This window comes from Flavobacterium fluvii, from assembly GCF_900129545.1.
Lineage (GTDB): Bacteria > Bacteroidota > Bacteroidia > Flavobacteriales > Flavobacteriaceae > Flavobacterium > Flavobacterium fluvii.
On record NZ_FQWB01000003.1, the window covers coordinates 1 to 230,686 of the forward strand.

The window sequence follows — 230,686 nt, forward strand, 5'->3', positions numbered from 1 at the left end:
TATGTACACCTTTTCTCCCGACTTCGGTCGGGAGAAGAAACTTTCTAGATCCTTTACAGGATGACAATTTATTGAATTTCTTTATCTCAGTATGTTAAGATATTGTGTAATGTTGATCAATAAATAAATTGATTACCCATTGCAAAACGGCCTTAAGGTGGTTATTGCGGCGGGGCTCACCTCTTCCCATCCCGAACAGAGTAGTTAAGCCCGCCTGCGCAGATGGTACTGCAGTATTGTGGGAGAGTATGTCGTCGCCTTTCTTTTGAAAAACCCTATTCCTATCGGAATGGGGTTTTTTGTTTTGGGGAAGATTGAGGAAAAATTCAAGGAGGTGTTTTGGGAGAGTGTTAGTATATTAGTGCTATTTTTGGTCTGAAATTCAAAGCAATATGGATAATAATAAAAATGTTGTAAATATGACTAGTGGGGAAATTACTCCCCAGATTATTCATTTTACCTTACCACTTATTATTGGTAATTTTTTTGTATTATCATATAATGCTGCTGATTCTATTATTGTTGGACGTTTTATAGGAGCAAATGCTTTAGCTGCTTTAGGTGCAGCAAGTCCAGTAATGAATATTATGCTTTTTTTAATCATAGGTATTTGTTTGGGGATGTCTGTATTGATGGGTAATTTTTTTGGAAAAGGAGATTTCGTAAATTTGAAGAAAGTAATTTCAACCTCAGTAATCACAGGTGGTTTTTTTACGCTGGTTATTGTGATTTTAGGTTATTTTTTTTCTTACGCCTTGCTTGCTCTATTAAACACTCCTGATTTAATTATCGACGATGCTACCTCCTATTTGCAAATCATTTTTGTGGGATTGATTTTTACTTTCATTTATAATATTTATGCTTCTACACTGCGAAGCATGGGTAATTCCAAGGTTTCACTTTATTTTTTAGCAGCATCAGCAGTTCTTAATGTTTTTCTTGAACTTCTTTTTGTTGTCGTTTGGAAAAAAGGAATAGAAGGAGCTGCTTTGGGAACCGTTATTGCTGAAGCTACCGCTGCCCTTTTTTGTATTATATATGTTCGTATTAAAATTCCTTTTTTGAGGTTCAAAAAAAATGAATTTGTTTTTGATCGTGATTTATTGCGTATTATTTTGGGATACAGTTTTGTTACGGCCATGCAGCAAATTACGTTGCATTTGGGCAAGCTTCTTGTTCAGGGTGCGGTAAATCCATTAGGGGTTTTTGCAATTGCGGCGTTTAATGCCGTTACTAGAATTGACGATTTTGTCATGATAGTACAACAAAATATTGGTCATGGTATTACTGGTTTTCTGGCACAGAATAAAGGTAAAGGAAGTTTTAGTCGTATTCGGAAAGGATTTTTAGTTGGTGTTAAGCTGGAAGTAATTTACAGTTTGGTTATGACGGTTCTCATATTCGTGTTTGCCAAGGAATTGATGATTTTATTTATGGGTAGCAGAGAATCACAAGTGGTTGAAGCTGGAGTTCAATATCTGAAGGTAATGGCTTTTCTTTATTTGTTGCCTGGAATAACCAATGTAATTCAGGGCTATTTCCGTGGATTGGGTAAAATGGAAATTACCCTAAAAGCAACTTTTGTACAAATTGTTGTTAGAGTTTTAGCAGCCTATTTGATAGCCTCTTATTTTGGAGTCAAAGGGTTTGCATTGGCTTGTTTGTTGGGTTGGATTTGTATGTTAGGTTATCAAATTCCAGTGTTTTGGAAAACTTGGAAAATCAATTCTTATTGAATTGTATCTTTAGTCTCTTCCAAATCTTCGGATTGTTTACCTACTTTTACTTTCGGATTGTCTTTGTTTCCCGTAATTGTCATCGGGATTCCAAAAATTCCGAATGGTGGCAATCCCAATCTCATTTTGATGTTTAATCTTCCGTCCAGGCTTGTGGTTCCTTCTATTCTTGGTCTGAATCCTGCAAATTTGAATTTGAATCGTTCTATCGTAATGATATTATTTTTGATGGAACTTTTTATTACTACCTTGGATAATTCTGGATTTTTCATTTCTTCTTTACTGGTCTTCTTGGCAACAGCACTAAACATTTTCATTCCGTGCATTTTTATGTCTTTTACGGATACGATTCCATTACCAACTAATGATGGATAAACGGGTTCCATATTGGCATTTAATCGACCTTTGAGTTTGTATTCCAATGAGATTATTCCTTGGGCTTTTTCGGCGGCACTGGCTATTTCCCTAAAGATTTTTATTTCATTGTAAGCTCTTTTGATGTCAAAATCACTGGCTTTGATGTCGTATTCGAATTGCGCTTTTTTAGGAGTTGTTGCTTGGTAATTGGCATTCATTGTTACGGCACAACCTATTAAATTGAATCCGGTGTTTTGCATTGTCAATTTGCCGTTTTTCATGCTCATTGTTCCTTTTGCTTGGTTAAGCGTCAATTCGTTGAAGTTTACTTTTTGGGCATTGGCTTGGAATTTTAAATCTAAATTGGCAGGAATGATGATTACTCCTGTTTCTTCCGTATTTGTCGGTTTTGTTTCTGGATTTGATGCGTTTGTTGTCGTGCTAACTTCAGTTTTAGACATAAATTCATCGGCATTGATGTAGGTTGAATTTAACGTGAATGAACCTCTCAAAATACCGGTATTTGTGGTAGCAAAATTGAATACATTTTGCAAATAACCATTCATCCTGAAATCAGATTGTCCGTAAGCTGACAAGAAATTGTGGAAAGACATTTTGTCTTGGTTGATTTTGAAGATGCCTTCTTTGATGAGAAATTTTTTCGGAAGATATTCTGTTGCAATTAAAATGTTTCTTAGTTCTAATGTTCCTTTATTGTTCAGTTTGCTGTAATTTCCTTTTTCGGCATCGCTTTGTTTTCCTTTCAAAACTAAATCAGCTTTGATAGAGCCATCTACATCAAGTCCTTTTTGGGAGAAAACCTTGTAAATTTTGCTGATATCTAGCGTTCCTTTTGCCTTGATATCGTAAGTGAGATCGTCAAAATTATCCAATTGGGCTTCTACAAAAACAGGTTTTCCTTCAAAGGTAAATTCAGCAGGTTTTAGGCTTATTTTTAAATCGCTGGAGGTTCCTTTTTGGTTGTTTATTGTAGTGAGGATGTTGATTTTGGTAATTGGATTTGGATAATATTTGGTTTTAACATAGCCGCTTTTCAGGCTGATACTGGCATTGGTAATCGGGAAGATTTTATTCTTTGGATCGTATTTTCCTTTTGCTTTTCCTTGGCCAACAAGCATTCCTTTTAATTCAAAATCCGGAATTCCAATGGCTCGATTGAGTTTTTCCAAATCTATTTTCGAATTGAAAACTGCGTCTATTTCAGGAGTATTCATTCCTTTAACGAACAGTTTTGCTTTCAAATAATCTTTGTTTACGTTTAGTGATATACTCTTGGTGTCAACAATTAAAAGGTCTGGATTTAACGATGGCAAGCTTGTGGACAAATCCAAATTTAGATTCGAAACAGGGAAAGCACTTTTGTCATAATTAACAAATCCGTCTCTTATTTTAAAATCTAGATTTAAGTCGGGAGCAATGCTTTTTGACTCGATATATTTCCCTTTTAGGGTAAGAAGTAAATCCGTTTTTCCGTTTAATTCCGTTTTTTTAAGCCAAGTAATATATTTTGGAGGGAAAGCCGTGAATAAATCGTGGAGATTGCTATTGGTAGAATTGACTACGAAATCCATATTGTAACCGTCTTTCAAGAAATCGAATTTTCCTTTGAAGTCAACGGGAAGTTGGTTAATCATCAAATCATTTTGTTCAAAAACGAAGGATAGGGAGTTGACGTTTATTTTGGTAATTAAATCGGCATCTACTTTTTTGTTCATCAAATAATGTTCGTTTTCGTAGAGTACGTTGAGTTTGTCGATTTTTGCTTTCGAGTATAAATCAAAAATATCTTGACTCAAATCTCCTTTTCCGAGATAATTAAAGCCAAAAGCATCAAAGTGTACTTGGGTTGATTTGTCATCATAAACAAGTTCACTATCTATGATTTCAATATGTTCCAGTTTTATGCCTGCAGATTCTTTGTCTTTTTTTTCGTCTTCTTTCTCGGGAATATAAACGTTGTAATTAGCTAATCCTTCTTTATTTACTTTGATATTTATGGTTGAATTGGATAGGTATATTTCATCTATTTTTATGGATTCCCCAAAAATTAGACTCGATAGATTGATTCCAAAGGAGACTTCTTTGGCGTTAATCAATCTTTCTTTTTGAAATGGGGTCGAACCATTGAGTTTAAAATCATTTAAAGTTAAGGTCAATGAAGGGAAATGTTTAAAAAACGAAACATTCACATCTGAGTAATTGAGTTCTCCTGCCAATTTTTTATTGGCTGTTTTTTTGATTTCTTCTTTGAGTTTGTCAGAGAAAACAATGGGTGTCAGGAACATCAAGGAAAGAATGACAGCAAATGTTATTCCTGTATATTTTGCCGTTTTAACTAAAACTGATTTCACTTTAATAGCATCCATATTTTATAAGGTGTAATAAATATATTGTTTTAAATATAAGAATTTATCCGTGAACGGTTTCGCTTTTTCCGTAATTGGTAATCAGTTTGCCTTCAAAATCGAGCCACTCAGCCCATCTTTTATCAACGTCAACTTTCTCGGAATATTTTCTGGCGAAAGCTAGAAAAGTAGTGTAATGCCCAGCTTCACTAATCATTAATTTTCTGTAAAATTCGGCCAATTCCTTGTCTTCAATATTTTGCGACAACACTTTGAATCTCTCGCAACTTCTAGCTTCAATCATGGCAGAAAAAAGCAATCTGTCAACAAAAGCATCATTTCGGCTGCCGTCTTTTTTCATAAACTTGAAAAGTTCGTTCACGTAATGGTCTTTTCGCTCCCTTCCCAATTTTAATCCACGTTCTTTGATGATATTGTGGACCATTTGAAAATGTTCCAATTCTTCTTTGGCGATTTCCAACAAATCAGTAACCAATTCTTCGTGTTCTGAATTGTAAGTGATGATAGTTATGATGTTTGTCGCCGCTTTTTGTTCACACCAAGCGTGATCGGTCAAGATTTCTTCGATGTTCGATTCAACGATATTTACCCATTTTGGGTCGGTAACTAATTTTAATCCTAACATTTTTTCTGTGTATGAAAATTATTTACAAAAATACGGCTTTTATTTATTGTAGAACAGATTGATTCCCGGATTATTTCCCTTATTTTGTGTCATAAAAGTGTGTTATGAGTGTAAATCAGAAGGTTTTAATTATTGGTTTTGTTTGGCCTGAGCCTAATTCTTCTGCTGCTGGAGGCAGAATGGTACAGTTAATCTCTATTTTTAAACAACAAGGTTTCGAAGTTACTTTTGCCAGTCCGGCAATGGATAGCGATTATATGATTGACCTTAACTCTCTTGGAATTTCCAAGAAATCCATCACTTTAAATTGTTCCAGTTTTGATGTTTTTGTAAAAGAATTGAATCCCACTATTGTTTTGTTTGACCGTTTTATGATGGAAGAACAATTTGGTTGGCGTGTTGCCGAAAATTGTCCTGATGCTTTACGATTATTGGATACCGAAGATTTGCATTGTTTGCGTTTGGCGCGCCAAAAGGCATTCAAGGAAAACAGGCCATTTTCAACAGACGATTTGTTGGTTGAAGATGTTGCCAAAAGAGAAATTGCCAGTATTTTGCGTTGTGATGTTTCCTTGATGATTGCCGAATATGAAATGGAATTGCTGCAATCCGTTTTCAAAATAGATATTGATTTGTTGTATTATTTGCCTTTGTTGTTGGAACCCATTACTGTTTCAACCATTCAAAATCTGCCTTCATTCGAAGAACGGAACAACTTTGTTTTCATTGGCAACTTTCTTCACGAACCCAATTGGAATGCGGTTCAATATTTAAAAGAAACGATTTGGCCACTCGTCAGGAAACAAATGCCGGAAGCTGTTTTGCATATTTACGGAGCGTATCCTTCACAAAAAGTATTGCAATTACACCAACCCAAGCAAGGTTTCTATATTATGGGGCGTGCCGATTCTGCCCAAGAAGTGGTGCAAAATGGCAGAGTTATGTTGGCGCCTTTGCGTTTTGGAGCTGGAATAAAAGGAAAGTTATTAGAAGCAATGCAATGCGGAACGCCTAGCGTGACGACAAGCATTGGAGCCGAATCTATGTGTGGCGATTTGCCTTGGAATGGGTTTATTGCTGATGATCCACAGATTTTTGCTTATAAAGCAGTAGAATTGTATCAAGACAAAACGATTTGGCTAAAAGCCCAAGAAAATGGTTTTGAAATTATGGAAAAACTCTATTTAAAATCGGTGTTCGAGAATGATTTTGTTCAGCATATTTTAAAAATTCAAACGCATTTAAAACAATATCGTTTGAATAATTTTATGGGTACACTATTGCAACATCATACTTTGACGAGTACCAAATATATGTCGCGTTGGATTGAGGAGAAGAATAAATAAAAAAATCCCGTTTCTTTTGAAAGAAACGGGATTTCATATATAAACCAACGAGCTTTTAAGCCAGCATCGTCACTGGGTTTTCAATGTATTGTTTCAAGGTTTGCAAGAACTGAGCGCCGGTTGCACCGTCGATAGTTCTGTGATCGCAAGCCAAAGATAACATCATTGTGTTTCCTACCACGATTTGTCCATTTTTTACCACTGGTTTTTCTACAATCGCTCCTACGGATAGGATGGCAGAATTTGGTTGGTTGATGATGGAGTTGAATTCGGTAATTCCAAACATTCCAAGGTTGGAAATAGTGAAAGTACTTCCTTCCATTTCGGTAGGCAATAATTTTTTGTTTTTCGCTCTTCCGGCAAGGTCTCTTACGCTGGTTCCAATTTGAGACAAGCTCATACCGTCAGTAAACGGCAATACTGGAACAACCAATCCGTCTTCAACGGCAACGGCAACACCAATGTTCACGTGATAGTTGATGGTAATTGCATCCGCTGACCATTGTGAATTGATTTTTGGGTGTTTTTTCAAAGCCAATGCAGAAGCTTTAATTACCATGTCGTTAAAAGATACTTTGGTATCTGGGACGCTGTTGATAATTGCTCTAGATTTCATGGCTTCGTCCATTGTTACCTCTATTACCAAGTTGTAATGTGGCGCAGTAAACAAGGATTCTGCCAAACGTTTTGCAATGATTTTACGCATTGTAGAGTTTTTAATCTCTTCTGTGGCAACTTGTCCTGCTGGAACATAAGGTTTTGCTGCTGGTGCAGCAACTTCTGATTTAGCTGGTGCAGCAGAGCTTGCAGCTGGAGCAGCGGCAGCTTGTGGAGTAAAGTTTTCAACGTCACTTTTGGTGATGCGTCCATTTTCGCCGGAACCTTTTACTTGTGCCAATTGAATTCCTTTGTCGCTGGCAATTTTCTTTGCCAATGGCGAAGCCAAAACCCTTTGTCCATTAACAGCTGCTTCTTGAACAACTGGCGCAGCTTGTGCTGCAGGTGCGGCTTTCGCTTCTTCAGTGGCAACGGCTGCAGGTGCAGCTCCTCCAACTGTAAAGCCACCGGCGATGCCGCTAACATCTGTTCCTTCTGGTCCAATAATGGCTAAAAGGCTGTCAATTGGAGCCGATTGTCCTTCTTGAATTCCAATGTATAATAAAGTTCCTTCATTGAAGGATTCAAATTCCATAGTTGCTTTGTCGGTTTCAATTTCAGCAAGCATATCGCCTTCTGAAACTTTGTCGCCTACTTTTTTCAACCAAGTTGCCACAGTTCCTTCGGTCATGGTATCGCTCAAACGAGGCATTGTTACCACGACAACTCCTGCCGGTAAAGCAGCGGTTGCAACTGCTACGGGAGCGGCTGTTTCTTGTTTGGCTTCGGTTGCGGCTGGAGCAGCTGTTGCTGGTGCTGCAGTTGCACCTCCGGCTATTAAAGCAGCAATGTCTTCGCCTTCATTTCCAATAATGGCTAGAAGAGAGTCTATCGGTGCAGTTTCTCCTGCTTGAATACCAATGTATAAAAGAGTTCCTTCGTTGAAAGACTCAAATTCCATGGTAGCTTTGTCAGTTTCAATTTCTGCAAGCATATCGCCTTCAGATACTTTGTCGCCTACTTTTTTTAACCAAGTCGCTACCGTTCCTTCAGTCATTGTATCGCTCAAGCGAGGCATTGTTATTATTGTTGCCATAATTGAATTTATAGTTTATGAGGAATAAATGGATAGTTTTCTTGTTCGTAAACAACATCGTATAGTTGTTGTACTTCTGGATATGGAGATTCTTCTGCAAATTTCACGCATTCTTCGATCAAGTCTTTTACTCTCTGGTCGATGGCTTGAATTTCTTCTTCGGTAGCGTATTTTTGATCTTTGATTACATCCAAAACTTGGGTAATCGGGTCAATTTTTTTATACTCTTCCACTTCTTCTTTCGAACGGTATAATTGTGCATCTGACATAGAGTGTCCTCTATAACGATAGGTTTTCATTTCAAGGAAAGTTGGTCCACCACCACTACGAGCTCTTTCGATGGCTTCGCTCATTGCTTCAGCTACTTTTACAGGGTTCATTCCGTCAACTGGTCCGCAAGGCATTTCGTAACCTAAACCAAGTTTCCAGATATCTGGGTGGTTTGCGGTTCTTTCAACAGAAGTTCCCATGGCATAACCGTTGTTTTCAACTATGAAAACTACTGGAAGATTCCAAAGCATGGCCATGTTAAAGGCTTCGTGCAATGAACCTTGGCGTGAAGCACCATCACCAAAATAAGTCATGGTAACACCACCAGTATTATTGTATTTATCTCCAAAAGCTAATCCAGCTCCAAGTGGAATTTGTCCTCCAACAATTCCGTGTCCACCATAAAAACGGTGTTCTTTTGAGAAAATGTGCATGGAACCACCCATTCCTTTTGAAGTTCCAGTGGCTTTACCCATAAGTTCTGCCATTACTCTTCTTGGGTCTACACCCATTCCGATTGGTTGAACGTGATTTCTGTATGCGGTAATCATTTTGTCTTTAGTCAAGTCCATAGCGTGCAAGGCACCAGCTAAAACAGCCTCTTGACCATTATATAAGTGTAGAAATCCCCTGATTTTTTGTTGAATATATAGTGCTGCTAGTTTGTCTTCAAACCTTCTCCAAAGCAGCATGTCTTCATACCATTTTAAATAAACTTCTTTTGTAACTTCTTTCATCTGTTTTTCTTTTGTAATGTGTAGTTAGCCTATAATTAGTTTAGAATCGTGGCTTAATAAAAACCAATTTCATCCGTATTTTATAGTTTTGTTGTGTTTGTAATTGTTTTAAAACTAAAAATAGTTTGTTTTTTACGAATTTACCATTAAAATATCGAAGTGCAAAAATAGCACATTCTGAGGAAGTAGTAAAATTAAAAATACACTTTTAGAACATTTTTTGTTTTTTTTATAAAAACTTTTTGTCAAACATAAAAGGAAGCAGGTTTTTTAGGGATGCCGATTTGTAAATAGCGCCTACTTCTCCCATAAAATAAATTTCAATGGGAACTTCTTGTTTAATCTCATATTCCGCCATGGATTGTCGGCAAGATCCGCAAGGAGGTATGGGAGTATTAGTTGTATTCGTATCTGAAGCGGCACTTATGGCTATTTTTAAAATTTTTGCTTCGGGATAATTGGCTCCCGAATGAAATATAGCTACGCGTTCAGCACAAAGCCCCGAAGGATAAGCGGCGTTTTCTTGGTTTGAACCTAAAACAATTTTTCCATTATCCAACAAAAGTGCTGCGCCAACCTTGAATTTGGAGTAGGGGGCATAAGCTTTTTTCCTGACGGCTACGGCCTGTTCCATTAGATTTTGAACATCGGCTGGCAATTCTTGAATGGAATCAAAAACCGAAAATTGGGTTGTGATGGTGATGTCTTTCATCTGTTTGCTTTTATTGATTTTCAACGGTCAGATGGAACTCGCAAATAACCAACCAGGTATTAATGAAATTTTTATATGCTCGTTTCATTCTTTTTATTGGAAAAAAAATCCAAATTTCAAATGAAATTTGGATTTTTGATTATGGGTTAACTATTTGCTAATATTCTTCGTATTTGTCTCCAAAATTAAATGTAAGCGAGAATCGCAAAGTGTTTTCTAACGGATTTTTGACTTTTCCTGAAGAGAACAGGTAAGAAACATCCACTTTTACTACATTGTATTTGAATCCTGCTCCAAGGGAGAAAAATTGTCTGGCACCTTTGTCTGGGCTTTCATGAAAATACCCCATTCGCATAGAAAACGAGTCTTGGTACAAATATTCGGCTCCTGCGGAATAGGTGATTTCTTTTAATTCTTCGCTAAAACCGCCTGGTGCATCAGTGAAGGATTGAAAAACTCCTGAAAACCATCCAATGGATCTATATTCTTCACTGGCAAGGTCATAGTCTGTTGAATCAACATTGCCGTCTCCATCCATGTCAACTCCTTCATAACCACCATTACTATAATATACTTGTGGGGTTGGTACTAATAGTTTATTGAATTCAACGTTCAAGGCTACCTTGTTGTAATCGTCCAATATAAAATCAAAACCAGTTCCCACTTTTAAATTGGCAGGCAAAAAGTTGTTGCTGAATTCTGTATTGTCGTAGCTGATTTTTGGCCCTAAATTTTGAATGTTGAATCCAGCTCTCCATCTACCGTTAAAGTCGTTATAGGCGACTTCTTCTGATTGGAAAAATCCGGCAACATCTATGGCGAAAGAACTTGCCGAAGAAGCGTCACCTGCGTCTGAAGCTACTTTCAAATTAGAATTTATGTATCTAGCGCCAATGGCCATCGAGAATTTTTCGCTCAATTTTAAGGAATAAGACCCATCAAAAGCAAACTCGCTAGGAGAGACTATTCTTGGAATTTCGTTTGGATCGCCAGTTTCTCGTAATTCGATGTTGCCCAATCCGAAAAATCTAAAACTTCCCGCAAAAGCACTTCTTTCGTTTAATCTGTTGTAATAGGTCAATTGTCCCAAGGAAATGTCGTTTACCAAGTCAGTAAGATAAGGCGTGTAGCTTATCGAAAATCCTTGTTTGTCCAGGGCAAAGGCATATTTTGCAGGATTCCATTGTTGCGAAAAAGTATCGGCTGAACTAGCTACTCCATTGTCTGCCATACCTGCAGCCCTGGCATCGGCAGCCACCAATAAAAACGGAACACCTGTGGTGATAGGATTCTCTTGTGCTTTTGCAAATGAAATTATAAATAAGCAGATAAAAAGTAGTAGTGTTTTTTTCATTGGTTTAAAAAAAATTGATGGAACAAATATAGTATTTTATTAAAGTATTACAAGTTTTTCAAATTTCTCGGTTTTTGTGTTGGTCAAGTTCGATTTGACGCTGAGTTTATATACATAAACTCCTTTTCCTATCCTGTTTCCAAAATCATCTTTGCCGTCCCAAGTGATATCTTTAGATAAAAATCCTTCGGTGGTAATGATTTGATTTTTTGTCCAAACTATCTTTCCGGTTATGGTCATCACCTGAACCTGAACTTCTAGGGGTTCATAAGGTCTGTTGTGTGAAAACCAAAATTCGGTATAATTGACAAATGGGTTGGGATAATTCAACACATGGGTCAATGTTATCGATTCGTTGCCAACGACTACAAACTGAATCTCGGCAGTTATGGGGTTGTTGTAAACATCCCATCCTTTGAACGTGATGGTGTGCAGGCCAACAGCCAAATTCCGTAAAGGAAATCGAAGCGTTCCCTTGGTGTAATCATCCAGGCTGGTTTGATAATAATCGTTCAAAACATAAGGATTTTCCACGTTACCATCCAGTATTGCCACCATATCATGCCCTATTCCGCTGGCCGTATTTATTCCGCTTTCATCTTCAAGATGGGCTAGCAGGAATGGTGATTCGTTTGTTGTGCCACCTGAAACAAAAGTTTCGTCGTTCATATATAACTTCACTCTTGGACTTATATTGTCCACGACCGCATTTTCGTTTATTCCTCCAATTTTTATGCTGGTATCATAACCTGTTTGATTTTCGAAAACTTGATTTTTTTTAGCATAAAAACTAATTTTTCCATTGGCTACAGGAACTCGGATGTCTCTCGGAACGATAAAACTAAATTCAAATTGACCATTGCTGACTGATGCATTCCCTCTAAAAATGGTTTCTCCCAATTCGTTGAAATTCATGGGTGGACTGAATCCGTCATTGTTCAAGGTTGTTCTTGAGATTGTTTTGTCGAAAATGATGGTCGAAAGTTCTCCGTTATAATTTGTCATCGGGATGTTGTTTTCGTCTGTTATCTCACCTGATATTTTCATTTTTGCCAATGATTTGAAATCATCGATGGGTTGTGATATTGGAACGTCGTTTACCTTTGTCAGTCTTATTTTTGGTTTTGGAATGGCCAACATCAAGGCCGGATCACCTAAATAAACCACGACATTTGTTGATGAATTTGGATTGCTGTTTTTGGAAATCCTCAAGGCTTCGGCAATTGATGTATATTGGTTTGAGCCAAAAGAAAATAAATTTTTTGAAAAAACATCATTAAAATTTTCGGCACTAAATTGTCCAATCTCGCGAATTGTGGTAATCATGGAAATGGCGCCTCCTTTTGGATTCCAATAAGTGTATTCGCCAGCCGTTGGTCTTGAAGGGTTGTCAAATCTCGAAAAATCACAGGTTATGGTTATGAATAAAGGATATTTATATTGATTGTTTAAATTTTGGCCATCCGATTTTTCCCAAATTCGCTCACCTGCCAAGCCGTCTTCGCCTCCATGACCCAAATAGTTGAATACCAAAGCTCCTTTTTCGAAGGAGCTGAATAGGTCGGTTCTTGCTTTTGGATAGCGATTTCCGCCAGCCGATGCTTCTTGAACATAGGAGTCCATTATTATTTTATTGGCATTCATGAACGGTTTTGCTGCGGTAATGGCATCGGCTAAATTATTTTGCCTGTTTTGCAAGCTGGTATCAGAAACTTTGTCGGAATCATCACAAATTATGGTGAAATTATTTCTCCAACTTCCGTATGATTTTAAATCATGGTATTCCAGTACTTTGTTTACCATTTCTTCGGCTTGTGCAGTGTCATTGTTAAGCATTCTGCCCACGGCGATGTCTATTCCTCCAAAAGAATAAGTGATGTTTCCTTCGTCGGGATCCATTAATCCATAGAAGTCATCAGATGCAAAAGAAGATTCTCCAATAGTATTACTGTTTAAAGCATGATATATAGGTACGATATTGGTGTTGTTCGGGGTCCTGTTCTTGTAATCATAAGAAGCATCTCCAAAAAGGTTCACGTATTTCACTCTTTTTTCGGGTACTGAAGCGTTTTCATAAATGTATTTAATACAGTTTCGAATGGCGGCGATATCTTGTTTTCCTGATGAAAATTCGGGATAAATAGTTTCAAGAGGTATTACTTTGACATTCAAGTTTGAATAAGAACGGTGAAAATTGGCCAATTTTTCGGCTTGGCTGGTTAAAAATGACGGACTGATGATTACGTAATCAATATCTTGAAATTGACCTTGGGCGTTTTTAAAAAGTGTTCCTTTCAAGTTCTGGTTAGCAATTTTTGTTTTGCTTGTTTTTAATGGGGTAAAATAATCTGAGGCGTCAATGGCGACATATTTTCTAAGTTCGCCGAGATTTGCTTTAAAAGAAAAGGATTCTTGATTTGAATTTTCTACTTTAGTTACATTATATATATCGGTAACATCCCAAATTCTGGAAAGACCAGTGGCATTCGAAATGTTGTAAGCTACAATTCCCGAGCTGGAACTTGATAAATTGTACTGAAACCTGAATTGTTTTCCGTATCCTTGAAGTTTTCTTTTAGCGTTAAGTTCAATTTTATCAAGGTAGCTTTTTGAAACTGGAACACCATTGTTGTCATAGGACAATTTAATCTTTACGCTTTCGGCTGCTGGAAAAGGAGTGTTGTTTGGTAGCTCGGCAGTGTTAAAAACAATGCTGCCTGCATTAGGGTTGAGTGCTGTTATTGGGATTGTTCCAATATCTTGTCCGTTTGCAGTAACCTTAAAAGAAGTATTCGTGAATGATGAGCTGGCGACATTAATATTGAGTCTGATGGGTGTTGCAGTGTCAATATTTGGAAAGTCAAACGTGAATTCCTGGTCTTGTTTGATGTCGAATGATTCGCCAAACCATTGCCTGCCAAGTCTGGCGATATTGACAAGGTCTAATTCGTGAAACTGGTAATCGTCAAAAGTGTTTAGGTTTAATGTGCTGATTCCGGTAGGCTGAACCATATTTGGAATTCTTTTTCCGTCGTTTCCTTGAACTGTTATATAATAATAGGACTTGGTGTCGTATAAATTAACATTGGTTTGGCTCTCCTGGTTCCAAGTGTCAACACCTTCGGCATAAAAAAGGATATAATCCTCGTTGTTGAAAACACCATCACTTTCACCTACTATTTCAATGGTATTCTCGGTTAAATCGGTAGGGTAATAAATGCTGTTGGACAAGGGCAGCATTCTGCCTCCATTTCCATATAGTTTTATTTTTTTTGGATTGACCGAATTCAAATCAAGTCCCAATTGTTGTAAAAAGCTTTTGGAAATTTTATAAACACCAGATTTTTCAACATAAAATTGATACCAATCGCCAGAAGCCAAGACAGAATTGTATATGACTCCCGTGGTTTTAGTTGTTTGCGAGATTCTTGAATTACCGCCGTTTATGGAATAGGAAAAAGACTTGATTCGTTTGAAACCCAGCTCGTCTTTTACAATAGGAGACAAGGTTAAAAAGGTTTGTTTTAAATCTCTTGATTGTGTTGATTTTAGGGATGGAGATGGTGTTTTAGGTATGTTTGTCGGGTCTAAGTCGCCAAGTTGCGATGGGGAAATAGACTCATAAATCACGTTTGTTATTTGAATGGGATTCTCGTTGAACGAGTTTGATTCTGATAGGTTTAAGGTGTAAAAAAGAGCCTTTTTGGAGGCGTTGTAATTATAGCAATTCCCTGTAAATTGGGGAATGTTGATTTTGACATCGCCAAAAGACATTTCTTGTTTTTCAAGCCATTCAATAGTTATGTCTCCTTTAATCTGTGCGAAAGAAACAAAGGGGATCAAGACTAAATAGACTAAAAATTTTTTTTTCATTGTTTTTTTAACGTGATTAATGGCGGATTATTACGATGAGTAAAAATATATTATTTCGTGTTATTGCAAATAATAAAAAGTATATTTTTGCGTTAAGCTGTATAATTTATCTGATAAATATACGGTTTTATATAAATTTTAAGAAATGGCGTTGCGGTTTAATGGTTAATTATTATATTGCACCACTAAATTATTACCTACTAATATGAAAGTAAAAAAAATTATTGCATTACAATTGATGTTGTCGATGATGCTGGTATTAGGTTTTGCTAGCTGTAGCAAAAAATCTAGTTCCAAAAACTCATCAAGAGCTACAGGTTGGAACGTAGACGGCAAAAAAGCTTCAAAGAAACAAGAAGCTGGTCCGGGATTGGTTTTTGTTGAAGGAGGAACTTTTACTATGGGTAAAGTTGAAGATGATGTTATGCACGATTGGAATAATACTTCGACACAACAACATGTTCAGTCCTTTTATATGGATGAAACTGAGGTGACAAATGCCATGTACTTAGAATACCTAGACTGGGTGAAAAATGTATTTCCACCAACCGACGAAAAATACAAAGATGTTTATAATGGTGTGGTTCCGGACACATTAGTCTGGAGAAATAGATTGGGTTATAATGAAACGATGACCAACAACTATTTAAGACACCCTTCTTATGCCGAATATCCTGTTGTTGGGGTAAATTGGATTCAAGCTGTTGAATTTGCCAAATGGAGAACACAACGTGTCAATGAATCATTGCTTGAAAAAAATGGGTACCTTAAAAAGAATGCCAAAACAAACGATGTTACTGCTGAGCAAAATTTCGATACAGAAACTTATTTAGCTACTCCAACATCAGCTTATGGTGGAAATGCAGAAATTGTATTGCCAGGAAAAAAAGGAGCAAGAAAAGCACCTAAATCAGGTAAAAATGGAACTGCGGCAGAACCAAAAAACATATATGCTCAGAGATCTTCAGGGATTTTGCTTCCTGAATATAGACTTCCTACCGAAGCAGAATGGGAATACGCCGCTGCTGCCGATGTGGGACAAAGAGAATACAATATCTATAAAGGACAAAAGAAATATCCTTGGTCTGGAAGTTACACTCGTTCTGGAAAAAGACAAAGCAAAGGAGATCAATTGGCCAATTTCAAACAAGGAAACGGTGATTATGGTGGTATAGCAGGATGGTCAGATGACGGAGCCGATATTACCAATAAAGTAAAAAGCTATCCAGCAAATGATTTCGGATTGTACGATATGGCAGGAAACGTAGCCGAATGGGTTCTGGATGTTTACAGACCAATTGTTGATAATGAAGCTAACGATTTCAATTATTTTAGAGGAAATCAATATACCAAAAATAAAATTGGAAAAGACGGTAAAATTGAAGTTATAACTACAGATAGCATTCAATATAAGACTTTAAGCAATGGTAAAAAAGTTGCAACAAGTTTACCGGGTCAGATTGCCCAAGTTCCGGTTGATGAAAATGAAACTTATTTGAGGCAAAATTTCGATAAAAGTGACAACATCAACTATAGAGATGGAGATAAGCAATCAACTAAATTTTTTAATTTCGCAGATGCTGAATCTACCAATAAAAAAGCAAATGAGGGAAGAGATATGTACAACTCTCCTAAACACAATGTGTCGACAGATAGTTTAGGTAAAATGGTTAGAAAATACGACCAGTCAAGTAAAAGAACGACTTTGATAAACGATAATGTAAGAGTTTACAAAGGAGGGTCTTGGAGAGACAGAGCGTATTGGTTGGATCCTGCACAAAGAAGGTATTTTCCACAAGATATGGCGACTGATTACATTGGGTTTAGATGCGCAATGTCAAAAGTTGGGGCTAAATCTGAAAAAAGAAAAACCGCTAGAAATTAATTTTTTACATCATAGTAATAAAAGCCCTTTTTAGGGCTTTTATTGTTTTAATCATTTTATAAAATGGATATTTCCCAAATTCATAGTTTGTTTTTGAAATGCAATGCTGTTTCTATAGATACTCGAAAAATAGAAACCAATTCATTGTTTGTCGCCATAAAAGGAGAAAATTTCGATGCCAATACATTTGCCAACGAAGCTCTCGAAAAAGGAGCTTCTTATGTAATAATTGACAATGAAGATTATGTTGTTGACGATAGGACTATTTTGGTAAAAAACAGTTTGGCGACATTACAAGAACTGGCTAAATTTCATCGTCAGTATTTAAAATTACCAATAATTGCGCTTACCGGGAGCAATGGAAAAACAACAACAAAAGAACTGATCAATGTGGTTCTTTCCAAAAAGTATAACACAAAAGCAACCGTTGGAAATTTAAACAATCATATTGGTGTTCCTTTGACCTTGTTGTCTTTTAATAGCAAAACCGAGGTGGGAATCGTGGAAATGGGGGCCAACCATAAAAAAGAAATTGAATTTTTATGTGAATTGGCAAAACCGGATTACGGATACATCACTAATTTTGGTAAAGCCCATTTAGAAGGTTTTGGCGGAGTGGAAGGAGTTATTCAAGCTAAAAGTGAAATGTATGAACATCTTTCCGAAAACCATAAATTAGCCTTCATCAATTTGGAAGACCCTATTCAGGTAGAAAAGTCCCGAAAAATGAATTCTTATTCCTTTGGTTTAAATAAAGAAGAGGCAGATGTCAATATTGCCTCCATAGCGGCCAATCCATTTGTGGAAATCTCTTTTTTCAATCTTCAGGTTAAGACGCATTTAATAGGGCTATACAATGCCAACAACATCAATGCTGCACTTGCTGTTGGAAAATATTTTGGGGTTGATGATTTAGCCATAAAAGAAGCTTTGGAGAGTTATATTCCCGAGAATAACAGGTCGCAGCTTTTGTCAAAAGGAACCAACCAAGTTATTTTGGATGCCTATAATGCCAATCCAAGTAGTATGGCAGTTGCCATTGAAAACTTTTTGCAATTGGATAATTTAAACAAGATTGTGATATTGGGCGATATGTTTGAGTTGGGAAATGAAAGTTGGCAGGAACATAAAGTAATCGTGAATTCGCTTTTAAATAAAAAGGAGGTAATCTGTTACTTTATTGGAAAGGAATTCTATGCGAATGAAATCGATACTGATAATTTTCATTTTTATGAAAGTTTCGAATCCTTTTCAGATTATTTGAAAAACATAAAAATAGAAAATAGCTCCATTTTAATCAAAGGCTCCAGAGGAATGGCCTTGGAAAGAACATTGGATTTTTTGTAGTCAATAATCTATTAAAACTTAAAGCACCATCTAATACTGATGGTGCTTTTTTATTAAATACTCATCAAGAAACCGGTTAGATTTTCTTTTTTGTTCAGCCCTAGTTTTTTTCTTAATCGATAACGAGATAATTCGACTCCTCCGCTTGAAATATTCATGATTTCGGCAATTTCTTTAGTGGACATATTCATCAGTAAATAGGTCGACAAATCCAGTTCACGAGGCGTTATAGTTGGATGTTTTTCTTTTAGTTTTTTTAGAAAATCAAAATGAACATTTTTGATGTGTTTTTCCAAATCTCTCCAACTATGATCTGTGTTTACTTCTTTAATTATGCTTTTGTTTAATTTGTTGTATTGTAATTTTGCAGATTCGTCGAATGAATCAATGTTTATGTCCTTTAGTTTTTGGATTATTCCATTGAGGATTTTGTTTTTTTTGACAACCTGAAGGGAATTTGTTACCAGTTCTTTGTCTTTTACCAAAATTTGTGTCTTGAGTTTTTCGTTTTGGAGTCTTTCAATTTCTTTTTCCAGATCAAATTGCTCTTGTCTTATTTTTGCTTCTTTTTCTAGATATATTCTCCTTTGCTCTACCGTTTCGAAGTATTTGTTTTTCCTGATTTTTGTCTGGATTCTTTTTCGGATATAATAAATAATGATCGCGACAGAAATTACATAGAATACATAGGCTATAAAATGTCTATACCAAGGCGGGGATATGGTAAACGGCACAGAGGCTTCATCTGATTCGATTCCATGGCCATTTTTTACCTTTACTTTCATCGTGTAATTGCCTTCTCTCAGGTTTGTGTATTCTTTTATTGAGGATGATGACCAATTGCTCCACTTGTCTTCAAATCCTTCTAACTGATAGGAGAATTTAATGTTTTCCATGTTCTCGTAAGTAGGAGATGAAAACGTGAATTTTTCGGAATTTGATTTATAGGGAATTTTAAATTTTCCCATTTTATTTTTTTCGTTTCCAAATTGTATGGTGTCTCCCATAAACGAAAAACTTCTAATGAATGCTTTGGGTTTGGTTATGAAATTACTGTTTAATTTTGAGTCATAATGAGCTAAGCCATCGGTAAGACCAATGAAAATGTTTTCGGGATCAATAGTGTTGATGGAGAGATTGTTGTAAACCAGGTTTTGTGTTAAATTGTAAAAAGGAGCGACAATATTGGTATAGCCACCAGTTTTGTTTCTTTTAAAAACGCATAATGATTCTTTGATGACATACCAAATGTTGCCAATGTTGTCCTCGTAAATAGTATTGGTTTGGGGTATTTTTTTAAATAGTTCATTGACGATAGTGTCTTTGTAGAAAACTTCATTGGACTGCGAATATTTGTAAAAATGATTGTTCGTTTGGAAATAAATATTGTTTCTAATAGTTTGAATGCTGGTAATTCCTTTGTCTATCTTGGAAAGGTTTTGATGTGTTTTGATGGATTCGAATTTTTTTAAATCATTCCCCAAAATGATTTGATAAATTAGGTCGTCTTTTTTGACCCAAATATTTTTATTGTCTATTTCAAAGTTTCCAACAGATTTAGAAAACCCCATAATTTGCTGAATAAATTGCCATTCTCCTGATTTTTTTTCAAAAAGTGAAAAACCATTGTAATTTGAGCCAATCATGTAATTGGGGTTGTTTGGGATTTTTTTAAAACTCCAATATCCTTTTTTATCTAAGTTTTTGTTGAGTTTTTTGTCTTTGATTAATAGAGCACCTCTATTGTGGGCACATATTAATTGATTGTCGATCACTTGAATGTTCCATGCCTGGCCCGTTGTGCCTTCTACTAATTTGAAAGTGTCTTCCTGGAATGGGGTATTCCAAGAATGGTGAAAAACACCTTGGTTTGTGGCGACGTAAAAATCATTTTTATAAATGGCTGTAGCATAAACAGTGCTCAAATCATAGCTTGTGCCAAAATAAGAAAAGGGAGAATTCTCGTTTACAAATGCTATTCCGTTGTCAAGTCCTAGCCACAGGTTATTCTTGTCGTCAACAAATGAAGTGAGAACGGTGTTGTTTTGAAGACCTTTTTTTTGATTGATATGCTGAATTATGCGGCCGGTTTTGTCACAAATAATAATTCCGTTTAAAACAGAATTTAGGACAATGAATTTCTTTTGGATGGAAACACCTCCTAAACAGCTGTTTTTTTTAACGAATGTGTTGGCTTCGGAATTCCAAGAGTTTATTTTGTTGTTTTCGTATATAAAAAGCCCTTTGTCTATGGTTGCAATCAGAAGTTTGTTGTCCGGCATTTGAAACATTCCCCAAACTTCGGTGTTGTTTAAAATAGTTGTTCCTTCAAGGCGGTAAAATTTTCCGTCTCTATATTCCAGTAATCCATTTGAAATATCCTGGAAATAGAGTTTGTTTTCAACTTGAAATGAGAACTGGAAACGAGACAATGGTTTAAGTGTACTAATTCTATTGTTTTTAAATATAAATGCATTTTCAAACGACTGAAAAACTACTTCATCTTTATGGAGGTGAATTTTCCATGCTATGTCAAAAACATGATTTTTTTTGTCTAAAAATTTTGAAAGTGAATTATAGATTAGTTTGCCTTTAGAATCGGATTTGAAATATCCAAATTCATTATAACCTCCCACGTATATTTTTCCTGAATCTTCAACTTTTATGTCTCTAATCACGGAAAGATTGGGTAAGCTGTATTTATGCCAAGATATTCCGTCAAATTGAAAAAGGCCATTGTTGTTGGCAAAATATAAATTGCCGTTTTTGTCTTGATCAATGTTCCAGTTTTGGGTTCCTCCTTTGTAATCCGTTTTTTTGTAGTTTCTAATTTCCGGTAATCCAATGTTTTTTACCTGGGAATAAAGAGGTGTTAATGTGGATAAAAGTATGTAGAATAGACATTTTGGAAATGTTAATTTCATGGTTTAATTTTAGAATTAGCAATTTGAGCCTTTAAATATTTTGTTAAATATAGAAGATATTTTGTTTTTATATAAATGTAGTGTTTGTTTTTGTGTTTTTTATATAATGTAAAAGGTTTTTATTTTTTTAAAATATTGTAATACAGCAAGTTGTTTTTAAAATGATGTGTTTTTGTTATGTTGAAATATGCTGATTGATGTGTTTTTGTATGATATTTTTTTTGACAATTGTTAAATTTAAATATTAATATTGCGTTAAATTACTAATTTAATTAACTAAAAATTTAGAAAAATGAAATTAACAAAATTGCTGGTTTTTTGATTTTTACCTATTCTATTCTCAGTTTATTGACAAATACAAGGCGCTGTTGTAAACAGAAAACACATAGAAAGATAACGGATTAACCATCCGGGGATTTTTTTGATTGTGTAATGTGGATTCTGGTGGAAGTGAACTTATAAATCAATCTTACATCAAGTCTATTAAGGTTTTAAGGGGTTGGATTTTGATTCTTTAAGTTCTGTCAAAACCATCTTTAGGCATTAGTCTAGATGTTTCTTTTATTTGGTTCTTGATTGAAAATTAATTTGTATTTAATAATTAATTAAGGAATAAATTTTGGAATGTGTAAAAAAAACATCAGTAATTGACAAAAACCTATTAACATATAGTTAACATCTTATCTATTTTTGTAAACGTATTAGTGATTTTTTATAATACAATTAACTTTAACTAACCAAAAAAAATTTGAAAAATGAAATTAACAAAATTACTTATTTTTTGTTTTTTATCCGTTCTGTTTTCAGTTTATGGGCAAGCACAAGATGTTTCCATAAATGGGAAAGTCATTGACGAAAACGGATTACCCATTCCCGGAGTTTCTATTTTAATCAAAGGAACAACAAAGGCAACGTCTTCGGATATGGATGGGAATTATCAATTAAAGGCCGATTCTAATGGCACTTTAGTTTTTAGTTTCGTGGGATATGCCACGGTTCAAGAAGCCATTAAAGGCAGGACTACTATTAATGCAAAACTAAATCCTGAATCGCAATCTTTGCAAGAAGTTGTGGTTGTGGGATATGGAACTCAAAAAAAGGGTTTAATTACTGGAGCAACTTCTAACTTTAAGGGTGAAGACCTTGCAGCATTAAATACCGGTTCGGCTATGGAAGCGCTTCAAGGAATTGCACCGGGTATAAGCATTACCAAAAACAATGGATCGCCAGGTGCAGGAACAAGGGTAACCATCCGTGGATTAGGAACGACTGGGAATTCAAACCCATTGTACATTGTGGATGGTGTATCTGTAGGCAGCATCGATTATTTGAATCCATCCGACATTGAATCCATTGATGTTTTGAAAGATGCAGCTTCTGCGGCAATTTATGGTTCTAGAGCGGCTAACGGTGTTGTTTTGGTAACTACTGTAAAAGGACGTAAAGGAAAATCAGCAAAAATTAGCTATGATTTCTATTTTGGAATTCAAAATATATACAAAAACTTGGATCCATTGAATGCCCAAGAATACATGTATATAAATGATGAAGGAAGAGTTAACGACGGGTTGGCTCCAACTGATTGGAACGCAATGGTTCACGACAACAACTGGCTAGAAACTAATTACCCTGGTGCAGGAAAACAATTGGGGGATGATGTTTGGAAACTATTGCAAGATGGTTGGGAAGGTACCAACTGGATTAATGAAATGACCAAAAAAGATGCGCCAGTAGTCAGCCACGCCTTAAATATGACTGGAGGTAGCGAAGATATTACGTACTCAGCGGGTATTTCCTATTTTGATCAAGATGGTATCCTTGGCGGAAACATTACTGATGCAGGATACAAAAGACTTACTGCAAGATTCAACACTACCATGGTATTGAAAAAGAATGATCAACACAGCATTATTACGGTTGGAGAAAACTTTACGTATTCAAATACTCAAAACAGATCTGTAGCTAACGGTAATATTTATTGGAATGATTTGCACAATGCATTGGTTCAAAATCCATTGCAACCTGCTTATTGGCAAACTTCGATAGATAGAAACATCAATGAGTTCGGATACACTCCTACATTAGATGGTTTGAACACTGGACAAACCAATCCTTTGGCAGTTATGTATTACAGACACAACTATAATTATAACAAAGGCAATAACATTACCGGAAATGCCTTTGTGGAAATTGAGCCTTTTTTGAATCTAAAATTCAAAACGATTTATGGAGTTGATTCTTGGTTTGGAAATGGAAGATCAATGAATCCAACCTATCATTTAGGAGTGCTTTATAATGACGCTACAGATGGAGCCTCTCAAAACTCTTACTTTGGAGCCAATACCACTTGGACCAATACGCTGTCTTATGACACCAACTTTGGAGAGCATAAAATTACTGCCGTGATAGGAACTGAATTAATTCGTGACCAAATTAATAATGAATTAAAGGCAACTAGAAATGGTTTATTGTTTCCAGGCAATCCAAAATATGCCTATCTGGACAATACTCAAAGTCCAGCTTCAATTAGCGATATTACTGCAAACGGTAAAGATTGGGCTGCCAATGGCGGTGCTACTCAATCCTTCTTTGCAAGGGCACAATATGATTATAAAGAAAAATACTTGTTTTCTGCAACATTTCGTGCTGATGGATCTTCAAAGTTTCATCCAGACCACAGATGGGCTTATTTTCCATCAGCCTCTGCGGGTTGGGTAATTACAAAAGAAGATTTTATGTCAAGCACTTCAAGTGTACTTAATTTTGCCAAGCTGAGAGCAAGTTGGGGTCAAAACGGAAATCAATCCATTGAGGCTTTTCAATATATAGCCAATATTAATTATTCTTTTCCAGGTTACTTTTTTGGCGACACGAAACCCGTATCTGGCACAACCGCAGTAATCGGCAATGTTCCTAATCTTTCTATTGGATGGGAAACTTCAGAGCAGTTAGACTTTGGTATCGATGCAAAACTATTGGATTCTAAACTAGGATTAACTTTCGATTGGTACAAAAAAACAACCATAAACTGGTTAGTACAACCTGATGGTCGAGGTACAGATGGCGCTCCAGCTCCTTTTATCAACGGAGGAAATGTTGAAAATTCAGGTGTCGAATATTCTGTAAACTGGAATGACAAAGTAGGGGATTTCAAATATGGCATTACTCTAAGCGGTGCTCATAACAAAAATGAAGTGACTAAAATTGACAATGCCGATGGTGTCATCCACGGACCAAGCAATGTGCTATCTCAAGGAACTGGAGAAGTTTCGAGAGTACAAGTGGGACAACCAATAGGATATTTCTATGGTTATAAAACAGCTGGAATTATTCAAAATCAACAAGAAGCAAATGAGTGGTTAACCCCAAGCGGCACCCCTTACTTTGTTGATCAACGTCCTGGAGATGTTCGTTTTGTGGATCAAAATCAAGACGGATTAATTGATGAGAAAGACAAAGTATATTTAGGCAATCCTAACCCAGATTTCGAATTAGGAATTCAATTAAATTTTGAATACAAAAATGTATATCTAAACACCACAATGGCTGGTAAATATGGTATGCAAGTAATGCAATCATATAGGTCATTTGCTGATAGTCCTAAACAAAACTATACCTCCGATGTATTCAATCGTTGGCATGGAGAAGGAACTTCAAACACAATGCCTAGATTGTCTTCAGTATCCAATAGAAATACCCAATATATTTCTGATATCTATATGCATGATGCAGATTTTTTAAGAATTAACAACTTAACTATAGGCTATAATTTTAATAAAGTGCTTTCTAATATTAAATTTATGTCCAACTTGAAAGTGTATGCTGCCGTAAATAACTTATATACCTTTACTAAATATGACGGTATGGATCCAGAAGTTCGTTTTTCAGGAAATGACGATGCCAGCACTAGCAAAACAAAATGGGCTTCAGGAATCGACCTTGGTTTATACCCTCAAGCAAGAACGGTAATGTTTGGATTAAGTGCAGATTTTTAATATAAATACAAAGACAATGAAAAAAATAACATATATAATAGCAATTGCAACCGTTTTTGTTGCAACCAGTTGCTCGGACTATTTAGATTCAGAGAATCTTTACGGAAAAAATTCAGAGAATTTTTATAAAACACCCACAGACATCAATGAAGCTATGGCTGGTGTTTACAATGCCATTTATATTCAAAATGCCATGAGTGAAGAACAACTGGCTGCCAATTTGCTGGACAACATGATGTTGGGTGGTGGTGGTCCAGATGATAAGGCCGCCAAATGGGTAGACAATTTTGAAGACCCTCTTGAAGATACCTATCGCGATATGTGGGTACAATCCTATTATGGGATAACGAGAGCCAATGCAATTATCGATAAAACGCCAGCTGCTGATTTTTCCAAGTATTTCACTACTAAAGAAGAAGCGGATAAATTCAAAAAACAAGCCATTGGTGAAGCATTGTTTATGAGAGCATTCTTCAACTTTAGATTGGCCAAATTCTTTGGAGGAGTCCCATTAATTAACTCACTTGACGCAGACAGAAACGTTGGAAGAGCTAGCTACAGCGATACTTTTGCACAAATTGCCACTGATTTAAAAGCTGCAATTGAGTCATTGCCGGCCACTCCATTCCCAAGTATCCCAACTTCTAGTTATGGACATGCAAACAAATGGGTTGCAGAAGCTTATATGGCACGTGTGTATTTGTTTTATACAGGATATATGACCAATATCGAGGGGAAAGCCACTACCGACTTGCCTTTAGTTGGAGGAAAAACATTGGGTGCAGCTGAAGTTACTGCTTATTTGAATGATTGTATGAGCAATAGTGGTCATGCTTTAGCTTCTGATTTTAGAAACTTATGGCCTTATTCTTATATAAACAAAAGTGCCGGTAAAACTGTATTGCCTTGGGCAGCAACTGAAAATTTGTCATGGGTAGGTCAAGATGGTTCCAAGCCAACTTTCGGAACTGGAAACCTAGAAACCATGTTTGTTCAACGATTTTCTTTTGGAGATTGGAATTGGAGCAATGGGCCAATGTACACCAACAGACTTTCCTTGTTTACAGGATTGCGTGACAATTCATTGGTGCCTTACGGACAAGGTTGGGGAATGGGTACTGTCAATCCAAAATTATGGAGTACTTGGGCAGATACCGATCCTAGAAAAGTGGGCTCCATCATTCAGGTCGGCAGAGCAGAACAAGGAACAGATGGCTATAAGGGAGACAAAGGGGATCATGAGACAGGTTTTTTCAATAAAAAATACACTTCTTTGCAACATCCAAATGCTGCAGGAAGCAATGTGGGTATGTTTGTCCAAATGTATAAATGGTCTAATACAGACATGCAATTAATGCATGCGCAAGATTTTATCTTTATGCGTTATGCCGATGTATTGTTGATGCATTCAGAAATCACTAAAACAGCAACAGGAATGAATGCTGTACGAGCTAGAGCGAAATTACTACCTATAGGATATTCATTAGATGCCATAAAAGAAGAGCGTTTACACGAATTTGCATTCGAAGCTTTGCACTGGTATGACCTCGTTCGTTGGGGAGATGTAAAAACGGCATTTAGCGATTCATTTCCTGTAAGAAATTCAGGTACAGACGCTACTTATACTGCAAAATACAGAGAAATAACAAAAGGGTTGATGCCTATTCCAGAAACGGAAATACGATTGTCAAATGGCGTTTATACTCAAAATCCAGGTTGGTAAAAATTAACAACTATTAAAAAATATAATTATGAAAAATATTAAAATAATGTATCTCCTATTTGCCTCGTTTATGCTGATTTTTTCAGCCTGCGATCCAATTGTAGAAGAAGAACACTTATCAGACACAACAGATGTTGCAGGAGTTAAATTAGTGGCTACCCAAAGTACCCCAGGAGGCAATGAGATTACCATCAGTATGGTAAGCCCAGGAATTACAGGATATTGGGATTATAACTTGGGACTTGCGCTAACCAATGAAAAAAAATTCATTTATCCTATACCAGGGAAAGCGACCTTTAAATACACGGGAACTTTAGGGTCACAATTCTTTTCAAAAACAATTGATGTCCAAGTTGATAAACTGGACCATGCTTTGGATCAAGATTGGTATGATTTAGTTGGTACCAACACATCGGCAGGTAAAACTTGGGTTTTTTATAAAGATAATCCTCAGACAAATGGTGACGGTCCATTATGGTGGTTTATGTCTCCTCCCAATGATCCAAGCACAGCGATGAATGCTTGGTGGAATGCAGGGATATGTTGTGGTCCTAGTGATCAAAATGGAAAAATGCATTTTGATTTGAATGGAGCAGCAAATTATAATCACTATGAAACTCTAACAGCAACACCTACAAAAGGAAGCTTTGTGTTGGATGTTGCCAATAAAAAGTTGATTATTAAAAATTCAAAAATGTTGGGTTATGCCGCTGGAAATAAAGATGGTGTATATACAATTATTGAACTTACGTCAACCAAAATGGTTCTTTATTTAAATAATAATGAAGCAAATTCAACTGGCTGGACTTTTGTCTTCAAGCCGCAATAATTTTAGTTAGTTAGTAGTTTTTCGAAAAGGGAAGATTAAATTCTTCCTTTTTCGAATTATTAATCTTTTAGTTATTGTGTAAATATTTCACTAAAGAATTATTTGCCATTATTTCCCTTTACCAAAATTTCATTCAATATAAACCAAAAAAATAGTTGACCAAATGTCTTTTTAATGGCATTATTGGTTAGGTTTCTTTTTGTTTTTTTCGAAGTATAATTCAATCAAAATGATGAAAATGATTAATAATATTTTGGTATGGTCAACCTTGCTGTTCTTGGCTTTGTTGAGTTGTAGCTCTGGAGATAGCGCCAGTGGCAGCGTACCTGATAATGCACAATTAAATGTGGTAATTAATGCTGAAGTTGTCGGTACAACTATTTCGATGCCAAATGGTAATGGAAGTGGATTGGTTAAATTCAACATTAGTCCCAATAATGCCACTTCATACAAAGTTGTTTTTGGAGATGGCGAAACTATTGAAACCACGACGGGAGTTTTTACGCATGCCTATAGCTCAAGTGGTACTAAAACCTATGAAGTGCAAGTTACGGCATTCAATGGGTTAAAATATTTCAGTTCAACAAAATCCATCATGGTTTTTGTTGCCACTTCCCAAATTTGGGGTGACGAATTTGATGTTGAAGGTGCGCCAAACAGTTCAAAATGGGGTTATGATTTAGGTGCTGGAGGTTGGGGAAACAACGAACCACAATATTATACCAACAGAACTGACAATGCAATCGTTCAAGGAGGCGTATTGAAAATTATTACTAAAAAAGAAAATTATCAAGGCAGTAATTATACTTCTGCGAGGCTACTTACCAAAGGCAAATTTTCTTTTAAATATGGTAAAGTAGAATTCAGGGCAAAAATGCCTGTTGGAGGTGGGACTTGGCCGGCATTGTGGATGTTGGGCAGCAATATTGATTCTACTCCATGGCCAGCTTGTGGAGAAATAGACATAATGGAACATCTCGGAAATCAACTCAACAAAATTTACGGAACACTTCATTACCCTGGTCATTCAGGTGGAACCGCAGATGGAGCGACAACAATGATTTCTAATGCAACCTCGGAATTTCACATTTACACATTAGATTGGAGAGCAGATTCAATCAAGTTTTACGTGGACAATCAGCTGTTTAAAACCTTTGCAAATTCAGCAAGTGTACCATTCAACCAGAATTTTTTCTTGATTATTAATTGTGCAATTGGTGGAAATTTTGGAGGTGCAATAGATTCAAATTTTACTTCTTCAACTTTTGAAATCGACTATGTAAGAGTATACAATTAATGGACTTTGCAGGTTTTTCATTCGTTGCTTTCGTATAGGAAGGAACTTGTGTTTTATAAAATTACAATAATATATATTCTTGAAACTTATGAAGATAATAATAACGTCATCATTTCTAATCGTTTCTTTTTTTGCTTTTTCACAATCAAAAAAAGGAATGGAATCCAAACCTTTTTCTACAAAAGACAAATCCGTCGTGGTTTATACCACTGCGGAAAACTCTAGTTTGAGATTGTCAAAAACAGATAATCTTGTATTCAGGGAGTTAAAGCAACCTACGGAAAGACAAGTTTGCGTTTTTGTAAACCCACTCAAAACCTTTCAGACTTTTTTGGGAATTGGAGGCGCAATTTCAGATGCCAGTGCCGAGGTTTTTGCAAAATTATCGAAGAATAAGCAAGAAGAATTGCTCAATGCCTATTACAGCACAGACAAAGGAATCGGTTATTCTTTGATGAGAACCAATATCAACAGTTGTGATTTTAGTTCAGGCAGCTATACTTATATTGATGAAGGCGACAAGTCATTAAAAACCTTCAACATTGAACACGACAAAAAATATCGTATTCCAATGATCAAAAGAGCATTGGCAACGGCAGGAGGAAAAACGACCTTGTATGTCAGTCCTTGGACGCCGCCAGCTTTTATGAAAAGCAACAATAATTTATTGCAAGGAGGTTCTTTGTTGACGGAATATTATCAGCCTTGGGCAACTTATTATTCAAAATTCATAAAAGCCTACGAAAAAGAAGGAATCCCAATATGGGGATTGACGGTGCAAAATGAGCCGATGGCTGTTCAAACATGGGAATCCTGCATTTACACAGCCGAAGAGGAAAGAGACTTTTTGAAAAATTATCTGGGGCCAACTTTGGCAAAAGAAGGATTGGGAGACAAGAAAATTATCGTTTGGGATCACAATCGTGATTTGATGAATCAAAGAGCCAACATTGTTTTTTCTGATCCCGAAGCTTCAAAATATGCTTGGGGAATGGGATTTCATTGGTACGAAACCTGGGCTGGCGGAAAACCCATGTTTGATAATGTCGGAAAAGTCCACGAAGCTTATCCTTCAAAAAACCTGATTTTTACGGAAGGTTGTGTCGAAAAATTTGATGCGGCTAAATATCAATTTTGGGCTAATGGAGCAAGATATGGTACTTCCATGATCAATGATTTCAATAATGGAACCGTTGCCTGGACAGATTGGAACATACTTCTTGATGAAAACGGTGGGCCAAACCACGTCGGTAATTTTTGTTTTGCACCCATTCATGGAGACACGACAACGGGTGAATTAATTTACACGCCTTCTTATTATTATATCGGACATTTTTCAAAATTCATTCGTCCAAATGCCAAGAGAGTCAGCACCGTGGTCAGCAGAGACACTTTGTTGAGTACGTCTTTCATTAATTCAAATGGGAAAATGGTGACTGTCGTGATGAATCAAAGTAAAGAAAAAGTGGTTTATAATTTATGTATTGGAACACAAGCTGCGGAGGTATCTATTTTGCCCAATGCAATTCAAACACTGGTTTACTAAAATTCAAAACAACAATATGAAATCGCAATTAACAAGAAGTTTGCGTAAGCAAACACCAATGAGTAAAAAGGCGATACCATATGTGACAGCTGAAAAATAAAATTTACACATATGAAAAACTGGTTTTTGATACTTCCCTTTTTTATTTCCCTTTCACTCTTTTCCCAAAGCTATTTGCATCGTAATGGACAAAAAATAGAAGACGGAAACGGGAAAAACATAGTGTTGAGAGGATTGGGTTTAGGTGGTTGGATGATACAGGAAGGGTATATGCTCAAGACCAATCAATATGCCGGACCACAACATGTAATCAAACAAAAAATAACCGATTTAATAGGAACTGAAAACACGGAAGAATTCTACAAAGCCTATAAGTCAAACGGAATTACAAAAAAGGATATTGACTCGCTGGCTGCTTGGGGATTTAATTCCGTCAGGTTGCCGATGCATTACAACCTTTATACTTTACCGATAGAACAAGAAAAAAAATCCGGAGAAAATACTTGGATTGAGGAGGGTTTTAAAATGACCGATGATTTATTGAACTGGTGCGAGGCCAATAAAATATACTTGATTTTAGATTTGCACGGGGCTCCGGGTGGTCAAGGACACGATGCAAATATTTCGGATTACGACCCTACAAAACCATCCCTTTGGGAAAGCGTGGCCAATCAAGATAAAATGGTGGCGCTATGGAAGAAGTTGGCTTTACGCTACAAAGACAGTCCGTGGATTGGAGGATATGACATCGTCAATGAACCCAATTGGAACTTTGACGGAGCCAATTTGAATGGTTGCGACGAAACTTCTAATGTGCCTTTAAGAAATTTGCAAATCAGGATTACGAATGCCATTAGGGAAGTTGACAAAAATCATTTAATCTTTATAGAAGGGAATTGCTGGGGAAACAATTACAACGGGATTTTTCCGCTTTGGGATGATAATATGGCGTTGAGTTTTCATAAATATTGGAATCCAAATGATGTGGCTTCCATCCAAAAATTTCTGGATTATAGAACCCAATACAATGTGCCAATTTGGTTGGGGGAAACAGGAGAAAATTCGAATGTTTGGTTCAAGGAGGTAATCACTTTGATGGAATCCAACAACATTGGTTGGGCTTTTTGGCCAATGAAAAAAACAGACAACATTGCCGGTGTGACTTCGGTTGCAATCACGCCAGAATACCAACAATTACTCGATTATTGGAAAAATAATGGAGGAAAACCTTCCAAAACATTTGCAAAATCAGCTTTGATGCAAATAGCCGAAAACTATAAAATGGAAAACCTTGACATAAAAAAGGATGTCATCGACGCCATGTTTAGACAAGTTCAAACCACGGATGCAAAAGCGTATAAAAAACATGTTCTTCCCGGAAAAGTGTTTGCAACGGAATATGATTTAGGACAAAACGGTCATGCTTATTTTGACAAAGACGTTGTAAATTATGATGGTACTGCATTCACGAAATGGAACAAAGGTGGTGTTATGCGCAATGATGGTGTAGACATTCAATCTTGTAATGATGAAATCACCAATGGGTTCAATGTGAGTTTTATAGAGGACAAGGAATGGTTGCAATACACTTTTGATTTGGATTCCGACAAAGTATTTGATGTTGACATTCGCTATTCAAATGCCGTCGCTGGCAGCAAACTGTATTTGGAAGACAAAAACGGGAAAATTTCAAAAACTATTGCGATTCCTGTTTCCACTGATGTGAATGTTTGGAAAACGCTGACCATAAAAAAAGTAGCTTTAAAACGAGGAACCAATAAAATTAGGGTTCATTTCGAAAAAGGAAATTTCGATTTGAATTATTTGGAATTCAAGAATTCAGGGAATTAGTTTAAAAAACAAATAACGGACTTGTAAAGTTTTAATTAGACCACAAGAAACAAGTATTTAAAAGATGAAAAAAATAGTAACTACAACACTTTTATTGGCATCCTTTTTTGCCTTTTCACAATCAAAAACAATAGACCAAAAAGTCGATGCTTTACTGAAGCAAATGACGCTTGAAGAAAAAATAGGACAGTTGAATCAATACAATGATGATTCGAAAGCCACCGGTCCAATAACGGTTGACAACGACAAAGCCAGTCAAATTCGGAATGGGCAAGTGGGTTCGTTGTTGAATTGTCTTGGAACGGAACGCACAAGGAGTTGGCAAAAGTTGGCGATGGAATCCCGTCTGAAAATCCCGTTGTTGTTTGGTCAAGACGTGATTCACGGCTACAAAACAACATTTCCCGTGCCGTTGGGTGAAGCCGCAAGTTGGGATTTGGAAGCCATACAAAAAGCGGCAAGAATTGCCGCAGTCGAAGCTTCGGCTTCAGGAATTCATTGGACATTTGCGCCCATGGTGGACATTGCCCGTGATCCGCGTTGGGGACGAGTAATGGAAGGAGCTGGTGAAGACCCTTATTTGGGTTCTTTGATTGCCAAAGCTCGAGTAATAGGTTTTCAAGGTGAAAAACTGGGAGGAATTGATGCCGTGATGGCTTGTGTCAAACATTTTGCGGCTTATGGAGCAGCCGTTGGCGGAAGGGATTACAACTCGGTGGACATGAGCGAAAGGATGCTTTGGGAAATTTATCTTCCTCCGTTCAAAGCGGCTTTGGATGCGGGTGCAGCCACTTTCATGAATTCTTTTAATGATTTGAACGGGATTCCTGCAACCGGAAATAAATATTTGCAAAGAGACATCCTGAAAGGGAAATGGGGTTTTAAAGGGTTTGTGGTTTCAGATTGGGGTTCCATTGGCGAAATGCAAAATCACGGTTATGCCAAAGACGGAAAAGAAGCGGCTTATCTTGCCATCACGGCGGGAAGCGACATGGATATGGAAAGCAGATGCTACAAAAACAATTTGGAAGCATTGTTGAAAGAAAAAAGGATTGACATTCAATTAGTGGATGATGCCGTCAAGAGAATTTTACGCAAGAAATTCGAGTTGGGGTTATTCGATGATCCGTATCGTTTTTGCAATCCTGAAAGAGAAAAAGCGGCGCTAAATAATCCGGAACACACCAAAGCGGCAAGAGAAATCGGTGCCAAAAGCATCGTGTTGTTGAAAAATGATTCAAATGTATTGCCTCTTTCAAAAGACACAAAAACGATAGCCTTTATTGGACCTTTGGTTAAGGAATACAAGCAAAATATGGGTTTTTGGGATGTGGATTTACCAGGAGTTGATTATGAAAAATTGGTGGTTTCACAATGGGATGGTTTGCAAAACAAGGTTGGGAAAAACACGAAGTTGTTGTACGCCAAAGGTTGCGAAATTGAAGGAGATAACAAAGATGGTTTTGCCGAAGCCGTTAAAATAGCTTCACAAGCAGACGTGGTGATCATGAGCATTGGAGAAAAAAGAGACATGAGTGGCGAAGCAAAAAGTAGAAGCAACATTCACGTTCCAGGCGTTCAGGAAGAATTGGTCAAAGCCATTCAAGCCACGGGAAAACCGGTAGTGGTTTTGATAAACACGGGACGACCATTGATTTTTAATTATACTGCCGATAACGTGCCTGCCATACTTTATACTTGGTGGCTGGGAACAGAAGCAGGGAATTCAATTGCAGACGTGTTGTTTGGTGACGTGAATCCAGGTGGAAAATTGCCAATGACTTTTCCAAGGGAAGTGGGGCAAATACCGATTTATTACAACCATTTCAATACGGGAAGACCGGCAAAAAACGACACGGATTTGAACTATACTTCCGCTTACATTGATTTGTCCATTAGTCCAAAATTTCCTTTTGGATTTGGATTGAGTTATACGACTTTCCAATATTCTGATTTGAAATTGTCCAAAAAGAAGATGAAAAATAATGAAACGATTGAAGTTACGGCAAATATTACCAATACGGGAAAATATGGCGGCGAAGAAGTGGTGCAATTGTATTTGCGGGATAAATTCGGCTCTGTGGTTAGACCAATAAAAGAACTGAAAGGATTCGAGAAAATCAAACTCAATGTCGGCGAAACTAAAACCGTGAAATTTGTGATTGACAACCAAAAACTATCTTTTTACAACGATAAACTGGAATTCAAATCAGAACCGGGAGATTTTGATGTCATGATTGGTTCGTCTTCTGAAGATATTCGTTTGAAAGAGGATTTCGAATTGTTGAATTAATTTCAAAAGCACATTTACTGGCCAAGATTTAGAAGAAAGTAAAAAATTAAATGGAGATAAAATAGTAGTTTAACCGAAATGTTGGGATTATAACGAAGAATATTGTGGGTTTTGCTTTTTTAAGGTTGATTTGTAAACCATTAGAAGTCTTGATTTTATAAAAGACGAATAGGATTTATGAATTTATGAAGAAAGCAAAAGAAATAGTTGGGATTGTAGTTGTTCTTTTAATAACACTTTGTTCTTGCACCAGCGATCCAATTGAGCAGGTTTCGATGTTAAAAAAGATAGTTGAAGTTTCGGCTGACGGATCTTCAAATACAACGCTCCTTACTTATGATGGAAATAAATTGGTGACCATTGACAAAGAGGATCAACTTTCGAAATTTTATTATACGGACGATTTAATCACAAAAGTCGTGGAGTTCGATAAAACAACGCAACACCAGAACACATTGGAATATTCTTATTTGAAGGGTCAATTGACTAAAATTACATCATCTGATAATTACGTGATAAATTATGTACACAATGGTGACGGCTCTGTTTCTTATGAAAAAGTAACCAAGGTTTCCAATAATCTTGAAGTTAAAAACTATCACGGAATCTTGTATTTTCAAAACGAAAATCTTGTTAAAGACGAGAGGATTTTAGATGATGCTGGAATAGGAATTTTGGCTAAAAACACTCTCAGTTTTGGATACGATTATAAAAAAAATGCCTTGAAAAATATTTTGGGGTTCAATAAATTGTTGAATTATTCTAAAATAATTTCCTCAAATAACGAAGTTCTTGGCACTGCTGTTTCATCAATTAAATATGTTGATGATAATCAGGTTATTTCTGAAATAAAAAGATATGATAGCGAATACCAATACAATTCAAGTGGCTATCCAACAGAAATTGTTTCAGAAAACATATTGTTTGGCGGTTCTGATTCAAACCATTTAAAATCGCAATTATTCTACAATTAATTCTATTTTTGTAAAAAAATAGAGATGCAGTTTAGAACTAAAATTTCCATTCTTGATAGCAATAATCCAATAGATTACAATTCCAAAATTGTGTCTTTGGGCTCTTGTTTTGCGGTAAATATGGCCGAGAAACTGGACTATTTCAAGTTCCAAAATACCTGCAATCCGTTTGGAATTTTATTTCACCCATTGGCAATAGAAAAATTGATGGACTTTGCCGTTTCAGGAAAACAATTCAGCGATGACGACGTGTTTTTCTATGAAGAGCGTTGGCATTCTTTCGATCTGCATTCGGATTGGAGCAATTCCAACAAGGAAGAATTAATAGCTAATTTGAATACCGTTGTCCAGTCGACACGCCAACAAATAAGCGAGGCAACGCACATCATCATCACCTATGGGACATCTTGGGTGTACCGAAATCTGGCAAGCAATGCTATTGTTGCCAATTGTCATAAAGTGCCTCAAAAGCAATTTGACAAAGAAATTTTATCGGTTGAAACTATCGAAAATTCGATTGAAAATACAATCGCTTTAATCCAAAAAGTAAATCCAAAAGCGAATGTTGTTTTCACGGTTTCTCCTGTTCGCCACCTCAAAGACGGATTTGTGGAAAATCAATTGAGTAAATCTCATTTGATTACTGCAATTCATCAAACGATAAACGATAAACCACAAACGATAAATTATTTTCCTAGTTACGAAATTATGATGGACGAACTTCGTGACTATCGTTTTTATGCGGAAGACATGATTCATCCCAATCAAGTGGCGATAGATTATATTTGGGAACGTTTTTCTGAAACTTCTATTTCTGAAGAGAGTCATTCGATTATGAAAGAAGTAGAAACAATTCAAAAAGGATTGCAACATCGTCCTTTCAATCCAAATTCTGAAAGCCATATAAAATTCGAAGAAAAACTGGCAAAAAAAATCAATAAAATAGTGTCGCAATATTCATTCATGAAATTTTAATTATGCAAAGAAGAATTTTATTAGGTGCGGGAATTATAGTGTCAATTGTTTTGCTTTTCAAATTTTGTGAATTCAAAAAAGAAGACGATTCCTCTTTGGATTACAATACCAATCTTATTCAGCAACAAATCGTCAATGTTGGGAAACTGGTTGTCACCGAAGGGCATTTTGCCGAAGTGGTAACTTATAAAGACCAAAACAAATATTTGATGGACATGGTTTCTTTCGAAAAGAAAGCTATCGTAATTGTCAATGCCGAGGTGACTGTAGCTTACGATTTACGCCAAGTAAAATACGATATTGATGAAAAAAACAAGACCATCACTATTGTGAATATTCCAAAAGAAGAAATTAAAATCTCGCCGGATATTAAGTATTACGATGTCGAGCAAAGCCAAATGAATCCTTTTACGGGGGATGACTACAACAAAATAAACAAAATTGTGCGAGCCAACTTGGCCAAGAAAATCGAAAAATCTTCCTTGAAATCAAACGCCAAAAACAGGTTGATTTCAGAGCTTTCAAAAATCTTGATACTGACCAATTCCATGGGATGGAAATTGAAATACGAAGGGAATGTTATCGAAAGTGAAACCGATTTTAACCAGAAAATGAAAGGCTAAAAATAACTTGAAACTATAAACAAGAAAACCGCAACAGGAATGCTGCGGTTTTCTTGTTTTGTAATATGATGGTTGTTATTTGGCTAAAACAGGAGGAAATTGCATTAAAATTGTTTCGACCAAATCATTGACGAAGGCTACTTTCTTGGAGCGGGAATGAGGTATGGAGCCCACTCCCTTGCCTAGCCAAATTAATTCGTTTTTGGCGGTGTCAAGAAAATATATAAATAGTGTTCCTTCGATCTCGATGGGGGCATAAGGGGAGTCTCCCCAATAAGACCAGTAAGGATTGTATCCATAGTATCCCGAGTCCATGGGATATGACTCCTTACCCACATCCATACCGTGTAGCAATCCGCCATAATAAGGGGATTTATCAACTTTTTTTTTCTCTTCCGTGGAAACATATACTATCAAATCGGGTTTTTCGCTTTCGGTCATTCCTTTTTTGACAAGTTTGGTTTCTATGGATTCAAGAATTTTTTTCTTGTCGAGGGACGAAAATTGTATTCTGTCAATGCCGCTTTTGTTGAAAGAATAGGTCTTGTATTGACTAAAATCGGCACTTTCGTCAAAATCGGAATTAACTTTAATCGAGGAACCGCAGGAACTCAACATGAATAACAATAGAATGGGGATGAATTTGGTTGCACTCATTTTTTGGTTTTAAATGTTGGGTTCAAAAATGGTTGAAGGTTGGTTTTTTGGGATGCATCCTCTTCAGGATATTTCCCAGATATGCAAAATATTTTTATGTGAATAACAGATTTTTCAAACCGTTCCATTCCTGTGCACAACCAATGGGATCAAGAACAAAAAGTCTCTACAGAAACGATGCCGTTTTCTTGTTTTGTAATGTCAATTTTTGCTGTTTTTTTCCAAAACAGGAGGATATTGCATTAAAATTTTGGATACATATTTATTGAGAAGTATTTCATTTTGAGATAGATTCTCGATTGAATCAACTTCACCCTTTCCTTGCCAAATTACTTTCCTTAGCTTTGGATCAATAATACCTATAAAAAGTTTTCCTTTAATTGAAATTTTTAGTTTTGGTGTATTTTGCCAAGGATCCTGTATAGAATTATATCTCTCGCTTATATTAGTAGGACCTGTGCTCATGTAATTTTGATTGATGTCCCAAGGACTATCCCATCTTCCATAATGAGGTATGTAGGAAGTTTTTTCGTTCTTTGCAGCAAAAAAACCAATCAGCAAATCAGGAGTTTTACTTTTGGTCATGGCTTTTTTTTCAAGTTCAGTTTCGATAGCTTGAAGGATGATTTTTTTGTCAATGGCTGAAATTGGTACTGTATTTGAATTTTTTATGTTGATAAAAGCGTAAGTTTTGTATTGACTAAAATCGGCACTTTCGTCAAAATCGGAATTAACTTTAATCGAGGAACCGCAGGAACTCAACATGAATAACAATAGAATGGGGATGAATTTGGTTGCACTCATTTTTTGGTTTTAAATGTTGGGTTCAAAATGGTTGAAGGTTGGTTTTTTGGGATGCATCCTCTTCAGGATATTTCCCAGATATGCAAAATATTTTTATGTGGATAACAGATTTTTCAAACCGTTCCTTTCCTGTGCACAACCAACGGGATCAAGAACAAAAAGTCTCTACGGAAACGATGCCGTTTTCTTGTTTTGTAATGTCAATTTTTGCTGTTTTTTTCCAAAACAGGAGGATATTGCATTAAAATTTTGGATACAAATTCATTGATAACAGCTTCTTTTTGAGATCGATCATGATTCAAATACCCAACTCCTTCGCCTTGCCAAATTAATTCATTTTTCTTGGTGTCAACAAAATCTATGAATAGTGTTCCTTCTGTCTCGGTGCTTACATAAGGATAACCTCCCCAATAAGGGTAGCCTCCCCACCCCCTGTAAGGATATCCGTATCCGCCCCAACCGTATCCCCAGCCATAACCCCATCCGCCATAATAAGTGGACACGTCCACTTGTTCTTTTTCTTTGGTGAAAATGCCTACCAACAAATCAGGATTTTCGCTTTTGGTCATTCCTTTTTTGCCAAGTTCAGTTTCTATGGCGTGAAGAATTCTTCTCTTGTCTAGGGATGAAATTTGTACTCTATCAATGGCGTTTTTGTTGAAAGAATAGGTTTTGTATTGACTAAAATCCACACTTTTGTCATAATCTGAATAAACGGTAATCGAGGAGCCGCAAGAACTCAATAGCAGCAGTAATAGAATAGGGAGGGTTTTAATTGTGCTCATCTTTCTTAGTTTAAAATGTTACGTTTTAAAGTTTAAAGTTTTTGGAGAACACATCTTCAGGAACAATAAACTCTATGCTAAAATAATTGTTCATCAACTATATTCGGAATGGTCACTTTCAACAAAGGTTGTGTTTCCATTGCTCTTTTTATCGCGAAAATTGCACCTTCATTTCGCGCCCAACTTCTTCTGGAAATTCCGTTGTTGACATCCCAGAAAAGCATTGATTCTATGCGTTTTGATGCTTCTTTTGTACCATCAAGAACCATACCAAAACCACCATTTATAACTTCGCCCCAACCCACGCCGCCTCCATTGTGAATGGAGACCCAAGTGGCTCCCCTGAAGCTGTCGCCAATCACGTTTTGTATTGCCATATCGGCAGTAAAACGGGAGCCGTCATAGATGTTTGAGGTTTCTCTATATGGAGAATCGGTGCCCGAAACATCGTGATGATCTCGACCCAAAACCACTATTCCTATTTCGGCTTTGGCAATTGCCTGATTGAAGGCTTCAGCAATTTTCATTCTTCCTTCGGCATCGGCATACAGGATTCTGGCTTGTGAGCCCACGACCAATTTGTTTTCCTGTGCACCTTTTATCCATTGAATATTGTCCTTCATTTGTTGCTGAATTTCGGACGGGGCTGTCTTGGCCATTTCTTCCAAAACTTCGCAAGCTATTGTATCGGTTTTTTGTAAGTCAACGGGATTTCCGGAGGTACAAACCCAACGGAAAGGGCCAAATCCGTAATCAAAACACATGGGGCCCATGATATCTTGTACATAACTTGGATATCTGAAATCGACTTGGTTTTCGGCCATGACATCGGCACCAGCTCGGGAAGCTTCCAGTAGAAATGCATTTCCATAATCGAAGAAATACGTTCCATTTTCAGTATGTTTATTGATGGCCTTGGCATGTCGACGCAAAGTTTCCTGTACTTTTTCTTTGAATAAAACAGGATTGTTGGACATCATTTCGTTGGCTTTTTCAAAGGAAATTCCAACAGGATAATATCCACCAGCCCAAGGATTATGTAAGGAAGTTTGGTCGGAACCCAAATCGATATAGATGTTTTCTTCGTGAAATTTTTCCCAGACATCTACCACGTTTCCTAGATATCCTATGGAAACTATTTCGTTGTTGGCTTTTGCCAAAGCAACTCTTTTGATCAATTCATCGATGTCATGAATAACTTCATCTATCCAGCCTTGACTGTGTCGGATGTGGGTTATTTTTGGATTGACTTCGGCACAAACCGTGATGCAACCGGCAATTTTTCCTGCCTTTGGCTGTGCGCCACTCATTCCGCCTAATCCTGATGTGATAAATAAACGGCCTTTGGGATTTGTTTTTATTTTTCGGAAGCCGTTAAGAACCGTAATCGTGGTTCCGTGAACGATGCCTTGTGGGCCAATGTACATATAACTTCCCGCAGTCATTTGCCCGTATTGCGAAACTCCTAGGGCATTGAATCTTTCCCAATCGTCAGGTTTTGAATAGTTGGGAATTACCATTCCGTTCGTCACCACAACTCGTGGAGCTTCTTTGTGGGATGGAAACAACCCCATTGGATGGCCGGAATAAATCGTGAGGGTTTGCTCTTCGGTCATTTCGGACAAATACTGCATCGTCAATAAATACTGAGCCCAGTTCTGGAAAACGGCTCCATTTCCACCATAAGTAATCAACTCGTGGGGATGTTGTGCCACGGCATAATCCAGATTGTTTTGGATCATGAGCATTATGGCTTTTGCTTGTTCGCATTTTCCAGGATATTCCGAAATAGGACGGGCATACATTTTATAATCGGGACGGAAACGGTACATGTAAATTCTGCCGTAAGTATTCAATTCCTCTGCAAATTCCTTTATTAATTCAGGATGATGTCGTGGTTCGAAATAACGAAGTGCATTGCGAAGTGCCAATTTTTTCTCCTCGTCCGAAAGAATTTCTTTCCGTTTTGGAGCATGATTTATTTCCAATTCATGCTTTTTTGGCTTGGGCAATAGAGATGGAATTCCTTGCTGAATTTGTTCTTGAAAAGTCATGTTTTAGTTTTTTTAGTTTATGCAAACTGTAAACTGCGACTGAACACCGAATACGAAACACTGCTCACTTTTTTATTTTACCCGTTTTCTTGTCAAATCCATATGGGCAATGACGACAGCCGTTTTTGCAACAATACCCTTTTTTCAGATGGTACTTTTCGGTGAAGCATTTATAACCTTCGGGCGTATAATAAAAATCTTCGCCTTCAATTAATTTATTTTCATTACTTTGTTCGTTCATAACTACAAATTTATACACTTTATAGTCAATGTTTCTAATTGCTGCCAAATATTTAATTCCAAAAGGGTATCGCGGATTGACCGTATTTCCGTTTGTGTTTGTCAAACAGGCATTGGATAAAAATAATGAAGTTTTTGTAAATCACGAACGAATTCATCTGCGTCAACAATTGGAATTGTTGGTATTCCCTTTTTTCGCCTGGTATTTTTTGGAATTTTTGGTGCGTTTCATCCAGTATAAAAATTGGAATTTGGCTTATCGAAATATCAGTTTTGAGCGTGAAGCGTATTCAAATGAAAAAGACCTTGGCTATTTGAAAAGGAGAGTTTTTTGGTCTTTTTTCAAGTATATTCATTGATGTACATACTTGTTTGAACTACAATTCTATCCAAAAATGTCTTGCTCATTAAATTTAAAGTCCTCATTATGGAACATTCGGTTCTTAATGAGGATTTTTAATTTATGATAAATGATTGATATTGTTTGGTTTAATTGATTTATAGGTATGATTTATATCATATTTTATATTTTAAATAAAAGATAAATTTGTTCGTTGAAAGACACTAATTCTATTTTATTAACCATCAAAAACTTATGTTATGCATAAAATTACATTCAAAATTAAAAGCATTATGGTGGATGGTTTTGCAATATTTTTTTTCCTGCTTATTGGTTTCACAAGTTTTTCCCAAGTTGGCATAAATACGACAACTCCTAATTCTACTTTTGAAGTAAATGGTTCCAATGGTCAAAAAGTAACTATGGTAACCACCAATACAACATTGGACGATACTCATAGTATTGTTCTTTGTAATAATGGAGCCGTTGCAAAAACCATGACATTACCTACAGCAGTTGGGATTACTGGTAGAATTTATAGTATTAAACGAGGAGAAGCCAGTACGGCCGATGTTACTATAGCGACAACATCATCACAAACGATTGATGGTGAAATGGATTATATGTTGATGAATGCAAAAGAGTCAGTAACGATTGTCAGTAACGGTTCAAATTGGAATGTAGTGAGCACATTTGTGCCGCAATTTCCCATGGGAGAAATTAGTTTTTTTAATGGAATTCCAAAAATAATTACTATAAGTTCTCCATCTAATGGAAGTACCAATATGGTGCTTTGCAATCCTGCTACAGCTTTGACCACTAACATGATGGGTGTGGGATTTGATAATGGTGGTGCTAATACGGGAAGATTAAGATATACAGGGGCAACTACCAGGGTTTTCCATGTTGCCTGCACAATATCAGTAGGGCCAATAGCCAGTAATGATCAATTTGTTTTTGGTATCGCTAGAAACGGGACGGTACTTTCCACATCCAAAGTAATTCAGAAAACAAATAACTCTGGGGAGATAATGAGTACGGCTTTGCATATTATGGTTACTCTTGCGCAAAATGAGTATTTAGAACTCTATGTGGGAAATATGACTGCAGGTAGAAACGTGGAAATATATTCCTTGAACTTTTTTGCTCTTGGGATGTAGTTGGAATTTCGTCTAGTGCTTATTAATTTACTGGACATGATTCGTTTTTGGTAAACATAAAAATAATAAAATGAAAATTGATTTCGAAAAATACGACATAGCGGGACAGTCCAAAAAAGATTTTTTGAGGCTTTTACATGTTTATCAGAAAGCTATAAACATGAATGTCATTTGTTCCATCACAGATAGTGAAGGGATTATTGTTTATGTAAACCAAAAATTTTGCGAAGTAAGCAAATATTCCCATAAGGAATTAATTGGACAAAATCACAGAATATTAAAATCTGGTTTTTATGCCAAGGAATTTTATGAAAATATGTGGAATACCATTAAATTTGGTGATATTTGGCAGGGAGAAGTTAAAAATAAAGCGAAAGACGGTTCGTTCTTTTGGTTGGACAACACTATATTTCCAGTATTTGACAAACGGAAAAATATAGTGCAGTATTTTTCGATGCGATTAATCATTGACCTGAAGAAAAAAGTGGAAGAAGAAAGAATAGAACACATAAAATCGCTGGAAGAAATGCTTTTTATGACTTCCCATCAAGTAAGATTGCCAATCGTAAATATTTTGGGATTGGCAATCCAACTTGAAGATTCTACAAATTCAAATGAAGATACAACACAAATAGTAGCTTGTATTAAAGAATCTGCAATATCTCTTGACAAAATCACTAAAGAACTTACGGCTTATATATCTGGAGTAAAGGGTAAGGAAAAGGAAAAAACAGAGAAAGTGGTTGCTTCCTGAAATATCAGTTTAAGAGTGAAGCTTTACTCAAATGAAAAGACCTTTTCTATTTAAAGCAAAGGTCTTTTTGGAGTTTTTTGAAATATATTATTTAATAAAAGTTATTCAATAACAAAATAGGAAAAACGAGGGTCTACTGTACTACCTGATGTCTTAAAATTAATATTAAAAGAAGTTGTTGTAACAGCGTCAACCCAGACGATGTAATCTTGGGCAGCAGCGTTTGCAAGTGTAAGCATTACTATGGGAGCACTGGTGTATGAAATGTTGAAGTTTACTTTTACGCTAGCGGTACCTATGGATGTTCCTGTAACATCGATTAATCCTTTAGTGTCTGTAGAATTTGAAGTAATAGAGGCGGAGCCGAGAACTGATAATCCAGTTATATCTGTCAATGTTGGAACCAAGGTTTGTTCACTTTTGATATGTCCATCTTTTAGGTGTAGCAAGGCTGTGGGTGTAGCTGTTCCTAATCCAACTTTTCCACCCGCCGTCCATGATAAAACAGGAGTTGCTAAAGTTGTTACAACTGTACCATAACCCAAGGTCCATACATTTTGGGATGGATTTGAAAGAAAACCAAAATTTGTTCCTGCTGAATTGAGTACAAAAGCATTTTTTCCTATGTTGTTGGCATAAATGGTGCCGGTTACGTCTAAGGTTGCGCGAGGATCAATGTTTCCAATTGCCAATTCACCAGTTGGAGTTACTCTCATCCATTCCGTATTATTGGTTTTAAATACGAGTGGGTTATTGTCGGTTGTTCCCATGAAATTTGTCGCGGCTGAGGTTCCAGAATTTCCTGTAAGAGACCAACTAGGAGAAGAAGTTATCAAACGCGTCCACGCTGTTCCGTTCCAGAAATAATAACCGGGAGTTACATCTCCTGCAGTGCTGGTGTTGTAAACCAAAGTTCCTGCCAGTGGCAATCCTCCGTCTTGCGGATTTACTACTGGAGCCGATATTGTTGTTGATGTTAGAGCTACTTGGGGAGCTACAAATCCGTTTGTATTGGAATTGATTTCGAGTGCGCCTCTAGGTGTCGTGGTTCCTATGCCTACTTGTGCGGTCGTGCCGACACTGATCAATAACATAAATAAACAAAAAGGTAATAGGGTAGTTTTATTCATGATTAATTTTTTTTTGAAACGACATAAATAATATATTTTGTTGCTACTAAATTAAGATATATTTTTGCAAAGGAATAATTTTTTACAGTTTATCGGTCTATTTATTAGATAAATGACAACTTATAGTTTTTTTTTAAATGTATTTCTTACAAAGAAAAAGAATTAAAGATAAGGTTTTATTTTAAAAAAAAGATAAAAGCATCTTCTTTTGACTAAAGTTTTTTGTTGCATTTTTTACTTTGCCGCAATTAGGAGTGTTTGAGCTAGATTTAATACTTGTTTAATAATAAGGCATTGATTATTAGTTGTTTTAAGTTTAAAAAGTTTCTTTTTTATAGAAGGAAATAAAATTTCATTGTTTTAAACAGGGATAAAAGAAAGTAATGCGTGTTTCTAATTGAATTCATATTCTTTAAATTGAAATGGAATTTCTCAAGATTTTAACGTAATATTATACTTGGTAAATTAATTAATGATGTATTTGGACGATAATAATTGCGGTTAAGTGGTGTTTTTTAATGAAAAATGATTAAGTTTAGGGTTGGTTTCAAATATTTAGAACATTTAACGGCTCGATTGAAATTTTAAAAAATCGAGGAATAACTATAAAATACATTAGATCATGAAATCTAAAATACTATCAAAAATTTTCTTGATTGTTGTTGGATTTTTATTTCAATTTCAGGCAAATTCCCAGGATATGTTCGTGAAATCGAATTCCTATGTTTATGTAAACAACCAGTATGTTTACGTGAAAAATGACATAGAGTTGAACGCATCGACCAGTAATTTCTATTTAAGAAACGGAGGGCAATTATTGCAAGGCACTACAGGCGCGGGAGCCAACAAGGGAATTGGGAGTCTGTCGGTATTTCAAGAAGGGACTGTCAATAATTATCAATACAATTATTGGTGTTCTCCCGTGGGAAATGTTGATGCGGCTACAACAGTCAACAATACTTTTGGAATCAAGCTATTGGGAAGAGCCGCCACCGCCACCGCCACAACACCGGCCACTATTTTAGGATCCACTTCTTATGATGGCACTGCTTCTCCTTTGGCAATTGCTCCTTATTGGGTTTACAAGTTTATCAACAAAAGTGGTTATTCCGATTGGATTCAAGTGGGCTCGACTACCACTGTGGCACCCGGTGAGGGTTTTACAATGAAAGGGTCTTCGGGAACTGATGCAACAACTGTCGACGGAGTTCAAAATAATCCCGATGGAAAACATCAACGTTACGATTTTAGAGGAAAACCTAATGATGGAACCATCAATATTCCTGTTTTGTTAGGTGAATGGACCTTGACGGGAAATCCGTATCCTTCGGCAATTAATCTGCAAGCATTTTTACTTGGAGAAGTCAATTGCACGGGAACGGCCTATTTTTGGGAACAGGACAAAATGGTAAACTCGCATTACGTTGCTGATTATAAAGGAGGATATGGGACTTATACTGCCGCAAATGCCTATGTTCCTGCCGTGTTTTTTACCTATGATGGGTTGGGAAATGAAGTTTCCAACATAGGTAGTTCTGGAAAATCTTATGAAAGAAGGTATTCTCCTATTGGCCAGGCTTTTTTGGTAGAAGGGTTGGCGAACGGAAATGTTCAAATGAAAAATAGTTACAGGGTTTTTGTCAAAGAAGGTGCAGGAAATGAATCCGAATTCGAAAGAATAAAAAACGATAAAAACAAAAAAAGTGCTGCCGATCCCAGTCCACAAATCCGTTTTAACACGGTCTTGGATAATGGACCAATTAGCCAGATGGTACTGATTTTTGATCCTGCATCAACAGACGGTGTTGATCGTGCGTTGGATGGGGCATCACCAAACGACGGTCCTGCAAACAATTACTTCGTGCTCAATAATAGTGAATATGTGATAAATGTTCTTCCGTTTAATATTGACAAGAAAATTCCAATAGGGTTTAGAAATTATGCACAAGCCAATTACAAAATCACGGTAAACCAAATGTTGAATATTCCTGAAGTCAGCAACGTGTACTTGCATGATAAAACGACCAATATATATTATGACATCAAAAACAGTTTCTATGATTTGACTTTGCCGGCCGGAACCTATAACACTCGATATGAAATAACTTTTAAAAACGGCACTTTGGGAACTGAGGATATGGAAAGTCAAAGATTTTTGGTACAACAAGACAATGTAAATAAAAACTTGACTATCAATAATCCTAAGCAATCAGAATTGGTTAGCTGTAATTTATACGATGTGGTGGGAAGATTAATTTTTAGTAAAGACAAATTGGGCACTAATTCTTCTTATTCATTTTCAACGGCTAATCTAAGCAATGGAGTTTATATTGTAAAATTAACTGCAAATGACAAATCAGAAATGGGGACAAAAATTATTATAAAAAACTAAAACCCATAAATTAATATGAAACAAAAAATGCAATCTGGAATGGATTGCATTTTTTGTTTCATATTGATTTACCTTTGTAAAAACATCTTGGTTTGAATCAACAAGTATCCATAAAATTTCCCAATTCAATTGAAGTGCAAATCAAGCGCGAAGATTTGCTTCATCCTTTTATTTCAGGAAATAAATTTCGAAAACTAAAATACAATATTCTTCAGGCAAAAGCCGAAAACAAGGAAACACTCCTTACATTTGGCGGTGCATTCTCGAACCATATTGCCGCCGCCGCTTATGCCGGAAAAGAATATGGGTTCAAAACCATCGGGATTATTAGAGGAGATGAATTGAGGGATAAAATAACTGAAAATCCAACCTTGCAGTTTGCCCAAGAGTGCGGAATGCAATTCAAATTTGTCACTCGTGAAGACTATCGCCACAAAACCGATGCCGATTTTATAGCCAATTTAAAACAGGAATTTGGCGATTTTTATCTCGTTCCCGAAGGAGGAACCAACGAATTTGCCATCAAAGGTTGCGAAGAAATCTTGACCCAAGAGGATGCCCAATTTGATTTTGTGTGTTGTGCCGTTGGAACGGGAGGAACAATTTCGGGGTTAATAAACAGTGTTTTGCCACACCAAAAAGTTTTGGGTTTTCCAGCCTTGAAAGGGGACTTTTTAAAAGAAGATATTCGTAAATTTGCCCGAAACTCAAACTGGGAATTGATTACGGATTATCATTTTGGAGGTTACGGCAAAGTGAATCCAGAATTAATAGCTTTTATCAACCAGTTTTTTGAAGAGACCGAAATTCCTTTGGATCCCATTTATACGGGAAAGATGGTTTTTGGCGTTATGGATTTAATTCAAAAGAATTATTTTCGGGAGAATTCCAAAATTTTACTCATTCACACCGGTGGACTTCAGGGAATAGCAGGAATGAATGTCAAATTGAAAAACAAGCATTTACCAATAATAGCCATAGATGTATAAAAAAATAGTACTTGTAGTCGCAATTTTAACCTTGGTGGGTTGTTCCTCTTCTAAATCTCCTATTGTAACCACAAAGGCAGGAAATTCCAATTATAAAAAAGGAAATGTCCATACGTCGAAAAACACGACTAGTACAGGAAAAAAAACAGATAAAGAAGTAATACAATCGACTTCAAGAACCGTCGTAACTTCGGATGGGATAAATGGCTATGTGATCCATTACAAAGACATTGCGATGAACAACATGAAAAAATACGGTATTCCGGCGAGTATCATTTTGGCTCAAGGAATCCTGGAATCGGGTGCTGGCCAAAGTACCTTGGCGCTAACGGCAAACAATCATTTTGGAATAAAATGTTACAAAGATTGGGCGGGAGAAACCATAAATCAGGACGACGATGCCCTCCAAGAATGTTTCCGAAAATATAAAAATCCCCAAGAATCATATCAGGATCATGCCGACATTATTTCAAAAAGAACCCGATATGCCTCGTTGTTTAGTCTTCCAAAAGGCGATTATAAAGCTTGGGCAAGAGGATTAAAAAAAGCCGGTTATGCCACGGATCCTAATTATCCCGAAAAATTAATCAATTATATTGAGCGGTATCATTTGGATCAATTCGACAACCTGGTTTTGGGAAAGGATTATGTTTTGGATAAAAGCCAAAATGCAAATGCTGCTACCAAAGTAGTTCTTAATGATAAAACAAATCAATATGAAGTCCAAAAAGGAGACACTTTATATTCGATTTCCAAAAAATATAATATTCCCGTTGAAGAGTTAAAAAAGCAAAACAATCTTTTTGACAATGCTATTTCAGTGGGGCAAACCATACTAATAAAAAAATAAAACACATGTTGTATCAAAGAAGCAGTCAGCTTTTTGCTGAAGCCGAAAAAGTAATTCCGGGTGGTGTAAATTCGCCTGTTCGTGCTTTCAAGGCAGTGGGAGGAACGCCAATTTTCGTCAAAAGTGCCAAAGGAGCTTATCTATTCGACGAAGATGGAAACAAATTAATAGACTACATCAATTCTTGGGGACCAATGATTTTGGGCCACGCTTTTCAACCCGTTGTGGATGCCGTGACAGAGAAAGCCAAATCGGGAACTTCTTTCGGAATGCCAACCGAATTGGAAACCCAAATCGCGGCTTTGGCCGTTTCCATGGTGCCCAATATCGACAAAATCAGGTTCGTCAATTCAGGAACCGAAGCTTGCATGAGCGCGATTCGTTTGGCTCGCGGATTTACCAAAAGAGACAAAATAATCAAGTTTGCCGGTTGTTATCACGGGCATTCCGATTCGTTTTTGATACAGGCCGGAAGCGGGGCCATTACTTTTGGTTCTCCAAACAGTCCTGGCGTGACGGCTGGAACGGCAAAAGATACTTTGCTCGCAAAATACAATGATTTAGACAATGTTTCGGCTTTAATCGCAGCCAATAAAAACGAAATAGCAGCCATAATCGTCGAGCCAGTTGCAGGAAACATGGGTTGTATTCCGCCCAACAAAGGTTTTCTGGAAGGCTTGCGCCAATTGTGTACAGACAACGGAATTCTCCTGATTTTTGATGAGGTAATGACTGGATTCAGGCTTGCCAGAGGTGGAGTTCAAGAATTGTTCAACATCAATGCCGATATTGTTTGCTTCGGAAAAGTGATTGGTGGCGGATTGCCTGTGGGAGCTTTTGCGGCCAAAAACGAAATCATGAATTATTTGGCGCCACTAGGTCCTGTGTATCAAGCTGGAACTTTGTCGGGAAATCCTTTGGCGATGGCCGCGGGATTGGCGATGTTGCAAGCATTGGATAACGACCGAGAAATTTTCACAAGATTGGAAGAAAAGACGGCTTATTTGGCTGCGGGAATTGACAAAGTTTTAAAAGCAAACCAAGTAGATTTCACCATCAATAGAGTGGGGTCCATGATTTCGGTGCATTTTGATACGGCTCCAGTATATGATTTTCAAACTGCTGCTAAAGGAGACAACGAAACCTTCAAGAAATTCTTCCACGGATTGTTGCAAGAAGGTATTTATATTGCGCCATCGGCCTATGAAACTTGGTTTATCACCGATGCGCTTACTTATGAAGACCTGGATTTTACCATTCGAGCCATCGATAAAGTTTCGAAGACTTTTTAGTTATTATTGGAAATAAAAAAACTTCCGGTAACCAGCCGGAAGTTTCACAAATCAACCAATTTAACTAACTATTATTTTTTTTTAACCTCTTCTTTGTTGTTTTTCTGGATGTCTCCCCTGACGATTCCTTTTGCGATCACCATGGTGTTCTTCTTTTAAAGCAGTCCATTTTTCAAATTGCTTTTCATTAAGGATTTTTTGTATTCTTTTTTTAGTGGCAATTTGTTCGTCAAGCATTTTGCTTTTCATGGCAAAAAGTTCATCACTGGTAGGTTTTACTTCTTTATCTTTCATCGCTTTCATTGCTGTTCTATGAGCCTCCATTTTGGTATTCTTGTCGGCGATAAAGGCTTTCATTTCTTTTTGTTGAGATTCATTCAAGTCTAATTCCAGGGTAAGTTTTTTTACTTGTAATTCAGTTCTTTGTTCTGGAGTAAATTGCTCCATCCCATTTCCTTGATGCTTATTATTTCTAGGTTGTGCTATTATGGTCATCCCGGCCATAAGGAAAGTCATTAGAATTAATTTTTTCATGGGTTATGTTTTTTTAAGTTATGATAATAAGACACAGATAGATGAAAAAGGTTTAATCAGTAGCGAAATATTAGATTTTAATTCTTGTAATCAATTGTTTAGTTGTTTGTGCATTTTCTTCTCAAGTATGATTACAATCATAATTTATCGGTTTAAGTATTCCCAAATTTGTATAAGAAATTTAAAATCTAACTTTTATGTACAAATTATCTTTATTTATTGTCGCATTAGCACTGTTTACTTCTTGCGGTAAGAAGGAAAATGCAAGCGAAGACTTTTCAACTGGCGGAGCCGCAACTACCGAACAAGCCGCAGACCCATCCACTTATGATCCTAATAGAGGTATTGGGAAATATTCTTCGGTAGAATTGGGAGACAAACTCGATGAGGCCTTGGTTACCGAAGGCGAAAAAATTCAATCCGTTAAATGTTCCGCTTGCCACAAATTGACAGATGAAAAATTAGTTGGGCCAGGTTGGAAAGGTGTGACTTCAAGACATAAACCGGAATGGATCATGAACTTCATCACCAATCCTGACCCAATGATTGACAAAGACCCTAAGCTTCAAGCTCAATTGGAACTTTGTATGGTGCGTATGCCAAACCAATCACTTTCAGATACTGATGCAAGAAACATTCTGGAATTTATGCGCAAAAATGACGGTGTCAAATAAGCATTAAAAAACCATTTAATAACCAAAACAAGATGAATAATAAATTTTTAAAAGCGACTTTAGCCCTTACAATGGTGGCCGCATTTTTTAGTTCCTGTAAACCCAAAAATTCTGGTGATGTCGTGAGTGGCGACGCTGCGCAAAAAGCGTATGTGGCACCCGGAAAATATGACGAATTTTACAATTTCGTTTCGGGAGGATTTAGTGGCCAAGTGAGCGTTTACGGTCTTCCAAGTGGAAGATTGTTGAGAGTGGTTCCCGTTTTTTCGGTAGATCCGCAAAGTGGTTATGGTTACAGCGAAGAAACCAAACCAATGTTGAACACTTCCCACGGTTTTGTGCCTTGGGACGATCAACACCATACCGAATTGTCTCAAACCAATGGTGAAGTGGATGGACGTTGGCTTTTTGCCAATGCCAATAACACGCCTAGAATTGCTCGTCTCGACCTAAAAACGTTTAAAACTGCCGAGATTATTGAGTTGCCAAACAGTGCAGGAAATCACTCTTCTCCATTTATTACTGAAAACACGGAATATGTAGTTGCGGGAACCCGTTTTAGCGTTCCACCAGACAATGCCAATGGAGATGTAGCCATCAATACCTACAAGAAAAACTTCAAAGGATATTTAAGTTTTGTAAAAGTGGGCAAAGAAGGACAAATGGATCTTTCTTTCCAAATCGAAGCACCAGGAGTTAACTTCGACTTGAGTCACGCCGGTAAAGGCAAATCTCACGGTTGGTTCTTCTTCTCTTGCTACAATACTGAACAAGCCAACACTTTATTGGAAGTAAACGCTTCGCAAAAAGATAAAGATTTCATTATGGCGGTAAACTGGAAAAAAGCCGAAGAATACATCAAAGCGGGCAAAGGAAAAAAAGTAGCTGCAAAATATGTCCACAATACTTGGGACGAGAAAACACATACTGCCAAATCTGAAATGAAATCGGAAGTATTGGTTTTGAGTGCCAAAGAATTGAAAGACATTTGTTATATGATTCCTTGTCCAAAATCACCTCACGGTTGTGATGTGGATCCAACGGGAGAATACATCGTGGGTTCAGGAAAATTGGCTGCTTTGATTCCTGTATTTAGTTTCGACAAATTACAAAATGCCATCAAAAACAAACAATTTGACGGAGATTATGATGGAATTCCAGTTGTCAAATATGAAGCTGCTCTTCATGGAGAAGTTCAAAAACCAGGTTTAGGACCATTGCACACCGAATTTGACGGAAAAGGAAATGCGTATACCACTTTCTTCGTTTCTTCCGAAGTGGTGAAATGGGATATCAAATCATTGAAAGTATTGGACAGGGTTCCAACCTATTATTCTGTTGGTCACTTGTGTATTCCTGGTGGAGACAGCAAAAAACCATTCGGAAAATACCTGATTGCCTACAACAAAATCACTAAAGACAGATACTTGCCAACGGGGCCAGAATTGGCTCAAAGTGCACAGATATTTGACATTAGCGGCGACAAAATGCAGTTGATTCTGGATTTTCCAACCATTGGAGAACCTCATTATGCACAAGCAGCTCCAGCCGATTTGATTAGAAACAACGGTCAGTTGAAATTCTTCAAAATCGAAGACAATAATCATCCGTTTGCAACCAAAGGAGAAAAAGAAGCAAAAGTGGTAAGAAATGGAAAAAGAATCGATGTCTACATGACTTCTATTCGTTCACACTTTGCTTCCGATAATATTGAAGGAATAAAATTAGGTGACGAGGTTTATTTCCACATAACCAACTTGGAACAAGACTGGGATGTTCCTCACGGATTTGCCATAAAAGGAGCCGATAATGCCGAGTTGTTGATAATGCCGGGCGAAACTTGCACCTTGAAATGGATTCCTAAAAAAGTGGGTATCTTCCCGTTCTATTGTACTGATTTTTGTAGTGCTTTGCACCAAGAAATGCAAGGATACGTGAGAGTGTCTCCTGCAGGAAGCAATGTGCCCTTGACTTTTAGTTTGGGAACAAACCTTCCGGCTGCTACTAAATAATTAATTTCTTTACTAAAAAGGGAACAAAGTCTCTTTGTTCCCTTTTTTTATACCAACAATTAGTATGAACACTTCAAAAATAGCTTTATTTTCAAAAGTAGTTCTTTTGGCAGTGAGCGCCTTGTTTTTCGCGTCGCTGTTGTTTCCAATGTGGAGAATTGAACTCGAAGCGCCTCAATATCCCGAAGGATTGGTATTGCAATTGCACGCCAACAAAATTGGTGGCGATGTGGATGTCATCAACGGATTGAATCACTATATCGGAATGAAAACCTTGCATACCGAAGATTTTCCTGAATTTAAAATATTGCCCTATATAGTTGGTTTTTTTGGTTTATTTACCCTGGCAATGGTTTTTGTGAATAGAATAAAAGGAGTAATTTTATTATTAGTGTCTTTTGTGCTTTTCGGCATTTTGGCAGGCGTTGATTTCTACAGATGGAACTATGAATACGGACACAACCTGAATCCAAATGCTGCCATTGTAGTACCGGGAATGGCGTATCAACCGCCATTGATTGGGTACAAGCAACTGCTGAATTTTGGAGCTTTTTCTATTCCTGACGTTGGTGGTTGTATGCTGATTACGGCTGGAGTATTGCTTTTTGCAATTGTGGCAAAAGAAACCCGCTTAATAAATAGAGCTTTTAGAAAGCCCAAAATCGAGGCTGTTTTGGTTCTTGTATTGTCACTTTCTTTTATGTCGTGTGGAGATTTCAAGGTAGAGCCCATTAAATTGAATACCGACAATTGCGATTTTTGTAAAATGAGCATTGCCGACGGGAAGTATGGTGCCGAAGTAATTACCCAAAAAGGAAGAGTCTATAAATTTGACGATATTAGCTGTATGGCCAATTATTGCAAAGAAAATGCCAATACAAAAATAGGGGCTTATTATGTGAATGATTTTGCACAAGACAATAATCTAATTCCAGCCGAAACTGCATTTTTTCTTTCAGGTGGAACGATTCAAAGTCCAATGCACGGTGGAATCATTGCTTTATCCAAAGAAAAGGATGCCAAAGAATTTGGAACAAAACTGAGCGCAAAACCAATTAAATGGGAAGCGATTATAAAAAAATAATGAAAAAAATCTTCTACATATTCCTCTTGTTTTCTTCCTTTCTTCAAGCCAGGGTGATTGAAGTTGGGGCAAATAAATCCGTAATATCAATCACGAAAGCCGTTGCATTGGCCAAAGTGGGCGACACGGTTTTGGTTCACAAAGGACATTATAAAGAAGGCAATATCATCATCGATAAAAGAATAGTTTTTATTGGCAAAAATTACCCAGTTCTGGACGGACAAAAGAAATATGAAGTCTTGTCCATAAAATCCGATGGCGTAATTGTGAGAGGTTTCAAAGTCATAAAGTCTGGTTATGCCACGCTAGAAGATCCTTGTGGAATCAAGGTGTACAACAAAAAAAACGTGGTTATCCAGAACAATATTCTTGACGATAATTTTTTTGGAATTTACATTCAAAACGGAGCCAATTGTATTGTAAAAAACAATAAAATTTCGGCTTATGGCAAAGAAGAACAACGCATTGGCAACGGAATTCATTGCTGGAAAAGCGACAAGCTCCAAATTATTTCCAACACTATTTCAGGTCATCGCGACGGAATTTATTTTGAATTCGTGACCAATTCGATAATCAAGGGAAATTTTTCCACAAAAAATATTCGCTACGGATTGCATTTCATGTTTTCCAATGACGATGCCTACATTTCAAATGTTTTCAAAAACAATGGCGCCGGAGTTGCCGTGATGTTTACCAAAAGAGTCAAGATGCTCAACAATCATTTCGAGGAAAATTGGGGCGATGCCGCCTACGGATTGTTCCTAAAAGAAATCTCGGATAGCAACATCGTCGGGAACAAATTTGCCAGAAACACCTCGGGAATTCACATGGAAGGAACGACGAGGATTTTGGTCGAAAAAAACATTTTTGAAGCCAATGGTTGGGGAATGAAAATTCAGGCCAGTTGTATGGAAAATGAAATAAAAAGCAATAATTTCGTGGGCAACACTTTTGACATAAGCACGAACGGAAGCTTGGTTCTCAATACTTTCAACGGCAATTATTGGGACAAATACGAAGGCTACGATTTAGACAAAAATGGAGTGGGAGACGTGCCATTTCATCCCTTGAGTTTGTTCGCCGTCATTACCGAAAACAATCCATCGGCGATGTTGCTTTTCAGGAGTTTCATGATTACGCTTTTGGATAAATCCGAGAAGATTTTACCCAGCATCACGCCGGACAATTTTGTTGACAAAACCCCATTAATGCACTCCTTGCCTTTATGATAGCAATTAAAAACATATATAAAAAATTTGGAAAATTAGAAGTCTTGAACGATGTCAATCTTGTTTTCAACAAAGGGGAATGCATCGCGCTAATTGGTCCAAATGGTTGCGGAAAAACCACCTTGATAAAAAGTATTTTGGGAATGGTCATTCCTACCAAAGGCGATATTTTATTTGATAAAAAATCAATACTCAAAAAATACAAATATCGAGACCAAATAGGGTATATGCCTCAAATAGGGCGTTATCCCGATTATATGACGGTGGGTCAAATCATCGAAATGATCAAGAAAATCAGAAATTCCAATGAAGCTTTGGACGAAGATTTAATCAAGGCTTTCGAACTCGAAAAAATATTCGACAAACAAATGCGGACACTTTCCGGAGGGACAACCCAAAAAGTGAGTGCCATTTTAGCTTTTCTCTTCAATCCCGACGTGTTGATCTTGGACGAACCAACGGCGGGATTGGATCCATTGGCTTCAGAAATTTTGAAGGATAAAATAATCAAGGAAAGAGAAAAAGGTAAACTCATATTGATTACGTCCCACCTTTTGAGCGAACTCGACGACATGATTAGCCAGATTATTTTTATGCAGGACGGTAAAGTCCATTTCCATAAAACCATCGCCGATTTGTTGGAATCCACGAACGAACAAAAAATATCCAAGGCTATTGCGAGCATTTTGAAATCTAAACAATGAAACTTTATTTTGAACCATTAAGAAATTAAGTTTCATTAAGTATTTCCTTAATTTCCTTAATGGTTTGAAAAAGAAATAAAACTTAATTTTTGTAATATGAACAGAATCATTAAAATCATATTTCTCGACATTCTAAAGAACAAGATCGTGTTGGCTTACACCTTGATTTTGGCGCTGCTTTCCTGGAGTTCCTTTGGGCTGGAAGACAATTCTGCCAAGGGATTACTCACGATTTTGAACGTAATTTTATTTACGGTTCCCTTGGTTTCCATTCTTTTTGCAACGATTTATTTGTACAACAGTGCCGAATTTATCGAGCTTTTGTTGAGCCAACCCATAAAAAGAAAAAAGATTTGGTTGAGTTTGTTCCTGGGATTGTCGTTGTCGATGGTGGCCGCTTTTTTTATTGGAGCGGGAATTCCACTTTTGGTTAATGCGCCGGACAGCGTCGGGATAATGATGGTAATTGTAGGCTGCTTGATTTCCCTGATTTTTGTGGCTTTGGCGTTCTTGAGTTCGATTCTTACCCGAGACAAAGCCAAGGGAATAGGAATTTCCATAATGACGTGGTTGTTTTTCGCCTTGCTTTTTGATGGAATGGTTTTGTTTTTGTTGTTCCAGTTTTCGGAATATCCCATCGAAAAAGCAATGGTGGCCGTTACAGCTTTCAGCCCCATAGATTTGGCGCGAATCCAAATCTTGTTGCAGCTTGACGTTTCGGCGATGATGGGTTATACGGGAGCTATTTTCAAGGACTTCTTCGGGACGACGACAGGATTGGCGGTTTCGTTTCTGTTGTTGTGTTTGTGGATAGTCATTCCGTTTTGTGTTTCGCTTAAAAAGTTTAAAAATAAAGATTTGTAAAAAGTTAATATGACTATCCGTGACTAATGCCAAAGCGATAAAATCGCCACAGATTAAAAAGATTTTCACAGATTTCTTTAATAAAACGTATAACATCTGTGTTAATCTGTGACCCGAGCGATAGCGAACAGGCGAAGCAAATCAGTGGCAAAAAAAAAGACTTGGTACGCATTAAGGACGGTCATAAAAGATAAAAATGAAATGAGCTTATGAAAACAGATATCAAGAATAGGGCAGACATTGAGAAGTTGGTCCATGTGTTTTATGGCAGAGTGATGGAGGATGAGGCAATCAGTTATTTTTTTAATGATGTGGCCAAAACAAACTGGGAAATTCATTTGCCCAAAATGTGTGATTTTTTTGAAAACATTTTGTTGTCTTCGGGAGATTATGATGGGAATCCAATGGTGGCGCACGAAGAATTGCACAAAAAGAGCGAGGTGAAAGAAAATCATTTTCAACACTGGAATGCCGTGTTTGATGCGACAGTCGATGAGTTGTTTAAGGGACCAAAAGCAGAAGAAATCAAACAAAGAGCCACCAATATTGCCGTGGCAATGATGCACAAAGCGCATAGATAATGACTAAATTTATTCCATAAAAAAAGCGTGAGTTGCTGCAACTCTCGCTTTTTTGTTTAACCTATATAGAAGCGAATTAATAATTTATTTTGGAAGCAATACATCGCCAATCACGTGGATTATCCCGTTTGATGTTGGTATTGAAGCCACGATTTCCGAGCCGTTGACAAAAGTTTTGTCTCCTTTTTTGGTGATTTTTACTTTGCCGCCATACACCATGTCAAACTCTTGACCCTCTTGCATGTATTCTGTTTTCAATGAGCCCACATAAGTATGATAGCCTAAAATATTGGCCAAATCTTCCTTTTTTTCGGGTTTCAACAAACCATCAACTGTTCCGGCAGGAAGTTTGTCGAAAGCCGCATTTGTTGGGGCAAAAACGGTAAAAGGTCCAGCATTGCTCAAGGCATCCACCAATTCGGCAGCTTTTACTGCGGTAACGAGCGTAGTGTGGTCTTTGCTGCCGGCGGCAACCTGGACAATGTTTGGTGCTGAACTGGCGTCTTGCACGCCTGATTGTCCTGTAGTTTGTGCTTCTGTTGTTTCTGTTGTGGTTTCGCTATTTTGTTTGCAACCAAATACGGCAACAAAACTGGCGATTAACATCAATTGGGTAGTTTTTTTCATAATTAAGATACTTAAAGTTCTAAAGCAAAGCACTTAATTTTTAAACAATTATTTTATGAGTGCAATCATAAAAGAGGTTTATTTTTAACTTTTTTTATGGAAAAATAGGTCGTATATCCAATTCCAATCAATAAAATAATCGCGATTCCAAAAAGGATGTAATTCACGTAAGGAATTGGGATGTAGCAAAAGGCAGCCAGACCTTGGATAGCCAAAACAATTTCGTTCAACAACACTCCAATCGAAAACAGGAATATTCCATGTTTTATGTTCTGGTTGATGATAATCAAATGATTGGCGTAAATGTAAAACAATACAAACAAGCTGATTATGGCCAACAAAACCAAATGCAAATAAGCAATGACAATGGGTCTAAAACCAAATGCCAATTGGCTAATGGCTGGAATGGTGGAACCCAGTTGAAGCAATAATTTGATGCTCAGGGCCAAGCTCACGAACCACAAAATGTATCGCAATAGTGGAGCATAGTTTTCAAATGAATTCCTCCTGGTTTTCAGTAAAATAGAAAGAAGTTTGAACCAAGTGAAAACCTGGACTATGGCCGCAATGACTGTAATTGCATAAAGCCAAAGAGGTAGATCCAACCAAAGTGTCGACAAAAAATAAGCTGGAACACAAGCCGCGGCAAACAACTTGAACGAAGTTTCATAAAAAGAATGTTCGGATTTTCGAAGGTTTAAAAAACCAAAAGCCAAACCCATGCAAGCAAAGAAAAACCAACCATTGTATTGAAAATGCAGGTAAAAATAAATCGAGGAATGATACAAATCCAACACGATGTTTTTGCTGGCCATCATGTAAGCCAAATAAAATGTGCCCAAAGAAGAAATAACGTTGAAAAACACGGCCGCTTTTAACCATTTTTTTGCAATCCAATCATCATCCAATGATTTTAAATCCTTGATGTATCGATAAGCAAAAGCATAAGAGACAAAAATGGAAGCGGTAGACAATATTATGGAAACCAAGCCATAGCCTTCGATGATAAAGGAAACAAGCATTCCGTAGGAGCAAACCAGGTTGGCAATAATGATGGATTTGTATTTGTTTCCGTTGAAATTGGTGATTTTAGTTTGGAGGAAATACACCGTCAAAACCATCAAAGTATGGCTCAGCCAACCCGAAAAAGCAAAATGCGAATGGGAATGTTGCAGGTATTTTTGGTCTAGATACGGAAATTCGAATCCAATTTTATAGCGCATCAAAACACCAAGAGCTGCAACAATGCAAAGGTTTAACAACGAAATTTTCAACCAATATTTGATGTTCATTGCCATTAATAATAGATTTTGTGGTGTATGATTTCGACTTTGTTGTTTTTGTTCATTTGGGCAAATACGCGAATAACTGTTTCCACTCTCAATCCGGTATAATTTGCAATTTCCTGGCGGGTATACGGTATCAAGATTTTTTCATTGGTACTTCCTGTTTTTTTCTTGAACGAATTTAAAAAAGCCACAATTCTATGCTCGGGTTTTTGATTGATGATTTCTTTTGAAGTTTTCGATTTGGAATGAATTTTTTGGGCCAGTAAAGTCAAAAAATATTTTTGGATGGATGGATATTCATCGAGGATTTTGAAAAATTTTTCCTTGGATAATTTTAGGATGGTGCTGTCCTGAATCGTTACGGCTTTTGAGGGATAGGTTTCATTTATGAATAAAGGAGGTTCGCCAAAACCGTCTCCCGAGCAAAAAATCCCTTGGGTAAATTCCTTGCCTTCATCATTTGAATTGAATAAACGAACACTTCCTTCAAGGATTTGAAAGTAAAAATTAGCCATTTCATCTTCGTCAAAAATAATTTCATTTTTCTTGTACTTTTTGGCAACGGCGCCCCAAGAATAAAGTAAATCTAAATCTATTTGCATAATTGATGTCGAGAAATTTTGCTGTATTTTTTCAATTTATTTGAAAAATACAACGGATACCACAAATTTAATTTTATAAAGTTAAGGAAATTATGACCCAAATCATAATGCCATGTTTAATCCTATGATGTTCACTAAAAAGCCTCTCCAATATTCAAATAGACGCTTGCATAATCTTTACTGATTCCAAAATCGAAAGCCACGTTGACCTTGGTGTATTTGTTGAATTTTAATCGAATTCCCGTACCGATTGAAGGTTGCCAATGTTTGAAATGCTGGGTCTCGTATTCCGATGCGGAAGTTGTATTGGCAAACAGAACGCCGCCCACAAAACCGTTTGGTGTAATGTTGAATCGGTATTCGGATTCAAAGAAAAGCATCGCATTGCTTCGATACCTGTTTTTTTGGATTCCCCTGGACGTCATTCCGGTGCTGGGTTCGGTTCGGGTGGAAGGCAAATCGAAATAGGGAACTTTTCCTGAAAGTATGGTCCAATAATACGAGCGAAAACCCAAAACGCTTCGGGCGTAAGGGATTGAAAAATATTTTCGAACATCAACAAAGATGGATTGCCATTTGTTGTCGCTGCCCAAAGCCGGGTCGTTAAACAAATAAGTAAAACTCGAATAAAACCCTTTTTGTGGATTGATGATGTTCTTCCTGTTGTCGTAAACTATGGGGACAGACAAGCCGGAAGAAATACTTTTTTGGGTGCCCGTGTCGGGGAAATCAGGGTTGTCGGCATTGTCTATTTCAAGTTCATAATGTTCGTCAAATTGGTATCCTATTCCAACAGCTAGATTGGGAAAAATACCTTTCAAGACATTTTGATGAAAACGTATTTGTTTGCCATCAACCAAAGTTTCGTTGCTTTTAGGCGTATTTCCTCCCAAACCCCAAGTATCCTGCGGAAAGTTTAGAGCAAAATATTCGCCAACAAAATTCCAGCTGTTTTTTTTGAGCCAAACCGTGGGATAAAGTTCCACGCCGTATTGCTTTTTAAAGGAAATATAAGGGATAAAATAGACGGTGGAATTGTTGGTGTTGGATTTGTCACCCAATAAAAAAGTGGCGTTGAAAGAAGAAACCAGCACTCTTTCGCCTGCGTTTCGGGCATCGGTCGGGAAAAACGAAAAATTGACTTTCTTGTTTTGAATCTTTTCCTGGCTCTTGTTGATTTTGAACAATTGAATCAAATAGTCGATGCCGTCTTTTTGAATAATGGTGTCGTTATTGGCAGTGATAAAATAAGTGTCCTTGTCTTGAGCCTTTACTTCAAGAACTACAAATAGCAGCAGTAGTATAAAAAGGAGTTTGTTTTTCATTCAATAAAACTAATGAAAAATAATCAAAAAAAATAACTGCCACAGCCTGTTTTATTGGTATAATCGGGGCTCATTTTTGTTGCCCGAAATCGTGTTTATTTTGCATTGATCTTTACCAATCCACCTCGATTTTCATCACGTTCAATGGATTGTTGTACAATCAAGAGGCCAATGGTAATCATGTTTTGCAATTCATACAATTCCGCATTGACATTGTGGCTTTTTAGCTGTTCTTCCACTTCGTTTTTCCAATGGGAAAGTTGTTTTTTGGCCTTGATTAAATCGGCATCATTGCGGACAATTCCGGCATTTTGACGCATCAAAAGTTGTAAATTCGCTTTGGTTTTGGCCACGTAATCGGGATTTATTTCTGGCTTTGAAGTCAATTTCCAATCTGAAACGGTTCCAATGAATGGAGTTTTTTCCAAAGAAGTGTCGGCCAAATAATGGTATATTTTATCCGAATAGACCAAGGCTTCCAAAAGGGAATTGGAGGCCAGACGATTGGCACCGTGCAATCCGGTTCGGGAACATTCGCCACAGGAAAATAAATTTTCCACGGAAGTTTTTCCGTTTTTGTCCACCACGATTCCGCCACAAAGGTAATGCTGGGCAGGAACCACGGGAATCCAATCTTTTGCAATGTCTATCCCCACGCTTTTGCAACGTTCGTAAATCATTGGAAAATGTTTGATGAAACCGTCTAAATCCAAATGGGTGCAATCCAGATAAACGCAATCGTCGCCTGTTTTTTTGCGTTCCAAATCGATGCTTTGCGAAACAATGTCACGCGAAGCCAAATCGCCCCTGGAGTCATAATCGGGCATGAATCTATGACCGTTTTTGGTACGTAAATAGGCACCAAAACCGCGAACCGCTTCCGAAATCAAGAAAGAAGTTCCCGTCGAGGCATCGTATAAAGCTGTTGGGTGAAACTGGATAAATTCCATTTCCTTGATAACGGCATTCGCTCTTGAAGCCATGGCAATTCCGTCGCCGGTGGCAATAACTGGATTGGTGGTATGACCGTACAAATGTCCAATTCCGCCAGTGGCCAGCAAGGTATATTCCGATTGAAAACTGAGTACTTCCTTTGTTTTTTGATCCAAAACATAAGCACCCAAACATTTGTTGTTTTCGGTAATTAAATCAAGCGCCAAATGATAATCTAAAACCGTTATATTTTCTTTTTGATGTACTTGGCTTAAAATGGCACGTTGTATTTCTTGACCGGTTTGGTCTTTGTGGTGCACGACCCTGTTTTCGGAATGGCCGCCTTCTTTGCCTAAATCCAAGGTTCCTTGGGTGTTTTTGTCAAATTTGGCTCCCCATTCAATCAATTCCTTTAATCTTTTAGGTCCTTCGGTAATCACCATTTCCACCACGGATTCGTCACACAAACCATCGCCGCAAATCAAGGTGTCCTGAATGTGTTTCTGGTAGGAATCTTCGATTTTGTCGGTGACAATCGCAATGCCGCCTTGGGCATAGCGCGTGTTGGATTCGTTTTCGTTTGCCTTGGTAACAATCGTGACTTTTTTGTCTGGAAATCGCTCGGCAATTTTTACGGCAAAAGTCAATCCAGCCACACCGGAACCTATGATTAAGTAGTTTGTTTGGATCATTTATTTGGATAATTCAAGCATGCGTTCGATTGGAACCAATGCTTTTTTCATGATGTCGTCTGGAACAGTGATTTCAGGGGTTTCGTTGAGTAAACAATCATAAACTTTTTGCAAAGTGTTCATTTTCATGTAACCACATTCGCTGCAAGCACAAGTGTTATCTTCGTTTGAAGGTGCCGGAATTAATATTTTTTCAGGAACTTCCTGTTTCATTTTGTGCAGAATACCTGCTTCGGTGGCTACGATAAATTTGTTGCTTGGATCTTTTTTTACAAAATCAATCATTCCGGCAGTCGAACCAATGTAGTTGGCCGTTTTCAGGATATGCGTTTCCGATTCAGGATGCGCAATGATTTTGGCATCCGGATTTTCTTTGTACAAAGCAATCAGTTTGTCCAATGAAAAAGCTTCGTGCACCACGCATGAACCGTCCCAAAGCAACATATCACGGCCGGTTTTTTCCATCACGTATTTTCCCAAATTTTTGTCCGGAGCAAATATGATAGGTCTGTCTTTTGGAATGGATTCCACAATTTTAACGGCATTCGACGATGTCACCACGATGTCGGTCAAGGCTTTTACTTCGGCAGAACAATTCACGTAAGTGATGACAATATGGTCGGGATGCGCCTCGGTAAATTTCTTGAAATCTTCCGGAGGACAGGATTCGGCAAGCGAACAACCCGCTTTCAAATCGGGAAGAATTACTTTTTTGGAAGGGTTCAATATTTTCGCCGTTTCGGCCATAAAATGCACACCCGCAAAAAGGATGATGTCGGCATCCACTTTCATCGCTTCTTGAGACAAGCCCAAGCTGTCACCCACATAATCTGCCACATCTTGAATATCGGCTTCTTGATAATAATGCGCTAAAATAACCGCATTTTTCTCTTTTTTCAGTTCCAATATTCGTTCTTTAAGATTTTTCATCCTTAATCAATTTTAATATTCTTGTTTTGACTATATTTTGGCGTAAAAATAATATCGCACAAAGATACACTTATTTTGAAAAACAATAAATTGAAAAAAAGTTATGTATTTGTCTTTTTTTAATGGAAAATCTAAATAAACAGGTTGTGCCCAATGTCGTTAAGTTAAGACTTTTAGCTGTCAATTCGAGTGGTTTTTAACAGTAATGCGACAGATTTACTGTTGGAAATGGTGTCGAGAGGCCAATAAGGACAGAGTTCTCTATGTATTTTGTTGAAAAAAACTATCACATTTTTTAATTGAAATCGAGTAGACGAATCCTTTTTTGCTAACTGTTCAATCCAGAAGAACTTCCTGTTTGCTGAAAAAAAGAATTTCGCAAGCAAGTTCCATTCGAGCGAATTTTTATGGATTCTTTGATAATTATTTTTTTACGTTTTTCTGGAAAATAATGTTAAAAAAACAACCTAACCAATTAAGGACAAGATTGTATGATAATTATCAGGTTTTATCCTGATGCCATTCCCGAACTTTGCCCCCAATATATTAAACCAAATTATTTTAAAAATGACGACAAATAAACCATTGCATACTTTCCACATTCCTGTTATGGGATTGGCGTACACGATTGATAGTCCTATTCGAGTGGCAAAGTATGGCATTTCTTCAGTAATTTCAATTGCTGATGATGAATTGATTGAAAAGATGAGAGCTTTTTATAGTCAAAAATTCGACATTCCTTATCAAGAAATTACCCAAAAAATACACGATTATCGTGCAGAGCGAATCACGTCCTACTTGAACTTGGTGGACAAAATCGTAAAAGAGAAATTCGAAAATTTCAAGACAGAATTAGCCGAAAGCAAAGCCGCTTTGGAAAATTACATCGCCATGTTGCCCAACAAATCCGAAATCAAGAAAGGATTGGAAAACTTGTTGGAAGATGGAATTGCATTCAAGGACAACATCAAACATTACCTTGAAAACAATCTTTCTGCCGGAGACATCGACGTGAACATCATGACCAAACTCGACAAGGACAATTTTGTCAAAGACGAGCAATTGCCGGTGGAATTCAATGACGCACACGCGGCACTTCGTGGTTTTGCCAACAGTAATTTGACTTCTTCGGTAGTGCTTTCTGCGGGGATGAACCCGAGATTGTTTGCTTATTTTGAAAACTTCAAGGACTTTTTTCCTGATTTCAACAATACTCTAAAAAAGAAGATTACGCTGAAAGTGAGCGATTTCCGTTCGGCGATGATTCAAGGGAATTACTTGGCCAAAAAAGGGCTTTGGGTTTCTGAATACCGCATCGAATCTGGATTGAATTGTGGTGGACACGCTTTTGCCACCGAAGGATTTTTATTGGGTCCGATTATGGAGGAATTCAAACATAAAAAAGACCAATTGGTTCAATCGGCTCACGATATCATGGTGAAAGTATTGGCACAAAAAGAAATGCACGTTCCAGAACAACCATTGGATTTAAAAATCACGGTTCAAGGCGGAGTAGGAACATCGGAAGAACAAGACTTCTTGCTGGATCATTACAATGTGGATTCCGTGGGTTGGGGAACACCGTTTTTATTGGTTCCTGAAGCCACTTCGGTTGATGCCGAGACCAGAAAATTATTGATGAATGCCAAAGAAAAAGATTTGTATTTGAGCCATATTTCGCCATTGGGAGTTCCATTCAACACTTTGAGAGGCACGACCAACGAAATGTTCAAACAAAAACGTATTGACGAAAACAAGGCAGGAAGCTCTTGCCCGAAAAAATTCTTGGCGTTAAGCAAAGAATTTGGCCCGGAAGGAATTTGTACTTCTTCCAAGAAATTTCAAGACGTGAAATTGGCGGAATTGGAAGCGATAAAAGATACTTTGTCGGCTTCGACTTTCGAGAAAATGAAATTCAATATTACCGAAAAAGCCTGTCTTTGCGTGGGTCTTGCCAATGCGTCTTATCTGGAAAACGACATCAAGATCAAAGGCCAGGAGCAAGGCGTGATTGTTTGTCCTGGACCAAACATGGCTTATTTTGACAAAGAAGTTTCGCTTTTGGAAATGGTGAAACACATTTATGGCAAAGCCAATGTGATGACGGATGCCAATCGTCCAAATCTGTTTGTAAAAGAATTGAAAATGTATGTCGATTATTTGAAAAAAGAAATCAACGACACGACTGCCGATTTGACCGCTGGACAAATCAAGAAATGGAATGCGTTCAAAAATAACATGTTGGAAGGAATCGAATTTTATCATAATTTGTTTTCGACTTCCAATTATTTTGAAAATAGTATCAAGGAGATTCAAAACCAACTTGAATCTTACAAAACAAGAATAGTTGAAATTAAAGTACCTGAATTAGTACCTGCGTAATAATTATTTATATGTTTTCCTGAACAAGCCCGCTTATTTATTGAGCGGGCTTGTTCTTTTTTAGGTTGTATTGGAGGATGTTTATGACCAGAAAACATCATTTTCGTTTTCGACAAAAACTTCTTCGGAATGGGCAGCATTGATTTTGGACAATTGGTCTGCGCTGGCCACTTTTTGAATTTCGGTAAATAATTCTCTTTCCTCAAATCGAATGTGGGCATTCAATCCAGATTCTATGAGAAGTAAATTTTTCTCCAGGTCGGAAGAGGCCTTGAATAATCGTTCCAAACTTCTATGTTCCGCAATGGCGCGTTTTATGAGTTCATTTTCGGGATCTAAAATAGGAAAGAGCAATTTTTCTTCCAATTCAAAATGGGGAATCAAATGATTTTTATAAAACCAATCCGCATACGTTTTGATGCGTTCGGGAGCAATTTTTTTGGACAATCCCGTTTTTATTTTCCAACACAACTTCAATCCGTGATAATGATCGTGGCTTAAAAGTTGTAAATCCTTTGCTCTTTTTAAAGGTTTTTTCTCTTCCATTTTGTTTTTGCTTTATAGGGTGTTTATGTGCAGGATGCTCTTGCTCAATTTTATTAAGTTAAGACTTTTAGCCGTCACTTCGAGTGATCCCGCTTTTGGGCGGGATTGTATCGAGAAGCTTGTAATTGTATAGTTCTCGATACATTTTATTTAAAAAAGCTGTCGCATTTTTTAAATAAAACACTCGAACTGACGGGGACTTGACTTAAAGATGTTACTTTTTGCTTGCAAAGGAAAAGTATTAAATGCTCTATCCAACTCGCAAAATCTTCTCCATCTTGCGTCCTTTTGCCAATTCGTCCACCAACTTGTCCAAATAACGTACTTGTTGCGTCAATGGATTCGTGATTTCTTCAATCCTGTAGCCACAGATGACGCCAGTGATGAGCCGTGCATTGGGATTTAATGTGGCATTCTGGAAGAATTTTTCAAAACTTGCTTTTTCTTCTATGAGTTCTTGCAGCTTTTTTTCATCATAAGAAGTTAGCCACTCGATTACTTGATGCAATTCTTCTTTGGTTCTGCCTTTCTTCTCCACTTTTGCAATATAATGCGGATATACCGAGGCGAATGTCATTTGTGCAATACGTTCGTCGTGATTCATGCCTTGTGCTTTAAGGTTACTCTCTTCATTTATTTCAACCTTTCCAATTGTCCTTTTCTTTTGACTATGTTTTTATAATCCCATTGAATTTCTCTTGATTTTTTCAGCCAACGGTTTAAATTGGTTGCTTCGATTTCTGAAAAATTATTGTAGAAAATGGAGGCGTCCTTGAATTTAGCCCCTTTTACGTTTAAATCGTCCTCTTCAAAGTCTGCTCCACTCCAAAACATGAGCCGGATTCCCGCTTTTTGTTTGCTGTAACCAACAATTGGATTGCCGTCCAAGAACCAAACTGGGTGCGCATGCCAAACTTTAGATTCTGCTTCGGCCAGTTCGTTGTTTATGATTGCAGCAAGTTGGTCGCAAATTTCTTGGTCGTTCGGGGTTTGTTTGTCATTATATGCTTTAACTTCTTTTTCCATTGCCGTCCGATTGAGGTTGTCTTTATAGGCTATAATATGTCCCATTACTGTGTCAGGATAGGGAATAAAATTAAGATTTATTTTCCGGATTTGCCAAATCTACAATGTAAATCTGCTTTTAGAAGTGTTCTTTAAAAGGGTTTTAAGTGGGGATGTAAAGCAACTGATTTCTAATGTTGTTTTGGTTTTCGAGAAGACTTTGGGAAGTTTAGAATATCTTAATCTAAAAATTAAATGACCTTGGAAAGGTCAAATGTTTATAGAAAAAGGATATGGTAGGTATTCGACCCCAGCTGGGGTCACATAAATTTCAACAATAAATTGGTTTCTATAAATATTAAAATCCGTTGGATTTTCTCAATGAAACAATTGATTTTTAATTCTATTTTGGGTTTTAGAATACTTTTAGGAGTGGAATGTTTTTTATTTTTTTACTTTATTAAATTCTTTTACAAAAAGAAATCCAAATTTTCCTTTTAGCATGCAAAGTTCTATTTTTTCTCCTTCTTCATAATTTTTGTATCGTGTTTTACCTACTGAAAGCCTTTCCTCATTATTATTTTCTGTTTTCAAGTAGAAAAAGTATTCATTTGACGTACGACCATTACTTGTTGATTTCCTTTCTATAATATATTTTTTGCAAATTTTTATATTGTCAGCAAAATGATGATTAACAAAACCTGTTAAGGATGTTGAAATAAGAAACAGTCCAACAAAAAAACCAAAATGGACAGTATATCTTCTTTTACTTTCATAGTAAATACTGGGTCTTGTTAATTTTAAAATTATAGTCACAATAATTGCTATAGCAATTCCTGTAAAACCTGCTGTCCAAAAAAGTTTAGTTCCGTTAATTGTATTGTCAAAATTTCTTATTTCAAATGTTAAACTTATAAGACCAATAAAAAATAAAGTAAAACTAAAGTAGTAAATGAATTTGTCAAATGGTTTAGTTGTCTTTTCGTATAAAGTTTTTGGAGGAAAAAAGTCGTCTACAATAAGTTGTGAAAGCCCAATAATTTGAATAAGTTGGTACATTCCAAACAAAAAAAATGGCAAAGGAACAAGACGGAATGTTTCTTTGTTATCTGCAAATATTATAATTGGAATTATGCAAATTCCAATATATAAGAGTCGTTTATAAAAAATCTTCCGTATTTCGAAAGTCTGTTTAGGTTTAATAAAATTGTTGTTGTTTTTTCTTTTCATTTGTCAAAGTATGCAGTTTTTTAGTGTTGCAGTAATTTGTATTTTGAATCCACAAATATCCCAAAATCCACCCAAAAAGGCAGGTCTTGAACCAAAAACAGCTTTTAATCCCGTAAATATAAGATTATTCTACAAATGAAACATTGAAAAAAAAACAGATAGATACTACAAAGTCAGGGATTTTCCAGTATGAATGTCGTATTGCATTGGAACCACTTTAACGTGTTTTTCTTTCACGATTGGGTTTTCTTGAATCATTTTCAAGGAGTGTTGGATGTTGGCAATGACGCAGGCATTCAAGTCTTCTTTGGAAATTTGTTTCTCCTCATTTTCATCGGCGATTGTTGCCACGATGTCGTCAATATGCGAAAGGTGTTTTTTGTATTCATTGTTTTTGTCTCCCACATAGGCTTTTACGGCACCGCATTCCGTATGACCCAAAACGACGATTAGTTTGGTGTCGAGATGCTCCACGGCATATTCAATGCTTCCCATGTCAATGTCGGAGATTAGGTTTCCGGCATTTCTAATCACGAATAAATCGCCAATTCCTTGGTCAAAAAGAATTTCGGGGGAAACTCGGCTATCGGAACAAGTCAAGATAACGGCAAATGGATGTTGGGCATCCTGGTTGGCCAAAACCGTTTGTTTGTTTTGATGGGGATGGATTGATTTCTCGTCCAGAAATCTTTTGTTTCCTGAAACCAATTTTTCGATAGGAGTTTCATTCTTGTTGGGAACAGCTTTAGGCGTGGTTTGTTTTTGGCAACTCAAAGTGGTTGCCAAGATAATTGCCAATGCTGTAATTCTATTTTTCATATGTTGATATTTATTGTTTTTTATCGGTCATATGTAATTCGCATATCATCATTGGTTTTTGCGACCAATTTATCGGTTATGCTCATTTCATTTGTATTCTTTTATTGGTTTTCTGCAACCGAAATTTATGTTTTGTGCTATACTTGTGCTGGAGAATACCTCAAAAAAGTATCGCCTGAGACCACGCCCAACGCCAGTTCTTCGAGATTGGTGTTTTCCAGCATTGTGGCCAGCTCGGTTCGGATGCTTTTAAATTTGAAGTGGGCTGGACAAGGATGTTCATCGGAGCATTTGCTCAAACCCAGACCGCAACCCGTAAAAACCACGTCGCCGTCAATCGCCTTCACGATTTGCGTCATCTTGATTTTTTTCATCTTCTTTTTGGGAATTTCAAATCCGCCGCCAACACCTTTTATGGAATTGACTATCTTGTTTCGAGCCAGGACTTGCAGGATTTTGGCTGTGAAAGCCTCTGGGGAATCTATCTTTTGGGCAATATCTTTTAGGCCCACTCTTTTGTCTTGTAGGGATTCGGATGCGATAAAAATGGCAGCTCGAATTCCGTATTCACACGTTTTTGAAAACATATTTTCTTATAAATTTAAACAAATTTATTTTATTCTCTTAGAATAATTTTTATGGTTGGAGTCGATAATTTTTTACAGTCGATTTTGTTGTTGGAACGCTCCAGTTTGCCAAGTGTATCGACATTGTTTCTGAAATATTGGATGTAATAATTGCCCACATAGTTTTTGGTTTCCAAAAAATAGACCATGGCTTCCAAATCTTCTTCCGTCAGCAAATCAGAATGATAGGTAGTGCGGACTTCAAAAGGGATTTTGGCTTTCAATATCAAATCCAGTGTTTTTTCAAAAGGTTCATATAAATCGGATTTCGTGACGGCTTCAAACTTGGATTTTGGCGCCTTGAAATCCAAGGCGACATAATTGACAAGATGCAGGAACAGCAATTTTTGCATGACTTCGGGCGAACTTCCGTTGGTGTCTATTTTTACCAGAAACCCCAACTTTTTGATTTCGGTGACGAACGGAACGAAATTTTTGTGAATCATGCATTCGCCGCCACTAAAGACCACTGCATCCAACAAGTTTTTTCGAGAAAGCAAGAAAGAGGTTGTTTCTTCAAAAGAAAGTGTTCCTTTTCCTTGGACAATTTCGGGATTATAGCAGTACAAACACCGCATATTACAGCCTGCAAACCAAAGTATGCAGGCCATTTTATCCGGGTAATCCAATAAGCTGAATGGTGTTAAGCTGTAAATTGGCGTACTAACATTTTCCTTCACTGAAATGAGTTCGTTGTTTGTGTTCTCCTTTTTTGCCGATGTTGAAACTTTCTACGGGTCTATGATAGCCCATAACTCTTGTGTACACCAAGCATTTGGTTCTCAAATGTTGGTTTTCTTCTAGATATTTATTGTTTTTTGCATTCATAATATTTAATTGTTTTTATTGTTAGTTTATTGATTTTAAAATTTTTTCGTCCAGTTTAATTAAAGTGTTATCACATTTTGGGCAATATTCATGTTCGCCATTCAAATAACCGTGAACCGAACAAATGCTAAACATTGGCATATACACTATGCATTTGGTTCTCAAATGTTCGTTTTCTTTCAGGTATTGATTGTCGTTTATTGTTTTCATTGTATTTATTCGTTATTGTTAATTGATCGTTTTTAAGTTTTTTTCGTCCTGTTTGATTAAAGTGTCATCACATTTTGGACAAAACTCGTGTTCGCCGTTCAAATAACCGTGAACGGGACAAACGCTGAATACCGGTGTTACCGTGATATAAGGCAATTTGAAGCTCGACAACACTTTTTTGACAAACTGTTTACAAGCTTCAGGCGAACTGATTTTCTCGCTCATGTACAAGTGCAAAACGGTTCCTCCGGTGTATTTGCATTGCAATTCGTCCTGCAAAATCAAGGCTTCAAATGGGTCTTCGGTATGATCCACCGGAATTTGGGAACTATTGGTGTAATAAATATTGTCTTCTTGTCCGGCTTGGAAAATATGGGGAAAACGTTTTTTGTCTTCTTTGGCAAAACGATAGGTGGTTCCTTCGGCCGGTGTGGCTTCGAGATTGTATAAATTTCCAGTTTCTTCCTGGAATTCTTTCATTCGACCGCGAATATGGTCCAAAATGGCAGCAGCAAATTCAATTCCTGTCGATGAAGTTACCGTGTCCTGTTTGTCCGTAAAATTGACGATCATTTCGTTGATTCCGTTTACGCCAATGGTCGAAAAGTGATTTCTGAAATGTTGCAAATAACGTTTGGTGTACGGATACAAACCTCGGTCGTACATTTCCTGGATGAACACGCGTTTTTTCTCCAAAGTCGATTTGGCTATGTATAATAATTTGTCCAGTTGTTTGTATAATTCGGCTTCGTTTCCTCGGTATAAATAGCCCAATCGCGCCATGTTGATGGTAACGACTCCAATGCTTCCCGTCATTTCGGCACTTCCAAAAAGACCGTTTCCACGTTTCAGCAATTCGCGCAAATCGAGTTGCAAACGACAGCACATGCTGCGAACGGCATTGGGTTTGTAGGCATTTGGATTTTCGACTTTATGACCGTCTTCATCCAAATTGTATTGGCTTCCAATGAAATTCTGGAAATAAGAAGAACCAATTTTTGCCGTATTTTCGAAAAGCAGGTCGGTGTTTTCACCATCCCAGTCAAATTCTTCGGTAATATTCACCGTTGGAATCGGGAAGGTGAAAGGCTGTCCGTTGGCATCGCCCTCGGTCATTACGGTATAATACGCTTTGTTGATGAGGTTCATTTCCTTTTGAAAATGCTCGTAACGTAAATCGGTTACTTTGCCAACGCCACGTTCTTGGGCTCTAACCAAAAGGTCGTAATTGAAATTATTTTCGAAGAAATGCAAATCGTTTTTCGTCGGGATTTGGGTTTTCAAATCTTCGGGAACAATCCAGTCCAAGGTAATATTTGTGAAAGGCGATTGCCCCCAACGAGCGGGAACATTCAAATTGTAAACAAAACTTCGGACGGCTTTCAAGACATCGTCAAAAGACAAATCGTCCTTGAAAACATAAGGAGCCAAATAGGTGTCGAACGAACTGAAGGCTTGCGCACCAGCCCATTCGCTTTGCAGAATTCCCAAGAAATTCGCCATTTGTCCCAAGGCTTCCCTGAAATGAGAAGGAGCTTTGCTTTCCACACGGCCTCTCACGCCATTAAAACCTTCGTTGAGCAAAACACGCAAACTCCAACCCGCGCAATATCCAGTCAAGCAATCCAAATCGTGAATGTGGATGTCGCCATTTCTATGCGCATAACCTTCTTCTTTGGTGTACACTTTGTCCAACCAATAATTGGCAATGATTTTTCCGGCCACATTGTTGACCAAACCAGCATTGGAATAAGAGGTATTTGCATTGGCATTGATGCGCCAATCCGTTTGTTCCACATATTCCCGGATAGTCTGCGTGCTATCGACATAAGTGGTGTCTTCGTTCAAGCCTTCGACGTGTTCCCGCTGCAATTTACGCGTGTGACGGTACAGCATAAAGGAACGCATCACCTCGAAATACTCTTTTTCGAAGAGGTTTTTCTCGATTAAATCCTGGATTTCTTCCACCGCCCACGTGTCCTTGACTTGCAATCCCTTGATTACGTTTTCAAAAATACTTTCATCAATTGGTATGGCGACGCTGCTGAAGCTTTTTGCGATAGCATCTTCTATTTTAAAACTTTCAAACGGTTTATAGTCCCCGTTTCTTTTGATGACGTACTTTTCCATGGTAATAATGATTAGGAGGTTTTAGATAGTTTTTTAATTGTTCTTATTCCTTGTCCGAGAAAAATTTCTCCAAGGCTTTTGCTTTTGGAAACAAAATGTTGTTTTCCAAATGGATGTGTTTGTGTAAATCTTGCTCGAATTCTTCCAGCATGGCAAACGCTACTCTATAAGTATTGCAGGCATCTGCCGGCGGCGTGTAATTATTGGCCAAAGCCGCAATGGTTCTAAAACGTTCGCCTTCATTATCGTGTTCTTCCATCATCATGGCGATGGGATTGTTCACGGTTCCAAAATGGGGAGGCTCAACGGAATCGTGACTTTTTGTGGCGTCCATCATTTTTTTGACGAATGGGAACAAAATCAATTCTTCTTTTTTCATGTGCTGTGCCAATTCTCCTGCGCATCCCGTGAACAGTTCGTTGATTTGGAACAATTCAGGATGGCCGCTTCCGTGTACGCTGCATAATTTGTCCAAAAACTGGAGTAGTATTGGAGTTTTTTCTTCAACATAACGATGGTGTGTTTTCTCGATATAGACCACCAATAAATCCAATGGCCAAGAATTGAAATCTATACCATAGTCGTTTTTTGAATCCATGACGCTCTCCAATTCTTCCAATAAATCCGCTTCGTTTATTTTTTTTATCTGGCACACTTCTTCGATGGTTCGGTGTCCTTTGCAGCAAAAATCAATTCCATGTCTCGAGAAGATGGCTGCTGTCCTGAAATCTTTTGCAACAAATTCTCCAATCGTGTTTTTTTCTAATGTTTCCATCTTTGTTGTTTTTTTAAGAGGTTAAATAATAGTTGGTTACAGTCGTATTTGCCTCTATTTTACAGACTATAATTTTACAAGTTTTCAATTGTACTTTATATGATTTATATCATATTTGAAATTTATTATCATTTTCTTATCAACAGCTGTTGACAAAAAAATGAGGGGCAAGGAAGTCCTTTAAGGAGGGCTTTTATACTGCAATTTTATGGAAAAAACATTTTTTTAAGTATGATTGGAATCATACGCAACCCGATATTTTGAAACGAAATTTGCGGTATTGAACATTGAAAATAAAATAGACCTAATAATGAGCGATACCTTAAATACAATGAAACTTCCCGAAGGACATCCGGTGAGTGTTTATTACCAGGAAAAAGAAATTATCAATTCACTTTTGGGAGAATTGCTGGCGGTGGATGCCAAAGCCGAATTGCAGAAATACACGAATATTTTCAACCAACTACAAACCATAGAAAAACGATTTGCCCGAAAAGAAAACCAACTTTTCCCTTTTTTGGAAAAGAAAGGATGGAATGGGCCTTCACAAGGAATGTGGTCTTTTCACGACAACTTGAGGGAACAATTTCGATTGTTGCGCAAGAATATGGATGCCAAGGAATTTGACAAGATTAATTCGGATACCCCATTTTTGGTCGATGGAATTAATCGATTGATGAATACCGAAGATATGGTTTTGTTTCCCAATTCCTTGAATTTACTGGCAGAAGAAGATTGGATTTCGATGCGAAAAGGCGAGGAGGAAATAGGTTGGATGTTGCCTGAAACCCCGACTCCTTTTCCTGCCGTGGAATACGTTCACCCAAGCGAAGATTTTACCAAAAGGGAAATGACTTTTTCGCTTGAAAACACCTCGCATTATGACGAAGGCTACATGACGGTGGAGCAGGTAAATTTGCTTTTTAGAACAATGCCCTTGGATTTGACCTATGTGGATGAAAACGACAAAGTGATTTTTTACAACCGTGGTGACGAACGTGTTTTTCCTAGAAGTGCCGGAATCATTGGTCGTGAAGTAAAATTTTGCCATCCTCCAAAAAGTGTGGGAACGGTGCTGAAAATTTTGGAAGAGTTCAGGAAAGGAACCAAAAGCGAATCCTCGTTTTGGATTAATTTCAAGGAAAGATTGATTTACATTCGTTATTTTGCCGTGAGAGATGCCGACAAAAACTACAAAGGCGTGATTGAAATCTCGCAAGACATCACCGACATCAAGAAAATTGAAGGCGAAAAACGATTGTTGGATTGGGAATAGGATAGAAGCCTGAAGTTGATTAATACTAAATTGGGACACGGATGACACGGATTGTTTCGCCAGTTCGACCTTTGGTCTCGGGTTTGCAGATTTACACAGATTAATAATGGGTTAAGTTTCAATTTTTAGATTATTGATTATTCAATTAAAAAAAAATCAGCGATAATCAGCTAAAATCCGTGTCAACTGCGTGCCATTTATAACAAATGGCATCATCTCATCTTTTGATTAATCGAACTTAGAATAGTAGTAAAAGAGTTAACTAATTCAAACGAAAGAGGCTGTGGTATTTTTATCGCAGTCTTTTTTATTTAGGCTGCCAATAAATGAATTTTGAATTGTATTTTTGGGTTTTAAATACAAAATCACATGATTTCAGTTCAAGAGGCTTTCTCCATTTTACAAAATAATTTGCCGCCACTCCAGCAAGTGGAATATTCGTTGATTCAAGCCCGAAAACATGTTTTGGCAGACGACATTTTCTCTCCCATCAATATGCCACCGTTCCGGCAATCGGCGATGGATGGTTATGCGCTTTGCCTTTTTGAGGGTTTGGAGTATGAAATCATAGGCGAAATAAAGGCGGGAGATTCCCATTTGGTGAATTTATTGCCAGGTCAAGCCCTGAAAATATTCACGGGAGCTGCCGTTCCAGATTCGGCGCAAGCGGTGATTCAAATCGAAAAGGTTTCGGAAAAAGACGATCGATTGCATCTTCAAGAACCAGTTAAGGCGGAAACCAATGTAAGACCCGTTGGCGAACAAATTTCCGTTGGTGAATTGGCTTTGGAAAAAGGAACCTTGCTCAACGCTGCCGCCATCGGATTTTTGGCAGGTTTGGGATTCACTTCGGCCAAGGTTTACAAGAAACCCAATGTGGGGATTGTCGTGACCGGAAACGAATTGGTCAAACCTGGAGAATCCTTGGAATACGGAAAAGTATATGAAAGCAACGGCATTATGCTGGAATCGGCCTTGAAGGAAGCTTATTTTGAAAATGTTAATTTGTATGAAGTCAACGATGATTTTGAAAATACCAAGAACAAATTGGCAGAAGCCTTGTCGGCGAATGAGGTAGTCTTGGTTTCCGGCGGAATATCCGTGGGAGATTATGATTTCGTGGCACGGGCTTTAAGAGAATTGGAGGTGGAAAAACTGTTTTATAAAGTCAACCAAAAACCGGGAAAACCCTTGTTTGCCGGGAAAACCAAAAACAAAATAGTTTTTGCCTTGCCCGGAAATCCAGCCGCCGCATTGACTTGTTTTTATGTGTACGTGTTGCCGACACTTTCGATACTTTCGGGGAAAGCGCCTAATTACAATCAGTCCAAACCGATTTCGATTGCCCACGATTATTCGGTTCGAAATACCCGCAGCCAGTTTTTGAAAGCCAATATTGTTGATGATGAAGCGAATGTGTTATCGCACCAAGCTTCCTCGATGCTGAATTCTTTCGCGGTTTCCAACGGCTTGGTTTATGTGCCCGATGGAACTTATGAATTGAAGAAAGGCGACAAAGTGGAAGTGTATTTGTTGTAAGGAATGTAATCTTTGACAAAGACGTAACAAAACTCGCAATCGTTTTGGCAATTTCGTTCTAGTCTCAGTAATTTAAAGAAAATTATTTATTTTTTTATAATTTTAGTCATAACTTAGCATTTAGCAAATAGAAAATAATTGTGACTATAAAATTTAATTTATAACCTTTTAAAATCAATCAGTATGATAGTACAGTATCAAGGTAAAAAAAATGGAAAATCGACAACATTAACCATAAAAATTAACGGAGGCAATTTGTCGAAAACGAGTTCTAATTACGAGCTTTTTTTGTATGTTGGTGATAAAGGAGCCAATCAAGTGCCACTTTTTACGACAGAAATTCACCAAAGTTTGTCGAATTGTTTAAGAGAAATTTACTTGTTCAGGAAACACAATCACATTGCGTTTGATGCTGGTTCAGAAATAACAATAGGCGATTTGAATCCTTACGACCAAATTTTATATGATTTCCTAAAACCAAACTTGTTTGCGGCATAAGCCAATTTCGTAAAGACATAAAAAAAAGACTGTTCAAAAAATGAACAGTCTTTTTTTTTTAATCGGGTTTAAATCAGGACGCGGATGACGCGGATTAAAATGGGTTAGTCTGTAACTTTTAGATTATTGATTGTGTAACTTGCAGAAAAATCAGCGATAATCAGCTAAATTCGCGTCATCCGTGTGCCATTTACTGCAAATGGAATCGGGTTATTTGTTGTAAATATCCAACAACCAGCTGTAGAAACTGTCTTTCCATTGGGAAACCGAATGTCCTTTGTCATAACCCAATCCAAAACCGTGATCGCCTTGGGAATAAATGTGCAATTCCGAATGATTGACTTCGGCAGCGACGGCAGCCAAACCGGGAATTATTTCTTTCATGGGCATTTTTTTGTCATCACGTGCAATAGCCATAAAAACGGGGGGCAATGCGGCTAAATTGTCAATTTTTTTGATGTTGCTCAAAGTGTTTCCGTAATAGATTAAGCCAACAAATGCAGGTTTCCAGTTTACAGGCTCTTTGCTTTCGGTCGATTTGATGGCAATGTTTCCGCTTAACCAGCCTCCGGCAGAAAAGCCCAGAATCCCAATTTTGTCTGAGTCAATTTTTAGGCTTTTGGCTAATTCTTTCATTTTCAGTATACCCGCTCTGACATCCTGATAAACAGCGCCTTTGTAGTCATCCATAGGGATAATCATTTCTCCTTTCTGATCTTTTCTGTTGGTTCTGTATTTCACGACCATACAATTGATGCCTTGTCCGGAAAGCCAAATGGCCAAATCTGTTCCCTCTTTGTCAACCCAATTGGTAGTGAATCCACCGCCTGGGAGTATTACGACTCCAATATGTTTGTTATTGGTTTCAGAAGCTGGGAATAATTGATAGGTTGGAATGGAAATATTGCTGATAACCCTGTTCTTGTGGGATAAAGAAAGCGGATTAATCACGGAATCCACCACGGTTTCTGGATTGGGATGGCTTATTGGGTTTTTCTCGATGCCGTTGGGATATAAAGGCGTTTCCGGATTGGTTTGAGCCAATAAATAAGTGCAGTTTAATAGTAATAAAATGGAGAAAAGGAGTGCGGTTTTTTTCATATGGGTTGGTTTAATAGTGATATATTCTTTCAAAAATATATAAAAAATAGCTTCAAAAATTTAAAAGATGTTTTAATTTATATTGTTGAATTTAAATTTATTGTTTGCGCTAACTCGAAATTTTGAGACCAAGTTAAAAACAGATATATTTGGTAAAAAAAAAATTAAAATGGTTGATGTCAATAAACTAAAGGAATCATTGTATATAATAAATAGTATATCTTATGAAATGAATCAATTGCACAATGAATTAGATATACTACGAATTCCAGTTGAAAGTGTAGTTTTAAGAGAATTAAGAAAATGGGAAGATATGCAAATCTGTAAACTTTTAGATGAGTTTAGAGAATTCAAGAAAATTGACCCGGAAACATATGGTGTTTTTGTTCCCATTATAGATTACATCAATAAGTATCCAGGAATAAGAACATCAAGAAATAAACAACTTGCACATTCAAATAGAGAAGGAGATAAAAAGTGGAAACCTTGGTGGGTTGCATTGAAAGGTCAAGCTGTTCCTAATTCAGAATATGAGAGATTGGCTATTTATGAATTATTACAACAAATATGGAAAATTCTTGAATTTAAATATAATAAGGAAATAATTGATGCGCATTCAGAATTTAGAGAAGATCATAAAAAATTTATTGAAGCTTTAAAAAATAGAGTTCATCCAATGAATTTTTTAGAAAATGTAATTCCAACATTAACAGAGGTACAAAAACTGTTAATAGAAAAACAAATAGGATTAAATATTATGCCTAGTATATAATTTACTCTACTACCGCGTGAGGGATAGCAGTGGAAATCATCCCGATTTTTATCGGGAGATTGCAGCGAATAGCCCGACCCGCAGGGTCACGCCCAATAAAAAAGGGCTAATAAAAGCCCAGTTTCTTTAATAATATCGAAAAATTAATAATTGAATTTCTTGTCCGTCAAGGTTTTCATGAAAGCAATGAGTTGTTTTTTTTCTGGCTCGGTTAAATTCAATTTTTCTTCGGGCAAGGTTTGGTTTTTCAATGAAAAGCCTAAGCCTTTTCCGCCGCCTTCGTTGTAAAAATCGATGACTTCCTCCAAGGTTTTAAAAACTCCGTTGTGCATGTAAGGTGCGGTCAAAGTTATGTTTCGGATGGTGGGCGTTTTGAAAGAGTTTTTGTGGATTTCGGCTTTTGTCAATTCAAATTTACCTAAATCGGTATCTAATTTATTTTGTTTATTAGGCACGCCAAGTACTTCACTTTCGGATTTGGTGTAATTGGGAGGAACCGTTCCATTGGTCAACGGGATGAAATGGCAAGTCGCACATTTGGCTTTGCCGGCAAATAAATTGAAACCTGCTTTTTCGTCGTTTGTAAATTCAACCTCGTCACGCATATAGCCGTCGAACTTGGCATCGTACCCACTCAGGGAACGAATGTAAGAAGCCAAGACATTTTTTATGGCAAAGGCATCGATTTCCTTGTTCGGGAATGCGGTCTTGAATTTGGCCACATATTCTTTGTTTTTTTTCAAGGCAATGGCTGATTTTTCGAGCGAACCGTGCATTTCGTTTTCGTTCGTGATAACGGCAACGGCTTGGTCTTCGAGATAACTCACGCGTGAATCCGAGAAAAAAGCGCGTTGAAAAGCGATGTTGGACAAGGTTGGCGTGTTTCTTTTTACCAAAGATTTTCCGTCTATCGTTATTGCTTTTTCTTGGTCATCGGTAAACGCTTTGTCCGAATGATGGCAGGAAGCGCAAGAACGGCTGTTGTCTCCGGATAAAATGGGGTCATTGAATAGTTCTTGTCCCAATTTTATTTTTTCGGGAGTGGTTTTGTAATCCGGAAATCCCGAGAAAGCTTCGGCATCAAAAGCGTCTTTTTCGAAAAGTGTTTGCGCCGTTGATTTCAAACCTCTTGCATCTTTCAAGAATGGAATTTGCAGTTTTGTTTGGGCTTGATAAATGCTTTTGCTCAACGGATTGGCAATTTCCTTGATGAAATACGCCCTGTCAAAAGAATTGAAATCTTGATGTTGCTGTACATATTTTTTTCCTTTTTCGATGGTTTTCAAAATGGTTTCTAACGCATTCGATTCGGAACTGTAAATTTTACAATAGGATTCGATGCTTTCCAAGGAAGCCAAGGTTTCAGGAATGGAGTTTTGGGCAATGGGAGAATCGAAACCGGTAATTCCCATGGTCACGATTCTAAAAATTTCCAGTCGGATGGCGTCAAAAATATGGGAATCGGTCAAGGTATTCGTTTGCGAAACCAAGTCCAGCCGATTCAAATTGGCTTTAAGAATCCCCAATTGATTCAACAATTCCGATTTGTCTTTTTGACTGTATTTCGGAAAAATGAATTCTTCGATTACCTGAAAACCTTCCGGGGCAACGGTGATGCCTTCGTCAATTTCGTATTCATCCAAAGCGGGACCGTTGATGGCTTTGGAAACCATTGGAAAATAATATTCGCTTAGAATTTCCACTTTTTTATAGGCTTCACGCGATTTTAAAAACTGCTTTTGAATTTTATTTGGAGCTGCTTCCGTTTGAACCAGGCGTTCCAGTTCGACAGCTTCTTTTTTCAAAAGAGCAATGTCGGCTTTAAACAAATCGTTGGTTAGTTCTGTTGTGGGTTTGATATCGGCACAAGAAAACAAGAGTAAAAATAGGGGCAAAAAATAAAAATTTTTCATTTAAAATAGAACTTGATTATAAAAACAAAAACCACGATTCCATAATAGAACCGTGGACTTTGTGCATTAGTAAGATGATTTATCTGGCCAATCCTTTGATGACAACAATTTGGCTGGCTTGTTTTTCAGATGTGCGAAGAGTACCTCCGTCAACACCTTTGTATTTGTCTCCATTCCAGGTATGAGGTTGTACGCTCAACATAAATGTGTCTTCGATTCCTACTTGCTCTGAAACATCGATTAAAGCGCCGTATTCCCATGATCCGAAAGCAGAATTTCCTCCCACGTTGTATTTGGCAGCATCGGCAGCCGTACGACGGTGGTCTAATTCGACAACCACTTTCAGTTGTTTTTTGGCAATGTCATATTGATAAATGTAGGCATCGTGGGTTTCGTCTCCATAAACATTAGAATCTTCCTGAATGTAAACATAGTTTTTGGTTACGCAAATGTTGTCCGGATTTTGGAATTTTCCGGCAATTCCCGTGCGATCATCTCCGTCAAGAATCACTTCCAAATTTCCGGTCAATGGATTTGCTGAGTCTAAATTCAACTTGTAAACTCTACCGTATTTAGTTCTTGAAGCATCGGCATTGGCTCCAGAAAGAGCTTGCCCCGTTACGTTAAAATAAAGTTCGCGATCGGCATCATTTCCTCCTTTTCGGTAATCCAAATCTTCCACTCTGCCAAATTTGATGGCTTTAAGCGTATTCACCGAAGCATTGATTTGGGCACCAGTCATTGTAGTGTGATTTTCAACTTTCACGAAAGAAACAGGATAGGTTTTTCCCGTAACCATGTTTTTCTCTATTTGGTTGTCGTCATTTCTTTTCATCATGTACAACGAACCGTTTTCAAGATCGCCCACGGTATTGGACACATACATGAAAACTTGTCCGCCATAAGTTCCTGAATCGTCATCGCCAATAACAATAACGGTTTTTCCGGAATAAGCCGATTTGTGCAAAGGCACGGCATTTTCTGCACTTATTCTGCCTAATCCCGGTAATTCTTTGGTAACTGATGCTCCTCCAACATTGGCATAAGGATTCACTCCGTGCGTGCGAGATTCTTCACCAGATTCTCCACTTGTTAGATATAAAGGACCAAAACCGTGTTCGGCAGGCGTAACCATTGTAGCACTGCACAATCTCCAAGTTCCTCCGTTGGAATTCAATAAATATTCTCCTTTTACGGGTTTGAAAGTTTTGTCTAAAGTGATTCTTGAAACCGCAAAATTGTCTTCGTTGTTCACCAAAAAAGTAAAAGTTCCATCTGTGTTTTTCAATAAACCGGAACCATCTGCAGAACCTCCAAAAATATAACTTGGACTCTGTGCCAAAACATCATCCGAAGTCAGCAGCGAAAATAATTCCAGGTTTTCAAAACCAGTTTGTTTTTTTAGTAAAACGGGTGTTACCGATTGATTGGCCAATACAACATCGGTTTTGGCAACTGCATCGCTTCCAGATTTATCATTGTTCTCGCAAGAAATCAGTGTTGCCAAAAACAACATTGGTAAAATAATTCTTTTCATTTTAGTTTAGTTTTAAATTCCGTACAAAGGAATGCGCAACATTTAAACTTAAAATGAATTGTATATTACCAAAAGACTACCATTAAGGGGAGATTCTTCGGCAGAATAAACAATTAATTTACATACTAAGGGTTGTTTTATTGTTTGTACTTTTCAATAATGCCTTTGATTACTTCCGAAGTCAGCTCATAACCGTGTAATATTGGATAACCTTCCCAACGCACAATTCCATTGGGATCTATCAAAATGCAATGTGGAATGCCTTGTACTTCCAGCTTGTCATACATGGTTCTTTGCGTGTCTATGGCGCTGTAATATTCTATTTTGGGATTGGCAAGACTTCGTACTTTTTCTGGTGTTTCGTCGCTGATGCCTATAACGATTAAATCATTTTCAAATTCTGCTTTAAATTGGTTCAATTCGGGAATGGCTCTTTTGCACGGGCCACACCAAGTCGCCCAAAAATCGATGAGCACAAATTTTCCTTTGGTGTCGGGTTTGCCTGAAAGCCATTTTTCGACCACCAGTTTCGGCGCTTTTTGATTGATAATCGATTTTGCCCAAATTTTTTTGTCTTGCGAAAAGGTATTTATGGCAAACAAACAGGCCAAGAGTAGTAAGGTGTTTTTCATTTTTATGGTTTTAAATTAACTGGGCCATATATAGTTCAGCTTTACAAAATGATAGGAGCCAACGGCTCTAGACAGATAGATATGATAACGGACACTTTATTTTCTTTCAAATATATAGATATATTATTACAAATTGTAAATATGATTTTCGATTTATTTAGTGATTTTTTGTCTTTTCTATTTTTAGTTCAAGTAAGATCCAGAGGAAAAAGAGTCATTTCTCTCTGTGAAAAAAAGCATTTTGTTATGTTTGTTAAAACACAACGAAATTATTTCATTGAAATGGATTGACGCCACAGACTTATTGAATAAAGCAACCAATATGGCGAACAGTGATTTTGATAAATATTTTCTCAAGAAAATGAATAATTTAAACAGTTATGACCCTTACTGCTTTTTTGTTGCATTTTACTACACAAAAAAATGTATATTCGAATTGAGTTTTTTGATGATTACCCCCAAACGAGGCATAAAAATTTGAATTTACAATGAAATCAATTTCCAATCAAATATTAGCTTATATTTTAATCTCTTTGAGTGTCGTTTATGTGGCTCGTTATTTTTACAATGTACATACCAGAACTCAATTTGAAACCCAACGGTTAGAAAAAAATAACGTTCGTACTTGCGAACGTTTAGCTTACTTTGTTGTGAATCCAATATTGCATAACGATAGTATTTCGCTTAAAACAAATATTAATTTTGAAGCATTGGATGAAAACATTGGTTCGATCCAGATTTTAGATCAAAGCAATCATCTTTATGCGGGAGTAGTAAGCATAAAAGGCAAGACTAATCCAATAAATGGTAATCAACCACTTGTTTTAAGACAAGATTCCATTGTCAGGCCAATTTTATACCAAGGAAAAACATTGGGAAAGGTTGTTCTTTATTCCAATAAAGAACCGTTGCAACAATTTTTAGGGGAATTAAAGCAAATGTTTGTCCTGGAAATATGCGTGATTTTTTTAAGCATTGCCATCCTGCTGTTTTTTGTTTTGAAAAGGGTTGTCATCAATCCTCTTTCCATATTAAAAAAATGGGTGTCTTCCATTAATACAGACAATAGTATTCCTAAACCCAAATTATTTCACAGTACGGAAGTTGACACCATAATTGATACTGTTTCTGAACTAACGGATCGCTTGATTTTCACGCTTAAAGAAAATTTAATTCAAAGCAGGCAAATATTCGAAAAGGAATCACTTATGTCATCGATAAGCACGAACTTGCCGGAAGGAATGATTTACCGCCTTAGTACCTATGATAATGGTGACCGAAAGTTTACTTATTTAAGCGGTTCATTCCAAAAAATATACGGACATACTCCCGAAGAAGGGATGAATGATGCCTCACTTATATTTGGTAGGGTTCTAAGGGAAGATATTCCGCTTTTATTGGAAGCTGAAGCCGAATCCAAAAAAAACCTGTCGACTTATAGATGTGAAGTGAGAATGGTGAATCTAGATGGAACTCGTCGTTTTTCAAGGTTTGTGTCAACACCAACGCCCATGGAAGACGGCTCGATTAGCTGGGATGGATTAGAGCTTGATATTACCGATCTGAAAAAAACACAATCCGATTTGCAGCAAAACAAGTTCCTGTTGGAAAGCATAACCGAAGGATTGCCTGATATTATTTTTGCAAAAGATATTAATGCGCGTTATACATTTGTCAATTCTGCAGTGGCAAATCGTGTCAATAAAACTCCAGAAGAGTTTTTGGGGAAAGACAACAGCACTATTTATTCTCCAGAAGAAGCCAAAAAAACATTGGAGAAAGATCTTGAGATTATGGAAACTGGAGAGATGCAAACTTTTGAAGAAGAGTTGACGACATCTTCAGGGATTGTTACTTTTTTGACCACCAAAGGTCCAATTAAAGATGCACAAGGCAAAACTATTGGAATGTTCGGAATTGCCCGAGATATTACCGATCTAAAAAAAGTGCAATCCGATTTACAGCGAAACAAGTTCTTGCTGGAAAGTATAACCGAGGGATTGCCTGATGTTGTTTTTGCCATGGATCTTGATGGGCGATACCTGTTTGTCAATTCTGCATTGGCAAAGAGTGCCAATAAAAAACCTGAAGAACTTTTAGGGAAAGATAATCGCGATAATTTTCCTCCAGAAGAAGCCAAAAAAATATTGGAGAAAGATCTTGAAATCATGAAAACAGGCCAGATACAAACTTTTGAAGAACAGTTGACCAGGCCTTTCGGAAAAGTTGTTTATTTAACCACTAAAGGTCCAATTAAAGATGCTGAAGGCAAAACGGTTGGAATGTTTGGAATTGCCCGTGACATAACAGATCGCAAGATAGGGGAAGAAGCATTGAGGGTTTCCCAAGAAAAATTTGAGTTTGCTTTTAATTCAAGTCCCAATGCCATTTTCATACAAGATGAGCAGACTGGAGAAATTCTGGAAACCAATGCGACAAGCTCCAAAATATTTGGTTATAGCCAAGAGGAAATTTTATTTAAAACAACATTGGAACTTAATTTATATAAAAATCCAAAGTTTCGCGAAAAAGTAATTGAAATCTTGAATGGAAAAGGTTCTATTCGAAATGTGGAAGTGCTTAGTCGTCATAAATCTGGGGCAGATTTGCATATCGTTTTTAGTGCAGAGCGTCATTATGTTGATCATAAACCTTTCTTGTTTGTCAATATGCAAGATGTTAGCGAACGCAAACAGGTTGAATTGGAGCTTCAAAAACTGAATCTGGACAAAGATCGTTTTATCTCTATTCTTGGACACGATTTAAGAAGTCCCGTGAACAATATCTTGCTTCTTCTGGAACTTTTGCATGCAGATTTGTCCAATATGGAAATGGAGGAAAGCGAGGAAATTGTCGATTTAGCCTATAAATCGGCAAAAAATACTTCCAAATTATTGGATGACGTATTGTTGTGGGCCACGGCACAATCGGGAAAAATGGAGTTCAATTCCCAAATGATTAATTTTAAAACCGATTGTTTGAATGTTGTTGAATTAATGCAAGCCAATGCCAATGCCAAAAATATCACGATTGAATTGCATTGCGAGGATTCATTGGAAGTTTATGTAGATAAAAATATGCTCGATACAGTGTTGCGAAATTTGATTTCGAATGCAATAAAGTTTACTCATACTGGCGGAAAAATTACTCTTTCGGCCGAAAAAACTACTCAGGAAGTCGTGATTTCCGTTGCAGACAATGGTGTGGGAATTGAGCCCAAAGATGTCGGAAAGATATTTGATAAAGCACAAATGTTTACTTCAATTGGAACCAATGCCGAAAAAGGAACCGGTTTTGGTTTGAAACTTTGTCAGGAATTTGTCGAAAAGCATAATGGAAAAATTTGGGTAGAAAGCGAAGTAGGCAAAGGAACTTGCTTTTATTTTTCATTGCCCAATGCAGTTTAACAGTTTGTGTTTTCTGAATATAAGGTACATTCCGACTCGAAATTGCAATAAAGAACTTCTAATAAATCTGCAGGGTCACGCCCAAAATAGTATTTTCTAACAAAAATATCGTTAATTCTCTTTTCTGTAAAAAAGGCTTTCGTTATATTTGCAAAAGTATAACGAAATTATTTCCATTGAGAATCAAAAGTAAAATTTGGATTGAAACCGAGGAAGGCATCATTATTAGTGACGGTCGCATTCAATTATTGAAATTAATTGAAGCGACGGGTTCATTGAATAAAGCGGCCAAAGAAATGAATATTTCCTATCAGAAAGCCTGGAAACTGGTTGATGCATCGAATAAAGCCTCGAAAGAACCGCTTGTAGCCACTCAAATTGGAGGAAACAAAGGAGGAGGCACGGTTTTGACTCCGTATGGAAAATCGTTAATCGAATCTTTTGAGGCAATCAATTCTTCCTGCTGGGAATTTTTGGACGCCGAACTTAAAAAATACGCATTATGACCGTTTCAGATTTGTTAGGAATGCCTTTGTTGTTGCTGTTGCTACCCATAGTGGCGTTCTTGTATGCGAGTGTCGGACACGGCGGAGCCAGCGGTTATTTGGCATTGATGAGTGCATTTTCCTTCCCGATGACATATATGAAACCAACGGCTTTGGTGTTGAATATCTTGGTTTCATCGGTTTCTTTTTACTTTTATTACAGGGAGAAAAATTTCAAATGGAACTTGTTTTATCCTTTTGCATTGACTTCAATTCCGTTTTCGTTTGTGGGCGGTTATTTGAAAATTGACGCTTATTATTATAAAATTATTTTGGCCACTGTTTTGGTTTTTGCCGTATTGCGATTGCTGGGATTTTTTGGCAAAGAAAAAAATACGCTTAACGAAATTAACCTGCCGTTGGCATTAGGATTTGGAGCTTTAATAGGTTTTTTGTCCGGTTTGTTGGGCATCGGCGGAGGCATTATTTTGAGCCCTGTTTTACTGTTGTTCGGTTGGGCAACGATGAAACAAGCGGCTGCAGTGTCGGCCTTGTTTATTTTGACCAACTCGATATCAGGTCTTTTTGGATTCGTTTCACAAGGCGGAACACTTCCTGAATCTTCGTTGGTTTTGATTGGAGTCGTTTTTATCGGCGGATTATTGGGCGCATATTACGGAAGTACAAAGTTTAATTCGAAGTCGTTGCGTTACGTTTTGTCGGCGGTTATCGGAATTGCAATAGTTAAATTATATACCACAGCATAATGGAAAATTTCACGGGAATTATTTTGGCAGGCGGAAAAAGCCAACGTATGGGAACCGATAAAGGTTTGTTGCCACTGAACGGAAAACCGTTTATAAAACATATTTATGAGGCAATGAAACCGATTTTTGGAGACAATATTGTGGTGGTTTCCTCGAATGCGGCTTACGATGCTTTTGGATACAATCGCATTGAAGATTTAATTTCAGATAAAGGTCCTGTGGGTGGTTTGTACACGGCTTTGAAACAGTCAAAAACCAAATTTAATTTGGTGCTGAGTGTCGATGTGCCTTTGATTACAACAGAATTGGTGAAATGGTTGGTGGATAATCACGATGATGGTTATTTGGTCACACAAGTTCAGGTTGGTGATAAAGTGAGTCCATTGGTGGCCGTTTATGATCGTGCTTTAAGAACTCTTTTAGGTGAGCATATGGCAGGAAACCAATTGAAATTGCGTGATGTTATTGCCGAAGTGAATCCTCAGACGTTGATTATTCCTGAAAAATGGGAAAAACAACTGCAAAATATTAACACCGAAGAAGATTATAAAAAAATACAAAAATGATTATTACCCTTAAATATTTTGGTTTACTCGTTGATATTACCCAGAAGAAAGAGGAGGTTTTTCGTTTGGATGAAAGTAAAGTATCGGTCTCTTTTTTGAAATCAAAAATGGAAACCGCTTACGAAGAACTGAAAAACACCAACTATTCCATTGCGATAAACCAATCGATGAGTAGCTTGGATTACACTATAAAAGATCAGGATGTGGTTGCTTTTTTACCTCCATTTGCTGGAGGATAAAAATTTAGATTTCAGAATGCAGAATTGATGAAACAGTAAAAATGATTAACAAAACTAGATATTCCAGACAAATTGCCCTTGATGAAATAGGGGAATCCGGTCAGCTAAAATTACAAAATGCGAGCGTTTTGGTAATTGGAGCGGGTGGTTTGGGTTGTCCTGTTTTGCAAAATTTGGCAGCCGCAGGAGTAGGAACCATCGGAATTGTTGATGGAGATGTGGTAGAGGAAACCAATTTGCATCGTCAATTGCTGTATACTTTGAAAGACTGCGGAAACAGCAAAGCGGAAACAGCCAAAAAAGCGATTTTGGAACTGAATCCAGAGATAAATGTAAATGTGTTTCCTGAATTTTTTAGTACTCAAAATGCTTTTGAAATTGTTTTCGATTACCAAATTATTGTCGATTGTACCGATACGCTTGCCGTTCGTTATTTGATAAATGATGTGGCTGTAGTCAAAAAGATTCCGGTAGTTTATGCTTCGATTTACAAATTTGAAGGACAGCTTTCGGTTTTCAATTATAAAAACGGTCCAAGTTATCGTTGTTTGTTTCCAGAGCAAGAAAGTTTGGAAACGGTTCCCAATTGTGTGGAATCCGGAGTTTTGGGAGTATTGCCGAACACACTCGGTATCTTACAAGCCACCGAAGTTTTGAAAATAATTTTAGAAATTGGAGAAGTTTTGTCAGGTAAATTATTGATTTATGATGCGCTTCATTTTCAAACGCAAATCATTGATTTCACCAAGAATCCAAAAGCGATTGAAAAAGGGTTTATAAACGGAAGTCTGCTTTTGAACAGTAAAAAAACAAAAGAGGATTTAAGTCCCGAAGCGTTTTTAGAAAAATGCAATCAGTCGGGAATGGTTGTTATTGACGTTCGGGAATTGAATGAAATGCCTGAATTTAAAAGAGAAAATGTGATTCAGATTCCGTTGAGTGAATTGGAAGAATACAGTAAGAAATTAGATAAAAATCAGGAAATTGTTGTGTTTTGTCAAACAGGGCAACGCAGTATGGCTGCTATGAGATATCTTCAAAAATCGGGGTTTGTTGGCGTTTTCCATTTAGGAAGAGGCATTGAATCTTTGAAAAATCAAATACAATAAAAACAATAGAAGGGCGGTTTGTTTTAGCCACGAATTCACTAATTGTTAATGAAATAAAAATACTGTACAATTTCACAAATTTTAAATTGACTTTTAAGATTAGTGAAATCAAAATAAAATAGATAAAGAAAGTAATTCGTGAATTCGTGGCTTAAAAATGAGTTTGATGTAAAGAGCGGATGATCTAAAAAAAATAGAATATGTCAGATAAACCAAAGAAAAGTTCTTTTATTCAAGGACAAATAACATCGGAATTCATAGGGAATTCCATTGCCAAACACCAAAGTAAAACGGCGATTGGTGCGCATAATATCTTTTTGGGTCAGGTTCGCGCCGATGTTATCGACGGAAAAACGGTGGCAGCCATCGAATATACCGCTTACGAAGAAATGGCAGAACAAAGTTTATATGAAATCCGTGAGTCGGCTTTCGCCAAATATGATTTGACTTGTCTGCACATTTACCACAGTTTAGGCTTGGTAAAAACAGGCGAGATTTGTTTGTTCGTTTTTGTGTCGGCACCAAGACGCAAAGTGGTTTATGAAGCGTTAGAGTTTTTGGTGGAAGCCATCAAGGAAAAAGCACCCGTTTTTGGAAAAGAAATATTTGAAGACGAATCGTATACCTGGAAAAAAAATACATAAAAAAATGGCACGCGGATGACGCAGATTTAAGTGAATTTTTTTGAAATTTTGAAATATTTATTAAGAGTATCAGTGTAAATCTGTTCAAATCTGCGTCATCTGCGTGTCAAAAAATATAACTATGGTAGATATAACACATAAAATAATTACCCAACGCACTGCAACGGCTCAGGCTATTGTAAAAGTGGGTTCGCCGGCAACGATGCAGGCCATTTTAAACAATACCGTTCCAAAAGGAAACGTATTAGAAGTATCGAGAACAGCAGGATTATTTGCCGTAAAAAACACTTCGAATTCTATTCCGGATTGTCATCCAATGCCAATTGAGTTTACAGGAATTCAATTTGAATTACTCGAAGATTCGGTTTTAATTGAAGTTACCGTAAAAGCCATTTACAGAACCGGCGTTGAGGTAGAAGCCATGCACGGCGCATCAATTGTAGCTTTGACGATGTACGATATGCTGAAACCCATCGATAAACAAGTAGAGATCTCGACCATAAAATTATTGCATAAAAAAGGAGGGAAGTCAGATTTTGGAGTAAAAGAAAAAATGGATTTATCGGTTGCTGTAATGGTTTGTTCCGATTCTGTAGCTTCTGGAAAAAAAGAAGACAGAGCAGGAAAAGTAATCACCGAAAAAATAAAAAATCTAGGATTAAGCGTATCGAGTTATACGGTAATTCCTGATGAGGTAAGCGATATTCAAGAGACGATAAATAAATTTTGTGAGAACAAAAAAGATTTAATCATCATCACGGGAGGAACGGGTTTATCGAATAGAGATGTGACTCCGGAAGCGGTTATTCCATTGTTGGATCGTCGCATTCCCGGAATTGAAGAAGCGATTCGTTCCTATGGTCAGGACAGAACGCCTTATGCGATGTTGTCACGATCTGTGGTCGGTTTCAAAGGAAATACTTTGATTATGGCTTTGCCGGGTTCAACGGCAGGCGCAAGCGAATCGATGGACGCTGTTTTTCCATCGATATTACATTTATTCAAAATACTAAATGGTTTCAACCACGGAAAATAAAACAATTCAAATGCAGGATACTCACGGCAGAGGACACAATTACTTGCGTATTTCGATTACGGAACACTGTAATCTGAGATGTACCTATTGTATGCCCGCCGAGGGAATTGCGCTCACGCCAAGAGCGCATCTGATGACTGCAGATGAAATTGTGACTATTGCCCAAACTTTTGTCAATCTCGGTGTAACCAAAATTCGATTAACTGGAGGAGAACCTTTGGTACGAAGAGATGCCAAACAAATCATTCAACGATTAGGAAAATTAGGCGTTGAACTGACTTTGACCACCAACGGTATTTTGGTTCACGAATTTATAGATACTTTTAAAGAAGCCGGAATTACGACTTTGAATGTGAGTATTGATAGTTTGCAAAAGGATAAATTCAATACGATTACCCGTAGAAATTATTTCGATAAACTATGGGAGAATCTAGATTTGCTTGATGCCAATGGGTTTCAGGTAAAACTAAATGTGGTTATGATTAAAGGTTTTAATGATAATGAAATTATCGATTTTATCGAAATGACCAAAGACCGAAACCTCCAAATTCGGTTCATAGAATTTATGCCTTTTGACGGCAACCAATGGAATAAGGAAAAACTAGTTTCCTATGCTGAAATTATGGAGCAAGTAGAAAGTTTTTATTCCAATGAAAATGTAAAACGCATTCAGGATAAACCCAACGATACGGCTAAAAACCATAAAATAGAGTCTTACAGAGGAAGTTTTTCGGTGATTAGTTCGGTTACCAATCCGTTTTGCAGTACGTGTAATCGTATCCGTTTAACAGCTGATGGGAAACTGAAAAACTGTTTGTTTTCCAATTCAGAAACTTCTTTGTTGGATACTTTAAGAGCAGGCGAATCCATTGAGCCACTCATATTTCAAAATATAAAATCCAAACACGCCATGAGAGGCGGAATGGATGACGATGCCAAATTTCAAAACCCGGAATTGTTTTCTCAAAATAGAAGCATGATTAAGATTGGGGGGTGATTTGGATTTTTTTTTTTTTTAGAATCTTAAAAAGTTTTTAATTTACAATTACAATATAATGTACCTGCTCTCAGGGTCTATCTAATTGGTTTGTCGAACAATGAGTAGTTGGTTTAGAGGTAATTTTAGTCTATAAAGGATGCTAAGTTCAATTGTTATTTGTAATTTAGAACTATTAAGAACCAATCTTATTTTTATGGCTACGAAGAAAGCATCAACTATTACTAAAATTACTTTTTTTTCAACCCAGGCTTACGACAAAGTTTTTTTTGAAAAACACAATATTGATTTTGGTTACAAATTAGATTTTTTTGACACTCAATTAAACGAGCAAACAGCAAAATTAATTCAGGACACGGATGTTGTTTGTGTTTTTGTAAATGATGTTGTAAATGAATATGTAATTAAAAAATTGGCTAAAAAAAACGTGAAAATTATTGCTTTGCGATGTGCAGGTTTTAATAATGTTGATTTGGAAGCCGCTAGAAAATTTGGAATCAAAGTTTGCCGAGTTCCTGCTTATTCACCTGAAGCTGTTGCAGAACATGCCATGGCGATGATTTTGACCTTAAATCGTAAAACACATAAAGCCTATAATCGTGTCCGAGAACAAAATTTTTCTTTAAACGGATTACTAGGTTTTGATTTACGCGGAAAGACAGTTGGGATTATTGGAACAGGAAATATAGGGAAAGCGTTTGCCAAGATTGTTAAAGGTTTTGGTTGTAATATTTTGGCTTATGATATTGTTGCAGATGCCGAAATGGAGAAGGACGGAGTGACTTTTGTTTCATTGGAGGCTATTTTCAAAGAATCGGAAATCATTTCGTTGCATTGTCCGTTGAATGAACAAACCAAACACCTTGTCAATAAAAAATCCATTGCGTCGATGAAAGATCACGTAATGATTATCAATACGAGTCGTGGTGGTTTAATAGAAACGGCTTCGGTTATTGAAGGTTTGAAAGAAGGAAAAATAGGTTATTTGGGAATCGATGTATACGAACAGGAAGAAAAGCTTTTCTTCAGGGATCTTTCAGCTGATATTATTCAGGATGATGCGATTCAGCGTTTGATGAGTTTTCCAAATGTTTTGGTTACGGCACATCAGGCATTTTTTACTAATGAGGCTTTAACGCAGATTGCTTTGGTAACATTGGGAAATATCCAAGTCTTACTGGAGAATAAGGAAATTGAAAACAAAGCTTCGCAGTTGGTTTGAAAGTGTTGCAAATGAATAAAGGAGCTTCAAACTGAAGCTCCTTTATTTATATATATTTCGGAATACAATGTTTTATTCCACCAATTCCATAATTTTACTTTCACCAACAAGATTTACCTTAATCAGGTTGTTTTTTGATAAACCTTTGGTGGCAGCATCCCATTTTTTGCCGCTCAATTCTGATTTGATTTTCAATAATCCCAAATCCATTTTGTTTTCATTGGTTTTTAGTAAATCAATAATCAATTTTTCCTCGTCAGATAATTCGATAGTTTGTTTTTTCTCCGGACGCATTTGCGGGAAAAACAAAACTTCCTGAATAGAGGCATTATTGGTAAGGAACATCATCAAACGATCCATTCCAATTCCTAATCCTGATGTTGGAGGCATACCATATTCTAAAGCTCTCAAGAAATCCTCGTCAATCGTTCCATTGGCTTCATCATCACCTTTTGCAGCCAAACGCATCTGGTCTTCAAAACGTTCTCTTTGGTCAATCGGGTCATTCAATTCTGAGTAAGCATTTGCTACCTCTTTACCGCAAACCATCAATTCGAAACGCTCTGTCAAATCCGGATTGTCACGGTGTTCTTTACAAAGTGGTGACATTTCCTTTGGATAATCGGTAATGAAAGTTGGCTGAATATAATTCCCTTCGCATTTAGCACCGAAAATCTCATCAATCAATTTTCCTTTACCCATTGTGTTGTCAACGTCAATTCCCATCCCTTTTGCAGCTTCAAAAAGTTCTTTCTCGCTTTTACCGGAAATATCAAAACCAGTAAAATGCTTGATGGAATCCGTCATGGTAACACGGGCATAAGGCGCTTTGAAATTGATTTTATGTTCACCAAAAATAGCCTCGCTAGTTCCATTTACACCAATAGCGCAATGTTCCAACAAGTTTTCGGTAAAATCCATCATCCAGTTGTAGTCTTTGTAGGCTACATATATTTCCATGGCGGTAAATTCTGGGTTGTGCGTTCTGTCCATTCCTTCGTTACGGAAGTTTTTCGAAAACTCATACACGCCATCAAAACCACCAACAATCAATCTTTTCAAATACAATTCATTCGCAATACGCATATACAACGGAATGTCAAGCGAATTATGGTGCGTGATAAAAGGTCTTGCTGCAGCACCACCGGGAATAGATTGCAAAACAGGAGTTTCAACCTCTAAATATCCTGCTTCGTTAAAAAATGAACGCATCGAATTGAACAATTTTGTTCTCTTGATAAATGTCTCTTTTACATTTTGATTCACCGTCAAATCCACATAACGCATTCTGTAACGCAATTCAGCATCGTTAAAAGCATCGTGAACTTTTCCATCTTCATCCACTTTTGGCAATGGCAACGGACGCAAAGTTTTACTAAGGAAAGTAAAACCGCTTACACGAATACATTTTGCACCAACTTGTGTCGTAAACAATTCACCTTCAATACCAATAAAATCGCCCAAATCGGTCAATTTTTTGAATACTTGATTGTACAAGGTTTTATCCTCTTCCAAACACAAAACATCACGATTCACGTACAATTGAATACGCCCTTCGCTATCCTGCAATTCAGCAAAACAAGCCTTTCCCTGATCTCTCACACTCATCAAACGCCCGGCAACAATCACCTTTTTACCTTCTTCAAAAGACTCCTTTATTTGCTTCGAAGTATGATTTACAGGAAAAAGATTAGCAGGATAAGGGTTAATTCCTAAATTGCGTAAGTTTTGAAGTTTTTCTCTACGGATAATTTCTTGTTCAGATAATGCCATTATATTCAGATTTTAAGAGCGCAAAGATAACAAATTCATCGCAGAATTTTGATTGCAGATTTCAGAATTTTCAGGAGCAGAAATATTGGGTTTTTCAATCAACAGTCGTCCCGCTATTCGTTGCAATCTTTTGGGCCGAACCCCGCCCCAAAAGGATTTCCACTGCTATCGGGGCTAAACGACAACTTTTGGCTTTTCATAAAACCTTTCTAAAAAAATAAAAGTCAAAAATCCGCGCCAATCCGTTCAATCTGCGTCATCCGTGTTCCATATTTTATTTATAAAAACATTGCCAATAAAAACTTCGTAACTTTGCATTTCAAAATAAGGCAATGAACAAAACCATTCAACTCCAAGATTTAGGACTCCAAGACTACAAAACCACTTGGGAATACCAAGAAAAAATATTCAAGGGGGTTGTCGATTTGAAAATTCAGAACAGGAGAGAAGAAACAAATCTTGCAACTCCCAATTATTTCCTTTTTGTCGAGCATCCGCACGTATATACGTTGGGGAAAAGCGGTGATTTAGAAAATTTATTGCTGAACGAAAAACAACTCGAAGCCAAAGGAGCCACTTTCTACAAAATCAATCGTGGCGGCGACATTACTTATCACGGTCCTGGACAAATAGTGGGTTACCCTATTTTGGACTTGGATAATTTTTTTACCGACATTCATAAATACTTGCGTTTTCTGGAAGAATCCATCATCCTGACTTTGCAGGAATACGGATTGGAATGCGGTCGAAGCGAAGGTGAAACAGGTGTTTGGCTCGGAGAGGGAACCCCGTTTGCCAGAAAAATTTGTGCGCTTGGCGTTCGTGCTTCCCGTTGGGTTACAATGCACGGTTTTGCATTAAACGTCAATGTTGATTTGGGTTATTTCGACAACATTATTCCTTGTGGCATTCGCGGTAAAGCCGTTACTTCTTTAAACGTCGAACTAGGTGTCGAAAAAGTGGATGAAGCTGAAGTGAAAGCGAAAATCCTGAAACATTTCACGACATTATTTGATTGTGAGATTCAATCTGAAATCAAAAATCGTTGATCAACAATCTGAAATCATATTTCCAATTTCAACTGTTCCGGCAATAATCGAAATGTCATTCGATGGTATTTAGTCGTGCCATATTTTCGGATGGCTTCACGGTGTTCTTGAGTGGGATAGCCTTTGTTTTTCTTCCAATTGTACATCGGAAATTCTTCGTGTATGCGATTCATGTAATCATCGCGATAGGTTTTTGCCAAAACCGAAGCGGCAGCAATGCTTAAATATTTGGAATCGCCTTTTATGATACTTTGGTTCGGGATTGATTTCAATAATTCGATTTCTTCTTTTGTAAACCGTTTTCCAAAAGTGTTTTTCAACCCCAATTTGGCATTCAATGCTCTATTGCCGTCCACAATAATGAATTCAGGCGTTTGGCTTAATTTCAAGATGCATTCCTGCATTCCTTTCATTGAAGCATTCAGGATATTTATTTCGTCAATTTCATTCGGATGCAAATGGGTTACGGCGAATGAAATGGCTTGTTCTTCAATAATTGGTCTTAGTTTTTCTCTAACCTTTTCGGATAATTGCTTGCTGTCATTTAAGATTATGTTTTCAAAATAGGGTGGAAGAATTACGGCAGCGGCAGTTACAGGTCCCGCCAAACAACCACGGCCAGCTTCGTCGGTTCCGGTTTCCAGTGTAAATGTTGAAAAATTGGTAAGCAGCATATTTTTGGTATTGGAAGAACAAATATTGTAAAAAATTTTCCAAAAAAGGGTATCAAATTACTATTTGCCAAAACATTTCCATAAATCAAGTCGTTTTTTTATTTGTACCATTTTTCATTTACCTTTGCTTCATAAATATTTATCGAATAATTGCCTAATCATATACCGCTTCAAATGAGGAATTTCTTTTTCTTGTGTTTTTTAGTATTGCCAATATCCTTGTTTTCTCAGCAAAAAATCACGAGTCTTTTGGGTTTTGACAGCGAATACAACAGCACGGATTCGATAAAAAAGAAGAAAGAAAAAGTGGCTCCCATAGATTTGTATCGAGTGATTACTTTGGAACGTGACACTACTTATATCGACACTTCGCTAACCATAAAAAAATTATACAACTATAATTACTTGCGTAGAGATATTTTTGGATTGATGCCTTTCTCGAATGAAGGACAAACCTATAACACTTTGCAATACAGTTTGAATCGTTTTTCGCCACTTCCCGAATTTGGATTCAAGGCAAAACATTTTAATTTTTTGGAAGCCAACCAAATCCGATACAATTCCGTTGCGACTCCCACTACTGAATTGTATTTTAAAACCGTGATGAAACAAGGGCAAAACGTGGATGCTTTTTTTACGTTGAATATGACGCCAAGGCTTAATTTTTCTGCTGCTTATAAAGGATTGCGCTCTGAGGGGCGATATGTTAATCAATTGTCGAGTACCGGAAATTTCAGGTTTACGACAAGTTATAACACCAAGAACAACCGCTATTTTGCCAATGCCCATTTTGTTGCCCAAGACATCAAGAATGAAGAAAATGGCGGAATAACTACGGCAGAAGATTTTGAAAGTGGCGATCCCAACTTTGTAAATAGAGACAGGTTGGAGGTGTATTTAACGGATGCACAATCATTTCTAAAAGGAAAGCGAGTGTTTTTGGATCACCTTTTTAGAGTCAATTCGACCGCTGGAAGCAATAATTTGTATGTGGGCCATCAATTTAATTATGAAAATAAATACTTCGAATACAATCAGCCTACGGTAACTTCCACAGTTGGGAGCTCTATTGTGTACAGATTTGGAGAATCTTATAGAACCAGCGGGATAAATGACCAAACTCATTACAATAAAACCTATAATAAAGTGGGGATTACTTATGAAAACACGACTTTGGGCAAGTTCCAGTTTTTTGCCGATGATTTCTTTAATAATTATTACTATAACCAAATATTGATTTTGGATGACGGAACAATTCCTAGTTCCATTAGCCAAAGGGTTAATAGTATTGGCGGTCAATATGACTATCGAAAAAACAAATGGACGGGACGATTTAGGTTTTCAAGATCAGTCACGGATCAATCTTTGTCTGATTTGGATGCCAAGTTGCAATACGATTGGAATGATGAAACCCAGTTTTCATTCCAATACCAAAATATGAATAAACTGCCCAATGTCAATTATAATTTGTATCAAAGTAGTTACGTAGATTATAATTGGTCGAATGATTTCAAGAATGAAAAAATAAACTCCATTGTTGTCAATGCCAACACTCCTTGGCTTGAAGCATCTGTTCAATATTCGATTTTTAACGACCATTTGTATTTTGCCGATATTTCCACGCCAGAACAGATTGCCTTGAATCAACAAATTGTGAATCCAGCCCAATATGGTAGCGCCATCAATTATTTATCGGTTAAAGTGAGCAAAGAGTTCACTTTTTGGAAACTGGCATTAGACAATGCCCTTTTGTACCAAAAAGTAGATCAACAAGATTTTATTCTCAACGTTCCCGAGTTTTTGACCAGAAACACGCTTTATTTTTCTCAAGAGTTGTTTCATAAATCCTTGTTTTTTCAAACAGGGGTAACGTTTAATTATTTCACGAATTATTTCTCTAATGCATATAATCCGGTCATTGGCGAGTTTTTTGTTCAAAACAGGAAAGAAATTGGGGATTTTGCCAACTTGGATTTTTTCTTTAATGCCCGAATTCAAAGAACCAGGATTTACGTGATAGCAGAACATTTCAATTCTTCTTTTTCAGGAAACAATTTTTATTCGGATCCCAATAATCCGTATCACGATTTTATGATTCGATTTGGCGTTGTTTGGAATTTTTTCCAATAAGGTTTAATAAATAGCTATGAAAAAAAATCAGTTTATATAGAAAAGCGAAAGATTCCTCTTGAATATAGTATCGGTTGCATAAATAAATTTAAAGACAATTGAAGTATTTAGCTTACAGGATTTTAAGCCTTGTAAGCTTTTTTTTATGTTATAATTTTTTTTCAAAAAAAATATTCAAAAATGAGGAATACCGTAAAATAGCAATTAACCACTTATATATTTTTGGGTAATTATTAAAATTATTCAAATGGAAATAGAATCAGTTAAAAACAGAATTTTGGAAATCCACGAAGTTTGGGATCTTATTGGTGACTGTGTGGATTGTTTTAAATATGGAGAAATCCATGAAAGTTACGTGGTTGAAATAATATCGGATTATTGTGTTGGCAAAGGCTATGAGGTAGACGGTTTTCCAATGCAAAAAAGAGAATTGTCCACAGTCAATTCTAGTTATGAAGAAGAATATTTTTGTCACAACCGGTATATAAAATATCTGGATGTGTTGGCGACTCAATATGAAGACGTGTTTGATTTAATGTATTTTTATTCTTCCACTTTCTGGCCGGAACAGTTTTATGACGAGGAATTATATAGAGAGCGTTTGTTGGATTATATCAGTTGCGATGTTTATGAGATAGCTTTTTAATTTTTTTGAAGAAATATTTTTTCCATTATTTGGATTGACGGAATAAATTTTTTGTTAGATGAAGATTAGCCTGCAAGATTTATAATCTTGTGGGCTTTTTTTTGGATCATATTTTCAATATTGATTTTTTCTTAAGAAATAATAAATGCTATTGTTTTTGTAGTGTTTTGAGGATAGTAAGTTTTTGATTTTTGGAATATTTATGCGTGATGAATAATTAAAGGTGTTTTTTTTTATACTTATTGTAATTTAATTGGTTTTTTTTTGGTAAGATTAAAATTATTATTTAGGTTTGCGCAATCGATTACGCTTTGTTTGATGCAGACTATTTGAGTGTATAGTTTACACTTATGTGAAGACTTGATTTTATTCTTTGTATAAAACTTGTTCGGAAATAATTTTGACCATGATATTGTTAAAAAAATGCGAATATCTTTTTTTGGGAGGATATGTAGATTGTGAAATAGATTCAATTAATAACTAAAAACAACATGACTATTGGAGAAAACAGGACCACTTTTTAATTAAACTATGTAATAGCATAGTAAATCAACTTTTTAACCAACCAAACTAACTAATCAATATGAAAAAAAAGAAAATGAGAGTAAGTTATTATTTCCTTTTATTAGGAATATTACTCTGTATGCCAATTTATGGGCAACAAGTATTAAAAATTAATGGTAATGTAAAAGATGCTAAATTAGGAGGGCCACTTCCGGGTGTTTCGGTACTTGTGAAAGGCACGACGAATGGAACTTCTGCAGATTTTGATGGAAATTACACTATAAGCGCCAAATCTACGGATGTTTTAGTTTTTAGCTTTATAGGTTATAAAACACTTCAAGTTCCTGTTTCGGGGAAAACTAAAATTGATGTGAGCTTGTCTGAAGAAAGTAATCAATTGGATGAAATTGTGGTAGTGGGTTATGGAACTTCAAAAAGAAAAGATATTACGGGTTCCGTGGCTTCCATAAAAGGGAAAGATCTTGCGTCTTATCCTGTTGCCAACATTTCGACAGCCATGCAGGGTAAAGTTGCTGGGGTTACGGTTACGGCAATGGACGGTCGTCCTGATGCAAAAGTATCTATTAGAGTTCGTGGAGGTGGTTCTATTACCCAAAGTAATGATCCGTTATTCATTGTTGATGGATTTCCCGTGAGTAATATTAATGATATTCCTGCTTCTCAAATCGCTAGTATTGATGTATTGAAAGATGCTTCTTCAACTGCAATTTATGGAGCTCGTGGAGCCAATGGAGTTGTTCTCGTGACTACAAAAGCGCCTTCTGGTGGTAAAGTGAGTATTACCTACAATGGTAGCACTCAAATTAAATCAGCTTCAAACCATATAGGGGCTTTAGGCGGGTATGATTTTGTAAAAATGAATTGGGATTTTGGAACTCTTATGGGAGCTACCACAGGAGATTCTTGGGCAAGCGAGTATGGACTTGGCACTAAATACAGCAATTTGAATCCAGCGGGTATCAATGCATATAAAACTGCTGATTATAGAGATATTGAAAGAGAGGTTATTCGTAGTACTACCGCCTATAATCATAATATAGCCATAACAGGAGGGAATGAAAAAACGAGATACAGCGTTTCTTTTGACAACTTGGATGATAATGGTTTGAAGATTGAATCCTACTATAAAAGAACCAATATTTTGGCAAAAATAAAAAGTGAAATTGCCAAGAACCTTGATTTTGAAGGGGATATTTACTATAGCAATCAAGAAGTTTTTGGAAATGAAGACCAAACTAGTTCAGTGGGTTCGTGGTTAACAAGAGCGCTGATGTTTACTCCGGTTACTCCTTTAGGAAATCGTAATACTAATCTTGGTGTTTATGAATCTTATGTTAAGCCGCAGTTTGATCCAATTCCAACTATAAAAGATATTTATGACAAAACTTTGCGTCAAAAATATAGAGGGAATGTAGCGCTTACTTGGAGAGTAAATGATGCATTGACTTTGCGTTCAGAATATAGCGCTTCCAAAGATTATAGCTCTCGATATCAATATACTGGTTCGGTTGCAAAAAACACCGTTGGGGTAGAAGGTGGAGATGCTACTATTACCAAAGATTACGACACGCGCTATCGTTTTGTGAACACGGCCAATTACAAATTCCAAAATTTAGGGGAAAACCATAAATTGGATTTGTTATTGGGACAAGAGGTGAATGGTACAGACGGAGAGAGAACGAGACTGACGGGTACTAAGTATCCACTAGCGTATGATTACAATAGAGTTTTTGCCGCTATGGGGCAATATGGCAATCAAAACGAAATAAGAATTTTTAGTAATGAAAAAGATCCTATGCGATTGGCATCTTTCTTTGGACGCGTAAACTACGCTTTGAAAGACAGGTATTTATTTACTGCCACATTGCGTGCAGATGCTTCTAGTAATTTTCCGCCATCAAACAGATGGGGTTATTTCCCTGCTGCCGCTTTTGCATGGAGAGTTTCAAATGAATCATTCTTGAAAGACTCTAAAACAGTTAGTGATCTTAAGGTGCGTTTAAGTTATGGTGAGGCGGGTAATGACCAAATTGCTGCAGGATTATGGAGACCAGAATGGACAGGTGCATCTGGTTATGGATATAATAATGTGCCAAATGGACTTAATGTCCCTGCTTCTACTATGTTGACCAATCCTAATTTGAAATGGGAAACTACAATTACAAGAAACTTGGGTATCGATTATGGTTTCTTTGATAACAGATTGTATGGTACAATTGATGTTTATTGGAATACAACCGAAGATCTTTTGATGGTAAATACCTTGCCAGCTTATACGGGATATGTTTCTCAAATGGATAATATTGGTCAAACTCGCAATACGGGTCTTGAATTTACCATTGGAGGAGATATTGTTAGAAAAGAAGATTTCAAATTATCGGCTAATTTGAATATCTCCATTAACAGAAATGAAGTGGAGGAGCTTTCGCCTGGAGTAACTTCTAACTATTACACCAGTGGTTGGGGATCTTCAACAATGCAGCCAGTAGGCGGTGATTATGGATTTAAAGTGGGAGAGCCTGTGGGATTAATTCGTGGATATAAATATGCAGGGTTTTATACCACGGCAGATTTTAATTATGATGCAGTTACCAAAGCTTATACTCTTAAACCTGGAGTTTCTAATTCAATTGGAGTTTTGGGTAATGTTGGTGGTTCTGGTGCTATTCCTGGTATGTTGAAATTAGAGAAATTGGGTACAACAAGTAGTGCGACTAATATTAACGAAATTGACGACCTTGCAATTATTGGTAATACAACTCCTAAATTCACGGGTGGATTAAACATTAATGCTTCTTATAAATCATTGGATTTATTGTTAGGATTTAACGGTTCTTATGGTAATGATATTTACAATGTAAATAAGTTGTCAAATTCTTTTGGAAACAAACTGCCATTTCATAATTTTAGTCCTTCTACTGAAAATGCTTATACATTGTTTGATGTTAATGCAGCAGGAGATTTGGTAAGAATTTATGATCCAGCTGCATTGGATGCCTTAAATGCAAACGCTACAACGTATATGCCTTTTCACGAAAAAGCAGTGGTACATTCTGATGGAATTGAAGATGGTTCATTCATAAGATTGAATAATGTTACACTTGGATATACATTGCCTTCAGATGTGTCCAATAAAGTTGGAATGCAAAATTTCAGGATTTATGCAACGGTAATCAATGCTTGGTTGTGGACTAAATATACAGGCTATGATCCTGAGGTTGATGCCGGAAATGGTAGAAATGGTACATATCCAACACCTGGTATGGATTTTGGAGCCTATCCTAAAGCGCGTACTTTTACTCTTGGAGTAAATGTGAAATTCTAAATCTGACAATTAATTTTAAAAAATACAACAATGAAAAGAAAAATAATATACCTGAGTTTCTTGTCGATACTGATGTTTACATCATGTCAAGATTTTCTTGAAGTACAATCGGATTCAAAATATGATTCACAGTTTGTATTTCAATCAGCAACCGAAGCAGACAAAGCCCTTTTGGGAGCTTATGAATTGTTGAGCGTTGAATCTGGGATTCACTCCAACAGATTGTTCTATGAAGTAACTGGTGTGGGTTCTGATATTGAGCTAGGGCCGGAATTAACGTCTAATGCACTGCGTTATAATGGAGAAAATTTGTATTTTAAAGCTCCAACAGCCTCCGATAATCCGCCTGATGCCTGGAATGGAATTTACAAAACCATTATGCGTTGTAACGTGATTATTGATGCTTTCGAAAATAATGCGGCATATAATTCTGCCGACAAAACGAAACCATCCACTTTGACTCATTTATATGGCGAAGCTGTAGCTATTCGTGCCACGATGTATTTTGAATTGACCAGAAACTGGGGAGATGTAATTTATTTTACAAAACCTATATTATCGGATGAAGATTACAAGAATGCTGTTGTCACGGATCGTAATATAATTCAAGAAAGTGAATTAGCCAATCTTATTAAGGTTGAGCCAATGATGTATAAAATGAATTCAAATGGTGTGGCTACAACCGCTACTCGTATGGCTCAAGAATATGTTCAAGGATTGATAGGACGATTGGCTTTAATTCGAGGAGGTTATGCACTTAGACCACCAACTTACACAGGTGATGGCGAGGTTCTTCAATCGCATCCTACTAGAGGTAAGATGGTTCGTAGGTCAGATTACAAGACTTATTATACTATGGCAAATACCTACTTGAAAAAGTTGGTTTATTCAGGAAATGCTTCGCTAGTAACTACTGATGCGAGAACTCCATTAAATAAATTCAGTAACCCATTTCAAAAAGTGTTTCAAGATGGTATGGATTATAAAATCAGTCCTGAAATGATTTTTGAAGTGAGTCAACTTGCTGGAGTTACAACAACAGAGCGCCCTTATGCATTTGGTCGTCCTTCTAGTGGAGGTAGTCCAGCTTATCCTCCAAAAGCGTATGGTCAAATACGTTTTTTTCCAACCTATTATTTTGGAATGTTTGACAATAAAGATTTGAGACGAGACGTAACAGTTACTACAACAGGTTTGGGAGGTGTTGCAGATGAAAAAATGATTACATTTAAAAAAGGAAATACTACAAATGGTGGTTTGTCTTTGAATAAATGGGATTATTCTCGTATGACGGATAAAACCAATGCAGTTAGACAAAGAATAACAGGTATCAATGCACCTTACATGCGTTTGGGAGACATGATATTGTTGTTGGCAGAAACTTATTCAGTACTTGGAGATGATGCGAATGCCAAAGCTGAATTATTAAAAGTTCGTAAACGTGCTTTCTTGCCAAGCGATCCTGAATATACAGCAAAAACTACAACTTATGTAAACAGTAAATCCGGAGCGACTCTTTTGACGGCTATTCAAGACGAAAGGGCATTTGAACTTGGAGGAGAAGGACAGCGTAAATTGGATTTAGTTCGTTGGGGATTATTGGGCAAAAAAGTAAATGAATTACAAACTCAAATGACGGCAATGATTAATGCGCTTCGTACCACGGGTTCTTATACTTTTCCAAATGGAAACGTGATTTCTGCTAATATCTACACTAAAGAGTTTACTCTTGCACAAGCACAAGCTTTAGGACTTAGTGATATCTTGACTGGAAATACTTATGTTTCAGAAACGGATCCATTGCATCCGCTTTTATTTCCAGCTTGGAGAGGTACTGCAACGGATTGGGTAGCTCCAACAAGTGTGACATTGAAGAAATCGATGTTGGCAATAAAAGGATTGTTCAAGCCTTTGACTCCTACAGAAGTAACAGCAGCTATTGCAGCTGGTTACAAGTCGGTTCCTTATGGTGTTGATCTTACCAATGAAGTAACTAAACCATGGGAAGTAAATACTGACGGTGTTTTTGGAGGGTATCTTCCAGCAGATTACACGGCTAATTATTCCCCACTTTATTTGGTAGCCATTCCTGCTACGACTATTCAAGTGTCGGGAGGTAAAATATCCAATAATTATGGTTTTCCAAATCAATAAAATCATTTGATATTCTGTTTATTAAAATCCGCCTTAGGGCGGATTTTTTTATGCTTTGCCTAAAATAATTTCTAAATTATGATAAATAAAATGGTTGGGAATGTTTTAATCTTGTTCATTAACATTAGATTTGTGAATCTAAAAATCGTTAATCTAAATCAACAATCCATTTGACTTTTACTGCCATAGATTTTGAAACTGCCACAGCATACCATCCCTGTTCTGTTGGGATAGTTACCGTAGAAAACGGCGTGATAGTCGATGAATACGTCACCCTGATCAAGCCTCCGAAAAACGAATATAATCCCTACACGATTGCGGTTCACGGTATTTATCCACGCGACACGGTGAACGCAAAAACTTTTGCCCAAGTTTATCCAGAAATTAAAAAGCGACTTCAAAACAGGAAAATTGTGGCTCATAACGAAAGTTTTGACCGTAATGTTTTGGCCAAATCAATGGCGCTTTACGGCTTGGATTATGAAGAATTGAATATTGGCTCCCGATGGGAATGCACCGTAAAAATTTACAAAGCCAAAGGGCTAAAACCAGCAAAATTAAGTGATTGCTGCCGTGAAATGAATATAAAATTAAACCACCACGAAGCGTTGTCCGATGCTCGTGCTTGCGCCAAATTATATTTGCTTCGCTAGTCATTGCGAGAGACGAATGAATCTTGTTTTCTGAATACTAATTGGGCTTTGTATTTTTTCAATGTAAAGTTGGATTTTTTTTCATTACTTTAGTATTCAATCTAAAAGCTTGAAAATGAAAGAAGATTTTCTCCATTACCTCTGGAAATTCAAGAAATTTGACTCTTTGAACCTGAAAACTTTCAATGGAGAGGAAATCACCATTATCAATGTAGGACAATATTTAGAATTGGCAGGTCCTGATTTTTTCAATGCCCAAATTTCCATTGGTAACCAAAAATGGGCAGGAAACGTGGAAATTCATCTTAAATCTTCGGATTGGTACGTGCATCATCACGAAAGAGACCAGGCTTATGAAAACGTGATTCTTCACGTGGTATGGGAACACGACACCGAAATTTTTAGGAAAAACAACAGTGAAATTCCCGTTCTGGAACTCAAAAAATATGTGGATGACGAAACAATCGTCAATTACCAATCGCTGATAGCGCCAAAATCTTGGATTTTTTGTGAAAAACAATTGGCAGCAATCCCGCAGTTTACCTTGAAGAATTGGCAAGAACGTTTGTTTTTCGAGCGATTGGAAAGAAAATCAAATCCCATTTTCGAATTATTGAATCAAACCAATCAAGATTGGGAAGCGGTTTTGTTTTGTCTTTTGGCCAAGAATTTAGGATTGAATACCAATGGCGATATCTTTTTTAAAATAGCCCAAACCATTCCGTTTTCCATAATAAGAAAAGAAAGTTTCGAAGTCGAAAATTTGGAAGCCTTGCTTTTGGGAAGTGCCGGTTTGTTGGACTTGGAAAAAGAAGACGCTTATTTCAAAGATTTAAAATTCAGGTATTTTTATTTGTTGCACAAATATCAATTGGAGAAATTTATCGTTGAGCCAGTGCAATTTTTCAAGCATCGTCCAGATAATTTCCCGACGATTCGATTGTCGCAATTGGCGAATTTATACCATATTCAACAAAACTTGTTTTCGAAAATAATCACTGCAACTTCGATAGAAAGTATTTATGAAACCTTTCGTGTTTCGGCTTCGAATTATTGGCAAAAGCATTATCAATTTGACAAAGAGAGCCCCAAGAAAGAGAAGAAGTTTTCTAAAGCATTTATTGATTTGATTTTAATAAACACCATAATTCCACTTCAATTTGCATACGCAAAAAGTCAAGGCAAGGAAGTTTCCGAAGATTTGATACGGTTGTTGGATAAAGTCGCTCCCGAAAAAAATGCGATTATGGATAAGTTCAGTTTTTTTGGCATCAAATCAAAAAGTGCTTTTGAATCGCAGTCCTTGTTGCAACTCAAAAATGAATATTGCAATAAAAGCCGTTGTCTGGAATGCGCCATTGGAATGGAATTGTTGAAAAAAAGTTAATTTGGCAATTCGTTAATTCAAGAATAGTGTAATTTTGTTCCAAACTTCAAAATATGTCAGCAGTACTACAACTCAAGTATTTTTTTGAAAAATATGGTTTCCATGTTTCTTCCCGCCTTGCCGATAAATTGGGAATGCGTGTAACCAGCGTGCGTTTGTTTTTTATTTACATCACGTTTGTCACGGCCGGATTGTGGTTTGGCGTATATTTAACGTTGGCTTTCTGGATACGATTGAAGGATTTGGTTCGAGCCAAACGGACTTCGGTTTTTGATTTGTAATCAAGTCTTGCAAATAGAAAAAGGGATTATAAAGCAAAGCTGCTTTATAATCCCTTTTTTAGATTTAGATAATTGTTATTCTTTCGAATTATTTAATCTGCTGTTTTTTTTGCCATAGAAAAAATAAAATATAACACCTAAAGCCATCCAAACAAAAAGTCTCAGCCAATTTGTCCAACCAAGGCCGTACATCATGGCGCAGCACACAAATACTCCTAAAAGTGGCACGAAAGGAACAAATGGAGTTTTGAATTCCCTGACCATGTTTGGCTCTTTTTTTCTTAAGATAACAACAGAAATGCATACAAGAACAAAGGCAAATAAAGTTCCAATACTTGTCATGTCTCCAACAATATCTCCGGGAATAAAAGCAGCAAAAGCTCCAACAATTACTAGAATTGCAAGATTTGCTTTGTATGGAGTTTTGTATTTGGGATGTAAATCACTAAATGCTTTTGGTAGTAAGCCATCTTTACCCATAGAGTAAAAAACTCTTGATTGCCCTAATAACATCACTAAAATAACAGATGAAAAACCTGCTAATATGGCAATGGTTATAAATTGGGCAAGCCAGTTATAGCTTTCTCCCATAGCGTGGATTATGGCATTGGCCACAGAAGCCTCCTTCCCGCTGGTTCTAAAGAATTCTACTGGCTCAAGACCTGTAAGAACATGTCCAAAAAGGATGTATAAAACGGTACAAACAGCCAAAGATCCCAAGATGCCGATTGGCATATTTTTTTTAGGGTTTATGGTTTCTTGTGCAGCTGTACTTACGGCATCAAATCCGATGAATGCAAAGAAAACGGTACCTGCGGCTCCCAATATTCCCATTATGCCTCCATAGGCGTGTCCAACTCCATGTTCGTCAACGAAAACATCTGTTGGCGGGATATAAGGAGTGTGGTTGGCTGGGTTTATGAAATGCCACCCCACAACGATGATCAATATAACAATCAAAACTTTAACAACAACAATAATGGAATTTACCACAGCTGATTCATGTATTCCTTTTATCAACAAGAGGCTGATTACGGTAACTATAAAAAGAGCAGGTAAATTGATCATTCCCTGTTCTCCTGTTAGTGATGTTTGAAATGGTGAATGACAAAGGGCATAGGGTATGGGGTCTACATGAAGCACGTTTGTGAGTAAATTGTTTAAATATTCACTCCAAGCAATCCCTACTGTTGCAGCTCCCACTGCATATTCAAGAATTAAATCCCAGCCGATAATCCATGCCAGAAATTCACCCATAGTGGCATATGTGTAGGTGTAAGCACTTCCCGAAATGGGAATGGAAGACGAAAGTTCAGCGTAACACAATCCTGCCAATGCACAACCTATGGCGGCAACAACAAAGGCTATTGTTACTGATGGTCCTGCACTTTGTGCAGCTGCGGTTGCTGTTCTAACGAATAATCCAGCACCAATAATTGCGCCTATTCCTAGTGCGACCAATGACCAGGCGGTTAATGTTCTTTTTAATCCTTTTTCTGAATCAGCGGCTTCTGCCAATAGTAGATCTAATGGTTTTCTTTTCCAAATTGACATATTATTTTGGTTTGTTGTTAATATGTACCAAATATATTGTTTTTTTGATGCAGTAACTATAAGTAAAACTTCATTTTTGAAAATGTTTGTTCTCTTTTTAACTTTTTTGTTGAGAAAACAATTATTTTATAAAATATTTCTTATGTTTATATATTGTAAATTGCTTTTGGAATGAATTTTAAAACAATTAAGACCTATTTTAAGTTTTTCCAAGGGGAACGCTTGGGGATTTTTTTATTGTTTACAGTGATTATTTCTTTACAACTGGCTTATTTCTTTACCGATTTTAGTTCCTTTTCGAATGATTCTCCCGAAAAGGAGAAGTGGCTTTCCCTGCAATCACAAGTAGATTCGATGAAACAAGAAAAGCGGAATTACATTCCAAAGATCTATCCATTCAACCCTAATTTTATTTCGGATTACAAAGGGTATAAACTCGGGATGTCTGTTTCGGAAATAGACCGGCTGTTGGCTTTTAGAAAGCAAAATAAATACGTGAATTCGCCCAAAGAATTTCAAGCGGTGACCAAGGTTTCGGATTCCTTGTTGAATGCCATTTCTCCTTATTTTAAATTTCCGGATTGGGTCAAGAACAAGAAACAATCCAAAGAATATAAAAAATATTCCTATACGGCTTTCGCTAAAAAAGAAAAAGTGGTCGTCATCGATATAAATAAAGCTACCCAAGAAGATTTAATCAAGATTTATGGAATTGGCGAGGCAATTTCACTTCGAATTTTAAAATTCAAGGAAAGTCTTGGCGGGTTTGTTTCAATGGAACAGATGAAAGATATTTGGGGATTGTCGCCTGAAGTTATAGAAAATTTGAATTCCCATTTTAAAGTTTCGACACTTCCCGAGCTGAGGAAAGTGGACATTAACAACGCTTCCATCAAGGAATTATCCCAGTTTCCGTATTTCAATTATCAGCTCGCCAAACAAATAGTAACTTTCAGGAGCATGAATGGTGATTTTAAAAATGTTGATGATTTAACAAAAATTAAAGGTCTTCCTATTGATAAGGCAAATATTATAGCCTTATATTTGGCCTTTTAAAATTCATACCTTTTTTACAATGAACTTCGATTACAGCGAAACGCAAACAATGATAGCGCAATCTATAAGAGATTTTGCCGAAAAAAATATTAGACCTTATATAATGGAGTGGGATGAAGCGCAAACTTTTCCGATTTCTTTATTCAAAAAATTGGGTGAAATGGGTTTTATGGGGGTTTTGGTTCCCCAAGAACTTGGAGGTTCTGGATTGGGATATCATGAATATGTTACCATTGTTGAAGAGATTTCTAAAGTGGATCCATCCATAGGATTGTCGGTTGCTGCACATAATTCATTATGTACAAATCATATATTGGCATTTGGAAATGAAGAACAAAAGAAAAAATGGATTCCAAAATTAGCCACTGGCGAACATATCGGCGCTTGGGGATTAACGGAGCACAATACGGGTTCTGATGCTGGCGGGATGAATACGACTGCCGTTAAAGATGGAGATCATTGGGTTGTAAATGGAGCCAAAAATTTTATTACCCACGGTATTTCTGGGGATGTTGCAGTGGTAATTGTACGTACTGGCAAAAAAGGGGATTCTAAGGGAATGACTGCTTTTGTATTTGAAAAAGGAATGCCGGGATTCACTTCGGGAAAAAAAGAAAATAAACTGGGAATGCGCGCCAGCGAAACAGCCGAATTGATATTTGACAATTGCCGAATTCCCGATGCCAATAGATTGGGAGAAGTAGGGGAAGGTTTTGTTCAATCGATGAAAATTTTGGATGGCGGAAGGATTTCAATAGGAGCTTTGTCGTTGGGTATTGCAAAAGGAGCTTATGAAGCGGCATTGAAATATTCGAAAGAAAGACACCAGTTTGGAAAAGCGATAAGTCAATTTCAGGCAATAGCTTTTAAACTTGCCGATATGGCGACCGAAATTGAAGCCTCGGAATTGTTGTTGCACAAAGCGGCTTTCTTGAAAAACAACAACCGAAACATGACTACTCTTGGAGCGATGAGCAAAATGTATTCTTCGGAAGTTTGTGTGAAAGTGGCTAACGAAGCTGTCCAAATTCATGGTGGTTACGGTTATACCAAAGATTATCCAGTTGAGAAATTTTACAGGGATTCCAAATTGTGTACCATTGGAGAAGGGACTACCGAGATTCAGAAATTGGTGATTTCCAGAAATATTTTGAAAGGATAAAAAGAGAATAGTATATAGGTAAAAGAGTCAAGAAGCAAGAAATTGTAACTTGACTCTTTTTTTTGTTAAATCCATCTTCTTTTTATTGGTTGAAAAATAATTTGTGTTTTTTGATTCATAATTCAAAAGTTTGATTACTTTTGCAGCCTTAACGAGAGGAGGTGATAAAATTATGTTAATTATACCAATTAAAGACGGAGAAAATATCGATAGAGCATTAAAGCGCTATAAAAGAAAATTTGACAAAACTGGAACTGTTCGTCAACTAAGAGCTCGTACTGCTTTTATAAAACCATCAGTTACCAACAGGGCAAAAATTCAAAAAGCTGCTTATATCCAGAATATGAGAGACAACATCGAGAATAGTTAATTATTTTCTGTTGCAATAAAATACCGTTAGTCATTAAAGTTTAATACCTTTGATGCTAACGGTTTTTTTTATGGCTAATAATAAGGACGCATTTAAAGATTATCTGCAATTGGAGAAAAAATATTCTCCACATACCGTAAATGCGTATTTGAATGACATCAACTTCTTCGAGTCGTTCAATAAAAATCAATTCGATCAAGAAAATATCGACCAGGTAAACTACAGTCAAATAAGGACTTGGATTGTTTCGCTTGTGGATGACAATATGTCGAATGTTTCGGTCAACAGGAAAATAGCTTCCTTGAAAGCATTCTATAAATTCTTGCTGAAAACAAAACAAATAGAAGTAAGTCCGCTCTTGAAGCATAAAGCATTGAAAACCCCCAAAACGCTCCAGATTCCTTTTTCGGAGAAAGAAGTTGATGATGTTTTGAACCAAATACAAAATCCAGAAGGTTTTGAGGAAATAAGGAACAAGCTTATAATTGATTTGTTTTACACCACCGGAATTCGAAGGACGGAATTAATTCACCTGAAAGCTAGCAATGTAAACGTGTCAAACGGCACCATGAAAGTTCTTGGCAAAAGAAATAAGGAGAGAATTATTCCGCTGTTGCCAATTGTTTCCCAACAGCTAATTTTGTATTTTAACGAAAGAACACGTTTAGAGAAGGTTACGGATGGCGACTTTTTTTTTCTCACAAAAAAAGGGTTAAAATTGAATGATTCCTTTGTGTATCGATTAATAAATAACTACTTTAGTACTGTCTCCGAAAAGGTAAAGAAAAGTCCACATATATTGCGACATACGTTTGCGACTCATTTATTGAATAACGGAGCCGATTTGAATTCAGTGAAAGAATTATTAGGACATTCAAGTTTGGCGTCGACTCAAGTTTATACCCATAGTAGTTTGTCAGAACTAAAAAAGGTGTATGAGGAGGCTCATCCGAGAAATTCAAAATAATTCTAAAATGTTTAACCAATAAAAATTTTGATTATGAAGGTAAATGTTCAGGCAGTTAACTTTACTGTTGACAGAAAACTAGTGGATTTCGTTCAAGAAAGATTGGACAGATTAGAAAAATATTACGATAGAATAGTATCGGCAGATGTTTTTTTGAAAGTAGAAAAGACGAGTGAAAAAGAAAATAAATTTGTCGAAATCAAAATTAATGTTCCTGGGGATGATTTTTTGGTAAAGAAACATTGCAAGACTTTCGAAGAAGCGGTGGAGCTTTCTGCGGAATCTTTGGAGCGTTTGTTGGTAAAAAGGAAAGAAAAAATAAGAGATCATATTTAATATCAAAATTTTTTAAAAAAATGTTTTGATTGAGAGATAAAATTTCTACATTTGCAGTCCGTTAGAAATAGCGGACTTTTTTTATTGATATTGCCAGCGTAGCTCAGTTGGCTAGAGCAGCTGATTTGTAATCAGCAGGTCGTGGGTTCGAGTCCCTCCGCCGGCTCAAAAGGCGAAAGTTTTAATAGAAAAAGTTGGGGAGATACTCAAGCGGCCAACGAGGGCAGACTGTAAATCTGCTGTGTGAACTTCGCAGGTTCGAATCCTGCTCTCCCCACAAGAATTAATTTTAGATTGCGGATTTTGGTTATAGATTAAAAGAATCTAAAATCTAAACTCTCAAATCAAGGATTCTGCCGACTTAGCTCAGAGGTAGAGTGCTTCCTTGGTAAGGAAGAGGTCACGGGTTCAATTCCCGTAGTTGGCTCAAGTAAGTAGGAAATTGAAATAAATATATAAACTAGATTAAAAATTAAGTAAAATGGCAAAAGAAACCTTTAACCGTTCGAAACCACACTTAAATATTGGTACGATCGGACACGTAGATCACGGTAAAACTACTTTAACAGCAGCAATCACAAAAGTGTTATCTGATGCTGGTTACTGTCAAGCAAAATCATTTGATCAAATTGATAATGCTCCAGAAGAAAAAGAAAGAGGTATTACAATTAATACATCACACGTTGAGTATGAAACTGCTAACCGTCACTACGCACACGTTGACTGTCCTGGTCACGCGGATTACGTAAAAAACATGGTTACTGGTGCTGCTCAAATGGACGGTGCTATCCTTGTTGTAGCTGCTACAGACGGACCAATGCCTCAAACACGTGAGCACATCCTTTTAGGTCGCCAGGTTGGTATTCCTAGAATGGTAGTTTTCATGAACAAAGTGGATATGGTTGATGATGCTGAGTTGTTGGAACTTGTTGAAATGGAAATCAGAGACTTATTGTCTTTCTATGAGTATGATGGTGACAACTGTCCAGTTATTCAAGGTTCAGCTTTAGGTGGATTGAATAATGATCCAGCTTGGGTTCCTAAAATTCTTGAATTGATGGAAGCTGTTGATAGTTGGATTGAAGAGCCAGTACGTGATACTGACAAACCATTCTTGATGCCGGTTGAGGATGTATTTACAATTACTGGTCGTGGAACTGTTGCTACAGGTCGTATCGAAACTGGTATTGCCAATACAGGAGATGCTGTTGAAATCATTGGTATGGGAGCTGAAAAATTGACTTCTACTATTACAGGAGTTGAGATGTTCCGTAAAATCCTTGATAGAGGTGAAGCTGGAGATAACGTAGGTTTGTTGTTGAGAGGTATTGATAAAGAATCTATCAAAAGAGGAATGGTTATCATTAAGCCAGGATCAGTAAAACCACACGCTACTTTCAAAGCAGAGGTTTATATCTTGAAAAAAGAAGAAGGTGGACGTCATACTCCATTCCACAATAACTACCGTCCACAGTTCTACGTACGTACAACTGACGTAACAGGGGTTATTACATTACCAGAAGGTGTTGAGATGGTTATGCCAGGAGACAACTTAACTATTAATGTAGCTTTGTTAAGCCCAATTGCAATGAATGTTGGATTACGTTTTGCTATCCGTGAAGGTGGTAGAACTGTAGGTGCAGGTCAGGTAACTGAGATTGTAGCTTAATTTATAATACTAATTATTAGCCAGTAACACCCTCAAGGTGTTACTGGTTTTTATTAACGAACGGGCGTAGTTCAAGGGTAGAATAGCGGTCTCCAAAACCGTTGATGGGGGTTCGAATCCCTCCGCCCGTGCAAATAAAATAAATCATAATGACAAAAGTTGTTAATTATATATCAGAAGCATTTGAAGAATTAAGATCAAATGTTACTTGGCCGGAATGGGCTGAAGTACAACGTTTAACTATTGTTGTTGCTGTTTTCTCCGTATTGTTTGCTTTGGCAACTTGGGGAGTGGATGAAATGTTTGCAAATTTATTAGAGAAATTTTTCACCTGGATAAAAGCGTAATTTTTTTGTTATGACAGATAATAATTTAAAAAAATGGTACGTCGTTCGAGCAGTAAGCGGACAGGAAAATAAAGTGAAAGCTTACATCGAAACCGAAATCGCCAGATTGGGAATGGGTGATTATGTTTCCCAGGTTTTGGTTCCTACTGAAAAAATAGTTACTGTAAAAGATGGAAAGAAACTAGCTAAAGATAAAGTTTATTTTCCGGGTTATGTAATGATTGAAGCTAATCTGATTGGTGAAATTCCTCATATTATCAAGTCTATAACAAGTGTAATCGGATTTTTAGGTGAAACTAAAGGTGGTGAGCCTGTTCCATTAAGACTTTCTGAAGTTAACAGGATGTTGGGTAAAGTAGATGAATTGGCGGTGAATACCGATACTCGTTCAGTGCCGTTTAATTTGGGCGAAACGATCAAGGTTATTGACGGACCTTTCAATGGTTTCAATGGAACTGTTGAAAAAATTAATGAAGAAAAGCGTAAACTGGAAGTAATGGTGAAAATTTTCGGAAGAAAAACACCATTGGAATTAGGGTTTATGCAAGTTGAAAAAGTATAATTTTTGTTACATATATAATAAGTCACATTTTCGCTTCCATGTTAATGTGTTAAATTTTTTAAAAAATGGCTAAAGAGATTAGTAAAGTAGTTAAACTACAAGTTAAGGGAGGTGCTGCGAACCCGTCGCCACCGGTTGGACCTGCTTTAGGTGCTGCTGGTGTTAATATCATGGAGTTCTGTAAGCAATTTAATGCTAGAACCCAAGATAAACCAGGTAAAGTTTGCCCAGTGCAAATTACAGTGTATAAAGACAAATCTTTCGATTTTGTTGTAAAAACACCACCTGCTGCTGTTCAATTAATGGATGCAGCAAAGCTTAAATCTGGTTCAGGAGAACCAAATCGTAAGAAAGTAGCTAGCGTTACTTGGGATGTTATCAAAACAATCGCGGAAGACAAGATGGTTGATTTAAATGCATTCACAATCGAGTCTGCTATGAGCATGATCGCAGGAACGGCTAGATCTATGGGTATAACTGTAACTGGAGATTCTCCTCTAAAACAAGCTTAAGACATGGCAAAATTGACAAAAAAGCAAAAAGAGGCTGCTTCAAAAATTGAAAAGAACAAACTATACTCTTTGAAAGATGCTTCAGCATTAATCAAAGTTATAGCTTCTGCAAAATTTGATGAGTCTGTTGATATCGCAGTACGTTTGGGTGTAGATCCAAGAAAAGCGAATCAAATGGTGAGAGGTGTGGTAACATTGCCTCATGGAACTGGTAAAGATGTAAAAGTATTGGCATTGGTTACTCCAGACAAAGAAGCGGAAGCTAAAGAAGCTGGTGCAGACTATGTAGGTCTTGACGAATATTTACAAAAAATTAAAGACGGTTGGACAGATGTTGACGTGATCATCACTATGCCGGCTGTTATGGGTAAATTAGGTCCATTAGGTCGTATTTTAGGACCTAGAGGTTTAATGCCAAACCCTAAAACAGGTACTGTAACCATGGATGTTGCAAAAGCTGTTGCAGAGGTTAAAGCTGGTAAAATTGACTTCAAAGTTGATAAAACTGGTATCGTGCACGCAGGAATTGGTAAAGTTTCTTTTGGAGCTGAACAAATCTTCGACAACGCACACGAAATTATTCAAACATTAATCAAACTTAAACCAACTGCTGCTAAAGGTACATACATCAAAGGTATTCACCTTACAAGCACAATGAGTCCAGCAATTGCTTTGGATCCTAAAGCAGTATAATTGGTAGTTAAAAATTTTTAGTATGACTAGAGAAGAAAAATCAATCGCGATTGAAGATTTAACTGCACAGTTAGCTGGTACAAATATCATTTATGTATCTGATATTTCTGGATTAAATGCAGAAACAACTTCAAACTTGAGAAGAGCTTGTTTCAAAGCAGGTATTAAATTAGAAGTTGTCAAGAATACTTTGCTTGCAAAAGCAATGGAAGCTTCAGCTAATGATTATGGAGACTTGCCTTCTGTATTAACAGGAAACAGTGCTATCTTTATTTCAGACATTGCAAATGCACCTGGAAAAATAATCAAAGATTTCAGAAAAAAATCTGATAAGCCAGTTTTAAAAGGAGCTTACATCAATTCTGAAATTTACATTGGAGACAATCAATTAGATGCCTTGGCAACTATTAAATCTAAAGAAGAGCTTATCGGCGAAATCATTGGATTATTGCAATCTCCAGCACAAAGAGTTATTTCTGCTTTACAAAACCAATTCGCTGGTAGCGAAGAGGCTGAGGCATAATTCTCAATGCAGGAAATTAGTTTTTCTTGCTGCTTAATTAGCGCACAATAAATAAATTATATTTTACAAATCATTTTAAAACGATAGAAAAAATGGCAGATTTGAAACAATTCGCAGAACAATTAGTTGGCTTGACAGTAAAAGAAGTTAACGAATTAGCAACAATATTAAAAGATGAGTACGGAATCGAACCAGCTGCTGCAGCTGTGGTAGTTTCAGGTGGTGGAGAAGCTGCTGCTGAAGAAGTACAAACAGAATTTACAGTTGTATTGAAAGAAGCTGGTGCTTCTAAATTGGCAGTTGTAAAATTAGTAAAAGAACTTACAGGTTTAGGTTTGAAAGAAGCTAAAGATGTAGTTGATAGCGCACCTGCTAATGTAAAAGAAGGTGTTTCTAAAGAAGAAGCAGAAGGTTTGAAAAAATCTTTGGAAGAAGCTGGAGCAGTAGTTGAATTAAAATAATTCAATTCGCTTTAGAGAATTAGGTTTAGGTCTTGGATGCATATCCAAAGACCTAAACCCTTTTTCGTATAATTAAATTATACTCTAAAAGTTATCTTAAAGAGTCTTAAATACGAAATAGCTTTTAGTCAATACGAAGAAAAAAATTTACAGATACTGGTTTATTTTTAAGATGTATTGATCATAAAAGAAAGTATACGTTACACAGTGTATTCACACAAAAAATTACTTTTTTTTAATCAAAATTTTGTCAATTGATGATATCAAATCAAACTGAAAGATTGAATTTTGCCTCAACAAAAAACATACCACAGTATCCAGATTTTTTGGATGTTCAGGTAAAATCGTTTAAAGATTTTTTTCAATTAGAAACTAAATCTGACGAAAGAGGCGACGAAGGCTTATACAATACCTTCATGGAAAACTTTCCAATCACGGATACAAGAAACAACTTTGTATTGGAATTCCTGGATTATTTTGTAGATCCACCACGTTACACCATTCAAGAATGTATTGAGAGAGGTCTTACCTATAGTGTGCCTTTAAAAGCAAGGTTAAAACTATATTGTACAGATCCAGAGCACGAAGATTTTGAAACTATTGTTCAGGATGTTTATCTTGGTACAATTCCTTACATGACTCCTAGTGGTACTTTTGTAATCAATGGCGCCGAGCGTGTTGTTGTTTCTCAATTGCACCGTTCTCCTGGGGTTTTCTTTGGACAATCTTTCCATGCCAATGGAACAAAATTGTATTCTGCCAGAGTAATTCCTTTCAAAGGATCTTGGATAGAATTTTCAACCGATATCAATAGCGTAATGTACGCTTATATCGACAGAAAGAAAAAATTACCTGTAACCACTTTATTCCGTGCCATTGGGTTCGAAAGAGACAAGGATATCTTGGAGATTTTCGACTTAGCAGAGGAAATTAAAGTTTCTAAAACAGGACTTAAAAAATATATAGGTAGAAAATTAGCCGCTCGTGTTTTGAACACTTGGCATGAAGATTTCGTGGATGAAGATACCGGCGAAGTTGTTTCTATCGAACGTAACGAAATTATCCTTGACAGAGATACCATTATCGACAAAGATAATGTGGAAGAAATTATCGATTCTAACGTTAAATCTATTTTGTTGCACAAGGAAGACAATAATGCAGTAGATTATTCCATCATCCACAACACGCTACAAAAAGATCCAACCAATTCTGAAAAAGAAGCCGTTGAGCACATCTACAGACAATTGCGTAATGCAGAACCGCCTGATGAAGAAACTGCTCGTGGTATTATAGATAAATTGTTCTTCTCTGACCAACGTTACAACTTAGGTGAAGTAGGTCGTTATAGAATAAACAAAAAATTGGGTCTTGATACTCCAATGGAAAAGCAAGTGCTTACCAAAGAAGATATCATTACCATTGTGAAGTATTTGATCGAATTAATCAATGCGAAAGCAGATATTGATGATATCGATCACTTGTCAAACCGTCGTGTTAGAACTGTTGGTGAGCAATTGTCTCAGCAATTTGGTGTTGGTTTGGCTCGTATGGCAAGAACCATTCGTGAGAGAATGAACGTTAGGGATAACGAGGTGTTTACACCAATAGATTTGATTAATGCTAAAACATTATCGTCTGTTATCAACTCTTTCTTTGGAACAAACCAGTTGTCCCAGTTTATGGATCAAACGAATCCATTGGCCGAGATTACGCACAAAAGAAGATTATCTGCACTTGGACCAGGTGGACTTTCGAGAGAGAGAGCTGGATTTGAGGTTCGTGACGTTCACTATACGCACTACGGACGTTTATGTCCAATTGAAACTCCAGAGGGACCAAACATTGGTTTGATTTCATCTCTTGGTGTTTATGCTAAAGTTAACGGAATGGGTTTCATCGAAACGCCTTACCGTAAAGTAACTAAAGGAGTGGTAGATTTAGAATCTACTCCAGTTTACTTAAGCGCAGAAGAAGAAGAAGGAATGATGATTTCTCAGGCAAACATTGAAATGGATGCTACAGGAAAAATCCTTGCCGACAACGTAATTGCCCGTCAAGAAGGTGATTTCCCTGTAATTGATCCATCACAAGTTGATTATGCTGACGTTGCTCCAAACCAAATTGCTTCAATTTCTGCTTCATTGATTCCTTTCTTGGAACATGATGATGCGAATAGAGCGTTGATGGGATCTAACATGATGCGTCAGGCTGTACCATTGTTGCGCCCTGAAGCACCTATTGTTGGAACAGGATTGGAGCGTCAAGTAGCTTCAGATTCCAGAGTATTGATTAATGCTGAAGGACCTGGAACTGTAGAATACGTAGATGCAAATATCATCACCATCAAATACGATCGTTCTGAAGAAGAAAGAATGGTAAGTTTTGAAGAAGATGAGAAAACATACAATCTAATTAAATTTAGAAAAACCAATCAAAGTACAAGTATCAACTTGAAACCTATCGTAAGAAAAGGAGACAGAGTAGTTCTTGGACAAGTATTATCTGAAGGATATGCTACCCAAAATGGAGAATTAGCTTTGGGTCGTAACCTAAAAGTTGCATTTATGCCATGGAAAGGATACAACTTCGAGGATGCGATCGTGATTTCTGAAAAAGTGGTTCGTGACGATATTTTTACCTCTATCCACGTTGATGATTATTCATTGGAAGTTAGAGATACTAAATTAGGTAACGAAGAATTAACGAATGATATTCCAAACGTTTCTGAAGAAGCCACTAAAGATTTAGATGAAAATGGTATGATCAGAATTGGTGCCGAGGTTAAACCTGGTGACATTCTTATCGGAAAAATCACGCCAAAAGGGGAATCAGATCCTACTCCGGAAGAGAAATTGCTTCGTGCAATCTTCGGGGACAAAGCAGGTGACGTGAAAGATGCTTCATTGAAAGCTTCTCCATCTTTGCACGGTGTTGTGTTGGACAAAAAATTGTTCGCAAGAGCAGTAAAAGATAAACGCAAACGTACCCAAGATAAAGATGCTTTAGGCGCTTTGGAAATGGAATTCGAAGTTAAATTTGTTGAATTGAAAGACAAATTAATCGAGAAACTTTTCTTGATCGTTAATGGTAAAACATCTCAAGGTGTAATGAATGATTTGGGTGAAGAAGTATTGCCAAAAGGTAAAAAATACACTCAAAAAATGCTTTATGCAGTTGAAGATTTTGCCCACTTGAGCAAAGGTCAATGGGTTGCCGATGATGCAACTAATACTATGGTGAATGATTTGATTCACAACTATAAAATTAAGTTGAACGATTTGCAAGGTGCATTGCGTAGAGAAAAATTCACGATTACTGTTGGTGATGAATTGCCATCAGGAATTTTGAAATTGGCTAAAGTATATGTTGCCAAAAAACGTAAACTGAAAGTTGGGGATAAAATGGCGGGACGTCACGGTAACAAAGGTATTGTTGCTCGTATTGTTCGCCACGAAGACATGCCTTTCTTGGAAGACGGAACACCGGTTGATATCGTGTTGAACCCACTTGGGGTACCTTCACGTATGAACATTGGTCAAATTTATGAAACGGTTTTAGGTTGGGCTGGAATGAACTTGGGTAGAAAATTTGCTACTCCAATTTTTGATGGTGCTTCTCTTGACCAAATCAATGAATTGACTGACGAAGCTGGAATTCCACGTTTTGGACATACACACCTTTACGATGGAGGAACTGGAGAACGTTTCCACCAAGCAGCAACAGTTGGAGTAATCTATATGTTGAAATTGGGTCACATGGTTGACGATAAAATGCACGCACGTTCAATAGGACCATACTCATTGATAACGCAACAACCATTGGGTGGTAAAGCCCAATTTGGAGGTCAGCGTTTTGGAGAGATGGAGGTTTGGGCACTTGAAGCTTATGGAGCGTCAAGTACACTTCGTGAAATATTGACCGTTAAATCTGATGATGTTATTGGTAGAGCCAAAACTTACGAAGCAATCGTTAAGGGAGAGTCTATGCCGGAACCAGGATTGCCTGAATCATTCAATGTATTGATGCATGAATTGAAAGGTCTTGGACTTGACATTCGTTTAGAAGAATAAATAAATTTCAGTAGTCAGTCTCGATTTTCGGGGCTGATTGCTCATTTATAAGAGTTTTTAGGATTTATACCCGTAATCCGTTCCGATTTTTTATATAGACTATATAATTAGCACTTCAAAATTTAGTTGAAGTTTAGAGAAGTAATCCGAGGTAGTAAAGAAACAGCAGTGCTGCATATTTACAAAATCAATTTTTAATTGCAAATAAATCAATAGTAAAAACTATGATGAATAATAGAAATAATAATAAAGACAAGAATCCTGTAAAAAGATTCAACAAAATTTCGATTGGACTAGCTTCTCCTGAATCTATCTTGAAAGAATCAAGAGGTGAAGTATTGAAGCCGGAAACTATCAACTATAGAACTCACAAACCAGAGCGTGACGGACTTTTCTGCGAAAGAATCTTCGGACCAGTAAAAGATTTCGAATGTGCTTGTGGTAAATATAAAAGAATTCGCTACAAAGGAATCATTTGTGACCGTTGTGGTGTTGAAGTTACCGAGAAAAAAGTACGTAGAGACAGAGTTGGACACATCAACCTTGTTGTGCCAATTGCCCACATCTGGTATTTCCGTTCTCTTCCAAACAAAATTGGTTACATATTAGGTCTTCCGTCCAAGAAATTAGACATGATTATCTATTATGAAAGATATGTTGTAATTCAAGCTGGTATTGCCAAGACTCCGGAAGGAGAATCGGTACAAAGATTGGATTTCTTGACAGAAGAAGAGTATTTGAATATTTTGGATACCCTTCCTGCAGACAACCAATATTTAGATGATTTTGATCCTAATAAATTTGTTGCCAAAATGGGAGCAGAGTGTATCATGGATTTATTGGCTCGTATTGACTTGGACGCTTTGTCTTATGAATTACGTCACTCTGCCAACAATGAAACGTCTAAACAACGTAAAACTGAAGCATTAAAAAGATTACAAGTTGTTGAATCGTTCCGTGAGTCTAACTTGAACCGCGAAAATCGTCCAGAATGGATGATTATGAAAGTAGTTCCAGTTATTCCACCAGAATTGCGTCCATTGGTGCCGCTTGATGGAGGTCGTTTCGCAACTTCAGATTTGAATGATTTATACCGTCGTGTTATCATCCGTAACAATCGTTTGAAAAGATTGATGGAGATCAAAGCTCCAGAAGTTATCTTGAGAAACGAAAAACGTATGTTGCAGGAATCAGTGGATTCACTTTTCGATAATACTCGTAAAGCATCTGCGGTTAAAACAGAATCAAACCGTCCGTTGAAATCACTTTCGGATTCCCTTAAAGGAAAACAAGGTCGTTTCCGTCAAAACTTGCTTGGAAAACGTGTGGATTATTCTGCTCGTTCGGTAATTGTTGTTGGACCAGAATTGAAATTGTTCGAATGTGGTATCCCTAAAGATATGGCTGCCGAATTGTACAAACCTTTCGTTATCCGTAAATTGATAGAAAGAGGAATTGTAAAAACAGTTAAATCGGCCAAAAAAATAATTGACAAAAAAGAGCCTGTAGTTTGGGACATCCTTGAAAATGTAATCAAAGGACACCCAATAATGCTGAATCGTGCTCCTACTTTGCACAGATTGGGTATCCAAGCATTCCAGCCAAAATTAATTGAAGGAAAAGCAATCCAATTGCACCCTTTAGTTTGTACGGCGTTTAACGCGGATTTTGATGGGGATCAGATGGCGGTTCACTTGCCGTTGGGGCCAGAAGCTATTTTGGAAGCACAATTGTTGATGTTGGCTTCTCACAATATCTTGAATCCTGCCAATGGTGCTCCGATTACGGTACCTTCTCAAGACATGGTATTGGGTCTATATTATATGACCAAAGAGCGTTTGTCAACTCCAGACCATAAAATCTTGGGTGAAGGCTTAACTTTTTATTCTGCGGAAGAAGTAAATATTGCCTTGAATGAAGGTCAATTGGAATTGAATGCTAGAGTAAAAATTCGTGCAAAAGATTTCAATGAAGCTGGAGAATTGGTGTATCAAATTATCCAAACAACAGCTGGTCGTATCTTGTTTAACGAAGTAGTTCCAGAAGCTGCGGGTTACATCAATGACGTATTGACCAAGAAAAACTTGAGAGACATTATCGGACACGTTTTAAGCGTGACCAATGTTCCTACAACGGCTGCCTTCTTGGACAACATGAAAGATATGGGGTATAAATTTGCCTTCAAAGGTGGATTGTCATTCTCATTGGGAGATATTAGAATCCCGGATCAAAAACCAAAATTAATTGCAGATGCCAGAGAGCAAGTTGAAGGTATTTCTGCGAATTATAATATGGGTCTTATTACCAATAACGAACGTTACAACCAAGTTATTGACGTATGGACTTCAACAAATGCACAGCTTACAGAGGCAGCAATGAAAAACATTAGAGAAGACCAACAAGGTTTCAACTCGGTGTACATGATGCTTGATTCTGGAGCGAGGGGTTCCAAAGAACAGATTCGTCAGTTAACTGGTATGCGTGGTTTGATGGCTAAGCCTAAAAAATCGACTGCCGGTGGTGGTGAAATTATTGAAAACCCGATTCTTTCCAACTTTAAGGAAGGTCTTTCGATTCTTGAGTACTTTATCTCTACTCACGGTGCTCGTAAAGGTCTTGCGGATACCGCTTTGAAAACGGCCGATGCGGGTTACTTGACAAGAAGATTGCATGACGTTTCTCAAGATGTAATTGTGAACACGGTAGATTGTGGTACTTTAAGAGGTGTTGAAGTTTCAGCATTGAAAAAGAACGAAGAAATCGTGGAATCTTTGGGAGAAAGAATATTGGGACGTGTTGCGTTGCAAGATGTCATCAATCCTTTGACAAACGAAGTTATCATCGCGGCTGGTGAGCAAATTACCGAAGCCTACATGAGAGCAATCGAGGCTTCTCCAATTGAAAAATTAGAGGTTCGTTCTCCATTGACTTGTGAAGCCACAAAAGGTATTTGTGCTAAATGTTACGGTAGAAACTTGGCAACAGGCAAGATGACTCAAAAAGGAGAAGCAGTTGGTGTAATTGCCGCTCAATCTATTGGAGAGCCAGGAACACAGTTGACACTTCGTACTTTCCACGTTGGAGGGGTTGCGGGTGGTATTTCTGAAGAGTCTAGCATCATTACAAGATTTAATGGTAAACTAGAAATCGAAGATTTAAAAACTGTTAAAGGTGAAGATGGAGAAGGTAATGCAGTTGATATTGTAGTATCTCGTTCTACGGAATTGAAATTAATTGACGAAAAAACAGGAATCCTGTTAAGTACAAACAACATTCCTTACGGTTCAAGCATCTTTGTTAAAGACGGTGAATCAGTAACAAAAGGAACCGTGATTTGTAAATGGGATCCATATAATGGAGTTATTGTTTCGGAATTTACAGGTAAAATTGCTTACGAAGATTTAGAGCAAGGACAATCATTCATGGTTGAAATTGATGAGCAAACCGGTTTCCAAGAAAAAGTAATTTCAGAGTCTAGAGCCAAAAAATTAATTCCAACTTTATTGGTTTACGGTAAAGACGGTGAATTGATACGTTCTTATAACTTACCAGTTGGAGCCCACTTGATGGTTGACAATGGCGAGAAAATTAAAGCAGGTAAAGTATTGGTTAAAATTCCACGTCGTTCTTCCAAATCAGGAGATATCACGGGAGGTTTACCAAGAATTACCGAGTTGCTTGAAGCTCGTAACCCTTCAAATCCAGCCGTGGTTTCCGAAATCGATGGTGTGGTTTCTTTTGGAAAAATCAAAAGAGGTAACCGTGAGATTGTTATCGAATCTAAGTTTGGTGAGGTTAAGAAATACTTGGTAAAACTTTCCAGCCAAATCTTGGTACAAGAAAATGACTTCGTGAGAGCGGGTGTGCCATTGTCTGATGGTGCCATCACTCCGGAAGATATTTTGAGAATTCAAGGACCAGCTGCTGTTCAACAGTACTTGGTAAATGAAATTCAAGAAGTATACCGTTTGCAAGGGGTAAAAATAAACGACAAACACTTTGAAGTAGTAATACGTCAAATGATGCGTAAAGTAAGAGTACAAGATCCAGGTGACACTTTATTCTTGGAAGATCAATTGATTCATACCAAAGATTTCATCGTTGAAAACGATAAATTGTACGGAATGAAAGTGGTTGAAGATGCTGGAGATTCAAGTAACTTGAAACCAGGACAGATTATTTCTCCTCGTGAATTGCGTGATGAAAATTCATTATTGAAACGTACGGATAAAAATCTTGTTGTGGCTCGTGATGTTATCACGGCAACGGCAACTCCTGTATTGCAAGGTATCACGAGAGCGTCGCTTCAAACTAAATCGTTCATCTCTGCTGCGTCATTCCAGGAAACTACCAAAGTATTGAACGAAGCTGCCGTGGCAGGTAAAATCGATTATTTGGAAGGATTGAAAGAAAATGTAATTGTAGGTCATAGAATTCCTGCCGGAACCGGTATGAGAGAATATGATAACACGATTGTAGGTTCGAATGAAGATTACCACGAAATGATGGCTAATAAAGAGGAATACATATACTAGGTTATGAATAACTCAAAACAACAAGAACAAATCAACATCGAGTTGGATGAAAAAACGGCTGAAGGAATCTATTCCAATTTAGCCATAATCAATCATTCCTCTTCTGAATTTGTGTTGGATTTTGTAAGCATAATGCCTGGTATTCCAAAGGCTAAAGTGAAATCGAGAATTGTCTTGACGCCGCAACATGCCAAGAGGCTGTTAAGGGCCATTGGGGAAAATATTCACCGTTTTGAAATCGCCCATGGCGAAATAAAAGACACCGAACAACCTCCAATACCGTTGAATTTTGGTCCTCCGGGACAAGCATAATTATAGAAAAAGGCTCCAGAAATGGAGCCTTTTTTTGGGTTAAATAGTTTCTTGTGATTTATTTATCAGTTTGTTATGGTCAAATGGTGGTGCTTTCCTGTTCCTGTCCTGTTTCTTGTGAATGGATTATTTTATCCGTATGAATCAGTTGAATTTGTGCTTTAAACGAGTATTGTGGTGATTCATCGAAAATATTTTCCATTAAAAAACGATTCGTTTAGTTTTGACCCCAGATAAGAGATACATTATGTCTCTAGATAAAAATAAACGAAATGAATAATTTTTCTAAACAAGGCGGGAACAAAATCAAGGGTACTATCTTTATGGTGTTGCTTTTTGTTTTGATGTCAAACGTTGCTGTTTTTGGTCAAACTACAGAGGAAAATAATAATGTTCAAACCGCAACAATAGAAAACAATGAAATTGTAAATAACAATATTGAAATCAATACAATAAAACAAGAAGCTGCTTCTGATGCTTCCAACATGAATTTTGTACTTTGGTTTATGGGTTCAAAACAAAGTCCAAATGCAAACGTTGTGCCAGCCGGGACAACTGCAAAAAAACAATTCATGACTTCTGGTACTGCGCCTAATCGTTTGTTGATTAAAGCTTTCTTGAAAAAAGCAGTAAACTTCGAAAGTGCCGTCGTTTAAAGCTCTAAAATAGATATACAAAAAACGCCAATTAAAAAATTGGCGTTTTTTTGTTTAAAGATTTTTAAATTAAATCTTGATAAGACTTATGTTATTCAAACTCCGAAGTAAAAAACAATTTTACGTTTGGATATTTGTTTTGTGTCATTTGTATCGTAAAATCCGAATCGGCCAGGAATACCAATTGGCCGTATTTGTCGTGAGCCAAGAATTTTTGTTTGATTCTCCTGAATTCCTTGAACTCCTCACTTTTTATATCATTTGGTTTAACCCAACAGGCTTTGTGAACAGGGAAATTTTCATAAGTACATTTGGCGCCATATTCGTGTTCCAAACGGTATTGGATTACCTCGTATTGAAGTGCTCCCACGGTTCCAATAATTTTTCGGTTATTCATTTCCAGGGTAAACAACTGCGCAACTCCTTCGTCCATCAATTGGTCAATCCCTTTGTCCAATTGTTTGGCTTTCATAGGGTCGGCATTGTTGATGTATCTGAAATGTTCCGGAGAAAAACTCGGAATTCCTTTGAAACTCATCACTTCTCCTTCGGTTAGGGTGTCTCCAATCTTGAAATTCCCCGTATCGTGCAAGCCTACAATGTCACCGGGGTACGATATGTCCACGATTTCTTTTTTCTCTGCGAAAAATGCGTTTGGGCTGGAAAATTTTAAATTCTTTTTTTGGCGAACGTGAAGATAGGGTTTGTTTCTTTCGAAAGTTCCGGAAACAATTTTGATGAAGGCCAAACGGTCTCTGTGTTTTGGATCCATGTTGGCGTGGATTTTAAAGACAAATCCCGACATTTTTTCTTCTTTTGGATCAACCAATCTCGTTTCGGAATCTTTTGGTCTTGGCGATGGTGCAATTTCGACAAAACAATCCAAGAGTTCGCGAACTCCAAAATTATTCAATGCCGATCCAAAAAACACGGGTTGCAATTTCCCGTCCAAATAGTCTTGACGGTCAAATTTCGGATAAACTTCGTCAATCAATTCCAGTTCTTCCCTTAATTTATAAGCGGGTTTCTCGCCAATAATTTTCTCTAATTCAGGATTTTTAACATCCGAAAAAGCGATAGTTTCTTCGATATTCTTTCTGCTGTCTCCGCTAAATAAGTTGATGTTTTCTTCCCAAAGATTGTAAATTCCTTGAAAATCATATCCCATTCCAATCGGGAAACTCAAAGGAGTAACCGTTAGTCCCAGTTTTTGTTCCACTTCGTCCATCAAGTCGAAAGCATCTTTTCCTTCACGATCCAATTTATTGATAAAAACAATGATGGGGATATTTCTCAGTCGGCACACTGCAACCAGTTTCTCGGTTTGTTCCTCGACCCCTTTGGCCACGTCGATAACCACAATCACGCTGTCCACTGCGGTCAAGGTCCTGAAAGTGTCCTCGGCGAAATCCTTGTGTCCTGGCGTGTCGAGAATATTTATTTTTTTGTCTTGATAATTAAATGCCAAAACCGAGGTCGAAACCGAAATTCCTCTTTGGCGTTCAATTTCCATAAAGTCACTCGTTGCACCTTTCTTGATCTTGTTGTTTTTTACCGCACCGGCTTCCTGAATGGCGCCTCCAAAAAGGAGCAGCTTTTCTGTCAATGTAGTTTTTCCGGCATCGGGATGCGAAATAATCCCAAAAGTTCTTCTTCGCTGTATTTCTTCTAAAAAGCCCATATTTTTATAAATAGTTTGCAAAAGTACTATTTATAAATGCCAATTGAAAAAAATTGTAACATCTATGATGGAAAGTCACGGTTTTAAAGTTGGTTAAAAGTTTTTTTGATTCTTTGAGACACATCCAAAAGAGTAATGTGGCAAGAATGTAGTTCTGTTGCCTTAGGAGGGTTAGTCAGAATTATTGATTAATATGCGTAATTATATGCTTATCATAAAGTTACACTATTCATACACTATCCATACACTATCCATACACTATGTCCCGTCCTAAAATAACTATGACCCGTCCTAAAATAACTATACAGGTTATTAAATAAATCCTGCTTTAGCTATACAAATATAATTATTAATCCTAAACTTACTATACGCCTGCTTTTTCATAGTTAAATTATAGGCTTCTTGCACTAGCCTGAAATTACAGTCTCCACTTCTTTTTGCCGAGGGAATTGAATTGTTTCGTAATTTTACTTTGTTTAAATGAAACTTATCTGACAAATGTGTATTTTTGTTTATAATATGGCAAGTTTTGAAGAGCCCCTGTCAAATAAAGCCAATTGAGATTGTATCACACAAGGCTTCATTGGTATTTTACAATTAAAAATGTTGCACTGATTTTATATCTTTGAATTATGAATACAACTACAAAACCAAAACACATTGGGCGTAATATTAGCCGAATCAGGGAACTAAGAGGAATGAAGCAAGAAGCATTGGCAATTGCTATGGGAGTGAGTCAACAATCTGTTTCTAATATGGAAAATAGTGAGAGCTTAGACGACGATAAAATATTGGAAGTAGCAAAAGCACTTGGGGTCACATCAGAAGCTGTAAAGAATTTTTCTGAGGAAGCAGTCATTAATTATTTTAATTTTTATGATAATAGCTCGAGCCAAGGTAATAACATTGGGGCTTTTGGTACAACTAATTATACGTTTAATCCCTTAGATAAACTTGTTGAAGCTTATGAAGAAAACAAAAAACTTTATGAACGTTTAGTTCAATCCGAAAAAGAAAAAGTCGAATATTTAGAGAAGCTATTGAAAAAATAGAAATCCTAAATTTTATGTATAGTTTGAAGTGACGTTTCCCGACTGTTCTGTCCTAAATAACTTGAAGATATGGTCGTAGTTTACATTGTTTGTACTGGAGCCAAAAAGATAGACAGCGTTGTTTTACAGCTTTTAAATGGAATTGAAAAAGCAATTTCGGTTGGAGAGGCAAGGGTAAGTAAATCTTGTTTTTTTAGACTTTTTTTGTCAAAAACGAAAAATAGGAAATGGATTTTGTCGAAATTGTATTTTATTGGTCTAACGGTTTTGTTTTTAACAAATTATAACGTTTTCGTTAATAAGATTCATCTTTTTTATTAAATCCATATTATAGGATATAATATCTTTGTATGGCAAAAAAAATATTTCAAAATTTAAAATTAAAAGTAATGAGTATTATTATCAAAATTCACGCAAGACAAATTTTCGATTCAAGAGGAAATCCTACAATAGAGGTAGATGTAGTTACAGAAAGTGGTGTTTTAGGAAGAGCGGCAGTTCCATCTGGAGCTTCAACAGGTAAATTCGAAGCAGTAGAATTACGTGACGGAGGAAAAGCTTTCTTGGGAAAAGGTGTTTTAAAAGCGGTTGAAAATGTAAATACTAAAATTGCTGAAGAATTATTGGGAATTTCAGTTTTTGAACAAAACTTGATTGACCAAACCATGATTGATTTAGACGGTACACACAATAAATCAGTGCTGGGTGCAAATGCCATTCTTGGTGTTTCTCTTGCTGTTGCAAAAGCGGCCGCAAACGAATTGGGATTGCCTTTGTATCGTTATGTTGGAGGAGTTTCTGCCAATACGTTGCCAGTTCCAATGATGAATATCATCAACGGAGGGTCTCACTCTGATGCGCCTATCGCATTCCAGGAATTCATGATTTTCCCTGTAAAAGCAACTTCTTTTACACAAGCCATGCAAATGGGAACCGAGATTTTCCACAATCTTAAAAAAGTGTTGCACGACAGAGGTTTGAGTACCGCTGTGGGGGACGAAGGAGGTTTTGCCCCGAACTTGGCCGGTGGAACTGAAGATGCTTTGGATACCATCAAATTGGCAGTTGAAAAAGCAGGTTATTCTTTTGGAGATGAAATCATGATTGCTTTGGATTGTGCTGCATCCGAATTCTATGAAAACGGAAAATACGATTATTCTAAATTTGAAGGAGCTACCGGAAAAATCAGGACTTCTGAAGAGCAAGTGGACTATTTGGCTGGATTAGCCGCTAAATATCCAATTATTTCCATTGAAGACGGTATGGACGAAAACGACTGGGATGGATGGAAATTGTTGACAGAAAAAATTGGAGACAAAGTACAATTGGTTGGAGACGATTTGTTCGTGACTAATGTGGAACGTTTGTCTACTGGAATTGAAAAAGGAATTGCCAATTCAATTCTTGTAAAAGTAAACCAAATTGGAACTTTGACAGAAACAATTGCTGCGGTAAACATGGCTAAAAATGCAGGATATACTTCAGTAATGTCTCACCGTTCTGGTGAAACTGAAGATAATACAATTGCAGATTTGGCGGTTGCTTTGAACTGTGGACAGATAAAAACAGGTTCAGCTTCACGTTCTGATCGTATGGCAAAATACAACCAGTTGATACGAATTGAAGAAGAATTAGGGAATACCGCTTATTTTCCCGGAAAAAATGCATTTAAAATAAAATAAGCATACGAATTTTGTTAAAAAGCCATTTACCTCAAGTAAATGGCTTTTTTTGTGTGTTTTAACAATTTCGTTGCGAAATTCATTTTTTAATTCAGTTGAAAATGCCTAGATTTGGAGAATTATTTTATAATGATTTATTTCCAAAAACACTATGTCAAAAACAGCAACACTAGAGATTGAAGGCAAGAAATACGAGTTACCAATATTCATTGGAACCGAAAATGAAATGTCTATAGATATTAGCAAATTACGTGATTTATCAGGGGCAATCACGTTAGATCAAGGATATAAAAACACGGGAGCTTGCAAGAGCGAAATTACTTTTCTTGATGGAGAAGAGGGGATTTTGCATTATAGAGGGTATTCCATTGAAGAATTGGCAGATAAAGCTGGTTTTCTTGAAGTATGTTATTTGTTGATTTTTGGAGAATTGCCTACTGTGGCACAATTAGAAGAGTTTGAAAGTCATATCAGGAGATATACCTTGGTTAACGAGGAAATGAAAAGCATCATTGATGGGTTTCCAAGAACGGCACATCCTATGGGAGTTTTGTCTGCCTTGACAAGTGCCTTGATTGCTTTTAATCCTAAAGCCGTAAATCCAGACAATGAAGACGAATTGTATGAAGCGGTTTGTAAACTTATGGGGAAATTCCTTGTAATTGCCTCTTGGACGTATAGAAAAAGTTTAGGTTTTCCATTGAATTATTATGACAATACTATAGGATATGTTGAAAACTTCATGCAGTTGATGTTTAAATTACCTACTGAACCTTATAAAGCAAATCCAGTAATCGTGGAAGCCTTGGATAAATTGTTTATTCTGCATGCCGATCACGAACAAAACTGTTCCACTTCAACAGTGAGAATGGTAGGTTCATCCCACGCTGGTTTATTTGCTTCAGTTTCTGCAGGAATTTCAGCTCTTTGGGGACCATTGCACGGTGGAGCAAACCAGGCTGTTCTTGAAATGTTGGAAGAAATTCAAGCAAATGGTGGAGATGCCGACAAATATTTAGCGAAAGCGAAAGATAAAAATGATCCTTTTAGATTGATGGGCTTTGGACACCGCGTTTACAAAAATTTCGATCCAAGAGCCAGAATCATTAAAAAAGCGGCTGACGAAGTATTGAGTACATTAGGTGTAAATGATCCAATTTTGGAAATTGCAAAAAAACTGGAACAAGCAGCATTGAAAGACGAGTATTTTGTTTCCAGAAAATTATATCCAAATGTTGATTTCTATTCTGGAATTATATACAGGGCGTTGGGAATCCCTACCGACATGTTTACCGTAATGTTTGCCATAGGCAGGTTGCCGGGTTGGATTGCACAATGGAAAGAAATGAGACTCAACAAAGAGCCTATCGGAAGACCAAGACAGGTTTATACCGGTTCTCCTTTGAGATCGTTCAAGGAATTTGATAAACGATAAATTTCAATAAAATAGCCTCGCAATATGCGGGGCTTTTTTTATCTTTGGCACACGAGCATAGCGAACTGACGAAGTAAAAGCCAAAGCATAAAAATGTTGAAAATAAACATCAATAATGAAACGTCCAGACTTCGAACCGTTGTTCTGGGATTGGCAACCAGCAATGGGCCGACTCCAAAGGTTGAGGATGCCTATGACCCAAAATCATTGGAACATATCTTGGCGGGAACTTATCCCATAGAGGCGGATATGGTATTGGAAATGGAAGGGTTCAACCAGGTTTTGGAGAAATATGGCGTGACTGTTTTTCGTCCAAAATTAATTGAAAATTACAACCAGATATTTGTGAGGGATATTGGATTCGTGATTGGAGATATTTTTATCAAATCCAATATTTTGCCGGACAGGGAAGGAGAATTGGATGCCATTCAGTACGTGATGGATCAAATTAATCCCAAAAAAGTTGTCCGTCCTCCAAAAGAGGTGCATATAGAAGGAGGAGACGTGGTGCTTTGGAACGATTATATTTTTATTGGAACCTATAAAGGAAGTGACTACAAGGATTATATTACCGCAAGAACAAACAAGGAAGGGGTTCAATTCATCAAGGATTTATTTCCCGATAAAAAAGTCAAGGAATTTGATTTGATAAAATCTAAAATTGAAGCACGAGACAATGCTTTGCACTTGGATTGTTGTTTTCAGCCCGTTGGCAAAAACAAGGGAATAATTTACAAAAGAGGTTTTCGTGAAGAGGGAGATTATCAGTTTCTAGTGAATCTTTTTGGGGTAGCAAACCTTTTTCACGTGACCAGGGAAGAAATGTATGATATGAATTCCAATGTTTTTTCCATTGATACCCAGATTGTGGTTTCAGAAAAAAAATTTTACAGACTCAATAATTGGTTGAGAGCCAATGGTTTTTTAGTGGAGGAAATCCCGTATGCAGAAATTGCCAAACAAGAAGGGTTGTTGCGATGTTCCACATTGCCATTAATTAGAGAATAATTTGTTTTCGGTTTTTTGTTCCAACTGACATAAACCATAAATAATAAACCACAAGAGAAATGAATCAAACCACCAATTCCGTCCTAATGATCCGTCCCGTGGCATTCCGAATGAATGAACAAACGGTCGTAAACAATTATTACCAAAAAGTGCTGGACAATTTATTGCCGGCAGCCGTGAATGCCAAGGCGCAGGAAGAGTTTGATGCTTTTGTCAAAAAGTTGCGAGCCGTTGGCGTCAATGTTGTTGTTGTTGACGATACCGCCAATCCAGATACGCCGGACAGTATTTTTCCGAATAACTGGATTTCCTTCCACGAAAATGGCGACGTGGTTTTATATCCCATGTTTGCCGAAAACCGTCGTGAAGAGCGTCGTGAAGACGTTTTGGACATTCTGGAAGACCAAGGTTTTGTCATCAACGAAATCATGGATTATACTTCGGCCGAAGAAGATGGTTTTTATCTTGAAGGTACTGGCAGCGTAGTTTTGGACAGGGAAAACGGCAAAGCCTATTGTGCCTTGTCTCCTCGTGCCGACGAAGAATTATTCATAGAATTCTGTGAAGATTTTGAATTTAGTCCCGTGCTGTTTGAAGCTTTTCAAACGGTGGACGGAGAGAGAAAATTGATTTATCACACAAACGTGATGTTGTGTATTGGAGATACTTTTGCCGTGATTTGTTCTGAAAGCATCGATGACAAGAAAGAACGGAAAATGGTTTTGGATAGTTTGCGAAGCGACGGGAAAGAGATTATTCTGATTACCGAAGCCCAAGCCAGCAGTTTTGCAGGCAATATGCTTGAAGTTCGCGGAACAGACGATAGGAGGTATTTGGTGATGAGTACTTCAGCCTATCAAAGCCTGACCAAAAAGCAAATCGCCCAACTCGAAGAACATCTGACTATTTTGAGTTCCAGCCTGGATACCATCGAAGCCTGTGGTGGAGGAAGTGCCCGATGCATGATGGCTGAGGTTTTCTTGCCAACGGAGGAGTAATTGTAATGAAAAAAATATAATAATTTGCGAGATTAAATTTACTTGAAGTTTTTTATAAATAAATTGCCGCAGATTGCTTCGCCTATTCGCTAGTGCTCGGGTCGCAGATTATAAAATTTTAAATCTGCGAATCTGCGGCAATTTTTAATGTTATTTTAGATTTACTGTATCTGGTACGAACTTGTAGTTTTCGAGTTTGTTGTGCTATAGTTTTTTGTACTTTTGTCCAATGAAAAATAAAAAAACATTGGTTCTCGGCGCCAGCGCGAAACCAGATAGATATGCTTACCTGGCCATAACGCAACTTGTTGAAAAAGGGCATTCTGTTTTGGCTATTGGCCAGAATGCAGGCGAAGTAGCAGGAGTGAAAATCCAGACCAAAGCCATTCCCCTCAAAAATATAGACACGGTTACCTTGTATTTAAATCCAACACGCCAACGTGATTATTACAATTACATCGTTGAAGCGAAACCCAAGCGCGTTATTTTTAACCCTGGAACCGACAACCCGGAATTCCGTCAATTATTGGAATTGAACAATATAAAGGTGGAAGTGGCTTGTACCCTGGTGTTATTGTCCATAAACCAGTACTAGTCTTTTTTCTGGACTATTAAAGTCTTCAAATTTTAAAAACAAAGCGGACATCTTCGACGGTATTTGTCGTTCAAGCAAGAGCGGTTTTTGGTGTCGTAATCAGTAAAAGTTTAATGGAATAAAAGGATGTATTTGTCCGTTTCAGGGCAGAATATTTTTTGTTAAAAAGACTAAATGAGGAAAGCCGTAAAGGAATGGATATTCTTGGTTGTACTTTTGCACTCTTTTTAAATAAATCAGGATTTACTTAGTCTTGTTAAATAGATGTAAATTGTTAAATAGAACATTTTCAGTGTTTTGTATGGAGGTGTTTGGTTCGATATTGTTTAATTGTTAACTTTTGTATTATTTTTTGTAAGTATGTTGAAATTAGGCTTTCATAACTAAGGGTTCTTAGCTATATTTGCAAACGAAATTTTTTATTGTTTTTCAACCGCTAAATGTGGGTTGGAATGGCGAAGCCGTAGGGAATTTGGTAAGTTGATTTTGATGTTTTATCGAATTACAAGGAAGGATTTTAGGTAATATTTTGGTTGAGTTCAGATAAAAACTCAATTCATAAAATTTAAATTATAAGAATAGGATGAATAAAAATACCAAGATTTATATTGCTGGTCACAACGGTATGGTGGGTTCTGCCATATGGCGAACACTTTCGGCCAAAGGATATACCAATTTGATGGGAGCATCAAGTGCTACATTGGATTTAAGGAATCAACAAGCGGTAAAAGAATATTTTGCCCAAGAAAAGCCGGAAGTGGTTATTGATGCAGCGGCTAGAGTAGGAGGGATTTTGGCTAACAATGATTATCCCTATCAATTTATTATGGAAAATATGCTCATCCAGAATAATCTAATTGATTCGGCTTTACAGGCAGGAATCGAGAAGTTTATTTTTTTGGGCAGTTCTTGTATTTATCCAAAATTGGCTTCCCAACCCCTGAAAGAAGAATATTTGCTTACGGGCGATTTGGAACCCACCAATGAATGGTATGCCATCGCCAAGATTACGGGGGTTAAAACCTGTCAAGCCATTCGCAAGCAATTTGGGAAGGACTACGTGAGTTTGATGCCGACCAATTTATATGGCACACACGATAATTTTGATTTGAACACTTCGCATGTATTGCCAGCCATGATACGAAAGTTTCACCTCGCAAAGGAAAACAATCATGCTCCGGTAACACTTTGGGGAAGTGGAACTCCTATGAGAGAATTTCTTTTTGTGGACGATATGGCCGAAGGAGTAGTTTTTGCTTTGGAAAACAAGCTTCCCGATTATTTATACAATGTAGGTACGGGAGAAGACTTGACCATCAAACAATTGGCCGAAACCATCCAAAAGATCACTGGACATCAGGGCGAAATTATTTGGGATTCCACCAAACCGGATGGAACGCCAAGAAAATTAATGGATGTGTCCAAAATGCATGAATTAGGTTGGAAACACAAAGTGGATTTGGAAGAAGGAATCCAGAAAACTTACAATTGGTTTTTAGAACACGTAAAGGAAATTAAGGAAGTTAAGATGTAATTGATTTTCTCTTTATCATATAATATACAAAGAAACAGTATGAGTACAAAACAAAAAGTAGCCCTTGTAACGGGAATCACAGGTCAAGACGGGTCTTATTTGGCTGAATTATTATTGGAAAAAGGCTATCAAGTTCATGGGGTAAAAAGAAGGGCCTCCTCTTTCAATACCCAACGAATTGATCATATTTATCAAGACCAACACGAGAATCATGTTAATTTTAAATTGCATTATGGCGATTTGACCGATTCTACCAATATCATTCGAATCATCCAGGAAGTACAACCCGATGAAATATACAATCTTGGGGCAATGTCTCACGTAAAAGTTTCTTTTGATTCTCCCGAATATGTGGCCAATGTGGATGGAATAGGCACTTTAAGAATATTGGAGGCCGTGCGAATTCTTGGTCTTGAAAAGAAAACCAGAATTTATCAAGCCTCTACTTCAGAATTGTATGGAGGTTTGGCAGAAAATAAAAATGCGGCAGGATTTTACGACGAGAATTCTCCGTTCTATCCTCGTTCTCCTTATGGTGTTGCCAAAATATATGGTTTTTGGATTACGAAAAACTACCGTGAAGCTTATGACATATACGCTTGCAACGGAATCTTGTTCAACCACGAATCGCCGAGAAGAGGAGAAACCTTTGTTACCCGTAAAATTACCATGGCTACCGCAGCCATTGCTTTGGGTAAACAAGATTGTTTGTATTTGGGAAACTTGAACTCGCAAAGAGACTGGGGACACGCCAAAGATTATGTGGAAGCCATGTGGAGAATCTTGCAGCAAGATGTTGCCGAAGACTATGTTATTGCCACCGGAGTAACCACTTATATTCGTGATTTTGTGCGTTATTCTTTTGCTGAAGCAGGCATTGAACTGGCCTTCGAAGGAGAAAATGAAAATGAAATTGCCAAAATAACAGCCTGCAATAATCCTGAATACCAATTGCCAATAGGCCAAGTTGTTGTACGAGTAGATCCACAATATTACCGACCTACCGAAGTTGATTTGTTGATTGGGGATCCAAGTAAATCTAAAAAATTGGGTTGGAAACCCCAATATGATCTTGCTGGATTGGTAAAAGAAATGGTGGCCAGTGATTTAGAAATTTTGAAAAGACTTAGATAAGGACATCGAATCTACTTTGAATTATTTTGAGTAGGTAATCATTATTCAATCAATATGTTCACTATAAATTTAAAAAATGATACCCGTTTTATATGTGCTTCCGAAGACACTATTTTAATAGGTGCCCAAAAAGAGAATTTAACACTTGATTACAGTTGTAAAACGGGTCGTTGCCAATCTTGCAAGGCAAAAGTTGTCAAGGGGACATCGTTAGCCATTGTTGAGGAAACAGGACTCAGTGAGCAAGACAAAACGGAAGGATACATCCTGACTTGTGTACGAACTCCAACATCGGATTTAACACTCCATATTGAAGATTTGAGTTCTTATTCACTGGAGAAAGTGAAAACCATTCCGTCCAAGATTGATTTTATTTCCAAGATTTCCTCCAACGTTATAGAGTTACATCTACGAATTCCGCCAAATGCATCATTCAACTATTTATCTGGCCAATATATAAATATCATCAAGGGCGACTACAAAAGGAGCTATTCCATTGCCAATACAAGTTCAGCCTCTAATTTAGTTTTTTTTATCAAGAATTATGGAGGAGGCAGGTTTAGCAACTATTTGTTTAATGAAGCCAAAATCAATGATTTATTGCGAATTGAAGGGCCGATAGGTACTTTTTTTTACAGGAAAACCCCTAAAACGAATATTGTTTTTTTTGCAACTGGAACAGGCATAGCTCCTGTCAAGGCAATATTGGAACAAATGAATGAAAGTCACAGTGACTTGATTGACAAAAATATTTATTTGTTTTTTGGCGGCAGGAACGAAGAAGACTTGTTTTGGAAGCCAGATTTTAAAAACATAAAGGTCAATTTTATTCCTGTTTTGAGTAGAGGTAATGCCGATTGGAATGGTGAGAAAGGTTATGTACAAGATATTGTTCTTGCCAAAAAAATTGATTTATCAGATACTGTTTTGTATGCTTGTGGTTCGGAAAACATGATTAAAGATTCAAGAGTATTAACAATAGAAAACGGATTATCGGAAGATGCATTTTATTCTGATGCATTTATTAGTAGTTAATAAATAAAAGTTTATGAAATGAGCATAACCAATAATTGGTGGCAAACACCAATGATGATTTTCGAATTACATATGACCTAAAAAACAATAAATATCAGCATATGAAAGCAGTCATTCTTGCGGGAGGGTTGGGAACCCGATTAAGTGAAGAAACAGTCTCCAAACCAAAACCTATGGTGGAAATTGGTGGTAAACCCATTTTATGGCATATTATGAAAACCTATTCCCATTACGGCATCAATGATTTCATCATTTGCTGTGGATATAAAGGCTATGTGATCAAGGAATATTTTGCGAATTATTTCTTGCACCAATCGGATGTTACTTTTAATATGAAAGACAACAAAATGGTGGTTCATAAAGAAAGGGCAGAGCCATGGACTATTACATTAGTCGATACAGGTGATGATTCCATGACTGGAGGAAGGCTTAAAAGAGTTGCCTCTTATTTGAAGCAAGAGGAAAGTTTTTGCTTTACTTATGGTGATGGTGTTGCTGATGTGGATATAGCAGCATTATTAGCCTTTCACAAAGCTCATGGGAAAGACGCCACCCTAACTGCCACTTATCCACCGGGACGATTTGGAGCCTTGGATATCGTTGACAATGAAGTGCGCCAGTTTCAGGAAAAACCGAGAGGCGATGGAGCATTGATAAACGGAGGTTTTTTTGTGTTATCTCCTAAAGTTATCGACAGAATATCTGGAGATTCAACCGTTTGGGAGCAAGGGCCTTTAAAAGGACTGGCTTCAGATAACCAATTAATGGCATTTAAACATGAAGGATTCTGGCAACCTATGGATACTTTGAGAGATAAAGTTCATTTGGAGGAATTGTGGGATTCTAATCAAGCGCCTTGGAAATTATGGAAGGAATAAAAGGAAAAGTGAATCCTTCCTTTTGGAAAGATAAAAAAGTCTTTTTGACAGGGCACACTGGTTTTAAAGGAAGTTGGTTGTCGCTTTGGCTTCAATCTATGGGGGCTGTAGTTAAAGGATATTCTTTAGCTCCGCCTACAAATCCATCATTGTTTTTAGTAGCCGATGTTGCCAAGAACATGGAATCAGAAATAGGGGATATTAGAAACTTGGAGCAATTAAAGCAAAGTATGCTGGCCTTTGATCCAACTATTTTGATTCACATGGCGGCACAGCCTTTAGTGAGATTGTCTTATATAGAACCCGTGGATACCTATACCACCAATGTAATTGGTACCGTAAATGTGTTGGAGGCCGCAAGATCTTGTCCTAATTTGAAGGCCATAGTGTCGGTAACCACCGACAAGTGTTATGAAAACAAGGAATGGGCTTGGGGATACAGGGAAAATGAGCCTATGGGGGGGCATGATCCTTACAGTAGCAGTAAAGGTTGCGCCGAACTAGTTTCATCAGCATATAAAAATTCCTTTTTTAACACCAATGATACCGCTGCATTGGCAACGGCCCGAGCTGGGAACGTGATTGGCGGGGGTGATTGGGCGGATGATCGATTAATCCCCGACATTCTTAAAGCATTTGAAAACTCAAAATCGGTCGTGGTACGGAATCCTTTGTCCACAAGACCTTGGCAGCATGTGTTGGAACCTTTGTCAGGTTATTTAGTGTTGGTGGAACATTTACATAATTACGGGCAGGATTATGCAGAAGCTTGGAACTTTGGTCCTAAAGAAGAAGATTGTAAACCCGTCAATTGGATTTTGGATAAAATGGTGGCCACTTGGGGTGAAGGTGCTGGTTGGGAATTAGACCAAAACAGCCATCCCCATGAGGCAGGCTTTTTGAAATTGGATTGTTCCAAAGCTGCCGCCCGATTGAATTGGCACCCTAAATGGAATTTAGAGAATACTCTTAACCTAATTGTCAATTGGCATCAAGATTGGAAAGCTGGAAAAAATATAAACGAAAAATGTCTGCAAGAAATTGCAAACTATACTAATTAAGAGCATAAAAATGGAAAGTAAAATAGTTTTAGACAACCTTAGAAAAGAAATAGCCACTTTAGTATCAAAATATACGGAGGAAGCATACAAACACAAGGATTTTGTTCCTGGGGAATCCGTGATTCCTCCTGCGGGAAAAGTCATTGGCAATGAAGAAATCCAGAATATGGTCGATGCCTCGTTGGACGGATGGTTAACTACAGGACGTTTTAATGCGGCCTTCGAAAAAAAATTAGCAGAGTTTTTAGGGGTTCAATATTGTATTTCCGTAAACTCGGGATCTTCGGCAAACTTGGTCGCTTTTAGTGCGCTTACTTCTGACACACTTGGGGACAGGGCCATCAAAAAAGGAGATGAGGTTATTGGTGTGGCGGCGGGTTTCCCTACCACGGTAAATCCTATTGTACAGTTTGGAGCGATTCCCGTTTTTGTGGATGTTGATTTAGATACCCATAATATCAATGCCGATTTGATTGAAGCAGCCATCACTCCCAAAACAAAAGCCATCATGCTGGCACATACGTTGGGAAATCCTTTCAATCTTGACAAAGTGAAAGCGCTTTGTGAGAAGTATAATTTATGGTTGGTTGAAGATTGTTGTGATGCTTTGGGAGCCACTTACAATGGACAGTTGGTTGGGACTTTTGGAGATATTGCCACTTTAAGTTTTTATCCTGCCCATCATATCACTATGGGTGAGGGTGGAGCCGTTTTTACCAACAATGCCCAATTGAAATTAATTGCCGAATCTTTTAGAGATTGGGGTAGGGATTGTTATTGTGCTCCTGGTTGCGACAATACTTGTGATTGTCGTTTTGAACAGCAGCATGGGGATTTGCCTTTTGGTTATGATCATAAATATGTTTACTCCCATTTAGGCTATAATTTAAAAATTACGGATATGCAAGCCGCTTGCGGTTTGGCCCAAATTGATAAAGCCAATGGATTTATCGAGAAAAGAAGAGAGAATTTCGCATTATTACACGATAGATTGAGCAGTCTTGTTGATTTTATTCATTTGCCTGTAGCCACCCCTAACAGTAATCCTTCCTGGTTTGGATTTCCTATCACTCTTAAATCTGATAGTGGTGTCAATAGAGTAGATTTGTTGCGATTTTTAGACCAGAACAAGATTGGTTCGAGATTACTTTTTGCAGGGAATTTAACGAAACAACCTTATTTTAAAAGCGTGGACTATCGCGTGGTTGGCGAATTGACCAATACCGATATCACCATGAAAGATACGTTTTGGATTGGGATTTATCCAGCTCTTGGTGCAGAACATTTTGATTTTGTGGCAGAGAAACTGGAAGAATTTTTCGGATTAAATTTTTAGTAAATGGCCAAAATTTTATTAACAGGTGCAACAGGATTTATTGGATCCAATCTGTCAAAGAAACTACTTACAGATGGACATAAATTATGTTTCACACTAATGTTACATGAGACAAATCCATTTGAAAATGATAAGCGAGTGAAATCTTATTTATTAAATAACGATGGAATATATTCTCTAATTGAGTTTATAAAAAGAAATCAAATAGATGGAGTTATTCATTTAGCATCTTTTGTTCAATCTGCTAATCATGTTCCAGATGATATTGAAAAGTTAATTGATACAAATTTGAAATTTTCGACTTTGGTATTAGAAGCAGCCGTACAAGCAGAAGTAAAGTGGTTTATCAATACCGGAACTTATTGGCAACATTACAACAATGCCAATTATTCACCAGTTAATTTATATGCCGCAACTAAACAAGCTTTTATGGATATAGCACGTTATTATTGGGAAACTAATAAAATCAATTTTTGTACCATTATGCTTTTTGATACATACGGACCAAACGACTCACGTCCTAAGATTTTTAATTTATGGGAGCGAATTGCTCGTACAGATGAAACGCTTGATATGTCTCAAGGAGAACAGCTAATTGATATTTCACATGTTGACGATATTGTGAGTGCTTTTTCTATACTCTCTTTACATTTGCAAAATAGGCATACTGAAGTTAAGAACGGAGATGTTTTTGCAGTAAAAGCAAACAAACGTTATACTTTAAAAGAACTGGCTGTTATCTTTGAAGAAACTACAAAATCTAAACTGAAAATTAACTGGGGTGGACGTCAATACCGAGAACGCGAAGTTATGACACCTTGGATAAGTAGTGTTGTAGTACCAGGATGGGTTTCTAAAATATCTATAGAACAAGGGATTAAGCAGTTGATGTGTAGTTTGTGATTGCCATCATAACAGGAATAAATTTATATATTGCAAGAAAAACAAAGGTGTATGTGGTTTGAAATTAATCTAAGCTTAAAAAGATGCTTAGCAATAGATGCAAAAAACTACAATTCAGAACAAATTATCAAATAACAAGGCACAATTTATTGTCAAATCCAATAAGTGCTAAAACGTTGTATTTTAAAAATATATTAGTAACATTGTAATGAATTCAGAAAAAATTTTATCGTTTTGTATTCCAACATATAATAGATCTCATTTAATTGAAATCTCAATAAATAGTATTCTTCAATCTATAAAATATTTTACTGAGAATTCAAATCATAAATTTGAAATAGTAATTTCAGATAATAATAGTACTGATTCTACAGAAAGAGTTGTGAATAATATTATCATTTCAAATAAGTTAACAAATGTTGAAATAATTTATAGAAAAAATGATTCAAATATAGGTGCGGCTAAAAATTTTATCAATTTGTCAAATTATGCAAATGGAGAGTATATTTGGTTTTTTTCAGATGATGATTATTTGATAGAGAGCGCTGTAAGTAATTTTTTTAATATATATAGTTTGAACTATTCATTTGTGTTTATGACTAGAATATTATCAGATAAAGAACTAAACATCATTTCTGAATTCAAACCACAACCAAATCTTGAAAATTATGATTTAACTTATCCTAGTGGTTTTTTGATGTTGAATAAAATGGGCTTAGAAATTGCCAATATATTAGGGTTTTATAGCTCGATTATTATTAAAAAAGATATATGGCATAATTCTAAATTGGTTATTAATGATAATACTGAATTTGGCCATCTAAAAGTATTGCTAAATGCGATTTATGATAAAAGTTGTTATATCATAAAAGAACCTGGGGTTATTTGCCGACTCAATTATCGTGGTTTTACTGATATGGACAGCATTGTTTGGTTGGACGAATACGTAGGTGCATTTTCATTTGCGAAAAAAATAGGATATGATGAAGTTATATGTAATAAAATGATTAAAAATATTTTTAGGTCTTACAGTAGATTTTTTGTTTTAGACAAAGCCAAAGGTGGTCGTCATGGGAATTTGTTTATTACAAAAAATGAACTTGGTTATTATGAGAAATATTACGACAAGTGGTTTTTTGTAAGTTTATTTCCTGCATTTATGCTTGCGCGAATTTTCGTAATTGTTGATATAATTCGCAAAAATAAATGAGATCTCGAAAGAAAACAACGAAAATAAATCTTTTTTTTCAGTATTATGCATTTATTTATAGCATCATTTTGGGAATTTTTTTGGTACCCTTGTACCTTAAATATATATCTTTAGAAATTTATGGCGGTTGGCTAGCTACAGGAAATATTGTTGCATGGTTAACTGTTATTGATCCAGGAATTTCAGATGTTTTGCGACAACAGGCTGGAAAAGCATATGGAGCTGACGAAAAACAAAAACTAAATGGGCTTTTAGGAAGTGGTACCTTATTGTCATTGATTGTTAGTATTTTGGTTTTAATCATAGGTCTTGTGTTAACAAATTATATTGTTGATTTAATATCAATCCGTGATATAAACAGTATAATAGTCTTAAAGAATGCATTCGTTCTGGCAGTAGTAGGTACTTCTTTAATGATTTTTTCCTATGGATTTATAAGTTTTAATCAAGGTATATTAAGCAGTATGGGTGTTGGTGTAATATTTGTGGTTGGAACTGTAATCTCTTTAATTGTCAATATCACGCTATTAATGTATGGTTATGGGGTGTATTCAATTCCAATTGCTCAGATATTCTTTGCTTTAATATTGATTTTTGGAAATATAGCCTATATCTTTTGGAGGTATATTGACGAATCATTAAAGTTTCGATTTTCAATTTCAGGATTTTTAGATTTGACAAAATTGACAGGCTATAACGTTTTCGGAAGACTTGGAAGTGTTATGTCAACACAAATAGATACTTTATTGGTTGCGCGTTATTTAGGAGCTGAAATTGCTCCAATCTTAAGTTTTACAAAGAAGGGACCTGAATTATCAAGAATGTTTATAGATAGGAATGTTATTGCAATGCAACCTGCAGTAACAAATGCTTGGGAAAGCGGTGAATATGATAAGGTAAGAATAAATACATCTCGTTTATATTTTATCATAATATGGGTGTTAGGTTTAATATTTACCAATTTTATTATTTTCAACAAATATTTTGTTAGTCTTTGGGTAGGCAAAAATCTATTTGCAGGTAATACTGTAAATGTGATAATATCTATTAATATAATATTGGCAGTATTGGTAAATATGAGCTCAAATATACTTTTTGCATTGGGAAAAATTAAACAAACGAGTAAAATAAACTTTGTGCAAAGTATTTTAACAGTTATCACCTTATTTATTGGAGTGAAATATTTTGGATTATATGGGTTAGTATTAGCACAAGTATTATCTACATTAGTTTTTTCCGCATGGTACTTTCCTTACAAAACATTTAAGATTATTAATTATAATAAGGATACATTAATTAAACTTGTGAAAGAAATAGTTATCGTATTTTCTATAACTATAGGATGTATAATTGTTGCTGCTAAGTTAGGTGCCTTAACAAATTGGATTGTTTTTTTTACTTACGTAATTGTAGTTGTACTTATCTATTTACTTTTACTTTCAATCTTATCAAAAGCTTTTAGACGTGAAATATCTGGAATTTTAAAGAAATATATAAAATTGAGACAAACTCATGGGATTTAAAGCTATTTATTTAATCAAACATCTTCGATATATATACAAAACACTTTATGTTAACACAAAATTAAAATGTAAAGTATCTTTAAAAAGTCCATTTTTTCCTTTGATAGTTACATCAAGATTAAGATTGTATTGTGAAGCAACAGCAAAGGTAAAATCATCTCCCGATAGTTCAATAAGGTTTGGGTTTGGTGGTGGTGGAACTGCAATGTTCCCTAATACGGGTATTAATCTTGAACTATTTGACAAATCAACCTTACATTTATGTGGGAAGTCAATTATTGGTTATGGATCTTCAATATGTATTTATCCCAATGGAGAACTTTATTTAGGAGACGAGACTTATATTGCAGCAGGAGCCATAATTAAATGTGCAAAACAAATCAGGATTGGAAACAATTGTGCTATTTCCTGGAATGTTACGATTTTAGATTCTGATTTTCATCCATGGTCAATAAATGGAAAAGATATGCAAATTGATAAGGCTGTCACAATTGAAGATCATGTTTGGATTGGAAATGGTGTTACTATACTAAAAGGTGTAACTATAGGATCGGGCTCCATAGTAGGAGCAGGAAGTATTGTTACATCAAGTGTTCCAAAGAATTGTTTAGTTGCCGGGAATCCAGCGAGAATCATACATGAGAATGTCTCCTGGTAATTGGCTTGTTAAATTTTATTGTTTAAGGTCGAAATTATAGATTGCACTTATTATACAAATTTTTAATCAAGAATGAAAAAAAATAATTATTCAATTTTAGTCAATACCACAGACAGTTTCGAAGACTGTTGGATTCCATTTTTTACACTTTTTAAAAAGCATTGGCCTGATTATGATGGAAAAATATATTTAAATACAGAAACAAAGGTTTTTACATTTCCTGGTTTAGATATTGTTTCTGTTCAAAACAACATTCAAACACCAGAAAAAAAAATTACCTGGAGTGAATGTTTAATCGCAGCATTAAACAGCATTGATGATGAAATTATCCTTTATATGCAGGAGGATTATTTTATTAAATTACATGTTCAGAATGATATTGTTAATGAATTTGTAGATGTTATGTTGGCTGAGGATATAGACTGCATTCATCTTACCGATCAAAATAGCTTAGGTCCATTTTTACCATCAAATTTTGATGATTTGTGGCTAATCGATAAAAAAGCAACCTATAGATTGAGTTGTCAGGCTGCTTTATGGAAAAAATCTGTATTATTAAAATATATTAGAACTTACGAGAATCCATGGCAGTATGAAAAGTTTGGAACTAAAAGAGCACAATTACTAAATCATAAATTTTATTCAGTAAATCGAGATAAATATAAATTAAATGAAAATGAAATTATTCCTTACGTTTTTACCGGAATAATTCGTGGTCGATGGTATGAAGAAGTGATAGAACTTTTTGAAATTAACAATATTACAATTGATTTTAGAATCCGAGGTTTTGTTAAAGATGCTGTTCCTAAACCTTTGGTTAATAGAATTAAAAGTAGATGGAAGGAGTTGCCAGCGGCAATTAGAAGTCAATTTGAAATTTACAGATTAAAATTTATATAAATCTTTATTGTAATGAACTTTATATCAGAAAAGGCACTCAAATTTTTACGTAAAATATATTTGGCAATTTATCCAGAAAAGTCAAATTTCGGACGGAATTGGAATATGTTTTCAAACAAAGAATATTCTAACGATTTAATTTATAAAAAACTAATTGATGATAAACCATGTATGATTGCTCGATTTGGATCTACAGAATTAGAGTTAATGACTAACTACTTAGGTGTAAAACATACTGAGAAGTATAAAAACACAAAGAATTTTATAAGAGGAGATTCACCTGCCTGGTGGTGGGAGCCAATAAGGGTAAAACAAATAAAAACACATTCAGGTTTTTTTCCTAATGATATAGCTAGAATTAATAAATTTTGTGAGCTAATGATAAAGGATATTCCCCAGGTTGATATACTAGGTTCATGGTTAAAAGAAGAAAATGTATTCAATGAAGAGCTTAAATATACTAAAAGAGTAGTTTTAGAAGATTTAGAACCTTTCTTTGCGCCGAATCCATGGACTAGGGCTTTAGAAGGTAAAAAAGTATTAGTTGTTCATCCATATGCAGAGACTATTGAGAAGCAATATGAAAAACGAAACCTTCTTTTTGAAGCTAATCTTTTGCCAACATTTGAATTAACAACATTAAAAGCGGTCCAGAGTCTCGGTGGTGAAAATACTGAATTCAAAGATTGGTTTGAAGCATTGGATTATATGAAAGGACAGATTGAGGAAATTGATTTTGACATTTGTATAATTGGAGCCGGTGCTTATGGTTTTCCTTTAGCTGCATATGTTAAACGATTAGGAAAGAAGTCAATTCATTTGGCTGGTTCTACCCAATTATTATTTGGGATAAAGGGAAAACGTTGGGAAGAGTTTATTGTTTGGCCCTATATGAACTTATTTAATGAGCATTGGGTAAGGCCAAATGACAACGAAAAACCATCAAATGCACAAAAAGTTGAAGGAGCTTGTTATTGGTAAATTTAATATTATAATAAATGAACAATATATTCCGATTACTTTTACTTCCTTTGGGTCTTTTCTATAGGCTATTTTTTATTGCATTGGATGGATCTAGGGATCTTTCCAATAAGATGCACTATAGAAAATCAATCATTGATAAAGGTTGTTGTATAGATTCATATACAACAATTGAACCTTATTGCCATATTTTGGATGATGTATTCATTGCAAATAGTTCAATTGCATCTTATAGTTACATAGGAAAACATAGTATTGTTCAGAATGCTACTATTGGTTCGTTTTGTTCTATTGCGAATGATGTATTTATTGGAACAGGAAAACATCCAATAGACCATTTCTCGACATCTACATTGTTTTATAGAAAAAAAAATACTTTTAACATAGAGTTGGTTAGTTCTAATCTTGTTTTTGATGAATACGAGAAAATTAAAATTGGTTCAGATGTTTGGATAGGAACAAGAGCAATAATTCTAGATGGTATATCAATCGGTCATGGAGCAATAATTGCTGCTAATTCAGTTGTTACTAAAGATGTTCCGCCTTACGCAATAGTGGGAGGTATACCGGCTAAAATTATTAAATATAGATTTGATGATTTTAAGATTAAAAAATTAATAGAGTCTGATTGGTGGAGTTTAAGTTTGAATGAGATTAAACAAAAAATTAGATCATTAAATAATATGTAAATGAATATTCTTGTTTTTGTGTTTAAAGCTCTTAGGAAGCTTGTATCAATAATGAAATCACCTTTATATAATCTTTTTGCTCAGATGCAACTGTATTTAAACGGAGTTAAATTTGGTGGGAATATAAAAGTTAATGGGTTGATTAAAGTTTTTGTAACAAGAAAAGGATTCATTAATATTGGTAACTCTTTAAAGATTAATAGTGGTAATAATTATAACGTAATTGGAAGACAACAAAAATGTATCTTTTGGGTTGATGGGAAATTGGATATTGGAAATAATGTTGGGATGAGTGCAACAGCTATTATATGTAAAACAAAAATTCAGATTGGAAGCAATGTGTTAATTGGTGGGAATACGGTTATTTATGATACTGATTTTCATTCTTTAAATTATGAATCACGAAAGAATCTTAATCAAGATAGGATAGATGCAAAAAGTAAACCAGTAATTATATCAGACAATGTATTTATTGGTGCACATACAACCATATTAAAGGGAGTCACGATAGGTGAGGGTTCTATAATTGGTGCGTGTTCAGTAGTAACAAAAGATATACCACAAAATGAAATATGGGCAGGTAACCCAGCTAAATTCATAAAACTAATAGATTCAAAACAAAATTCTATTTAAAGCATGAAATTTAGTAAAGCAACCATTTTAGCTTTCATATTTATTGCAATTAGTGATGCTCTAATGTATATCAGCTATGATGGATTCAATCAAACTTGGAGTGCCTTTGTTGTGATTCCATTAAGATATTTGGCTCTTATTTTATTTGTATTCAGGCCTTTGAAAAAAAAATGGCGAAACTTAATACCGCGCCCTATATTGGTTGTATTTTTTCTTTTAATGTTTTGGAATCTTGTTACAATTTTTAGAGGTTTTTTATTTGTAACTGACTATTATGATTCAAAATTTATTTTTGATACGTCATTATTGTTTCTACTTATTCCGTTGGTGTTTGTTAATGGTGTTTACCTGATTAATATAGAAAAACTATTTGCATTCGCATTAAAATACCTTTTTCGTTTTGGATTTGTATTAATCCCTTTAGCCTTAGTAACAAATATCCAGTTATATTCGAGAGTAATGATACCAATAAGCATTTTTATTGTTATTATCCCATTCTTGAAACCTAAATGGCGAATATTAATTTTGATTGTTGCAGTAACATCCATATTGATGTATACTTTATTTCGAACAAATATTGTTCGAATAGTTATTGCGCTATTATTGGTCTTGACATATTATTTTAGATTTCTTATAAATATAAAATTGTTAAAGACGCTTTATGTTTTGCTTTTTATTACTCCTATGGTATTTTTATTTTTAGCATTAACTAATCAGTTTAATGTGTTTAAATTTCAAGAACTAGATGATAAATACAATACGGTTGATAATATAGGTCAGGAAAGAAATTATTTAGATGATAACCGGACTTTTCTGTATGCAGAAGTTTTATCTTCTTTGGAAAGAAAAGGTAATTTAATTTTAGGCGAGGGTGCAGTAGGCAAGTATAAATCCAATTATTTTGATTTTGGGGATAGACGTGGTAGGTATATGTCTGAAATAGGATTCTTAAATACTTTACTGTTTTCGGGTATTATTGGGTTTTTAATTATTTTTTTATTTTTATTTATTGTTTCATATTATGCTTTGTATAAATCAAATAATTGGTTGAGTAAAATGTTTGGATTATTTATTGCATGTCGTTGGATTATCTTTTTTGTTGAAGAGTTTACATTATTTGATTTAAACTTCTTTTTTTATTGGATACTATTAGGTTTAATCAGTACCAATAAATTTAGATCTATGAAAGATTCAGAAGTGAAAATGTTCTTCATGAATATTTAAAATTAAAAACCATTCAAAAAAATCTAAATCAATTTAAAATATATACTTTTTATTGAAAATGAAACAGAACGCCTCCATTATAACAATTGTAACAGTTGTTTATAACGATGCATTAAATATTGAAGAGACAATACTTAGTGTTACAAATCAATCTTATCAAGAAATAGAATATATAATAATTGATGGAGGTTCAACTGATGGAACTCTTGATGTAATTAAAAAAAACGAAAATAAAATTACATATTTTAGAAGTGAACCTGATAATGGCATTTACGATGCAATGAATAAGTCCTTGTCATTTATAACTGGAAGTTATATTTATTTTCTAAATTCCGGGGATGTAATCTTTGATAATAAAACAATTGAAACAATTATGGTTCAGTTAAATGATGAAGATGTTGTGTTTTGTGATACAATCCTAACAATCAGGAATGAAAATTATTATCTACAACAAAGAAATTTGACGGCAACTGATCCAATGCCGACCTGTCACCAAAGTGTTTTGGTTAAGACACATTTGTTAAAAGCACATAACTTCAATTTAAAACTTAGAATTAGTGCGGATAAGGAATTCTTTAAATACTGCTTTAACCAAAACGTCAAATACAAAAATATTAGTATCCCACTTGGAGTGATTGATGGAGATGGGTTTAGTACTAAATATAAAATTACACAAGCGAAAGAAAATCAAGCCATTTTTCAAGAATCATTATTGGTATATTTTTTTAGATTACTAAAGGAATACTTAATGGTGTTTATAATATATTTATGTCCCAAATCAATTTATCATAAATTAAGAGCCAAGCAATACTCTAAAAATAAAATTGATTATATTACTTATTGTAAAATGATAAATGAATAAAAAGTGTTTGTTTGCACAAATGGATTATTTCAGTAATACTATATCAAATTAATAATACCTCTTATATGTATCATGTGTCAATTATTGTTCCAATTTTTAATGTAGCTGAATGTGTTACAGATTCAATATTATCAGCACTAAATCAAACGTATGAAAATATTGAATTTATTTTTGTCGATGATTGTTCAACTGACAGCAGTATGGATGTTGTCCAGAAAATTGTAGATTCTCATTGGCGGAAAAATGATGTTTTTATTTATAAAATGGATAAAAACAGTGGAGTCTCCATGACAAGAAATAGCGGAATATCCAAAGCAACCGGTGAGTTTATTTTTTTTATGGATTCTGATGATAAGTTAAGCAGTAATTGTATTCAACTACATTATGAAGCTGCAATAAAATACAATGCTGATTTTACTGTTTCAGGTCATAAAATTATTGGGAGTCGTACTGTTCATAAAGCAAGTTCAGAATTTCTTCAAAAAAAGAATGTCGGAATTGTTCAATCGTATCTTAAAAAGGAATGGAGTTTTACGTCTTGTAATAAGTTAATAAAAAGAACAATTGTTATTGACAATGAGTTGTTCTTTCCTCCCGATATTATTCGTGCTGAAGATATTTTATGGACTTTTAGATTAGCATTATGTGCAAAAAATATGGTTTCGTTACCAGAAACAACTTATTTTTATATTATTAGGGATAATTCTGCAATTAGTTCATCATATGGAGAATCAAATATATCTTCCTTTACATATGTTCTTGAACAAATTTCACTAATGATTTCTAAATCAAAAATATATGATAAAATCTTCAAGGAAGCTAATTCATTTATTACATTTCATCGTTTTAATGTTGCTTTATTTATTATAAATAACTCGGACACTATTTCTAAAAAGAAAATTATGTATAATAGATTGAACACTAGAGAATTTTATGTATTTACTGATTATGGTGTTATGTCAAAACTATTGAGACTTCCATTTCCAATATTTAATTACTTACTATATTTGCCATATAATTTGTATAAAAGAGTTCAATAAGCGGTATTAGTGAAATATGAAAAAGTTATTAATTACAGGAGGTTCGGGTTTCATTGGTACAAACTTAATTGAAAATATATTATTTTCGAATCAATATGAAATACTGAATCTAGATATTGCAAGACCCAAGATTCAATCGCATATTTCAATATGGAAAGCTGTTGATATTAGAAATTTGGAATTATTAGAAAAAACTATTAAAGACTTTAATCCACATATTGTAATACATTTAGCTGCACGTACCGATTTAAATGGTAAAACAATTGAAGATTATGATACAAATACGCTTGGTGTATCAAATCTAATAGAGATTTTGAATAATTTAAAATCTTTGGAAAGTGTTGTTTTTGCATCGTCTATGTATGTTTGTGAACCAGGGTATATTCCTAAAAATTATGAGGATTACAAACCACATACAATATATGGAATAAGTAAAGTTGAAACAGAAAAAATAATTAAATCGACAGAACTTAATTTCACATGGACAATAATTCGACCTACTTCAATTTGGGGTCCTTGGTTTAGTGAGCCATATGCAGATTTTTTTAAAATCGTGATGTCAAAAAAATATTTTCATATGGGTTCAAAAGCGTGTTCAAAAACTTATGGGTATATTGATAATACTGTATTTCAGATTATCGCCATAATAAATGCAATACCTGAAAAAATAAATAAAAAAGTGTTTTATTTAGGAGATTTTCCTGCATATAATATTTCTGAATGGGCAGATGAAATAGCGCAATCTATTGGGATAAAAATACCAAGGATACCATATTCGTTGTTTAAGCTAGCTGGTTGGTGTGGTGATTTTTTGAAGTTGATTGGAATTAAGTTTCCAATGACTTCATTTCGATTAAAAAATATGACAACAGACAATGTTCATGATTTGAAGCCAATTTTAAAAATTGCTCAAGGTTTACCTATTTCAAGAATAGAAGGAGTTCAAAGAACAATTGTTTGGATAGGAGGTATGAAGAACTAATGAAAGTTTCCATTATTACCATAGTATTTAACAACCATACAACCATTACAACATGTCTCCGTTCAGTGCAGTGTCAATCGTATCCTAATATTGAACATATCGTAATCGACGGTGGGTCTACTGATGGTACACAGGAACAAATTTTTCCCTTTTTAGATACAATTGCCTATTATGTTTCAGAAAAAGACGGAGGTTTGTATGAAGCACTCAACAAAGGGATTCGGCAATGTACTGGAGATATTGTAGGAATACTTCATTCTGACGATTTGTTTTATGAAACAACTACTGTACAAAAAGTGGTAGATACCTTTCTGCAATCCAAAGCAGATTTGGTCTATGCCAATGGAATGTATGTAGTGAAAAATAATGTGAATAAAGTAAAGCGGGTTTATGGTTCCAAACCCTATGAGTTGAAAGACTTATGTTTTGGAAGAATTCCGTTACATACTACTATCTACGTTAAACGTGAAGTTTTCGAAAAGTACGGTTTATACGATACCCAATATACTATTGCCAGTGATTATGAAATATCATTGCGCTGGTTTGTCAATCCACAATTAAAGAAACATTTTTTAAATGAATGGGTAGTCAAGATGCGTTTAGGAGGTAAAAGTACATCTGCCAATCTTCAAAAAAGAAAGTCAACAGAAGATTTAGCAATTATTAACCACTATCAATTATGGGGGAAAATAACCTTGTTTTTAAAGATTGCTCGGAAAATACCGCAATATTTAAAACCTTATTTTGTCAAATATTAGAATAATCCTATTTTGGATATACGAATAAAAACTGCACATTAAGTTAAGATACATTTTTTGTAATTAATTTGATTGTTAAATTCTTCAATAGTTGCATAATTCAAACCAGAGTGTCTAATTTTTCTATTTTACCAAATTTCAATAAATATATTGAAGAATTGAAATTGAATTTCCGAAAATGTGTAAAACCGTAAAATCAGTGTCAAAAAAATAGCTAATTTTGCAATTATCCAATAATAGGGTAACAAACAATAAATAACAAACAGTCTCCCTAAATTAATATGTCACTTCTAAAAATACTTGCTACCTACCGTTTTTCCCGCTATTTCAAGCTTGGTTTTCTGGTTTGGGATTTGGTGTTGTTGAATACGTCTATAGCTATTTCTTTTTTGTTACTTTATGGGAATTTTCAAATGATTGATATTAAAGGAAACAAAGCTCTGTCCTTTTTATCTAATGTCTTCTGGATTTCATTGTTGTTATACAAGGACTCCTTTAGGATAGTCCGAACCGAACGCATTGAAGCAATCCTCTACCGAACCATCCGAATGTTGATGATTCACTTAGCCGTTATTGCCTTGTTTATTGTTGTTTTGGATTATGATGAAATATCTCGTTTAAGAATGGTTTATTTCTATTCCACTTTTTTTCTTTTACTGATTAGCTTTCGCATACTATTTATGAAAATGTTGAAATATGTTCGGTCTCGAGGCTTTAACTTTAGAAAAGTGGTCATAGTGGGGGCGAATGCCACAGGAGAGCGTATGAACAGAATATTGTCCAAAGACCTGACTTATGGGTACCGAGTGATGGGATTTTTTGATGATGAAACCGATTCAGAGACCGAGCTGAAGGCTCCTGTTTTGGGTCGATTTGAGGATGTTGAAGATTATTTGAATTCCCAAAAAATTGATGAAATGTACGTGGCGCTACACATCAGCAAAATTAAAGTAATCAATAAGCTTACCGCACTTTGTGAGCGCTATATGGTTCGGATCAAGTACATTCCAGATTTTCAGCAATACACCAAGTCCAACAGAGTGGAAATTTCATTTTACGGGAATGGAAATGTTCCTGTACTGATGTTACGCAAAGAGCCGCTGGAAATACCATTGCATCGCATTACAAAAAAAATATTTGACTTTTGTTTTTCCTTGTTTGTTATTGTTTTTGTCTTTTCATGGCTGTTCCCTATACTGATAATCCTGATTAAACTAAATTCTCCTGGACCTGTCTTTTTTGTACAGGAGCGCTCAGGAAGGGACAATAAATCCTTTCCTTGTTTTAAATTTCGTACAATGTACGTAAATGATGTTGCTGATAAAGTGCAGGCTAGTCTAAACGATGCCCGCATAACGAAAGTGGGAGCTTTTTTGCGCAGGACCAGCTTGGACGAGTTACCGCAATTTTTCAATGTACTACTGGGGAATATGTCTGTGGTGGGTCCGCGTCCGCACATGTTGTCGCATACGGAACAATATTCGGAATTAATCAACAATTTCCTGGTGCGTCATTATGCAAAGCCGGGTATAACGGGTTGGGCACAAGTGAATGGTTATCGTGGTGAAACCAAAGAGCTCGCCGATATGGAAGGCCGTGTGGAACATGATATCTGGTATATCGAAAATTGGAGTTTGCTCTTGGATGTCAAGATTGTGTGGAATACCTTCGTGAAGGTGTTTCAAGGAGACAAGAATGCGTTTTAGATCAGTGTTCAGTATTCATTAGAGTTTAGTTATAATCAATATCAGTTGATTGGTCTCTAAATTGTTCGGCTTGGAAGGTGTTATAAGTTGATACTTTTGGTAGTCTCTCCGATTTTGGATAATAATATGATAGATTTATTATTCAAAATTGTATCGATAAATTTAAAATGTTAGAGTTTTCTATATATTATGCCTAGAAGTGTGATGCCTGAACAAACAAATCCTTACTTAAGACAAAAAGAAGATAGTCTAATAACATTAACATTGAGTGTTGTCGTGATGTTATTGTGGTTCTTGCCCTTCTGTTTCGCTCAGGATGAAGTGCTCGAACTCACATAAGACTAATTTCTATGACTAAATAGTATAACTTCTGAAGTAAAAAACGTTAAATAAAAATATGAAATTGTTTTTTTATGCCATTTCTTGACTAAGTGCTTCGTGGTTAAACTTCAAGAGAAAAAATAGAATTTCATTTACTGGACTATATTAAAAATGAAAGTTTAGTTGCTTTATTTAACTTTGAATTGTCAAGTTGTATTGTCTATATTTGTCGTCGAAACAAGATAGTTTTTTATATGGTTTAAAATTAAAGTTCATTTCAGTGAGTCCAATCGGTGTAGTAGAGCAAGATTTTACAAAGAAAAATAATCATTTTTTTGAAAACAATTAAAAATAAAGTATACCTGTTAATTAAAACAACAGTTCAATTTCTGCCCTTCCTGATTACATTATCAGGATCAATTAAAAAAACAAATTACATCCCATGAAAATTATTTTTTTAGTAAAAAAAACAATCCCTTTTCTTTTTGTCCTTCTATTGTTTTCTTGCAAGCCAAGAGCTGAGTTGGTGTATTATCAAAACATAGATGGTTTGGCCCCTCCAGAGCACTCAAATTCGTATGAAATCAAAATTCAACCCGATGATTTGTTGATGATTATCGTGTCGGCCGATGATCCCGAAACCGCCATTCCTTTTAATTTGAGTACTATCAGTGTCCCTTCCGCAACCAGTATAAATGCATCACGAGGACAGGAAACGATGCAGTCTTATTTGGTGGATGCTGGTGGTACGATTGATTTTCCGGTTTTGGGTAAATTGAAAGTGGGAGGTTTGTCCCGTACGGAGTTGATGCAGCTATTGGAAAGTAAAATAGCCAAATACATCAAGAACCCGATTATCAATATTCGCCTTATGAATTTCAAGGTTTCCGTGCAGGGAGAGGTCACCCTACCAGGTACTTATCCAGTTTCTTCCGATAGAATTACCCTAATTGAAGCTATAAGTAAGGCAGGTGATTTAACTGTTTACGGAAAAAGGGACAATATTTTAATTATTCGAGAAATAGATGGGGTAAAGTCGTACAATAGGGTTGATATCACCAAGGCCGATTTTATCCATTCTCCCTTTTATTACTTGGCCCAGAATGACGTGGTTTATGTTGAACCCAATAAAACCAGGATTAACGGGGCGGCAGTGGGGGCCAATACAGGGGTTATCATCTCTGTAACCTCTTTGTTGATCACTTTGGTTACCTTAATCGTTACCGCAAAAAACTAAACCTTTATATGGATTTAAACAACTACTCGGACGAAGAACAAAACGAAGATTTTAATTTAAGAGAAGCTATAGAACGTTATCTGGATCATTGGCAATGGTTCTTATTGGCGGTTTGTCTTTGTGTTAGCATAGCCTATGTGTATTTAAGATACACCACGCCCCAATATCAGGCCAGTACCACTATTTTGGTCAAAGATGAAAAAAAAGGAGGTATGCTTTCCGAATTATCCGCCTTTGCCGATATGGGATTGGGCGGTGGAATGAAAAATAATCTGGACAATGAGGTTGAAATTTTGAAGTCGAGAACCTTGGTCGAAAGAACAGTCAAGAAGTTGGTGTTGAATATTTCAATGACTGTTAAAGGAAATGTAAGAGATGTAGAGATATACAAGGATGCTCCAATTAAAGTACTTTTTTTAAACACCAAACCAACGTTTTATACGGATAAAATGAGTTTGGAGTTTGTGAGATTAAGGCCAGACATCTTTAAATTGGTTGGTGAATCCGGAGAAGAAGCTAGTGTTCCGATAATTTTAAGTAATAAAAATGAATTTCGTTATGGAGAAATCATTTCCACTAGAAACGGGGATTTAATTATTACGGAGGCTGTTGAAAAAAGATATGTAAGCAAGGTTGATGATAGACCTATCAATATTATTGTAAACCCTCTTGAAAAGGTAGTGGCAAGTTTCCAGAAACGTTTGAACGTGAATCCGATCAGCAAGACCAGCAGTGTGGTCGAGATTTCCATAATGGATCCCGTAATCGAAAGGGCTGAAGATTTTCTGGATAATTTGATTCGGGTTTACAATGAAGATGCTGCTGCCGACAAGAGTTATATCTCGGAAAACACCTCTAAATTTGTAGCCAACAGATTGTTGTTGATTACGCAAGAGTTGGATGGGGTAGAGAAGGATGTGCAGCATTTCAAGACCTCGAATAAACTTACCGATATTGAAACCGAAGCCAAACTTTTTATTGAAGGCTCCAGTGAGTACAACAAGAAAAGGGTGGAAATGGAGATTCAATTGAATATGGTGGCTTCGATGCTGGATTTTATCAAAAAAAGCAATAATTCTGATTTATTGCCCACCAACATGATTTCGGCAAAAGGAGAAGAAACCGGCTTGATGGATTCCTATAACCAATTGGTCTTGGAACGCAACCGCATATTGAAGTCGGCCACGGTAGAAAATCCAACCGTTGTCAAGTTGGATCAACAGCTGGCTTCCTTGAAAACGAACATAGCGGAAAGTTTGCGCAGGTTACAAGCCAATCTGAACATACAAAAAAGGGACTTAAGAGGTCAGGAAGGCTTGCTAGACAACAAGATAGGCGATATTCCGGTTCAAGAGCGGCAGTTCAGGGTCATTGCCCGCCAACAAAAAGTAAAAGAAGAATTGTATTTGTATTTATTGCAAAAAAGAGAAGAAACAGCCATTTCGTTGGCAGCAACGGAGCCTAATGCTCGAGTGATTGATGCCGCCAAAGCATCGAAAATACCGGTTTCTCCTAAAAAATCAATGATTTATCTAGCTGCCTTGCTGCTGGGGCTTCTTATTCCGTTTGGAATTTTGTACTTGATGGATTTGTTGGATACCAAGGTGAAAAGTCGTTTTGAAATTACCAGTAAGTTGAGCATACCCTTTTTGGGAGAAGTTCCAAAATCGGAAACGCCGAACGAAATTGTGGACACGAGCAGTCGTTCCAGTACTGCCGAAGCGATGCGAATTGTAAGAATGAACCTTGACTTTATGTTGAACCAGGTTCCGGAAGGCAAGGCCAAAACCATTTTGTTTACCTCGACCTTATCCGGGGAAGGAAAAACATTTTTGTCGGTTAATTTAGCCGGTATTTTTGCGCTTTCGGGAAAAAAGGTTTTATTAATAGGAATGGATATCCGTAATCCAAAACTGAATGAATACATCGATCTTCCTAGCAGTGCGGGATTGACCAATTATTTGTCGTCCAGTAATGTAAAGATTGAAGATTATATTTTTAAACACAAAGGATTTGAGCAATTGTACGTGCTTCCTCCGGGAAGCATTCCGCCAAATCCAACCGAGTTGCTGATGAGTAAAAAGGTGGATGAGCTTTTTGTACAATTCAAGAAGGAATACGATTTCATCATTGTGGATACGGCTCCTGTAAGTTTGGTGTCGGACACCTTGATTATTGCCAAACAGGCTGATACTTTTGTTTATGTGGTACGCGCCAATGTTTTGGACAAACGAATGCTCCACATACCGGAAGTTTTGTACAGGGAAAAGAAACTACCCAATATGGCGTTGTTGCTTAATGATGCCGAAACCAAGAAGGGTTATGGTTATGGATATGGCTATGGTGTCACGGTTAAAAAAATGCCTTGGTACAAGAAGGTTTTTAGCAAGTAAAGAAAGAGAGGCGAAAGCCTCTTTTTTTGTTTAAATGGTTAATTGTTTATTCGTTTAATCGAGAAGGGAATTTTTATACTGTTTGGAAATTACAAAAAAAACTAATTCTTTTTTGTCAGATAGAGTCTTTCAATTTCGCTCAAGACTGGCTAAAGTAGTGATGCCGTAATGGTTCTCGACTGCGCTCGAACTGTCAATGCCGTTTTTCTATATTCAATTAATCGATTAAACTTTTCCTAACCAATTAATCCTTTCTAAACAAATTGCTACATTTGCATTTATGGAATTTTCATCAAAACTTTTGGAAAAAGCGGTCAACGAAATGGCACAATTGCCGGGAATTGGCAAACGAACCGCCTTGCGATTGGTATTGCATTTATTGAAGCAGCCCAAGGAGCAAACCGGATTTTTGACACAGGCCCTGACGACAATGCGGGAAGAAGTCAAATTTTGCGTGAGTTGCCACAATATTTCCGATATGGCCGTTTGCGAGATTTGTACCAATGCCAAAAGGAATCACCAAATCATCTGTGTCGTGGAAGATATTCGCGATGTTATGGCTATCGAAAACACGGGGCAATTTAGGGGGATTTATCACGTTCTTGGTGGGAAAATATCGCCAATTGACGGCGTTGGCCCCAGCCAATTGAACATCAATACGCTGGTAGAAAAAGCAAAATCAGGGGCTGTCGGTGAAATAATTTTTGCCTTGAGTTCCACAATGGAAGGGGATACCACCAATTTTTACATTTACAAACAAATCCAGGATTGTGGCATCATTACTTCCACCATTGCCAGGGGAATATCCGTTGGTGACGAATTGGAATATGCCGATGAAGTTACGCTGGGCAGAAGTATTTTGCAAAGAGTACCCTTTGAGAATTTTTTTAAAAATAATTAATTTGGGACGCAGATGGACACGGATGAAAAACGGATTTTGGTGTTTTTTTAGTGATGTGTAATTTGGAACGCGGATGGATGCGGATTCGCTAAAGCGAAGACACGGATTAAAACGGATTTTGGGAAAAGTTATAGTTGTGCGTCCTATTTGAAAGATTCTTTCAAAGAAAAAAGAATTAATCCATTTAATGGATGATGATATTTTTAATTTGATGAATGAAAAACTATATTTGTTGAAAAAATTGAACATGAAAAAATTTTTACGCTGTATATTGATGGGAATGAGCGTTTTTTTTGTTTCCTGTATTCCAACGAAAGACCTTATTTATCTTCAGAATAAAAATGGAACAGAGGCAACTGCCCCCATATCGGAGGTTATGTTAAAGCCTTACCGACTTCAGGTCAATGATGTTTTGAGCATTACCATTAAAGCGGATGATCCCAAATTAGTCGCTATTTTCAACCCCACCAATAAAGGGGAGACAGACAATGTGGGTTCTTCTTTGTATTTTTCTGGTTACACGGTAGATGATCACGGGAATATCAGGATACCGGTTTTGGGCGAAATTAATGCGATTGGTTTTACGGTCGACGAATTAAGAATGAAAATCGAGAAACAACTTCTGGACGAGTATTTTAAAAAAGAAGCCAATATTTTTGTTATTGTAAGATTGGCCGGATTTAAATATACTGTCAATGGTGAAGTGGGAAGCGTGGGGACCAAATTCTTGTTCCAGGATCACGTCAATATTATGGAAGCCATCGCCAATTCAGGAGATATTACCATAACGGGGGACAGGAAAGCGGTGACCATTATTCGCCAATCTCCTTCTGGAACCGAAATGCACGACATCGACCTTACTGATATCAACGTGATGCAATCGCCTTATTACAATTTGCAACCCAATGATTATATTTATGTAAAACCATTGAAACAGAAAACTTGGGGAACCGGTAAAACAGGTATAGAGTCATTGAGCACCATCATTACTTTAATTTCTTTGGTAACCACAGCCATAGTACTCTTAAATTTATAATACAAATCCACAAATGCTAGATATAAAAGATTTTTCTATTTTTGAAGCCGAGTCAGGATTTGATTTTAAGGGGTTTCTATTAAAAATCGGTAGTTATTGGAAATGGTTTATATTGAGTTTGGCCATTACCTTCACTATTGCCTATCAAGTGAATATCCGCAAGGAAAAAATATACGCAATGGAGACGCTAATCTCTGTTAAAGAAGAAAGCAACCCTTTGTTTACTTCCAATACCAGTTTGGTTTTCAATTGGGGAGGCACTTCAGACCAAGTCCAAACGATTTCCACCACCCTGCAATCTCGATCCCATAACGAGCTGGTTGTGGATAAATTACAATATTACATCAGTTACTTGGCACAGGGAAAATACAATTTGGTGGATGTTTATGGTGCCGTGCCTTTTTATGTGGATATTGACAAAACCAAGGGGCAACTTGCGGGGACTTTGATTGGAATCAAATTTTTGAGCGAAAACGAATACCAAATTCGGATTCCATTTGCGGGGAATTCTGTATCCTTGATTTCCTATTCCGATAATTCATATAGCAATACTGCGGTGGTCGTTGGCGATTTTGTCAAAAGATATAAAGTGGGTGAGCCCGTTTCTTTGCCTTTTTTGAATTGGAAATTGCAGATAAAAGACAATCCAGGTTTGTACAAGGGAAATGAATATTTTGTACAATTTAATGATTTCGACGGCACTGTTTCGGGTTATAGGGGAATCAACGTGAAGTCAGACGACAAAGGAGGTTCCATAATTACGCTGGGAATGCAGGGAACAAATAAAGCCAGGATGGTCGAATATTTGAATTCCACGGTCAAAATGCTAATCAAAAGACAGTTGGACAGCAAGAACCAATTTGCGACCAACACCATACAATTTATCGACAGTACGCTTGTGGCAATGGAGTCCCAATTAAAAGAAACTACTAACGAGTTAAAATCGTTTAGAAGCGGTAAAAACATCTATGATATTGAAGAAGGAGGTTCCAAGTTTTCGGGAAAGATTCTGGAGTTTGATGTCAAAAAAGACGAGATTACCCGTAAAACGGCCTATTATAATTCCCTGAAGGCTTATTTGAAAAACAGCGTGGATTATTCCAAGCTTCCTGCTCCATCGGTGGCTGGAATCGATGATCCCAATATTGTGGTGAATGTGTCTAAATTAATCTCGCTTTCCACTCAAAGATCCGAAATGGCCTATGCCGTAAAAAGCGAAAAAATATTCAAGGATTTCGACAATCAAATGGAAGCCGTAAAAAAAGTTTTATTGGAAAATATTGCCACTGCCAAATCAGCCCTGCAATATGATTTGGCTTTGGTCGAAAGTAAAATCAATGAGGTGGAAAGCACTATGAAACAGCTTCCGGAAGACCAGCAGGAACTCATAAAAATAAAAAGAAAATATGATTTAAGTGACAATATCTACAGTACTTTTTTGCAAAAACGCAGTGAAGCAGATATCGTGAAAGCGGCGAATTTGTCGGATATTCATTTTATCGACCCTGCCAAAGATATTGGAGGCGGACTTGTGGGACCTAAAACTTCCGTAAATTACGTGTTGGCTTTGTTTCTGGGATTATTGATTCCGTTACTCTTTGTTTTTGGTATTTTCTTTATCAATAATTCCATACAAAACACGGAAGACATCAGTAAATTAACCCAAATTCCATTGATTGGCGTTATTGGGTTGAGTAATGAAAAATCGGATTTGGCCGTGTTTGAAAAACCAAAATCCGCCTTGTCGGAATCGTTCAGGGCCATTCGGTCTTCCTTGCAATTTTTATACAAACAGCAGAAATTGGATGGAGCCAAAACGCTTATGATTACCTCTTCGGTCAGTGGTGAAGGAAAAACATTTTGTTCTTTGAACATTGCCACGGTCTTTGCCTTAAGCGAAAAAAGAACCGTAATCCTTGGATTGGATTTGAGAAAACCTAAACTGTTCGATGAATTCAACTTGACCAATGAAGTAGGTGTCGTGAATTATCTCATCAAACAAAAAACGGTGGATGAAATCATCAATCACACCCATATTCCTTTTCTGGATGTTATTATTTCGGGACCTATTCCACCAAATCCGGCCGAGATGATCATGAGTGATGGAATGAAGGACTTGATCGATGAGCTCAAGCATAAATATGATTATATTATTTTGGATACGCCGCCGGTTGGTTTGGTTTCGGATGCCTTGGAGTTGGCACAGTATTGCGATGTTACTTTATACATTGTGAGACAGAATTTTACCAAGAAAGAAATGATTACCTTGCTCAACAACAGGATAAAACGTGGTGAACTCAACAATACCAGCATTATTTTGAATGGATTCCAGAACAAGGCCAAATATGGCGCTGGTTATGGCTACGGATATGGTTATGGCTACGGTTCTACAACGTATTCTAACGGATACCATGACGACGACAAGCCCAAAACTATTTTCGGAAAAATAATGGAAAAATTTCGAAAAAAACAAGTGTAACAAGCCAATTGTTTAAAAAAGGAAAGAATGAAAGAAGAAACAAAAAGCACAATTCTTGTAACCGGTGGAGCGGGATTTATAGGTTCCAATCTTTGCGAGTATTTTTTGTCCAAAGGGCATCAGGTGACTTGTTTGGATAATTTTGCAACAGGACACAGACACAATTTAAAAGATTTTATAAATCACCCTTATTTCAGTTTGATAGAAGGCGATATTCGGAATTTGTCGGATTGCCAGAATGCAGTTCAAGGCGTGGATTATGTTTTGCATCAAGCCGCTTTGGGTTCCGTGCCAAGATCCATCAAGGATCCCATTACCACCAATGACGTCAATGTTTCGGGATTTTTGAACATGCTTTCCGCTTCCCGTGATGCCAAGATTAAACGATTTGTATATGCTGCCAGTTCTTCAACTTATGGGGATTCTCAAGGATTGCCCAAAGTGGAAGACGTGATTGGCAAACCGCTTTCGCCTTATGCCATAACGAAATATGTCAACGAATTGTATGCGGATATTTTCAGTAGAACTTATGGATTGGAAACCATTGGCTTGCGTTATTTCAATGTTTTTGGACGTAAACAAGATCCAAAAGGAGCTTATGCCGCCGTCATTCCAAAATTTGTGATGCAGTTGATGCAGCTCGAAAGCCCCTTAATCAATGGCGATGGCAACTATTCTCGTGATTTTACTTATATAGACAACGTCATCCAGATGAATGAATTGGCGATGATTACCCAAAACCCGGATGCAGTCAACACGGTTTTTAACACGGCTTATGGCGACCGGAACAGCCTGAATGATTTGGTGGGTTATTTAAAGGAATACCTGTCGGCTTATAATCCAAAAATAGCGGATGTTGCCATCGAATACGGTCCCAACAGGGCAGGCGATATTCCACATTCTTTGGCAAGTATCGAGAAAGCAAAAAATTTGTTGGGGTATAATCCTCAATTTTCTTTGCAGCAAGGTTTAAAGGAAGCCATAGATTGGTATTGGAAACATTTGTAGTGACGCAATTCATCGCGTTGGAACGGAAAATAGATATATTTGCAAATTGAAATTAAAAATAATGAAGATCACAAAAATTTGTTGCATTGGAGCAGGATATGTTGGAGGACCAACAATGGCTATTATTGCACAGAAATGTCCACAGATTCAAGTCACTGTAGTCGATTTGAATGCAGAAAGAATTGCGGACTGGAATGACGAGGATGTGAACAACATCCCGATTTACGAGCCTGGTTTAAGCCAAGTGGTTGCCGAAGCCCGGGGAAGAAACCTCTTTTTTTCAACCGAGGTGGACAAGGCCATAGACGAAGCCCAAATTATTTTTATATCGGTAAACACGCCCACCAAAACCTATGGAAAAGGAAAAGGAATGGCAGCCGATTTGAAATACATCGAATTGTGTGCCCGACAAATTGCCAAAATTGCCAAAGATAACAAGATTGTGGTCGAGAAATCGACTTTGCCCGTGCGCACTGCCGAGGCCATCAAAAGTATTTTGGACAATACCGGAAACGGAGTCCAGTTTCAAATTCTTTCCAATCCAGAGTTTCTGGCCGAAGGAACTGCTGTTGAAGATTTGTTGCATCCTGATCGAATTTTGATTGGTGGCGACGAAACTGCCGAAGGTCAAAAAGCCATCCAGGCTCTTGTGGATGTTTATTCGAATTGGGTTGCTCCGGAAAAAATATTGACCACCAATGTATGGTCGTCGGAATTGTCGAAATTGACTGCGAATGCATTTTTGGCACAAAGAATCTCTTCGATAAATGCCTTGTCTGAACTTTGTGAAAAAACGGGTGCCAACATCAACGAAGTGGCCAAAGCCATTGGAATGGACAGTCGTATAGGACCAAAATTTCTCAAAGCTTCCGTTGGATTTGGAGGTTCTTGTTTTCAAAAAGACATCTTGAACTTGGTGTACATCGCCAAATCTTACGGATTAAATGAAGTGGCCGATTATTGGGAACAGGTCATCATCATGAATGACCACCAGAAAAAACGGTTTTCCAATGGCATTGTGCAAACTCTTTACAACACCGTGGCCGACAAGAAAATTGCGTTTTTGGGTTGGGCTTTCAAAAAAGACACCAACGACACCAGGGAATCAGCTGCCATTTATGTGGCCAATGATTTGATTGGCGAACAGGCAAAAATTGCCGTATATGATCCGAAGGTTTCCCATAAAAAAGTATTGGCCGATTTGGATTATTTGGAAACCAGGTCTTCCAAAAAAAATGAAGAAGGCGTTCAATCCTTTGAAAATCCTTATGAAGCCTGCAAGGATGTCCATGCCATAGCCATACTGACCGAATGGGATGAATTTGCCCAATACGATTGGCAAAAAATATACAATGGAATGCAAAAACCAGCCTTTGTTTTTGATGGAAGGAATATATTGAATGCTTCTGAGCTAAAGAAAATTGGATTTATTTACCAAGGCATAGGGGCATAAAATTAAAAACAATCCCTTTTTGAAGACAAGGAATTGTTTTTAAGAATATTTTTTTGAAAATGCAATAATCATGATTAGAGTGTTTTACAAAAGAAAGGATTTTTTTGCATCCAAGACAGCATCAAAATGAGGAAAACCGTAAATGGATTCCATTACTTTTGAACTAATTTTGCAAAAAAAAAGAAATTAGGATTATGGCATCGGGATTGAAACAAGATTTCAAAAACAAAAATCAAGATGATTGTTTTATCGTTAAGAAATCATTACAAACGAGATTCTTAAATTAAGGATTGAAACATTTTTAAAATTGGACACAGACATAAAAATAGCCGTTATTGGATTGGGATATGTGGGTTTGCCATTGGCTCGATTATTTGCCACAAAATATTCCGTGGCAGGATTTGACATCAATCAATCCAGGGTCGAAGCATTAAAATTGGGGAATGACAGTACGCTCGAGATTGATTCAATCACTTTGCGAAGTGTATTGCTTGATGCCCCAACGAATGATGTTGGTTTGTATTGTACTTCTACTCTTGAAGAAATAGCGGATTGCAATTATTATGTAGTGACAGTTCCCACTCCGGTGGACAAAAACAATCGTCCTGATTTGACGCCTTTGTATAAATCAAGCGAAACCGTTGGTAAAGTCTTGAAAAAAGGAGACATCGTCATTTATGAATCTACCGTTTATCCTGGGGTGACCGAGGAGGAATGTGTGCCGGTTTTGGAAAAAATTTCGGGTTTAAAGTTTAACGTCGATTTTTTTGCTGGCTACTCTCCAGAAAGAATCAATCCTGGTGACAAGGAGCATACAGTGGACAAGATTTTGAAAGTTACTTCGGGATCCACTCCCGAAATTGGACGAAAAGTGAACGAGTTGTACCAATCGGTCATCACGGCAGGAACCTATCTAGCTCCTTCTATAAAAGTGGCCGAAGCAGCCAAAGTAATAGAGAATTCACAACGTGACATCAATATTGCTTTTGTCAACGAATTGGCCAAGATATTTAATATATTGGAAATTGATACCCATGACGTCTTGGAAGCTGCCGGTACCAAATGGAATTTTCTTCCCTTCAAGCCCGGCTTGGTTGGTGGTCACTGCATAGGTGTCGATCCTTATTATTTGGCCCAAAAAGCACAAGAAAAAGGCTATCATCCCGAAATAATATTGGCAGGACGTCGCTTGAATGACAGTATGGGTGAATATGTGGCTTCGCAAGTGGTCAAATTAATGATTAAAAAAGGGATTACGATCAATGGGGCAAGTCTATTGATGTTGGGTATTACTTTCAAGGAAAACTGTCCCGATGTACGAAACACCAAAATTGTTGACGTGATCACTGCATTGGAAGATTATGGTATTACGGTTAGTTTGTATGATCCTTGGGCTAATCCTGCCGAAGTTTTGCATGAATATGGACTAAACGCCAGTACAGCCTGTCCGACCACTACTTTCGACGCCCTCGTTTTGGGTGTGGCACACCAGGAATTCCTGGATTTGGACTTCAATTCCATAAGAAATAAAAACAGCATTGTTTATGATGTCAAAGGTGTTCTGGGGCAAACCGCCGATGGGAGACTTTAATGGTTGTTGGTTTTGAAAAAAAAATAGAATATAAAGTAAAAAACAAAGAATTAAGAGTAACGAATAAAGAAATATTGTCAGAATGAAAAAAATATTGATCACGGGTGGAGCGGGCTTTATAGGATCCCATGTCGTTAGACGTTTTGTGCAAAAATATCCGGAATACCAAATTTTTAATTTGGATGCGCTTACTTATGCGGGAAATTTGGAGAATATCACTGATATTGAAAACCAACCGAACTACGTTTTCGTCAAAGGAGACATCACGGACGAGTCCTTTATCTCGAATTTATTTCAGGAGTACCAATTTGACGGAGTAATCCATTTGGCCGCCGAATCGCACGTGGATCGTTCCATTGAAGACCCGATGGCATTCGTGAAAACTAACGTGATTGGGACGGTAAATTTGCTCAATGCCGCCCGAAAACAATGGGCAAAATCGAGTGAAGGCAAACGATTTTATCATGTAAGTACCGATGAAGTGTATGGTTCGTTGGGTGCGGAAGGATTGTTTACTGAAACGACTCCTTATGATCCCAACTCTCCTTATTCTGCTTCTAAAGCAAGTTCCGACCACTTTGTGCGAGCTTACGGCGAAACGTATGAATTGCCTTACGTGCTCACCAATTGTTCCAATAATTATGGGCCTAACCATTTTCCGGAAAAGTTAATTCCATTATTCATCAACAATATCATCAACAACAAGCCGTTGCCTGTTTATGGAGATGGAAATTACACTCGCGATTGGTTGTTCGTGAAAGATCATGCCGTGGCCATTGATTTGGTTTTTCACCAAGGGATGAACCACGAAACTTATAATATCGGTGGATTTAACGAATGGAAGAATATCGATTTGGTCAAGGTTTTATGTCAAATTATGGACACAAAATTGGGTAGGGAAGCAGGAGAATCGGAAAAATTGATCACTTACGTGAAAGACAGACCGGGACACGATTTGCGTTATGCCATTGATGCCAACAAAATAAACAAGGAATTGGGATGGGAGCCTTCGGTGACTTTTGAGCAAGGTCTGGAAATTACCATCGATTGGTACTTGAACAACCAAGAATGGTTAAATAGTGTGACTTCGGGAGCCTACGAGAAGTATTATGAGAAGATGTATTCTTAAGTGGGAAATTAGAAGTTAGAAGTGGGAGGTTAGAAAATAGAACAGAAAATAGATAAACCATGAATTGGTATGTAGTGTACACCAAGCCCAAATGGGAAAAAAAAGTGGCGGAGCGATTGAATGAAATTGGGGTGGTTACCTATTGTCCTTTGGTTACAAAAACAAGCCAGTGGTCCGACAGGAAGAAAATAGTAAGTATGCCCTTGTTCAATTCCTATATTTTTGTCCAAATTGAAGAAAAAGATCGCAACCGGGTTTTTGAAATTCCGGGAGCTGTCCGCTATTTGTTTTGGTTGGGGAAACCGGCAACGGTCAGAAATTCGGAAATTGAGATTATCCAGAATTGGTTATCGGCTCCAGCGACTTACGAAGTTACCTTGGATCAATGGAAAAAAGGGGATAAAATTGTCTTGGAATCAGGACCGTTTATCAGTCAATCTGCCATCATTCAAGAAGTAAAGCAGAATCATTATATTTTGATTTTGGAATCTATGGGCTGCGTGCTCAAGGTGGATAAAAAGGGAAATTAATTTTTTTTATTCAAAAATTTATACTTATTTAAAATAATTAACAGACAGTTTTTGTCAATAAGTCGTTTGTTTTTAGTGGGATAGTAATTTTAAGGAAGGTTGGTTCAGTTATCTGGGCTTGTCATATTTTGTAAGTAAAAGATGTATGGTCTTTTTTATTTATCCTAAATTTGCAACCGTTTGGATTTAGGTGAACCTATTTTGGGAGTCACCACGGCGAAGCCGTACAATAGCTAAAAAATTTCATTATTTTTGGAAGAATGATTTTTTGATAATTACATCAATCAAATTCTGGATTATACAAAAGAACAAGTCCAATAATGGTATTGGATCAAGATATACTGTTTATTTAAAAAACACAAAAAAGAAATATGAAAAAAATATTTATAGCAATTGTCCTTTTTCTAGCCCTTTTTCAGAGCTCTTCTTTGATGGCTCAAGATATTTTAAAAGGGAATGATCTCAGCACGGTAAGAGTAGATTATTTATCGGATGGTGATATCGCGAAAATAAAATCGCAATTGCAAAGTAATAATATGACTATTGACCAAGCGGAATCTATGGCGTTATCGAAAGGGATGACTGCCACTGAATTTACAAAACTAAAAAAGCGCTTGTCCCTTCTTGAAACATCCAAAGTTAAGACAGATAAAAAAACAAGTTCTGATGAAGGACAGGATGATAATCAAGGTAATGTTCGAAAGCAAGAAAAAGTTGAAAATAAGAAAGTAAAAGACAGTTTGAATTCACTTGTTTTTGGTTCCGAATTGTTCGATAACCCTACTTTGAACTTTCAGCCGAATTTAAATTTGGCAACACCGGTCAATTATATTTTGGGTCCTGGGGACGAATTACAAATCAGTGTCAATGGGGTTCAGGAGTTCAGTGATAATGTTCCTGTTTCTGTTGAAGGAAAAGTAAATATTCAATATGTAGGCCAGATTTCGGTTTCGGGAATGACTATTGAAGCGGCTACTCAAAAAATAAAAGGAGCTATTTCACGAGTTTACAGCACCGTTCGTTCCGGGCAATCGCAAGTTGGAATTAGTTTAAGCCGTATTCGTACCATTAAAGTAACCATTATTGGAAGCAAGCAGCCGGGAAATTATTCCATATCTTCTTTGGCTACCGTATACAATGCTTTGTTTTTGGGAGGGGGACCCGGTAAAAACGGAAGTTATAGAAGTATAGAGCTGATTCGAAACAATAAGGTTTTTAAGAATGTTGATATTTATCGCTTTTTGGTAAGTGGAGATCAATCGGACAATGTTGGATTAAAGGATAATGACGTCATTCGTATTCCTGTCTATGCGAATAGAGTGACTGTTGAAGGAGAAGTGAAACGTCCTGGCATTTTTGAAATGAAAAAAGGAGAGAAGTTTTCCAATTTGTTGACATTTGCATCAGGGTTCAACGAGTTTGCCTATACAGCATCGGTTAATGTTTTGCAAAAAACTGGCAAAGAATTCAAGGTAGCCGATATTCAAGCAGCCCAATATGGCAGTTATATTCCAGAGAACGGAGATGTTTATCGTGTCTCCAAAATTTTAAATAGATTTGAGAATCGAATTATTATTGAAGGAGCCGTATTTAGACCAGATACCTATTCCTATCATTCAGGGATGCGTATTTCAGATTTGGTAAGACAAGCTGAAGGGCTTAAAGAAGATGCTTATCTTAAAAGAGCGAGAATCATTCGATTAAAAGAAGATTTAACGAGCGAGATTGTTAATGTTGATTTGGGCAAAGCAGTAAATGGAGATGTTAATGCCAATGTCGAATTAAAAAAAGAGGATAGAGTTACCGTGTATTCGATTTTAGATTTCAAAGAAGAGTACAAAGTCACTATTGATGGTGAAGTGAAAAAGCCGAATGTATATGATTTTCAGGATAATTTAACACTAAATGATTTAATTATTGCGGCAGGCGGATTAACAGGTTCTGCGTCCAAGCGTGTTGAAATCGCACGAATGATACGTGCTGAGGAAATTGATGATGCAAATCCTAATAAAGTCGAATTGTTTAATATTGAAATCACCCCCGGCTCGAATGAACAATCGACCAATTTTGAGTTAAAACCTTTTGATGTGGTGAACATCAGAAGAATGGCGGTTAACGAAAAGCCGGAGATGGTGACAATAGCAGGATCTGTGGCCTATCCGGGTAAATATGTTTTGGCCAGTAAAAAAGAGAAGATCTATGATGTAATCAAAAGAGCTGGTGGACTTACCTCATTGGCGAGTTTGAACGGGGTAAAAATAAAAAGACCTATCAAAAAAGCCCAAATTGAAAACATAGAAAATGTAAGTCTGAATTTGGGTAAAAAGGACAGCATTCAAAACAAATTGGAAAAGAAATTAAAGGAGGATTTGAGATTTGCCACTATTCCAGTAGATTGGAGTAAAGTGACCAAAAATCAAAATAGTAATGCAAATGTAACTTTATTACCAGGAGACGAAATTGAAGTTACAGCTTTCAATGAAACTGTTAAAGTGGCAGGAAATGTGCTTTTAACTTCCGAGATTCCGTATATAAAAGGTAGAGGATTTAATTATTACTTGGATGCAGTAGGTGGTGTGGATGCCAAAGGATGGAGGAATAAAGCGTATGTCATCTACCCTAATGGAGAAGCTGCAGTATCACGTAGATTTTTACTGTTGTTTAGGTCTTCACCAACGGTAGAGCCAGGTTCACAAATTGTAGTGCCAGAAAAGCCTGAAACCAAAAAGATGAGTGCCGGAGAATGGGTTAGTATTGCCTCAGTACTAGTGAGTATGGGGGTTCTTATAATAACAGCTATTAAACCATAGTTTTGGTTTGTAGTTGTCTGCTACGGAGTATAAGTTTTTGGATTTAAAATAAAGATTTAATATTTAAAGGCAAAATAAAACAGAGAACAGATTTCTGAAAACAAAATAAAGAAAGCGAAGTAGAGTTTTATAGAAAAAAAATATAGTATAGATTTCAGGAATGAAAATTGAAAAAGGAAATATGAACCAACAAATACCCAACGACGAAATATCCTTAAAAGAGTTATTAGAAAAAGTTAAAGAATGGTATGTCTATTTGCTGTCTCAATGGAAAATCATTGTGTTAGCAGGTTTTATTGGAGCTATTCTCGGTTTGACGTATTCTTTCACGAAGAAGCCTATTTATACTGCGACATTGACATTTGCATTAGAAGATGAAAAGTCTGGTGGTGGATTAGGTGGGGCTCTTGGGTTGGCCAGTTCCTTTGGATTTGATTTGGGAGGTAGCGGCGGAAGCATCTTTTCGGGTTCTAATTTGGCGGAACTGTTTAAATCCCGAATAATGGTGGAACAGACTTTGTTGACACCTGTTGTAGTCAATGACAGGACAATTTCTTTGGCAGAAATGTATATTCAAGAGCAAGAATGGCGCAAAGAGTGGGATGACAAACCCAAGTTCAAAAACATTCAATTTTTGCCGAACACCAATCGCAAGTATTTTACGCGAGCACATGACAGTATTTTAGGAGTAATCTATAATAATTTGTCGAAAACCAGTTTGTCTGTTGCTCAAAGGGACAAGAAAATTTCAATTATCAGTATGGATGTATCTACTACCAACGAATTATTTTCAAAGTATTTTTGTGATGCCTTGGCTCGGCAAGTGGGCGAGTTTTATGTTGCGACTAAAACTAAAAAAGCAAGAGCCAATATGGCCATTTTGCAAAAACAGACCGACTCTATTCGCAGGGAATTAAACAGTGCCATTACAGGAGTGGCAGTAGCCAATGACAATACTTTTATGTTGAATCCTGCACTTAATGTAAGACGTACGCCCTCAGTCCGCAGACAGGTAGATGTTCAGGCTAATACAGCAATCTTAACCGAATTGGTAAAACAGACCGAATTAGCGAAAGTGACTTTGCGTAAGGAAACGCCGTTGATTCAGGTGATTGACAGGCCAATATTACCTTTACCCGTGGAACGACTTCGGAAATTAAAAGGAATCCTATTAGGTGTGATTTTAATGGGGATTTTATCCATATCGTTCTTGTCATTTAAAAAAATATCTAAATAAATTTGATTAGTATCAATTAATCAGGAATTTTAAGTACTATGTAATGTTGTTTAGGCAATATTAGATATTGTCACTAGTTTGAGTTTAATTTTTTTACTTAATTAATTGATTTCTCATACTTTTAAATCCTTGATAATTTTATCAATTTAAAATAATTACATTAAAAAGCAAGATATGTTAAACAATAAAATAATACTAATTACAGGAGGTACAGGGTCTTTAGGGAAAGCGCTTACTTCACATATTTTTAAACATTATCCAGAGATAAAGAAACTTATAATTCTTTCCAGGGATGAGCAGAAGCAATTTCAAATGGCTCAAGAATTTCCAGAAAAAAAATTCCCGCAGATTCGATTTTTTTTGGGAGATGTTAGAGATCAAGAAAGATTGGTTAGGGCTTTTCAAGGTGTTGATGTTGTTATTCATGCAGCTGCCATGAAACATGTTCATTTGGCCGAATATAATCCTGATGAATGTATAAAAACCAATATTGGAGGAGCCCAAAATGTTATTCATGCAGCTTTAAAAACTAGCGTTCAAAATGTAGTTGCTTTATCAACTGATAAAGCTTGTGCACCGATTAATTTATATGGTGCCACAAAATTAACTTCTGATAAACTATTTGTTGCAGCCAATAATATAAAAGGAAATAATCCAATCAAATTTTCCGTAGTAAGATATGGAAACGTGATGGGATCAAATGGCTCCGTAATTCCTTTCTTTTTAAAAATGAAATCAGAGGGTAGTTTGCCTATTACTGATGCTACGATGACCCGATTTAATATCTCTCTTCAAGGAGGTGTTGATATGGTTATGCATGCCATTAAAAATGCTTGGGGAGGAGAAATTTTTATTCCAAAAATACCGTCTTACAAACTTATCGATGTTGCCCAAGCCATTGCTCCAGAATGTACGTTAGATATTATTGGAATTCGTCCTGGCGAAAAAATACATGAAGAGATGATAACTTCTTCAGACTCATACAACACCTATGATTTAGGCAAGTATTTTACGATATTACCATCAGTACCAAATTTTGATTTAGAAAAATTCATAACTTCTTTCAAGGCGGTAAAAGTGTCTGAAGGATTTAATTATAATTCGGGCACAAACTCGGAATGGGAAACAGTGGATAGTTTGAGAGCACTAATAAAAGAACATATTGATTCAGATTTTGAATAAATGATAGATAAAATAATTCCTTATGGACGTCAGGATATAACCCAAGAGGATATAACTGCCGTTATAGAAGCCTTGCATTCCGATTATTTGACGCAAGGACCAAGAATAGTCGAGTTTGAATCTGCATTTGCAAACTATGTGGGGAGTAAATATGCAGTGGCAGTTGCAAATGGTACAGCAGCATTGCATTTATGTACCTTGGCTCTTGACGTGAAAGAGGGTGATAAAGTGATTACTACCCCAATAACTTTTGCGGCATCGGCAAATTGTGTTCGTTATTGTGGAGGCGAGGTAGTTTTTTCTGACATAGATCCGGAAACTTATCTTTTGGATATCAACAAGGTTAGAGCTTTATTGGAAGCATCACCCAAAGGAACCTATCAAGGAATCATTCCGGTTGACTTTGCAGGAAGAGCGGTTGATTTAGAGTTGTTTAGAAAATTGGCTGACCAATATGGTTTGTGGATTATTGAAGATGCTTGTCATGCTCCGGGAGGTTATTTTGTGGATTCCAAAAATAAAATTCAAAATTGCGGGAATAGTAATTTTGCAGATTTGGCCATTTTTTCTTTTCATCCTGTAAAACATATTGCTTGTGGGGAAGGAGGAATGATTACCACCAATGACGAAGTTTTATATAAGAAACTTTTATCACTGCGTACACATGGCATTACAAAGAATGAAGCGGATTATACAAATTCCGTGATATTTGCAAATGGAAATTCCGCAAACAATACTAGCTATCCAGCTTGGTATATGGAAATGCAAACATTGGGCTTTAATTATAGATTGACCGATTTTCAAGCAGCATTGGGAATAAGCCAGTTGGAAAGAGCCGATGAGGGACTAGCCAAAAGAAGGGAAATAGCGACTATTTACAATAATTCTTTCAATGGAAAATCTTTTATTAAAGGACAATCCGGAGTTATTGAAGGTCATGCCTACCATCTTTACGTTATCGAAGTGGAAGATCGTTTAGGATTATATAATTATTTAAGAGAAAATAAAATATTTACTCAAATTCATTATATACCTTGCCATTTAATGCCTTATTACAAACAATTTGGTTGGAAAGAAGGAGATATGCCTATAGCAGAAAATTATTATAAGCATTGTATTAGTCTGCCTATGTTTCCTATATTGACGGCAGAGGAGCAAAAGTATGTCATTGGAAAAATTGAAGAATATTACCGTAAATAGTTATTGATGAATAAACTTATTCTAGGTACCGTTCAGATGGGTTTGACATATGGTATAAATAATACTGCAGGAAAGCCCTCTTTTGAAAATAGTTGCGACATTTTGTCCAAAGCTTTTGAATCCGGAATTGACACTTTGGATTCAGCAGAAGCTTATGGTAATGCGCACCAAGTTATAGGGGATTTCCATAGATTAAACCCGAACATTAAATTTAATGTAGTTACAAAGATACCCCACAATACGACCGTTGATAAAATTGCAGAAAAAATAAACATCTATATTAACGATTTAAATGTTGATTATTTGGAGGCGTTACTGTTTCACTCTTTTGAATCCTACCAAAATAACAAACAAATCATGACTGTCCTCAATGATTTGAAAAAACAGGGAATTATTAATCACATTGGTGTTTCGATTTATACCAATTGTCAAATAGAATCGTTGTTATTGGATGACAATGTTACCGTAGTTCAGATGCCCTTTAATTTGTTAGACAATGAATCAATTAGAGGTGATTTAATGAAAAAGTTAAAGGAAAAAGGCAAAATTATTCATACGCGATCAGCCTTCTTGCAAGGCTTGTTTTTTAAAGAGAATTCAGATGACAATTCCATATTTCATAAATTATCTAATGAATTGATTGCTATTAAGAATATTGCAAATGAAGAAAATATTTCTATTTCAAATTTGGCATTAAGTTATTGTTTAAATCAAGGCAATATAGATCAAGTTCTAATAGGAGTTGATTCGGTTGGTCAGTTGATTGAAAATCTAAAAGCCTTAAATTGCAAAATTCAATCAAAAGCAATTACAAAAATAAATTCTTTAAAAGTGAAAGATTTAGACTTGTTAAATCCATCATTATGGAAATAAAAACAATATTAATCACGCAAGCCAGAACGGGAAGCTCCAGATTGCCCGGAAAGGTGTTAAAAGAAATTGAAGGGCAATCATTACTCGAAATTCATTTGAATAGACTGGAAAAATGTAAAAAGGTTTCCGAGATTATTGTTGCCACTACCATTAATGAAGAAGACACCCTAATTTATGATAAAGCAATTGCTTGGGGTTTTAGCGCTTCGCGAGGTTCTGAATCGGATGTATTGGATCGTTTTTATCAAGCGGTAAAAGATAAAAAAGCGAATTGGATTGTCCGGGTAACCTCCGACTGCCCACTTATAGACGCTGAATTGGTAGATAAAGTAATTGCATTTGCCCAAGAAAATGAAGTTGATTATTGTTCAAACGGATTTATCGAGAATTATCCGGATGGCCAAGATGTTGAAGTATTCCAATTTTCGGCATTGGAAACAGCATGGAAAAATGCAAAATTACTCTCTGAAAGAGAACATGTTACACCCTATGTTAGAAATAATTCAGACTATAAAGGGGGTAATGTATTTACTGCCATTAATTATCCTTGCGAATCCGATTTTTCTAAAATAAGGATGACAGTTGATGAAATCAGGGATTTTGAGTTAATAGAGATATTAATCAGTAATTTAGGCACAGAAAAATCGTGGATGGAATATACAAATTATATTATTGAAAATAATTTAACCAAAGTTAATAATCAAATTATCAGGAACGAAGGACTATTAAAGTCATTAAAAAAAGACAAATAATGGGGACAGGACAAGAATTATACAAAAAAGCAAAAACATTGATTCCGGGAGGGACAATGCTTTTATCAAAAAGACCTGAAATGTTTTTGCCAGACCAATGGCCATCTTATTTTTCTAAAGCTAAAGGCTGTAAAATATGGGATTTGGATGGTAAAGAATTGTTGGATATGTCCATTATGGGTATCGGTACCAATACATTGGGATATGGTAATGATGAGGTGGATGCTGCCGTAATGGAAACCGTTAAAAACGGTAATATGAGTACCTTAAATTGCCCCGAAGAAGTGTATTTGGCCGAAAAATTAATAGAGATGAATCCATGGGCAGACATGGTTCGTTTTGCACGCAGCGGTGGCGAAGCCAATGCCATTGCCGTTAGAATTGCCCGTGCCGCTTCCGGCAAAGATCAAGTGGCAATATGTGGTTATCATGGCTGGCACGATTGGTATTTGTCTGCTAACCACAATGGTGATGACGATTTGTCGGGACATTTAATTCCTGGATTAAGTCCTTCAGGTGTGCCAAAAAAATTAAAAAACACAGTATTCCCTTTTCATTACAATAACTATGAAGAGTTATTGTCCATTGTCGAAAATAACGATATTGGAGTTATTAAAATGGAAGTATTGAGAAACTTTGGCCCTGAAGATAATTTTTTACAAAAAGTAAGGACACTAGCTACCCAAAAAAATATCATACTTATATTTGATGAATGTACATCAGGATTTAGAGAAACTTTTGGAGGTATATTTCAAAAATTTGGTATTGAACCAGATATCACCATGTTTGGAAAAACAATAGGAAACGGCTATGCATTAACTGCTGTTGTTGGAAGAAAGTCAGTTATGGAAGCCGCTCAGTCAACTTTTATAAGCAGTACGTTTTGGACAGAAAGAATCGGTTCTACAGCAGCATTGGCTACATTGGGTGTAATGGAAAAAACGAAGTCTTGGGAACAAATAACAGAGATTGGAAACAAAATGCGTCTAGGATGGCAAAAATTGGCAGATAGCCATAATCTTTCTATTTCTATTGCAGGAATCCCTTCATTAAGCACGTATGGATTTAACAGTAAACATGCATTGGCATACAAAACGTATGTAACTCAAGAAATGTTAAAAAAAGGATTTTTGGCAAGTACCCATTTTTATGCTTGTACGGAACATAAACAGGAACATTTGGATTCTTATTTTGAAGCATTGGATGGTATTTTCGCAATGGTATTCAGATGTGAATCTGAGGAATTTGACATAAACAATTTATTGGAGGGGCCTATTTGTCATGGAGGTTTCAATCGTTTAAACTAAAGGGTAAGATGAAATTGTATAAGGTTTTAAACAATCAAATTTTTGAATTGGAAACTTATAAAATTATTCCCATTCGGTACGAAGATCGTTTCGATATAATGAAATGGCGCAATGAGCAAGTGTATCATTTAAGACAAAATAAGCCGCTTACGACTGAAAATCAGGAAAATTATTTTGATACTGTCGTAAATAAACTTTTTGATCAAGAACAGCCCAGCCAAATTTTGTTTTCCTATTTGGAAGACGGAGTATGTATAGGTTATGGTGGGTTGGTACATATCAACTGGATTGATAAAAACGCCGAGATTTCGTTCATAATGAATACCGATCTGGAAAAAGATAATTTTCAAAAACATTGGAAATTTTTTTTAAACTTGATTGAACAAGTCGCTTTTACAGATTTGAAATTGCATAAAATATCCACATACGCTTTTGATTTAAGACCAAAATTGTATCCCGTGCTCGATAATTTGAGTTTCATTAAAGAGGCTGTGCTAAAGAAACATTGCCTTTTTAATATGGAATATGTAGATGTAGTTATTCATTCGAAATTTATTGGAGAATAATTTTAAAAAGTAATATGTTTCAAAAATATAAAAATTGAATGCATAAATAGTTTTGCATGAAGAAAATAATTATAATTACTGGTGCAAACAGAGGACTCGGAAAGGCTCTTGTTGATATTGCGTTAAAGGATGAAGATGCTATAATTGTTTCTTTTTCTCGTTCCCTACATAATGAACACAATCACATAAGCAAGACTAAACTGATTTTTATAAAAACTGATTTATCGGAATCCTTTTCGGCTTCCATTTTTGAAATTATTGACAAAAAGTTGGCTTCGAATGCTACTCTGTATTTTTTTAATAATGCAAGTATTATTTTACCCATTGATAAAATAGGTCGTTTTAAGGAAATGGATATAGAAATGTCCATTAAAGTAAATGTTCAATATCCTGTCAATTTAATCAATTCTCTTTTGAATAAATTTCCAAACAACAAAATTATATTAGTCAATATTTCTTCTGGTGCTGGGAACAATCCAATCCCGTTTTGGTCATTATATGGTGCGGCAAAAGCATATATGAAGTTGTTTTTCAGGACTTTGGAGGAAGAAAATAAAGATAATAATAAAATAAAACTTTATAGTATAGATCCTGGAGTTTTAGATACCGGTATGCAGGAAAATATTAGAGATAATGCATTCCCCAACCAAGATTATTTTAGGTCTCTTAAGGAAGATAATAAACTAATCAAACCTGAAGATGCCGCATTGAAAATATTTTTGGAGATTAATTATTACATATGAAAGTTGGTGTAATTTCAGATATTCACGGAAATCATTACGCTTTAGATGCAGTGTTAAAGTCGGCTAAGAAAGAAGGAATTGAAAAAATTTTGGTTTTGGGAGATATTGTAGGATATTATTATCATCCCGAGATTGTGTTGAATATGCTGTCTGAATGGGATTGTGAAATCATCAAAGGAAATCATGAGGTACTGCTTCAGGATTTAAAAGAAAACAAGATCGATTCGGAGGTATTGAAAGAAAAATATGGACGAGGACATGAACTAGCCTTAAAAAATATTGATAGTGAAACACAACAGTGGTTGTTTTCTTTGCCAGTCCAAAAGTCAGTAGTAATTGACAATGTTTCTTTTCAATTAAATCATGGCAGTCCATCAAGTATTGATGAATACATATACCCTGATACTCCTTTAGCGCAATTGAATAAATGCAATTCTGTTGAACATGATTTTGTTTTAATTGGGCATTCCCATTATTCATTTTCTTTTAGATGTAAAAATAGTACTTTAATAAATTGTGGTTCTGTCGGGCAGTCACGGCAAAAAGGTGGGCTAGCATATTGGGTCGTAATTAATACCTTCAATAAAAGTTTTAAGATAAAAGCTACTCCGTATGACACGTCATATTTGCTCGAAGAAATAAAATTATTTGAATCGAAAGAAGGTTATTCTTCAAAAATATTAATACGTTAAAAAGTCCTTTTGTTTCAGCGGAATTAACAGATTCTATTTTGTTTTATTTAACTTTTATTAAAAATAAATTAACAATAATTAAAATTTTCACTTAAATTTTTATGACAAAAGATAAGCTAAACATATTGGTTACAGGTTGCGGAGGAGATATTGGTCAAAGTGTTGGAAAAATACTTAATGAATATGGCTTGGTAAATAATTTATACGGATGTGATATTTCAGATAAAAATGCAGCAAAATTTATTTATTGCAATTTCTTCTTGGGATTACCATGTAAGGATCCAAATTATATCGGGAATTTGGAAAATATAGTCAAGGAAAAGAATATTGACTTTGTTATACCTATATCAGAACCTGAGCTACGATTTTTATCAAAAGAAAAAATTAGTAAAATAGGTGATGCCAAATTGATTTTAGCTTCAGCGAGAGCGCTTGAAGTTGGATTTGATAAATTAAATACAGCTAATTTCTTAAAAAAAGAAAATCTTCCTTTCCCAATAACCTATTCTATAGAGACCGTTGATACGATTGAAAAATTTCCTGTAATATTGAAATCGAGAACAGGTTCCGGGAGCTCTAATGTGAGTATTGCAAGAGACTATGATACGTTTATTTCCATAAAAAAAAATAATTCCGATTTTATTGTTCAGGAGTTTCTTGAAGACGAAAATGGAGAATATACTTGTGGTGTTTTTAGAAGTAAAAGTGGTATTATTAGAACCATTATTTTGAAAAGGGAGCTGATGGGGGGGTTTACCGGTTATGGAGAAGTAGTTGAAAATAATGAAATAGATAAATTGCTTCGTGATATAGCTAAAAAATTACAATTAATAGGAAGTATCAATATTCAATTGAGACTTACTTCAAAAGGCCCAGTTGTTTTTGAAATAAATCCAAGATTTTCTAGTACCGTCCGTTTTAGACACCTATTTGGTTTCAAAGATGTAGAATGGTCAATTGAAGATAAATTGGGGCTTTTGATTTCTGATTACGAAGAAACTTCTGTTGGCAAAAAATTATATAAAGGGTTTAATGAATACATACAATAAAATTATGAAGAAAATTTGTATTGAAAAAACAAATATTGGTGAGGGTTTTCCCTGTTTTATCATAGCTGAATTATCTGCAAATCATAATGGCAGCTTATCCACAGCCATTGAAACAATTAGGGCAGTAAAACGAGCAGGAGCTGATTGTATAAAATTTCAAACATTTACTGCTGATACAATAACTCTTGATTCAAAGAAAGATGATTTTAAAATAAGTCAGGGTACGCTTTGGGATGGTCAATATTTACACGACTTATATAAAGAAGCCTATACTCCATGGGAATGGCATCAGGAGTTGTTTAAAGTAGCCAAAGATGAAGGATTGGTTTGTTTTTCTTCACCATTTGACAAAACAGCTGTTGATTTTCTGGAAACCTTGAATGTGCCTGCCTATAAAATTGCCTCTTTTGAAATTACGGATATTCCGTTGATTGAGTACGTGGCGTCTAAAGGGAAGCCGATTATTTTGTCAACAGGAATTGCAGAAGAAGCAGACATAGAATTAGCCTTGGATGCCTGCCAAAGAATGGGAAACAATGATATAGCACTGTTAAAATGCACGTCCAGTTATCCTGCGCCCATAGCAGAAGCCAATATGTGCATGGTTAAAGATTTAGCCGTACGTTATGGAGTTGTGAGTGGGCTTTCTGACCATACAATGGGAGCCACTGCGCCAATTGTTGCGACAGTTTTTGGTGCCAAAATAATAGAAAAACATTTTATTTTAGATCGAGCCATTGGCGGTCCTGACGCCTCTTTTTCGATGAATGAAGAAGAATTCAAAGCAATGGTTGTAGCCGTTCGTGAAGCTGAATCATCTATTGGAGTAGTTGATTATACACTTACTGAAAAACAGGCCAAAGGAAAAGATTTTTCTAGATCTTTATATGTGGTAGAAGATATGAAAGCCGGTGATGTGATCACCGAGAAAAATGTACGTTCCATCAGACCCGGATTTGGATTGCATCCTAAGTTTTATAAGGAAATATTGGGGCAAATAGTTGAAAGAGATATTGACAGTGGTGTTGCGTTTAATTTAGGTTTTTTAGCAAATAAAAAAACACAAAATTAAAATAGGTTAGTACTTTAGAGGATTTGAAATAATGGAAAAATCATACAATAGTAATTACTTAAAAATATATTTTTGGAAGACATTTAGAATTATTACAGGTATATTATCAATGACAATTGTTATCCCGTTGATATCTTCAAATACAAGTATTTATGGGATTTATGTTTTATGCATATCAATTTCTTCTTTTTTACAGTATACTGATTTAGGGTTTTTAAGTGCCGGTCAAAAATATGCTTCTGAATACTTTGCTTTGAAAGACTTGAAAAATGAAATTAAAATGTTAAGTTTTGTACATTTTATTATGCTTATTTTTTTAATAATTTGTATTTGCGTAATTCTTATTTTTTGTTGGAAACCAGATGTTATTATTCCGGACCTAAATACAAGTTCAACTACTATTGCTTCCAGTTTGTTTTTTATTTTAGCAATTACTTCTCCTTTTATTTTGTTGCTGAGATACGCTCAATCTGTATTTACAATAAGAATCCAAGATGATGTATATCAAAAAATAGATTTAGCAGTCAATATATTGAAAATTGGTTGTGTTTATTTTTTTTACGAAAACAATACTATTGATATTGTAAGTTATTTTATTTTTATTCAATTATTAAATTTTTTAACTGTTTTAGTGTCATTTTATTGTATAAAAAAAATGTATGATTATGATCTTATATTAGTTTTTAAATCTTTTAGGTTTGATATTGATATTTATGATAAAACAAAATTGCTTGCTGTTTCTTCAATGATTAGTACAGTCTCCTGGATCGTTTTTTTTCAACTCGATTCCTTTATAATTTCAAAAACTTTCGGAATTACTTCAGTGGCCATTTATGCAATACCTTATTTTTTATTAATGTTTATTTCTAATTTATACAATACAATTTATTACCCTTTTTTATTTAGATTCAATCATTTTATCGTTGCTAAGAATCATGATAGATTATACGATTTCATTAATAAAATTTTTGAACTCACATTTCCAATATTTTTGCTACCAGTAACAGTTTTGATATTATTAATGAAACCATTAATCATTGGTTGGGTAGGGATGGGGTATAATGATTCTATACTAATTGGGCAAATTTTAATGGCATCTACTTTCTTCCTTTTCATTACAATGCCTTATTCATATCTATTACTTTCTTTAGAAAAGACTAAAATTTTAAATTATAATTCTGTAATTATTCCCATAGTTTTTTTAACACTAATAATTGTTCTAAAAAATGTTAGTTCCTTATTGTCATTAGCAATAGCAAAAACAGCAACCTTTTTTATAAGTTCAATTTTTTTATATTTTAGTTTTAAAATTAGTCAGTTTAAATTCTATAAATTTATTTTAAATAGAATTTTAAGTATTTCTTTTTCGTTCATGATATTATTCTTGACTTATTATTTATTTTTCCCTTATTTAGTGAATACTGTTCCAAAAAACACTCTTTCAATGGTAAAAACTATTTCATTTGGTTTAATAATGTTTACGATTTCATTTTTTGTTTATATAGCTTTAAATAAAAATTTCATCTTTATTGCCAAAAATATTTTAAAGAGTATTTTACCAATTAAAACTAAGGATACTTTATGATTAATGATTTTTTGACACCTTATTTAAAAATAAGAAAGGGCTCAAGTATTAATTTAGTAAATGAAACCAAGTTTCTTCAAGTAGTTACTTTTTGGTTTAATTATTTTGACTTTGCCAATGATTTTTTTCTTAGCCAAAAGAAAGATTTGAATTTATTAAATAATGATTTGATAAGAAAATCAATCTTTCATTTTTTAGATGTTTATGATGGAAAATGTGGTATTATATTGGATGAAAATATTAAATTTCATCATAAAATAGCAGCTTTTTTTTTATTCGGTAAAAAAGGATATTTGCCATCAGGAGTTAGTGCTAATTTATCTGATAAAATCAAGTTTAAATTGCTTTTTTATAAAGTCAATATTTTAAAAATAAAAATTGACAGTAAGTTTAAAGATGATTATTTCGAAGAATGCTATAGTAGTTTTGGTATAGAAACTGTAAGTGTTTTAAGATGGATAATTCCAGATGTCTTTTTTGCTTCTGGTTTATCGTCTGACAACAATTTACCGCATATATTAAAAGGATCTCCTTTGTGTTTTTTTGATTTTAATTATAATTATTTAAAATTGCTTTTACAAAGCGAAAAAGTTCAAATAATCGGTTTTCAGCATGGTGGAGTTTATGGAGAATGGAAAAATAATCCATACGAGATTTATGAAAAAAGCATTAGCGATTTTTATTATGGATGGGGTTTTTTTGAGAATAATATTATTCAAAATAGATTTAAAAAACTCAAAAACTTTTTTCCTGAGAAAGAAGGTATTTTTTGGTTTGGGCGTGATGAATGTTATTTGTCTTCTACTGTTGATTTTGGAAATTCAATTCTTTCTCATTTTAAAGAGGTAGATCATCTTGAGTTTTTTTATAAATTTTTCAAGAAATTTAATTTTAAATTTTTGCCGCATCCCAGAAACGGGAGCGTAGTTTATGAAAAAATAATTAATCAATCTTTTTATGATTCTACCAATGACAGTGCCAATTATGTTTTGAATGCTAAATTAGTACTGTTTGATTGTCTTTCCCATACTTTACTTTACCATTGCTTATTTAATGAAATACCTTTTTTAATTTTTTTGAATAAATGGCCTACAGAATTATCTGAAAAAGCAAGTGATTTTTATACTGTTTTGCACGAAAATAATTTATTATTGATAAAAGGAGATTTAAATATTGAGAATAAGTTAGCATCTATAAGTGAATATCTAAATGGAAATATAGAAAGCCTTTATTCGAAAGATTTTAATGACTATATAAAGAAAGTATTCTTTTCACATAAAACTATTGATTTAATATAAAATATGAAAAATATATTATTACTTGGAGGTACAGGTTTTATTGGAAAAAATATTATTGAATTTTACATCAATGATTTAGAAGTGAATTTAATTTTAGTTACTAGAAACAAAAGTAATATCGATGCAAGACTTTTTTCTTCAGAAAGAGTAACAGTTAATATTGGATCTATATCTGATATTGATTTTATAAAAAAAATCGTTGTTGATTGTAATATAAATGTAATTATACATTTAGTCTCAAACCTTATCGCATCTAGTTCTGATGAAGAGTTTTATGAAGGAATGGATAATGTCATAATGCCAACTTTTAAATTAATAGATTTTATCGCAAACAAGGAAATAAAACTTCTTTTTTTCTCTTCAGGCGGAACCATTTATGGGAATGCAAATTCAAGGATTGATGAAACGACAGCCTTAAATCCAATAAATAATTATGGTTTTTCAAAATTACTTATTGAGGATTATATATATTTTAAAAGAAGTAGCAGCCAATTAAATTGTATTGTAATAAGACCATCCAATGTTTATGGTAGCTTTCAATCTTTTATTGGGAATCAAGGATTTATTTCAATTGCAATAAATAAGATTTATAATAATGAACCTATTGTAATATGGGGTGACGGGAATTCAATAAGGGATTATATCCATGTTGATGATGTAGTTGAAGTTATTCAAAAGCTGCTTTCTCATTCTATTTCGAATACCATTCTAAATTTAAGTACCGGAGTGGGTAAGTCATTGTTGGAAATAATTGAAATAATTGAAAAAAATCTAGATAAAAAAGCAATAGTTTGTTTTAACAACAAAAGAAATGTGGATGCAAATTCAGTAATTTTAGACAATTCAAGGTTAGTGGCAACTATTCCTCAGGAATTTATAAGTGTGGAAGAAGGGATTAAAAAACAAATTAATTATTTTATTAAGAGTCTTGAAAATGTCAACTAAATTAGCAATTGCAATTCCGACCTATAATAGAGCTGAAATGTTGGAGTATAATTTATTGCAAATTATTGATGAATTAATTCAATACCATATTCCCGTTTATATATCAGACGATAGTACCAATGACGAAACAGAAAAAGTCTTTGATCGGTTAAAAGACAAACATAAACTATTCCATTATAAAAAAAACGAAATTAGTTTAGGCCATGATTTAAATTGTTTACACACGATATCGTTGCCTATAGAGAACTACGTTTGGTATATGGGAGATTCAATGATCATAAAAAAAGGTGCCATACAAAAAATTTTAAGCATTATGGATGGCGGAGACTATGATTTTATTTGTTGTAATGCTGAAGGTCGGGATTTAGATATAAATAATATGGTTTTTAGCAATGGAGTTGAGCTTATGGAGATGCTGTGTTGGCATCTTACCATGACAGGCGCAACGGTTTATAATAAAAGTAAAATTTTTGACATTGCTAATTTTGAGGTTTCAAAATTTAAAAATTTTCCTCAAATCGCCATAATTTTTGAACAATTTGCAGCCAATGAGTCGCGATTATTTTGGACAAATGAAAAGCTTATTTATAGTAATTCCCAAAAAAATAGTTATTGGGAAAGTAAGGTTTTTGAAGTTTTTATTGATGATTACAGGTCTTTTTTATACAATTTATCCGAAGTTTACACAATGGGGGCCAAGAATGGAGCATTGCTTCAGCACAGCTTAAAGACTGGGATTTTTAGTTGTCGTTCTTTTGTATTATATAGAATTGGCGGTTTTTATAATTATGAAATTTTTAAAAAATACAAAGACGATTTTAAAAATTTCACTCGAACGAATTCTTTGTTTTTGTTGATTTTATCTTTTGTTTGGATTAAGCCGTTGAGTAAATTTAATTTCTTTCTGAGACGAATAAATTTAAATTTTCGCAATTGATGTATCTTTTAAGTTTTTTTAGTTCATTTATTATTGCTTCATTAACTTTTATTAAAGGAAATGTAAGGAGTGTTATAATTTTACTGTTAATTATTACAATGTCATTATTTGTGGGAACAAGAAATTATGGAGTAGATCCGGATTATGAAGTATATGTTAACAGTTTCTCTTATTGCACATCCCCACAATTTGAGGCTTTGGATTTTGTTTTATTTGAACCTGTCACTTTTTTGATTCCCTTTATTGGAAAGTTAATTTTAGGAAATGCTTATTTTATTGAATTTTCGTTTTTTGTCTTTGCTCTTGTTGGGATTTCTCTTAAAATAATTGCATTTAGCAAGTATGATTATTTCTTTTTAAGTGTAATCTTATATTGCAGTTATATGTTTTTTTATCAAGAAATGATTACAATAAGGGCGGGGGTTTCATGTGGATTATTCCTTTTGGCTATAGACGATTTAGTATACAAGAGGGATAAAGCATATTTTATAAAAATAGTTGTTGCACTTTTATTTCATTATTCAAGTATTATTTATTTCATTATTTGGATATTGGTTCGTTTAAAAATTTCAATAAAATATTTTTACGGACTAATGATTTCTTCCTATTTTATTGTGCTATTGAAAATTAATCTGCTTACATTATTAAAATTAGATGCTGTTTTCCCAAAGGTCAGGATATATTTAGATATTTTAGAGGTTGAAGGGGGTGATGCCGTAAATGTTTTTAGTTTTAGAGTGTTAATAGCATTGGCAATATTTATACTGTTTGCCTATAAATTTAAATTATTAGATAAAAATCCTTCTTTTTTGGTGCTATTTAAAATACATATTTTGTCTTTATGCTTCTTTTTTGCATTAAGCACAACAGCTAACGTTTTTTCATTACGTCTCTATGATATGTTATCTGTAGGTCAAATCATTTTGATGACATATGTTGTTCAAGTATTTAAGGAAAAATGGGTTGGATATATCATAATTCTTTTAATATGTATAATAAATCTATACTATATTTTTGGAATATCAGGTTTGTTTAGCAAGTATTCCTCTTGGTTATTTTAATTTTATTATGAAAAATTCTGTTTTATTCGCTATAGTTACGTACAAAGAAAAGTATTTTGAATGCTTGTCATTTTTAAGTCTATTTCAATCTTTTGGTGTTTATGGCAAAGGGAAGTTGAATGTTTTTATTTTTGACAATACAGATTTCGATGAGTGGAATGTGACAATTAACGAAATGAGAGATGTGAATATTAATTATTTTCATCAAAAAGATAATCGAGGAATATCATTTGCTTATAATCGAATATACGATTTTGCGAAAAATAATAATTTTGAATGGATAGTATTTTTGGATCAAGACACGACTCTTCCTGTGGAAACCTATGATGTCTATTCAAAAAAAGCTCTCAATGACAAACAGCAAATGTTGGCGGCACCTCTTGTTTTTTCCAATGAGAAAATTATTTCTCCAAGTAAAACTAATTTTTATCAAAAGCTTATTTCTAAGCCCATTGTTCCAGGTGTATTGGATTTAAAAAACACTACTTGTATCAACTCGGGATTGATGGTAGCTACGCACTTGTATGGTGCAGTTGGCGGGTATAACGAAAAATTAAAATTAGATTTTTGTGATCACGATTTTATTGATAGGGCAAAAAAAGAAGTCAACTCCTTTGAAGTATTAAAGTTGAAATTTGTTCAAGATTTTTCTTCTGACAATAATACAAAGATACAATCTATTTCTAGATATAAGATTTTTGTAAAGGATTATAAAAATTATTCAAAAACCAGAAACAAATTACTTTTATTTATTAAAATAGATTTAAAACATTTACTAAAACTGACATATAAATTTAGAACTTTAGTATTTATAAAGATAAGAATTCACAATTTAGTCAAATAATACTTTAAATGAAAATGGTTAATATATCTGTTTGTATGGCAACTTACAATGGTTCAAAATATATCAAAGAACAATTAGATTCGATTTTGATGCAATTGAGCGATGACGATGAGGTTATTGTTTCGGATGATGGCTCAATTGACAATACCTTAGAAATCATTAAAACTTATAATGATGTTAGAATTAAAATTTTTAAAAATTCTTTTAAAAATTTAATTTTAAATTTTGAATTTGCCATATCAAAGGCATCAGGAAATTATATTTTTTTATCTGACCAAGACGATATTTGGATGGGTAATAAAGTTTCAGTAATGATGAAAGAATTACAAAGTTCGGATTTAGTGATTACAGATGCTCAAATTATCGACGCTAAGGGTGAAATTTTATCGGAATCTTATTATGAAATAAATAAATCAACAAGAAACTTCTTTTCAAATTTAATTATTAATAGTTATCTGGGGTGTGCTTTGGCATATAAAGCTAGTATGAATTCTTATATTCTGCCATTTCCTAAGTCGATACCAATGCACGATATATGGATAGGGAACGTGATTTCATTAAAAGGTAAAATGACATTCCTGGATGATAAGCTAATTAAATATCGAAGACATGGTGGTAATGCATCTCCTACCGGGGAAAAAAGTACTTTTTCTTTTTCATATAAAATTTTATATAGAGTGCGATTAATTAATTCCTTGATTAATAGATTGGTTTTAAAAAAATGAAGATTACCATATAACGCTAATGTTATAGCTTTATATTTTATGTACAATTAAACAATTAAACAATTAAACAATTATGAAAAAATTATTAGTAACAGGCTCTTCCGGACTTATTGGTTCTGAGGTTTGTTTACATTTTGCAAATTTAGGATGGGAAATCCATGGGCTTGATAACAATCAAAGAGCAGTCTTTTTTGGAACTAGTGGAGATACCAGATGGAATCAACAAAGATTAACAGAATTAATAAATGACTTTTATCACTATGAAATCGATATTCGTGATAGAAAAGGAATCATTGAACTTATAAATACAATAAAACCTGATGCCATAGTTCATACTGCTGCTCAACCAAGTCACGATAAAGCTGCAGCTATCCCATTTGAAGATTTTGATACCAATGCTGTAGGTACTTTTAATATGCTTGAAGCTACTCGACAGTATAGTACCAATATCCCATTTGTTCATATGTCTACCAATAAAGTGTATGGAGATGCTCCTAATGAAATTGAAATGGTTGAGTTAGAAAAAAGATTTGATTATGCTGATGAATCCTATTTAGAAGGGATTCCTGAAACATTCAGAATTGATCAAACTAAACATTCTCTATTTGGAGCCTCAAAAGTATCTGCTGACATATCGGTTCAAGAATATGGTAGGTATTTCAATATGCCAACAGCCTGTTTGCGAGGAGGATGTTTGACTGGACCAAATCATACAGGAGTTGAACTTCATGGTTTTCTTAGTTATTTGATTAAATGTAATTTAGAAGAAAAAGAATATACAATTTTTGGATATAAAGGAAAGCAAGTTAGAGATAATATACATTCTTATGATGTAGCAAGATTCATTGAGGAATTTATTAATGCACCTCGCATTGGAGAAGTATATAATTTAGGAGGAGGAAGAGACAACACTTGTTCTATTTTAGAAGCTTTTGATATTATTACTGATATTAGCAAGAAAAAAATGCTTTATAAATATGATTCAACTAATCGAATTGGAGATCATATTTGTTATTATAGTGATCTTAGAAAAATGAGAGATCACTATCCAAATTGGAACATCACAAAAACTCTTCGGAAAACAATTGAGGAAATTTACGAGTCATGGGTAAGAAGAGCATAATAATATATGTCGCCAGTAACGTCGGTATAGACTATTTTTTTTTTCTGGCTAAAACAATTGAAACAGCCGATTACAATGTTGAGCCTATTTATCTAATTTCTGAAGCAAAATATCGTAAACTTTCAAAATCTTCGGGACTTGAAAAAATTTGGTTAAGGACACAAATGTATTTTTTGTATCCTTTTTATTTAATCTATATTGGACTGAAAAGTAAATCTGGAAGTGTTTTTGTTGTTTCCAGTAATACTTTTTATGCTCCTTATCTAGTTCATTTTTTTTTACGCTTTAAGGGTGTAAAAGTTATTCATATGCTTTACGACTTATTTCCAGATGCTATTGAGATTTCAGGCATTATAACTAAAGGGTCTTTCTTTTCAAGAATGATTGGAAAAATTGCAAGCAAAAATCAAGCAACTTGTGATGGCACAGTTTATCTTGGTGATTTTTTAAAAAAACATACAGAAAACCGTTGGGGAAAATCAAATATTTCAAAAGTAATAGACATTTCAACAGATTTATCTTTATATAGTACAGATTTTGAACCATTAGACTCCTCGGGTAAATTAATTATTCACTATGGAGGACAATTAGGACATTTACATGATGCCAATTCAATAATTGAATCAATTAAATACGTATGTCAATCCGATATAAAGGATCAAATAGAGTTTAATTTTTATGTTAGCGGATCTCAAGCTCAATTTCTTGAAGAATCACTCAGAGGTTATCCTGTAACTATTATTTCTGCTGTTCCAAGTCTTAAATGGAGGGAAGATATTAAAAATTTTCATATCGGATTAGTTTCACTTTCTCCAGGAGGTGCAACTGTGTGTTTGCCAAGTAAGACTTATGGAATGATGGCTGGAGGAATGGCAATTTTAGCCATTTGTCCTCAGTGGTCAGACTTAGCTTCTTTAGTTGTTAAATTAGATGCGGGATGGATTGTTAATAATTCAGTTTATACCTCAGAATTGGAATTTGATGAAAGTCGAGGCGATAAAAGTTTAAACGATATAAAATCTATGGAACTTATAAAAAAAGATTTTTATGAAGTACTAAATGGAATACTGCAAAGCCGAAGTTTATTAGAACAAAAAAGGAGGAATTCATTTGATGGTGTAAGGAAAAATTATAATATTTCTAATCTTAGTGAAAAATGGGATAATTTAATTTCAATAATTTTAAAGGCTAAATAAATTGCAATATTTACTTTAGAAAATATTCTTCAATATAATTAAAAAAATAAAAAAAAACATAATATTACAACTCATCATTGCCATATCTTGATAGTATTTTTTTTTATAATCTAATTTCAATGATTCAAATTACAGGAGCTTCTGGTTTTGTTGGTACTAATTTAAAAGAGTATCTAAAAGATACCTACGAAATAAATCCGATGAGTATTCGATTTATGAAAAATCAAGACATAGTTCTTGAGGGGGGGACTATTATCCATTTGGCAGGCAAGGCACATGATTTGAAAAAAGTCTCCAATCCAGTAGATTATTATGAAGCCAACTTTGAGTTGACCAAACAGCTTTTTGATGCTTTCTTGCCATCAAAAGCTTCCACTTTCATTTTTATGAGTACGGTAAAAGCTGTGGCGGATGAAGTGGAGGGGATATTGACCGAAGAGGTAATTCCTAATCCAAAAACACATTACGGAATTGCCAAAAGGCAAGCCGAGGAATACATTTTGAACAAGGAGATTCCAACCGGTAAAAGGGTTTATATTTTGCGTCCTTGCATAATTCACGGACCCGGAAATAAAGGAAATTTAAACTTGTTGTACCAGTTGGTTTCCAAAGGATTGCCATGGCCCTTGGGCGGTTTCCATAATCAACGCTCTTTTTTGAGTATCGAGAATCTTTGTTTTGTCATCAAGGAGTTGTTGGAAAATGAAAGTATACCATCAGGGATTTACCAAGTGGCAGATGACCAAGCTTTGTCTACCAATGAATTGATACAATTATTGGGTGTGGGTATGACCAAAAAAAGTACGGTTTTGAAAATTGCTCCTTCTTGGGTCAAAGGATTAGCGGGACTTGGAGATTATTTGCATTTACCAATAAACTCAGAACGATTGCGAAAATTGACGGAAGATTATGTGGTAAGCAATGTCAAAGCTGTTACCGCCATTGGAAAATCATTGCCAGTATCCTCCAGAGAAGGATTGTTAAAAACATTCGCGTCATTTAAACAAAAATGAATTATATTATTATAGCTCTTATTCTGTTTTTTCTTGAACTTATTTATTTCAAGATGGCAGATCGCTACAACATCATCGACAAACCCAATCATCGTTCGTCACATTCCCAGATTACCCTTAGAGGAGGAGGAATCATTTTTCCCATTGCTGTTTTAATTGCTTTTCTCCTGGACTATGTGGGCTGGACAATAGCCTTGGCGGTCGTTTTGGTGGCCATCGTGAGTTTTATTGACGATATAAAACCTTTGTCCCAGTTGCCTCGTTTTGGTTCCCATATCATTGCCGTTTTGTTGATTGCTTATGACCTGAATTTTTTTCAGGAAGCCTTTTGGGTTTTGCCTTTGGTATTGGTTCTGTTGATTGGATGGATTAATGCCTTCAATTTTATGGACGGCATCAATGGTATTACGGTGTTGTATGCATTTGTTGCCATTGTAAGTTTTTCTTTTTTAGAAATCAACAAAGAGAGTTTACCGCTGTTAATCACTATGGGATTGTCCTGTTGTGCTTTTGGTTTTTTTAATGTCAGAAAAAAAGCCAAAACATTCGCTGGTGATGTTGGGAGCATAAGCATGGCGGTATTTTTGGGGTATTTTTTGGTTAAAACTATTGCAGAAACAGGGCAAGTGGGTTATATTCTTTTCTTTTCTATTTATGGTATTGATGCCATTATCACCATCATCATCAGAATCAAAAAAAAGGAAAATATATTCGAACCCCACCGTTCCCATTTGTACCAATACTTGGCCAATGAATGGGGGCATTCCCATATTGCAATATCGGTTATTTATGCGGCATTGCAATTGCTGGTGAACGGGATTGTTGTTTGTTTAGACCAACAAGGGCAATTGTCGATTTCTAATTCCTTGGTCATTTTATTTGTGTTGACTTTTGTATATTTGGCGATTCGGGCCTTCGTGGTTCGGAAAATATCGATAAAAAGTACCTAGAGTTTTGAGAGTTCCATTCCGTGGCATTTCATAAAGGTTTGTTTATGAATGATAAAAAAATATGGCTTTCTTCTCCCCATTTGGAAGGAAACGAACAAAAATACGTTCAAGAAGCTTTTGATACCAATTGGATTTCTTCTGAAGGTTCCAATCTTGTGGGATTGGAAAATGATTTGCAAAACTATCTTGGACAAAACTGTTTTGTAGGTGCTTTAAGTTCCGGCACGGCGGCCATTCATTTAGGACTCATTTTGTTGGGAGTAAAAGCAGGAGATGAGGTTATTTGCCAAAGCATGACGTTTTCGGCATCGGCCAATCCAATTTTGTATCTTGGAGCCACTCCAGTTTTTATAGACAGTGAACTTGATACCTGGAACCTTTGTCCAAAAGCACTCGAAGAAGCTGTTTTAGACCGAATGGCAAAAGGGCGAAAACCAAAAGTAATTATTGCGGTGCATCTATATGGCGTTCCGTATAAAATAGAAGAGATAAGGGAGATTGCCGATAAATATGAAATTCCAATTCTGGAAGACAGCGCCGAAGCCATTGGAAGCCACTACAAAGGACAACAATGCGGCACTTTTGGTGATATTGGGATTTTGTCTTTTAACGGAAATAAAGTCATTACCACTTCTGGTGGAGGAGTGATTATCACTAAAAACAAAGAACTAAAAGACAAGGCTTTATTTTTGGCCACCCAATCACGCGACGAAGCGCCCCATTACCAGCACAGTGAAATAGGATACAATTACCGTATGAGTAATGTTTGTGCAGGAATAGGTCGTGGACAAATGGAGGTTTTGGAACCTCATGTTACCTTGCGCAGGAAGATGCACGATTTTTATGTCGATTTGTTTAAGGAAGTACCTGGGATTACTGTTTTTAAAACGACAAACGAAGATTGTTTTTCTAATTATTGGTTGAGTTGTATTATGGTGGAACCACAATTGACCAATGGAATTGACAGGGAAACGGTTCGTCTGGCTTTGGAAGGCGAAAACATAGAAAGTCGCCCACTGTGGAAGCCTATGCATTTGCAACCTATTTTCGAAAAATATCCCTATTATGGAAATAAAGTGTCTGAAACCTTGTTTGAAAAAGGATTGTGTTTGCCTTCAAGTTCCAATTTGACTGATGAAGATAGGGCAAGAATCAGTGAGGTAATTATTAGATTGTTTCAGCATAAATAAAAGATTTATAAATAAAATTTAAGTAAAATTGCATCAATATTTCAAAACAAAATGAACATAGAACAAACACCAATAAAAGATTTAGTTGTCATCAATCCTGTCGTTTTTGAAGACTCAAGAGGTTATTTTTTCGAGGCCTACAATCAAGCCAAGTTTGAACAAAACGGGATTACTTACCAGTTTATTCAAGACAATCAATCCTTTTCTAAAAGAGGCGTGATTCGAGGGTTGCATTTGCAGGACAAACCTTTTGCACAGGCAAAATTGGTTCGAGTGTTGCAGGGAGAAATTCTTGACGTGGCCGTGGATTTGCGCAAAAACTCGCCTACTTACGGGCAGTATGTGAGTGTGGTGTTGAGTGCGGAAAATAAAAAACAATTGATGGTTCCTTATGGTTTTGCACATGGTTTTTCAGTTTTGAGCGAAACAGCCTCCGTTTTGTATAAAGTGGATCAGGTGTATCATAAAGACAGTGAAAGAGGAATTCGTTATGATGATCCTGCATTGGCAATTGATTGGCAATTGCTTCCTGAAGAAATAATTGTTTCCGACAAGGATCTTGTTTTACCCGATTTTGCCAATTGTAATTCCGAATTTTAATGAAAAAAATACTGGTAACCGGAGCCAATGGACAATTGGGCTCAGAAATAAAAGTACTGGCAGGCAATTATCCTGATTTCGATTTTGTTTTTACAGACATTGCCGATTTTCCATTGGATAAAACCGAGGAAATAATTGCCAATTTCAAACTCATTCAACCCGATGTAGTTATTAATTGTGCTGCTTACACCGCCGTGGACAAGGCGGAGCAGGACCAAGTGACGGCAGATGCCATCAATCATTTGGCTATTGGTACTCTTGCCTCGTTGTGTAAGGAGTTTGGAGCGAAGTTAGTTCATGTTTCCACCGATTATGTTTTTGATGGCAGCTCACCGGTAGCTTACAAAGAAACCGATGTGCCCAATCCTAAAAGTGTTTACGGAGTTACGAAATTGGCAGGCGAAATAGCCTGTTCCCAAAATTGTCCCGAAAGCATCATCATTAGGACGGCTTGGGTTTACTCTGAATTTGGGAACAATTTTGTCAAAACGATGCTTCGTTTAATGACGGAAAGAGACAGTTTAGGCGTGGTGAATGACCAGATTGGTTCGCCTACTTATGCAGCCGATTTGGCACAGGTAATCTTGACCATTTTGAACGGTGATAAATGGGAGCCTGGAATATATCATTATTCCAATGAAGGCGAGATTAGTTGGTTTGATTTTGCATCAGACATTAAAGCCATTGCGCAAAAAACTTGTGAAATAAATGGAATACCGGCTTCGAGTTATCCAACACCTGCCGAAAGGCCCGCTTTTTCCTTGCTGGATAAATCCAAAATTAAAGCGGTTTACGGTATAGAAGCCTTTGATTATAAAGTGAGCCTCAAAATCATGATGGCTAGATTGGAAAAACAAAGTAATTAATATGGGTTAATTGTTTAATCGATTAACTGTTTTATCGAGGGGAACATTTCTATTTAAGGCAAACGATTGATGTTTTTTAACCGATTAAACAGTTAACCAATTAACCGACAATTTTTAAAACAAAATACTATGAAAGGAATAATATTAGCCGGTGGATCCGGTACCCGATTGCATCCATTGACGTTGGCCATGAGCAAACAAATGATGCCTGTTTATGACAAACCCATGATTTATTATCCATTGTCCACTTTGATGACGGCAGGAATCAACGAAATTTTGATCATTTCGACCCCGCACGATTTGCCTAATTTTAAAAAGCTGTTGGGAGATGGTTCAATCATTGGTTGTAAGTTCAGTTATGCGGAACAAGCTGTTCCGAATGGGTTGGCACAAGCTTTCGTGATTGGGGAAGAATTCATTGGCAACGACAGTGTGGCCTTGGTTTTGGGAGACAATATCTTTTTTGGATCTAATATGGACGAGTTGTTGCAGTCGAACACCCAACCCGAAGGGGGAGTTGTTTTTGCTTACCACGTTTCGGATCCAGAGCGTTATGGCGTGGTTGAATTCGACAAAGATTTGAAAGCATTGTCCATTGAGGAAAAACCATTGGAGCCGAAGTCTCATTATGCTGTTCCTGGATTGTATTTTTATGACAATTCGGTAGTGGAAATTGCCAAAAATATCAAGCCCAGTCCTCGCGGAGAGTATGAAATTACCGACGTGAATAAAGTGTATCTTGAAAAAGGAGCTTTAAAAGTGGGGATTTTAAACAGGGGTACAGCCTGGTTGGATACGGGGACATTTAACAGCTTGATGCAAGCAGGGCAATTTGTCCAGGTTTTGGAAGAGCGTCAAGGATTAAAAGTGGGCTGTATTGAAGAAATTGCTTGGAGACAAGGTTTTATCAACAGTGAACAACTAAGGGCCATAGCGGAACCTTTGTTAAAATCGGGTTATGGGGATTATCTACTCCAATTGTTAAAATAAAATAAAATTAGAATCCCGGTTTGTTCCGGGATTTTTTTGTTTTTTTAAGTAAGTTAGTCCGTTTATATAGTTGATTTTGTTCTCACGGATTTAGGTAAACATAGTGTAAATCTTGATGTTGACCTTAGGAATTCGATTATTGTTTTATTCCTGCGAATCGAAAATTTTGAAATTCATGCAGTTGGCAATTAAGTTCGATTTGTTAGGATTATTAATATGCTTTTTATCGATAAAAACGAAATGTTTTGTAGGAAAGTGTTTTTCTAAACGATTAATTTGTACTTTTGTCTACTTGAAAAATTGTATGTTTTTTAGTAAGGAATTCTTTATTAAGTTTATAAGGGTTAACTATGAAAAGTTCAAAATATTTCTCTAGAGACAACTTAAGAATTAACATTCACAACTTAAGCTATTTGCCTAGGTGGATTATTGTTTTGATAGACATATCTGTACTGGTGGTGTCATTCTTCTTGACTCGTTTGATTTTTAAAGGAACGGGTCTGAATTATGTTATTACCAATCATTTTCTGGTTTTTATTGGTCTTTTTTTTGGAATAAACATATTTTTCTTTTGGTTATTCAGAACCTATTCAGGAATTATCAGACACTCTTCTTATATTGATGCCGTCAAGATTTTGTTTTCACAAACGTCTGTCTTGGTTTTCTTTCTGTTTTTTAATTTTTTGTTTGAGTTGCTTTTCAAACAAAAGGCATTTCTTAATACGGCACTTTTTATCAATATAGTGCTCTCTTTTTGTGGGTTATTTTTGTATAGGGTAGTTGTTAAACAGACGTTTGAACTTTATTTTATTGAAAAGAGCGACCATAAGTTGATTAAGGCCATTATATATGGTACGGATGCCAACGCCATTTCAGTTGCCAATGCCTTAAAGTTCGAATCTCCATCCCGTTTCAAAATTGTTGCCTTCGTGGACAAGAATAATCAAAATGCTTCCAAACGAATGTTGGATTTACCCATCTTGGTTCAAAGAAAAAAACTGCCGGCATTGATGCGTTCCGTAGGGGCAGAAGGATTGGTTATTGCAGACAAAAGCTTGTCCAAAGAAGAGAAATTGATTATTATTGACCAATGTCTGGAATATAATTACAGGGTATATACTATCCCTTCAGTTTCGGATTGGGAAAACCAGAAGGAAATATCCCAAAAAGTAAAAAACATTCAAATCGAGGACTTGCTCGAAAGAGAGCCTATCGTATTGGACGGTGTATCCATCTCAAGACAATTAATGGGTAAAACCATTTTAATAACGGGAGCAGCCGGATCCATAGGAAGCGAAATTGTGCGACAAGTATTGACCTTCAGTCCCAAAAAGGTAATTATATTGGATCAGGCTGAAACACCATTGCACAATATTGGTCTAGAGGTAGAGGAGATAAAAGGGGATACAGTTATACATTCGGTTATTGTCGATATAAGAAGCAGAACCGCTTTGGAAAAAGTTTTTAAGCAATATAGGCCTCAAATGGTTTATCATGCAGCTGCCTACAAGCATGTGCCATTGATGGAAAAGAATCCTTCCCAAGCTATTTTGACGAATGTAAACGGAACTAAAAATCTGGCTGATTTGGCCTGTGAATACAGAGTCAATAAGTTTGTGATGATTTCCACGGACAAAGCAGTGAATCCAAGCAATGTCATGGGAGCCAGTAAAAGAATAGCCGAAAAGTACGTACAATCGTTATACCTGAAATGCAAAGAAAAGAACGGTTTACATACCACCAAATTTATCACGACCCGTTTTGGCAATGTATTGGGGTCCAATGGTTCCGTTGTGCCTTTATTTACCAAACAGATTGCTGAAGGCGGACCTGTTACCATCACGCATCCAGACATTATCCGATATTTCATGACCATTCCAGAAGCCTGTCAATTAGTTTTGGAAGCAGGTTCGATGGGAAATGGTGGAGAGATTTATATTTTTGATATGGGAAAACCAGTCAAGATTATTGATTTGGCCAAAAAAATGATCAAGTTGGCGGGGTTTAGTCCAGACAGGGATATCAAGATAAAAGTCGTGGGTTTGCGACCTGGGGAAAAATTATACGAAGAATTACTCAATGATACTTCGAAAACCTTGCCTACCTACCACGAAAAAATCATGATTGCAGAGGAATTGCAGTTGGAGTATGAAGATTTACATCTTGATATTCAAGAGTTGATAGGTATTGCCAGCTTCTTTGACAACGATGATATCGTGGCCAAAATGAAAAAAATAGTGCCTGAGTTTATCAGTATGAATTCCACTTTTGCCACGTTGGACAAATAGTTGCAACACTTGTGGTTTTTAGCATAATACCCTTTTTAAAGAAATAAAAAGTTTACAAGAAATGTTTTTTGTAAACTTTTGTGTTTAGGACATTGTCATAAAGCCAAGTTTGAATAAGAAAAAGGACTGGAACACAAATAACAATACTATTCCATTCGAAAAAACTGGTTATTGGCAATGGCTTCTTTGAGCGGAAGCTGTTCTTTCAGTTTTACCTTTTGGTCAAAAGCGGCAATGTGATTGGAGTGATGCACGTCGGAACCCACAAAATCATACATCCCTTTTTGAAGCAATTTTTCGGCAATCTTGTTGATTTCGTTGCCGTAATAACCCACTACCGACAATAAATTCAATTGAAACAGGCAACCCGCCTTTTTCAGTTTCAGGTATTCCTCAAAATTGGCATGATAAAACAAATAGCGCTCCGGATGGGCCAAAACGGGAATGTATCCCGCCACCTGCAAGTCAAATAAAAAGGCGTACAATTGGATGGGGGCATTGATGTAAGACATTTCGACCAAAACGTAATTTTTTTTCAGTGTCAACAGTTTTTCCGATTGAAAAAGTTGTGTGAAATTGTCGTCCAGCATGTATTCGGCGGCGGCACGAAAAGGGATCGTAATTTGGTGTTTATTCAGTTCGATAACGGTCGTGGCTTCCTTGGTCTTTATTTGTTCGGCAGAATTGTTCCAAACATGTTGGATGACATGGGGAGTGGTGATGAATTGTGAGATTCCAAAACCTTGAAGTGTTTTAGTCAGCTTCAAAGTGTCTTCAAAAGTTTTGGCGCCATCGTCGATTCCTGGCAAAAGATGGGAGTGAATATCGACGTGGTTGTCGGGAATTAAATCCTTGAGAACTGGTTTTGATTTGAATAGTGTAAACATGGTGCAAAGATAAACAATTTGGTATTTAATATGGGCTAAAAACTGCCCACAGATTGTGCAGATTAAGAAGATTGGCACAGATTTTTTTGATTATTTCATTTAAAATTTGTGCCAATTTGTGATTCGAGTCTGCAAGACGAACAGGCGAAGCAAAATTTGTGGCAAAAATATTTTTTTAGGTGTTATTGTGGGCAAGCATATTATTATATTTGTCCGTGAACGACAGGAGGTTTTCGTATTTTAAGCAGAAAAACAGTTTCCGTTTAGTTCTCCAGAAAGAATCTAGTTATATCCATGAAGAATACCGAAAATTTCGATAACGAATGGTTGTTTGAAATAACGCCAAAAAACAAATTCTTTTCGCTGAACCTCAAGGAGGTGTGGCAATACCGCGATTTGTTGTTGTTGTTCGTGAAAAGGGACGTGGTAACCGTTTATAAGCAAACCATCCTGGGGCCCTTGTGGTACTTGATCCAACCTTTGTTTACCTCGATTACCTTCACCATTATTTTCAATAAAGTGGCCGGCATCGCTACCGGTACCGTGCCTCCTTTCTTGTTCAACTTGGCGGGCATCATGATCTGGAATTATTTCACTGCCTGCCTCACCGGTACTTCGGACACCTTTAGGAGCAATGCCGCCATATTTGGCAAGGTGTATTTTCCTCGTTTGATCATGCCGATTTCCACCGTGATTTCCAATTTGTTGAAATTCGGTATCCAGTTCCTGATTTTTGTGGCTTTTTATATTATTTACTATTTTCAAGGGGCTGACCTCAGCCTGGATGTGTCGCTCTTGTTTTTTCCCCTGTTGATTGCCTTGATGGGGATTTTGGGGTTGGGACTCGGGATGTTGATTTCCTCCTTGGTGACCAAATACCGGGATTTGAGTTACCTCATTGGTTTTGGCGTGCAATTGCTGATGTACCTTTCGGCGGTGATGTATCCGATGGCCTTGATTCAAAGCAAGATGCCTGATTATGCTTGGCTGGTACACTATAATCCTTTGGCCTACATTATTGAAACTACCCGTTATATGTTGTTGGGAACAGGTACGGTTTCTGTTTGGGGATTGGTTTATACTGTTGGTGTCACTTTTGGTCTCTTTTTTGTGGGGCTTTTGGTTTTCAACAAGACCGAGAAGAGTTTTATAGATACGGTTTAGTTCAGTGTTCAGTCGCAGTTTACAGTGATCAGTATCAAGATTTGAGTACAAAGTATCAAGATCGTTTGTGGATAGTTTAAGCGTTTAATCGATTAACCTTTATTTAAAAAACATTATCTTCAAGGTGAAACTTTAAAATGTCCTTAAATGTCTTATATGGTTTTAAGTTTAAAAAAGTTTTACCATATAAGGCATATAAGGTTCATATAAGAAAAAATAAAATAACTTTGTGTCTTAGTGCCTTGGCGGCAAAAAGCATAACTCAATAATCGACAACAGATTGCCGCGCTTCACTGCGTTGCGCTCGCAATGACCATTATGAAAGACATCATCCTCAAAGCCGAAAACATCTCCAAGCAATACCGCCTCGGACAGGTAGGCACGGGCACGCTCAGCCACGACCTAAACCGCTGGTGGCACGAAATACGGGGCAAGGAAAATCCTTACCTGAAAATAGGTGACACCAATGATCGGAGCACCAAGGGCGAAAGCGACTATGTTTGGGCTTTGCGAGACATTAATTTTGAAGTGGAACGGGGCGAAGTCTTGGGTATCATAGGCAAAAACGGGGCGGGAAAATCTACGCTGTTGAAAATATTGTCCAAGGTTACCGCTCCCACAACGGGAAGCATAAAATCAAGGGGACGCATTGCCTCCTTGCTGGAAGTGGGCACGGGATTTAACGGTGAAATGACGGGACGCGAAAACATCTTTTTGAATGGCGCCATCCTGGGAATGACCAAAAAAGAAATCGCCTCCAAGATTGACGAGATTATAGACTTCTCGGGTTGCGAGCGTTACATAGACACACCCGTAAAACGTTACAGCAGCGGAATGACGGTGCGACTGGCTTTTGCCGTGGCGGCCTTTCTGGAACCGGAGATTTTGGTGATTGATGAGGTACTCGCCGTGGGAGATGCCGAGTTCCAGAAAAAAGCCATTGGCAAGATGCAGGATATTTCGCGTAGTGGTGGAAGAACGGTTTTGTTCGTGAGTCATAATATGGTTGCTGTTAGGCAATTATGTTCTCGTTGTATTGTTTTAAGAGATGGTAATTTGGTTGAATTCGGAAATACTTCAGAAATGATTGATAATTATTTGTCTTTAGATAATGTAATTACTGTTTATAAATCATGGAATAATGAAAACTTCCCCCAAAATAATTTTATGATTGTTAAGGATATTAGTGTTCATTATCAAGATGGATATGTACCTGAAAACGGTAATTTTATTATTACGGAAAAAATAGGAATAACAATTAATTATGAAATTATTGAAGAGGGATATACATTTATATATGGTGCTAATTTTTATAATAGTGAAGAAATAAATATTTTTAATTCGCATGATGTGACTTCGAAAGATAGAAATGAAAAAAGGAAAAAAGGTTTATATAAGGCTACAATGTGGGTGCCTGGCAATTTGTTTTCTGAAGGACTTGTTTCTATTAGTATTGCTTTCTTTAAACCAAATCCGTATGAACTTTTCATTTACTTAGAAAAAATAATATTTATAAATATTGTTGATGAAATGAAAGGTGACTCGGCCCGAGGTCATTATGCGAATGATTTTCCTGGTTTTGTAAGACCTTTGTTGAATTGGGAAACGAATAAAATTAAATAATTATGATAGAAAAGATTTTAAGAAAATTTGGGTATATTAAGAAAATAAAATTGAATGATTTGATTGAAAAAAATTATATTCTACCAAAGTCTGAAATTACATATTCAAATGACTTATTATATACATTTCATAATGCCGATTTTTTGAAAGATCCTCTTTTTATAGAATCTTATGAGTTGGGCAAGAATACTGATGGAGGAACTTTACTTAAGAATTCTGACATACAGTGGCGTATACATGTTTTATGTTGGGCAGCAAGTCATGCAATGCATTTAGAAGGAGACTTTGTAGATTGTGGCGTGCATACTGGAATTTTTCCTCGTGCAGTTATTAACTATACAAATTTTCAAAAGTCAGTGAAAAGATATTTTTTATTAGATACCTTTAATGGATTAGATGAAAGATATAGTAATGAGATAGAATTAATTAGAAATGAAACTATGGGTTATGATAAAGAAGACTCGAATTTATTATATAAGCAAGTTGTTAATACGTTTAAAGATTTTAACGTAAAAATTATAAAAGGAGCAGTGCCTGAAACACTAAAATATGTTGATTCGGATAAAATTTGTTATTTATCAATAGATATGAATTGTGTTGCTCCAGAAGTTGCAGCATTAGAATTTTTTTGGGATAAGATGGTAAGTGGGGGTGTTATAATTCTGGACGATTACGGATATGCAAATAGTTTCAATGAACAAAAAGAAGCCGAAGATGCATTTGCCCTTTCAAAAGGAGTACAAATTTTGTCACTACCAACATGTCAAGGTCTTTTGATAAAACCATAATTTTGTAAATTTTAAAAAATAATAATATAGTTAAAATATGTTTAAAATTAAAAAAAAATCCAACGAAGAAGACGTTGAAGTTTCAGTTCAGTCTATTTATGAAGGACACCATAACGTTACTTATAAAGGAATTAAAGCCATTAGATGTCCCTTTGATTATGTGATTTATCAAATGATTATATGTGAATTAAAACCTGATTTGGTAATCGAAATAGGGACTAATATTGGAGGAGGAGCGCTTTATATTGCAGATTTATTGGATATGAATGGAAAAGGGATTTTGCATACTATAGATATTGTAGATATTGTGGATCCAAGAGTTAAAGAGCATAAACGAATTAAATTTTTCACCAAAGGATGGGAAGATTATAATTTGGAATTAACGCAAGGATTTGAAAAAATATTAATTATTGAAGATGCCTCTCATTATTATAAAGACACAATAGGAATACTTAATAAATTTTATAGTTTGGTTACTTTAGATTCTTACTTTATTATTGAAGATGGAATTATTAATGAATTAGGATTAGAAAAAGATTACTTAGGAGGCCCATTAAAGGCATTACGGGAATTTTTGCCTAATCATCCTGAATTTATTGTTGATAGAAAATGGTGTAATATGTTTGGCAAAAACGCAACTTTTAACGTGAATGGTTATTTGAAAAGAATATAATTATTGTCAAATAATATTGATAAAAGATTAATTTATGACTAAGAAATCAACAGGTGAAAGATTAGAATTTTATGACTATTCAGATGTTACTATTGAGCATTTACATCGTTATGCAGTTGCAAATGATTTTGTAGAAAATAAAGTTGTTTTAGATATAGCTTCTGGGGAAGGATACGGTTCAAGTATTTTAGCCAAAAGAGCTCTTCAAGTTATAGGTGTAGATATTGATGTCGAATCAGTCAAAGATGCAAATGAAAAGTATAATAAAAATAATTTAAAATTTATAGTTGGTAATGCTGATAATATTCCAATTGAATCAAATTCCATAGATATTGTAGTGAGTTTTGAGACAATAGAACATCATGATAAACATGACGAGATGTTATTGGAAATTAAAAGAGTCTTGAAAAAAGATGGTTTATTAATAATGTCTTCTCCTGACAAAGAATTTTATTCAGATAAAATAGGACAAAATAATATTTATCACATCAAAGAATTATATTTTGAAGAGTTTAAAACTTTAATTAATAACTATTTTAGGCAAACATCGTATTATTTTCAAAAATCTTATAATTTCAATTCCTTTATTTCTAATGTAACTACTTATAAAGAGGTAGAAATTTTTTCTGGGGATAATTTAAATATATTTAAAAATGAAATAGAGCCTTTTTATAATATTGTTATTGCATCAGATGCAGAGATTTTCGAATTAAAGACTTCAATATTTAATGGGTCTAAAATTAAAGATTTACAAATGAAACAAATTATTAAAAGAATTCATGGCACGTTGACTTTTAAAATAGGTAAATTTATATACTGTCCTTTTTTCTATTTAAAAAGTAATAAAGTTATAAAATGGTTAAAGAATTAAATCCCTTAGTATCTATTTGTATTCCTACATACAATGGCGAAAAATATATTGAGGAAGCCCTGAATTCTGCAATAATCCAAACCTATACCAATTTAGAAATAATTATATCGGACGATGCTTCTATAGACAGAACAATTGAAATAATTAATAGCTATAGAAATCTAAGCAGCATCCCCTTTTATATTTACCACCATATTCCTGATGGAATAGGGTCAAATTGGAATAATTGTGTAAAAAAAGCTAAAGGAAAATACATCAAGTTTTTATTTCAAGATGATGTATTGCTTCCCACCTGTGTTGAGCAAATGGTTCAACTTGCCGTAATAAATGATAATGTAGGGATGGTTTATTGTAAAAGAAAATTTATTTATGATAAAAATGATAATTTTAGTATTGAGTGGATTAAATGGTGTGGCAATTTGCATAGCAGTTGGAAAAGTTTATCGGTTAGAGAAGGGATTATAAATGGAAAGGAATGTTTAAAGGATGAATACTTGCTTTATGCACCCAAAAATAAATTTGGGGAACCAACTGCAGTTTTAATCAATAAAAAGGTTTTTAATAAAATAGGGTATTTTAATGAAAATTTAAAACAGACATTAGATTTAGAATTTTGGTGGAGAGTTTTGAATTGTTTTGATGTAGGATTTATTGATAAAGAGTTGGTTTTTTTTAGATTGCATAGGGATCAAGCAACGCAACTAAACAGCAACAATCAAATAAATGAATTGGAAAAATTGTCGAAGTTTTGCTACGATAAATTGTTTTGGAGATTGCATCCTAAAACAAGATGGAATCTTTTCAAAAGTTATGGTGTTTTATGTAAACTATATAGAAAATTAAAAAAGATATAGATTGTTACATATTTGATACTTATGTTAAAGAATTATAAACTGTTGCATGTGAAGAATGCTGTCCAAATTAACAGAAAAGAGTTTTTGTTTTTAAAAACATTTTTTAATAAAATTAAGTTCTGTCGAATAATTATAGATAATCATTCAGGATAGAAAAAAGAGTGGTTTTTAATCTTTAAAATAAAATTGTATTAATGTTAGCGATAGTAATTCCTTATTACAAATTGACTTTCTTTGAAGAAACATTAGAGTCATTAGCCAATCAAACCGACAAGCGATTTAAAGTTTTTATTGGGGATGATTCAAGTCCAGAAGATCCAACAGTTTTGTTAAGTAAATATCAAGGAAAATTTGATTTTGTGTATCATCGATTTGAAAGTAATTTGGGAGGTACTTCGTTAACCCAACAATGGGAGCGTTGTATTGCGCTTTCAGACAACGAAGAATGGATCATGATTTTGGGAGATGATGATTATTTGGGAGAAAATGTAGTGGAGCAATTTTACATTCATTTATTGGAATTCGTCACAAAAACCAATTTGGTGCGTTTTGCTTCACGAACGATAGTTCAAGAAGAAAATCATAAAGCCCGTATTTGTGAAAATCCTGTTTGGGAAAGTGCCACTGATGCTTTTTATAGAAAATTTAAATTGATTACCCGAAGTTCTCTTTCGGAATATGTTTTTTTTAAAAAGGCATACCAAAGATATGGATTTTATAACTATCCATTAGCCTGGAACAGTGATGATAGAGCTTGGTTAGACTTTTCAGAGAATAGGCCTATCTATTCCATTAATGAGGGGGTTGTCTGCGTGAGACTGTCCAATTTAAACATATCAGGAAAAAGAGATAATCTTGAAATGAAAAATGCTTCATTGGTTGCATTCCATAAATTTTTAATACAACACAAATTAAAATATTTCAGTAAATATGACAGAATAAAAATAATCAGAAAATACCATTATGAATTAAATATCATGAAGTCATTAGAGAGTATGGATTGGATATTCTTGATCAAAAATTATTTGCTAAATATAAATCTACCAGTAATAAAAGGTTTTTTAAAAAAGTATATTTAGTCAGAGGGCTAAAGAAAATCATATTGGTCTTAAAAAAATCTATTACGTCTTAATTAAATACATATTGGTTATTAATTAAAAAAAGAATGAATCCTAAAGTAAGCATAATAATGGCGACCTTTAATAGAGCGCATTTTATAGTCGAGACACTATTATCAATTCAAAATCAAACATTCAAAGATTGGGAATGTATTATTATTGATGATGGTGGAATCGATAATACAAAGGAAGTTATTGCTTCAATTCTTGAGGAAGATGATCGATTTCAATATGTAAAGCGTTCAGGTAGTTATAAAAAAGGACTGCCAGGTTGTCGAAATTATGGTTTGGATTTAGTCAAAGGAGAACGTGTTATTTTTTTTGATGATGATGATATTGTGCATCCCCAAAATTTGGAGTTGTGCATGTTAGAGCTTGAAGATGACACTGTTTCTTTTTGCAGGTATATTAGAAGTGTTTTTTTTGAGGACTTTGACTATGAATTTGATTATTCAAAAAAATACAATTCTTTTTATATTGGTATAAAAGATTTAGAAAAAATATTAAAAAACGAAATTCCTTTTAACTCTTGTGCTATAATGTGGAAGGCAACGTGTTTTAAAAACAATCGATTTGCTGAAAATTTGATGTATGCTGAAGAATGGGAATTGTACTCCAGAATAATATCCTCAGGTTTTAGAGGAATTTCAATTGAAAAATGTTTGTTTTATGGGCGCAAACACCTTAATTCAAATACAGGGGAGTTCTATAGACATAATCCTATTCGAAGGGAGTCCTTTGCAAATGCTATTTTATTAGTAATCCAGAATCTAAAAGAAAAACAATTACTGTCCGATTCCTTAAAGCGCTATTTTGTAACTCTTTCAAAAGAATTTACCGAATATAATTTATTCAATGCCATTTTAAATGTTATGGATTTGTCTACATTTGAAAAATTAAAATGGCAACTTTTTTATCTATTCTATCCTATTCGATTGCCCTTTTATAAAATCAAAAAAGCATTGCAAAAAAAGTAAGCCATGGAAATTCTAATTGTTTTTGGCACTCGTCCTGAAGCCATCAAAATGGCACCATTGTATCACGAACTCCAAAAAAGTAGTATTGAGGTAAAGATTTGTGTTACGGCACAACACCGGGAAATGCTGGATCAAGTATTGGATTTTTTTGAAATTGTACCGGATTACGACCTCGATTTGATGCAAGCCAACCAAACCCTGAACGGTTTAAGTGCGAAGATTTTCATCAAGATAGATGAAGTATTGACGATAGAACAACCGGATTTGGTTTTGGTGCATGGAGATACTACAACTTCGTCTATCGTGGCTTTGGCGGCCTTTCATTTGGGTATCAGAGTAGGTCATGTGGAGGCGGGTTTGAGAACGTATAACAAGAAAGCCCCATTTCCAGAAGAAATCAATCGCCAAATCACAAGTCGAATTGCCGATATTCATTTTACACCAACTAAGCAAGCCACACAGAATTTGTTGAAGGAGGGAATTCTCCAAGACTATATTGTAGAAACAGGAAACACGGTTATAGATGCCTTGTTCTGGACGCTTCATAAAATAGAAAAGGAGGATTACAGTCATCTGGAAATTGAGGAATTAAAGAGGATTCTTCCGGCCGACAAAAAAATAGTATTGGTAACGGGACATCGCCGAGAAAATATCGGAGAGGGGTTTCATAATCTTTGTGAAGCACTGCTAAAAGTTTCAGAAAGAGAGGATGTCGTGATTGTTTATCCAGTGCATTTGAATCCCAACGTGAAGGATGTCGTGCATGAATTGTTGTCCAATAAAGAAAATATTCAGCTCATTGCGCCGGTCTCCTATCCCGCTTTTGTTTGGTTGATGCAACAATCCTACTTGATAGTAACTGATTCGGGCGGCATTCAAGAGGAAGCACCTTCATTGGGGAAACCCGTAATTGTTACTCGCACCGTTTCGGAAAGACCTGAAGGAGTGGAGGCAGGGTTCTCAACCTTGGTGGGTACCGACAGAAAAAAAATTATAAATGCCATCCAGGATATTTTGGATAATTTTACTGGTTTTGACAGCCCAATGAACCCCTACGGAAATGGAAATGCGTCAAAACGAATTGTGGATTTTTTGTCTCATTATTTTATTGGATGATTTGTTTTTTGGGAAGGTCTTCGACAGGCTCAGACTGACAGAGGTGTTCTTGATTGATAATCGTGTTGTGATGAGATATGGGCTTGATGGAGTGTTTGTTTTTTAGGAAGGTCTTCGACACGACAGGCTCAGACTGACATTTGGTAGTGTATTGTCACGCTGAGCTTGTCGAAGCGATATTTATAAATAAAAAGGGTTACAAGACCATTAAATCAAGGAAATGAAAATACTCGTAGTAGTTGATTCCATAAACATAGAGGACAGCAGTGGTTCCAAAGCAAATGTGGCACTGATTTATAATTTGGTTGAGGCCGGGTTTGAGGTGCTGGTGTATCATTATACCTTGAAAAACATTCCATTGGAAGGGGTGAATTGTTTCGCCATTCCCGAAATAAAATACAGTCCCTTGTATTTTTTAAGCCGATTGCAACGAGTTTTAGGTAGAACTTTTAATCTTGATGTCGCTCCTTTTTTGGAAAAATTATTCGGTTTTTCTTTTACTTTTTTCAATGATGCCAAGAGTATTGAAAGGGCTTTGAAAAAAAGCAAGTTTCAACCCGATTTGGTTCTGAGTTTGAGTAAGGGAGCCAGTTTTAGACCGCATTATGCCGTGTTGCAACTTCCCGAATTGCATAATAAATGGATGGCCTACGTGCACGATCCTTATCCGTTTCATTATTATCCACGACCTTATACATGGGTAGAATCGAGTTACAAACAAAAGGAAACATTTTTCAGGCAAGTTTCCGAAAAAGCAAAACATAGTGCTTTCCCAAGCCAATTGTTGCTGGAATGGATAGGTAGTTATTTTCCTGATTTTCTAAAAACCGGGGTTGTGATACCGCATCAAATTGCAAAGTATAAATTTCAGGCTTCAGGACAAGGCAATCATTTTCCGGATTATTTTGATGCTGCAAAATTCAATTTATTGCATGCGGGGAATCTGATGAAACAGCGTTGTCCCCAAGGTTTGATAGAAGGTTTTCAATTATTTTTGAATAAAAATCCAGATGCTGCCAAAGAGTCCAAACTCATTTTATTGGGGAATGCCTCCTATCATTCAAAAATGCTTGAAGAATACCAAGCCGATAATCCTGAAATTTATATTTACAATGGGAATTTATCTTTTGATGCTGTATATCAGCTTCAAAAAAATGTTTCGGTCAATATTATTTTGGAGTCAAAATCAGAAATCAGTCCCTTTTTGCCAGCCAAGTTTCCCCATTGTGTGGAAGCGAATAAAACAATCCTTTCTCTAACGCCTTATTATAGTGAAACCAGAAGATTGTTGGGCTATGATTACCCTTATTGGGCAGAGGTCGATGATGTGGAAAAAATTGCGGGTTTAATTGAAAAGTTGTATCAATTATGGAAGCAAGATCCAGATAATTTGCTTTTGGAAAGAAGTGATTTAAAGGAATATTTGTCTGCTAGTTATTTAAAAAAAGTTGTTAATGCTTTGAAAATAAATTAATAAGGAATGACAGATCAGAAGTTTTCGATACTCATTACCACCAAAAATAGGCTATCCGATTTGGTTTTTACCTTGGGTAAAATTCAATATTTGATAGAGAGAAAGGATGTAGTGTGTGTCATTTGTGATGACGGTTCTACTGATGGTACGACAAGTTTTATACAAACCCAGTATCCTGAAATACAACTGATTCAAAACGCCAAAAGTCGGGGTTTGGTATACAGCAGGAATCGATTGTTGAGCTTGGTTACAACGGAGTTTGCCATTTCAATAGACGATGATGCCCATTTTGTTACTGAAAACCCTTTGGAATCCATTCGCAACTATTTTGAAAAGAATGCCAATTGCGGCTTGGTGGCACTTCGGGTTTTTTGGGGAATCGAAGAACCTTTTTTCAAAATATCCAACGAAAAACCAAATCAAGTTCAAGGATTTGTGGGTTGTGGTCATGTTTGGAGAATGAAAGCTTGGCGAGATATTCCCGATTATCCCTCTTGGTTTATTTTTTATGGAGAGGAAGAATTCGCTTCTTTTAACCTGTTTAAAAAAAAATGGGAAATCCATTATTTGCCTGAAGTCTTGCTTAACCATAGAGTCGATGTAAAAGCAAGAAGAGATAAAAGCGATTATACCATACGATTGCGAAGGTCTTTGCGTTCGGGTTGGTATTTGTTTTTCTTGTTTTATCCTGTTGGTATCATTCCAAGGAAAATGACCTATTCGCTTTGGATGCAGTTCAAACTGAAAGTTTTTAAAGGTGATTTCAGGGCTTTACAGGCCATTATTTTGGCTTTGTTCGATTTGGTCTGGAACATTCCACGAATCATGAAAAACAGCAATCGATTGACGAAGAAAGAATATGAAGCATATAATCAACTTCCCGAGACTAAAATTTATTGGCAACAGGAAAAATGAGTATTTTTGTTTCATATCAAGCCAATAATAAACTATGTCGTCAAAAAAATCATCTCCCTACCTCATTGCCGAAATCGGACAGGCACATGAAGGCAGCCTCGGAATATTGTATTCTTATATCGATGCCCTAGCCCAAACCGGGGTCGACGGGGTGAAGTTCCAAATGCACATTGCCGAAGCCGAAAGCAGCGAATATGAACCTTTTCGGGTGAAATTCTCGTTAGAGGACGGAACCCGATTTGAGTATTGGAAACGAATGGGGTTTACTCTCGAACAATGGAAAGGCATCAAAAAACATTGCGAGGGTTTGGGACTCGATTTTATTTGTTCGCCCTTCAGTAATTTGGCGGTGGATTGGTTGGAAGAAATGGGGGTGGAACAATACAAAATAGGCTCCGGTGAAGTGAACAATTTCTTGCTATTGGAAAAAATTGCCCAAACAGGGAAGCCGGTTATTTTGTCTTCGGGAATGAGTTCATATATTGAATTAGACCAGACGGTGGCGTTTCTTAAAGAAAGGAATGTTGATTTTTCCATTTTGCAATGTACGACTGCTTATCCTACCCAACCCGAACAATACGGATTGAACGTGATTCAAGAATTACAAAAAAGATATAATGTACCCATAGGGTTTTCTGACCATTCCGCAAAAACGGCAACTTGTATCGCCGCAACCACTTTGGGAGCGAGCATTCTCGAATTTCACGTTGTTTTTGATAGACAGTTATTTGGTCCAGATTCAAAATCTTCCTTGACCATTGCCGAAACCACGGATTTGGTACTGGCCGTTAGAAATATATCCACTGCCTTGTACAATCCGATTGATAAAAATAATACTGAGGCTTTTTCTTCGCTAAAGCAAATTTTTGAAAAGTCGTTAGCAGTCAATAAAGATTTGCCTAAAAATCACATTCTGACTTTCGATGATTTGGAATCCAAAAAGCCAAAAGGTTTTGGAATAGCAGCTTCTCGTTTTCAGGAAATAATTGGAAAACCCTTGAGTAAAGATTTAAAACAATGGGATTTTTTGAATGAGAAAGACATTTTTGATAATGAATGACGATGTCACACTGAGCTTGTCGAAGTGTTTTGTTAAAGAACCGAAGCGTATTGTTAGAGTGGGTCTTCGACAAGCTCAGACTGACATTTGTTGTGTAAATTGATACTTGAGAACAAATTGTCACGCTGAGCTTGTAGAAGCGTTTTTGTCAAGAATCGAAGGGTATTGTTGAAGGGAATTCGACAGGTTCAGTCTGACAATTGTTGCAAGACTGACATAGTTGAAGTACATATAAATCATCAGAAAGGAAGATATGAAATTTTATTACGTCTATATTGTCAAGTGTTCTGATAATTCCTATTACATTGGAATGACAAACAGTATCGACAGAAGATTGTTTGAACACAATTCGGATAAAAATCCAGATTCCTATACTTTTAGCAGAAGACCAGTTGTGTTGGTTTGGTTCGAATCTTTTTCTGACCCTACACAGGCAATTATGATTGAGAAAAAAATTAAAGGTTGGAGCAGGAGAAAGAAAGAGGCTTTAATAAGTGAGGATTGGGATAAATTAGTGCAGTATTCAAAAAACTATACGGAATTTGGTAAAAATGGAGATGGGTCTTCGGCAAGCTCAGACTGACACTCGAGTACTTGATTGCAATTGGTAGTACAAATGTCACGCTGAGCCTGTCGAAGCGCTTTTATAAACAAATCGACTTGAGAAAGGGGCTTCGAAAAGCTCAGACAGACAATTGAGTACTTGATTACGATTGGTAGCTCAAATATTACACAGAGCTTGTCGATGAGTTTTTAAATAACCTTTCCCTATTTCCTCTTTTTTACCTACTTTTAACCCAAGTATAATAAAATCAAAATGCCAAAAAGAAAAATAGCCGTGGTCATTACGGCGCGTCCTTCTTATAGTCGGGTAAAAACAGTGTTGTCCGCCATTCAAAAGCATCCCGATTTGGAATTACAGTTGGTGGTAGCCGCCTCTGCTTTGTTGGATCGATACGGTTCTGCCGTGAATTATATCGAAAAAGACGGTTTCTCCATTGCTGCCAAGGTGTTTAATGTTTTGGAAGGAGAGAATTTGACTGCTGCAGCCAAAACCACTGGAATTGGTATTCTGGAATTGTCCACTGTTTTTGACAACCTGAAACCGGATATTGTCGTGACTGTTGCCGACCGATTTGAAACTATGGCGACGGCCATTGCGGCTTCCTACATGAACATCCCTTTGGCACATATTCAGGGTGGAGAAGTCACTGGAAATATAGACGAGAAAGTGCGTCACGCCATTACCAAGTTGTCTGATTACCATTTTGTGGCTTCGGAGAGTGCCAAGGAAAGGGTCATCAAATTAGGTGAAGATCCAACGATGGTTTTTAATACAGGTTGTCCTTCTATTGATTTGGCTTCAGCAATAATAAATAGTAAAACACTTCCATTTGATCCGTATGAAAAATATGGTGGGGTGGGAGCCAAACCCGATTTGTCGAATGGCTATTTGGTGGTTATGCAGCATCCTGTTACCACTGAATACAAAGATTCACGAAAACATGTGGAAGCTACACTCGAAGCTATTTATACACTCGGTAGACCCACACTTTGGTTTTGGCCGAACGTCGATGCAGGAGCCGATGGCACCTCCACGGGAATTCGAGCCTTCAGGGAACAGCACCAATTGCCGAATGTTCATTTTTTCAAGAATATGGAAGGAACGGATTTTCTGCAATTGTTGCAACACAGCGATTGCCTAATCGGAAATTCTAGTGTGGGAATACGGGAATGTGCTTTCTTGGGGGTTCCGGTCATCAATATTGGTTCGCGCCAAAACAGGAGAGACCGTGGAGGTAACAGCGTGGATGTGGACTATTCGCAAGAGCAAATAGAAGCTGCCATCACGGCTTCCGTACAGAAAGGAAAAGCCAATTCGTCTTCCATTTATGGTAAAGGGAAAGCGGGTATGCAAATTGCTGAATTACTGGCCGATTTGCCTTTGCAATTTCATAAAACCATTATGTATTAAGACTTCTCTCCTTCGATAAACTTAGGCAGGTTATGTCGAGGATGGGAATTGTTTTTTACTAACAGTTGTAATTCAAGTTGAACTTGTTGGAGAACTTGTTTTCAAAGTACTTTGTCCTTCGTAAACAGGATGATAAAAAAATCTAAATTAGCAATAAAAACTAATTACACACAAAGTAATGGCTAAAACCAATAAAATTTCTAATTTAAAAAGATTAAACATAAAAAACAAATTCATTGTTGTTCTATATCTGATTAAAAGAATTTTAAGAATTAAACCTACTGAAAACGAAGAAAACGTTTATATCTATTACAATATTTTAATCAATTCCAATGGGTATTATTTCGGGGAAACCAAAGATGAATTTGTTTCTGAACTAAAAGATAATTTTTACAAACGCATAAAAACAAGAAAAAAGCCAAAATCAAGTGATTTGGATGCTTTTAACATGATTTATTCAAAAAAAGAGTATTTACCAGTCATCAAAGCATATTTTGATAGTTTTAATTTAAATGAAAAAGCTTTGTGTATAATAGATGCTGGTAGTAATATCGGTTTAACAACATTGTTTTTTATTGATTATTTTAAAAAAGTTAATATTGTTTGCATTGAACCTGAATTGGAAAATTTTAAAATTTTAGATTATAATTTGAAAAATTGTAATGATAATACTGTATACAAAATTAATGGTGCTGTTTGGAGTAAAGATTGTAATATAAAAGTCATCAATGATTTCAAAGATAAATTAGACTGGTCTTTTAGAGTTGAAGAAACAACAGAAGCTAGTGGTATCAAGGCATTTTCAATAGATTCCATAATTAAAAATGTTGGGTTTGATTCGATAGATATTTTGAAAATAGATATTGAAGGTTCCGAGAAACAAATATTTGACAAAAACAATTCGAATTTGGAATTTTTAAAAATAACGAAATGTATCGCTATCGAGATACATGATTTTTTTGATTGTAGAAGGCAAATTTATGATGTTTTAGATTTTTATGGATTTACTTATTTCAATGAAGGTGAATTGACAATTGCAGTGAATTCAAATTTACTTGAAAATAAAACTAAATAATTTTTAATAATATGATATCAGTATTAATTAGGAATAAAAATGAAGCTTTATCTTTAGAAAAAGCAATTAAAAGTATTTTGGTCCAGCATTTTACTGTTCCTTTTGAAATAGTGGTCGTTGATGATGCTTCTAGTGATAATTCTATAGAGATTGCTAATCAATATGGATGCAAGGTCGTTTCTTTAGATAAAGCATTTACTTACGGCTATGCCATAAATTTTGGAGTCAAACACTGTAAATACGATATCGTTCTTTTGTTAAGTTCACATAATATTCTTCTTTCCAATGACTTCCCGGAAAAGTTGATAAAGTATTTTATTGATCCCAAGGTAGCGGGAGTTCGTTGTACACCCATTGCCAATTCTAGACAAGTGGAGCAATCCTTGGATGGGTTTTTGACTATTGACAAGGATAATTATTCTCATTCCAATGACTGGCAAAACTTGCTTATTGCCAATTGCTCGGCCATTAGAAAGAATGTGGCTCTTGAAATTGGCTTTAATGAAACAATCCGTTCCAATGAAGAGAAACTGTGGTGTCTTGACATTATGGAAAAAGGGTATAGCATTATATCCAATACACCTTGTTATTTTCTGTATAATAAAAAAAATAATTCAAAAGCAATAATTAGAGATTCGATATCAAAATACCAGATTGATGGAATCAAGCCGAAATCCTTGCCAGCTTTTTTGTTTATTTTGTTGAAATCAATACCTTGGGCCATTAAAATTGCCGTGTTAGCATGGTTCAATACAATTATAGGTCAATTAAATACTACCCTTATTCCATATAAATACCGTAAAGGGATTTACAAATAAACCAATGAAAATTCTAGCCATCATCCCTGCCCGAGGAAGTTCCAAAGGAGTTCCTGGTAAAAACATCAAGTTGTTGAACGGAAAACCATTGTTGACCTATACTTCTGAAATTGCCCTGCAATCTAATTATTTGACGGAAGTTATTGTTTCGACCGAGGACGAACGAATTAGGGAAGTAGCAAAAAAGGTAGGACTAAAAGTGCCGTTCATTAGACCAGTGGCATTGGCGCAAGATGATACACCAACAATTGATGTCATTATTCACGCCTTACAATGGTATGAAAAGCAAAATAGTTTCTTTGACGCGGTTTGTCTTTTGCAAGTGACCAGTCCATTCAGGACACTTGATTTTCTGGACAAGGCCATCGAGAGATTTTATGAAAGAGGTTGCGATTCCTTGGTTTCTGTACTAAAAGTGCCGCACGAATACAATCCGCATTGGACTTTTGAGGTGAATGCCGATGGGAATTTGAAAATTGTGACTGGTGAAGCCGAAATAATCCCCCGGAGACAAGAATTGCCAACCGCATATCACAGGGACGGAAGTATTTATATTACCAAGACAGAAGTCCTTTTAAAGAAACATTCCTTGTACGGTAAAAGTATCGCATTCATCGAATCGGAACCGGATTTTTACGTCAATATTGATACTATGGAAGACTGGAGAAAGGCAGAAGAAATGATTCAAAAAAAATTGAAATAAATGTGTGGCATTGCGGGAATACTTGGTGATTACAAAGAACCTCAATTAGATGCCATGCTCGCCAGCCAGCAGCATCGAGGTCCAGATGCCACTGGTAAATATTTTGATGTTGGATATGCTGCTTTGGGACACAATCGTTTGGCTATTATCGATTTGTCGCCAAAATCAAATCAGCCTTTTAAAGATAATTCTGGGCGCTACTTGATTGTTTTTAATGGAGAAATCTATAATTATATTGAAATTAAGGCATCACTACAAAGTCAATATGATTTCACGACTGAATCCGATACCGAGGTTTTATTGGCGGCGTTTATCATTTATGGAACATCGTGTTTAGCAAAATTCAACGGTATGTTTGCCTTTGCCATTTGGGACAATCAGGAAAAAAAACTATTTGCCGCCCGTGATCGATTTGGAGTAAAACCTTTTTATTACAGTTTGTTCAATAATACTTTCTACTTTTCGTCAGAAATAAAAGCTTTGCACGCTACTGGAATTCCGAAAGAACCCAACGAAAAAGTATGGGCTTCCTATTTTGCTTATGGCTCTTATGGTATGCCTGATGAAACTTTTTGGTCGGGGATTGCACAATTGCCTGGAGGCCATTTTTTAAGTTTTTCGCCTCAACAATGTCAGTCTGAGCTGAGTATACCCCGATCTTGTCGAGAGGTCGAAGACCTGATCATAAAAAAATGGTACTGTTTTGAAGAAGAAGTTGCCAAACAGCCTAAAAATTTGACCTTCTCACAAGCCAAAGAACACTACGTTGGACTGCTGAAAGATAGCGTCAAATTACGTTTTCGAGCCGACGTTTCGGTAGGTTTCAATATAAGTGGAGGATTGGACAGTTCGGTGTTGTTGGCTTTAGTTAATTTGCAAGAGAATAACAATTTGAACAACAATTGTCACCCTGAGCCAAGCCTGCCCCGAGCTTGTCGAGGGGAAGGGAAACAATCTGCAATCAATGCCTATACTTTTTATACCAATAGTCCGGATTATGACGAATTGCCCTGGGTGGAACAAATGATTGCCAAAACAAGAAACTCTTTGACGAAAGTGCTTTTGCAAGCCGATGAGGTTCCAGATTTGGCCCAAAGAATGGCGTGGCAACAAGACGAGCCTTTTGGAGGTATTCCAACCTTGGCGTATTCCAAAATATTTGAACAAGCCCGAAAAGATAAAGTTTTGGTGTTACTGGATGGTCAAGGAATGGACGAACAATGGGCAGGTTATGATTATTATATCCAAGACAACGAAGCGACTATTCAAGGCATTCAAGATTTTCCGTATAAAACAACAATGCTTTCGGATTCTTTTTTAACAAAAGCCGAAAAACCCATCTATCCCAAGCCTTTTGACAACGAAGTGTTGAACAAACAATACAGGGACTTGTTTTATACCAAGATTCCGAGAGCGTTGCGATTTAATGATCGCATTTCGATGGCTTTTTCAACCGAATTGCGGGAACCTTTTCTGGATTATCGTTTGGTGGAATTGGCGTTTTCGCTGCCTTTGGATTATAAAATCAGAAATAGACAAACTAAATTTATGTTGCGTGAAATTGCCTCGGACTACTTGGCGGCCGATTTGGTTTTTGCTCCCAAGAGAGCCTTGCAAACTCCGCAACGGGAGTGGCTTGCCGCCGATTTGAAGAGTTGGGTAAGTAGCTGTTTCAAGGAATTGGAAAATTCTTCTTGTTCCACTTGGTTTGATGAGGCCAGCTTGGAAAAGGAATTGCAACGCTATTTTGAGGGAAATATACAATCCAGTTTTCATATTTGGCAATGTATTGGTTTGTGTGAAATGTTTAAAAAGAACAATTAGTTCAATTTAAATTTGATTTATAATAAGGGCCAAAAAAAAGCTATGCAAGAGGAAGTGATTGAAAAAAAGAATAGACGAAGAGAGCTTGATTTTTTGAGAGGTATTGCTATACTTTTGGTGTTATTTCGTCATCAGTTATTGTTCTCTTTTTTAAAACAGATGGGTTGGATTGGTGTTGATTTGTTTTTTGTTCTCAGTGGTTTTTTAGTCTCCGGTTTGTTATTTAAGGAGTTTCAAAAATTTGGGGTTATCGATCCTAAATTGTTTTTAATTCAAAGGGGATTCAAGATTTATCCCATTTATTACCTGACCTATATTTTGTACATTTTGGCAATAATTATGGAGCATAATTTAAAATTGAAGAAAGTATTTTTTGATTTAGTTTTTATTCAGAATTATGCTTTGGGTTGGGGATATGGCTATCCTGCCAGTTGGTCTTTAGCTGTGGAGGAGCATTTTTATTTTGGTTTGGTATTGCTTTTATGGTTGATATTTAATAAAAAATTAATACGGTTTAATGATTTTACCGAGAATCGATTTTCGGCTTTTGAAAAACTATTGTTAGTAGCATTAGTTTGTGTTTTTATTTTGAGAATTATTTCAAATATTGAATTTCCCAATCAAATGGTTAGAAACACTACAATGTCACATTTAAGAATAGATTCTCTATTGGCAGGAGTATTAATTTCATATTGGTATCATTTCAAGAGAAATAAATTGATTTTGTATTATTCAAAATATCAAAAGTATTTATTGGTCTTGTCCTTTTTCTTTATTTCTTTCACCCCATTTATAGAACCCATTGGCTCTTTTTTTGTAAAAACTATTGGTTTTACAATGTTATATATTGCATTTGGTATTCTGATTCTTCATTTTTTGCTCGATTCCCAAATCAATTCTAGAATTAATCGAATTTTTTCCACAGTTTTAGTTTCTTTTATTTCAAAAATTAGATTTTCCTCTTATTCTATTTATGTAATTCATTCTTTCGTTATATATTTGGTTCGGTTATTAAATTTAGACAACCGTTATTTGTGTTTTCTGCTTGTGTCGGTTGTTTCTATAGGGACAGGATTTCTAATGACCTATAAAGTTGAAAAATGTTTTTTGAATTACAGAGACCAATATTTTCCTAGTAGAGCAATATAGTTTTTATAACAGATTAACAAAAAGCAGTTGCCACAAACAATTTAATTAATGATTATAAAGAATAATAGGCTAAGGGAACTTGATTTTCTAAGGGGTATAGCCATACTACTTGTTTTGATGCGGCATCAATTACTTTTTGAATTTACCAGAAAAATGGGGTGGATTGGGGTGGACTTGTTTTTTGTATTGAGCGGGTTTTTGGTTTCGGGCTTGTTGTTCAAAGAGTATCTCAGGTATGGAAACATAAAGCCAGGCTTGTTTTTGATAAGAAGAGGGTTTAAGATTTACCCTATTTATTATTTGTCTTATTTTTTATATTTAGCGCCTAAAATTGCCAAGCATCAATTCGAATTAAAAGGATTTCTTGCGGATCTATTTTTTGTACAGAACTATGTTTGGGGTTGGGGATATGCCTATGTACCAACGTGGTCGTTGGCGGTGGAAGAACATTTTTATTTTGGATTTGCAGCCATTCTTTTTTTTGTGATAAAGAGAAACGCGTTCCATTTTAAGGAGACTTCTAATTCAAACAAACTGGGTCAATTTGAAATGGCGTTAATTTGCGTAATGGTCTTTTGTCTTGTCATGAGACTAATAAGCAATGTTTATTTTCTTGAAGATGAGGATAAAAATATTACCATGTCACATCTTAGAATAGATTCTCTATTGGCGGGAGTATTTATTTCTTATTTGTATTATTTTAAAAATAAATACTTGACCCACTTTTTTAGTTCTTACAAAACCATTTTGATGATTTCGGCTTTTGTGTTGGTTGCTTTTACCCCTTTTATTGATTTTGAAGAGTCTTTTTTTGTACGAACTTTCGGATTCACATTTCTTTATGTTTCATTTGGGATTGTATTGCTCTATTTTCTATTGGAAGAGAGCATCAATATTAGGTTGGATAAGCTTTTCTCAAAGCATATTGTGGACAGTATTAGTAAAATAGGTTTTTCATCCTATTCCATCTACATCATTCATGGGGTTGTCAATTTTGTTTTTTCGGTTATCAACGTGTATTTTTTGAAAATAGAATTTAATTCTTTTTTTGTTTTTTTTGTGACCTCAGCTATCAGTATTTTTACAGGTATATTTATGACTACTCATATTGAAAAATATTTTTTAACCATCAGAAACAAACGGTTTCCAAGTAGAATAAATTAATGTGTATTAACTTTAGAAAACGAGTCATTATAAATGTTATCAGTCTTACTAATTAAAATATATAATGCTATTTAATTCATTTTCCTTTTTACTATTTCTTCCCATTGTTTTCGCACTATATTGGTGGGTCAATAAAAAAAGTTTAGGTCTGCAAAATGTTTTGTTGTTGATGGCCAGTTATTTTTTTTATGCCTGCTGGGACTGGCGTTTTCTGTTTCTGCTGGTATTTTCTACAGCGTTGGATTATTTTACTGGAATAAAAATGGCGGAAGCCAAAAATCTTAACCATAAAAAAAAATGGTTTTGGTTGAGTATTATAGTAAATCTAGGGTTTCTGGGGATTTTTAAGTATTATAATTTCTTTGCCGATTCCTTTGCCGAAGCACTATCAGTCATGGGAATACATTCCAATTTTTGGACATTGAAAGTGATTTTACCTGTTGGAATTTCCTTTTATACCTTTCACGGCTTGTCTTATGTCATTGATATTTATAAAGGGCGAATCGAACCGGAAAGAAATATTATTACCTATTCTCTTTTCGTAGGTTATTTTCCTCTATTGGTGGCTGGACCCATAGAGCGTGCCACTCATTTATTGCCACAAATTAAAAAGCGCCGATTTTTTGACTATAACATAGCCATGGATGGAGTACATCAAATCATTTGGGGATTATTCAAAAAAGTAGTCATAGCCGATAATTGTGCCTTGTATGCCAATGACATATTTGACCATTACGAGTCCATGAATTCCTTGTCCTTGTTGTTGGGGGCTGTTTATTTTTCCTTCCAGATATATGGGGATTTTAGTGGGTATTCCGATATTGCTTTAGGAACTTCGAAACTATTCGGAATCGATTTACTTCGTAATTTTAACTATCCTTATTTTTCAAGAGACATAGCCGAGTTTTGGCGTCGTTGGCATATTTCCTTGTCGTCATGGTTTCGGGATTATTTATACATTCCATTGGGAGGCAGTAGAGGGGGGACTTGGATGAAAGTCAGGAATACTTTTATTGTTTTTTTAGTGAGTGGTTTTTGGCACGGAGCCAATTGGACTTTTATTGTTTGGGGATCCTTGCACGCGGTCTTTTTTTTACCTCTTTTGATTACGCAGAATAACAGAAACAATTTGGACACGGTTGCAAAAGGGAAAAACTTGCCTACAATAAAAGAATTTTTGAGTATGCTGCTTACCTTCAGTTTGACCACTTTTGCATGGATATTTTTTAGGGCTAAAACGGTTGCTGAAGCTTGTTCCTATATTAAGATGATGTTCAGTTTTGACTTTAGAGGGGTAATTCAATATTTAGATTTCGAGAGGTATTCTGTAGAATTGCTTTTATTGTTGGGGCTGTTTGTCGTTTTTGAATGGAAATCACGAGAAAAAGAACATCCCATTGCTGGAAAGTTTGCAGTTCTTAAAGCTTTGGCAATACTAATGGCAATATTAATTTTCGGTGCTTATTCCAATCCAAGTGATTTTATTTATTTCCAGTTTTAGATGAAAAAATTTAGTAGCTATATAGTTGGAGGTTTAGCGTTGATTCTACTAATGATGTCAATATTGGATATTGGATATACCAAAATATATGAGGTCTCTTATCCCCGTACTAAATTTCAGTATTTAAGAAGTTTAGAAGACACGAAAGTGGATTATATTTTTTTGGGTTCATCAAGAGTAGAAAATGGAATCATACCATCAGTAATAATACAAAAGACAAATAAAACGGCTGTTAATCTTGGTTTTCAAGCCTCAAAAGCAGGCGATATTTTTACTGTTTTACAGTTAATAAAAAAATACAACATCCATTATGAAAAAATTTTAATTCAAATAGATTACATCTATAATAATGTTGACGGAAATTCCAATATTTTTCAATTCGAGATGATTCCTTTTATTAGAGAAAATGAAATCACGAAACAGTATTCCAATGAATATTCCAGAAATCCCATAGCTAATTATTATCTTCCTTTTTTCAGATATTGCTCGAATGATTTAAGAATTGGATTTAGGGAGGTTTTTTCTAATGTGATACACAAAAAAACAACTATTGTAGCCAATAAAGGATATGTTGCTTTGCAAGGAAATTCAAAATATTTAAAAGGCTCATTGCCTAATAGCATAATAAACAATAATGCTGTTTTTGACAGCATTAGAGGCTTTTGTAAAAAAAACAAGATTGATGTGGTGTACTATTGTGCCCCGTTTTGCAAGAATAATAAAAATAAGGATTTCACATCCAAATTAAAAATTAAAATACCAGAATTAATAGATTTTTCTACTGCAATTAATGATGATCAAATGTTTGAGAATTGTAATCATTTGAATGACAGAGGGGCCAGACGATTTACAGAAATTCTTGCGGAGGAACTATTGGTAAAGTAAAGGGAATCATAATTATTAAAAATTATATTTATAATAGATGTAATTATAATTTTTTGATGTTTTTTAATTCAGACGATTTATTAATTTCCAGTTTTAGATGAATAAATTTATTAAAACAATTGTAGTTTATGTAATGCTAACTTTATTGTCAATGTTGGCTTTAGATGGACTATATACTTTTGTTTATTCCAATTCAGTTGCAAGAAATAAAGTACAGTATGCAATGAATGCATCTCCAAAACATTATGATGCCATTATACTAGGTTCTTCAAGGGCAGAAAATCATTTAATACCAGAAATGTTTCATAAATCGGGTTTGAATGTGTATAACTTTGGAATGAGTGGAGGAAGTTTATGTGAAGATAGTTTGTTATTGAAACTTTTTTTCGAGAAAGGAAATACCACCGATAAAATAATATTGCAAGTCGATTTACAATTTTTATCTGAAGCTTCGGCAGAGGGTATACAAGCAGAGTTTTTGCCTTATTTAGCAACAAACAAAACCATATATCATCATTATCAAGATAAAATCGAGAATGAATTTGGTCTTGCCTATTTTCCCTTTTACAGGTATTGCAAACTTGATTCCAAAATTGGTTTAAGAGAATTAGTAATAACTTTAATGAAAAAAAAAGCTAAGTTTTATAAAACAAATGGATTTGTACCTTTAGATGGAACTCTTAATACCAATTTAAGACAAGATTTGCCCAAAGTGATGGCTTCAAAAAATAAATACTATGACGAAATAGTTGCCATAAGTAAAATAAATAAGGTGCAATTAATTCCTTTTATAGCTCCTTTTTGCAAGTATGCCAACAATAGAGATTTTTTTTCTAAACTCAATCACAGGATTCCGGAATTGCATGATTATAGCAATTTTATAAAAGAGGATAGCCTGTTTGCCACTTGTGGTCATCTGAATAAAAAAGGAGCAGCAGTTTTTACTAGAATGATAGTAGAGCAACTTTTTGGAATTAATAATATGGAAAAATAGTAGTTTTAAAGTTATACTATTTTAAAAAAATCAATTTGTCCAGTATTGATAATTATATTCAATTGTTTTTGGAAACCATCTAAAATGTTGATATTTGGACAACCAATAATTAAGAATAATTAAGAGACAGTTAAGTGAAAAATTTCATAATCAATATAAAGTCCAAGTTTTCTTCACATCAAAAAGATAAAGTAAAAAGCGTCATCAATAATTCTATGGCCTACTTTGTATCTGACAACTTAACAATTTTGGCTAAAATTTATCGTTCGGATAAGTGGGGAAGACATTTTTACACGCCACACTATAATAGCCATTTCAAGAAATTAAGATTCAAGAGTATCAATCTTCTAGAGATTGGAGTTGGTGGGTATGAAAGTCCTTTTGAAGGAGGAAATTCGCTTCGAATGTGGAAAAAGTTTTTTCCATTTGGAAAAATATATGCTATTGATATTTATAATAAATCACCACAAGAAGAAAGAAGAATAAAAATCTTTGAAGGAAGTCAAGTTGATGAATTGTTTCTTGCTTCTATTTGTAATCAAATAGGAGAATTTGACTTAATTATAGATGATGGGAGCCATATAAACGAACATGTAATCAAATCGTTTGAGTTTTTATTTCCTAAACTAAAAAAGGGAGGTATTTATGTAATTGAGGATACTCAAACTTCCTATTGGGAGGATTATGGAGGAACTTCGAAAGATTTTAATTATAAAGGAACAATATATGACTATTTTAAATCTTTGATTGATTCTTTGAATCACCAAGAGTTTATGATACCGGGCTATAAAAAGTCATATTTTGACAAACATGTAATATCCATTCATTTTTACCATAACATGATTTTTATTTATAA

197 protein-coding genes, 4 tRNA genes and 1 rRNA gene (1 of these 202 cut by a window edge) are annotated in these 230,686 nt (G+C 35.9%); 160 read left to right on the forward strand and 42 right to left on the reverse strand.

The window, feature by feature from the left end; translation table 11 throughout:
* Window positions 1-153 precede the first annotated feature (153 nt).
* Together rrf and BUC16_RS07785 are read left to right on the forward strand one after the other, a co-directional pair.
* Window positions 154-263: ribosomal RNA gene (rrf, locus tag BUC16_RS07780) — 5S ribosomal RNA — on the forward strand.
* Between the two features lie 129 nt (window positions 264-392).
* A complete protein-coding gene (locus BUC16_RS07785) occupies window positions 393-1,736 on the forward strand; it encodes an MATE family efflux transporter (protein ID WP_073369534.1) in 1,344 nt (447 codons plus the stop codon).
* Here the strand turns inward: BUC16_RS07785 and BUC16_RS07790 are convergent.
* Both BUC16_RS07790 and BUC16_RS07795 read right to left on the reverse strand, forming a co-directional pair.
* Window positions 1,730-4,480: an AsmA family protein gene (locus tag BUC16_RS07790; RefSeq protein ID WP_073369537.1), complete on the reverse strand. Its 2,751-nt coding sequence runs from the start codon at window positions 4,478-4,480 to the stop codon at window positions 1,730-1,732. The genes BUC16_RS07785 and BUC16_RS07790 overlap by 7 nt on opposite strands.
* A 43-nt stretch (window positions 4,481-4,523) precedes the next feature.
* A complete protein-coding gene (locus BUC16_RS07795) occupies window positions 4,524-5,105 on the reverse strand; it encodes a MiaE family protein (protein ID WP_073369539.1) in 582 nt (193 codons plus the stop codon).
* A 104-nt stretch (window positions 5,106-5,209) separates the two neighbouring features.
* On the opposite strand from BUC16_RS07795, the gene BUC16_RS07800 reads away from it, so the two are divergent.
* On the forward strand, window positions 5,210-6,451 hold the full coding sequence (locus BUC16_RS07800; protein WP_073369541.1) for a glycosyltransferase: 1,242 nt from the start codon (window positions 5,210-5,212) through the stop codon (window positions 6,449-6,451).
* Between the two features lie 55 nt (window positions 6,452-6,506).
* On the opposite strand, the gene BUC16_RS07805 is transcribed toward BUC16_RS07800, so the two are convergent.
* The 5 genes from BUC16_RS07805 to porU all read right to left on the reverse strand — a co-directional run bounded on the left by BUC16_RS07805 (window position 6,507) and on the right by porU (window position 15,090).
* Window positions 6,507-8,144, reverse strand: a complete 1,638-nt coding sequence (locus BUC16_RS07805) for a dihydrolipoyl dehydrogenase family protein (protein WP_073369543.1) — start codon at window positions 8,142-8,144, stop codon at window positions 6,507-6,509.
* An 8-nt stretch (window positions 8,145-8,152) separates the two neighbouring features.
* Complete coding sequence (gene pdhA / locus BUC16_RS07810) at window positions 8,153-9,151, reverse strand: pyruvate dehydrogenase (acetyl-transferring) E1 component subunit alpha (protein ID WP_073369545.1); 999 nt, start codon at window positions 9,149-9,151, stop codon at window positions 8,153-8,155.
* A gap of 229 nt (window positions 9,152-9,380) precedes the next feature.
* Window positions 9,381-9,863: a cytidine deaminase gene (gene cdd, locus BUC16_RS07815; protein WP_073370206.1), complete on the reverse strand. Its 483-nt coding sequence runs from the start codon at window positions 9,861-9,863 to the stop codon at window positions 9,381-9,383.
* A 157-nt stretch (window positions 9,864-10,020) separates the two neighbouring features.
* Window positions 10,021-11,217, reverse strand: coding sequence for a type IX secretion system outer membrane channel protein PorV (gene porV, locus BUC16_RS07820; protein WP_073369547.1), 1,197 nt, complete (start codon window positions 11,215-11,217; stop codon window positions 10,021-10,023).
* 39 nt (window positions 11,218-11,256) lie between these two features.
* Window positions 11,257-15,090 (reverse strand): type IX secretion system sortase PorU, encoded by a 3,834-nt coding sequence (porU, locus tag BUC16_RS07825; RefSeq protein ID WP_073369549.1) that lies wholly within the window; start codon window positions 15,088-15,090, stop codon window positions 11,257-11,259.
* 205 nt (window positions 15,091-15,295) lie between these two features.
* On the opposite strand from porU, the gene gldJ reads away from it, so the two are divergent.
* Together gldJ and BUC16_RS07835 are read left to right on the forward strand one after the other, a co-directional pair.
* Window positions 15,296-16,975: a gliding motility lipoprotein GldJ gene (gene gldJ, locus BUC16_RS07830; protein WP_073369551.1), complete on the forward strand. Its 1,680-nt coding sequence runs from the start codon at window positions 15,296-15,298 to the stop codon at window positions 16,973-16,975.
* Between the two features lie 63 nt (window positions 16,976-17,038).
* Window positions 17,039-18,322, forward strand: a complete 1,284-nt coding sequence (locus BUC16_RS07835; protein WP_073369553.1) for a UDP-N-acetylmuramoyl-tripeptide--D-alanyl-D-alanine ligase — start codon at window positions 17,039-17,041, stop codon at window positions 18,320-18,322.
* A gap of 53 nt (window positions 18,323-18,375) precedes the next feature.
* On the opposite strand, the gene BUC16_RS07840 is transcribed toward BUC16_RS07835, so the two are convergent.
* Entirely contained in the window at window positions 18,376-21,246 is a 2,871-nt protein-coding gene (locus tag BUC16_RS07840) for a triple tyrosine motif-containing protein (protein ID WP_073369555.1), read from the reverse strand.
* A gap of 755 nt (window positions 21,247-22,001) precedes the next feature.
* On the opposite strand from BUC16_RS07840, the gene BUC16_RS07845 reads away from it, so the two are divergent.
* The 10 genes from BUC16_RS07845 to BUC16_RS07890 all read left to right on the forward strand — a co-directional run bounded on the left by BUC16_RS07845 (window position 22,002) and on the right by BUC16_RS07890 (window position 37,352).
* Window positions 22,002-25,241 (forward strand): SusC/RagA family TonB-linked outer membrane protein, encoded by a 3,240-nt coding sequence (locus tag BUC16_RS07845; protein ID WP_073369557.1) that lies wholly within the window; start codon window positions 22,002-22,004, stop codon window positions 25,239-25,241.
* 16 nt (window positions 25,242-25,257) lie between these two features.
* On the forward strand, window positions 25,258-26,964 hold the full coding sequence (locus BUC16_RS07850) for a RagB/SusD family nutrient uptake outer membrane protein (protein WP_073369559.1): 1,707 nt from the start codon (window positions 25,258-25,260) through the stop codon (window positions 26,962-26,964).
* 28 nt (window positions 26,965-26,992) lie between these two features.
* The gene (locus tag BUC16_RS07855; RefSeq protein ID WP_073369561.1) at window positions 26,993-27,793 is read left to right on the forward strand and encodes a hypothetical protein; all 801 of its coding nucleotides are present in this window, start codon (window positions 26,993-26,995) and stop codon (window positions 27,791-27,793) included.
* 238 nt (window positions 27,794-28,031) lie between these two features.
* Entirely contained in the window at window positions 28,032-29,090 is a 1,059-nt protein-coding gene (locus BUC16_RS07860; RefSeq protein ID WP_244534350.1) for a family 16 glycosylhydrolase, read from the forward strand.
* An 88-nt stretch (window positions 29,091-29,178) separates the two neighbouring features.
* On the forward strand, window positions 29,179-30,636 hold the full coding sequence (locus tag BUC16_RS07865; RefSeq protein WP_073369563.1) for a glycoside hydrolase family 30 protein: 1,458 nt from the start codon (window positions 29,179-29,181) through the stop codon (window positions 30,634-30,636).
* A gap of 111 nt (window positions 30,637-30,747) precedes the next feature.
* A complete protein-coding gene (locus BUC16_RS07870; protein ID WP_073369566.1) occupies window positions 30,748-32,487 on the forward strand; it encodes a cellulase family glycosylhydrolase in 1,740 nt (579 codons plus the stop codon).
* Between the two features lie 64 nt (window positions 32,488-32,551).
* Entirely contained in the window at window positions 32,552-34,780 is a 2,229-nt protein-coding gene (bglX, locus tag BUC16_RS07875) for a beta-glucosidase BglX (RefSeq protein ID WP_073369568.1), read from the forward strand.
* A gap of 185 nt (window positions 34,781-34,965) precedes the next feature.
* A complete protein-coding gene (locus BUC16_RS07880; protein WP_073369570.1) occupies window positions 34,966-35,754 on the forward strand; it encodes a hypothetical protein in 789 nt (262 codons plus the stop codon).
* A 24-nt stretch (window positions 35,755-35,778) separates the two neighbouring features.
* The gene (locus tag BUC16_RS07885; RefSeq protein ID WP_073369572.1) at window positions 35,779-36,729 is read left to right on the forward strand and encodes a GSCFA domain-containing protein; all 951 of its coding nucleotides are present in this window, start codon (window positions 35,779-35,781) and stop codon (window positions 36,727-36,729) included.
* Window positions 36,730-36,731: 2 nt separating this feature from the next.
* Complete coding sequence (locus tag BUC16_RS07890) at window positions 36,732-37,352, forward strand: DUF4230 domain-containing protein (RefSeq protein WP_073369574.1); 621 nt, start codon at window positions 36,732-36,734, stop codon at window positions 37,350-37,352.
* Window positions 37,353-37,427: 75 nt separating this feature from the next.
* On the opposite strand, the gene BUC16_RS07895 is transcribed toward BUC16_RS07890, so the two are convergent.
* The 5 genes from BUC16_RS07895 to BUC16_RS17735 form a co-directional block, all read right to left on the reverse strand.
* Entirely contained in the window at window positions 37,428-38,009 is a 582-nt protein-coding gene (locus BUC16_RS07895; protein WP_073369576.1) for a DUF4136 domain-containing protein, read from the reverse strand.
* 201 nt (window positions 38,010-38,210) lie between these two features.
* Window positions 38,211-38,813, reverse strand: coding sequence for a DUF4136 domain-containing protein (locus BUC16_RS07900; RefSeq protein ID WP_073369578.1), 603 nt, complete (start codon window positions 38,811-38,813; stop codon window positions 38,211-38,213).
* A 200-nt stretch (window positions 38,814-39,013) separates the two neighbouring features.
* A complete protein-coding gene (locus BUC16_RS07905; protein ID WP_073369580.1) occupies window positions 39,014-39,598 on the reverse strand; it encodes a DUF4136 domain-containing protein in 585 nt (194 codons plus the stop codon).
* Between the two features lie 77 nt (window positions 39,599-39,675).
* Window positions 39,676-41,652, reverse strand: coding sequence for a urocanate hydratase (gene hutU, locus BUC16_RS07910; RefSeq protein ID WP_073369582.1), 1,977 nt, complete (start codon window positions 41,650-41,652; stop codon window positions 39,676-39,678).
* A gap of 64 nt (window positions 41,653-41,716) precedes the next feature.
* Window positions 41,717-41,893 carry a C1orf53 family protein gene (locus BUC16_RS17735; RefSeq protein WP_170860862.1) on the reverse strand — a complete coding sequence of 59 codons (177 nt, stop codon included), beginning with the start codon at window positions 41,891-41,893 and terminating at the stop codon, window positions 41,717-41,719.
* Between the two features lie 28 nt (window positions 41,894-41,921).
* Between BUC16_RS17735 and BUC16_RS07915 the strand changes: the two genes are divergently transcribed.
* From BUC16_RS07915 to BUC16_RS07925, 3 genes are all read left to right on the forward strand, one after another.
* Window positions 41,922-42,251 carry a hypothetical protein gene (locus BUC16_RS07915; protein ID WP_073369585.1) on the forward strand — a complete coding sequence of 110 codons (330 nt, stop codon included), beginning with the start codon at window positions 41,922-41,924 and terminating at the stop codon, window positions 42,249-42,251.
* Between the two features lie 241 nt (window positions 42,252-42,492).
* Window positions 42,493-43,392 (forward strand): hypothetical protein, encoded by a 900-nt coding sequence (locus tag BUC16_RS07920; protein WP_073369587.1) that lies wholly within the window; start codon window positions 42,493-42,495, stop codon window positions 43,390-43,392.
* A 70-nt stretch (window positions 43,393-43,462) separates the two neighbouring features.
* Window positions 43,463-44,146 carry a PAS domain S-box protein gene (locus BUC16_RS07925; RefSeq protein WP_073369589.1) on the forward strand — a complete coding sequence of 228 codons (684 nt, stop codon included), beginning with the start codon at window positions 43,463-43,465 and terminating at the stop codon, window positions 44,144-44,146.
* A 101-nt stretch (window positions 44,147-44,247) separates the two neighbouring features.
* Here BUC16_RS07925 and BUC16_RS07930 read toward each other — a convergent pair whose 3' ends face one another.
* The gene (locus BUC16_RS07930; protein WP_141226104.1) at window positions 44,248-45,276 is read right to left on the reverse strand and encodes an H-type lectin domain-containing protein; all 1,029 of its coding nucleotides are present in this window, start codon (window positions 45,274-45,276) and stop codon (window positions 44,248-44,250) included.
* A 622-nt stretch (window positions 45,277-45,898) separates the two neighbouring features.
* Between BUC16_RS07930 and BUC16_RS07935 the strand changes: the two genes are divergently transcribed.
* The 4 genes from BUC16_RS07935 (at window position 45,899) to hemL (ending at window position 50,799) form a co-directional block, all read left to right on the forward strand.
* Window positions 45,899-47,668, forward strand: a complete 1,770-nt coding sequence (locus BUC16_RS07935; RefSeq protein WP_073369592.1) for a DUF8693 domain-containing protein — start codon at window positions 45,899-45,901, stop codon at window positions 47,666-47,668.
* A 92-nt stretch (window positions 47,669-47,760) separates the two neighbouring features.
* The gene (locus BUC16_RS07940) at window positions 47,761-48,657 is read left to right on the forward strand and encodes a 1-aminocyclopropane-1-carboxylate deaminase/D-cysteine desulfhydrase (protein WP_073369594.1); all 897 of its coding nucleotides are present in this window, start codon (window positions 47,761-47,763) and stop codon (window positions 48,655-48,657) included.
* Window positions 48,650-49,507, forward strand: coding sequence for a glucosaminidase domain-containing protein (locus BUC16_RS07945; RefSeq protein ID WP_073369597.1), 858 nt, complete (start codon window positions 48,650-48,652; stop codon window positions 49,505-49,507). The genes BUC16_RS07940 and BUC16_RS07945 overlap by 8 nt, the downstream gene beginning before the upstream one ends.
* A 5-nt stretch (window positions 49,508-49,512) precedes the next feature.
* The gene (gene hemL, locus BUC16_RS07950; protein ID WP_073369599.1) at window positions 49,513-50,799 is read left to right on the forward strand and encodes a glutamate-1-semialdehyde 2,1-aminomutase; all 1,287 of its coding nucleotides are present in this window, start codon (window positions 49,513-49,515) and stop codon (window positions 50,797-50,799) included.
* 81 nt (window positions 50,800-50,880) lie between these two features.
* On the opposite strand, the gene BUC16_RS07955 is transcribed toward hemL, so the two are convergent.
* Window positions 50,881-51,333 (reverse strand): DUF4890 domain-containing protein, encoded by a 453-nt coding sequence (locus BUC16_RS07955; RefSeq protein ID WP_073369601.1) that lies wholly within the window; start codon window positions 51,331-51,333, stop codon window positions 50,881-50,883.
* Between the two features lie 197 nt (window positions 51,334-51,530).
* Here BUC16_RS07955 and BUC16_RS07960 point away from each other — a divergent pair, with 197 nt between their 5' ends.
* The 7 genes from BUC16_RS07960 (at window position 51,531) to BUC16_RS07990 (ending at window position 58,481) form a co-directional block, all read left to right on the forward strand.
* Window positions 51,531-52,007, forward strand: a complete 477-nt coding sequence (locus BUC16_RS07960) for a c-type cytochrome (protein WP_073369604.1) — start codon at window positions 51,531-51,533, stop codon at window positions 52,005-52,007.
* Window positions 52,008-52,039: 32 nt separating this feature from the next.
* On the forward strand, window positions 52,040-54,019 hold the full coding sequence (gene nosZ, locus BUC16_RS07965) for a Sec-dependent nitrous-oxide reductase (RefSeq protein WP_073369606.1): 1,980 nt from the start codon (window positions 52,040-52,042) through the stop codon (window positions 54,017-54,019).
* Window positions 54,020-54,083: 64 nt separating this feature from the next.
* Window positions 54,084-55,103: a nitrous oxide reductase accessory protein NosL gene (locus BUC16_RS07970; protein ID WP_073369608.1), complete on the forward strand. Its 1,020-nt coding sequence runs from the start codon at window positions 54,084-54,086 to the stop codon at window positions 55,101-55,103.
* The gene (locus BUC16_RS07975; protein ID WP_073370209.1) at window positions 55,103-56,332 is read left to right on the forward strand and encodes a nitrous oxide reductase family maturation protein NosD; all 1,230 of its coding nucleotides are present in this window, start codon (window positions 55,103-55,105) and stop codon (window positions 56,330-56,332) included. The genes BUC16_RS07970 and BUC16_RS07975 overlap by 1 nt, the downstream gene beginning before the upstream one ends.
* Entirely contained in the window at window positions 56,329-57,036 is a 708-nt protein-coding gene (locus tag BUC16_RS07980) for an ABC transporter ATP-binding protein (RefSeq protein WP_073369611.1), read from the forward strand. Before BUC16_RS07975 ends, BUC16_RS07980 begins: the two co-directional genes overlap by 4 nt.
* A 96-nt stretch (window positions 57,037-57,132) precedes the next feature.
* On the forward strand, window positions 57,133-57,900 hold the full coding sequence (locus BUC16_RS07985; protein WP_073369613.1) for an ABC transporter permease subunit: 768 nt from the start codon (window positions 57,133-57,135) through the stop codon (window positions 57,898-57,900).
* Window positions 57,901-58,109: 209 nt separating this feature from the next.
* A complete protein-coding gene (locus BUC16_RS07990; RefSeq protein WP_073369615.1) occupies window positions 58,110-58,481 on the forward strand; it encodes a group III truncated hemoglobin in 372 nt (123 codons plus the stop codon).
* An 84-nt stretch (window positions 58,482-58,565) separates the two neighbouring features.
* Here the strand turns inward: BUC16_RS07990 and BUC16_RS07995 are convergent, their stop codons facing one another.
* The 6 genes from BUC16_RS07995 to nadA form a co-directional block, all read right to left on the reverse strand.
* The gene (locus BUC16_RS07995) at window positions 58,566-59,108 is read right to left on the reverse strand and encodes a fasciclin domain-containing protein (protein WP_073369617.1); all 543 of its coding nucleotides are present in this window, start codon (window positions 59,106-59,108) and stop codon (window positions 58,566-58,568) included.
* Window positions 59,109-59,173: 65 nt separating this feature from the next.
* On the reverse strand, window positions 59,174-60,406 hold the full coding sequence (locus tag BUC16_RS08000; RefSeq protein ID WP_073369619.1) for a hypothetical protein: 1,233 nt from the start codon (window positions 60,404-60,406) through the stop codon (window positions 59,174-59,176).
* Window positions 60,406-60,999, reverse strand: coding sequence for a Crp/Fnr family transcriptional regulator (locus BUC16_RS08005; RefSeq protein WP_073369622.1), 594 nt, complete (start codon window positions 60,997-60,999; stop codon window positions 60,406-60,408). The genes BUC16_RS08000 and BUC16_RS08005 overlap by 1 nt, the downstream gene beginning before the upstream one ends.
* Before the next feature lie 134 nt (window positions 61,000-61,133).
* The gene (locus tag BUC16_RS08010) at window positions 61,134-62,324 is read right to left on the reverse strand and encodes a BamA/TamA family outer membrane protein (protein ID WP_073369624.1); all 1,191 of its coding nucleotides are present in this window, start codon (window positions 62,322-62,324) and stop codon (window positions 61,134-61,136) included.
* A gap of 95 nt (window positions 62,325-62,419) precedes the next feature.
* Complete coding sequence (gene nadB, locus BUC16_RS08015; protein ID WP_073369627.1) at window positions 62,420-63,949, reverse strand: L-aspartate oxidase; 1,530 nt, start codon at window positions 63,947-63,949, stop codon at window positions 62,420-62,422.
* Window positions 63,950-64,879, reverse strand: coding sequence for a quinolinate synthase NadA (gene nadA / locus BUC16_RS08020; RefSeq protein WP_073369629.1), 930 nt, complete (start codon window positions 64,877-64,879; stop codon window positions 63,950-63,952).
* Window positions 64,880-65,446: 567 nt separating this feature from the next.
* On the opposite strand from nadA, the gene BUC16_RS08030 reads away from it, so the two are divergent.
* Window positions 65,447-67,261: a hypothetical protein gene (locus BUC16_RS08030; protein ID WP_073370211.1), complete on the forward strand. Its 1,815-nt coding sequence runs from the start codon at window positions 65,447-65,449 to the stop codon at window positions 67,259-67,261.
* A gap of 81 nt (window positions 67,262-67,342) precedes the next feature.
* Here the strand turns inward: BUC16_RS08030 and BUC16_RS08035 are convergent, their stop codons facing one another.
* The 11 genes from BUC16_RS08035 to ric form a co-directional block, all read right to left on the reverse strand.
* A complete protein-coding gene (locus BUC16_RS08035) occupies window positions 67,343-67,807 on the reverse strand; it encodes a hemerythrin domain-containing protein (protein WP_073369632.1) in 465 nt (154 codons plus the stop codon).
* Window positions 67,808-68,057: 250 nt separating this feature from the next.
* Entirely contained in the window at window positions 68,058-68,411 is a 354-nt protein-coding gene (locus BUC16_RS08040; protein ID WP_073369634.1) for a DUF2200 domain-containing protein, read from the reverse strand.
* Window positions 68,412-68,440: 29 nt separating this feature from the next.
* Window positions 68,441-68,833, reverse strand: a complete 393-nt coding sequence (locus tag BUC16_RS08045) for a DUF1801 domain-containing protein (RefSeq protein WP_073370212.1) — start codon at window positions 68,831-68,833, stop codon at window positions 68,441-68,443.
* A gap of 423 nt (window positions 68,834-69,256) precedes the next feature.
* On the reverse strand, window positions 69,257-70,042 hold the full coding sequence (locus tag BUC16_RS08050; RefSeq protein WP_073369636.1) for a hypothetical protein: 786 nt from the start codon (window positions 70,040-70,042) through the stop codon (window positions 69,257-69,259).
* Between the two features lie 165 nt (window positions 70,043-70,207).
* Window positions 70,208-70,861, reverse strand: coding sequence for a carbonic anhydrase (locus tag BUC16_RS08055; protein ID WP_073369639.1), 654 nt, complete (start codon window positions 70,859-70,861; stop codon window positions 70,208-70,210).
* Between the two features lie 137 nt (window positions 70,862-70,998).
* Window positions 70,999-71,448, reverse strand: coding sequence for an RrF2 family transcriptional regulator (locus tag BUC16_RS08060; RefSeq protein WP_073369642.1), 450 nt, complete (start codon window positions 71,446-71,448; stop codon window positions 70,999-71,001).
* A 29-nt stretch (window positions 71,449-71,477) separates the two neighbouring features.
* A complete protein-coding gene (locus BUC16_RS08065; protein ID WP_073369644.1) occupies window positions 71,478-72,167 on the reverse strand; it encodes an anaerobic ribonucleoside-triphosphate reductase activating protein in 690 nt (229 codons plus the stop codon).
* The gene (nrdD, locus tag BUC16_RS17580; protein WP_073369646.1) at window positions 72,151-72,315 is read right to left on the reverse strand and encodes an anaerobic ribonucleoside-triphosphate reductase; all 165 of its coding nucleotides are present in this window, start codon (window positions 72,313-72,315) and stop codon (window positions 72,151-72,153) included. Before nrdD ends, BUC16_RS08065 begins: the two co-directional genes overlap by 17 nt.
* Window positions 72,316-72,336: 21 nt before the next feature.
* On the reverse strand, window positions 72,337-72,525 hold the full coding sequence (locus BUC16_RS08075) for a hypothetical protein (protein WP_073369648.1): 189 nt from the start codon (window positions 72,523-72,525) through the stop codon (window positions 72,337-72,339).
* Window positions 72,526-72,543: 18 nt separating this feature from the next.
* Complete coding sequence (locus BUC16_RS08080) at window positions 72,544-74,655, reverse strand: ribonucleoside triphosphate reductase (RefSeq protein WP_073369649.1); 2,112 nt, start codon at window positions 74,653-74,655, stop codon at window positions 72,544-72,546.
* A 43-nt stretch (window positions 74,656-74,698) separates the two neighbouring features.
* A complete protein-coding gene (gene ric, locus BUC16_RS08085; protein WP_073369651.1) occupies window positions 74,699-75,430 on the reverse strand; it encodes an iron-sulfur cluster repair di-iron protein in 732 nt (243 codons plus the stop codon).
* 310 nt (window positions 75,431-75,740) lie between these two features.
* On the opposite strand from ric, the gene BUC16_RS08090 reads away from it, so the two are divergent.
* From BUC16_RS08090 to BUC16_RS08100, 3 genes are all read left to right on the forward strand, one after another.
* Window positions 75,741-76,706: a DUF438 domain-containing protein gene (locus BUC16_RS08090; protein WP_084546126.1), complete on the forward strand. Its 966-nt coding sequence runs from the start codon at window positions 75,741-75,743 to the stop codon at window positions 76,704-76,706.
* Between the two features lie 369 nt (window positions 76,707-77,075).
* Entirely contained in the window at window positions 77,076-78,245 is a 1,170-nt protein-coding gene (locus BUC16_RS08095; RefSeq protein WP_073369653.1) for a molybdopterin molybdotransferase MoeA, read from the forward strand.
* Window positions 78,246-78,428: 183 nt separating this feature from the next.
* Window positions 78,429-78,743: a hypothetical protein gene (locus tag BUC16_RS08100; RefSeq protein WP_073369656.1), complete on the forward strand. Its 315-nt coding sequence runs from the start codon at window positions 78,429-78,431 to the stop codon at window positions 78,741-78,743.
* Window positions 78,744-78,953: 210 nt separating this feature from the next.
* Here the strand turns inward: BUC16_RS08100 and BUC16_RS08105 are convergent, their stop codons facing one another.
* Window positions 78,954-79,844, reverse strand: a complete 891-nt coding sequence (locus tag BUC16_RS08105; RefSeq protein WP_073369658.1) for an alpha/beta hydrolase — start codon at window positions 79,842-79,844, stop codon at window positions 78,954-78,956.
* 85 nt (window positions 79,845-79,929) lie between these two features.
* Here BUC16_RS08105 and BUC16_RS08110 point away from each other — a divergent pair, with 85 nt between their 5' ends.
* Window positions 79,930-80,616, forward strand: coding sequence for a hypothetical protein (locus BUC16_RS08110; RefSeq protein WP_141226105.1), 687 nt, complete (start codon window positions 79,930-79,932; stop codon window positions 80,614-80,616).
* Window positions 80,617-80,759: 143 nt separating this feature from the next.
* Here BUC16_RS08110 and BUC16_RS08115 read toward each other — a convergent pair whose 3' ends face one another.
* The 3 genes from BUC16_RS08115 to BUC16_RS08125 form a co-directional block, all read right to left on the reverse strand.
* A complete protein-coding gene (locus tag BUC16_RS08115; RefSeq protein ID WP_073369662.1) occupies window positions 80,760-82,529 on the reverse strand; it encodes a cytochrome-c peroxidase in 1,770 nt (589 codons plus the stop codon).
* A 79-nt stretch (window positions 82,530-82,608) separates the two neighbouring features.
* Window positions 82,609-84,066, reverse strand: coding sequence for a PhoX family protein (locus BUC16_RS08120; RefSeq protein WP_073369664.1), 1,458 nt, complete (start codon window positions 84,064-84,066; stop codon window positions 82,609-82,611).
* 137 nt (window positions 84,067-84,203) lie between these two features.
* On the reverse strand, window positions 84,204-84,698 hold the full coding sequence (locus tag BUC16_RS08125; protein ID WP_073369665.1) for a TlpA family protein disulfide reductase: 495 nt from the start codon (window positions 84,696-84,698) through the stop codon (window positions 84,204-84,206).
* A 488-nt stretch (window positions 84,699-85,186) separates the two neighbouring features.
* Here BUC16_RS08125 and BUC16_RS08140 point away from each other — a divergent pair, with 488 nt between their 5' ends.
* From BUC16_RS08140 to BUC16_RS08185, 10 genes are all read left to right on the forward strand, one after another.
* Window positions 85,187-88,105 carry a PAS domain-containing protein gene (locus BUC16_RS08140; RefSeq protein WP_073369670.1) on the forward strand — a complete coding sequence of 973 codons (2,919 nt, stop codon included), beginning with the start codon at window positions 85,187-85,189 and terminating at the stop codon, window positions 88,103-88,105.
* Between the two features lie 176 nt (window positions 88,106-88,281).
* Window positions 88,282-88,611: a winged helix-turn-helix domain-containing protein gene (locus tag BUC16_RS08145; protein WP_073369671.1), complete on the forward strand. Its 330-nt coding sequence runs from the start codon at window positions 88,282-88,284 to the stop codon at window positions 88,609-88,611.
* Complete coding sequence (locus BUC16_RS08150) at window positions 88,608-89,357, forward strand: sulfite exporter TauE/SafE family protein (RefSeq protein ID WP_073369673.1); 750 nt, start codon at window positions 88,608-88,610, stop codon at window positions 89,355-89,357. The genes BUC16_RS08145 and BUC16_RS08150 overlap by 4 nt, the downstream gene beginning before the upstream one ends.
* On the forward strand, window positions 89,357-89,923 hold the full coding sequence (gene mobA / locus BUC16_RS08155) for a molybdenum cofactor guanylyltransferase (RefSeq protein ID WP_073369675.1): 567 nt from the start codon (window positions 89,357-89,359) through the stop codon (window positions 89,921-89,923). The genes BUC16_RS08150 and mobA overlap by 1 nt, the downstream gene beginning before the upstream one ends.
* A complete protein-coding gene (locus BUC16_RS08160) occupies window positions 89,920-90,162 on the forward strand; it encodes a MoaD/ThiS family protein (RefSeq protein WP_073369677.1) in 243 nt (80 codons plus the stop codon). Before mobA ends, BUC16_RS08160 begins: the two co-directional genes overlap by 4 nt.
* Window positions 90,163-90,203: 41 nt before the next feature.
* Window positions 90,204-91,271 carry a HesA/MoeB/ThiF family protein gene (locus BUC16_RS08165; RefSeq protein ID WP_073369679.1) on the forward strand — a complete coding sequence of 356 codons (1,068 nt, stop codon included), beginning with the start codon at window positions 90,204-90,206 and terminating at the stop codon, window positions 91,269-91,271.
* A gap of 200 nt (window positions 91,272-91,471) precedes the next feature.
* Window positions 91,472-91,915 (forward strand): molybdenum cofactor biosynthesis protein MoaE, encoded by a 444-nt coding sequence (locus BUC16_RS08170; RefSeq protein WP_073369680.1) that lies wholly within the window; start codon window positions 91,472-91,474, stop codon window positions 91,913-91,915.
* 103 nt (window positions 91,916-92,018) lie between these two features.
* Complete coding sequence (gene moaCB, locus BUC16_RS08175; protein WP_262987417.1) at window positions 92,019-92,951, forward strand: bifunctional molybdenum cofactor biosynthesis protein MoaC/MoaB; 933 nt, start codon at window positions 92,019-92,021, stop codon at window positions 92,949-92,951.
* The gene (gene moaA / locus BUC16_RS08180; RefSeq protein ID WP_073369683.1) at window positions 92,929-93,948 is read left to right on the forward strand and encodes a GTP 3',8-cyclase MoaA; all 1,020 of its coding nucleotides are present in this window, start codon (window positions 92,929-92,931) and stop codon (window positions 93,946-93,948) included. Before moaCB ends, moaA begins: the two co-directional genes overlap by 23 nt.
* 196 nt (window positions 93,949-94,144) lie before the next feature.
* The gene (locus BUC16_RS08185) at window positions 94,145-95,170 is read left to right on the forward strand and encodes a 2-hydroxyacid dehydrogenase (RefSeq protein WP_073369685.1); all 1,026 of its coding nucleotides are present in this window, start codon (window positions 94,145-94,147) and stop codon (window positions 95,168-95,170) included.
* Window positions 95,171-95,242: 72 nt separating this feature from the next.
* Here BUC16_RS08185 and lysS read toward each other — a convergent pair whose 3' ends face one another.
* Complete coding sequence (gene lysS, locus BUC16_RS08190; RefSeq protein WP_073369686.1) at window positions 95,243-96,943, reverse strand: lysine--tRNA ligase; 1,701 nt, start codon at window positions 96,941-96,943, stop codon at window positions 95,243-95,245.
* A gap of 332 nt (window positions 96,944-97,275) precedes the next feature.
* On the opposite strand from lysS, the gene lipB reads away from it, so the two are divergent.
* Entirely contained in the window at window positions 97,276-97,992 is a 717-nt protein-coding gene (lipB, locus tag BUC16_RS08200) for a lipoyl(octanoyl) transferase LipB (protein ID WP_073369690.1), read from the forward strand.
* A 14-nt stretch (window positions 97,993-98,006) separates the two neighbouring features.
* Here lipB and rnhB read toward each other — a convergent pair whose 3' ends face one another.
* Entirely contained in the window at window positions 98,007-98,666 is a 660-nt protein-coding gene (gene rnhB, locus BUC16_RS08205) for a ribonuclease HII (protein ID WP_073369692.1), read from the reverse strand.
* A gap of 174 nt (window positions 98,667-98,840) precedes the next feature.
* Between rnhB and BUC16_RS08210 the strand changes: the two genes are divergently transcribed.
* The 7 genes from BUC16_RS08210 (at window position 98,841) to BUC16_RS08240 (ending at window position 109,767) form a co-directional block, all read left to right on the forward strand.
* The gene (locus BUC16_RS08210) at window positions 98,841-100,796 is read left to right on the forward strand and encodes a putative porin (protein WP_073369694.1); all 1,956 of its coding nucleotides are present in this window, start codon (window positions 98,841-98,843) and stop codon (window positions 100,794-100,796) included.
* A 247-nt stretch (window positions 100,797-101,043) separates the two neighbouring features.
* Complete coding sequence (locus tag BUC16_RS08215; protein WP_073369696.1) at window positions 101,044-101,442, forward strand: hypothetical protein; 399 nt, start codon at window positions 101,044-101,046, stop codon at window positions 101,440-101,442.
* Between the two features lie 583 nt (window positions 101,443-102,025).
* Window positions 102,026-105,292, forward strand: a complete 3,267-nt coding sequence (locus BUC16_RS08220; RefSeq protein ID WP_084546127.1) for a SusC/RagA family TonB-linked outer membrane protein — start codon at window positions 102,026-102,028, stop codon at window positions 105,290-105,292.
* Window positions 105,293-105,322: 30 nt separating this feature from the next.
* On the forward strand, window positions 105,323-107,446 hold the full coding sequence (locus BUC16_RS08225) for a RagB/SusD family nutrient uptake outer membrane protein (RefSeq protein WP_073369700.1): 2,124 nt from the start codon (window positions 105,323-105,325) through the stop codon (window positions 107,444-107,446).
* A 170-nt stretch (window positions 107,447-107,616) separates the two neighbouring features.
* The gene (locus tag BUC16_RS08230) at window positions 107,617-108,099 is read left to right on the forward strand and encodes a 3'-5' exonuclease (protein ID WP_084546128.1); all 483 of its coding nucleotides are present in this window, start codon (window positions 107,617-107,619) and stop codon (window positions 108,097-108,099) included.
* 115 nt (window positions 108,100-108,214) lie between these two features.
* Window positions 108,215-109,486: a DUF2851 family protein gene (locus BUC16_RS08235; protein ID WP_073369704.1), complete on the forward strand. Its 1,272-nt coding sequence runs from the start codon at window positions 108,215-108,217 to the stop codon at window positions 109,484-109,486.
* A gap of 53 nt (window positions 109,487-109,539) precedes the next feature.
* Window positions 109,540-109,767, forward strand: coding sequence for a PspC family transcriptional regulator (locus BUC16_RS08240; protein WP_073369706.1), 228 nt, complete (start codon window positions 109,540-109,542; stop codon window positions 109,765-109,767).
* Window positions 109,768-109,842: 75 nt separating this feature from the next.
* On the opposite strand, the gene BUC16_RS08245 is transcribed toward BUC16_RS08240, so the two are convergent.
* Window positions 109,843-111,321 (reverse strand): amino acid permease, encoded by a 1,479-nt coding sequence (locus tag BUC16_RS08245; protein ID WP_073369708.1) that lies wholly within the window; start codon window positions 111,319-111,321, stop codon window positions 109,843-109,845.
* Window positions 111,322-111,492: 171 nt separating this feature from the next.
* On the opposite strand from BUC16_RS08245, the gene BUC16_RS08250 reads away from it, so the two are divergent.
* From BUC16_RS08250 to BUC16_RS08340, 19 genes are all read left to right on the forward strand, one after another.
* The gene (locus BUC16_RS08250) at window positions 111,493-112,377 is read left to right on the forward strand and encodes a ComEA family DNA-binding protein (protein WP_073369710.1); all 885 of its coding nucleotides are present in this window, start codon (window positions 111,493-111,495) and stop codon (window positions 112,375-112,377) included.
* 19 nt (window positions 112,378-112,396) lie between these two features.
* A complete protein-coding gene (locus BUC16_RS08255; protein ID WP_073369712.1) occupies window positions 112,397-113,539 on the forward strand; it encodes an acyl-CoA dehydrogenase family protein in 1,143 nt (380 codons plus the stop codon).
* A gap of 172 nt (window positions 113,540-113,711) precedes the next feature.
* Window positions 113,712-113,909, forward strand: a complete 198-nt coding sequence (rpsU, locus tag BUC16_RS08260) for a 30S ribosomal protein S21 (protein WP_073370216.1) — start codon at window positions 113,712-113,714, stop codon at window positions 113,907-113,909.
* 70 nt (window positions 113,910-113,979) lie between these two features.
* Entirely contained in the window at window positions 113,980-114,876 is an 897-nt protein-coding gene (locus tag BUC16_RS08265) for a tyrosine-type recombinase/integrase (RefSeq protein WP_073369714.1), read from the forward strand.
* A 33-nt stretch (window positions 114,877-114,909) separates the two neighbouring features.
* Window positions 114,910-115,212: a ribosome hibernation-promoting factor, HPF/YfiA family gene (gene hpf, locus BUC16_RS08270; RefSeq protein ID WP_073369715.1), complete on the forward strand. Its 303-nt coding sequence runs from the start codon at window positions 114,910-114,912 to the stop codon at window positions 115,210-115,212.
* Between the two features lie 92 nt (window positions 115,213-115,304).
* Window positions 115,305-115,378: transfer RNA gene (locus BUC16_RS08275), tRNA-Thr, on the forward strand.
* 30 nt (window positions 115,379-115,408) lie between these two features.
* A tRNA-Tyr gene (locus tag BUC16_RS08280) sits at window positions 115,409-115,489 on the forward strand.
* A gap of 78 nt (window positions 115,490-115,567) precedes the next feature.
* Window positions 115,568-115,639: transfer RNA gene (locus BUC16_RS08285), tRNA-Thr, on the forward strand.
* Window positions 115,640-115,693: 54 nt separating this feature from the next.
* A complete protein-coding gene (gene tuf, locus BUC16_RS08290; protein ID WP_073369717.1) occupies window positions 115,694-116,881 on the forward strand; it encodes an elongation factor Tu in 1,188 nt (395 codons plus the stop codon).
* Window positions 116,882-116,941: 60 nt separating this feature from the next.
* Window positions 116,942-117,012: transfer RNA gene (locus BUC16_RS08295), tRNA-Trp, on the forward strand.
* 18 nt (window positions 117,013-117,030) lie between these two features.
* On the forward strand, window positions 117,031-117,228 hold the full coding sequence (gene secE, locus BUC16_RS08300) for a preprotein translocase subunit SecE (protein ID WP_073369718.1): 198 nt from the start codon (window positions 117,031-117,033) through the stop codon (window positions 117,226-117,228).
* 10 nt (window positions 117,229-117,238) lie between these two features.
* On the forward strand, window positions 117,239-117,790 hold the full coding sequence (nusG, locus tag BUC16_RS08305) for a transcription termination/antitermination protein NusG (protein WP_073369720.1): 552 nt from the start codon (window positions 117,239-117,241) through the stop codon (window positions 117,788-117,790).
* Window positions 117,791-117,855: 65 nt separating this feature from the next.
* Window positions 117,856-118,302, forward strand: a complete 447-nt coding sequence (gene rplK, locus BUC16_RS08310; RefSeq protein WP_073369722.1) for a 50S ribosomal protein L11 — start codon at window positions 117,856-117,858, stop codon at window positions 118,300-118,302.
* 3 nt (window positions 118,303-118,305) lie between these two features.
* Window positions 118,306-118,995, forward strand: coding sequence for a 50S ribosomal protein L1 (gene rplA / locus BUC16_RS08315; protein ID WP_073369723.1), 690 nt, complete (start codon window positions 118,306-118,308; stop codon window positions 118,993-118,995).
* Between the two features lie 22 nt (window positions 118,996-119,017).
* Window positions 119,018-119,518 carry a 50S ribosomal protein L10 gene (gene rplJ, locus BUC16_RS08320; protein ID WP_073369725.1) on the forward strand — a complete coding sequence of 167 codons (501 nt, stop codon included), beginning with the start codon at window positions 119,018-119,020 and terminating at the stop codon, window positions 119,516-119,518.
* 92 nt (window positions 119,519-119,610) lie between these two features.
* On the forward strand, window positions 119,611-119,979 hold the full coding sequence (rplL, locus tag BUC16_RS08325; protein ID WP_073369727.1) for a 50S ribosomal protein L7/L12: 369 nt from the start codon (window positions 119,611-119,613) through the stop codon (window positions 119,977-119,979).
* 257 nt (window positions 119,980-120,236) lie between these two features.
* The gene (gene rpoB, locus BUC16_RS08330; protein ID WP_073369728.1) at window positions 120,237-124,049 is read left to right on the forward strand and encodes a DNA-directed RNA polymerase subunit beta; all 3,813 of its coding nucleotides are present in this window, start codon (window positions 120,237-120,239) and stop codon (window positions 124,047-124,049) included.
* A gap of 224 nt (window positions 124,050-124,273) precedes the next feature.
* Window positions 124,274-128,584, forward strand: coding sequence for a DNA-directed RNA polymerase subunit beta' (gene rpoC, locus BUC16_RS08335; protein WP_073369730.1), 4,311 nt, complete (start codon window positions 124,274-124,276; stop codon window positions 128,582-128,584).
* 3 nt (window positions 128,585-128,587) lie between these two features.
* Entirely contained in the window at window positions 128,588-128,896 is a 309-nt protein-coding gene (locus BUC16_RS08340; RefSeq protein ID WP_073369731.1) for a DUF3467 domain-containing protein, read from the forward strand.
* Window positions 128,897-128,975: 79 nt separating this feature from the next.
* Here BUC16_RS08340 and BUC16_RS17935 read toward each other — a convergent pair whose 3' ends face one another.
* Window positions 128,976-129,098 (reverse strand): hypothetical protein, encoded by a 123-nt coding sequence (locus BUC16_RS17935; protein WP_262987418.1) that lies wholly within the window; start codon window positions 129,096-129,098, stop codon window positions 128,976-128,978.
* 70 nt (window positions 129,099-129,168) lie between these two features.
* On the opposite strand from BUC16_RS17935, the gene BUC16_RS08345 reads away from it, so the two are divergent.
* Window positions 129,169-129,552, forward strand: a complete 384-nt coding sequence (locus tag BUC16_RS08345) for a hypothetical protein (protein WP_073369733.1) — start codon at window positions 129,169-129,171, stop codon at window positions 129,550-129,552.
* A gap of 91 nt (window positions 129,553-129,643) precedes the next feature.
* On the opposite strand, the gene BUC16_RS08350 is transcribed toward BUC16_RS08345, so the two are convergent.
* Entirely contained in the window at window positions 129,644-131,233 is a 1,590-nt protein-coding gene (locus BUC16_RS08350; RefSeq protein ID WP_073369735.1) for a peptide chain release factor 3, read from the reverse strand.
* Window positions 131,234-131,865: 632 nt separating this feature from the next.
* Between BUC16_RS08350 and BUC16_RS08355 the strand changes: the two genes are divergently transcribed.
* The 64 genes from BUC16_RS08355 to BUC16_RS08670 all read left to right on the forward strand — a co-directional run bounded on the left by BUC16_RS08355 (window position 131,866) and on the right by BUC16_RS08670 (window position 204,222).
* Entirely contained in the window at window positions 131,866-132,285 is a 420-nt protein-coding gene (locus BUC16_RS08355) for a helix-turn-helix domain-containing protein (protein WP_073369736.1), read from the forward strand.
* Window positions 132,286-132,674: 389 nt separating this feature from the next.
* Window positions 132,675-133,967: a phosphopyruvate hydratase gene (eno, locus tag BUC16_RS08365; protein WP_073370217.1), complete on the forward strand. Its 1,293-nt coding sequence runs from the start codon at window positions 132,675-132,677 to the stop codon at window positions 133,965-133,967.
* 151 nt (window positions 133,968-134,118) lie between these two features.
* Entirely contained in the window at window positions 134,119-135,402 is a 1,284-nt protein-coding gene (locus tag BUC16_RS08370; protein WP_073369740.1) for a citrate synthase, read from the forward strand.
* A 93-nt stretch (window positions 135,403-135,495) separates the two neighbouring features.
* A complete protein-coding gene (locus tag BUC16_RS08375; RefSeq protein WP_073369741.1) occupies window positions 135,496-136,410 on the forward strand; it encodes a dimethylarginine dimethylaminohydrolase family protein in 915 nt (304 codons plus the stop codon).
* Window positions 136,411-136,469: 59 nt separating this feature from the next.
* Window positions 136,470-137,408, forward strand: a complete 939-nt coding sequence (ctlX, locus tag BUC16_RS08380; protein ID WP_073369743.1) for a citrulline utilization hydrolase CtlX — start codon at window positions 136,470-136,472, stop codon at window positions 137,406-137,408.
* Window positions 137,409-137,637: 229 nt separating this feature from the next.
* Window positions 137,638-138,003 carry a CoA-binding protein gene (locus BUC16_RS08385; protein ID WP_073369745.1) on the forward strand — a complete coding sequence of 122 codons (366 nt, stop codon included), beginning with the start codon at window positions 137,638-137,640 and terminating at the stop codon, window positions 138,001-138,003.
* A 583-nt stretch (window positions 138,004-138,586) separates the two neighbouring features.
* On the forward strand, window positions 138,587-139,537 hold the full coding sequence (locus BUC16_RS08390) for a GDP-L-fucose synthase family protein (RefSeq protein WP_073369747.1): 951 nt from the start codon (window positions 138,587-138,589) through the stop codon (window positions 139,535-139,537).
* Window positions 139,538-139,576: 39 nt separating this feature from the next.
* Window positions 139,577-140,671 carry a GDP-mannose 4,6-dehydratase gene (gmd, locus tag BUC16_RS08395; RefSeq protein ID WP_073369749.1) on the forward strand — a complete coding sequence of 365 codons (1,095 nt, stop codon included), beginning with the start codon at window positions 139,577-139,579 and terminating at the stop codon, window positions 140,669-140,671.
* Between the two features lie 54 nt (window positions 140,672-140,725).
* Window positions 140,726-141,706, forward strand: coding sequence for an FAD-binding oxidoreductase (locus BUC16_RS08400; RefSeq protein ID WP_073369751.1), 981 nt, complete (start codon window positions 140,726-140,728; stop codon window positions 141,704-141,706).
* Between the two features lie 101 nt (window positions 141,707-141,807).
* Window positions 141,808-142,584, forward strand: coding sequence for a glucose-1-phosphate cytidylyltransferase (rfbF, locus tag BUC16_RS08405; RefSeq protein ID WP_073370219.1), 777 nt, complete (start codon window positions 141,808-141,810; stop codon window positions 142,582-142,584).
* Entirely contained in the window at window positions 142,572-143,645 is a 1,074-nt protein-coding gene (rfbG, locus tag BUC16_RS08410; RefSeq protein ID WP_073369753.1) for a CDP-glucose 4,6-dehydratase, read from the forward strand. Before rfbF ends, rfbG begins: the two co-directional genes overlap by 13 nt.
* A 10-nt stretch (window positions 143,646-143,655) precedes the next feature.
* Window positions 143,656-144,981, forward strand: coding sequence for a lipopolysaccharide biosynthesis protein RfbH (rfbH, locus tag BUC16_RS08415; RefSeq protein ID WP_244534351.1), 1,326 nt, complete (start codon window positions 143,656-143,658; stop codon window positions 144,979-144,981).
* Between the two features lie 3 nt (window positions 144,982-144,984).
* Window positions 144,985-145,884 carry an NAD-dependent epimerase/dehydratase family protein gene (locus tag BUC16_RS08420; protein WP_073369755.1) on the forward strand — a complete coding sequence of 300 codons (900 nt, stop codon included), beginning with the start codon at window positions 144,985-144,987 and terminating at the stop codon, window positions 145,882-145,884.
* Window positions 145,885-146,092: 208 nt separating this feature from the next.
* Window positions 146,093-147,094 (forward strand): glycosyltransferase, encoded by a 1,002-nt coding sequence (locus tag BUC16_RS08425; RefSeq protein WP_073369757.1) that lies wholly within the window; start codon window positions 146,093-146,095, stop codon window positions 147,092-147,094.
* Window positions 147,091-148,617: a lipopolysaccharide biosynthesis protein gene (locus tag BUC16_RS08430; RefSeq protein ID WP_073369759.1), complete on the forward strand. Its 1,527-nt coding sequence runs from the start codon at window positions 147,091-147,093 to the stop codon at window positions 148,615-148,617. The genes BUC16_RS08425 and BUC16_RS08430 overlap by 4 nt, the downstream gene beginning before the upstream one ends.
* The gene (locus tag BUC16_RS08435) at window positions 148,607-149,275 is read left to right on the forward strand and encodes an acyltransferase (protein WP_141226106.1); all 669 of its coding nucleotides are present in this window, start codon (window positions 148,607-148,609) and stop codon (window positions 149,273-149,275) included. Before BUC16_RS08430 ends, BUC16_RS08435 begins: the two co-directional genes overlap by 11 nt.
* A gap of 72 nt (window positions 149,276-149,347) precedes the next feature.
* Complete coding sequence (locus BUC16_RS08440) at window positions 149,348-150,175, forward strand: hypothetical protein (protein WP_073369761.1); 828 nt, start codon at window positions 149,348-149,350, stop codon at window positions 150,173-150,175.
* 12 nt (window positions 150,176-150,187) lie between these two features.
* Entirely contained in the window at window positions 150,188-151,156 is a 969-nt protein-coding gene (locus BUC16_RS08445; protein ID WP_073369763.1) for a hypothetical protein, read from the forward strand.
* A gap of 17 nt (window positions 151,157-151,173) precedes the next feature.
* Window positions 151,174-151,845, forward strand: a complete 672-nt coding sequence (locus tag BUC16_RS08450) for a CatB-related O-acetyltransferase (protein ID WP_170860863.1) — start codon at window positions 151,174-151,176, stop codon at window positions 151,843-151,845.
* Window positions 151,846-152,478, forward strand: a complete 633-nt coding sequence (locus BUC16_RS08455) for an acyltransferase (RefSeq protein WP_073369765.1) — start codon at window positions 151,846-151,848, stop codon at window positions 152,476-152,478.
* Window positions 152,479-152,481: 3 nt separating this feature from the next.
* A complete protein-coding gene (locus BUC16_RS08460; RefSeq protein WP_073369767.1) occupies window positions 152,482-153,702 on the forward strand; it encodes a hypothetical protein in 1,221 nt (406 codons plus the stop codon).
* 58 nt (window positions 153,703-153,760) lie between these two features.
* Entirely contained in the window at window positions 153,761-154,564 is an 804-nt protein-coding gene (locus BUC16_RS08465; RefSeq protein WP_073369769.1) for a glycosyltransferase family 2 protein, read from the forward strand.
* A gap of 11 nt (window positions 154,565-154,575) precedes the next feature.
* Entirely contained in the window at window positions 154,576-155,604 is a 1,029-nt protein-coding gene (locus BUC16_RS08470; RefSeq protein WP_141226107.1) for a glycosyltransferase family 2 protein, read from the forward strand.
* A gap of 16 nt (window positions 155,605-155,620) precedes the next feature.
* Window positions 155,621-156,586, forward strand: coding sequence for an NAD-dependent epimerase/dehydratase family protein (locus BUC16_RS08475; RefSeq protein WP_073369773.1), 966 nt, complete (start codon window positions 155,621-155,623; stop codon window positions 156,584-156,586).
* Entirely contained in the window at window positions 156,586-157,344 is a 759-nt protein-coding gene (locus BUC16_RS08480; protein WP_073369775.1) for a glycosyltransferase family 2 protein, read from the forward strand. The genes BUC16_RS08475 and BUC16_RS08480 overlap by 1 nt, the downstream gene beginning before the upstream one ends.
* Before the next feature lie 281 nt (window positions 157,345-157,625).
* The gene (locus BUC16_RS08485) at window positions 157,626-159,050 is read left to right on the forward strand and encodes an undecaprenyl-phosphate glucose phosphotransferase (protein WP_073369777.1); all 1,425 of its coding nucleotides are present in this window, start codon (window positions 157,626-157,628) and stop codon (window positions 159,048-159,050) included.
* A 763-nt stretch (window positions 159,051-159,813) separates the two neighbouring features.
* On the forward strand, window positions 159,814-160,608 hold the full coding sequence (locus BUC16_RS08490) for a polysaccharide biosynthesis/export family protein (protein WP_073369779.1): 795 nt from the start codon (window positions 159,814-159,816) through the stop codon (window positions 160,606-160,608).
* 8 nt (window positions 160,609-160,616) lie between these two features.
* Window positions 160,617-163,001 carry a GumC family protein gene (locus tag BUC16_RS08495; RefSeq protein WP_073369781.1) on the forward strand — a complete coding sequence of 795 codons (2,385 nt, stop codon included), beginning with the start codon at window positions 160,617-160,619 and terminating at the stop codon, window positions 162,999-163,001.
* A gap of 280 nt (window positions 163,002-163,281) precedes the next feature.
* Complete coding sequence (gene recR / locus BUC16_RS08500) at window positions 163,282-163,902, forward strand: recombination mediator RecR (RefSeq protein ID WP_073369783.1); 621 nt, start codon at window positions 163,282-163,284, stop codon at window positions 163,900-163,902.
* Between the two features lie 247 nt (window positions 163,903-164,149).
* Window positions 164,150-164,938 carry a polysaccharide biosynthesis/export family protein gene (locus BUC16_RS08505; RefSeq protein ID WP_073370225.1) on the forward strand — a complete coding sequence of 263 codons (789 nt, stop codon included), beginning with the start codon at window positions 164,150-164,152 and terminating at the stop codon, window positions 164,936-164,938.
* 13 nt (window positions 164,939-164,951) lie between these two features.
* Window positions 164,952-167,417 (forward strand): polysaccharide biosynthesis tyrosine autokinase, encoded by a 2,466-nt coding sequence (locus BUC16_RS08510; RefSeq protein WP_073369786.1) that lies wholly within the window; start codon window positions 164,952-164,954, stop codon window positions 167,415-167,417.
* Window positions 167,418-167,444: 27 nt separating this feature from the next.
* Window positions 167,445-168,425 carry an SDR family oxidoreductase gene (locus BUC16_RS08515; RefSeq protein WP_073369788.1) on the forward strand — a complete coding sequence of 327 codons (981 nt, stop codon included), beginning with the start codon at window positions 167,445-167,447 and terminating at the stop codon, window positions 168,423-168,425.
* Between the two features lie 61 nt (window positions 168,426-168,486).
* Window positions 168,487-169,878, forward strand: coding sequence for a UDP-glucose 6-dehydrogenase (locus BUC16_RS08520; RefSeq protein WP_073369790.1), 1,392 nt, complete (start codon window positions 168,487-168,489; stop codon window positions 169,876-169,878).
* Between the two features lie 307 nt (window positions 169,879-170,185).
* Window positions 170,186-171,469 carry a nucleotide sugar dehydrogenase gene (locus tag BUC16_RS08525; protein ID WP_073369792.1) on the forward strand — a complete coding sequence of 428 codons (1,284 nt, stop codon included), beginning with the start codon at window positions 170,186-170,188 and terminating at the stop codon, window positions 171,467-171,469.
* A gap of 82 nt (window positions 171,470-171,551) precedes the next feature.
* A complete protein-coding gene (gene rfbB, locus BUC16_RS08530; RefSeq protein ID WP_073369794.1) occupies window positions 171,552-172,598 on the forward strand; it encodes a dTDP-glucose 4,6-dehydratase in 1,047 nt (348 codons plus the stop codon).
* A 59-nt stretch (window positions 172,599-172,657) separates the two neighbouring features.
* Complete coding sequence (locus tag BUC16_RS08535; RefSeq protein WP_073369796.1) at window positions 172,658-173,128, forward strand: UpxY family transcription antiterminator; 471 nt, start codon at window positions 172,658-172,660, stop codon at window positions 173,126-173,128.
* Window positions 173,129-173,499: 371 nt separating this feature from the next.
* The gene (locus tag BUC16_RS08540) at window positions 173,500-175,938 is read left to right on the forward strand and encodes an SLBB domain-containing protein (protein ID WP_073369797.1); all 2,439 of its coding nucleotides are present in this window, start codon (window positions 173,500-173,502) and stop codon (window positions 175,936-175,938) included.
* Window positions 175,939-176,119: 181 nt separating this feature from the next.
* A complete protein-coding gene (locus BUC16_RS08545) occupies window positions 176,120-177,175 on the forward strand; it encodes a Wzz/FepE/Etk N-terminal domain-containing protein (RefSeq protein WP_073370227.1) in 1,056 nt (351 codons plus the stop codon).
* A gap of 174 nt (window positions 177,176-177,349) precedes the next feature.
* Window positions 177,350-178,357: a UDP-N-acetylglucosamine 4,6-dehydratase (inverting) gene (pseB, locus tag BUC16_RS08550; protein ID WP_073369799.1), complete on the forward strand. Its 1,008-nt coding sequence runs from the start codon at window positions 177,350-177,352 to the stop codon at window positions 178,355-178,357.
* The gene (pseC, locus tag BUC16_RS08555) at window positions 178,358-179,557 is read left to right on the forward strand and encodes a UDP-4-amino-4,6-dideoxy-N-acetyl-beta-L-altrosamine transaminase (protein ID WP_073369801.1); all 1,200 of its coding nucleotides are present in this window, start codon (window positions 178,358-178,360) and stop codon (window positions 179,555-179,557) included. It begins immediately after the preceding gene.
* Window positions 179,558-179,563: 6 nt separating this feature from the next.
* On the forward strand, window positions 179,564-180,430 hold the full coding sequence (locus tag BUC16_RS08560; RefSeq protein ID WP_073369803.1) for an aldo/keto reductase: 867 nt from the start codon (window positions 179,564-179,566) through the stop codon (window positions 180,428-180,430).
* Entirely contained in the window at window positions 180,421-181,182 is a 762-nt protein-coding gene (locus BUC16_RS17800) for a cytidylyltransferase domain-containing protein (protein WP_211517983.1), read from the forward strand. The genes BUC16_RS08560 and BUC16_RS17800 overlap by 10 nt, the downstream gene beginning before the upstream one ends.
* Window positions 181,182-182,489 carry an aminotransferase class III-fold pyridoxal phosphate-dependent enzyme gene (locus tag BUC16_RS17805; RefSeq protein WP_211517984.1) on the forward strand — a complete coding sequence of 436 codons (1,308 nt, stop codon included), beginning with the start codon at window positions 181,182-181,184 and terminating at the stop codon, window positions 182,487-182,489. The genes BUC16_RS17800 and BUC16_RS17805 overlap by 1 nt, the downstream gene beginning before the upstream one ends.
* Before the next feature lie 8 nt (window positions 182,490-182,497).
* The gene (locus tag BUC16_RS08570) at window positions 182,498-183,055 is read left to right on the forward strand and encodes a GNAT family N-acetyltransferase (protein ID WP_073369805.1); all 558 of its coding nucleotides are present in this window, start codon (window positions 182,498-182,500) and stop codon (window positions 183,053-183,055) included.
* 56 nt (window positions 183,056-183,111) lie between these two features.
* Complete coding sequence (locus BUC16_RS08575; RefSeq protein ID WP_073369808.1) at window positions 183,112-183,798, forward strand: SDR family NAD(P)-dependent oxidoreductase; 687 nt, start codon at window positions 183,112-183,114, stop codon at window positions 183,796-183,798.
* Window positions 183,795-184,490 carry a metallophosphoesterase family protein gene (locus BUC16_RS08580; RefSeq protein ID WP_073369810.1) on the forward strand — a complete coding sequence of 232 codons (696 nt, stop codon included), beginning with the start codon at window positions 183,795-183,797 and terminating at the stop codon, window positions 184,488-184,490. Before BUC16_RS08575 ends, BUC16_RS08580 begins: the two co-directional genes overlap by 4 nt.
* 101 nt (window positions 184,491-184,591) lie before the next feature.
* On the forward strand, window positions 184,592-185,539 hold the full coding sequence (locus BUC16_RS08585) for an ATP-grasp domain-containing protein (protein ID WP_073369812.1): 948 nt from the start codon (window positions 184,592-184,594) through the stop codon (window positions 185,537-185,539).
* 4 nt (window positions 185,540-185,543) lie between these two features.
* Window positions 185,544-186,611 (forward strand): pseudaminic acid synthase, encoded by a 1,068-nt coding sequence (pseI, locus tag BUC16_RS08590; protein ID WP_073370229.1) that lies wholly within the window; start codon window positions 185,544-185,546, stop codon window positions 186,609-186,611.
* 31 nt (window positions 186,612-186,642) lie between these two features.
* On the forward strand, window positions 186,643-188,196 hold the full coding sequence (locus BUC16_RS08595; RefSeq protein ID WP_141226108.1) for an oligosaccharide flippase family protein: 1,554 nt from the start codon (window positions 186,643-186,645) through the stop codon (window positions 188,194-188,196).
* Window positions 188,193-189,494, forward strand: a complete 1,302-nt coding sequence (locus tag BUC16_RS08600; RefSeq protein WP_073369815.1) for a hypothetical protein — start codon at window positions 188,193-188,195, stop codon at window positions 189,492-189,494. The genes BUC16_RS08595 and BUC16_RS08600 overlap by 4 nt, the downstream gene beginning before the upstream one ends.
* A 3-nt stretch (window positions 189,495-189,497) precedes the next feature.
* The gene (locus BUC16_RS08605) at window positions 189,498-190,439 is read left to right on the forward strand and encodes an NAD-dependent epimerase/dehydratase family protein (protein WP_073369816.1); all 942 of its coding nucleotides are present in this window, start codon (window positions 189,498-189,500) and stop codon (window positions 190,437-190,439) included.
* Window positions 190,429-191,376, forward strand: a complete 948-nt coding sequence (locus BUC16_RS08610) for a glycosyltransferase (RefSeq protein ID WP_073369818.1) — start codon at window positions 190,429-190,431, stop codon at window positions 191,374-191,376. Before BUC16_RS08605 ends, BUC16_RS08610 begins: the two co-directional genes overlap by 11 nt.
* On the forward strand, window positions 191,376-192,437 hold the full coding sequence (locus tag BUC16_RS08615; protein WP_073369820.1) for an EpsG family protein: 1,062 nt from the start codon (window positions 191,376-191,378) through the stop codon (window positions 192,435-192,437). The genes BUC16_RS08610 and BUC16_RS08615 overlap by 1 nt, the downstream gene beginning before the upstream one ends.
* Before the next feature lie 7 nt (window positions 192,438-192,444).
* Entirely contained in the window at window positions 192,445-193,281 is an 837-nt protein-coding gene (locus BUC16_RS08620; RefSeq protein WP_073369822.1) for a glycosyltransferase family protein, read from the forward strand.
* A gap of 8 nt (window positions 193,282-193,289) precedes the next feature.
* Window positions 193,290-194,006 (forward strand): glycosyltransferase family 2 protein, encoded by a 717-nt coding sequence (locus BUC16_RS08625; protein ID WP_073369824.1) that lies wholly within the window; start codon window positions 193,290-193,292, stop codon window positions 194,004-194,006.
* A 73-nt stretch (window positions 194,007-194,079) separates the two neighbouring features.
* Window positions 194,080-195,129: an NAD-dependent epimerase/dehydratase family protein gene (locus BUC16_RS08630; RefSeq protein WP_073369826.1), complete on the forward strand. Its 1,050-nt coding sequence runs from the start codon at window positions 194,080-194,082 to the stop codon at window positions 195,127-195,129.
* Window positions 195,111-196,325 carry a glycosyltransferase family protein gene (locus BUC16_RS08635; protein WP_073369829.1) on the forward strand — a complete coding sequence of 405 codons (1,215 nt, stop codon included), beginning with the start codon at window positions 195,111-195,113 and terminating at the stop codon, window positions 196,323-196,325. The genes BUC16_RS08630 and BUC16_RS08635 overlap by 19 nt, the downstream gene beginning before the upstream one ends.
* 119 nt (window positions 196,326-196,444) lie before the next feature.
* Window positions 196,445-197,338: an NAD-dependent epimerase/dehydratase family protein gene (locus BUC16_RS08640; RefSeq protein ID WP_073369831.1), complete on the forward strand. Its 894-nt coding sequence runs from the start codon at window positions 196,445-196,447 to the stop codon at window positions 197,336-197,338.
* Window positions 197,335-198,288, forward strand: a complete 954-nt coding sequence (locus tag BUC16_RS08645; protein ID WP_073369833.1) for an MraY family glycosyltransferase — start codon at window positions 197,335-197,337, stop codon at window positions 198,286-198,288. Before BUC16_RS08640 ends, BUC16_RS08645 begins: the two co-directional genes overlap by 4 nt.
* Before the next feature lie 44 nt (window positions 198,289-198,332).
* Window positions 198,333-199,478 (forward strand): DegT/DnrJ/EryC1/StrS family aminotransferase, encoded by a 1,146-nt coding sequence (locus tag BUC16_RS08650; RefSeq protein ID WP_073369835.1) that lies wholly within the window; start codon window positions 198,333-198,335, stop codon window positions 199,476-199,478.
* 51 nt (window positions 199,479-199,529) lie between these two features.
* On the forward strand, window positions 199,530-200,078 hold the full coding sequence (gene rfbC / locus BUC16_RS08655; RefSeq protein WP_073369837.1) for a dTDP-4-dehydrorhamnose 3,5-epimerase: 549 nt from the start codon (window positions 199,530-199,532) through the stop codon (window positions 200,076-200,078).
* Window positions 200,078-200,944, forward strand: a complete 867-nt coding sequence (gene rfbD / locus BUC16_RS08660; RefSeq protein ID WP_073369839.1) for a dTDP-4-dehydrorhamnose reductase — start codon at window positions 200,078-200,080, stop codon at window positions 200,942-200,944. The genes rfbC and rfbD overlap by 1 nt, the downstream gene beginning before the upstream one ends.
* A gap of 129 nt (window positions 200,945-201,073) precedes the next feature.
* The gene (gene rfbA / locus BUC16_RS08665) at window positions 201,074-201,934 is read left to right on the forward strand and encodes a glucose-1-phosphate thymidylyltransferase RfbA (protein ID WP_073369841.1); all 861 of its coding nucleotides are present in this window, start codon (window positions 201,074-201,076) and stop codon (window positions 201,932-201,934) included.
* A gap of 350 nt (window positions 201,935-202,284) precedes the next feature.
* Window positions 202,285-204,222 carry a polysaccharide biosynthesis protein gene (locus tag BUC16_RS08670; RefSeq protein ID WP_073369842.1) on the forward strand — a complete coding sequence of 646 codons (1,938 nt, stop codon included), beginning with the start codon at window positions 202,285-202,287 and terminating at the stop codon, window positions 204,220-204,222.
* Between the two features lie 146 nt (window positions 204,223-204,368).
* Here BUC16_RS08670 and BUC16_RS08675 read toward each other — a convergent pair whose 3' ends face one another.
* Window positions 204,369-205,109 carry a tyrosine-protein phosphatase gene (locus BUC16_RS08675; protein WP_073369844.1) on the reverse strand — a complete coding sequence of 247 codons (741 nt, stop codon included), beginning with the start codon at window positions 205,107-205,109 and terminating at the stop codon, window positions 204,369-204,371.
* A 294-nt stretch (window positions 205,110-205,403) separates the two neighbouring features.
* Here BUC16_RS08675 and BUC16_RS08680 point away from each other — a divergent pair, with 294 nt between their 5' ends.
* The 24 genes from BUC16_RS08680 to BUC16_RS08795 form a co-directional block, all read left to right on the forward strand.
* Window positions 205,404-206,273, forward strand: coding sequence for an ABC transporter permease (locus BUC16_RS08680; protein WP_073369845.1), 870 nt, complete (start codon window positions 205,404-205,406; stop codon window positions 206,271-206,273).
* A 318-nt stretch (window positions 206,274-206,591) separates the two neighbouring features.
* Window positions 206,592-207,896 (forward strand): ABC transporter ATP-binding protein, encoded by a 1,305-nt coding sequence (locus BUC16_RS08685; protein WP_073370230.1) that lies wholly within the window; start codon window positions 206,592-206,594, stop codon window positions 207,894-207,896.
* A 2-nt stretch (window positions 207,897-207,898) separates the two neighbouring features.
* Window positions 207,899-208,684: a TylF/MycF/NovP-related O-methyltransferase gene (locus tag BUC16_RS08690; protein WP_073369847.1), complete on the forward strand. Its 786-nt coding sequence runs from the start codon at window positions 207,899-207,901 to the stop codon at window positions 208,682-208,684.
* A 37-nt stretch (window positions 208,685-208,721) separates the two neighbouring features.
* A complete protein-coding gene (locus BUC16_RS08695) occupies window positions 208,722-209,357 on the forward strand; it encodes a CmcI family methyltransferase (protein WP_073369848.1) in 636 nt (211 codons plus the stop codon).
* 34 nt (window positions 209,358-209,391) lie between these two features.
* Window positions 209,392-210,228: a class I SAM-dependent methyltransferase gene (locus tag BUC16_RS08700; RefSeq protein ID WP_073369850.1), complete on the forward strand. Its 837-nt coding sequence runs from the start codon at window positions 209,392-209,394 to the stop codon at window positions 210,226-210,228.
* Complete coding sequence (locus BUC16_RS08705; RefSeq protein WP_073369852.1) at window positions 210,213-211,082, forward strand: glycosyltransferase family 2 protein; 870 nt, start codon at window positions 210,213-210,215, stop codon at window positions 211,080-211,082. Before BUC16_RS08700 ends, BUC16_RS08705 begins: the two co-directional genes overlap by 16 nt.
* A gap of 194 nt (window positions 211,083-211,276) precedes the next feature.
* Window positions 211,277-212,161 carry a glycosyltransferase gene (locus tag BUC16_RS08710; protein WP_073369854.1) on the forward strand — a complete coding sequence of 295 codons (885 nt, stop codon included), beginning with the start codon at window positions 211,277-211,279 and terminating at the stop codon, window positions 212,159-212,161.
* 86 nt (window positions 212,162-212,247) lie between these two features.
* Window positions 212,248-213,177, forward strand: coding sequence for a glycosyltransferase family 2 protein (locus BUC16_RS08715; RefSeq protein WP_073369856.1), 930 nt, complete (start codon window positions 212,248-212,250; stop codon window positions 213,175-213,177).
* Between the two features lie 3 nt (window positions 213,178-213,180).
* Window positions 213,181-214,293 carry a non-hydrolyzing UDP-N-acetylglucosamine 2-epimerase gene (gene wecB / locus BUC16_RS08720; protein WP_073369858.1) on the forward strand — a complete coding sequence of 371 codons (1,113 nt, stop codon included), beginning with the start codon at window positions 213,181-213,183 and terminating at the stop codon, window positions 214,291-214,293.
* Between the two features lie 220 nt (window positions 214,294-214,513).
* Complete coding sequence (locus BUC16_RS08725) at window positions 214,514-215,767, forward strand: glycosyltransferase family protein (RefSeq protein ID WP_073369860.1); 1,254 nt, start codon at window positions 214,514-214,516, stop codon at window positions 215,765-215,767.
* Window positions 215,768-215,773: 6 nt separating this feature from the next.
* Window positions 215,774-216,682 (forward strand): glycosyltransferase family 2 protein, encoded by a 909-nt coding sequence (locus tag BUC16_RS08730; RefSeq protein WP_073369861.1) that lies wholly within the window; start codon window positions 215,774-215,776, stop codon window positions 216,680-216,682.
* Window positions 216,683-216,716: 34 nt separating this feature from the next.
* On the forward strand, window positions 216,717-217,742 hold the full coding sequence (locus tag BUC16_RS08735; RefSeq protein WP_073369862.1) for an N-acetylneuraminate synthase family protein: 1,026 nt from the start codon (window positions 216,717-216,719) through the stop codon (window positions 217,740-217,742).
* Between the two features lie 253 nt (window positions 217,743-217,995).
* Entirely contained in the window at window positions 217,996-218,325 is a 330-nt protein-coding gene (locus BUC16_RS08740) for a GIY-YIG nuclease family protein (RefSeq protein WP_073369863.1), read from the forward strand.
* A gap of 234 nt (window positions 218,326-218,559) precedes the next feature.
* The gene (neuC, locus tag BUC16_RS08745) at window positions 218,560-219,717 is read left to right on the forward strand and encodes a UDP-N-acetylglucosamine 2-epimerase (protein ID WP_073369864.1); all 1,158 of its coding nucleotides are present in this window, start codon (window positions 218,560-218,562) and stop codon (window positions 219,715-219,717) included.
* Between the two features lie 178 nt (window positions 219,718-219,895).
* On the forward strand, window positions 219,896-220,792 hold the full coding sequence (locus BUC16_RS08750) for an FkbM family methyltransferase (protein WP_073369865.1): 897 nt from the start codon (window positions 219,896-219,898) through the stop codon (window positions 220,790-220,792).
* An 11-nt stretch (window positions 220,793-220,803) separates the two neighbouring features.
* Window positions 220,804-221,610: a glycosyltransferase family 2 protein gene (locus BUC16_RS08755; RefSeq protein WP_073369866.1), complete on the forward strand. Its 807-nt coding sequence runs from the start codon at window positions 220,804-220,806 to the stop codon at window positions 221,608-221,610.
* 4 nt (window positions 221,611-221,614) lie between these two features.
* Complete coding sequence (locus tag BUC16_RS08760) at window positions 221,615-222,313, forward strand: acylneuraminate cytidylyltransferase family protein (protein WP_073369867.1); 699 nt, start codon at window positions 221,615-221,617, stop codon at window positions 222,311-222,313.
* Window positions 222,314-224,137 (forward strand): asparagine synthase (glutamine-hydrolyzing), encoded by a 1,824-nt coding sequence (gene asnB, locus BUC16_RS08765; protein ID WP_073369869.1) that lies wholly within the window; start codon window positions 222,314-222,316, stop codon window positions 224,135-224,137.
* A 12-nt stretch (window positions 224,138-224,149) separates the two neighbouring features.
* A complete protein-coding gene (locus BUC16_RS08770) occupies window positions 224,150-225,286 on the forward strand; it encodes an acyltransferase family protein (protein ID WP_141226111.1) in 1,137 nt (378 codons plus the stop codon).
* A 48-nt stretch (window positions 225,287-225,334) separates the two neighbouring features.
* On the forward strand, window positions 225,335-226,450 hold the full coding sequence (locus tag BUC16_RS08775; protein ID WP_073369874.1) for an acyltransferase family protein: 1,116 nt from the start codon (window positions 225,335-225,337) through the stop codon (window positions 226,448-226,450).
* A 64-nt stretch (window positions 226,451-226,514) separates the two neighbouring features.
* Entirely contained in the window at window positions 226,515-227,951 is a 1,437-nt protein-coding gene (locus tag BUC16_RS08780; RefSeq protein ID WP_073369876.1) for an MBOAT family O-acyltransferase, read from the forward strand.
* Complete coding sequence (locus BUC16_RS08785) at window positions 227,952-228,836, forward strand: hypothetical protein (protein WP_073369878.1); 885 nt, start codon at window positions 227,952-227,954, stop codon at window positions 228,834-228,836.
* Window positions 228,837-228,933: 97 nt separating this feature from the next.
* Window positions 228,934-229,830, forward strand: coding sequence for a hypothetical protein (locus BUC16_RS08790; protein WP_073369880.1), 897 nt, complete (start codon window positions 228,934-228,936; stop codon window positions 229,828-229,830).
* Window positions 229,831-229,964: 134 nt separating this feature from the next.
* A protein-coding gene (locus tag BUC16_RS08795) for a class I SAM-dependent methyltransferase (RefSeq protein ID WP_073369882.1) crosses the window boundary here: on the forward strand, window positions 229,965-230,686 show its 5' portion. The gene runs 58 nt beyond the window's last position; only the first 722 of its 780 coding nucleotides appear in the window; the start codon lies at window positions 229,965-229,967; its stop codon lies beyond the right edge, outside the window.

Bases quoted from the DNA above. Each gene is read 5' to 3' on its own strand.
- BUC16_RS07785 (WP_073369534.1), top strand. From the start codon at position 393: ATGGATAATAATAAAAATGTTGTAAATATGACTAGTGGGGAAATTACT.
- BUC16_RS07790 (WP_073369537.1), bottom strand. From the start codon at position 4,480: ATGGATGCTATTAAAGTGAAATCAGTTTTAGTTAAAACGGCAAAATAT.
- BUC16_RS07795 (WP_073369539.1), bottom strand. From the start codon at position 5,105: ATGTTAGGATTAAAATTAGTTACCGACCCAAAATGGGTAAATATCGTT.
- BUC16_RS07800 (WP_073369541.1), top strand. From the start codon at position 5,210: ATGAGTGTAAATCAGAAGGTTTTAATTATTGGTTTTGTTTGGCCTGAG.
- BUC16_RS07805 (WP_073369543.1), bottom strand. From the start codon at position 8,144: ATGGCAACAATAATAACAATGCCTCGCTTGAGCGATACAATGACTGAA.
- pdhA (WP_073369545.1), bottom strand. From the start codon at position 9,151: ATGAAAGAAGTTACAAAAGAAGTTTATTTAAAATGGTATGAAGACATG.
- cdd (WP_073370206.1), bottom strand. From the start codon at position 9,863: ATGAAAGACATCACCATCACAACCCAATTTTCGGTTTTTGATTCCATT.
- porV (WP_073369547.1), bottom strand. From the start codon at position 11,217: ATGAAAAAAACACTACTACTTTTTATCTGCTTATTTATAATTTCATTT.
- porU (WP_073369549.1), bottom strand. From the start codon at position 15,090: ATGAAAAAAAAATTTTTAGTCTATTTAGTCTTGATCCCCTTTGTTTCT.
- gldJ (WP_073369551.1), top strand. From the start codon at position 15,296: ATGAAAGTAAAAAAAATTATTGCATTACAATTGATGTTGTCGATGATG.
- BUC16_RS07835 (WP_073369553.1), top strand. From the start codon at position 17,039: ATGGATATTTCCCAAATTCATAGTTTGTTTTTGAAATGCAATGCTGTT.
- BUC16_RS07840 (WP_073369555.1), bottom strand. From the start codon at position 21,246: ATGAAATTAACATTTCCAAAATGTCTATTCTACATACTTTTATCCACA.
- BUC16_RS07845 (WP_073369557.1), top strand. From the start codon at position 22,002: ATGAAATTAACAAAATTACTTATTTTTTGTTTTTTATCCGTTCTGTTT.
- BUC16_RS07850 (WP_073369559.1), top strand. From the start codon at position 25,258: ATGAAAAAAATAACATATATAATAGCAATTGCAACCGTTTTTGTTGCA.
- BUC16_RS07855 (WP_073369561.1), top strand. From the start codon at position 26,993: ATGAAAAATATTAAAATAATGTATCTCCTATTTGCCTCGTTTATGCTG.
- BUC16_RS07860 (WP_244534350.1), top strand. From the start codon at position 28,032: ATGATTAATAATATTTTGGTATGGTCAACCTTGCTGTTCTTGGCTTTG.
- BUC16_RS07865 (WP_073369563.1), top strand. From the start codon at position 29,179: ATGAAGATAATAATAACGTCATCATTTCTAATCGTTTCTTTTTTTGCT.
- BUC16_RS07870 (WP_073369566.1), top strand. From the start codon at position 30,748: ATGAAAAACTGGTTTTTGATACTTCCCTTTTTTATTTCCCTTTCACTC.
- bglX (WP_073369568.1), top strand. From the start codon at position 32,552: ATGAAAAAAATAGTAACTACAACACTTTTATTGGCATCCTTTTTTGCC.
- BUC16_RS07880 (WP_073369570.1), top strand. From the start codon at position 34,966: ATGAAGAAAGCAAAAGAAATAGTTGGGATTGTAGTTGTTCTTTTAATA.
- BUC16_RS07885 (WP_073369572.1), top strand. From the start codon at position 35,779: ATGCAGTTTAGAACTAAAATTTCCATTCTTGATAGCAATAATCCAATA.
- BUC16_RS07890 (WP_073369574.1), top strand. From the start codon at position 36,732: ATGCAAAGAAGAATTTTATTAGGTGCGGGAATTATAGTGTCAATTGTT.
- BUC16_RS07895 (WP_073369576.1), bottom strand. From the start codon at position 38,009: ATGAGTGCAACCAAATTCATCCCCATTCTATTGTTATTCATGTTGAGT.
- BUC16_RS07900 (WP_073369578.1), bottom strand. From the start codon at position 38,813: ATGAGTGCAACCAAATTCATCCCCATTCTATTGTTATTCATGTTGAGT.
- BUC16_RS07905 (WP_073369580.1), bottom strand. From the start codon at position 39,598: ATGAGCACAATTAAAACCCTCCCTATTCTATTACTGCTGCTATTGAGT.
- hutU (WP_073369582.1), bottom strand. From the start codon at position 41,652: ATGACTTTTCAAGAACAAATTCAGCAAGGAATTCCATCTCTATTGCCC.
- BUC16_RS17735 (WP_170860862.1), bottom strand. From the start codon at position 41,893: ATGAACGAACAAAGTAATGAAAATAAATTAATTGAAGGCGAAGATTTT.
- BUC16_RS07915 (WP_073369585.1), top strand. From the start codon at position 41,922: ATGTTTCTAATTGCTGCCAAATATTTAATTCCAAAAGGGTATCGCGGA.
- BUC16_RS07920 (WP_073369587.1), top strand. From the start codon at position 42,493: ATGCATAAAATTACATTCAAAATTAAAAGCATTATGGTGGATGGTTTT.
- BUC16_RS07925 (WP_073369589.1), top strand. From the start codon at position 43,463: ATGAAAATTGATTTCGAAAAATACGACATAGCGGGACAGTCCAAAAAA.
- BUC16_RS07930 (WP_141226104.1), bottom strand. From the start codon at position 45,276: ATGAATAAAACTACCCTATTACCTTTTTGTTTATTTATGTTATTGATC.
- BUC16_RS07935 (WP_073369592.1), top strand. From the start codon at position 45,899: ATGAAATCTAAAATACTATCAAAAATTTTCTTGATTGTTGTTGGATTT.
- BUC16_RS07945 (WP_073369597.1), top strand. From the start codon at position 48,650: ATGTATAAAAAAATAGTACTTGTAGTCGCAATTTTAACCTTGGTGGGT.
- hemL (WP_073369599.1), top strand. From the start codon at position 49,513: ATGTTGTATCAAAGAAGCAGTCAGCTTTTTGCTGAAGCCGAAAAAGTA.
- BUC16_RS07955 (WP_073369601.1), bottom strand. From the start codon at position 51,333: ATGAAAAAATTAATTCTAATGACTTTCCTTATGGCCGGGATGACCATA.
- BUC16_RS07960 (WP_073369604.1), top strand. From the start codon at position 51,531: ATGTACAAATTATCTTTATTTATTGTCGCATTAGCACTGTTTACTTCT.
- nosZ (WP_073369606.1), top strand. From the start codon at position 52,040: ATGAATAATAAATTTTTAAAAGCGACTTTAGCCCTTACAATGGTGGCC.
- BUC16_RS07970 (WP_073369608.1), top strand. From the start codon at position 54,084: ATGAACACTTCAAAAATAGCTTTATTTTCAAAAGTAGTTCTTTTGGCA.
- BUC16_RS07975 (WP_073370209.1), top strand. From the start codon at position 55,103: ATGAAAAAAATCTTCTACATATTCCTCTTGTTTTCTTCCTTTCTTCAA.
- BUC16_RS07980 (WP_073369611.1), top strand. From the start codon at position 56,329: ATGATAGCAATTAAAAACATATATAAAAAATTTGGAAAATTAGAAGTC.
- BUC16_RS07985 (WP_073369613.1), top strand. From the start codon at position 57,133: ATGAACAGAATCATTAAAATCATATTTCTCGACATTCTAAAGAACAAG.
- BUC16_RS07990 (WP_073369615.1), top strand. From the start codon at position 58,110: ATGAAAACAGATATCAAGAATAGGGCAGACATTGAGAAGTTGGTCCAT.
- BUC16_RS07995 (WP_073369617.1), bottom strand. From the start codon at position 59,108: ATGAAAAAAACTACCCAATTGATGTTAATCGCCAGTTTTGTTGCCGTA.
- BUC16_RS08000 (WP_073369619.1), bottom strand. From the start codon at position 60,406: ATGGCAATGAACATCAAATATTGGTTGAAAATTTCGTTGTTAAACCTT.
- BUC16_RS08005 (WP_073369622.1), bottom strand. From the start codon at position 60,999: ATGCAAATAGATTTAGATTTACTTTATTCTTGGGGCGCCGTTGCCAAA.
- BUC16_RS08010 (WP_073369624.1), bottom strand. From the start codon at position 62,324: ATGAAAAACAAACTCCTTTTTATACTACTGCTGCTATTTGTAGTTCTT.
- nadB (WP_073369627.1), bottom strand. From the start codon at position 63,949: ATGATCCAAACAAACTACTTAATCATAGGTTCCGGTGTGGCTGGATTG.
- nadA (WP_073369629.1), bottom strand. From the start codon at position 64,879: ATGAAAAATCTTAAAGAACGAATATTGGAACTGAAAAAAGAGAAAAAT.
- BUC16_RS08030 (WP_073370211.1), top strand. From the start codon at position 65,447: ATGACGACAAATAAACCATTGCATACTTTCCACATTCCTGTTATGGGA.
- BUC16_RS08035 (WP_073369632.1), bottom strand. From the start codon at position 67,807: ATGGAAGAGAAAAAACCTTTAAAAAGAGCAAAGGATTTACAACTTTTA.
- BUC16_RS08040 (WP_073369634.1), bottom strand. From the start codon at position 68,411: ATGAATCACGACGAACGTATTGCACAAATGACATTCGCCTCGGTATAT.
- BUC16_RS08045 (WP_073370212.1), bottom strand. From the start codon at position 68,833: ATGGAAAAAGAAGTTAAAGCATATAATGACAAACAAACCCCGAACGAC.
- BUC16_RS08050 (WP_073369636.1), bottom strand. From the start codon at position 70,042: ATGAAAAGAAAAAACAACAACAATTTTATTAAACCTAAACAGACTTTC.
- BUC16_RS08055 (WP_073369639.1), bottom strand. From the start codon at position 70,861: ATGAAAAATAGAATTACAGCATTGGCAATTATCTTGGCAACCACTTTG.
- BUC16_RS08060 (WP_073369642.1), bottom strand. From the start codon at position 71,448: ATGTTTTCAAAAACGTGTGAATACGGAATTCGAGCTGCCATTTTTATC.
- nrdD (WP_073369646.1), bottom strand. From the start codon at position 72,315: ATGAATGCAAAAAACAATAAATATCTAGAAGAAAACCAACATTTGAGA.
- BUC16_RS08075 (WP_073369648.1), bottom strand. From the start codon at position 72,525: ATGAAAACAATAAACGACAATCAATACCTGAAAGAAAACGAACATTTG.
- BUC16_RS08080 (WP_073369649.1), bottom strand. From the start codon at position 74,655: ATGGAAAAGTACGTCATCAAAAGAAACGGGGACTATAAACCGTTTGAA.
- ric (WP_073369651.1), bottom strand. From the start codon at position 75,430: ATGGAAACATTAGAAAAAAACACGATTGGAGAATTTGTTGCAAAAGAT.
- BUC16_RS08090 (WP_084546126.1), top strand. From the start codon at position 75,741: ATGAGCGATACCTTAAATACAATGAAACTTCCCGAAGGACATCCGGTG.
- BUC16_RS08095 (WP_073369653.1), top strand. From the start codon at position 77,076: ATGATTTCAGTTCAAGAGGCTTTCTCCATTTTACAAAATAATTTGCCG.
- BUC16_RS08100 (WP_073369656.1), top strand. From the start codon at position 78,429: ATGATAGTACAGTATCAAGGTAAAAAAAATGGAAAATCGACAACATTA.
- BUC16_RS08105 (WP_073369658.1), bottom strand. From the start codon at position 79,844: ATGAAAAAAACCGCACTCCTTTTCTCCATTTTATTACTATTAAACTGC.
- BUC16_RS08115 (WP_073369662.1), bottom strand. From the start codon at position 82,529: ATGAAAAATTTTTATTTTTTGCCCCTATTTTTACTCTTGTTTTCTTGT.
- BUC16_RS08120 (WP_073369664.1), bottom strand. From the start codon at position 84,066: ATGAAAAGAATTATTTTACCAATGTTGTTTTTGGCAACACTGATTTCT.
- BUC16_RS08125 (WP_073369665.1), bottom strand. From the start codon at position 84,698: ATGAAAAACACCTTACTACTCTTGGCCTGTTTGTTTGCCATAAATACC.
- BUC16_RS08140 (WP_073369670.1), top strand. From the start codon at position 85,187: ATGAAATCAATTTCCAATCAAATATTAGCTTATATTTTAATCTCTTTG.
- BUC16_RS08150 (WP_073369673.1), top strand. From the start codon at position 88,608: ATGACCGTTTCAGATTTGTTAGGAATGCCTTTGTTGTTGCTGTTGCTA.
- mobA (WP_073369675.1), top strand. From the start codon at position 89,357: ATGGAAAATTTCACGGGAATTATTTTGGCAGGCGGAAAAAGCCAACGT.
- BUC16_RS08160 (WP_073369677.1), top strand. From the start codon at position 89,920: ATGATTATTACCCTTAAATATTTTGGTTTACTCGTTGATATTACCCAG.
- BUC16_RS08165 (WP_073369679.1), top strand. From the start codon at position 90,204: ATGATTAACAAAACTAGATATTCCAGACAAATTGCCCTTGATGAAATA.
- BUC16_RS08170 (WP_073369680.1), top strand. From the start codon at position 91,472: ATGTCAGATAAACCAAAGAAAAGTTCTTTTATTCAAGGACAAATAACA.
- moaA (WP_073369683.1), top strand. From the start codon at position 92,929: ATGGTTTCAACCACGGAAAATAAAACAATTCAAATGCAGGATACTCAC.
- BUC16_RS08185 (WP_073369685.1), top strand. From the start codon at position 94,145: ATGGCTACGAAGAAAGCATCAACTATTACTAAAATTACTTTTTTTTCA.
- lysS (WP_073369686.1), bottom strand. From the start codon at position 96,943: ATGGCATTATCTGAACAAGAAATTATCCGTAGAGAAAAACTTCAAAAC.
- lipB (WP_073369690.1), top strand. From the start codon at position 97,276: ATGAACAAAACCATTCAACTCCAAGATTTAGGACTCCAAGACTACAAA.
- rnhB (WP_073369692.1), bottom strand. From the start codon at position 98,666: ATGCTGCTTACCAATTTTTCAACATTTACACTGGAAACCGGAACCGAC.
- BUC16_RS08210 (WP_073369694.1), top strand. From the start codon at position 98,841: ATGAGGAATTTCTTTTTCTTGTGTTTTTTAGTATTGCCAATATCCTTG.
- BUC16_RS08215 (WP_073369696.1), top strand. From the start codon at position 101,044: ATGGAAATAGAATCAGTTAAAAACAGAATTTTGGAAATCCACGAAGTT.
- BUC16_RS08220 (WP_084546127.1), top strand. From the start codon at position 102,026: ATGAAAAAAAAGAAAATGAGAGTAAGTTATTATTTCCTTTTATTAGGA.
- BUC16_RS08225 (WP_073369700.1), top strand. From the start codon at position 105,323: ATGAAAAGAAAAATAATATACCTGAGTTTCTTGTCGATACTGATGTTT.
- BUC16_RS08235 (WP_073369704.1), top strand. From the start codon at position 108,215: ATGAAAGAAGATTTTCTCCATTACCTCTGGAAATTCAAGAAATTTGAC.
- BUC16_RS08240 (WP_073369706.1), top strand. From the start codon at position 109,540: ATGTCAGCAGTACTACAACTCAAGTATTTTTTTGAAAAATATGGTTTC.
- BUC16_RS08245 (WP_073369708.1), bottom strand. From the start codon at position 111,321: ATGTCAATTTGGAAAAGAAAACCATTAGATCTACTATTGGCAGAAGCC.
- BUC16_RS08250 (WP_073369710.1), top strand. From the start codon at position 111,493: ATGAATTTTAAAACAATTAAGACCTATTTTAAGTTTTTCCAAGGGGAA.
- BUC16_RS08255 (WP_073369712.1), top strand. From the start codon at position 112,397: ATGAACTTCGATTACAGCGAAACGCAAACAATGATAGCGCAATCTATA.
- rpsU (WP_073370216.1), top strand. From the start codon at position 113,712: ATGTTAATTATACCAATTAAAGACGGAGAAAATATCGATAGAGCATTA.
- BUC16_RS08265 (WP_073369714.1), top strand. From the start codon at position 113,980: ATGGCTAATAATAAGGACGCATTTAAAGATTATCTGCAATTGGAGAAA.
- hpf (WP_073369715.1), top strand. From the start codon at position 114,910: ATGAAGGTAAATGTTCAGGCAGTTAACTTTACTGTTGACAGAAAACTA.
- tuf (WP_073369717.1), top strand. From the start codon at position 115,694: ATGGCAAAAGAAACCTTTAACCGTTCGAAACCACACTTAAATATTGGT.
- secE (WP_073369718.1), top strand. From the start codon at position 117,031: ATGACAAAAGTTGTTAATTATATATCAGAAGCATTTGAAGAATTAAGA.
- nusG (WP_073369720.1), top strand. From the start codon at position 117,239: ATGACAGATAATAATTTAAAAAAATGGTACGTCGTTCGAGCAGTAAGC.
- rplK (WP_073369722.1), top strand. From the start codon at position 117,856: ATGGCTAAAGAGATTAGTAAAGTAGTTAAACTACAAGTTAAGGGAGGT.
- rplA (WP_073369723.1), top strand. From the start codon at position 118,306: ATGGCAAAATTGACAAAAAAGCAAAAAGAGGCTGCTTCAAAAATTGAA.
- rplJ (WP_073369725.1), top strand. From the start codon at position 119,018: ATGACTAGAGAAGAAAAATCAATCGCGATTGAAGATTTAACTGCACAG.
- rplL (WP_073369727.1), top strand. From the start codon at position 119,611: ATGGCAGATTTGAAACAATTCGCAGAACAATTAGTTGGCTTGACAGTA.
- rpoB (WP_073369728.1), top strand. From the start codon at position 120,237: ATGATATCAAATCAAACTGAAAGATTGAATTTTGCCTCAACAAAAAAC.
- rpoC (WP_073369730.1), top strand. From the start codon at position 124,274: ATGATGAATAATAGAAATAATAATAAAGACAAGAATCCTGTAAAAAGA.
- BUC16_RS08340 (WP_073369731.1), top strand. From the start codon at position 128,588: ATGAATAACTCAAAACAACAAGAACAAATCAACATCGAGTTGGATGAA.
- BUC16_RS17935 (WP_262987418.1), bottom strand. From the start codon at position 129,098: ATGGAAAATATTTTCGATGAATCACCACAATACTCGTTTAAAGCACAA.
- BUC16_RS08345 (WP_073369733.1), top strand. From the start codon at position 129,169: ATGAATAATTTTTCTAAACAAGGCGGGAACAAAATCAAGGGTACTATC.
- BUC16_RS08350 (WP_073369735.1), bottom strand. From the start codon at position 131,233: ATGGGCTTTTTAGAAGAAATACAGCGAAGAAGAACTTTTGGGATTATT.
- BUC16_RS08355 (WP_073369736.1), top strand. From the start codon at position 131,866: ATGAATACAACTACAAAACCAAAACACATTGGGCGTAATATTAGCCGA.
- eno (WP_073370217.1), top strand. From the start codon at position 132,675: ATGAGTATTATTATCAAAATTCACGCAAGACAAATTTTCGATTCAAGA.
- BUC16_RS08370 (WP_073369740.1), top strand. From the start codon at position 134,119: ATGTCAAAAACAGCAACACTAGAGATTGAAGGCAAGAAATACGAGTTA.
- BUC16_RS08375 (WP_073369741.1), top strand. From the start codon at position 135,496: ATGTTGAAAATAAACATCAATAATGAAACGTCCAGACTTCGAACCGTT.
- ctlX (WP_073369743.1), top strand. From the start codon at position 136,470: ATGAATCAAACCACCAATTCCGTCCTAATGATCCGTCCCGTGGCATTC.
- BUC16_RS08385 (WP_073369745.1), top strand. From the start codon at position 137,638: ATGAAAAATAAAAAAACATTGGTTCTCGGCGCCAGCGCGAAACCAGAT.
- BUC16_RS08390 (WP_073369747.1), top strand. From the start codon at position 138,587: ATGAATAAAAATACCAAGATTTATATTGCTGGTCACAACGGTATGGTG.
- gmd (WP_073369749.1), top strand. From the start codon at position 139,577: ATGAGTACAAAACAAAAAGTAGCCCTTGTAACGGGAATCACAGGTCAA.
- BUC16_RS08400 (WP_073369751.1), top strand. From the start codon at position 140,726: ATGTTCACTATAAATTTAAAAAATGATACCCGTTTTATATGTGCTTCC.
- rfbF (WP_073370219.1), top strand. From the start codon at position 141,808: ATGAAAGCAGTCATTCTTGCGGGAGGGTTGGGAACCCGATTAAGTGAA.
- rfbG (WP_073369753.1), top strand. From the start codon at position 142,572: ATGGAAGGAATAAAAGGAAAAGTGAATCCTTCCTTTTGGAAAGATAAA.
- rfbH (WP_244534351.1), top strand. From the start codon at position 143,656: ATGGAAAGTAAAATAGTTTTAGACAACCTTAGAAAAGAAATAGCCACT.
- BUC16_RS08420 (WP_073369755.1), top strand. From the start codon at position 144,985: ATGGCCAAAATTTTATTAACAGGTGCAACAGGATTTATTGGATCCAAT.
- BUC16_RS08425 (WP_073369757.1), top strand. From the start codon at position 146,093: ATGAATTCAGAAAAAATTTTATCGTTTTGTATTCCAACATATAATAGA.
- BUC16_RS08430 (WP_073369759.1), top strand. From the start codon at position 147,091: ATGAGATCTCGAAAGAAAACAACGAAAATAAATCTTTTTTTTCAGTAT.
- BUC16_RS08435 (WP_141226106.1), top strand. From the start codon at position 148,607: ATGGGATTTAAAGCTATTTATTTAATCAAACATCTTCGATATATATAC.
- BUC16_RS08440 (WP_073369761.1), top strand. From the start codon at position 149,348: ATGAAAAAAAATAATTATTCAATTTTAGTCAATACCACAGACAGTTTC.
- BUC16_RS08445 (WP_073369763.1), top strand. From the start codon at position 150,188: ATGAACTTTATATCAGAAAAGGCACTCAAATTTTTACGTAAAATATAT.
- BUC16_RS08450 (WP_170860863.1), top strand. From the start codon at position 151,174: ATGAACAATATATTCCGATTACTTTTACTTCCTTTGGGTCTTTTCTAT.
- BUC16_RS08455 (WP_073369765.1), top strand. From the start codon at position 151,846: ATGAATATTCTTGTTTTTGTGTTTAAAGCTCTTAGGAAGCTTGTATCA.
- BUC16_RS08460 (WP_073369767.1), top strand. From the start codon at position 152,482: ATGAAATTTAGTAAAGCAACCATTTTAGCTTTCATATTTATTGCAATT.
- BUC16_RS08465 (WP_073369769.1), top strand. From the start codon at position 153,761: ATGAAACAGAACGCCTCCATTATAACAATTGTAACAGTTGTTTATAAC.
- BUC16_RS08475 (WP_073369773.1), top strand. From the start codon at position 155,621: ATGAAAAAGTTATTAATTACAGGAGGTTCGGGTTTCATTGGTACAAAC.
- BUC16_RS08480 (WP_073369775.1), top strand. From the start codon at position 156,586: ATGAAAGTTTCCATTATTACCATAGTATTTAACAACCATACAACCATT.
- BUC16_RS08485 (WP_073369777.1), top strand. From the start codon at position 157,626: ATGTCACTTCTAAAAATACTTGCTACCTACCGTTTTTCCCGCTATTTC.
- BUC16_RS08490 (WP_073369779.1), top strand. From the start codon at position 159,814: ATGAAAATTATTTTTTTAGTAAAAAAAACAATCCCTTTTCTTTTTGTC.
- BUC16_RS08495 (WP_073369781.1), top strand. From the start codon at position 160,617: ATGGATTTAAACAACTACTCGGACGAAGAACAAAACGAAGATTTTAAT.
- recR (WP_073369783.1), top strand. From the start codon at position 163,282: ATGGAATTTTCATCAAAACTTTTGGAAAAAGCGGTCAACGAAATGGCA.
- BUC16_RS08505 (WP_073370225.1), top strand. From the start codon at position 164,150: ATGAAAAAATTTTTACGCTGTATATTGATGGGAATGAGCGTTTTTTTT.
- BUC16_RS08510 (WP_073369786.1), top strand. From the start codon at position 164,952: ATGCTAGATATAAAAGATTTTTCTATTTTTGAAGCCGAGTCAGGATTT.
- BUC16_RS08515 (WP_073369788.1), top strand. From the start codon at position 167,445: ATGAAAGAAGAAACAAAAAGCACAATTCTTGTAACCGGTGGAGCGGGA.
- BUC16_RS08520 (WP_073369790.1), top strand. From the start codon at position 168,487: ATGAAGATCACAAAAATTTGTTGCATTGGAGCAGGATATGTTGGAGGA.
- rfbB (WP_073369794.1), top strand. From the start codon at position 171,552: ATGAAAAAAATATTGATCACGGGTGGAGCGGGCTTTATAGGATCCCAT.
- BUC16_RS08535 (WP_073369796.1), top strand. From the start codon at position 172,658: ATGAATTGGTATGTAGTGTACACCAAGCCCAAATGGGAAAAAAAAGTG.
- BUC16_RS08540 (WP_073369797.1), top strand. From the start codon at position 173,500: ATGAAAAAAATATTTATAGCAATTGTCCTTTTTCTAGCCCTTTTTCAG.
- BUC16_RS08545 (WP_073370227.1), top strand. From the start codon at position 176,120: ATGAACCAACAAATACCCAACGACGAAATATCCTTAAAAGAGTTATTA.
- pseB (WP_073369799.1), top strand. From the start codon at position 177,350: ATGTTAAACAATAAAATAATACTAATTACAGGAGGTACAGGGTCTTTA.
- pseC (WP_073369801.1), top strand. From the start codon at position 178,358: ATGATAGATAAAATAATTCCTTATGGACGTCAGGATATAACCCAAGAG.
- BUC16_RS08560 (WP_073369803.1), top strand. From the start codon at position 179,564: ATGAATAAACTTATTCTAGGTACCGTTCAGATGGGTTTGACATATGGT.
- BUC16_RS17800 (WP_211517983.1), top strand. From the start codon at position 180,421: ATGGAAATAAAAACAATATTAATCACGCAAGCCAGAACGGGAAGCTCC.
- BUC16_RS17805 (WP_211517984.1), top strand. From the start codon at position 181,182: ATGGGGACAGGACAAGAATTATACAAAAAAGCAAAAACATTGATTCCG.
- BUC16_RS08570 (WP_073369805.1), top strand. From the start codon at position 182,498: ATGAAATTGTATAAGGTTTTAAACAATCAAATTTTTGAATTGGAAACT.
- BUC16_RS08575 (WP_073369808.1), top strand. From the start codon at position 183,112: ATGAAGAAAATAATTATAATTACTGGTGCAAACAGAGGACTCGGAAAG.
- BUC16_RS08580 (WP_073369810.1), top strand. From the start codon at position 183,795: ATGAAAGTTGGTGTAATTTCAGATATTCACGGAAATCATTACGCTTTA.
- BUC16_RS08585 (WP_073369812.1), top strand. From the start codon at position 184,592: ATGACAAAAGATAAGCTAAACATATTGGTTACAGGTTGCGGAGGAGAT.
- pseI (WP_073370229.1), top strand. From the start codon at position 185,544: ATGAAGAAAATTTGTATTGAAAAAACAAATATTGGTGAGGGTTTTCCC.
- BUC16_RS08595 (WP_141226108.1), top strand. From the start codon at position 186,643: ATGGAAAAATCATACAATAGTAATTACTTAAAAATATATTTTTGGAAG.
- BUC16_RS08600 (WP_073369815.1), top strand. From the start codon at position 188,193: ATGATTAATGATTTTTTGACACCTTATTTAAAAATAAGAAAGGGCTCA.
- BUC16_RS08605 (WP_073369816.1), top strand. From the start codon at position 189,498: ATGAAAAATATATTATTACTTGGAGGTACAGGTTTTATTGGAAAAAAT.
- BUC16_RS08610 (WP_073369818.1), top strand. From the start codon at position 190,429: ATGTCAACTAAATTAGCAATTGCAATTCCGACCTATAATAGAGCTGAA.
- BUC16_RS08615 (WP_073369820.1), top strand. From the start codon at position 191,376: ATGTATCTTTTAAGTTTTTTTAGTTCATTTATTATTGCTTCATTAACT.
- BUC16_RS08620 (WP_073369822.1), top strand. From the start codon at position 192,445: ATGAAAAATTCTGTTTTATTCGCTATAGTTACGTACAAAGAAAAGTAT.
- BUC16_RS08625 (WP_073369824.1), top strand. From the start codon at position 193,290: ATGAAAATGGTTAATATATCTGTTTGTATGGCAACTTACAATGGTTCA.
- BUC16_RS08630 (WP_073369826.1), top strand. From the start codon at position 194,080: ATGAAAAAATTATTAGTAACAGGCTCTTCCGGACTTATTGGTTCTGAG.
- BUC16_RS08635 (WP_073369829.1), top strand. From the start codon at position 195,111: ATGGGTAAGAAGAGCATAATAATATATGTCGCCAGTAACGTCGGTATA.
- BUC16_RS08640 (WP_073369831.1), top strand. From the start codon at position 196,445: ATGATTCAAATTACAGGAGCTTCTGGTTTTGTTGGTACTAATTTAAAA.
- BUC16_RS08645 (WP_073369833.1), top strand. From the start codon at position 197,335: ATGAATTATATTATTATAGCTCTTATTCTGTTTTTTCTTGAACTTATT.
- BUC16_RS08650 (WP_073369835.1), top strand. From the start codon at position 198,333: ATGAATGATAAAAAAATATGGCTTTCTTCTCCCCATTTGGAAGGAAAC.
- rfbC (WP_073369837.1), top strand. From the start codon at position 199,530: ATGAACATAGAACAAACACCAATAAAAGATTTAGTTGTCATCAATCCT.
- rfbD (WP_073369839.1), top strand. From the start codon at position 200,078: ATGAAAAAAATACTGGTAACCGGAGCCAATGGACAATTGGGCTCAGAA.
- rfbA (WP_073369841.1), top strand. From the start codon at position 201,074: ATGAAAGGAATAATATTAGCCGGTGGATCCGGTACCCGATTGCATCCA.
- BUC16_RS08670 (WP_073369842.1), top strand. From the start codon at position 202,285: ATGAAAAGTTCAAAATATTTCTCTAGAGACAACTTAAGAATTAACATT.
- BUC16_RS08675 (WP_073369844.1), bottom strand. From the start codon at position 205,109: ATGTTTACACTATTCAAATCAAAACCAGTTCTCAAGGATTTAATTCCC.
- BUC16_RS08680 (WP_073369845.1), top strand. From the start codon at position 205,404: ATGAAGAATACCGAAAATTTCGATAACGAATGGTTGTTTGAAATAACG.
- BUC16_RS08685 (WP_073370230.1), top strand. From the start codon at position 206,592: ATGAAAGACATCATCCTCAAAGCCGAAAACATCTCCAAGCAATACCGC.
- BUC16_RS08690 (WP_073369847.1), top strand. From the start codon at position 207,899: ATGATAGAAAAGATTTTAAGAAAATTTGGGTATATTAAGAAAATAAAA.
- BUC16_RS08695 (WP_073369848.1), top strand. From the start codon at position 208,722: ATGTTTAAAATTAAAAAAAAATCCAACGAAGAAGACGTTGAAGTTTCA.
- BUC16_RS08700 (WP_073369850.1), top strand. From the start codon at position 209,392: ATGACTAAGAAATCAACAGGTGAAAGATTAGAATTTTATGACTATTCA.
- BUC16_RS08705 (WP_073369852.1), top strand. From the start codon at position 210,213: ATGGTTAAAGAATTAAATCCCTTAGTATCTATTTGTATTCCTACATAC.
- BUC16_RS08710 (WP_073369854.1), top strand. From the start codon at position 211,277: ATGTTAGCGATAGTAATTCCTTATTACAAATTGACTTTCTTTGAAGAA.
- BUC16_RS08715 (WP_073369856.1), top strand. From the start codon at position 212,248: ATGAATCCTAAAGTAAGCATAATAATGGCGACCTTTAATAGAGCGCAT.
- wecB (WP_073369858.1), top strand. From the start codon at position 213,181: ATGGAAATTCTAATTGTTTTTGGCACTCGTCCTGAAGCCATCAAAATG.
- BUC16_RS08725 (WP_073369860.1), top strand. From the start codon at position 214,514: ATGAAAATACTCGTAGTAGTTGATTCCATAAACATAGAGGACAGCAGT.
- BUC16_RS08730 (WP_073369861.1), top strand. From the start codon at position 215,774: ATGACAGATCAGAAGTTTTCGATACTCATTACCACCAAAAATAGGCTA.
- BUC16_RS08735 (WP_073369862.1), top strand. From the start codon at position 216,717: ATGTCGTCAAAAAAATCATCTCCCTACCTCATTGCCGAAATCGGACAG.
- BUC16_RS08740 (WP_073369863.1), top strand. From the start codon at position 217,996: ATGAAATTTTATTACGTCTATATTGTCAAGTGTTCTGATAATTCCTAT.
- neuC (WP_073369864.1), top strand. From the start codon at position 218,560: ATGCCAAAAAGAAAAATAGCCGTGGTCATTACGGCGCGTCCTTCTTAT.
- BUC16_RS08750 (WP_073369865.1), top strand. From the start codon at position 219,896: ATGGCTAAAACCAATAAAATTTCTAATTTAAAAAGATTAAACATAAAA.
- BUC16_RS08755 (WP_073369866.1), top strand. From the start codon at position 220,804: ATGATATCAGTATTAATTAGGAATAAAAATGAAGCTTTATCTTTAGAA.
- BUC16_RS08760 (WP_073369867.1), top strand. From the start codon at position 221,615: ATGAAAATTCTAGCCATCATCCCTGCCCGAGGAAGTTCCAAAGGAGTT.
- asnB (WP_073369869.1), top strand. From the start codon at position 222,314: ATGTGTGGCATTGCGGGAATACTTGGTGATTACAAAGAACCTCAATTA.
- BUC16_RS08775 (WP_073369874.1), top strand. From the start codon at position 225,335: ATGATTATAAAGAATAATAGGCTAAGGGAACTTGATTTTCTAAGGGGT.
- BUC16_RS08780 (WP_073369876.1), top strand. From the start codon at position 226,515: ATGCTATTTAATTCATTTTCCTTTTTACTATTTCTTCCCATTGTTTTC.
- BUC16_RS08785 (WP_073369878.1), top strand. From the start codon at position 227,952: ATGAAAAAATTTAGTAGCTATATAGTTGGAGGTTTAGCGTTGATTCTA.
- BUC16_RS08790 (WP_073369880.1), top strand. From the start codon at position 228,934: ATGAATAAATTTATTAAAACAATTGTAGTTTATGTAATGCTAACTTTA.